Origin of the sequence: Amycolatopsis sp. FU40 (assembly GCF_021903635.1) — a bacterium.
GTDB lineage: Bacteria > Actinomycetota > Actinomycetes > Mycobacteriales > Pseudonocardiaceae > Amycolatopsis > Amycolatopsis dendrobii.
Map to the genome: position 1 here is coordinate 3244834 of NZ_CP091381.1, position 228160 is coordinate 3472993.

Annotated in this window: 210 protein-coding genes, 4 tRNA genes, 3 pseudogenes and 1 riboswitch (2 of these 218 running past the window's edge); of the genes and pseudogenes, 112 read left to right on the forward strand and 105 right to left on the reverse strand. The window is 70.9% G+C overall.

Annotated features, from left to right (window positions below; translation table 11 throughout):
* On the forward strand, positions 1-422 hold the final stretch of the coding sequence (locus tag L3Q65_RS15835) for a phosphatase PAP2 family protein (protein ID WP_237600115.1). The gene continues 769 nt to the left of window position 1, outside the view; only the last 422 of its 1191 coding nucleotides appear in the window; its start codon lies off the left edge, out of view; the stop codon is at positions 420-422.
* Here the strand turns inward: L3Q65_RS15835 and L3Q65_RS15840 are convergent.
* The 3 genes from L3Q65_RS15840 to L3Q65_RS15850 all read right to left on the reverse strand — a co-directional run bounded on the left by L3Q65_RS15840 (position 334) and on the right by L3Q65_RS15850 (position 2178).
* Entirely contained in the window at positions 334-978 is a 645-nt protein-coding gene (locus tag L3Q65_RS15840) for a phosphate uptake regulator PhoU (protein WP_182888895.1), read from the reverse strand. The genes L3Q65_RS15835 and L3Q65_RS15840 overlap by 89 nt on opposite strands.
* Before the next feature lie 11 nt (positions 979-989).
* The gene (locus tag L3Q65_RS15845) at positions 990-1346 is read right to left on the reverse strand and encodes a hypothetical protein (protein ID WP_182888894.1); all 357 of its coding nucleotides are present in this window, start codon (positions 1344-1346) and stop codon (positions 990-992) included.
* Positions 1347-1434: 88 nt separating this feature from the next.
* Positions 1435-2178, reverse strand: coding sequence for a dienelactone hydrolase family protein (locus L3Q65_RS15850; protein ID WP_182888893.1), 744 nt, complete (start codon positions 2176-2178; stop codon positions 1435-1437).
* A 201-nt stretch (positions 2179-2379) separates the two neighbouring features.
* On the opposite strand from L3Q65_RS15850, the gene L3Q65_RS15855 reads away from it, so the two are divergent.
* On the forward strand, positions 2380-5016 hold the full coding sequence (locus L3Q65_RS15855; protein ID WP_237600116.1) for an exo 1,3/1,4-beta-D-glucan glucohydrolase: 2637 nt from the start codon (positions 2380-2382) through the stop codon (positions 5014-5016).
* Here L3Q65_RS15855 and L3Q65_RS15860 read toward each other — a convergent pair.
* The gene (locus L3Q65_RS15860) at positions 5006-5689 is read right to left on the reverse strand and encodes an FMN-dependent NADH-azoreductase (protein ID WP_237600117.1); all 684 of its coding nucleotides are present in this window, start codon (positions 5687-5689) and stop codon (positions 5006-5008) included. The genes L3Q65_RS15855 and L3Q65_RS15860 overlap by 11 nt on opposite strands.
* A gap of 72 nt (positions 5690-5761) precedes the next feature.
* Here L3Q65_RS15860 and L3Q65_RS15865 point away from each other — a divergent pair, with 72 nt between their 5' ends.
* On the forward strand, positions 5762-6619 hold the full coding sequence (locus L3Q65_RS15865; protein WP_237600118.1) for a sigma-70 family RNA polymerase sigma factor: 858 nt from the start codon (positions 5762-5764) through the stop codon (positions 6617-6619).
* A gap of 13 nt (positions 6620-6632) precedes the next feature.
* Here L3Q65_RS15865 and L3Q65_RS15870 read toward each other — a convergent pair whose 3' ends face one another.
* Entirely contained in the window at positions 6633-7037 is a 405-nt protein-coding gene (locus L3Q65_RS15870) for a nuclear transport factor 2 family protein (RefSeq protein WP_237600119.1), read from the reverse strand.
* Positions 7038-7088: 51 nt separating this feature from the next.
* On the opposite strand from L3Q65_RS15870, the gene L3Q65_RS15875 reads away from it, so the two are divergent.
* Positions 7089-7571, forward strand: a complete 483-nt coding sequence (locus L3Q65_RS15875; RefSeq protein ID WP_182888889.1) for a MarR family winged helix-turn-helix transcriptional regulator — start codon at positions 7089-7091, stop codon at positions 7569-7571.
* A gap of 14 nt (positions 7572-7585) precedes the next feature.
* Here L3Q65_RS15875 and L3Q65_RS15880 read toward each other — a convergent pair whose 3' ends face one another.
* Positions 7586-8575, reverse strand: a complete 990-nt coding sequence (locus L3Q65_RS15880; RefSeq protein ID WP_237600120.1) for an AraC family transcriptional regulator — start codon at positions 8573-8575, stop codon at positions 7586-7588.
* A 124-nt stretch (positions 8576-8699) separates the two neighbouring features.
* Here L3Q65_RS15880 and L3Q65_RS15885 point away from each other — a divergent pair, with 124 nt between their 5' ends.
* Positions 8700-9548, forward strand: a complete 849-nt coding sequence (locus tag L3Q65_RS15885) for an NAD(P)H-binding protein (RefSeq protein ID WP_237600121.1) — start codon at positions 8700-8702, stop codon at positions 9546-9548.
* Positions 9549-9641: 93 nt separating this feature from the next.
* Here L3Q65_RS15885 and L3Q65_RS15890 read toward each other — a convergent pair whose 3' ends face one another.
* Positions 9642-10022, reverse strand: a complete 381-nt coding sequence (locus L3Q65_RS15890) for a hypothetical protein (protein WP_237600122.1) — start codon at positions 10020-10022, stop codon at positions 9642-9644.
* A gap of 184 nt (positions 10023-10206) precedes the next feature.
* Here L3Q65_RS15890 and L3Q65_RS15895 point away from each other — a divergent pair, with 184 nt between their 5' ends.
* Positions 10207-11592 (forward strand): helix-turn-helix transcriptional regulator, encoded by a 1386-nt coding sequence (locus tag L3Q65_RS15895; protein WP_237600123.1) that lies wholly within the window; start codon positions 10207-10209, stop codon positions 11590-11592.
* 4 nt (positions 11593-11596) lie between these two features.
* Here the strand turns inward: L3Q65_RS15895 and L3Q65_RS15900 are convergent, their stop codons facing one another.
* The 3 genes from L3Q65_RS15900 to L3Q65_RS15910 all read right to left on the reverse strand — a co-directional run bounded on the left by L3Q65_RS15900 (position 11597) and on the right by L3Q65_RS15910 (position 13996).
* Positions 11597-12412: an alpha/beta hydrolase gene (locus L3Q65_RS15900; RefSeq protein ID WP_237600124.1), complete on the reverse strand. Its 816-nt coding sequence runs from the start codon at positions 12410-12412 to the stop codon at positions 11597-11599.
* Positions 12413-12812: 400 nt separating this feature from the next.
* Positions 12813-13535, reverse strand: a complete 723-nt coding sequence (locus L3Q65_RS15905) for a DsbA family protein (RefSeq protein WP_237600125.1) — start codon at positions 13533-13535, stop codon at positions 12813-12815.
* Positions 13536-13636: 101 nt separating this feature from the next.
* On the reverse strand, positions 13637-13996 hold the full coding sequence (locus L3Q65_RS15910) for a helix-turn-helix transcriptional regulator (RefSeq protein ID WP_182888882.1): 360 nt from the start codon (positions 13994-13996) through the stop codon (positions 13637-13639).
* 250 nt (positions 13997-14246) lie between these two features.
* On the opposite strand from L3Q65_RS15910, the gene mgtA reads away from it, so the two are divergent.
* From mgtA to L3Q65_RS15930, 4 genes are all read left to right on the forward strand, one after another.
* Positions 14247-16814, forward strand: a complete 2568-nt coding sequence (gene mgtA, locus L3Q65_RS15915; protein ID WP_237600126.1) for a magnesium-translocating P-type ATPase — start codon at positions 14247-14249, stop codon at positions 16812-16814.
* Positions 16815-16878: 64 nt separating this feature from the next.
* Positions 16879-17598 carry an MgtC/SapB family protein gene (locus L3Q65_RS15920; protein ID WP_182888880.1) on the forward strand — a complete coding sequence of 240 codons (720 nt, stop codon included), beginning with the start codon at positions 16879-16881 and terminating at the stop codon, positions 17596-17598.
* 3 nt (positions 17599-17601) lie between these two features.
* Positions 17602-19335, forward strand: coding sequence for an ABC transporter permease subunit (locus L3Q65_RS15925; RefSeq protein WP_237600127.1), 1734 nt, complete (start codon positions 17602-17604; stop codon positions 19333-19335).
* Positions 19336-19346: 11 nt separating this feature from the next.
* Positions 19347-20624: a nitrate/sulfonate/bicarbonate ABC transporter ATP-binding protein gene (locus tag L3Q65_RS15930; RefSeq protein WP_182888878.1), complete on the forward strand. Its 1278-nt coding sequence runs from the start codon at positions 19347-19349 to the stop codon at positions 20622-20624.
* A gap of 141 nt (positions 20625-20765) precedes the next feature.
* Here L3Q65_RS15930 and L3Q65_RS15935 read toward each other — a convergent pair whose 3' ends face one another.
* The 5 genes from L3Q65_RS15935 to L3Q65_RS15955 all read right to left on the reverse strand — a co-directional run bounded on the left by L3Q65_RS15935 (position 20766) and on the right by L3Q65_RS15955 (position 27243).
* The gene (locus L3Q65_RS15935; RefSeq protein WP_237600128.1) at positions 20766-22013 is read right to left on the reverse strand and encodes an aromatic acid/H+ symport family MFS transporter; all 1248 of its coding nucleotides are present in this window, start codon (positions 22011-22013) and stop codon (positions 20766-20768) included.
* Between the two features lie 44 nt (positions 22014-22057).
* Complete coding sequence (locus L3Q65_RS15940) at positions 22058-23518, reverse strand: aldehyde dehydrogenase family protein (RefSeq protein ID WP_237600129.1); 1461 nt, start codon at positions 23516-23518, stop codon at positions 22058-22060.
* On the reverse strand, positions 23515-25131 hold the full coding sequence (locus L3Q65_RS15945) for a thiamine pyrophosphate-dependent enzyme (protein ID WP_237600130.1): 1617 nt from the start codon (positions 25129-25131) through the stop codon (positions 23515-23517). Before L3Q65_RS15945 ends, L3Q65_RS15940 begins: the two co-directional genes overlap by 4 nt.
* A 95-nt stretch (positions 25132-25226) precedes the next feature.
* Complete coding sequence (locus L3Q65_RS15950; RefSeq protein ID WP_237600131.1) at positions 25227-25928, reverse strand: IclR family transcriptional regulator; 702 nt, start codon at positions 25926-25928, stop codon at positions 25227-25229.
* A 163-nt stretch (positions 25929-26091) separates the two neighbouring features.
* Complete coding sequence (locus tag L3Q65_RS15955; RefSeq protein WP_237600132.1) at positions 26092-27243, reverse strand: MFS transporter; 1152 nt, start codon at positions 27241-27243, stop codon at positions 26092-26094.
* A 92-nt stretch (positions 27244-27335) separates the two neighbouring features.
* Between L3Q65_RS15955 and L3Q65_RS15960 the strand changes: the two genes are divergently transcribed.
* Positions 27336-27677, forward strand: a complete 342-nt coding sequence (locus L3Q65_RS15960) for a helix-turn-helix transcriptional regulator (protein ID WP_182888873.1) — start codon at positions 27336-27338, stop codon at positions 27675-27677.
* Between the two features lie 371 nt (positions 27678-28048).
* Here the strand turns inward: L3Q65_RS15960 and L3Q65_RS15965 are convergent, their stop codons facing one another.
* Positions 28049-30829 (reverse strand): glycoside hydrolase family 2 TIM barrel-domain containing protein, encoded by a 2781-nt coding sequence (locus tag L3Q65_RS15965; protein ID WP_237600133.1) that lies wholly within the window; start codon positions 30827-30829, stop codon positions 28049-28051.
* 310 nt (positions 30830-31139) lie between these two features.
* Between L3Q65_RS15965 and pqqA the strand changes: the two genes are divergently transcribed.
* From pqqA to pqqB, 5 genes are all read left to right on the forward strand, one after another.
* A complete protein-coding gene (pqqA, locus tag L3Q65_RS15970) occupies positions 31140-31235 on the forward strand; it encodes a pyrroloquinoline quinone precursor peptide PqqA (protein WP_037358081.1) in 96 nt (31 codons plus the stop codon).
* An 81-nt stretch (positions 31236-31316) separates the two neighbouring features.
* Positions 31317-32015, forward strand: coding sequence for a pyrroloquinoline-quinone synthase PqqC (pqqC, locus tag L3Q65_RS15975; protein ID WP_182888871.1), 699 nt, complete (start codon positions 31317-31319; stop codon positions 32013-32015).
* Positions 32016-32019: 4 nt separating this feature from the next.
* Entirely contained in the window at positions 32020-32292 is a 273-nt protein-coding gene (gene pqqD, locus L3Q65_RS15980; protein ID WP_237600134.1) for a pyrroloquinoline quinone biosynthesis peptide chaperone PqqD, read from the forward strand.
* Positions 32283-33356, forward strand: a complete 1074-nt coding sequence (gene pqqE / locus L3Q65_RS15985) for a pyrroloquinoline quinone biosynthesis protein PqqE (RefSeq protein WP_237600135.1) — start codon at positions 32283-32285, stop codon at positions 33354-33356. Before pqqD ends, pqqE begins: the two co-directional genes overlap by 10 nt.
* Entirely contained in the window at positions 33353-34213 is an 861-nt protein-coding gene (pqqB, locus tag L3Q65_RS15990; RefSeq protein ID WP_182888868.1) for a pyrroloquinoline quinone biosynthesis protein PqqB, read from the forward strand. The genes pqqE and pqqB overlap by 4 nt, the downstream gene beginning before the upstream one ends.
* A 387-nt stretch (positions 34214-34600) precedes the next feature.
* Here pqqB and L3Q65_RS15995 read toward each other — a convergent pair whose 3' ends face one another.
* A complete protein-coding gene (locus tag L3Q65_RS15995) occupies positions 34601-35197 on the reverse strand; it encodes a DUF6461 domain-containing protein (RefSeq protein ID WP_182888867.1) in 597 nt (198 codons plus the stop codon).
* Positions 35198-35542: 345 nt separating this feature from the next.
* Here L3Q65_RS15995 and L3Q65_RS16000 point away from each other — a divergent pair, with 345 nt between their 5' ends.
* Positions 35543-36691, forward strand: coding sequence for an AI-2E family transporter (locus tag L3Q65_RS16000; RefSeq protein ID WP_237600136.1), 1149 nt, complete (start codon positions 35543-35545; stop codon positions 36689-36691).
* A 7-nt stretch (positions 36692-36698) separates the two neighbouring features.
* Here L3Q65_RS16000 and L3Q65_RS16005 read toward each other — a convergent pair whose 3' ends face one another.
* Together L3Q65_RS16005 and L3Q65_RS16010 are read right to left on the reverse strand one after the other, a co-directional pair.
* Complete coding sequence (locus L3Q65_RS16005) at positions 36699-39236, reverse strand: LuxR C-terminal-related transcriptional regulator (protein WP_237600137.1); 2538 nt, start codon at positions 39234-39236, stop codon at positions 36699-36701.
* A 75-nt stretch (positions 39237-39311) separates the two neighbouring features.
* Positions 39312-39773: a hypothetical protein gene (locus tag L3Q65_RS16010; protein ID WP_182888864.1), complete on the reverse strand. Its 462-nt coding sequence runs from the start codon at positions 39771-39773 to the stop codon at positions 39312-39314.
* A 194-nt stretch (positions 39774-39967) separates the two neighbouring features.
* Between L3Q65_RS16010 and L3Q65_RS16015 the strand changes: the two genes are divergently transcribed.
* Positions 39968-40474 (forward strand): DUF1269 domain-containing protein, encoded by a 507-nt coding sequence (locus tag L3Q65_RS16015; RefSeq protein WP_182888863.1) that lies wholly within the window; start codon positions 39968-39970, stop codon positions 40472-40474.
* A gap of 287 nt (positions 40475-40761) precedes the next feature.
* On the forward strand, positions 40762-42108 hold the full coding sequence (locus tag L3Q65_RS16020) for a DUF2252 domain-containing protein (RefSeq protein WP_182888862.1): 1347 nt from the start codon (positions 40762-40764) through the stop codon (positions 42106-42108).
* Between the two features lie 11 nt (positions 42109-42119).
* Here L3Q65_RS16020 and L3Q65_RS16025 read toward each other — a convergent pair whose 3' ends face one another.
* The gene (locus tag L3Q65_RS16025) at positions 42120-42392 is read right to left on the reverse strand and encodes a hypothetical protein (protein WP_237600138.1); all 273 of its coding nucleotides are present in this window, start codon (positions 42390-42392) and stop codon (positions 42120-42122) included.
* A complete protein-coding gene (locus tag L3Q65_RS16030; protein WP_237600139.1) occupies positions 42389-42709 on the reverse strand; it encodes a hypothetical protein in 321 nt (106 codons plus the stop codon). The genes L3Q65_RS16025 and L3Q65_RS16030 overlap by 4 nt, the downstream gene beginning before the upstream one ends.
* Before the next feature lie 124 nt (positions 42710-42833).
* Here L3Q65_RS16030 and L3Q65_RS16035 point away from each other — a divergent pair, with 124 nt between their 5' ends.
* The 3 genes and pseudogenes from L3Q65_RS16035 to L3Q65_RS16045 form a co-directional block, all read left to right on the forward strand.
* Entirely contained in the window at positions 42834-45485 is a 2652-nt protein-coding gene (locus tag L3Q65_RS16035; RefSeq protein WP_237600140.1) for a LuxR C-terminal-related transcriptional regulator, read from the forward strand.
* 106 nt (positions 45486-45591) lie between these two features.
* Positions 45592-45996 (forward strand): SHOCT domain-containing protein, encoded by a 405-nt coding sequence (locus tag L3Q65_RS16040; protein WP_182888859.1) that lies wholly within the window; start codon positions 45592-45594, stop codon positions 45994-45996.
* A gap of 179 nt (positions 45997-46175) precedes the next feature.
* Positions 46176-46418: pseudogene (locus tag L3Q65_RS16045) on the forward strand (potassium channel family protein); the annotation flags it as partial.
* A gap of 87 nt (positions 46419-46505) precedes the next feature.
* Here L3Q65_RS16045 and L3Q65_RS16050 read toward each other — a convergent pair.
* Entirely contained in the window at positions 46506-47900 is a 1395-nt protein-coding gene (locus tag L3Q65_RS16050; protein ID WP_237600141.1) for an MFS transporter, read from the reverse strand.
* Between the two features lie 138 nt (positions 47901-48038).
* Between L3Q65_RS16050 and L3Q65_RS16055 the strand changes: the two genes are divergently transcribed.
* A complete protein-coding gene (locus tag L3Q65_RS16055; RefSeq protein ID WP_237600142.1) occupies positions 48039-49853 on the forward strand; it encodes a glycoside hydrolase family 15 protein in 1815 nt (604 codons plus the stop codon).
* Between the two features lie 6 nt (positions 49854-49859).
* Here the strand turns inward: L3Q65_RS16055 and L3Q65_RS16060 are convergent, their stop codons facing one another.
* The 3 genes from L3Q65_RS16060 to L3Q65_RS16070 form a co-directional block, all read right to left on the reverse strand.
* Complete coding sequence (locus tag L3Q65_RS16060; protein WP_182888856.1) at positions 49860-51884, reverse strand: hypothetical protein; 2025 nt, start codon at positions 51882-51884, stop codon at positions 49860-49862.
* 37 nt (positions 51885-51921) lie between these two features.
* A complete protein-coding gene (locus L3Q65_RS16065) occupies positions 51922-53163 on the reverse strand; it encodes an acetyl-CoA carboxylase biotin carboxylase subunit family protein (RefSeq protein ID WP_237600143.1) in 1242 nt (413 codons plus the stop codon).
* 154 nt (positions 53164-53317) lie between these two features.
* On the reverse strand, positions 53318-54076 hold the full coding sequence (locus L3Q65_RS16070) for a nucleotidyltransferase domain-containing protein (RefSeq protein ID WP_237600144.1): 759 nt from the start codon (positions 54074-54076) through the stop codon (positions 53318-53320).
* A 74-nt stretch (positions 54077-54150) separates the two neighbouring features.
* Here L3Q65_RS16070 and L3Q65_RS16075 point away from each other — a divergent pair, with 74 nt between their 5' ends.
* Together L3Q65_RS16075 and L3Q65_RS16080 are read left to right on the forward strand one after the other, a co-directional pair.
* The gene (locus tag L3Q65_RS16075; RefSeq protein ID WP_237600145.1) at positions 54151-55521 is read left to right on the forward strand and encodes a hypothetical protein; all 1371 of its coding nucleotides are present in this window, start codon (positions 54151-54153) and stop codon (positions 55519-55521) included.
* A gap of 792 nt (positions 55522-56313) precedes the next feature.
* Positions 56314-57357 carry a helix-turn-helix transcriptional regulator gene (locus L3Q65_RS16080; RefSeq protein WP_237600146.1) on the forward strand — a complete coding sequence of 348 codons (1044 nt, stop codon included), beginning with the start codon at positions 56314-56316 and terminating at the stop codon, positions 57355-57357.
* A 315-nt stretch (positions 57358-57672) separates the two neighbouring features.
* Here the strand turns inward: L3Q65_RS16080 and L3Q65_RS16085 are convergent, their stop codons facing one another.
* A complete protein-coding gene (locus L3Q65_RS16085; RefSeq protein ID WP_182888851.1) occupies positions 57673-57861 on the reverse strand; it encodes a hypothetical protein in 189 nt (62 codons plus the stop codon).
* 73 nt (positions 57862-57934) lie between these two features.
* Between L3Q65_RS16085 and L3Q65_RS16090 the strand changes: the two genes are divergently transcribed.
* The 3 genes from L3Q65_RS16090 to L3Q65_RS16100 all read left to right on the forward strand — a co-directional run bounded on the left by L3Q65_RS16090 (position 57935) and on the right by L3Q65_RS16100 (position 62308).
* Positions 57935-58837 carry an NAD-dependent protein deacetylase gene (locus tag L3Q65_RS16090; RefSeq protein WP_237600147.1) on the forward strand — a complete coding sequence of 301 codons (903 nt, stop codon included), beginning with the start codon at positions 57935-57937 and terminating at the stop codon, positions 58835-58837.
* Positions 58838-58968: 131 nt separating this feature from the next.
* Positions 58969-59814 (forward strand): LLM class flavin-dependent oxidoreductase, encoded by an 846-nt coding sequence (locus L3Q65_RS16095; RefSeq protein ID WP_237600148.1) that lies wholly within the window; start codon positions 58969-58971, stop codon positions 59812-59814.
* Positions 59815-59905: 91 nt separating this feature from the next.
* Entirely contained in the window at positions 59906-62308 is a 2403-nt protein-coding gene (locus tag L3Q65_RS16100; RefSeq protein WP_182888848.1) for a glycoside hydrolase family 2 protein, read from the forward strand.
* Between the two features lie 32 nt (positions 62309-62340).
* Here L3Q65_RS16100 and L3Q65_RS16105 read toward each other — a convergent pair whose 3' ends face one another.
* Positions 62341-63531, reverse strand: a complete 1191-nt coding sequence (locus L3Q65_RS16105; RefSeq protein WP_182888847.1) for a cytochrome P450 — start codon at positions 63529-63531, stop codon at positions 62341-62343.
* A gap of 19 nt (positions 63532-63550) precedes the next feature.
* The gene (locus L3Q65_RS16110) at positions 63551-64060 is read right to left on the reverse strand and encodes a PadR family transcriptional regulator (protein ID WP_237600149.1); all 510 of its coding nucleotides are present in this window, start codon (positions 64058-64060) and stop codon (positions 63551-63553) included.
* Positions 64061-64184: 124 nt separating this feature from the next.
* Between L3Q65_RS16110 and L3Q65_RS16115 the strand changes: the two genes are divergently transcribed.
* Both L3Q65_RS16115 and L3Q65_RS16120 read left to right on the forward strand, forming a co-directional pair.
* A complete protein-coding gene (locus L3Q65_RS16115) occupies positions 64185-65012 on the forward strand; it encodes an LLM class flavin-dependent oxidoreductase (protein ID WP_237600150.1) in 828 nt (275 codons plus the stop codon).
* A 625-nt stretch (positions 65013-65637) separates the two neighbouring features.
* The gene (locus L3Q65_RS16120; protein WP_237600151.1) at positions 65638-66054 is read left to right on the forward strand and encodes an STAS domain-containing protein; all 417 of its coding nucleotides are present in this window, start codon (positions 65638-65640) and stop codon (positions 66052-66054) included.
* Positions 66055-66092: 38 nt separating this feature from the next.
* Here L3Q65_RS16120 and L3Q65_RS16125 read toward each other — a convergent pair whose 3' ends face one another.
* Positions 66093-66626 carry a bifunctional nuclease family protein gene (locus tag L3Q65_RS16125; protein WP_182888845.1) on the reverse strand — a complete coding sequence of 178 codons (534 nt, stop codon included), beginning with the start codon at positions 66624-66626 and terminating at the stop codon, positions 66093-66095.
* Between the two features lie 207 nt (positions 66627-66833).
* On the opposite strand from L3Q65_RS16125, the gene L3Q65_RS16130 reads away from it, so the two are divergent.
* From L3Q65_RS16130 to L3Q65_RS16140, 3 genes are all read left to right on the forward strand, one after another.
* Positions 66834-67286, forward strand: coding sequence for an ATP-binding protein (locus L3Q65_RS16130; protein WP_220506568.1), 453 nt, complete (start codon positions 66834-66836; stop codon positions 67284-67286).
* Complete coding sequence (locus tag L3Q65_RS16135) at positions 67283-68068, forward strand: SigB/SigF/SigG family RNA polymerase sigma factor (protein WP_037811378.1); 786 nt, start codon at positions 67283-67285, stop codon at positions 68066-68068. The genes L3Q65_RS16130 and L3Q65_RS16135 overlap by 4 nt, the downstream gene beginning before the upstream one ends.
* Before the next feature lie 101 nt (positions 68069-68169).
* Positions 68170-68583 (forward strand): VOC family protein, encoded by a 414-nt coding sequence (locus L3Q65_RS16140; protein ID WP_182888844.1) that lies wholly within the window; start codon positions 68170-68172, stop codon positions 68581-68583.
* Positions 68584-68591: 8 nt separating this feature from the next.
* Here the strand turns inward: L3Q65_RS16140 and L3Q65_RS16145 are convergent, their stop codons facing one another.
* Entirely contained in the window at positions 68592-69092 is a 501-nt protein-coding gene (locus tag L3Q65_RS16145) for a L,D-transpeptidase (protein ID WP_182888843.1), read from the reverse strand.
* A 184-nt stretch (positions 69093-69276) separates the two neighbouring features.
* Between L3Q65_RS16145 and L3Q65_RS16150 the strand changes: the two genes are divergently transcribed.
* Positions 69277-69453, forward strand: coding sequence for a hypothetical protein (locus L3Q65_RS16150; RefSeq protein ID WP_237600152.1), 177 nt, complete (start codon positions 69277-69279; stop codon positions 69451-69453).
* 25 nt (positions 69454-69478) lie between these two features.
* On the opposite strand, the gene L3Q65_RS16155 is transcribed toward L3Q65_RS16150, so the two are convergent.
* Positions 69479-71029 (reverse strand): protease pro-enzyme activation domain-containing protein, encoded by a 1551-nt coding sequence (locus L3Q65_RS16155; RefSeq protein ID WP_237600153.1) that lies wholly within the window; start codon positions 71027-71029, stop codon positions 69479-69481.
* 138 nt (positions 71030-71167) lie between these two features.
* Here L3Q65_RS16155 and L3Q65_RS16160 point away from each other — a divergent pair, with 138 nt between their 5' ends.
* The gene (locus L3Q65_RS16160) at positions 71168-72358 is read left to right on the forward strand and encodes an SGNH/GDSL hydrolase family protein (RefSeq protein ID WP_237600154.1); all 1191 of its coding nucleotides are present in this window, start codon (positions 71168-71170) and stop codon (positions 72356-72358) included.
* Here the strand turns inward: L3Q65_RS16160 and L3Q65_RS16165 are convergent.
* Positions 72345-73643: an MFS transporter gene (locus L3Q65_RS16165; protein ID WP_182888839.1), complete on the reverse strand. Its 1299-nt coding sequence runs from the start codon at positions 73641-73643 to the stop codon at positions 72345-72347. The two genes, L3Q65_RS16160 and L3Q65_RS16165, sit on opposite strands and share 14 nt — an antisense overlap.
* A gap of 159 nt (positions 73644-73802) precedes the next feature.
* Between L3Q65_RS16165 and L3Q65_RS16170 the strand changes: the two genes are divergently transcribed.
* On the forward strand, positions 73803-74333 hold the full coding sequence (locus L3Q65_RS16170) for a DinB family protein (protein WP_237600155.1): 531 nt from the start codon (positions 73803-73805) through the stop codon (positions 74331-74333).
* On the opposite strand, the gene L3Q65_RS16175 is transcribed toward L3Q65_RS16170, so the two are convergent.
* On the reverse strand, positions 74330-75199 hold the full coding sequence (locus L3Q65_RS16175; RefSeq protein WP_237600156.1) for an LLM class flavin-dependent oxidoreductase: 870 nt from the start codon (positions 75197-75199) through the stop codon (positions 74330-74332). The two genes, L3Q65_RS16170 and L3Q65_RS16175, sit on opposite strands and share 4 nt — an antisense overlap.
* A gap of 14 nt (positions 75200-75213) precedes the next feature.
* Positions 75214-76116, reverse strand: coding sequence for an alpha/beta fold hydrolase (locus tag L3Q65_RS16180; protein WP_237600157.1), 903 nt, complete (start codon positions 76114-76116; stop codon positions 75214-75216).
* 147 nt (positions 76117-76263) lie between these two features.
* Here L3Q65_RS16180 and L3Q65_RS16185 point away from each other — a divergent pair, with 147 nt between their 5' ends.
* Complete coding sequence (locus L3Q65_RS16185) at positions 76264-76839, forward strand: TetR/AcrR family transcriptional regulator (protein WP_182888836.1); 576 nt, start codon at positions 76264-76266, stop codon at positions 76837-76839.
* A 66-nt stretch (positions 76840-76905) separates the two neighbouring features.
* Here the strand turns inward: L3Q65_RS16185 and ligD are convergent, their stop codons facing one another.
* Positions 76906-77895, reverse strand: coding sequence for a non-homologous end-joining DNA ligase (ligD, locus tag L3Q65_RS16190; RefSeq protein WP_182888835.1), 990 nt, complete (start codon positions 77893-77895; stop codon positions 76906-76908).
* A gap of 89 nt (positions 77896-77984) precedes the next feature.
* Here ligD and L3Q65_RS16195 point away from each other — a divergent pair, with 89 nt between their 5' ends.
* Together L3Q65_RS16195 and L3Q65_RS16200 are read left to right on the forward strand one after the other, a co-directional pair.
* A complete protein-coding gene (locus L3Q65_RS16195; RefSeq protein WP_182888834.1) occupies positions 77985-78326 on the forward strand; it encodes an MmcQ/YjbR family DNA-binding protein in 342 nt (113 codons plus the stop codon).
* 73 nt (positions 78327-78399) lie between these two features.
* On the forward strand, positions 78400-78642 hold the full coding sequence (locus tag L3Q65_RS16200; protein ID WP_182888833.1) for a hypothetical protein: 243 nt from the start codon (positions 78400-78402) through the stop codon (positions 78640-78642).
* 71 nt (positions 78643-78713) lie between these two features.
* Here L3Q65_RS16200 and L3Q65_RS16205 read toward each other — a convergent pair whose 3' ends face one another.
* From L3Q65_RS16205 to L3Q65_RS16250, 10 genes and pseudogenes are all read right to left on the reverse strand, one after another.
* Positions 78714-79298 (reverse strand): YbaB/EbfC family nucleoid-associated protein, encoded by a 585-nt coding sequence (locus tag L3Q65_RS16205; RefSeq protein WP_182888832.1) that lies wholly within the window; start codon positions 79296-79298, stop codon positions 78714-78716.
* Between the two features lie 313 nt (positions 79299-79611).
* A pseudogene (locus tag L3Q65_RS16210) lies at positions 79612-79911 on the reverse strand (type VII secretion target); the annotation flags it as partial.
* A 7-nt stretch (positions 79912-79918) separates the two neighbouring features.
* Positions 79919-81991: a PPE domain-containing protein gene (locus L3Q65_RS16215; protein ID WP_237600158.1), complete on the reverse strand. Its 2073-nt coding sequence runs from the start codon at positions 81989-81991 to the stop codon at positions 79919-79921.
* An 11-nt stretch (positions 81992-82002) separates the two neighbouring features.
* Entirely contained in the window at positions 82003-82437 is a 435-nt protein-coding gene (locus tag L3Q65_RS16220) for a hypothetical protein (protein WP_182888829.1), read from the reverse strand.
* Between the two features lie 47 nt (positions 82438-82484).
* A complete protein-coding gene (locus L3Q65_RS16225; protein WP_182888828.1) occupies positions 82485-83336 on the reverse strand; it encodes an ESX secretion-associated protein EspG in 852 nt (283 codons plus the stop codon).
* Between the two features lie 372 nt (positions 83337-83708).
* The gene (locus L3Q65_RS16230; RefSeq protein ID WP_237600159.1) at positions 83709-84395 is read right to left on the reverse strand and encodes a flavin reductase family protein; all 687 of its coding nucleotides are present in this window, start codon (positions 84393-84395) and stop codon (positions 83709-83711) included.
* Between the two features lie 129 nt (positions 84396-84524).
* On the reverse strand, positions 84525-85340 hold the full coding sequence (locus tag L3Q65_RS16235; RefSeq protein WP_182888826.1) for a xanthine dehydrogenase family protein subunit M: 816 nt from the start codon (positions 85338-85340) through the stop codon (positions 84525-84527).
* Positions 85337-85813, reverse strand: a complete 477-nt coding sequence (locus tag L3Q65_RS16240) for a (2Fe-2S)-binding protein (RefSeq protein ID WP_182888825.1) — start codon at positions 85811-85813, stop codon at positions 85337-85339. The genes L3Q65_RS16235 and L3Q65_RS16240 overlap by 4 nt, the downstream gene beginning before the upstream one ends.
* A 1-nt stretch (position 85814) precedes the next feature.
* The gene (locus L3Q65_RS16245; protein WP_237600160.1) at positions 85815-88067 is read right to left on the reverse strand and encodes a xanthine dehydrogenase family protein molybdopterin-binding subunit; all 2253 of its coding nucleotides are present in this window, start codon (positions 88065-88067) and stop codon (positions 85815-85817) included.
* A gap of 178 nt (positions 88068-88245) precedes the next feature.
* A complete protein-coding gene (locus L3Q65_RS16250) occupies positions 88246-89010 on the reverse strand; it encodes a sulfite exporter TauE/SafE family protein (RefSeq protein WP_237600161.1) in 765 nt (254 codons plus the stop codon).
* Between the two features lie 185 nt (positions 89011-89195).
* On the opposite strand from L3Q65_RS16250, the gene L3Q65_RS16255 reads away from it, so the two are divergent.
* Positions 89196-92285: a discoidin domain-containing protein gene (locus L3Q65_RS16255; RefSeq protein ID WP_237600162.1), complete on the forward strand. Its 3090-nt coding sequence runs from the start codon at positions 89196-89198 to the stop codon at positions 92283-92285.
* Here L3Q65_RS16255 and ribA read toward each other — a convergent pair.
* Complete coding sequence (gene ribA, locus L3Q65_RS16260; RefSeq protein WP_182888821.1) at positions 92269-92904, reverse strand: GTP cyclohydrolase II; 636 nt, start codon at positions 92902-92904, stop codon at positions 92269-92271. The two genes, L3Q65_RS16255 and ribA, sit on opposite strands and share 17 nt — an antisense overlap.
* A 99-nt stretch (positions 92905-93003) precedes the next feature.
* Here ribA and L3Q65_RS16265 point away from each other — a divergent pair, with 99 nt between their 5' ends.
* Positions 93004-94152, forward strand: coding sequence for an epoxide hydrolase family protein (locus L3Q65_RS16265; RefSeq protein WP_182888820.1), 1149 nt, complete (start codon positions 93004-93006; stop codon positions 94150-94152).
* 17 nt (positions 94153-94169) lie between these two features.
* On the opposite strand, the gene L3Q65_RS16270 is transcribed toward L3Q65_RS16265, so the two are convergent.
* The 3 genes from L3Q65_RS16270 to L3Q65_RS16280 form a co-directional block, all read right to left on the reverse strand.
* Positions 94170-94901: an FHA domain-containing protein gene (locus L3Q65_RS16270; RefSeq protein ID WP_182888819.1), complete on the reverse strand. Its 732-nt coding sequence runs from the start codon at positions 94899-94901 to the stop codon at positions 94170-94172.
* A gap of 107 nt (positions 94902-95008) precedes the next feature.
* On the reverse strand, positions 95009-95833 hold the full coding sequence (locus L3Q65_RS16275) for an FHA domain-containing protein (RefSeq protein ID WP_182888818.1): 825 nt from the start codon (positions 95831-95833) through the stop codon (positions 95009-95011).
* Positions 95830-97620, reverse strand: coding sequence for a serine/threonine-protein kinase (locus tag L3Q65_RS16280; protein WP_237600163.1), 1791 nt, complete (start codon positions 97618-97620; stop codon positions 95830-95832). Before L3Q65_RS16280 ends, L3Q65_RS16275 begins: the two co-directional genes overlap by 4 nt.
* A gap of 152 nt (positions 97621-97772) precedes the next feature.
* On the opposite strand from L3Q65_RS16280, the gene L3Q65_RS16285 reads away from it, so the two are divergent.
* The 3 genes from L3Q65_RS16285 to L3Q65_RS16295 all read left to right on the forward strand — a co-directional run bounded on the left by L3Q65_RS16285 (position 97773) and on the right by L3Q65_RS16295 (position 100098).
* The gene (locus L3Q65_RS16285; protein WP_237600164.1) at positions 97773-98537 is read left to right on the forward strand and encodes a right-handed parallel beta-helix repeat-containing protein; all 765 of its coding nucleotides are present in this window, start codon (positions 97773-97775) and stop codon (positions 98535-98537) included.
* Positions 98538-98707: 170 nt separating this feature from the next.
* Positions 98708-98971, forward strand: coding sequence for a DUF3040 domain-containing protein (locus L3Q65_RS16290; RefSeq protein ID WP_182888815.1), 264 nt, complete (start codon positions 98708-98710; stop codon positions 98969-98971).
* A gap of 65 nt (positions 98972-99036) precedes the next feature.
* Positions 99037-100098, forward strand: coding sequence for a DNA polymerase IV (locus L3Q65_RS16295; RefSeq protein WP_237600165.1), 1062 nt, complete (start codon positions 99037-99039; stop codon positions 100096-100098).
* Positions 100099-100154: 56 nt separating this feature from the next.
* Positions 100155-100232: riboswitch (S-adenosyl-L-homocysteine riboswitch) on the forward strand.
* Between the two features lie 37 nt (positions 100233-100269).
* Here L3Q65_RS16295 and L3Q65_RS16300 read toward each other — a convergent pair.
* Positions 100270-101028, reverse strand: a complete 759-nt coding sequence (locus tag L3Q65_RS16300; RefSeq protein ID WP_237600166.1) for a trans-aconitate 2-methyltransferase — start codon at positions 101026-101028, stop codon at positions 100270-100272.
* A 104-nt stretch (positions 101029-101132) separates the two neighbouring features.
* On the opposite strand from L3Q65_RS16300, the gene ahcY reads away from it, so the two are divergent.
* On the forward strand, positions 101133-102593 hold the full coding sequence (gene ahcY, locus L3Q65_RS16305) for an adenosylhomocysteinase (protein ID WP_182888812.1): 1461 nt from the start codon (positions 101133-101135) through the stop codon (positions 102591-102593).
* A gap of 174 nt (positions 102594-102767) precedes the next feature.
* Here ahcY and L3Q65_RS16310 read toward each other — a convergent pair whose 3' ends face one another.
* The 4 genes from L3Q65_RS16310 to L3Q65_RS16325 form a co-directional block, all read right to left on the reverse strand.
* The gene (locus tag L3Q65_RS16310; protein ID WP_101440497.1) at positions 102768-102974 is read right to left on the reverse strand and encodes a hypothetical protein; all 207 of its coding nucleotides are present in this window, start codon (positions 102972-102974) and stop codon (positions 102768-102770) included.
* A gap of 247 nt (positions 102975-103221) precedes the next feature.
* The gene (locus L3Q65_RS16315; RefSeq protein ID WP_182888811.1) at positions 103222-104094 is read right to left on the reverse strand and encodes a Ku protein; all 873 of its coding nucleotides are present in this window, start codon (positions 104092-104094) and stop codon (positions 103222-103224) included.
* A 97-nt stretch (positions 104095-104191) separates the two neighbouring features.
* Positions 104192-104419 (reverse strand): hypothetical protein, encoded by a 228-nt coding sequence (locus L3Q65_RS16320; protein WP_182888810.1) that lies wholly within the window; start codon positions 104417-104419, stop codon positions 104192-104194.
* Positions 104420-104818: 399 nt separating this feature from the next.
* Positions 104819-105490 (reverse strand): VOC family protein, encoded by a 672-nt coding sequence (locus tag L3Q65_RS16325; RefSeq protein ID WP_220506565.1) that lies wholly within the window; start codon positions 105488-105490, stop codon positions 104819-104821.
* A 416-nt stretch (positions 105491-105906) separates the two neighbouring features.
* Here L3Q65_RS16325 and L3Q65_RS16330 point away from each other — a divergent pair, with 416 nt between their 5' ends.
* From L3Q65_RS16330 to L3Q65_RS16340, 3 genes are all read left to right on the forward strand, one after another.
* Positions 105907-106533 carry a TetR/AcrR family transcriptional regulator gene (locus L3Q65_RS16330; RefSeq protein ID WP_237600167.1) on the forward strand — a complete coding sequence of 209 codons (627 nt, stop codon included), beginning with the start codon at positions 105907-105909 and terminating at the stop codon, positions 106531-106533.
* A 40-nt stretch (positions 106534-106573) separates the two neighbouring features.
* The gene (locus L3Q65_RS16335) at positions 106574-108307 is read left to right on the forward strand and encodes an ABC transporter ATP-binding protein (RefSeq protein WP_182888807.1); all 1734 of its coding nucleotides are present in this window, start codon (positions 106574-106576) and stop codon (positions 108305-108307) included.
* A 187-nt stretch (positions 108308-108494) separates the two neighbouring features.
* Positions 108495-110384, forward strand: a complete 1890-nt coding sequence (locus L3Q65_RS16340; protein ID WP_220506621.1) for an ABC transporter ATP-binding protein — start codon at positions 108495-108497, stop codon at positions 110382-110384.
* A 293-nt stretch (positions 110385-110677) separates the two neighbouring features.
* On the opposite strand, the gene L3Q65_RS16345 is transcribed toward L3Q65_RS16340, so the two are convergent.
* Complete coding sequence (locus L3Q65_RS16345) at positions 110678-112426, reverse strand: pyruvate dehydrogenase (protein ID WP_237600168.1); 1749 nt, start codon at positions 112424-112426, stop codon at positions 110678-110680.
* Between the two features lie 127 nt (positions 112427-112553).
* Here L3Q65_RS16345 and L3Q65_RS16350 point away from each other — a divergent pair, with 127 nt between their 5' ends.
* Positions 112554-113300, forward strand: coding sequence for an SRPBCC domain-containing protein (locus tag L3Q65_RS16350; RefSeq protein ID WP_182888804.1), 747 nt, complete (start codon positions 112554-112556; stop codon positions 113298-113300).
* A 2-nt stretch (positions 113301-113302) separates the two neighbouring features.
* Here L3Q65_RS16350 and L3Q65_RS16355 read toward each other — a convergent pair whose 3' ends face one another.
* The 3 genes from L3Q65_RS16355 to L3Q65_RS16365 form a co-directional block, all read right to left on the reverse strand.
* A complete protein-coding gene (locus L3Q65_RS16355; RefSeq protein WP_237600169.1) occupies positions 113303-113671 on the reverse strand; it encodes an SPW repeat protein in 369 nt (122 codons plus the stop codon).
* 61 nt (positions 113672-113732) lie between these two features.
* A complete protein-coding gene (locus L3Q65_RS16360) occupies positions 113733-114077 on the reverse strand; it encodes an STAS domain-containing protein (protein WP_182888802.1) in 345 nt (114 codons plus the stop codon).
* 75 nt (positions 114078-114152) lie between these two features.
* Complete coding sequence (locus L3Q65_RS16365) at positions 114153-114851, reverse strand: DJ-1/PfpI family protein (RefSeq protein ID WP_182888801.1); 699 nt, start codon at positions 114849-114851, stop codon at positions 114153-114155.
* Positions 114852-114949: 98 nt separating this feature from the next.
* Here L3Q65_RS16365 and L3Q65_RS16370 point away from each other — a divergent pair, with 98 nt between their 5' ends.
* The 3 genes from L3Q65_RS16370 to L3Q65_RS16380 all read left to right on the forward strand — a co-directional run bounded on the left by L3Q65_RS16370 (position 114950) and on the right by L3Q65_RS16380 (position 118143).
* On the forward strand, positions 114950-115927 hold the full coding sequence (locus tag L3Q65_RS16370; RefSeq protein ID WP_237600170.1) for a GlxA family transcriptional regulator: 978 nt from the start codon (positions 114950-114952) through the stop codon (positions 115925-115927).
* Between the two features lie 59 nt (positions 115928-115986).
* A complete protein-coding gene (locus tag L3Q65_RS16375) occupies positions 115987-117801 on the forward strand; it encodes a YibE/F family protein (protein ID WP_237600171.1) in 1815 nt (604 codons plus the stop codon).
* 81 nt (positions 117802-117882) lie between these two features.
* Positions 117883-118143 (forward strand): hypothetical protein, encoded by a 261-nt coding sequence (locus L3Q65_RS16380; RefSeq protein ID WP_182888798.1) that lies wholly within the window; start codon positions 117883-117885, stop codon positions 118141-118143.
* Here the strand turns inward: L3Q65_RS16380 and L3Q65_RS16385 are convergent, their stop codons facing one another.
* Together L3Q65_RS16385 and L3Q65_RS16390 are read right to left on the reverse strand one after the other, a co-directional pair.
* Positions 118144-118785 (reverse strand): hypothetical protein, encoded by a 642-nt coding sequence (locus L3Q65_RS16385; RefSeq protein WP_182888797.1) that lies wholly within the window; start codon positions 118783-118785, stop codon positions 118144-118146. It abuts the gene before it with no gap.
* Positions 118782-119366, reverse strand: coding sequence for an MBL fold metallo-hydrolase (locus tag L3Q65_RS16390; RefSeq protein WP_237600896.1), 585 nt, complete (start codon positions 119364-119366; stop codon positions 118782-118784). The genes L3Q65_RS16385 and L3Q65_RS16390 overlap by 4 nt, the downstream gene beginning before the upstream one ends.
* Positions 119367-119502: 136 nt before the next feature.
* Between L3Q65_RS16390 and L3Q65_RS16395 the strand changes: the two genes are divergently transcribed.
* Positions 119503-120384: a peptidylprolyl isomerase gene (locus L3Q65_RS16395; protein WP_182888796.1), complete on the forward strand. Its 882-nt coding sequence runs from the start codon at positions 119503-119505 to the stop codon at positions 120382-120384.
* Between the two features lies 1 nt (position 120385).
* Positions 120386-121171 (forward strand): aminotransferase class IV, encoded by a 786-nt coding sequence (locus tag L3Q65_RS16400; RefSeq protein WP_237600172.1) that lies wholly within the window; start codon positions 120386-120388, stop codon positions 121169-121171.
* 7 nt (positions 121172-121178) lie between these two features.
* On the opposite strand, the gene L3Q65_RS16405 is transcribed toward L3Q65_RS16400, so the two are convergent.
* From L3Q65_RS16405 to L3Q65_RS16415, 3 genes are read right to left on the reverse strand one after another with little or no spacing between them, the layout of a single operon-like run.
* Positions 121179-121925: an N-acetyltransferase gene (locus L3Q65_RS16405; RefSeq protein ID WP_237600173.1), complete on the reverse strand. Its 747-nt coding sequence runs from the start codon at positions 121923-121925 to the stop codon at positions 121179-121181.
* Positions 121926-121968: 43 nt separating this feature from the next.
* Positions 121969-122748 (reverse strand): enoyl-CoA hydratase/isomerase family protein, encoded by a 780-nt coding sequence (locus L3Q65_RS16410; protein WP_237600174.1) that lies wholly within the window; start codon positions 122746-122748, stop codon positions 121969-121971.
* Positions 122749-122803: 55 nt separating this feature from the next.
* A complete protein-coding gene (locus L3Q65_RS16415) occupies positions 122804-123826 on the reverse strand; it encodes a helix-turn-helix transcriptional regulator (protein WP_182888793.1) in 1023 nt (340 codons plus the stop codon).
* Positions 123827-123914: 88 nt separating this feature from the next.
* Here L3Q65_RS16415 and L3Q65_RS16420 point away from each other — a divergent pair, with 88 nt between their 5' ends.
* Genes L3Q65_RS16420 through L3Q65_RS16430 form a run of 3 tightly spaced genes read left to right on the forward strand, consistent with a single transcriptional unit; the run spans position 123915 to position 124761 of the window.
* A complete protein-coding gene (locus L3Q65_RS16420; protein ID WP_237600175.1) occupies positions 123915-124223 on the forward strand; it encodes a hypothetical protein in 309 nt (102 codons plus the stop codon).
* A complete protein-coding gene (locus L3Q65_RS16425; protein ID WP_237600176.1) occupies positions 124190-124363 on the forward strand; it encodes a hypothetical protein in 174 nt (57 codons plus the stop codon). Before L3Q65_RS16420 ends, L3Q65_RS16425 begins: the two co-directional genes overlap by 34 nt.
* On the forward strand, positions 124360-124761 hold the full coding sequence (locus L3Q65_RS16430) for a DUF1304 domain-containing protein (RefSeq protein WP_237600177.1): 402 nt from the start codon (positions 124360-124362) through the stop codon (positions 124759-124761). Before L3Q65_RS16425 ends, L3Q65_RS16430 begins: the two co-directional genes overlap by 4 nt.
* Before the next feature lies 1 nt (position 124762).
* On the opposite strand, the gene L3Q65_RS16435 is transcribed toward L3Q65_RS16430, so the two are convergent.
* The 8 genes from L3Q65_RS16435 to ruvC all read right to left on the reverse strand — a co-directional run bounded on the left by L3Q65_RS16435 (position 124763) and on the right by ruvC (position 134104).
* On the reverse strand, positions 124763-127123 hold the full coding sequence (locus tag L3Q65_RS16435) for a bifunctional (p)ppGpp synthetase/guanosine-3',5'-bis(diphosphate) 3'-pyrophosphohydrolase (protein ID WP_182888791.1): 2361 nt from the start codon (positions 127121-127123) through the stop codon (positions 124763-124765).
* A 446-nt stretch (positions 127124-127569) separates the two neighbouring features.
* On the reverse strand, positions 127570-128088 hold the full coding sequence (locus L3Q65_RS16440) for an adenine phosphoribosyltransferase (RefSeq protein ID WP_182888790.1): 519 nt from the start codon (positions 128086-128088) through the stop codon (positions 127570-127572).
* Positions 128089-128092: 4 nt separating this feature from the next.
* Positions 128093-129316, reverse strand: coding sequence for a protein translocase subunit SecF (gene secF, locus L3Q65_RS16445; protein WP_237600178.1), 1224 nt, complete (start codon positions 129314-129316; stop codon positions 128093-128095).
* A 1-nt stretch (position 129317) separates the two neighbouring features.
* Complete coding sequence (secD, locus tag L3Q65_RS16450; RefSeq protein WP_237600179.1) at positions 129318-131039, reverse strand: protein translocase subunit SecD; 1722 nt, start codon at positions 131037-131039, stop codon at positions 129318-129320.
* A gap of 218 nt (positions 131040-131257) precedes the next feature.
* On the reverse strand, positions 131258-131695 hold the full coding sequence (gene yajC, locus L3Q65_RS16455) for a preprotein translocase subunit YajC (RefSeq protein ID WP_182888787.1): 438 nt from the start codon (positions 131693-131695) through the stop codon (positions 131258-131260).
* 118 nt (positions 131696-131813) lie between these two features.
* Positions 131814-132902: a Holliday junction branch migration DNA helicase RuvB gene (gene ruvB, locus L3Q65_RS16460; protein ID WP_182888786.1), complete on the reverse strand. Its 1089-nt coding sequence runs from the start codon at positions 132900-132902 to the stop codon at positions 131814-131816.
* Between the two features lie 6 nt (positions 132903-132908).
* Positions 132909-133505 (reverse strand): Holliday junction branch migration protein RuvA, encoded by a 597-nt coding sequence (ruvA, locus tag L3Q65_RS16465; protein ID WP_182888785.1) that lies wholly within the window; start codon positions 133503-133505, stop codon positions 132909-132911.
* On the reverse strand, positions 133502-134104 hold the full coding sequence (ruvC, locus tag L3Q65_RS16470) for a crossover junction endodeoxyribonuclease RuvC (RefSeq protein ID WP_182888784.1): 603 nt from the start codon (positions 134102-134104) through the stop codon (positions 133502-133504). Before ruvC ends, ruvA begins: the two co-directional genes overlap by 4 nt.
* Before the next feature lie 141 nt (positions 134105-134245).
* Between ruvC and L3Q65_RS16475 the strand changes: the two genes are divergently transcribed.
* A complete protein-coding gene (locus L3Q65_RS16475) occupies positions 134246-134695 on the forward strand; it encodes a cupin domain-containing protein (protein WP_182888783.1) in 450 nt (149 codons plus the stop codon).
* Positions 134696-134699: 4 nt separating this feature from the next.
* Here the strand turns inward: L3Q65_RS16475 and L3Q65_RS16480 are convergent, their stop codons facing one another.
* The 3 genes from L3Q65_RS16480 to pdxT form a co-directional block, all read right to left on the reverse strand.
* A complete protein-coding gene (locus L3Q65_RS16480; RefSeq protein ID WP_182888782.1) occupies positions 134700-135221 on the reverse strand; it encodes a DUF4262 domain-containing protein in 522 nt (173 codons plus the stop codon).
* Positions 135222-135460: 239 nt separating this feature from the next.
* On the reverse strand, positions 135461-136216 hold the full coding sequence (locus L3Q65_RS16485) for a YebC/PmpR family DNA-binding transcriptional regulator (protein WP_182888781.1): 756 nt from the start codon (positions 136214-136216) through the stop codon (positions 135461-135463).
* Positions 136217-136275: 59 nt separating this feature from the next.
* The gene (gene pdxT, locus L3Q65_RS16490; protein WP_304504564.1) at positions 136276-136911 is read right to left on the reverse strand and encodes a pyridoxal 5'-phosphate synthase glutaminase subunit PdxT; all 636 of its coding nucleotides are present in this window, start codon (positions 136909-136911) and stop codon (positions 136276-136278) included.
* A gap of 476 nt (positions 136912-137387) precedes the next feature.
* Here pdxT and pdxS point away from each other — a divergent pair, with 476 nt between their 5' ends.
* From pdxS to L3Q65_RS16505, 3 genes are all read left to right on the forward strand, one after another.
* Positions 137388-138236, forward strand: coding sequence for a pyridoxal 5'-phosphate synthase lyase subunit PdxS (gene pdxS / locus L3Q65_RS16495; RefSeq protein ID WP_235146959.1), 849 nt, complete (start codon positions 137388-137390; stop codon positions 138234-138236).
* 649 nt (positions 138237-138885) lie between these two features.
* Positions 138886-140553, forward strand: coding sequence for an ATP-binding protein (locus L3Q65_RS16500; protein WP_237600180.1), 1668 nt, complete (start codon positions 138886-138888; stop codon positions 140551-140553).
* Between the two features lie 462 nt (positions 140554-141015).
* The gene (locus L3Q65_RS16505) at positions 141016-141990 is read left to right on the forward strand and encodes an L-lactate dehydrogenase (protein ID WP_237600181.1); all 975 of its coding nucleotides are present in this window, start codon (positions 141016-141018) and stop codon (positions 141988-141990) included.
* Positions 141991-142054: 64 nt separating this feature from the next.
* Here the strand turns inward: L3Q65_RS16505 and L3Q65_RS16510 are convergent, their stop codons facing one another.
* The gene (locus tag L3Q65_RS16510) at positions 142055-142453 is read right to left on the reverse strand and encodes a DUF6010 family protein (RefSeq protein WP_237600898.1); all 399 of its coding nucleotides are present in this window, start codon (positions 142451-142453) and stop codon (positions 142055-142057) included.
* A gap of 107 nt (positions 142454-142560) precedes the next feature.
* Positions 142561-143394, reverse strand: a complete 834-nt coding sequence (locus L3Q65_RS16515; protein ID WP_182888776.1) for an AraC family transcriptional regulator — start codon at positions 143392-143394, stop codon at positions 142561-142563.
* 106 nt (positions 143395-143500) lie between these two features.
* Between L3Q65_RS16515 and L3Q65_RS16520 the strand changes: the two genes are divergently transcribed.
* From L3Q65_RS16520 to L3Q65_RS16545, 6 genes are all read left to right on the forward strand, one after another.
* Positions 143501-144328, forward strand: coding sequence for an alpha/beta fold hydrolase (locus tag L3Q65_RS16520; RefSeq protein WP_237600182.1), 828 nt, complete (start codon positions 143501-143503; stop codon positions 144326-144328).
* 637 nt (positions 144329-144965) lie between these two features.
* Positions 144966-145799: an SIS domain-containing protein gene (locus tag L3Q65_RS16525; RefSeq protein ID WP_220506612.1), complete on the forward strand. Its 834-nt coding sequence runs from the start codon at positions 144966-144968 to the stop codon at positions 145797-145799.
* Positions 145799-146620, forward strand: coding sequence for an ROK family protein (locus L3Q65_RS16530; RefSeq protein ID WP_237600183.1), 822 nt, complete (start codon positions 145799-145801; stop codon positions 146618-146620). Before L3Q65_RS16525 ends, L3Q65_RS16530 begins: the two co-directional genes overlap by 1 nt.
* Complete coding sequence (locus tag L3Q65_RS16535) at positions 146617-147504, forward strand: 1-phosphofructokinase family hexose kinase (protein WP_237600184.1); 888 nt, start codon at positions 146617-146619, stop codon at positions 147502-147504. The genes L3Q65_RS16530 and L3Q65_RS16535 overlap by 4 nt, the downstream gene beginning before the upstream one ends.
* On the forward strand, positions 147501-148337 hold the full coding sequence (locus tag L3Q65_RS16540) for a class II fructose-bisphosphate aldolase (protein ID WP_182888771.1): 837 nt from the start codon (positions 147501-147503) through the stop codon (positions 148335-148337). Before L3Q65_RS16535 ends, L3Q65_RS16540 begins: the two co-directional genes overlap by 4 nt.
* Positions 148338-148545: 208 nt before the next feature.
* Positions 148546-151683, forward strand: a complete 3138-nt coding sequence (locus L3Q65_RS16545) for a TIM-barrel domain-containing protein (RefSeq protein WP_237600185.1) — start codon at positions 148546-148548, stop codon at positions 151681-151683.
* A gap of 72 nt (positions 151684-151755) precedes the next feature.
* Here the strand turns inward: L3Q65_RS16545 and L3Q65_RS16550 are convergent, their stop codons facing one another.
* Together L3Q65_RS16550 and L3Q65_RS47325 are read right to left on the reverse strand one after the other, a co-directional pair.
* On the reverse strand, positions 151756-153510 hold the full coding sequence (locus L3Q65_RS16550; protein WP_182888770.1) for an RICIN domain-containing protein: 1755 nt from the start codon (positions 153508-153510) through the stop codon (positions 151756-151758).
* Positions 153511-153594: 84 nt separating this feature from the next.
* Entirely contained in the window at positions 153595-153720 is a 126-nt protein-coding gene (locus tag L3Q65_RS47325; RefSeq protein WP_255751359.1) for a hypothetical protein, read from the reverse strand.
* A 42-nt stretch (positions 153721-153762) separates the two neighbouring features.
* Here L3Q65_RS47325 and L3Q65_RS16555 point away from each other — a divergent pair, with 42 nt between their 5' ends.
* The 8 genes from L3Q65_RS16555 (at position 153763) to L3Q65_RS16590 (ending at position 163719) form a co-directional block, all read left to right on the forward strand.
* Positions 153763-155157 (forward strand): ABC transporter substrate-binding protein, encoded by a 1395-nt coding sequence (locus L3Q65_RS16555; protein WP_182888769.1) that lies wholly within the window; start codon positions 153763-153765, stop codon positions 155155-155157.
* Complete coding sequence (locus L3Q65_RS16560) at positions 155157-156113, forward strand: carbohydrate ABC transporter permease (RefSeq protein ID WP_237600186.1); 957 nt, start codon at positions 155157-155159, stop codon at positions 156111-156113. Before L3Q65_RS16555 ends, L3Q65_RS16560 begins: the two co-directional genes overlap by 1 nt.
* 10 nt (positions 156114-156123) lie before the next feature.
* Positions 156124-157053: a carbohydrate ABC transporter permease gene (locus L3Q65_RS16565; protein ID WP_182888768.1), complete on the forward strand. Its 930-nt coding sequence runs from the start codon at positions 156124-156126 to the stop codon at positions 157051-157053.
* A 7-nt stretch (positions 157054-157060) separates the two neighbouring features.
* Complete coding sequence (locus L3Q65_RS16570) at positions 157061-158128, forward strand: ABC transporter ATP-binding protein (protein WP_237600187.1); 1068 nt, start codon at positions 157061-157063, stop codon at positions 158126-158128.
* Positions 158125-160005 carry a DUF5107 domain-containing protein gene (locus L3Q65_RS16575; protein WP_182888766.1) on the forward strand — a complete coding sequence of 627 codons (1881 nt, stop codon included), beginning with the start codon at positions 158125-158127 and terminating at the stop codon, positions 160003-160005. The genes L3Q65_RS16570 and L3Q65_RS16575 overlap by 4 nt, the downstream gene beginning before the upstream one ends.
* Positions 160006-160086: 81 nt before the next feature.
* Complete coding sequence (locus L3Q65_RS16580) at positions 160087-160863, forward strand: DeoR/GlpR family DNA-binding transcription regulator (protein WP_182888765.1); 777 nt, start codon at positions 160087-160089, stop codon at positions 160861-160863.
* 272 nt (positions 160864-161135) lie between these two features.
* Positions 161136-163103, forward strand: a complete 1968-nt coding sequence (locus L3Q65_RS16585) for a glycoside hydrolase family 31 protein (RefSeq protein WP_237600188.1) — start codon at positions 161136-161138, stop codon at positions 163101-163103.
* Positions 163104-163203: 100 nt separating this feature from the next.
* Positions 163204-163719 carry a hypothetical protein gene (locus L3Q65_RS16590; protein WP_182895875.1) on the forward strand — a complete coding sequence of 172 codons (516 nt, stop codon included), beginning with the start codon at positions 163204-163206 and terminating at the stop codon, positions 163717-163719.
* 4 nt (positions 163720-163723) lie between these two features.
* Here L3Q65_RS16590 and L3Q65_RS16595 read toward each other — a convergent pair whose 3' ends face one another.
* Both L3Q65_RS16595 and L3Q65_RS16600 read right to left on the reverse strand, forming a co-directional pair.
* Positions 163724-164614, reverse strand: coding sequence for an aminoglycoside phosphotransferase family protein (locus L3Q65_RS16595; RefSeq protein ID WP_182895876.1), 891 nt, complete (start codon positions 164612-164614; stop codon positions 163724-163726).
* 45 nt (positions 164615-164659) lie between these two features.
* Complete coding sequence (locus L3Q65_RS16600; RefSeq protein WP_182895877.1) at positions 164660-164977, reverse strand: helix-turn-helix domain-containing protein; 318 nt, start codon at positions 164975-164977, stop codon at positions 164660-164662.
* A gap of 141 nt (positions 164978-165118) precedes the next feature.
* Here L3Q65_RS16600 and L3Q65_RS16605 point away from each other — a divergent pair, with 141 nt between their 5' ends.
* The 3 genes from L3Q65_RS16605 to L3Q65_RS16615 all read left to right on the forward strand — a co-directional run bounded on the left by L3Q65_RS16605 (position 165119) and on the right by L3Q65_RS16615 (position 167795).
* The gene (locus L3Q65_RS16605) at positions 165119-165391 is read left to right on the forward strand and encodes a hypothetical protein (RefSeq protein WP_182895878.1); all 273 of its coding nucleotides are present in this window, start codon (positions 165119-165121) and stop codon (positions 165389-165391) included.
* A 275-nt stretch (positions 165392-165666) separates the two neighbouring features.
* Positions 165667-166098, forward strand: coding sequence for an Hsp20/alpha crystallin family protein (locus L3Q65_RS16610; RefSeq protein ID WP_182895879.1), 432 nt, complete (start codon positions 165667-165669; stop codon positions 166096-166098).
* 455 nt (positions 166099-166553) lie between these two features.
* Positions 166554-167795, forward strand: a complete 1242-nt coding sequence (locus tag L3Q65_RS16615) for a flavin-dependent oxidoreductase (RefSeq protein WP_237600189.1) — start codon at positions 166554-166556, stop codon at positions 167793-167795.
* Positions 167796-167801: 6 nt separating this feature from the next.
* Here the strand turns inward: L3Q65_RS16615 and L3Q65_RS16620 are convergent, their stop codons facing one another.
* Positions 167802-168278 (reverse strand): cupin domain-containing protein, encoded by a 477-nt coding sequence (locus tag L3Q65_RS16620; RefSeq protein WP_182895881.1) that lies wholly within the window; start codon positions 168276-168278, stop codon positions 167802-167804.
* Between the two features lie 105 nt (positions 168279-168383).
* On the opposite strand from L3Q65_RS16620, the gene L3Q65_RS16625 reads away from it, so the two are divergent.
* Positions 168384-168953, forward strand: a complete 570-nt coding sequence (locus L3Q65_RS16625; RefSeq protein WP_237600190.1) for a zinc-binding dehydrogenase — start codon at positions 168384-168386, stop codon at positions 168951-168953.
* A gap of 46 nt (positions 168954-168999) precedes the next feature.
* Here L3Q65_RS16625 and L3Q65_RS16630 read toward each other — a convergent pair whose 3' ends face one another.
* Positions 169000-169563 (reverse strand): helix-turn-helix domain-containing protein, encoded by a 564-nt coding sequence (locus tag L3Q65_RS16630; RefSeq protein ID WP_067580008.1) that lies wholly within the window; start codon positions 169561-169563, stop codon positions 169000-169002.
* A 70-nt stretch (positions 169564-169633) separates the two neighbouring features.
* Here L3Q65_RS16630 and L3Q65_RS16635 point away from each other — a divergent pair, with 70 nt between their 5' ends.
* Both L3Q65_RS16635 and L3Q65_RS16640 read left to right on the forward strand, forming a co-directional pair.
* On the forward strand, positions 169634-170329 hold the full coding sequence (locus L3Q65_RS16635) for an AzlC family ABC transporter permease (RefSeq protein WP_182895883.1): 696 nt from the start codon (positions 169634-169636) through the stop codon (positions 170327-170329).
* Positions 170329-170649, forward strand: a complete 321-nt coding sequence (locus tag L3Q65_RS16640) for an AzlD domain-containing protein (RefSeq protein WP_182895884.1) — start codon at positions 170329-170331, stop codon at positions 170647-170649. Before L3Q65_RS16635 ends, L3Q65_RS16640 begins: the two co-directional genes overlap by 1 nt.
* A 140-nt stretch (positions 170650-170789) precedes the next feature.
* Here the strand turns inward: L3Q65_RS16640 and L3Q65_RS16645 are convergent, their stop codons facing one another.
* Positions 170790-172382: a M4 family metallopeptidase gene (locus tag L3Q65_RS16645; protein ID WP_182895885.1), complete on the reverse strand. Its 1593-nt coding sequence runs from the start codon at positions 172380-172382 to the stop codon at positions 170790-170792.
* A 444-nt stretch (positions 172383-172826) separates the two neighbouring features.
* Between L3Q65_RS16645 and L3Q65_RS16650 the strand changes: the two genes are divergently transcribed.
* Positions 172827-174938 (forward strand): elongation factor G-like protein EF-G2, encoded by a 2112-nt coding sequence (locus L3Q65_RS16650; protein ID WP_237600191.1) that lies wholly within the window; start codon positions 172827-172829, stop codon positions 174936-174938.
* 115 nt (positions 174939-175053) lie between these two features.
* On the opposite strand, the gene L3Q65_RS16655 is transcribed toward L3Q65_RS16650, so the two are convergent.
* From L3Q65_RS16655 to L3Q65_RS16705, 11 genes are all read right to left on the reverse strand, one after another.
* Positions 175054-175566 (reverse strand): XdhC family protein, encoded by a 513-nt coding sequence (locus L3Q65_RS16655; protein WP_182895887.1) that lies wholly within the window; start codon positions 175564-175566, stop codon positions 175054-175056.
* Between the two features lie 15 nt (positions 175567-175581).
* On the reverse strand, positions 175582-176067 hold the full coding sequence (locus tag L3Q65_RS16660) for an NUDIX hydrolase (RefSeq protein WP_182895888.1): 486 nt from the start codon (positions 176065-176067) through the stop codon (positions 175582-175584).
* Positions 176064-177206: a glycosyltransferase family 4 protein gene (locus L3Q65_RS16665; protein ID WP_182896003.1), complete on the reverse strand. Its 1143-nt coding sequence runs from the start codon at positions 177204-177206 to the stop codon at positions 176064-176066. Before L3Q65_RS16665 ends, L3Q65_RS16660 begins: the two co-directional genes overlap by 4 nt.
* 17 nt (positions 177207-177223) lie before the next feature.
* Positions 177224-178126, reverse strand: coding sequence for a phosphatidylinositol mannoside acyltransferase (locus L3Q65_RS16670; protein ID WP_182895889.1), 903 nt, complete (start codon positions 178124-178126; stop codon positions 177224-177226).
* A complete protein-coding gene (pgsA, locus tag L3Q65_RS16675; protein ID WP_182895890.1) occupies positions 178123-178770 on the reverse strand; it encodes a phosphatidylinositol phosphate synthase in 648 nt (215 codons plus the stop codon). The genes L3Q65_RS16670 and pgsA overlap by 4 nt, the downstream gene beginning before the upstream one ends.
* Positions 178771-178870: 100 nt before the next feature.
* Complete coding sequence (locus tag L3Q65_RS16680; RefSeq protein WP_182895891.1) at positions 178871-179401, reverse strand: MarR family winged helix-turn-helix transcriptional regulator; 531 nt, start codon at positions 179399-179401, stop codon at positions 178871-178873.
* A 50-nt stretch (positions 179402-179451) separates the two neighbouring features.
* Positions 179452-179994, reverse strand: coding sequence for an HIT domain-containing protein (locus L3Q65_RS16685; RefSeq protein ID WP_037815627.1), 543 nt, complete (start codon positions 179992-179994; stop codon positions 179452-179454).
* The gene (gene thrS, locus L3Q65_RS16690; protein WP_182895892.1) at positions 179991-182018 is read right to left on the reverse strand and encodes a threonine--tRNA ligase; all 2028 of its coding nucleotides are present in this window, start codon (positions 182016-182018) and stop codon (positions 179991-179993) included. Before thrS ends, L3Q65_RS16685 begins: the two co-directional genes overlap by 4 nt.
* Positions 182019-182163: 145 nt before the next feature.
* Complete coding sequence (locus L3Q65_RS16695; protein ID WP_182895893.1) at positions 182164-182775, reverse strand: malonic semialdehyde reductase; 612 nt, start codon at positions 182773-182775, stop codon at positions 182164-182166.
* Positions 182776-182932: 157 nt separating this feature from the next.
* Positions 182933-184480, reverse strand: a complete 1548-nt coding sequence (locus L3Q65_RS16700; protein WP_182895894.1) for a sugar transferase — start codon at positions 184478-184480, stop codon at positions 182933-182935.
* An 842-nt stretch (positions 184481-185322) separates the two neighbouring features.
* Positions 185323-186204, reverse strand: a complete 882-nt coding sequence (locus L3Q65_RS16705) for a nitroreductase/quinone reductase family protein (protein WP_237600192.1) — start codon at positions 186202-186204, stop codon at positions 185323-185325.
* Between the two features lie 1060 nt (positions 186205-187264).
* Here L3Q65_RS16705 and L3Q65_RS16710 point away from each other — a divergent pair.
* The 19 genes from L3Q65_RS16710 to L3Q65_RS16800 all read left to right on the forward strand — a co-directional run bounded on the left by L3Q65_RS16710 (position 187265) and on the right by L3Q65_RS16800 (position 210159).
* Complete coding sequence (locus tag L3Q65_RS16710; RefSeq protein ID WP_182895896.1) at positions 187265-188470, forward strand: MFS transporter; 1206 nt, start codon at positions 187265-187267, stop codon at positions 188468-188470.
* Between the two features lie 207 nt (positions 188471-188677).
* Entirely contained in the window at positions 188678-189436 is a 759-nt protein-coding gene (locus tag L3Q65_RS16715; RefSeq protein ID WP_182895897.1) for a response regulator transcription factor, read from the forward strand.
* A 906-nt stretch (positions 189437-190342) separates the two neighbouring features.
* Positions 190343-190612: a hypothetical protein gene (locus L3Q65_RS16720; protein ID WP_182895898.1), complete on the forward strand. Its 270-nt coding sequence runs from the start codon at positions 190343-190345 to the stop codon at positions 190610-190612.
* 58 nt (positions 190613-190670) lie between these two features.
* Positions 190671-191927, forward strand: a complete 1257-nt coding sequence (locus L3Q65_RS16725; protein ID WP_182895899.1) for an ATP-grasp domain-containing protein — start codon at positions 190671-190673, stop codon at positions 191925-191927.
* Positions 191928-191985: 58 nt separating this feature from the next.
* The gene (locus tag L3Q65_RS16730) at positions 191986-193626 is read left to right on the forward strand and encodes a DUF885 family protein (RefSeq protein ID WP_182895900.1); all 1641 of its coding nucleotides are present in this window, start codon (positions 191986-191988) and stop codon (positions 193624-193626) included.
* Positions 193627-193888: 262 nt separating this feature from the next.
* Complete coding sequence (locus tag L3Q65_RS16735; protein WP_182895901.1) at positions 193889-194626, forward strand: thioesterase domain-containing protein; 738 nt, start codon at positions 193889-193891, stop codon at positions 194624-194626.
* Entirely contained in the window at positions 194623-195735 is a 1113-nt protein-coding gene (locus L3Q65_RS16740; RefSeq protein WP_182895902.1) for an acyl-CoA dehydrogenase family protein, read from the forward strand. The genes L3Q65_RS16735 and L3Q65_RS16740 overlap by 4 nt, the downstream gene beginning before the upstream one ends.
* Positions 195732-196568 carry an acyl-CoA dehydrogenase family protein gene (locus tag L3Q65_RS16745; RefSeq protein ID WP_237600193.1) on the forward strand — a complete coding sequence of 279 codons (837 nt, stop codon included), beginning with the start codon at positions 195732-195734 and terminating at the stop codon, positions 196566-196568. The genes L3Q65_RS16740 and L3Q65_RS16745 overlap by 4 nt, the downstream gene beginning before the upstream one ends.
* On the forward strand, positions 196565-198346 hold the full coding sequence (locus L3Q65_RS16750; RefSeq protein ID WP_237600194.1) for an amino acid adenylation domain-containing protein: 1782 nt from the start codon (positions 196565-196567) through the stop codon (positions 198344-198346). Before L3Q65_RS16745 ends, L3Q65_RS16750 begins: the two co-directional genes overlap by 4 nt.
* Before the next feature lie 82 nt (positions 198347-198428).
* Complete coding sequence (locus L3Q65_RS16755; RefSeq protein WP_237600195.1) at positions 198429-199940, forward strand: FAD-binding oxidoreductase; 1512 nt, start codon at positions 198429-198431, stop codon at positions 199938-199940.
* Positions 199937-200221 (forward strand): phosphopantetheine-binding protein, encoded by a 285-nt coding sequence (locus L3Q65_RS16760; RefSeq protein WP_237600196.1) that lies wholly within the window; start codon positions 199937-199939, stop codon positions 200219-200221. Before L3Q65_RS16755 ends, L3Q65_RS16760 begins: the two co-directional genes overlap by 4 nt.
* Before the next feature lie 77 nt (positions 200222-200298).
* On the forward strand, positions 200299-204144 hold the full coding sequence (locus L3Q65_RS16765) for an amino acid adenylation domain-containing protein (protein ID WP_237600197.1): 3846 nt from the start codon (positions 200299-200301) through the stop codon (positions 204142-204144).
* A 43-nt stretch (positions 204145-204187) separates the two neighbouring features.
* Positions 204188-204400 carry an MbtH family protein gene (locus tag L3Q65_RS16770; protein ID WP_182895908.1) on the forward strand — a complete coding sequence of 71 codons (213 nt, stop codon included), beginning with the start codon at positions 204188-204190 and terminating at the stop codon, positions 204398-204400.
* A 6-nt stretch (positions 204401-204406) separates the two neighbouring features.
* Entirely contained in the window at positions 204407-205939 is a 1533-nt protein-coding gene (locus L3Q65_RS16775) for an amino acid adenylation domain-containing protein (RefSeq protein WP_237600198.1), read from the forward strand.
* A gap of 113 nt (positions 205940-206052) precedes the next feature.
* Positions 206053-206751: a guanitoxin biosynthesis heme-dependent pre-guanitoxin N-hydroxylase GntA gene (gntA, locus tag L3Q65_RS16780; protein ID WP_255751361.1), complete on the forward strand. Its 699-nt coding sequence runs from the start codon at positions 206053-206055 to the stop codon at positions 206749-206751.
* Positions 206748-207509, forward strand: a complete 762-nt coding sequence (locus tag L3Q65_RS16785; protein ID WP_182895911.1) for an SDR family NAD(P)-dependent oxidoreductase — start codon at positions 206748-206750, stop codon at positions 207507-207509. Before gntA ends, L3Q65_RS16785 begins: the two co-directional genes overlap by 4 nt.
* Positions 207506-208540, forward strand: a complete 1035-nt coding sequence (locus L3Q65_RS16790) for an inosamine-phosphate amidinotransferase 1 (RefSeq protein ID WP_182895912.1) — start codon at positions 207506-207508, stop codon at positions 208538-208540. The genes L3Q65_RS16785 and L3Q65_RS16790 overlap by 4 nt, the downstream gene beginning before the upstream one ends.
* 9 nt (positions 208541-208549) lie before the next feature.
* The gene (locus L3Q65_RS16795) at positions 208550-209350 is read left to right on the forward strand and encodes a GNAT family N-acetyltransferase (RefSeq protein ID WP_182895913.1); all 801 of its coding nucleotides are present in this window, start codon (positions 208550-208552) and stop codon (positions 209348-209350) included.
* Positions 209347-210159 (forward strand): MOSC domain-containing protein, encoded by an 813-nt coding sequence (locus tag L3Q65_RS16800; RefSeq protein WP_237600200.1) that lies wholly within the window; start codon positions 209347-209349, stop codon positions 210157-210159. The genes L3Q65_RS16795 and L3Q65_RS16800 overlap by 4 nt, the downstream gene beginning before the upstream one ends.
* Before the next feature lie 464 nt (positions 210160-210623).
* On the opposite strand, the gene L3Q65_RS16805 is transcribed toward L3Q65_RS16800, so the two are convergent.
* A tRNA-Val gene (locus L3Q65_RS16805) sits at positions 210624-210695 on the reverse strand.
* A gap of 391 nt (positions 210696-211086) precedes the next feature.
* Here L3Q65_RS16805 and L3Q65_RS16810 point away from each other — a divergent pair.
* The 4 genes from L3Q65_RS16810 (at position 211087) to L3Q65_RS16825 (ending at position 211891) form a co-directional block, all read left to right on the forward strand.
* A complete protein-coding gene (locus L3Q65_RS16810) occupies positions 211087-211512 on the forward strand; it encodes an SsgA family sporulation/cell division regulator (RefSeq protein WP_005159130.1) in 426 nt (141 codons plus the stop codon).
* Positions 211513-211650: 138 nt separating this feature from the next.
* Positions 211651-211723 (forward strand) — tRNA-Gly (locus L3Q65_RS16815).
* Between the two features lie 21 nt (positions 211724-211744).
* Positions 211745-211815: transfer RNA gene (locus tag L3Q65_RS16820), tRNA-Cys, on the forward strand.
* Position 211816: 1 nt separating this feature from the next.
* Positions 211817-211891, forward strand: a tRNA-Val gene (locus L3Q65_RS16825).
* 51 nt (positions 211892-211942) lie between these two features.
* On the opposite strand, the gene L3Q65_RS16830 is transcribed toward L3Q65_RS16825, so the two are convergent.
* Both L3Q65_RS16830 and L3Q65_RS16835 read right to left on the reverse strand, forming a co-directional pair.
* Positions 211943-213064 (reverse strand): Dyp-type peroxidase, encoded by a 1122-nt coding sequence (locus L3Q65_RS16830; RefSeq protein ID WP_182895915.1) that lies wholly within the window; start codon positions 213062-213064, stop codon positions 211943-211945.
* Complete coding sequence (locus L3Q65_RS16835; RefSeq protein WP_237600201.1) at positions 213051-213188, reverse strand: hypothetical protein; 138 nt, start codon at positions 213186-213188, stop codon at positions 213051-213053. The genes L3Q65_RS16830 and L3Q65_RS16835 overlap by 14 nt, the downstream gene beginning before the upstream one ends.
* A 209-nt stretch (positions 213189-213397) precedes the next feature.
* Here L3Q65_RS16835 and L3Q65_RS16840 point away from each other — a divergent pair, with 209 nt between their 5' ends.
* Complete coding sequence (locus L3Q65_RS16840; RefSeq protein WP_237600202.1) at positions 213398-214714, forward strand: nitrous oxide reductase family maturation protein NosD; 1317 nt, start codon at positions 213398-213400, stop codon at positions 214712-214714.
* Positions 214715-215092: 378 nt separating this feature from the next.
* On the opposite strand, the gene L3Q65_RS16845 is transcribed toward L3Q65_RS16840, so the two are convergent.
* Positions 215093-215821: a hypothetical protein gene (locus L3Q65_RS16845; protein WP_237600203.1), complete on the reverse strand. Its 729-nt coding sequence runs from the start codon at positions 215819-215821 to the stop codon at positions 215093-215095.
* Between the two features lie 228 nt (positions 215822-216049).
* On the opposite strand from L3Q65_RS16845, the gene L3Q65_RS16850 reads away from it, so the two are divergent.
* Entirely contained in the window at positions 216050-218470 is a 2421-nt protein-coding gene (locus L3Q65_RS16850; RefSeq protein WP_237600204.1) for an SdrD B-like domain-containing protein, read from the forward strand.
* A gap of 36 nt (positions 218471-218506) precedes the next feature.
* Here the strand turns inward: L3Q65_RS16850 and L3Q65_RS16855 are convergent, their stop codons facing one another.
* Positions 218507-219748: a S9 family peptidase gene (locus L3Q65_RS16855; protein ID WP_182895918.1), complete on the reverse strand. Its 1242-nt coding sequence runs from the start codon at positions 219746-219748 to the stop codon at positions 218507-218509.
* A 47-nt stretch (positions 219749-219795) separates the two neighbouring features.
* Between L3Q65_RS16855 and L3Q65_RS16860 the strand changes: the two genes are divergently transcribed.
* Positions 219796-220323, forward strand: coding sequence for a helix-turn-helix domain-containing protein (locus tag L3Q65_RS16860; RefSeq protein ID WP_182895919.1), 528 nt, complete (start codon positions 219796-219798; stop codon positions 220321-220323).
* Positions 220324-220371: 48 nt separating this feature from the next.
* Here L3Q65_RS16860 and fgd read toward each other — a convergent pair whose 3' ends face one another.
* The 4 genes and pseudogenes from fgd to L3Q65_RS16880 form a co-directional block, all read right to left on the reverse strand.
* Positions 220372-221376, reverse strand: coding sequence for a glucose-6-phosphate dehydrogenase (coenzyme-F420) (fgd, locus tag L3Q65_RS16865; RefSeq protein ID WP_182895920.1), 1005 nt, complete (start codon positions 221374-221376; stop codon positions 220372-220374).
* A 122-nt stretch (positions 221377-221498) separates the two neighbouring features.
* Positions 221499-222797 carry a glycoside hydrolase family 76 protein gene (locus tag L3Q65_RS16870; protein ID WP_237600205.1) on the reverse strand — a complete coding sequence of 433 codons (1299 nt, stop codon included), beginning with the start codon at positions 222795-222797 and terminating at the stop codon, positions 221499-221501.
* Between the two features lie 233 nt (positions 222798-223030).
* Positions 223031-223369, reverse strand: a pseudogene (locus tag L3Q65_RS16875) (YciI family protein); the annotation flags it as partial.
* Positions 223359-223694 carry a hypothetical protein gene (locus L3Q65_RS16880; protein ID WP_237600206.1) on the reverse strand — a complete coding sequence of 112 codons (336 nt, stop codon included), beginning with the start codon at positions 223692-223694 and terminating at the stop codon, positions 223359-223361. The pseudogene L3Q65_RS16875 and the gene L3Q65_RS16880, both read right to left, overlap by 11 nt.
* Positions 223695-224806: 1112 nt before the next feature.
* On the opposite strand from L3Q65_RS16880, the gene L3Q65_RS16885 reads away from it, so the two are divergent.
* Positions 224807-225601 (forward strand): siderophore-interacting protein, encoded by a 795-nt coding sequence (locus L3Q65_RS16885; protein ID WP_237600207.1) that lies wholly within the window; start codon positions 224807-224809, stop codon positions 225599-225601.
* Between the two features lie 6 nt (positions 225602-225607).
* Here L3Q65_RS16885 and L3Q65_RS16890 read toward each other — a convergent pair whose 3' ends face one another.
* Positions 225608-226132 (reverse strand): methylated-DNA--[protein]-cysteine S-methyltransferase, encoded by a 525-nt coding sequence (locus L3Q65_RS16890; protein WP_370648188.1) that lies wholly within the window; start codon positions 226130-226132, stop codon positions 225608-225610.
* 43 nt (positions 226133-226175) lie between these two features.
* Between L3Q65_RS16890 and L3Q65_RS16895 the strand changes: the two genes are divergently transcribed.
* Positions 226176-226793 carry an RraA family protein gene (locus tag L3Q65_RS16895; RefSeq protein ID WP_237600208.1) on the forward strand — a complete coding sequence of 206 codons (618 nt, stop codon included), beginning with the start codon at positions 226176-226178 and terminating at the stop codon, positions 226791-226793.
* Between the two features lie 100 nt (positions 226794-226893).
* Here L3Q65_RS16895 and L3Q65_RS16900 read toward each other — a convergent pair whose 3' ends face one another.
* The gene (locus tag L3Q65_RS16900; RefSeq protein WP_182895927.1) at positions 226894-227082 is read right to left on the reverse strand and encodes a hypothetical protein; all 189 of its coding nucleotides are present in this window, start codon (positions 227080-227082) and stop codon (positions 226894-226896) included.
* Positions 227083-227202: 120 nt separating this feature from the next.
* Between L3Q65_RS16900 and L3Q65_RS16905 the strand changes: the two genes are divergently transcribed.
* On the forward strand, positions 227203-227496 hold the full coding sequence (locus L3Q65_RS16905; RefSeq protein ID WP_182895928.1) for a hypothetical protein: 294 nt from the start codon (positions 227203-227205) through the stop codon (positions 227494-227496).
* 209 nt (positions 227497-227705) lie between these two features.
* Positions 227706-228160, forward strand: partial view of an alpha/beta fold hydrolase gene (locus L3Q65_RS16910; RefSeq protein WP_182895929.1) — the 5' portion only. Its footprint extends 775 nt past the window's final position; the window shows 455 of its 1230 coding nt (coding positions 1-455); its start codon is at positions 227706-227708; its stop codon lies beyond the right edge, outside the window.

The window sequence follows — 228160 nt, forward strand, 5'->3', positions numbered from 1 at the left end:
GTCGCCCGGTCCGTCCGCGGAATCCGCAGCCGGAAGGCCGTGTCGCAGCGGGCCCGCCGCCGCGGAGGCAGAATTCGCAGCCGATCCGCACCGCCGAACCGCGACCCCGTCCGGCGCGTCCGCGGCAGAATTCGCAGCCGATGCGCACCGCGGAACCCCAGGCCCGTCCCGCCGACGCACCGCCGCAGAATCCGGGCCGTCCGCCCGCGCAGCCGCCTGCCCGTCCGGTGCGGCAGCAACCGCCGCGTCCGGCCGGTCCGCCGCAAGGCCGCGCCGCGGGTTCGCCGCCGCCGCGTCCGTCGAACCAGGCGCAGGCCGGTCCGCCGCCGGAGGTCAGCCCGGGAGATCGCCCGTCGCGGCGAACTCCAGGCGCTTCGCGACCGACACCGCCTGGTCGGCGAAACGCTCGTAGAAACGCGTGAGCAGGCTCAGCGCGACCGCGATCCGCTGGTCCTGCGTCCAGTCCGGAGCGGTGACCGTCGCCATCACGCGGGCGTGCAGTTCGTCCACGCGCTCGTCGGCGCGGCTCAGTTCGGCGTAGCCGCCGCGGGCCTCGCCGTGCACCAGGTCGGCGAGCCGCTCGGCCATCGCCGAGGTGACCTCGCCGAGTTCGGCGAACACCGCCTCCAGGTCGGCGGGAACGGTCGGCTCCGGGTGGCCGCGACGCGCGGTCCCCGCGATGTGCGCGGCGAGGTCGCCCATCCGCTCGAGCTTCTCCGCGCAGTACACCGCGGCCAGCACGGCACGCAGGTCGCCGGCCACCGGGGCTTGCAGGGCGAGCAGCGAATACGCCTCGTCCTCGCAGGAGGCGCGCTGGTCGTCGAGGTCGGCGTCGCCGCTGAGCACTTGCTCGGCCAGCGGCAGGTCCATGGTCAGCAGCGCCCGGGTGGCCCGGCGCATCGCCTCGGCCGCCGCCTCGGCCATCGCCGCCAGACGCCCGTCGAGCTGTTTCAGGTCGTCCTGGAAGCCTTCGCGCATGTCGAGCGACTTTACCGGCGGCCGGCGAACAGGCCCGCGTCGGCCAGCGGCCAGGCCTCCTCAGGCTCGGCAAGCTCGTAGCTGTGACTGCCCTCGTGCCCGCCGGGCACCCGGCAGAACACGCCCTCGTCGGACTCCGCGCCGCACAGCGCGCGGGTCTCCAGCACGCGGCGGCCGGGCCACCAGCGCAGCCACATCAGCGGTTCTTCGCCGCGTCCGCCGACGGGGGTCGCGTGCTCGTGGCCGTGCCCGGCCTCCAGTTCGCAGAACAGCTCGGGCTCCGTCCCGCGGACCGCGACGCTCCGCAGGACCGAGCGCTCGCGCCCGGTCAGCTCCACCGGTTCGCGGCACAGCGCACCTTCGGCCATGCGGCCAGCGTAAACGGCCGCCGCCGATTCCGCGCGCAGGGCCCGGCCGCGAGCGCGTCCCGCGTGCCGGACCCTGATCCTCCGCAGGTCAGCGCACCCGCTCCAGGAGCGCGAACAGGTTCTCCCAGTGCCGTTTCTCGCCGTCGGCGTGGTACGCGGCCGTGTCCGACATCGTGAAGCCGTGCGACGCGCCCTCGTAGACCTCCGACCGGTAAGTCACGCCGGCCTCGTCGAGGGCGTGCTCCAGCGTCTTGATCTGCTCGGCGGTGGCCGACGGGTCCTGGTCGGCGTGCCCGAAGTACACCTCGCCGCTGATCGAGCCGACCCGCAGGTGCGGGCTGTCCGGCTGGTCGGTGGCGAGACGGCCGCCGTGGAACGACGCGATCGCCTTGACCCGGTCCGGGAACGCTTCGATCACCCGCAGCGCGTTCGTGCCGCCCATGCAGTAGCCGGTGATCACGACCGGGCCCTCGGCGACGCCGTCCTGCGCGGCGAACCAGTCGAGGTACTTCTCCGCGTCGCGGGTGATCGCCTCGGTGTCCAGCGCCTCGATCAGCGGCATCAGCTTGCCGAAGACCTCGCCGCGGCGCTCCGGGTCTTCCAGCGCGGCGAAGTCCACCAGCGGCGTCCGGCCGCCGCGGTAGAGCAGGTTCGGCGCCAGCACGGCGTAGCCCGCCTCGGCGATGCGGTCGGCCATCTCCTCGATCCGCGGCCGCAGCCCGAACGCGTCCGGGAAGAGCAGCACCCCGGGATGCGGCCCGCCGTCCGGCACGGCCAGGTACGCGTCCGCGGTCCCGTCGGCAGCCGGAACGTCTGGCTTTTCCTTGCGCATCCGCTTTGTCCTCCCTTGAAATCGGTGCCTTCGCGATCAATCTATCCCCGTCCGGCGAAAGGCCGCCGCGCCCCGCGAATGTCCCGTTTCCTGTCCGGTGAATGGACTGAACCACTGCGGTCGGCGGATTGACGGAGTCCGGTTTGCCCGGTCAGGATCACCGGGCCCGCTCCGGGCCGCCCTCCGCAGAACGGACTGTCGATGGCCAGACCTCCACGTTCCCCGCGCGCCCGGAACCGGGTCGCGCTCGCCGCGCTCGTGCTCCTCGGCGGGCTCGTTCCCGCCCAAGCCGCCCAGGCCGCTCCCCCGCGCCAGCCGGACATCGGCCCGCCCGCACTGGACCGGAACGGCTGCGCGCGCATCGAAAAATCGCTGCCCCGGCTGCAAGACTGGCCGAAGGTGCGCAGCGCGATGCCGCAGAACCCGGCCGACGAACGGCGGATCAAACAGATCGTCTCCGGCATGTCGCTGGAGGAAAAGGTCGGGCAGATGACCCAGCCCGAGATCGCCGCGATCACGCCGGCCGAGGTGACCCAGTACTCGATCGGGTCGGTGCTCAACGGCGGCGGCTCGTGGCCGGGCGGGAACAAGCACGCCAGCCGGCAGGACTGGCTCGAGCTCGCGGATTCCTATTGGGACGCGGCGAAGGCCACGAGGGCAAAGATTCCGGTAATTTGGGGCATAGATGCCGTGCACGGAAACAACAATGTGTACGGCTCCACTGTTTTCCCGCAGAACATCGCGCTCGGCGCGGCGCACGACCCGTGCCTGGTGCGCGACGTCGAGAACTCCACCGCGCGGCAGATCCGGGCGACCGGCCAGGACTGGGCGTTCGCGCCGACCCTCGCCGTCGTCCAGGACGACCGCTGGGGCCGCACCTACGAAGGCTTCTCCGAAGACCCGCGCATCACCCGCGCCTACGGCTACGAGGCCATGAACGGCCTGCAGGCCGGGGCGCGGCTGCGGATCGGGCCGAACGGCGTGATCGGCACCGCCAAGCACTTCATCGGCGACGGCGGCACCACTAACGGCCAGGACCAAGGGGTCAACGCGTCTTCCGAAGCGGACCTGATCAACCTGCACGGCCAGGGCTACTACGGCGCGCTCGCCGCGGGCGCGCAGACGGTCATGGCGTCGTTCAACAGCTGGACCAACCCCGACCTCGGCATCAACGAGGGCAAGATCCACGGCAGCGACAAGGTCCTCAACCAGATCCTCAAGGGCAAGATGGGCTTCGACGGCCTCGTCGTGTCGGACTGGAACGGCATCGGCCAGGTGACCGGCTGCACCAACTCCAGCTGCCCGCGCGCGATCAACGCGGGCATCGACGTCGTGATGGTCCCGAACGACTGGAAAGCCTTCATCGCCAACACGGTCGCGCAGGTGCGCGGCGGTGAGATCCCGATGTCGCGCATCGACGACGCGGTCACCCGGATCCTTCGAGTCAAAATGCGCGCCGGGCTTTTCGAGGAGCGCAAGCCTTCGCAGCGTTGGTACGCAGGTTCGCCGGACGCGTTGACGGACAAGGCGCTCGCTCGCGAAGCGGTGCGCAAATCGCAGACGCTGCTGAAGAACAACGGCAACGTGCTTCCCTTGGCGCGCAACGCCAAGGTGCTCGTGGTCGGCAAGAGCGCGGACAGCATCCAGAACCAGACCGGCGGCTGGACGCTGACCTGGCAGGGCACCGGGAACACCAACGCGGACTTCCCTGGCGCGACCTCGATCCTCGCCGGGCTCAAGGAGGATCTCGCCAACGTCACCTTCGATCCCGCCGGCACCGTTGATCCGAAGGGTTACGACGCCGTCATCGCGGTTGTCGGCGAGACGCCGTACGCGGAAGGCGTCGGCGATCTGCAACGGAAGAGCCTCGAAGCGGCGAAGCTGTATCCGGAAGACCTTGCGCTGCTGGACAAAGTCAGCGGCAAGGGCACTCCGGTGGTGACTGTGTACGTCAGCGGCCGCCCGCTGTACGTCAACAAGGAACTCAACCGTTCCGACGCGTTCGTCGCCGCTTGGCTGCCCGGCACCGAAGGCGGCGGGGTCGCGGACATGCTGGTGCGCGGGAAGGACCGCGGCGGGTACAGCGGCAAGCTGTCCTATTCGTGGCCGAAGAGCGCCTGCCAGACGCCGCTCAACCCGTGGAGTCCCGGCTACGACCCGCTGTTCGCGCTCGGCTACGGCCTCACCTCGCACCAGCGGACCACGGTCGGCAAGCTCGACGAGACCGAAGGCCCGGCCCGCTGCGGATCGCACGACGGCGGCGGCACCGCGACCGAGGACCTGCCGATCTACGACCGCACGGATGTCGCGCCGTACAAGAGTTTCATCGGTTCGGCGTCGAACTGGGGCGGCACTGAAATCGGTCCGGACGGCACTGCTTCGCATCCGGAGATCACCGTGGTGCCGGCCGACGTCAACGTCCAGGGCGACGGCCTGAAGGCGACGTGGACCGGCACCGGCGCGGCACAGCTGTATTCGCAGCATCCCGGCGGCACTGACGACCTGCGCGGATATCCCAACGCCGACGGCGCGCTCGAGTTCGACGTGATCGTGCATTCGCCGCCGGTGAACCGGACGGTCGTGAGCCTGCACTGCGTCTACCCGTGCTCGTCGGAGGTCAACGCGACGAAACTGTTCGGCGATCTGCCCGCCGGGCAGAAGTCGACCGTGAAGATCCCGTTGTCCTGCTTCGCGAGCGGGCTGGACTTCGAGAGCATCGACACGCCGTTTCTCGTCTACACCGACGGCCCGTTCTCCGCGTCGTTCGCGAACGTGCGGTGGTCGCCCGGCGGGGCGAAGGATCCGGACGCGCGGAAGTGCTCCGACCTCACTGGATAGCCCGCGCCAGCTCGACGACCCGGGACCTGGCCGCCTCGCGCGACGCGGCGGCCAGGTCCTCGAGTCCGTCCAGCGCCGGGACGTCGCCGACCCGGGTGAACTCCTGGGAGACGAACGTCAGCCGCTCGACGCCTTTGTCGCCGAGGCAGGCACGCAGATACGACTCCTGGAACTCGAACGCCTCGCGCGGCGTGCCCGGGCCGTATCCGCCGCCGCGGGCGGTGACGATCACAAAGTCCTTGTCCGCCAGCAGTTTCCGGCCGGTCTCCGGGTCGGCGAACACGCCGGGGAAGCTGATCCGGTCGATCCACGCCTTGAGCGTCGCGGGCACGCCGAAGTTGTACATCGGCACCCCGAGCAGCACGGCACGTGCTTCGCGGACTTCGTTCACCAGCGGCAGTGTCAGGTCCCATTCGCGCCGTTCCTCGTCGTCGGCGATCAGCGCCGCGATGTCTTCCAGCGACAGCGCTCCCTTGCGTTCCACCCGGCGGCCGAGCCGCGCGTACGCCTCGCGCAGCGGCGGCACCGGTTCGGCGGACACGTCGCGGTGCCGCACGGTTCCGCCGCCTCTCCGCCACTCGTCGGCGAACAACGCGCCCAGCCGCCTGCTCACCGACGCCTCGCGGTCGGCGCTCGAATCGACGTGCAGCAAGGGCGCTAGCATGACGGTCATCCGGTTCCTCTCCTCGTCCTTGGTCCTCGGGCCGGCACTCCCATGACGGACCGAGACGGGAAAAGGTGACCGATGGACGACGCACTGGCGCGGCGCTTCGAGGACGAGCGCCCGCGGCTGCACGCGCTGGCCTATCGCATGCTGGGTTCCGCGGCCGAGGCCGAGGACGTCGTGCAGGAGTCGTGGCTGCGGCTGAATCGCACGTCCGGCGTCGGCAACCTCGGCGGCTGGCTCACGACCGCGGTCTCCCGGCTATGCCTGGACGCGCTGCGCGCCCGCCGCGAAACGCCGGTCTCTTCCGTGCCTGATGCCGCCGGCGGCACTGTTCCCGAGGACGAGATCGTGCTGGCCGGCGAGGTCGGCCGCGCGCTTTTGGTGGTCCTGGACCGGCTGGCCCCGCCCGAACGGGTGGCGTTCGTGCTGCACGATCTGTTCGCGGTGCCGTTCGACGCGGTCGGCCCGATCCTCGACCGGACACCCGCGACCGCGAAGAAACTCGCCAGCCGCGCGCGGTCGCGAGTACGCGGGGAACCGGCCGTTCCGGCCGCGGAACTGGCTGAGCACCGGGAAGTAGTGACGGCGTTCTTGTCGGCGGCCCGGGGCGGGGACATGGCGACGCTGCTGACCGTGCTGGCGCCGGATGTCGTCCGGCACACCGATCCGGCGATGCTGCCGCCGGGGGCTGCCGCGGTGTTGCGCGGGGCGGACGAGGTCGCGCGGGGAACGAAGCTGTTCGCGGCGAATGCGCGGCTGGCCGAACTCGCGCTGATCGACGGGGATGTCGGGCTGGTGCTCGCTCCGGCCGGACGGTTGGCGGGGGTGCTCAGGATCGAGGTTCGCGGGGGGCTGCTCCAGGCTTACGAAGTGGTGGTGAGCGCCGAGCGGCTGGCGGGGACGGAGATCGTGACGCTTTCCCGCGGTGCCGTATAGATCGTTATACACCTTAAAGGTCGAATGGTTCGTAGCAGTCGAAGGTCTCGATCGAGGTGATCGCGCCGCCGGCGGTCTCGACGAATTGGGCGATGTGCGCGACGAGCTCGTCGCCGCGACGGAAAGGGCCGGCGTCACGCGCGATCACCCCGCTCCAGGTGAGACGAAGGATCGCGGTGTCCCCCGCCGCCACGGCCGAGCGCACCTCGTACCGCTGACTGGACATCAACCCCGCACCGGCCTCCGACGCCGCGAGCATCTGATCCAGGTTCGCGCGGGCGCCCTCGGGTTTGAGCCGATTCGGATGCTCGACGGTCGACGCCATCGGAGCGAAGTGCTCCCGGAGATCCTCGCCGCACTGCCCGGCTTCAAGCGCCCGCAGCAGGGATGTCGCGAGGGCAACCGGATCGTCGGCCATAAGAACAACTATATTTGTACAACCTTGGTTGTCAATTGCATGGTGGGCACCGTGACCCGACTGGACCTGGCCGAAATCGACCTCGCCACCCTCGCCTGGCTGGCGGGCAGTTCCGCGAACCGGGCGCTCCTGGCCGAGTTGCACGAGACGGGCCACCCCGGCGTGCGCAACTCCCACGGATACGTCGTCCAGCACCTCGTCGACCGCGCGCCCGCAGTCTCCGAACTCGCCGGCCTTCTCGGCGTCACCCAGCAGGCGGCCTCGAAGCACCTCCTCGAACTGGAGCGGCTCGGCTACGTCGAGAGAGTGCCGGATCCCGCCGACAGCCGAGTGCGACGTGCCCAGCTCACCGACCGCGGTCGGCAGCTCATCGACGACAGCCGCCGGATCCGGAAGCGACTGGACGAGCGCCTGGCCAGATCGGCGGGCAAGGACGCGGCCGAAGCGGCCCGGCTAGCCCTGGCTCGCCTGCTCGACGCGACCGGCGGAACCGCGGACGTGATCGCGCGTCGTGCCGCTCTGCCAAGCGAATAGGCAGACGGCGCGAGTCATCGCCGCGCGCTCGCAGCACCCTCCTCGCGATGGTGCATCGCGCGATAACGACCGGGAGCGTGCCCGACGACCCGTTTGAAAGCACGGGCGAACGCGAATTCCGAGTCGTAGCCCACCTTCCGGGCGATCTGCCGCAGCGGGGCCCGGCCCTCGCGCAGCAGGCGGGCGGCCACGGTCATCCGCCAGATGCCGAGGTACTCCATCGGGGTGTGCCCGGTCGTCGACGCGAACCGGCGGCTGAACCGGGCGCGCGGGACGCCGACGGCGTGCGCGAGCGCCTCCACGGTCCAGGGTTTGCCGGGGTCGTCGTGCAAGAGCGCGAGCGCGGGGCCCACCGCGGGGTCGTGGAGCGCGCGGGCCCACCCGACCAGCTGGTCCGGCTGGCCGAGGAACCAGGACCGCAGGGTGTAGGTGAACAGCAGGTCGAGCAGCGAGGCCACCACCGCGGGGGTCCCGCGGCCGGCCTGGTCGACCTCGGTGGTGAGCAAGTGGACGGCGGAGGCGAGGCAGGCGCCGCGCATCTGGCCCGCCGTGACGTGCACGACGTCGGGCAAGGAGGCGATGAACGGGTGCTGCGGCGCCGGTTCGAGCAGGTACGCGCCGCAGACCAGGACGGTCTCGGGACCGTCGCCCTCGATGACGAGGTCGGTGGCCGACAGCTCCTCCAGGTCGGCGCCGAACCGTTCTCGCACGGTGCGAGCCGGCCGGCCGGGAGCGTCGGCGGCGACGTGCCCGGCGCCGGACGGCAGCAACGCGACATCCCCTTGGGCGAGACGCAGCGCCTGGCCGCCGTCGGGGACGAGCACGCAGGAACCGGCGATCGCGACGTAGATCGTGGCGATCGAGCGCGATTCGAACGCGAGACCCCAGGGAGCCCGCAACAGCGCCCTGCCGTAGACGACGCCGCCGCGCCGGAGGGCGGCGACGATGTCGCCCACGACGTCGGCCACATGGTCGCGCTCGCGGCCGACCGCTTTCACCGTCATACCCGATTCGCTCCGGCCCGGTGCCGATCGGACATGAATCTGTCGAGAGCTGTCATGGCGCGCGTCGATGACCCGTTCATACGGTGAGGTGGTTGCCGATTCGACTTTACCTTGCGAGGAACGCGTGCCTACCACAGTTCTTGTCCTCGGCGCGACGGGCCGCACCGGACGCCGGGTGGTGTCGTTGCTGGCCGAGCGGGGGCACACGGTCCGGGCGGCGAGCCAGCTCCCGGGGAGGCCGGAGGGCGCGGTGACGCCGGTCCGCTTCGACTGGGGCGACCCGGCGACCTACCCGCCCGCGCTGGACGGCGTGGACGCGATCTACCAGTGGCTCCCGATCAGCCCCGACCCCGCGGCAGAGGTCGCGGCGCTGCTGGACGAGGCCAAGGCTGCCGGGGTCCGCCGGGTGGTCCACCTGTCCACCACGACCGCGCGGCTGGCCCGCGAGGACTTCCCGGCGCACGGGGCCGAGCGATTCCTCGAAACCGGGCCGGTGCCCGCGACCATCCTGCGCCCCAACGTCTTCGCCGAGAACTTCTCCGAGCACCCCGCGATCCTGCACGGCATCCGCACCGGCGTCGTCGCGGTTCCGGCGGGCGACGGCCGGGTGGCGCCGATCTCCGTCGAGGACATCGCCGCCGCGGCGGCGGCCGCACTGACCCAGGACGGACATCAGCACAAGACCTACTCCCTGACCGGACCCGATTCACTGTCCTTTTCGGACATGACCGCGATCGTGGGCGACGCCGCGGGAAAACCCGTGCGGTACCGGGCGATGGACCCGGCCGAGTTCCGCGAAGCCCTGCTCGGCGGAGGGACCCCCGGTCATGTCGCCGACTTCTACGCCGCCATGTACGAAGGCATCCGCAACGACTGGGCCGCCGACGTGACCGACGACGTCCGGCGGATCACCGGCCGTCCGCCGGTCTCCTTCGCCGACTACGCCCGCGCCGCGGCGGCCCGGTGGCGCTGAACGGATAAAGGCCTGCCCCAGCCGGGGGGAGGTGGCGTGCCGCGCCAGGCTGGGGCAGGCATAACGGTGCGGTGAGCGATGGGCGGGACGCTCCTAACCGCACCGAGCCTTATCGGGGGTCATCTCTTTTCGCGGGTTCTCGTCCTCCGGCAGTTCCGGGAAGACGTCGGTGTCCTCGACTTTCGGGATGACAGCGGTGTCCTCGGTGTCCTCGTCGGCCCGTTCGGCGGCGGCCTCCTCCGCCGTCCGCCGGAATTCGGCCAGCCGGGCTTGTTCGATCTCGGCCTGGACCTCGTAGTCCAGCCGGGCCTGGAGGTCGCGGACGGTCAGCTTTCCGCGCGGGGGCGGGATCGGCCGGCGTGCGTGCCAGAGCCACATCGAGAGCAGTACCAGCAGCAAGAGCACACAACACACGACGACCACGGCCGGATGGCCGGTGCGGGTAGCCTCGCCGAGCGTCGCTGCTGCCTTCATGCGATCCACCTCTCGGCCTCGGAAGTGTGTTCGCGGTGCCTCCCCACCATGGGGCCGGCCAGTGGCCTGGACCAGCCAGCAAACCGGGCGAAAAGCGGGCGGCAACCGAGCGAATCGTCTTGCCTCGCGCACGGTGACCTGCGGTAACCTAGCGACCCCGCGTTGTTGCGAAGGGGTGTCGCCCATGGGCGAACGGCGAGAAGGACTTGTCCGGGCACGCAAAGCGGCGAACCTGACGCAAGAAAAGCTCGCCGCGCTGCTCCCCGCCGACGAAAAAAGCATCCGCGCCTGGGAATCCGGCCGCTCCGAGCCGCGTCCGCACCGGCGCGACCGGCTCGCCCGGCTGCTGCGCATCAGCCCCGCCCGGCTGGAGGAACTGCTCCGGGAAGGCACCTCCGCGGACCCCCGCAGGCCGCCCGGAGCGCCGAGCGTCCTGCTGCCCGTCGTCGTGGACGGGCGGCCGGTCGCGCTGCCGCTCGACCGGGCGACCGTCGCGGCCAGCGTCCTCGCCCGGCTCCTGCCTGCTCTCGGCGACGCGGCCCAGCCAGCGGTTCCGACCACAGAATGGGACGCCATGAGCCCGCTCAGTCGCCGCTCACTGCTCAAAAACGGCCTGCCCGTCGCGGCTTTGCCCGCATTGGGAATAGGCAGCGCGGAGCACGTCGCGCGAGCACTGGAGAATCCCCGGCGGTACATGGACAAAACCGTCACGCACTATCTCCGGCGGCAGCTCGACCAGTACAAATACGAGGACGGCGAACGCGGTCCGGCCAAAACGCTTCCGATGACGCTCGGCGTCCTGGACATCATCGACCGCATCGCCCGCGACGCGGCTCCCGGCGACCAGCGGGACCTTCTGCACATCGGTTCGGAGGGCGCGGAGTTCGCCGGATGGCTTTACCGCGACCGCAGGCAGCGGGAAGACTCGCTGTACTGGCACGACCGCGCGATGGAATGGGCGCAGGCGGCGGGCGACAGCACGATGCAGGGCTACATTCTGCTCAAAAAAGCCCAGGTCGCCTACGACGAACGCGATCCGCGGCGGATGCTCATCCTCACCCGGGCGGTGCGCAACGGCCCCTGGTCGCTCCCCCGGCGGCTCCAGGCCGAGGCCGCCCAGCAGGAAGCCCGCGCGGAGGCGATGCTCGGCGCGTCGGCCGATCAGGTCAACCGCAAACTCGACGTCGCCTGGAAACTGCTGGACGACGCCGGACCGGTCGAATCGCCGCTGGGCGCGCACTTCAACGCGACTCTCCTGAATATGCAGACCGCCATCTGCTACACCGAAGCGGGCGAACCGCGCCGGTCGGTCGAACTGTACGAGAAAACGTTGAAGGAAACCCAATTCTCCCGGCGCGATTACGGCTTCTTCTTGTCCCTTATGGCGAATTCGCTGGCCCTCTCCGGCGAACCGGATCAAGCAGCCAAAACCGGCCTCGTCTCCGCCCGTCGAGCGACGGAAACGAACTCCCGCCGCACCAAAGAAGAACTCCGCCGGGTCGTCGGAGTGCTCAAGCCGTGGCACAACCGCCCGGACGTCCGGGAATTGCGCGAGGCGTTGAACAGCTGACCCGTTATCGCAGCCATTCCCGGACTTCGCCGATCACCTGCTGTTGCCAAGCTCGCGTCCGCGGATCGGCGTACTCGGGATCGTCGTGGACCGCGAAGCCGTGCTGTGCGCCGTCGAGCTGAAGCAGCCGGTGTTCGCAGACGAGGTCCCGGTCAGCCGCCTGCGACGACTCGACCGGGACGAACGTGTCCGCGCTCCCGTGCACGACAAGCGTCGGCGCGGCGATGTGCGGCAGGTTTTCGCGGGCCTCGAACCAGAACGCCTCGTTGAGCAGCGCCCGGCCGAGCCGGAAACCGGGCCCGTGTCCGAGATAGCCCTGTTGCTTGAGGTCGGCGGCGCCCTCGGCGTCGAGATATCCCTCCGGCGACCACTCGGGCTTCTCGTCGACGAACCGCCCGCGGTAGTCGATGAGCGGGTTGAAGAGGATCAGACGCTCGACGTCGTCCGGTCGCTTGGCCGCGTAGTACGCCGCGACGCCGCCGGAGAAACTTGCCGCCGCGAGCGAGGTGCGCACACCCGGGACGGCGCCGGACAGATGCTCGATGCTGGCTCGGATCACGTTGAGCAGCGCAGAAAGCGTCAGATCCTCTTGACGGCCTTCGCTCTCGCCGTGCCCGGGGAGGTCGATTCTCAGCGAGGCGATGCCAGCCTCGGCCAGACCCGCGGCGAGGCGGGTGAAGAAGCCGCCTTCCTCGCGGGTGACGCTCGCCCCCTGCACGAGCAGCACCGCCCGGCGAGCTCTGCCGTCCGGCTCGGTGAGGGTGCCGGCCAGATCGAGGCCGTCCGGTGTGCGAACTGTCCGATAGCTGTCGCGCGACATGGACACTCCCGGAGTTGTCGTCAACTCCCAGTGTGTCAGGTTCGCGCGTTCGGGGGATGAAATTCTCCGACGGTGTAACGAAGTCGACAGTCTCGGCAACCGGATGCGACGACCATCTGACCGGGACAGCCACCATGGGGTCCGACTCTCAATGCCAGGGACTTGAGCTGCGTCGCCCCGCTGACTGCGGCAAAGGACGCCAACCTGGCCGAACCGCCCGATCAATGCTCACCGGGCTGGGTCTGCGACGCACCCAATGCGGCATTGGGGTCTTCGCAGGAGCGTGCGGCGCGGCGGGTTCCCTCTCGCGATGCTCGGCGGGGGTGCGGAGCACCGGGCCCATGACCCGCGCCAGGCGGGGCGAAAGGGTCGCGCAGCCTGGCCGGTGCCGCGAAGCCGCCTACTTCTTCAGCCTCCGGCTCCCGCCATGCCAATCCTGTTCCCGCCCAGTCTCCCCCGCCCCGACCCCGAACGAAGGCAGCTGCGGCATCTCCCGAAGACTCCGCTTCAGCTCGGCGAACCCCGGGAACGCCGCCAACCCCACCACGTGGTCCCACAGCTCCACCGCCTCCTCGTCAGAAGGCAACCGGCTGATCACCGGCCCGAAGAACGCGACCCCCTCCGGCGGCCGGAAGTGCAGGATCGGGGTCCCGACGTCCTTTCCGGTCAGCGAAAGCGCTTCATCCGTCTCCCGCTGGATCTCCGCGTCCCACTGCGCGTCGTCGGCCGCATCCGCGAGGTCCGCCGGAAGGCCAGCACGCGAAAGAGCCGCTGCAGCAGCTGAGCGAGTGCCGTGCGCAGCCCGCGCCGAAGCTGTGTCCTCGACCAGACCGCTCTCGAAGTTCTGCTCCCCCAGCGCCTCGTACAGCGGACCGACCGCCTCGCGACCGCGCTCCGAGCGCACCGCGGCCGCCACCCGCAGAAGCCGGAGTCCGGCAGTGTGCGAAGCGTCGTACTCCGGCGGGAAGTGCGTCGAGTAGTCCAGATGCGCGTTCAGCAGCCGCAGCGAGATGAACCGCCAGTCCACCTCGTACGAGCGCTGCCGGGCGACCTGGCGGACCCACTTGCTGGTCATCCACGCGAACGGGCACACCGGATCGAAGTAGAAGTTCAGCTCGGCCATGGCCGCCAGCCTACGTTCCGCACCCCTTCGCCGCGCGCGCCAAGACTGGCTCGTGAGTGTTGGCGCCGGTTCTCACCGGCACAGCCACTCACGAGGACGACTCAAGCACCCCTGCTGCGCCGCCCGGCCTCGCCGGACAGTTCCTGGTGATGCTGCACCGCCAGCTGCACGATGTGCCGCACGTGCGGATCGTCGAGCACATACACCTGCCGCTTGCCCTCGCGGCGGGCGCGCACCAGCCCGGCGAGTTTGAGTTTGCCCAGGTGGTGGCTGGCGGTCGGCACGGTCTGACCGGTCTCCTCGGCGAGCGTGCCGACGTCGCGCTCCCCGTGCGACAGCAGCCAGAGCAGATGCAGCCGCACGGTCGCGGACAGCAGGCCGAACGTCGCTGCCGCGTCCTGCAGCAAGTCAGCGGGAAGCGGTTCCAGCGGGGTCTGGGATGGGGTGGACACGACGGACATCCTCTCGGGTGGGCCTCCAGGGTGACCTAGCCCCCATCAGTTGCACAAGTGTTTGACTGTTTCCGTGATCTGCGCTCTACTGGTCCCCGGCCGGCGGGCGACGCCGGCCGATGAGTCTTGCGGAGGAGGTGAGCCGGGTGACCGGCGAAGGAAGTAGTCGGCACGACCGTGCGGGAGCCCCGGCAGCCAGCTAGGTCCGGGCAAACCCCGCGCGGTCCGCTGCCGCCCAGCAGACCTCGAGGGGACGACCATGACCCGCTTTCCCGCCCTGCGCGCCCACGGCGACGCGCCGGTGCTCACTCTTTTCCGGAATCTCGACAGCTCGCCCAAAGGCCTCACCGAGAACGAGGCGGCCGAACGCTCGCGCCGCTTCGGCGAGAACCGCATCGACGGCACGGACCGTGCGCCTGTCCGGGTCTGGGCTGCCGCGCGGAGCCCGTTCGTCGCGTTGCTGACCGCGCTCGGCGTGGTCTTCGCCGGCGTCGGCGACATTCGCGGCGCGGTGACCGTCGGCGTGATGGTCGTGCTCAGCATCGGCCTCCGCTTCTGGCAGCAATCCCGGTCCGAGCGCGCGATCAGCGCGGTCCGCGACCAGATCACCACCACTGTCACCGTGCGGCGGCGCGCGGCGGCGGAGTTTCCCGGCAGCGAGCGTGAGGTGCCCGCGGAGGACCTCGTGCCCGGCGACATCGTGCTGCTCGGGCCCGGCGACGTGATCCCCGCTGACGTGCGCATTGTCGCGGCCAGGGACTTCGTGGTCGACCAGTCCGCGTTGTCCGGCGAGGCATTGCCGGTCGCGAAGCGCGCGCCCCAGCCCGGCAGGCACGAGGAGCACGAACTCGTCGAGACGCCTGCCCTCGGGTTCGCGGGCACGTCGGTGGTCGGCGGAACAGCTACCGCGGTGGTAGCCGCGACCGGCAGCGAGACCTATTTCGGCGCGCTGGCCGAGCAATCCGCCGAGCCGCGCGCGGAATCCAGCTTCGACGCCGGGGTGCGCCGCGTCGGCTGGACGCTCGTGCGCTTCATGCTCGTGATGGTGCCGATCGTGCTCGTCGTCAACGGCACGGTCACCGGAGACTGGGCGCAGGCGGGGATGTTCGCGGTGACCGTCGCGGTCGGCCTCACGCCGGAGATGCTGCCGGTCATCGTCACCACGAACCTCGCCCGGGGCGCTGCCGCGCTGTCCCGGCGGCAGGTGATTGTCAAGCGGCTCAACGCCATTCAGGACCTCGCCGCGATGGACGTGCTGTGCGTCGACAAGACCGGCACGCTCACCGAGGACCGGATCGCCTACGCGCACAGCGTCGACTACTCGGGCAGCCCGGACGGCGAAGCGGCCGAGTACGCGGGCCTCGCCGTGCGATTCCAGACCGACCGGCACGACCGGCTGGACGAGGCGATCGAGACCCTTTTCGACAACGAAGACGACCTGGTCGCCGACGCACTGTTCACCGGCGTCGCCGAGATCGGGTTCGACCACGCGCGCCGCCGGACCAGCGTCGTGGTCCGGCGCGGCGCTGAGCACCTGCTGATCAGCAAGGGCGACCCGGACGAGATCCTGCCGCGCTGCAGCCACGCGCGCCGCGACGGCGTCGTCACGGAATTCGACGACGCGGCCCGGATCGGCGCGGAAGAACTGGTGCGCGCATACGCCGAACACGGCATGCGGGTGCTCGCGGTAGCCGCCCGGGAAGTCGAAGCCCGGCTCGGCGGATTCGACGAAACTGACGAGAACGAGATGATCCTCGTCGGTTTCGCGGGGTTCGTCGACCCGGTCCGCGACGGCGTCGTCAATGCGGTGAAAACCCTTGGCGAACAAGGCGTCGCGCTGAAAGTGCTGACCGGCGACAACCGGCACGTGGCCGCGCGCGTCGCGGATTCGGCGGGTATCCCGGTCGGCGAAGTCGTGCTCGGCCGCCAGGTCGAAGCGGCGGACGACACTGAATTGCGCGAGATGGTCAAGGACACCACCGTTTTCGCGAAGCTCACGCCAGAGCACAAGGCCCGCGTGGTCACCGCGTTGCGCGAGAACGGCCGTGCGGTCGGCTTCGTCGGCGACGGCGTCAACGACGTCACCGCACTGCGCACCGCCGACGTCGGGATCGCTCCGGACACCGCCACCGACGCGGCGAAAGACGCGGCGGACCTGGTGCTGCTGGAACGCGACCTCGGCGTGCTCGCCCGCGGCGTGGCCGAAGGACGGCGGACGCTCGGCAACACGCTGAAGTACGTCAACATTACCGCCGCGTCGAACTTCGGCAACGTGCTGTCGGTGCTCGCGGCCAGCGCGTTCCTCCCGTTCCTGCCCATCCTGCCGATCCAGCTCGTGGTGTCGAACCTGCTCTACGACCTGGCCCAGCTCGCGCTGGCGTGGGACCGGGTGGACGACGACTACCTCAGCAAGCCGCGCCGCTGGGACGCGCGCGGGCTGACCGGTTTCATGCTCGTGTTCGGCCCGTTGTCGTCGCTGTTCGACCTCGCCACGTTCGCCGTGCTGTGGCACGTCTTCGGTGCCGGAGCGGACCCGTTGCTGTTCCAGACCGGCTGGTTCGTCGAGGGTTTGCTCTCCCAGTTGCTGGTGGTGCTGGTCCTGCGCGGACGCGGCACTCCCCTGCGCGCCAGCCGCCCGGTCGTGCTGGCCACGGCAGCCGCCGCGCTCGCCGGTCTGCTGGTGCCGCTGTCGCCGCTCGCCGGACCGTTGCGGATGCAGGCGCTGCCCGCCAGCTACCTGCTGTGGCTGGTGCTCGTGCTGGCCGGGTACGCGCTCGCGGCCCAAGCAGCGAAACGCGGCTGCGCACGCCAACGTACGTGGTGGTAACCGGCCTTTTTCCAGCTTTTCCCGAATATTTCCGAACTTTTCGCACCAACCAGTGGGAGCGCAGATGACGACTGCGGAGATGTTGCTGCGCCTTGGCGCCGGAGTGGGCCTCGGCACGGTGATCGGATTTGAACGCCAATACCGCGCCCGGATGGCAGGCCTGCGCACGAACGCGCTGGTCGCGGCCGGGTCGACGCTGTTCGTGCTGCTGTCCGCGCACGGTTTCAGCGGAGCGAGCGCCGACCCCACCCGGGTCGCCGCGCAAATTGTTTCCGGAATCGGTTTTCTCGGCGCGGGCGTGATTCTGCGCGAGGGCCTGACCGTGCGCGGGCTCAACACGGCGGCGACGCTGTGGTGTTCCGCCGCGGTCGGCGCGCTCGCCGGAGCCGGGCTGTACACCGCCGCGGGCGCGGGCACCGCCGTGGTGATGGCGGTGAACATCGCGCTGCGCCCGCTCGGCCGGGTGGTCGACCGGCGTCCGGCGACCGGCCGCGAAACCCCGACGTCGTACACCTTCCTGGCGGTGACCAAGGACGATTCCGAAGCGCACGTGCGCGCGTTGCTCGTGCAGGCGCTGGCGCGCACCGATTTCGCGCTGCAATCGGTCACCAGCACCAATACCGACACCGACGGGCAGGTGCAGGTGCGCGCCGAACTGTCCGCCGACCAGCGTGACGACAAGCAGATGGAGTCGGCAGTCAGCCGGCTGTCCATGGAGCCGTCGGTGACCAGCGTGCGCTGGCAGGCCGAGCTCACCTACTCCGAAGAGGACAGCGAGAACTAGACCATGCTGCGCACCTTTCCCACCCGCGGCGCACTCGTCCGGCCGCGCAGCACGATCGCCGATGTGGCGGTGTTCCTCGGTGCCGCCGCGGCGTTGTGGCTGATCGTGCGGCTCGCGCACGGTGCCGCCACAGCGTGGACTCCGGCGACCGCACCGTCCACAGTGTCCACTGACCCGGCCGAACTCCCTTACTACGCCGGACGTTCGCTGCTGCGGATGTTCGTCGCACTCGTGTTGTCGGTCGGCTTCACCTTCGTCTACGCGACCGCGGCGGCCCGTCTGCGGCGCACCGAAAAGATCCTGCTGCCCGCGCTCGACATCCTCCAGTCGGTGCCGGTGCTCGGGTTCCTGTCGGTGACGATCACCGGGTTCGTCGCGCTGTTCCCGGGCTCGCAGCTGGGCCTGGAATGCGCGTCGATCTTCGCGATCTTCACCTCGCAGGCGTGGAACATGACGTTCGCGTTCCACCACTCGCTGGTGTCGCAACCGCGCGACCTCGACGAGGCGTCGCGACTGCTGAGGTTGTCGCGCTGGCAGCGATTCTGGCGCGTCGACGTGCCGAGCGGCATGATCCCGCTGGTCTGGAACGGCATGATGAGCTTCGGCGGCGGCTGGTTCTTCCTCACCGCCTCCGAAGCGCTCAGCGTCAACAACCAGAAGTTCGCGCTGCCCGGCATCGGCGCGTACGTCGCGACAGCTTCCGAAGAGGGCGATCTCGGCAAGGTGCTGCTGGCCGTCGGCGTGATGGTGGTCCTGGTCGTCGGAGTGAACGTGCTGTTCTGGCGTCCGCTCACGGCGTGGTCGGAGCGATTCCGCATCGAAAACTCCGAAGCCGCCGAAGCACCCCGCAGCCTGGTGCTCGACCTGCTGCGCCGCTCGCGGATCCCGACGCTGCTCGGCCGGGTGCTCGGCAAACTGGTGTTCCCGCTCGACCGGGCGCTGGCGGTCTTCGGGCTCGCGGAGTACCCGCTGCGGTTCTCCCCCGCCCGTCGGCGCGCCGCGGACATCGTCTTCAGCGTCGCGGTGTCCGGGCTGATCCTCTACGGCACGGCGCGGATGGTGCTGTTCATCGGCGAGACCACCGGATACGGCGAGGTCGGCCACGTGCTGCTGCTCGGCCTGGTCACGTTCGCGCGCGTGGTGACGCTGGTGGTCGTCGGCACCCTCGTGTGGGTGCCGATCGGGGTGTGGATCGGGATGAACCCGCGAGTGTCGCGGCTCGCGCAGCCGGTGGTGCAGGTGCTCGCGTCGTTCCCGGCGAACTTCCTGTTCCCGCTGATCACCGCCGTGCTCGTGGCGACCGGGATTTCCCTGGACTGGGGCGGCATCCTGCTGATGAGCCTCGGCGCGCAGTGGTACATCCTGTTCAACGTCATCGCGGGAGCCTCGGCCATCCCGCACGATCTGCGCGAGGCGTCGGCGAACCTGCGGCTGCCGCGCGCGCTGTGGTGGCGCCGGCTCGTGCTGCCCGCGATTTTCCCGAGCTACGTCACCGGCGGGATCACCGCGGCGGGCGGCGCGTGGAACGCCTCCATCGTCGCGGAAATCGTGTCCTACAACGGCGTCACGCTCACCGCGACCGGGCTCGGCGCGTACATCGCGGACGCGACCGGCTCCGGCGATTCCGGGCGGATCCTGCTCGGAGTCGCGGTGATGAGCCTGTACGTCGTCGGCCTCAACCGGCTCTTCTGGCGGCGGTTGTACCGCCTCGCCGAGCGCCGGTTCTCCTTGTCCTGAAAGGCACCCTCATGTCCGAAGTCCTCGTGTCCGTCGAGCACGTCAGCAAAAGCTTCCCGGGTTCGGCGGGCGACGAACTGCGCGTCCTCGACGACATCACCCTCGACCTGCGCGCCGGCGAGATCGTCGCGCTGCTCGGCCGGTCCGGCAGCGGGAAATCGACGCTGCTGCGCACGATCGCCGGGCTGATCGGCCCGAGCGGCGGCACCGTGCGCTACCGCGGCGACGAACTCGACGGGGCCAATCCCGGCACCGCGATGGTGTTCCAGACCTTCGCGCTGATGCCGTGGCTGACCGTGCAGGACAACGTCGAACTCGGGCTCGCCGCCCGCGGGATCCCGCCGAGAACCCGTCGGGACCGCGCGTTGCAGGCAATCGACCTGATCGGGCTCGACGGTTTCGAATCCGCTTATCCCAAGGAGCTTTCCGGCGGAATGCGGCAGCGCGTCGGCTTCGCCCGCGCGCTCGTGCTCGAACCGGACGTCCTGCTGATGGACGAACCGTTCTCCGCGCTCGACGTGCTGACCGCGGAAAACCTCCGCACCGAGCTGATGAGCCTGTGGCAGCGCGACGATTTCCCGACGAAAGCCGTCTGCATCGTCACGCACAACATCGAGGAGGCAGTGCTGCTCGCGGACCGGGTGCTGGTCCTCGGGGCCAACCCCGGGAACCTGCGTGCGGAAGTGGAAATCGACCTCGCCCGGCCGCGCGACCGCAAATCCCCCGCTTTCGCCGCACTGGTCGAGCGTCTCTACGACCTGTTGACCGGACGCGATCCGGCGGCCGTCGAACCCGCGCAGGCGACGCCGACCGCACGGCCGCTGCCGCCCGCGTCGGTCGGCGGGCTCGCCGGGCTCGTCGAGTTGGTGCACGCCCGCGGCGGCCACGCCGACCTGCCGGATCTCGCCGCCGAACTGAGCTTCGAGGTCGACGACCTGCTGCCGCTCGTCGACGCCGCCGCCCTGCTCGACCTTCTCTTCGTGGCTGGCGGAGACCTGCACCTGACGCCGGCCGGCACCGCCTTCACCACCGCGGACATCCAGACCAGCAAGAAGATCTTCGCCGGTCAGGTCCGCGACCGGGCGCCGCTGGTGCGCACGATCGTCAACGCGCTCACCGCCAGCTCGGACGGCACGCTGCGCGCGGAGTTCTTCCTCGACCTGCTTCGCCGCGGCTTCTCCGCCGCCGACGCCCGCCAGCAACTCGACACGGCGATCGACTGGGGCCGATACGCCGAACTCTTCGACTACGACACCGACAGCGACCGCCTCACCGTCACCTCGTCGTGAGCGGCTATCACGGTTAGAACCGCGATCAGCACTCACGACCAGCCGCCCCAGGCCGCGTCGCAACGAGATGCCCGTCCCACGCCAGCATGCCTCGTGCCCGGCCTCGTGAGTGGCGGTGCCGGTTAGAACCGGCACCGCCACTCACGAGGTCTCCACGCGCGGCACCGGGGTGTCCGCCGGAGCGTCCGGAGCCGGATCGCGGTTCACCACCGCGATCGCGAGCGCCCCGATCACCGCCACCACCGCGAACAGGTAGAAGCCCCACGGATACGCCAGCCCCGCCGACAGCAGCAGCCCGGTCACCAGCGGCCCGGACATCGCGCCGAACCGGCCGATCCCGCTCGCCGCGCCGAGCCCGGTTCCGCGCGCTTCGGCGGGGTACACGCGGGCGATGTACACGTAGACCAGCACCTGCGAGCTGAAGGTGAAGATCCCCGCCAGCAGCACGCCGACGTACACGCTCGCCCCGGGCAGCTTGATACTCAGCAGCGCCAGGAACACCGCCGCCGCGGCGAACCACAGGATGGTCGAACGGCGGTAGCCGATCTTGTCCGCCACCCGGCCGCCGACCAGCAGGCCGATGACCGCGCCGACGTTCAGCACCAGCAGCAGCGCCAGCGCCGCGCCGAGTTCGTAGCCCGCCGCGCGCATGATCTGCGGCAGCCAGGTGTTCAGGCCGTACACCAGCAGCAGCCCCATGAACGACGTCACCCAGAACGCGATCGTCGCGCGGCCGTAGCCGTGCCGGAACAGGACGCCCAGCGGATTGCGGTTCCGCCGGGCTTCCTTCGCCTGTTCCAGCGCCTTCGACTCGGGCAGGAATTTCATCATCAGCGGCACCAGGATCAGCGCGGGCGCGGCCCCGATGACGAACATCCACTGCCAGCCGAACCGTTGCAGCACCAGGATTCCCAGCAGCGCGGTGAGCACCGCGCCGACGTGATAGCCGGTCATCAGCACGGTGGTCGCGCTGCCGCCGCGGCCGATCCGCGCGTACTCGGTGATCAGCGCCAGCGCCGTCGGCAGCACCCCGCCGAGCCCGAGCCCGGCCAGGAACCGCAGCACGCCGAACAGCCACGGCCCGTTCGCGAACGCGCAGAGCAGCGTGCAGACCGAGAAGCTGATCACGGTCAGCAGCATCATCCCGCGGCGGCCGAACAGGTCGCTGAGCGGGCCGATCGCGAACGCGCCGACCGCCACCCCGAGCAGCCCGATCGCGGAGATCAGCGACGCCGTGTTGGGGTCGAGCCCCCACGCTTTGTCCTTGAGCAGCGCGGGCAGCACGACGCCCAGCACCACCAGGTCGAACCCTTCGAGCGCCACCGCCGTCCAGCACAGCGGGGCCACCCAGCGGGCGTGGCGCGCCCGGGGATCAGTCGAGACCGTCATGTCATCACCTGCGTCGTCGGAGGGGACCTGGCCGGATACTGCGGTTAAAACGGGTACTGCGGAAGGTCGCCGCGGACGGTGACCCACTGGGTTTCGGTGAACGCCTCCAGGTTGGCCTGCGCGCCGCCGTGCCGGGAGCCGGTTCCCGAATCCCCCACCCCGCCGAACGGGGCGAGGGCTTCGTCGTTGACCGTCTGGTCGTTGACGTGCACCAGACCGGACGGGATCCGCTCGGCGAGCGCCAGCCCCCGCGCGGCGTCCCTGGTCAGGATGCCCAGCGAAAGCCCGTACTCGGTACCGCCGGCCAGGCGCACTGCTTCGTCCACTGTGGAAAACGGCACGACCGGCGCGACCGGGCCGAACACCTCCTGGGCGTAGGCGGGCGCGGCGAGCGGGACGTCGGTGAGGACGGTCGGGCGGTAGAACAGGTCCTCGTAGGTGCCGCCGGCGGCGATCTTCGCGCCCGCCGCCGCGCTGCCGGTGACCACCGAGTGCACGCGGTCGCGCTGTCCGGCGTCGATCAGCGGGCCGAGCGCGACGTCGCCGTTCGCCGGGTCGCCGACGGTCAGCTTGGCCGCGTGCTCGGCGAGCGCGGCCGCGTAGTCGTCGGCGATTTCCGCCGCGACCAGGTGCCGTCCGGTCGCCATGCAGATCTGCCCGGAGTGGTTGAACGAACCGAACGCGCCGACCGACGCGGCCTGCTCGACGTCCGCGTCCGCGAGCACGACCAGCGCCGAGTTGCCGCCGAGTTCGAGGTGCACGCGCTTGAGCCGCTCCCCCGCCGCCGCGGCGATCCTGCGGCCCGCGTTCGTCGAACCGGTGAACGCGATCACGCGCACCAGCGGGTCCTCGACCAGCGCCGCACCGACATCCGCGCCGCCGGGCAGGAGGTGGAACAGACCTTCGGGCAGACCGGCTTCCTCGAAGATCCGGGCCAGCACGACGCCGCCGCACACCGCCGTGCGCGGGTCGGGCTTCGCGAGAACAGCGTTGCCGAGCGCCAAGGCGGGTGCGATCGCGCGGATGGAGAGGATCACCGGCGCGTTGAACGGCGAGATCACGCCGACCACTCCGGCCGGGACCCGGCGCGCCATCGACAGCCGGGGCTGGCTGGAACGCAACAGTTCCCCGTACGGATGCGCGGCCAGCGCGGCGGCTTCGTGGCATTCCTCGGCCGCGACCGCACGGGTCTGGAACTGCGCGAACCCCCGCGTGGCACCGGATTCCCGGATGAGCCATTCCTCGATCTCGTCGCCGTGGTCTTCGAAAAGCCGCGCTGCGCGACGCAGCACCCGCGCCCGCTGGTCATACGGCTGAGCGGCCCACTCCCGCTGTGCTTCCTTCGCGGTGGCCGCGGCTTTCGCGACATCCTCCGGAGCCGCCGCGCCGACCCGGGCGAGCGTATTGCCGGTCGCTGGCTCGACCGCGTCGTACTCTCCGCCCGCGCCGGGGATCCAGCCGCCGGAGAAAATCCGGCCCTGCCAGCCGGTTCCGAGCAACGTCATGCCGTCACCGCCACTTCGAGCACCAGCGGCTCCGTGCGCGCGGCCAACGTCGGCAGCACCTCGTTCAACACCGACTCCAGTTCTTCGTAGGTTTGCGCGCGCCGCGCCGGGCAGCCGAGCGATTTCGCGAGCCCGCTCACGCTGACCTCGTCGAATCCAGGCCACGGCGCTTTCCCGCCCCCAGCCGTGCGTTCGCCGTGCCGCACGGCGAGTTTGTCCATGATCGCGTAGCCGCCGTTGGACAGCACGATCACGAGGACGCCGACTCCGTAATGCGCGGCGCTCCACAGCGACTGGATCGAGTACAGCGACGAGCCGTCCCCGATCACCGCCACCACCGGCCGCTTCAGTCCGCCCATCCGCAGTCCGACCGCCGCCGGAATGCCGAAGCCCAGCCCGCCCATGGCCGCGCTGAGGAACCCGAGCGGCTCGCGCGCCGGGACGTACGCGTGCAGCAGCGGACGGCTCGACGGGGATTCCTCGACCAGCACCGTGTCCTTGGGCAACTGGCGCGCGAGCAGACCGAACACGTGGTCCGGCGCCAGCGGCGCGCCCGGCGCCGGGGCCCCGGGCAGCTCGACCGTCCGGCCGATCTTCTCCGTGCCCGCTTCCCGCGCCGGAATCAGCTCCGCCAACGGACCGCACACCGCCGACGGCCGCGCCAGCACCGCGAGGTCGACCGGGCTGCGGTGCGCTTCGTCCGGATCGTCGGTGACCACCGCGATGCGGGTGTCCGGCTCGGTCAGCTGTCCCGGTTCCCGCGGGTACTGGCGGAAAACCGGTGCGCCGACCGAGAGCACCGCGTCGTGCCCGGACAACGCTTTCCGCAGTCCTTCCCGGCCCGGCGGCAGATGTCCGGCGAACTGCGGGTGATCCTGCGGGAATCCGGCGCGCGCCCCGAACGCTTCCTGCCACACCGGGCAGGCGAGCCTCTCCGCCAGCGCGGTCAGCCCGCGCCACGATTCGGCGTCGTCGGCCCCGGCGCCCGCCACGAGCACCGGATTGCTTGCGGTACCGAGGAATTCCGCCAGTTCGGCCAGCACCGCGGGCTCGGCGGCGTTCGCGCGGACCAGCTTGGCCGGGGCGGGCAGCGGCTCGTCCGCGCCCGCTGGTTCGGACCAGTCGTCCATCGGCACGATCACCAGCGCCGGTCCGCGGTGCTCGCGCGCCTCGTGCCAGGCGCGGGCGAGCGCACCCGGAACGTCCTGCGGGCGCGGCGGTTCCGCGATCCACACCGGCGTCGGCCGGGCGAGGTCGTCGAGCCGGTGGCCGGTCAGGAACGGCTCGAGCGCGAGGTGGCGGCGGTCCTGCTGCCCCACGAGCACGACCAGCGGCGCGCGGTTGACCCGGGCGGTCGCCAGGGCGCCGACCGCGTTCCCGAGCCCCGCGGTGGTGTGCAGGATCGCGACCGCGGGCCGGTCGTTCGCGAGCGCCCAGCCGGTCGCCATGCCGACCACCGAACCCTCGTGCAGCGCCAGCACGAACTCGAGGTCGTCGGGCAGGTCGGTGAGCAGCGCGATCTCGGTCGACCCGGGGTTGGCGAACAGCGTCGTGGCGCCGAACCGGCGCAGCACGTCGAACGCGGCGTCGCGAACGGTCGGGGCAGGGCTCACGGACTTCTCCTCGGCAGTGCGGCAGCGGGCGGTCCGGAGTCTCCCGGCTCGCCTCCGGGCCGCCCAGCCCCTCTTCCACTCAGCGGAAAAGTTCCTCAGCCTTGCAATGCCCGCGTGACCCCCAGCGCGGCCATCCGGACCACCGGCACCAGCGGCGACAGATTCGGCGTGCAACTGGGCACCACCACGGAAATCGCCGCCACGACCTGATCGCCCGGCCCGCGCACCGGAGCCGCGACCGACGACGCGCCCTCGGTCATCTCGTTGCGGGAGATGCAGAACCCTTGCAGCCGGATCTCCGCCAGCACCTGCCGCAGCCGCGCCGGGTCGGTGATCGTCCCGCTGGCCCGCCGCTCCAGCCCGCCGGACAGAATCTTTTCGAGGCATTCCGGCGGCGCGTGCGCGAGCAGCACCTTGCCCGGCCCCGCCGCGTGCAGCGGAAGCCGCAGCCCGACGCGCGAGGTCACCACGACATCCGGATGCGCCTCGAGCTTTTCCAGATACAGCGCGCGGTCCCCGTCCAGCACGACCAGGTGGACGACCTCGTGCGTCACCTGCAGCAGATCCTGCAGAAACGGCAGCGCGACGTCCCGCAGCTCGCGCCCGCCCGGAGCCTGCGCCCCGAGCTGCCACAGCCGCAGCCCGATCCGGTACCGGCCTCTGCCGGTGCGCTCGAGCGCGCCCCAGCCGGTCAATTCGGCGAGCAGCCGGTGCACCGTGGCAGGCGCGAGCCCGGTCGCCCGGGTGATCTCGCCGTGAGTCTGCTCGGGTCGGCCGGACAGGAAGGAATCCAGCACCGCGAACGCGCGGCTCAGGACCGTGCGCCCGGGTTCGGCGGCGTTGCCGGCGATCGCGTGCCTCCGGGGCTGCGGTGGAACGGGACGGGGACTGGCCGCCCATCATCCGCCAGTCCCGCGGACACGGCAACCCGCCTTCCCCCCGACCGTCCACACTGGACGCTCACCGCACCGCGCCCGCCGGCCTCGCCGCCCGCCGCTCCGGCGCGGCGCCCAGCGCGACCGCCAGCACCACCGCCGCCAGGATCGCCGCCGCAGGCCCCAGCCACCCGGCTCCGCCGTTCGCCAGCACCACGCCGCCGATCCCCGCCCCGATCGCGGTCCCGACGTAGTTCATCGACCCGTTGAGGCTCAGCGCGACCGCCGCGACGTCCCCGCCCGCCGCGAACACCCGGCTCTGCTGCGGGATGAACAGCATCGACCCCAGCACCCCCAGCACGAACAACGCCACGAGCGTCGGCCCGAACCACTGCTGAACGACCGGCAACGAACCCGCGGCCACCGCCACGGCCCCCAGCCCCGCCACGATCACCCGCAACGACGCGACCCGCTCCGCGACCCACCCGACGAGCCGGTTGCCGAGGAAGAACCCCGCCCCGTTGACCAGCAACGCCACCAGAATCGCGTCCGCACTGCCCGGTGCGCTCACCCCCACCACCGCGGCCGCGTACGCCATCAGCAAGAACGACGGCGCCAACACCAGCGCACTGACCGCGAGCAACATGACGATCCGCGGATTGACCAGTACCGCCAGCCGTTCGCGCATCGTCGTCGCGGGCAACGTCATCGACGGAACGAACACCCCGGCCAGCACCGCCGCGACCGCCGCCAGCACCACAATCGTCCACAACGTGCCGCGCCACCCCCAGACCTGCCCGATCAGCAGACCGAACGGCACCCCGAGCACCGCCGCGAGACTCGGCCCCGCCCCGATCACCGCGAACGCCCGCGCCCTCCGCTCGGGCGCGGCAAGCACTCCGGCGACCGCGAACGCGTTGGCCTGAAACGCAGCCGCCCCCAGCGCCGCGACGACCCGCCCCGCCGCCACGATGCCGAAGGAGGGCCCCGCCGCCTGCAACACCATGCCGACGAGAAACGCCCCCATCCCCGCCCCGAGCACGACCCGGCGGTCCGCCCGCCCCGCGAGCGTCGCGATCACCGGCGACCCCACCGCATACGCGACCGCGAAGACCGTCGTGAGCTGCCCCGCCGCCGCGACGCTCACCGACAGATCCCGCGAGATGTCCGAAAGCAGCCCAGGAAGCACGAACCCGTCCACCCCGAGCACGAACGTGCCCACGGCCAGGATCACCATGCGCACACCGTTCGATGATTGTCGAATCGTCACATCGATGGAGCCTAAACTATGATTCGACGACGGTCAAAGCATTGATTGGAGCCCCGCCAGTGCCGCGCACGCTGCCCGAGCCGTCCGTCGAATCGTTCGACCTGACGGTGATCCTCAGCGCCCTAGCCGATCCAGGCAGGCGGACGCTGCTGAAGACGATGTACCAAGCCGGGGATCCGATCGACTGCGCGGCACTGGTGGAGAAAGCGGACCTGGGCCTCAGCAACCCGACGATCTCGCACCACTACCGGGTCCTCCGGGAGGCCGGCCTGACCCGCACCGTCGCCGAAGGCCGCCACCGGATCGTCCATGTGCGGCGCGACGAGGTGGAGGCGCGGTTCCCTGGACTGCTGGAGGCAATCCTCACCGCTCCCGAACGCACGCCTCCCCCGCACGGCTGACGCGCCGCTCCCCGGTCTGTCCACATCGGACGCTGGTGCCGCCGCCCGTGAGGGGCCCCTTCACGACCAGCACCCCACTACGCGATGCGCTCATGCGGTGTTCGGCGCATCCCACGCACCCAATGCGGCATTGGGTGCATGCGACGCACCCAATGCCACATTGGGGCGCTAGCGCCGCCCCGCGAACCGCAGCCGATGCACCCGGCATTCGAGGCGCCCAACCGCACCGATGCACCCACCCATGGAGGCACCCCGCACCGCCCCCAACCCCGATCCGAAGCCGCCCTGCGAACCGTCAGCACAATAAAACTTCGGGGGTGGGGGCCACCGCACCAGCGCAATGTCGCCCGCCAGGGCGACGAGCCGACCCCTCACCGCCCAAACTCGGGCACCGCAGGACTCACGTCCAACGCGTCCCGATTGAACGTCACCGCCACCCCGCGCCCCCGCAACCGAGACGCCCGCTCGTCGATCTTCCACCCGTCGACCCGAACCCCGACCCGGGGATGCCGCCGAACCTGATCGCTGTCCAACCGAGCCCGGACACTCACCGATTCCCCGCCGACCACATTCACATAATTATCACTAAACGTAGCGGGAAGAACCCTTTCCCCGGTCCGAACGTCATAAACCTGCAAATGCAGCATCAACGCCACAGACTCACCGATATTCCGCACATCGACCACGACCTCGCCCCCATCCGGCCCCCGGGAAACCCCGGCGATCACCGAAACCGCGGCCGCGGGCATCTCGTCCAGGCCGGCGAACCCGGCCTCCCGCCCAGGACTCTCCACCCACGAGAAACTCCGAACAACCTCCAGCCCCCGAAGATCCCGCAACACCAGCCGGACAAAAGCAACTTCGGCAGGCGCCCCTTTCAACGCCGAAGCAACGCTCCCCACCACACCGCGATCAGCCGGGCCAACCCCCTCCACCGGAAACGAGGCACGACCGAATTCCGCCCCGTCCAGCCCGTAGAGCGAGACGTCGACCCTCCCCCGAACCGCCTCCCGCGAATGGTTCGCCACCACCACATCGAAAGTCCGCGCGTCCAGCACCACATTCACCCGCCGGCAAGCATGCTGAACCGCGTAGAACGCCGAATGCGCCTCCAAATCGTGGCTGTACATCTGCCAAACGAAACTAGGCTGCGCAGGATTGGTCATCCACATAATGACCCCAGTTCGCGGATAAGGCCCAGCACTCCGCATATGCGCCACTGGCGCCTCGTAAATCGCCCTGATGCACTCGTAATTCATCAACTGCGACTTGCGCGCGAAATCCGCGAGGTTCCGCACCTCCCCGTACCGCTCGGCAGTCAGCCGGAGGTACCCGGCCCCGCCCCCGTTCCCTCCGTTGCCGTTGACATCCCGATCAGCCCAGAAGTCGTCCGGATGCTCCCACGAAGCCTCCGGCAGCATCTTCCGCATGAACTCCAGCGTCGGAATCGAATAAGACCCGACCTCGTTGCGAAACGGCGGCCACTGGGTACCGTCGTTCAACGAGAAGTGCTGGGCAGGCGGCACCCAGTGATACGGCCCGCCGGACCGGTACCCGTCAACCGGATTCTTCCCGGTGTCCCCGGCAGAACTGGTCAGCACCACCCGCTGCGGGTCCAGCTCGGCGACCAGCGCGTCCAGGCCGTCGATCAACGGCTGCGGAGGCGGCCCCTCGTTCCCGCCGCACCACAGCAGGATCGAGGGGTGGTTGCGGAACCGCACGATGCAATCGCGGATGTTCGCGAGGTCCCGTGCGACGTTCTCCGCGGGCGGCCCTTCGGTCGAGCAGAAGAAGTCCTGCCAGACCAGGATGCCGTACTCGTCGCAGGCGGCGAAGAAGTCCTCGGTACTGCTCTGCCCGTTCCAATTCCGGATCAAATTGAGATTGGCGTCCCGGTGCAATCGAACCTGCGCACGCACCCTGTCCCGGGGAATCCGCTTCAGCGCCTCGTCCAGCCCCCAGTTCCCGCCCATCACCAGAATCGGCTGATTGTTGACCGTAATAGCCAGACACTGGCTCACCGTCCCGGAGGGCGACCGCATCGGCGTCGTGTACTCGATCCGCCGGATCCCGAAGTCCACGGTCCGTTCGTCGTGCACCTGGCCGCCGGACTCGACCCCGACCGCCAACCGGTACCGATAAGGTTCCCCGTACCCATTGGGCCACCACAACTTCGGCCGATCCACCCGCAGACAGGCGATCTCCTTCGACGTCAGCACCACCGACGACGCCCCGGCCGGAACACTGACCGTCCGCCGGAACCCCTGCCCGTCGAGGGACCCCGTCACCACCACGGACTCCCCGGCAGCGCTGTCCAACGCAAGCGAGACCGCGACCTCCGCCGTCCGCAAATCCTGCGACAGCGTCGAGGCGACCTGCACGTCAGCCACCCGGACCGGCCCGGTGGTACGCCACGTGACCGGCTGCCAGATCCCCAGATCCCGGTCCGGAACGGTAGGCAGCCAGTCCCACCCAGCGGTGCAGAAGAACGTCGGCCCGTTCTTCAGCGTGATCCCGGTCGGGCCGCCATTGCGCCCGCCTCGCGTCACCCCGCTGGCGTAACTCGGCAACGCGGGCGGATCGGCGTAGTCGAGCTTCCCGACCAGCACCGCCAGCCAGGCGACGCCGTCCGCCTCGGCCACGATGTCGGTGACCTCGAAGACCGCGCGCTTGAACGCGCCTTCGACCGTCCCGACCCTGGTCCCGTTGAGCCAGACGGTCCCGAGGTAGTTGATTCCGTCGAACTGCAGCCAGAACCGCTGGCCTGGAACCAGCCGCGGCACCCGGAACGCGACCCGGTACCAGTAGCCGGTGTCCTTGAGGCTGTCCGGAACGGTGTCCGTCACGATGCGGCCGTACAACGGATCGGGATACTCGCCGTTGGCGATCATGCTCGTCAGCGGAGTTCCCGGAACCACGGCGGGCTTCAGCCCCGCGACGTTCTGCGCACTGGCCAGCACGCTCCCGTCCGCAGCCGTGCCGTCGGCCGCGACAAAGGTCCAGCCGCTGCCGATCTCGCCGCCGCCGACCTGAGGCGGACGTGCGTCCGGAGCCGCCTCGGCGGTGCCGGACACCCCGAACGCGCCGAGCACACCACCGCCCGCGACAGCAATCCCGCCGGACAGAAACCGCCTGCGATTCACCTGGGTCACGTCGCTCCCAAAGCCTCTGACATCGTTGTCAACCGCACTCGAACCCTATTATTCGGCCGCCCGCCGTCCCGATGTCAAGCGGCGTCAGGAGGTTTCCGCGCCCCCGCACGGTTTCTGTCGGGCGGACAACCGGCAGCGGCGCCCCTGCGTGACCGTCCGCTGCGCCATAGGAAGGAACCTTTATAAAGTCGGCGGGAAATCGCCCCGCACCCCTGGCGACCGGCCGCCTTGCGCTTTTAGGGTGACGGCGTTCGGGGCGGGGACGACTGCCCCGCTCACCGGTGCACCACCGAAGGAAAGCGAGTTTCCCATGCCCGAGCCCGTCGAGATGTGGACCGCGCCCGACTTCGTCGAGTACGAAACGCCGATGGAGGTCACTGCCTACGCGGCCCGCCGGGAGGAATGACCCGCCGGACGGGGCCGGTCCGCCGCGGTCCCGTCCGTTCCGGAAAACCTTACCGCTGAGCGAGAATCCCGGAGGACGCGAATGTCCACTGTGCACCCGATGAGTCCGGCGGAGTTCACCGGAGCGCTGCGCGGCCTCCAGCACCGGTACTGGGGCAGCCATCCGTTCCACCAGCGCATGCACGCCGGCGAACTGACCGCGCAGGAATTGCGGCTCTGGGCCGCGAACCGCTGGTACTACCAATGCGTGCTGCCGCGGAAAGACGCGGCCATCATCAGCAATTGCCCGATCCCGGAAATCCGCCGGATCTGGCTCGACCGCATCGTCTACCACGACGGCGCCGTGGAGGGCGAAGGCGGAGCCGAACGCTGGCTGCGGCTGTGCGCCGCCGTTGGTCTGGACCGCGCCGAAGTCCTCGACGAGCGGCACGTCGCTCCGGGCGTCCGGTTCGCCGTCGACGCCTACGTCGCCTTCGCGCGTACCAAGCCCTGGGTGGAAGCCGTCGCCTCCGGCCTGACCGAGATGTTCGCCGGGCACCTGATGCAGCAGCGCGTGGCCGACGTCCTGGCGAACTATTCGTGGATTTCCCGTGCCGACCTGGCGTACTTCACCAACCGGATCGACAAGGTCTCCGGAGAGGGCAAGGACACTTTGGACATCGTCGTGCAGCACTGCGTCACCCGCGAACAGCAGGAGAAGGCAGTGTCCGCGCTGTCGTTCAAGTGCGATGTCCTGTGGTCGATGCTCGACGCCATCGAACGCGCCGCCGCCAAGGAGTGAGCCGATGGACACCATCACCGCCGCGTCGGTGCCGAAACTGCGCGTCGGCGTGCGCCTGACGTTCGATCGCGTGCGCGGGGCGCACGTGCTGTTGTTCCCGGAAGGCGTGCTGCTGCCGAACTCGACAGCCACCGCGGTCCTGGAACTCTGCGACGGCACCACCCCGGTCTCCGGCATCGTCACCGCATTGAGCAGCCGGTACCAAGGCGTCCAAGAAAGCGACGTCCTGGCCGTGCTGGCCCGGTTCGGACAACGGCGGGTGATCGAATGGACGTAGCCGCGCCGCTCGGATTGCTCGCCGAACTGACCCACCGCTGTCCCCTGCACTGCCCGTACTGCTCGAATCCCGTGGAACTCGTGGCCCGATCCGCGGAAATGTCCACCGCTGAATGGACCGGCGCGCTGTCCCAAGCCCGGGAACTGGGCGTGCTCCAGGTCCACCTCTCCGGTGGAGAACCATTGGCCCGCCCGGATCTTCCGCACCTGGTCACGCACGCGAGCGACCTCGGCTGCTACGTCAACCTGGTCACCTCCGGCCTGGGCCTGACCGAGCCCCGGCTGACCGATCTCGTCGAACGGGGTCTCGCGCACGTCCAGCTCTCCGCCCAAGCCGCCACCCCAGAGCGGGCGAACCTGCTCGCCGGAGCGAAAGCCTTCGACCGAAAACTGGCCGCCGCCGAGCTGGTGAAAGCCTCCGGCCTGCCGCTGACCGTCAACGTGGTGCTGCACCGGCAAAACCACGACCAGCTGGCCGAAATCATCTCCCTCGCCGAGTCGATGGGCGCGGACCGGCTCGAACTGGCCAACACCCAGTACTACGGCTGGGCCCTGCGCAACCGCGACGCACTGATGCCCACCCGCGCGCAGCTCGCCGCCGCGGAACCCATAGTCCGCGCGGCCGTCGAACGCCTCCGCGGCACGATGGAGATCATCTACGTCATCGCCGACTACTATGAGCCGTTCCCCAAACCGTGCATGCACGGCTGGGGCGCGCGGCAACTCACCATCGCGCCCGACGGCACCGTCCTGCCCTGCCCCGCCGCCAGCGCGATCACCACGCTCGAGCTCGACAACGTCCGTGACACCGCCTTGGCCGACATCTGGTACCGCTCGGAGTCCTTCAACGCCTACCGCGGCGAAGACTGGATGCGCGACCCGTGCCGCACCTGCGACCGGCGTACCGCGGACTTCGGCGGCTGCCGCTGCCAGGCGTTCCAGCTCACCGGCGACGCGGCGAACGCCGACCCCGTGTGCTCCCGCTCGCCACACCGCGGCACAGTCGACCTCGTCCTCGCCGCACCGTCCGCTTCGGACCTGGTTATGCGTGGCCCGGCCCGATGAAGGTCATCCTCCTGGGCACCGCAGCAGGCGGCGGATTTCCCCAGTGGAATTGCGCCTGCTCGCAATGCACTTCGGACTCTCCGCCACGTACGCAGGACAGCGTCGCCTTCAGCGCGGACGGCCGCACCTGGCATCTCCTCAATGCCTCGCCCGACATCCGCGCGCAAATCCTGGCGACCCCAGCACTGCGTGCCGGACCAGGCCCGCGCGAAACGCCGCTGCGCACAGTCCTGCTCACCGACGCCGAACTAGACCACGCCCTCGGTCTGCTCATGCTCCGCGAGGCGACGGCCCTGACCGTCCACGCCCCCGCCGCCGCCCTGCACGCGCTGACCGACCGCTTCCCGGCCCGCTCCATCGTCGGCGAGTACCACGACTGGACCTGGCGCCCCGCCACCGAGACCACCCTCGACGGCCTGCACATCACCTCCTTTCCCGTCAGCGACAAACAGCCGAAGTACGCCCGCGCCTCCACCCAGCCCGGCCCGTGGGTCGTCGCGTACCGCATCCACGACCCGGCAACCGGCGGCACGCTCGTCTACGCGCCCTGCCTGCGCACCTGGCCATCCGGCTTCGACGGTTTCACCGACGGCGCAGACCTCGTCCTCCTGGACGGCACCTTCTACAGCGCCACCGAATTCACGACGGCCACCGAGAGCGCCAACCCGGCCGCCCAGCAGGCGATGGGCCACGTGCCGATCACCACGACGCTCACCACCCGCCCAGGCACCGCCCGCTGGGCTTACACGCATCTGAACAACACGAACCCGGTCGTGGACCCGGCCAGTCCGGAACACGCCGCCGTGCTGCGTGCCGGAGCGGAACTGCCGCCGGACGGAACCGAGTTCACGCTCTGACCGAAGCACTCAAGCACGCACGCCGGATCAGTGGTCGCGGCAAGAACCGCTATGTGTCAAAAGCTTCGCCTCCGGCGACTCCGGGGAGGTGAAGAGCCATCACGTCCGTCCCGACGGCTGGAGCGTTTTCCAGCTGCCCAGGACGTTTGCACCGCCCGACTCCGCGCAGCCGCTGCCGTCCCGGCCGCCGTTCCGCGACTGACCTCGGCGAGCACGGCCAAGCCGCCTCCGGCCTGTCCTGGCGCACCGCACGGCACAGCCGTACCCGGCCCGGAGAACCGGGACTTCCCATCGGCCGCCTCCCGCCACCACACCGCCTCCTTACCGCCACCGACAGCACTGCCTTCGACAACCTTCCCTCCCGGCGCCCGCCGGAACTCCGCGCCGCTAAGTCCGGATATCCCCCACCAGCAACGTCCGCTCCAGGAACTCCGGCGTGAACACCACTCCGGTCATCCCGGCCGCCACTGCGAACGCCGCCGCGATCGGATGCGACGGTCGTTCCTCCTGCCCCGGATCCAACCCGGACTCGCGCATCAACGGCGTCAACCGATCCGGCTCGCTCCCGTACCGCCGGCTCGGCATCCGCGGGGCGAAGCCCGTCATCACTGTGCCGTCCACCGCGTGGACGAAATGCGCTTCGGCGAAGTCGTGCCGGTTGACCGCCACGACTTCGCTTTCCTTCGACAGTCCGGCAATGACTTCCGGCAGGTTCCCGCGCCACCCGAACGGCTCGATCGCCACGCTCCACTCCCCGCACGAGACCACGCCGACATGGCCGCCGCCGTTTCCGCCTTGGGTTTGCCCGACGTACTCCGCTACCCGGCTGTTCAGCTCCGCGAACGCCAGCTGTTCGCCAGCGTCCGCACCGAAGCGCCGCAAGACCTCGGGCGGGTCGAGCCTGCGCACGAACGAAACGCAGAAGATGTCCTGCAGCGGGCCGTTGTTCTCCAGCCAGGCAAGGTGGTTCAGGGTATTCGTCATCGTGTCCTCCTCAGTCGGTCCAGGCCATGGTGGCAGGCGCCACCGACAAAAAATCGCCGAGCATCCGGCAACCCCGCCCCCTTCGGGTGAAGACCGGCCTCGCGTTCGCCGCCACTATCGGATTCCGCCGCCTGCCTCCGGAGGATTCGCATGGTGCGAGCGCAGTTCACCGACTTCCCGGCCCGCCGGTTCCGCAAGCACCGGCACGCACATCGCCTGGCACGCCGCACCTTCCGGCACTTCGCCGACCGGCGAGGCGAGGGCGGGCGAACGCCTTTCGCCCAACGCGCGAATCACCGGGAAAGCCGCACCTCCCGAGACTCCGCCGATCAACGGAGCGAAGGTGTGCGACCACCGTCCGCCCAACACGCGGACCACCTGGCCGCCCGCACTTTCCGAGACATCGCCGATCGGCAAACCGAGGGCGCACAACCGCCACCGGCCCAGCCCGAGTGCGAAGCGAACGGCGGCTCGCTCCCCCGCGCTCTCGTCGTCCTGCTCGGGGCCGCCGCCGCGACGGTCGTGCTCGCCGGGGTGCAAGCCATCGCCTGGTTCGCGGCACCGGTGTTTCTCGCCCTGGTCGTCGTGATCACCCTCGACCCAGTGCGAACCTGGTTACGCGACAAAGGATTCCCCCGCTGGCTGACGGTCACCGTGCTCGCCATCGCCGTCTACGCCGTCCTCCTGGTCTTCTTCCTCGTCGTCGTGGTTTCCGTCGCACAGTTGTCCGCGCTGGTGCCGCGCTACGCCGGACGGTTCGACGAATTGCTGCGCAACGGGCTGGCCACGCTCGGCATCGGCGAAGCACAGGTCCGCGGCATACTGTCCTCTGTCGACGCGGGAAAACTCGTCCGGCTGACCGGTTCGCTGCTCGCGAGCGCGGGCAAGCTGGTCACGAACCTCGCGTTCCTGTTCGGGCTCTTGCTGTTTCTGAGCGCAGAGACAGCCTGGGCGGGGCAACGGCTCAGCGTGATCGCTAGCGACCGGCCGTGGATTTCCGCGGCGTTGCGCCAGTTCGCCACGGACACGCGGCGATACCTGTTGGTGACGACGGTGTTCGGCGGAATAGTAGCGTCGCTCGACACCGCCGCGCTGGCGCTGCTCGGCGTTCCGGGGGCGTTGCTGTGGGGGCTGCTTTCCTTCGTCACCAACTACATTCCCAACGTCGGCTTCGTGATCGGAGTGGCCCCGCCCGCGGTGATCGCACTGCTCGACCACGGCTGGCGCGGCTTCCTCGTGGTGCTCCTGATCTACCTCGTCCTCAACTTCGCGGTGCAATCCCTGATCCAGCCGCGGTTCGTGGCCGGTTCGGTCGGGCTGTCCACTGTGGTCACCGTGCTGGCGCTGGTGTTCTGGACCTGGCTGCTCGGCCCGCTCGGGGCGGTGCTCGCGGTGCCGGCGACGCTGCTGGCCAAGGCCCTGCTGGTGGACGTCGACCCGCGGGCCCGGTGGGCGGACGCGCTGCTGTCGGCCCCGCGCCGCGACGAGCGCTGACCGGGCATCAGGTGAGGCCGTGCTGCCGGGCGACGACGACGGCGGAGCGCCGGTTGTTCACGCCCAGCTTGCCGTAGATGGCCCGCACGTGGGTTTTCACCGTGTTGACCGAGACGGTGAGATCGGAGGCGATCTCGTCCAGCGAACGTTGCGAAGGCAGGCGCTGCAGCACCACCTGCTCGCGGTCGGTGAGGTCGCTGGGCGGGGCGTGCGGGACGAGCCTGCCGCGGACCGTCTGCGCGAAGCGGTCGAGCGAGCCGAACCCGCCGGAGTGGCCGATCAGCAGGTCCCGGACCGGCGGTTCGGCGAGCGCGAACGGCCGCACCAGCCCGTTGGGCCGGGCGAGCGCGAGGGCCTGGTCGAGGGCTTGCAGGGCTTTGGTCCGCCGGTGCGAACGCAGGCCGAGCGCGGTTTCGGCCAGGCAGCGGTCAACGGGAGTGGCCGGCAGCACGGCGGCCGCCGACGCGGATTCCCGCAGGAGGGCTTCAGCCGCGGCGGTTTCGCCGGCGGAGAGGTGCGCGCGGATCCGTAGGAGAGCGAGCTCACCGCTGCCAGGAAGCTGCTCTTGAGTCCAGGCGAGGACTTCCGTCGCGTGCAGCGCCTCCCCCAACGCCAGGGCTGCGTGTTGTTCGGCGACCGCGCACACTCCGGCTAGTTCGCGGGGCAGTTCCAAAGCGGCAAGCTGGCGGCGTGCCGCGCGCATGAGTCGGGCGCCCGCCGTCCGGTCGCCGTCGTCGAAGCGCGCCATTCCCTCGAAGAACTCGCGCAACGGCACGAGCAGCGGTGCCGAACCGCGAACCTCCGCCGCGGTCGCCTGGGTCAGTTCCCGTGCCGCGGCAGCCGGTTCAGCGCGCATCAGGTCGTCGTAGGCGAGCAGCAGACGAGACTCGGCGACCCCCGGCGTTCGCTGCCAATCGTGCCGGCGCGCTACCGCGAGGGCTCCGGTGCACGCCCGGCGCATTGCCGGATGCTTGCCGCCGACGGCGCTGGCGACCGCCATTGCCAGTCTGCTGTGCAGTACGAGGTGATCCAGCCGCTCGCCTCTGGCCAGGCGCAGCGCTTCCTGCGCCTGCGTCCTCGCCTGCCGGCGCGCGCCGCGGTACAGCGAACGCCAGGCGCGATCGAGATGGGCCCAGGCGTCGAACTCCGGATGGCGTGCTGCCGATGGTCCGGCCGGGCGGTTTCCCCGCACGGCGGCCAGGTGCCGGACAGCGAGCGGCCACCAATCGCCCGCACCCTCGCCGCACAGATCAGTCTCCGCTTCGGCGAGCCGTCCGCCTTGGATGTTCTCGAGCGCGGAGGCCAACCGCAGCGACGGGTTCGCGGCGACTGTCGCACCGCCGAGGCAGTCCAGCGCAGCGCGTACCGGTTGCCCGTCGCCGGCCAGCACCTGGCGCACGGCTCGGTCCCGGGCCAGTGCCAGGAGGTATTCCCGGTCCTGTGCCGCGACCGCGTGCCGGAGCGCCTCGCCGAACCGGCCTTCGGCGGCATGCCACCGCGCGGCGATCCCGTGCAGCCGCGGCACCCGCCGCGGGTCTCGCCGCGCGAGTTCGGCGCGCAGGAAACTCCGCAGGAGCGGGAAGAACCGGTAGGTGTCGGCCGGGGTGCGCGTGACCAGTCCCCACGCCCGCTCCAGTTCGTCCAGTCGCGCGCCAGCGTCCCGGAGGCCGGACAACCGGACCGCGAGGGTCGCCGCGACCGCGTCGCAGATGCTGAGGCACAACAACAAATCGGTGGTGGCGGCGGGCAGCTGCGCGAGCACTTCGTCGGCGAAGAACCTCGCCACCGGTCGGTCGTCGCCGGTGACGGAGTCGACGGCGGAGTCTTCCGCGTCGCGCACCGAAACCGCTGTCCAGCCTAGTGCCGCGGCCCATCCAGCGGTGCGTTCGGTGAGCTCCCGGACGCGCTCCTCGTCCACCGAGGCACCGGCGGCTCGCAGCAGGCTCGCCGTTTCCGCGGCGGTGAAGCGGAGTTCGGCGGCGTCTACCCGGGACAGCACGTCTTCGAACTGCAGGCGGACCAGCCGGAGCGGAGGCTCGACCCGGGTCGCCAGCACCAGCCGCAGTCCGGGCGGCAGGTGGCGGGACAAGGCAGCGAGCGCCTCCAGCGGTTCGGGGGCGCGGATTTCCTGCACGTCGTCCAGGATCAGCCGAACCGGGCCGGTCCGGCCGGCCAGCGCGTCGTCGAGATCGGCCAGGAACGCCCGCCGCCGTCCGGGCGGCGGCGGGCGCAACCGGTGCAGCGCACCGCCTTCCGCTGCCCCGCGCCGCAAGGCCCCGAGAATCGCCTCCCACAACCGGGTTTCGTCGTTGTCGTCCTCGTCGAGAGACACCCAGGCGACCGTGCGGCCGACCCCGGCCCAGGCGGCCAGCGCAGTGGTCTTGCCCGCCCCGGCCGGGGCCCGGACCACGGTGACCGGGCGCACGGCGGCTCGGCGAAACAGCACGTCCAGCCGGGAACGCGGGACGAAGATCCCCGGCAGCCGCGGCACCGCGACCTTCGCGCCGGGGACCGGCCGGGACCGGGTCGTCGTTCGATCGGGCACGTCAAACCTCTCGGCTGTCGGGAGATTTCGCCCCCGGCTCCGGGCGGAGGCCACGACTGTACTGAGCGCCGCCAGTCACCAGATTTCGGCGGCGGCCTCGTCCCCGTGCACGATGACGGCCCAGATCACCAGGACGTCCAAGGCGATCACGATCGCGCCCCAGAACGGGTACGCGGACAGGAACGCCAGCTGCGCCAGTGCGTTGAACCCGGCGAGCGCGACGGTGCAGACCCGGGCCCACTGCGCGCCGGCGAACAGCGCGATCCCGGTCAGCACGGCGAGGACGCCGACGATCAGGTGCAGCCAGCCCCAGCCGGTCAGGGAGAAGACGAGCAGGCCGGACGGGCCGACGACGTAGTAGTGCCGGTCGACCAGCGCGACCAGGCCCTCCACCGCGGTGAACAGTCCGGCCAGGACGGTGATCGCGCCGGCGAACCAGATCCAGCCGGTCCGGCGCGTCCTGGCGACGGCCCGCTCCGGCGGGAGCGGCGGCCGGGTCCCGGCGTTTCCGGCCGGGGAGTGCATGCGTTCGGTCATGGTCTCTTCCTCGTTCGTCGACGGGCTGCGGACCCGGGCGATCATGGTCGGCCGCCGCGGCGGCGGGCCTCGCCCGACTCAGGTGAGATCAGGGGCCGCGGCGGCGCCAGGCTTTCACCCGGCGCGGGCGAGGACGCGCGCCGCGGCACGGGAAACAGTGCGGCGGACCGCTGATCCCGGAACGAGGAGAAGTCATGGCCACGTTGACCGTGTGGAGGTTCCCGACCGTCGACGGCGCGGAAAACGCACTGGATCTGCTCCAGCGGCTGCAGAAGCAGCAGCTGATCTCGATCGCCGACGCGGCGCGCGTGAGCTGGCCCGAGGGCCGGAAGAAGCCGAAGACCAAGGAACTCGGCTCGCTGACCGGAGCGGGTGCGCTCGGCGGGACGTTCTGGGGCCTGTTGTTCGGCCTGATCTTCCTCGTCCCGCTGCTGGGCGCGGCCGTCGGCGCGGCGATCGGCGCGCTGACCGGTTCGCTGCGCCGCGTCGGGATCGACGAGGAGTTCATCGACACCGTGCGGACGCAGGTCACCCCCGGCACGTCCGCGCTGTTCGTCCTGTCGGACAACGCCGTGCTGGACCGGGTCGCCGAGCCGTTCAGGGAAACCGGGGCCTCGTTGCTGACGACCAATCTGTCCGGCGAGGAGGAAGCCCGGCTGCGCGCCGCGTTCGGCGAAGCTCCGGAGCACGAACAGCTCTAGTCCGCAGCTGGACGGGCTCTCGCCGGACGATCCGGCGAGGGCCCGTTCGCGTGCCGGTCGTCGTCCGTTCAGTCCAGTCCGGGCGAATGCCGTTGCGGCGCAAGCGAGACCGCGGCGACGCCCCCGAACGCCGCCGCGGCGCCCCGCGCGAGGCCCGGCTGGCACCGCGACCTCCGCGACCCATCCTGCGGAACCGGCCGCGTTCGGTCGTCACCCGCCTCGGATGAGCTCGCTTCACCTCCGGCGGGCGACGCCGCCGCCCGCTGCCCCGGCCGACGATCCGTCCCATGCCCTTCACCGACAAGGACACCAGCGCACGGATCGCCCGCGCCCGTGCCGCACGCATCGCCGTGCCAGCCGTCTGCCACGCGGAATTCCCGAGCGCCCTCCAGCGTGCCGACCCCCTGTCCCTGCTGGCGCAGCAGGATTCCGGCCGGGTCCCGCAGCTGCTGCCGCTGCGCTACACCCGGCTGGCCGCCTCCCCGCTCTCTTACTTCCACGGCACCGCGCTCTCCGCCGCGGCGGACCTCGCTGCCACTCCCCGGACCGGATTCGCGGTCCAGGCCTGCGGAGACGCCCAGCTGGCGAACTTCGGCCTGTTCGCCGCTCAGGGCCGCAAGCTGGTGTTCGACTTCGCCGATTTCGACGAGACCCTGCGCGCACCCTGGGAATGGGACGTCAAACGACTGGCCGCGAGCTTCGAGGTCACCGCCCGGGAGATCGGGCATCCGGCCGGGCAGCGCAGGCGCACGGTGCTGGCCGCGGTCGAGTCGTACCGGCTGGCGATGCACGAGTTCGCGCGCCGCACCCCGCTCGAGATTTTCTTCGCCCCGCCGGATCCGAGGACGCTGCGCACAGTCGCGGCCCACCGGCTCGGCCCCGCGCGGCGCCGCGCCTCCTTCCGGCACACCGAAATCCGCGACGGGCGCCTGAAGCTGGCCGCTCGCGCACCGTGGGCGGTCGCGGCCGGGCGGCTCGGCGGGGACGGCGATCCGGCGACGCTCGCGGACCGCCTCTGCACCGTCCTCCGGCCTTACCGGCGCACGCTCGGCGCCGCGCGACGGGCCATGCTGGACCGCTACCGGCTCGCCGATGCGGCGCGCGCCGCGCCGGGGCCGACCAGCTCGGGCGCCCGATGCTGGGTCGCCCTGCTCGTCCGGACGGACACCGGCGACCCGCTTCTCCTTCAGCTGAAGGAAGCCCGGCCGTCGGTGCTGCAGGAGTACACCGGGACCTCCGCGCTCGACAGTCCCGGAAGGCGGGTGGTCGCCGGGCAACGGCTGATCCAGGCCGCGGGCGACGTCTTCCTCGGCTGGGCCCGCTCCCCCGGATTCGACGGCCCGGCCCGCGACTTCCACGTCCGCGGGCTGCGCGACGACCGGGGTTCCGGCGACGTCGCGGCGATGACCCCCGACGTCCTGCGGGCCAACGCCCGGCTGTGCGGATGGACGGTGGCCAAGGCGCACGCGCGCACCGGCGACGCCCTCGCCATCGCCGCGTACCTCGGTTCCGGGCCGGGTTTCGCCGAAGCCGTCCGGGAATTCGCGACGGCGTGCGCGGACCAGAACGAACGCGACCACGCCGCGCTGCGGCGGGCGATCCGGGCCGGCCGCGTCGCGGCGGCCGGGTCGTGACGGACCGGGCTTCACGCGGGCGCGCGGTGCTCCGTCCGGGGGAGTTCGCGGACCCGGTGGACGGATTCGACGTGCATCCCGAGCGATTCGAGCCTCCGCAGGATTCGCGGAAGATCGCCGGGACCGGCCACCGCGGCGAACACAATCGTTTCCGGCGGAACGGGGACCGCGAACACCTCGGGGAAATCGGCGGCGCTTTCGACCGCCGGTCCGGGAATGGCGCCGACGCCGCGGAAAACGTAATTCGCGCGGGCGCCGGGAGCCGGGGCGGCGGGCGCGCTCATCGGCGGCCCCCGTCCCGTCCGGCCGTGAACCACGCGAAGCAGGCCACCGCGAGGTCGAGGACCACCACGAACGCCGACCAGCCGTGCGGCGGCAGGAACACCAGCCGCGCTACCAGGTCCGCGGCGGCGCGGACTCCTGCCCGGACCCGGGCGGGCGAGACCAGCCCGGCGAGCACCACGGTCAGCCCGAGCACCGCCGTCCCGGCGCTGACCGAACCCGTCCGGGCCAGGTCGGCCGCCACGACCTCGCCCGGGCCGAGCCAGAACAACTGCGTGCAGCCGAATCGCTTCCGCCCCTCCGAGGAATTCCCGCGCATTTTCACTCGCCCCACGATTCTGCCGCCGGGCGCCGTTTTCCTCGCCCGCAGCGGATGAGCCGCGCGCATTGCCTGGCAAGATCCGCCGGAATCGCCCGGAACCCCCTGAGAAGGAGAATCGCGCATGCGCCGACCCCGCGCCGTGTCGCCCCGAAGACAAGTGCCGAGGACGAAAGTCGCCGTTCCGGGACCGCCCGCGGACCTCGTTTCCCGGCCGCGGCTGCTCGCCGTCCTCGACCGCGTGCACGAAGCCGGCCTCGTGTTCGTCGGGGCTCCCGCCGGTTTCGGCAAGACCGTGCTGCTCGCCGAATGGGCGCGCCGCCGGGGCCGCGGCGCGGTCGCCTGGCTGGCGGCCGACGCCGACGACAACGACGACCGGCTCTTCTGGTCCGCGGTCCTCGAAGCGCTCGCCCGCAGCGGCCGGTTCGCGGACGGCGATCCGTTGCGGTTCCTGGCGGTGCCCGAGTCGCCGAGCACCGATCTCGCGTTCCTGGCCGAACTCGCCGACGTGCTCGACACCTTGCCGGAACCCCTCGTGCTCGTGCTCGACAGCGCGCACGAGATCACCTCGCCCGAACCGTGGCGCGGGCTGCGGACGCTGGTGCGCCACCAGCCCGCGGGACTGTGCCTCGCGGTTTCGAGCAGACGGGAGCCGCCGTTGCCGCTGGGCCGGGCCCGGCTCGCGGACCGGCTCGTCGAAATCGGAGCCGAACAGCTGCGGTTCACCGCGGGGGAAGCGGAGGCGTTGTTCGGCGCCGCCGACCCGGCGATTCCGCGGGACCAGGTCGCGCCGCTGGTCGACCGGACCGGCGGCTGGCCCGCTGGGCTGCGTCTCGCCGCGGCGTCCGCTGCCCGGCACGGCAGCCTGTGGGACTTCGACACCGGACGCGACGGTGCCGCGCTCGCTTACCTCACCGACGAAGTCCTCGCCCCGCTCGCGCCGGAACAGCGGGAGCTGCTGCGGACGATCAGCGTCTGCGACGACGTCCCGGCCGGGCTCGCGCCGGTGCTTTGCGAACGGGCCGACACGGAAGCGATGCTTCACGAACTGAGCGGGCCCTCCGTTCGAGCGGTCGACTCCGACGGCAGCCCACCGCACCACCGCGTCACGCCCCTGCTTCGCACGTACCTGCGGGCGGAACTGCATCGGCGGGCGCCGGACCGGGCGCGGACGCTGCACGCGACGGCCGCGCGCTGGTTCGCCGGGCACGACCGGCCCGCGCCCGCCCTGCTGCACAGCGTCTGCGCGGGCAATCCCAGCCGGGTCGGCGAACTGCTGCGCGCGCACGCCGTTCCGCTGTTCCTCGCCGGTGAGCACCAGATCCTGCGCCTGGCCCTCGCCGAGGTCGAGGACCGGCGGGTCGCGGCCGACCCGCTGATGGCGTTGGTCTCGGCTGCGCTGAGTCTCGAGGCCGCCGAGACCTCCGCGGCCGGTCTCCGACTCGCCTGGGCGGACGCCGTGTGGCCGGACCGGCCGTCCGCGGAACTGTTCGTGCTGCGGCAGCTGGCCCGGTCCCGGCTCGCCCAGCTCGACCGCACCCCGGCGCAAGCCCGGCGCGCGGCGGGACAGATCGACGAGGGACTCGGCACCGGACTCGACGAGCTCGCGGCCGCGCACCGGGCCAGTGCCCTGGCCGATCGCGAGGAAGCCCGGCAAACCCTGGAACGCATCCTCGCGGCCGCGGAAGAACACGAACAGACAGTCACCGTCGCCTATTGCCTGGCCGCGCTCGCCGAGATCGCCTGCCACGACGGCGATTACCCGGAGATGGCGCAGTTCGCCCGCCGAGCCGGGAATGTGCAGCCGCCCCAGGATTCCCCGCGGTCGTTCCAGCGCGCGCAAGCAGCGGCTCTGCTGGCCTACGGGGCGTTGGTGCGGGGCGAGCCCGAGGACTGTGTCCGGCACGCGAAGCGGGTCGCGCAGTGGCTGGGCGACGCACCCGCGCGGGCGGCCCGCACGCTGCGGCTGTTCGCGGAAACCCTGCGCGGCGCGGCCGAATTCGAGCTCGGCGGCTGGCACTCCGGGCTGCGGCGGATGCGCCGGGCCCGCCGCCGGCTCGGGACCAGCCGGTCCTGCCCGGCTCACCACGCGGTCCTGTGCGCCGTGCTGGAGCACCGGGCGGCCCTGCGGCTGGGCGCGGCCGGCCAGGCCAAGGAAGCCGTCCGGTGGGCCGCGCCCGCCCTCGCCGGTTCGGGCGAGGAACTGCTCGTGCGCGCCCGGACCCAGCTGCGGCTCGGCCGCCGCCACGCGGCCAGTTCCGTGCTGCGGGCGCTGGCGGAAGACGAAGCCCCGATGACGCTCCCGTGGGCCGCGATCGAGGCGACGCTGACCGGGGTGCAGGCGGCGCTGGCCGCCGAGGCGCCGGAACGAGCGGCCCGGCTGCTCGACGACGCCCTGCGCGCGGCCGGACCCGCCGGGGTCCGGTTCCCCTTCGTCTTCGCCCCGCCCGATCTCGTCCGGTTCCTGACCAGCAGGCTCGGCGCGCTCGGCACCGGCGAACGGTTCGCCGGGGAAATCCTCGCGGTGCGGCGGCGGCTGCGCACCCCGCCGATGCCGGAGCCGCTGACCGAACGCGAACGCGGCGTCCTGCGCCTGCTGCCGACCCAGCGTTCGATCGACGAGATCGCCGAAGACCTCACCGTCTCCCCCAACACCGTCAAGACCCACGTCCGCGGGATCTACGCGAAGCTCGCCGTCCGCAGCAGACGCGAGGCGGTCGCGGTCGCGCGGGAACGCGGGCTGCTCGACGCGGAGGTCCCCGGCTTCGCCGGATAGCGCCCGCCCCACCCGCGGCGGGCGAGGCGGGCGCGCGCGGGATCCGGTCGGGTGGGCCGGAATGGGCCGGCGCCCGTCCGGCCCCGATCCCGGCGAGGAGAAGGTCATGACCCTGGCGAGCGCGGAGTACCCGTTCTTGAACGTGATGGCGACGATGCTGGTGTTCTTTTGCTGGGTCGCGTGGTTCGGCCTGCTGTTCGCAGCCATCGGCGACCTGTACCGCCGTTCCGACGCCTCCGGCTGGGCCAAGGCGGGCTGGACCGTGCTGATGCTCGTGCTGCCGGTCCTCGGCGTCCTGCTCTACCTGGGCATCGAGGGCCGGCGCATGCGCGACCGGCGGCGCGTCCGGGAAGCCGCCGTCGAACGGCGCTTCGCCGACTACGTGCGTTCAGTGTCCACATCGGACACCACGAGCGCCGCGCAGATCGCGGAAGCCCGGCGGCTGCTGGACGACGGCGTCATCAACGACGCGGAGTACCAGACCCTGATGCGGAAGGCGCTCGCGCCGTGACCGCGTCGCCGCGGTGGCGGTTCTTCCGGCTCGCGGTGCTCCGGCCCCTGCTCACGGTCACCGCGCTGGTCTGCCTCTACTATCTGCTCCCGGCCGGCCGGCCGCTGCGGCCCTGGACCCTGGCCGTCCTGGTCGCCGGACTCGCCCTCGTGGTGCTGCTGGTCGTCGGCGAGGTCCGGATGATCCTGCGCTCGCCGTTCCCGGCCGGGCAGGGCGTCCAGGCGCTGGCGCTCGTCGTCCCGTTGTTCCTGCTGCTGTTCGCCGACGGCTACTACGTGCTCGGCCACGACCGTCCCGGTTCCTTCAGCGCGGACCTGACCCGCACCGACGCGCTGTACTTCGCGGTCACGGTGTTCAGTTCGGTCGGGTTCGGCGACATCGCCCCGGTTTCCGCCACGGCCCGGGTGCTGGTGACCCTCCAGATGGTCGCCGACCTGGTGGTGCTCGGCGTGGTGCTGCGGGTGATCGTGGCCGCGGTGCGCCGCCGCCGTCCGTCCACAAGCGACAGTTCACTCCGGGAGCAGCAGCGCGGCGACGAGACCGGCCACCGCCGCGACGCACAACGTCGCGAGGGCGAGCGCGAACGAGCGGTCTCCGAGGTGCGGAGTCCCGGCGAGGACGGACCCGGCCAGCGCGGTCCCCACCGACGAGCCGAGGTTGGACACACTGCGCGACACCCCCGAAATGTCGCCCTGAGCCGCGTCCGGGAAGCGGGATTGCACCAGGTTCGCCGAAGCCGTCAGCATGATCCCGACACCCGCGCCGAGGAAGAACAGCCCGGGCACGGAGCTCGCCACTCCCGAATCGGCGCGCACCAGCACAAGCACGAGGAGCAGTCCCGCGACGGCGAGGACGAAGCCGACGCGGATCAGCCAACGCTGCGAATGCCTGCGCGCCATCCGGCCGGCGGCAGCCGAAGCGGCGAGGATGCCGACCGTCGCGGGCGTCAGCATCAGCCCGGTTTCGATCGCGTCGCAACCGCGGACCTCCTGCAGAAAGACTGCCACCACGAAGAAAGCGCCCTGGAGCACGAGCCACTGCACGTGCTGGGTCGCCAAGCCGAGTCCGGTGACCCGGTCGCGGAACAGCCCTGACGGCACCAGCGGCTCCCGGGCCGCTCGTTCGCGCGCACGAAGGTCCGCGACGAACACGGCCAGCAACGCGCCGCCGATCCCGGCGAACAGCCATACCGGCGAGATGCTTCCCGCCGGGAGCAGCACGATCCCGGCGACGGCGAAGTCCGCGCGGGAAACGAACCAGCCGTATTCGCCGGACTGCAGGACACCGAAAACGAGGAAGAACAAGCCAGCCGCGGAAAGCAGCGCGCCGCCGACGTCGAATCGCTTCTCGCGGGGCGGCGCCGGCGGTTCGGCGACGCGCAGGGCCAGCAGGACGATCAGGCCGACCAGCAGCACCTGCACCAGAAACGACGCGCGCCAGCCGAGCCACGTCGTCACCAGGCCGCCGAGGAGCGGACCCGCCGCCGCGCCGAGCGCTCCCGCGCCGCTGACCACGCCCAGCGCCCGCGCGCGGGCCGCCAGATCCGGGCTCGTCACGGTGACCAGGATGTAGATCGGCGGGATCATCAGCGCCGAACCGATCCCTTCGAGCAGCGAGTAGCCGAGGATCAGCAACCCGGGTCCGGGCGCGAGCGAAGCCAGCAGCGCGCCCGCGCCGTAGACGGCCAGCCCGGCGAGGAAACACCGCTTGCGGCCCAGCAGATCGCTCAGCTTGCTGCCCGGCACCATCAGCGACGCCATGGTCAGCGTGAACACCGTGATCGCCGCCTGCACGCCGAGCACGGTGGTGCCGAGATCCGCGGCGACCGCGCTGACCGCGACAGTCATGGTGGTCGCCGCGTAACTCGCGACGAACTGAGCGAGAGCCAACGGCAGCACGATCATCGGCGGGCCTTCCTGCTCGGGTTCCGCACACGGTGGCCGGGCCCGGGCCGGGCCACCTCACCCCGCGCGGATGAGGCGGCGCCGGCCCGCCGCGGCGACGGTGCGGAGGAGCGAATCCGTTGCCCCGAGGGAGGAATCATGACCGAGACCGCCATCGCCGAGCACGCGCTGATCGGAGACCTGCAGACCGCCGCGCTGGTGACGACCGACGGGTCGATCGACTGGTTCTGCGCGCCGCGGTTCGATTCGGCGTCGGTCTTCGGCGCCCTGCTCGACGACGAGCGCGGCGGCCGGTTCCGCGTCCGCCCGGCGGGAGCGTGCGCGAGCTCGCAGATGTACCACCCGGACACCGCGGTGCTGATCACCCGGTTCTCCGGCCCGGACGGGATCGGCGAGGTCGTCGACTTCATGCCGCCGTGCGGCGACGCCCCCGCCGAGCGGCACCGGATCGCCCGGCTCGTGCGCTGCGTCCGCGGCCGGATGACGTTCGACGTGGTGGTCGCGCCCCGCTTCGACTACGGCCGCCGTCCGCACCGGGCGATGCTCGTCAAGAACGGGGCCGTGTTCACCGCGCCCGGAACGTCGCTGGTGCTGCACGCGGTCCGCGAACCAGGCGACGAACACCTCGCCGAAGCACGCGTCGAAGGCGAGGACGTGCACCTGCGGCTCTCCCTCGAAGCGGGCCAAGTCCGCGGCGTCGTGCTCGAAACCGGAGCCGCCGCGCCGCCGCGGGAGATCGGCGTCGGCGAGTTCACCGAGCTTTTCGAGTCCACAGTGGACTGGTGGCGCGCCTGGCTCGGCCGCTCCCCCTACCGCGGCCGCTGGCGGGAAATCGTGTCCCGTTCGGCGATCACCCTCAAACTGCTCACCTACGCGCCGTCCGGCGGACTGGTCGCCGCGCCGACCCTCGGCCTTCCCGAGCAGATCGGCGGGGAACGCAACTGGGACTACCGCTACACCTGGGTCCGCGACGCGTCGTTCTCGGTTTCGGCGTTGCTGGCACTGGGATTCGCCGAGGAAGCCGCCCGGTTCGGGAGCTGGCTCGGCGACCGCATCCGCGAAGGAGACGGCGGGGCCAGCGGGCCGCTCGCCGTCCTGTACCGCGTCGACGGCGCGTCGGACCTGCGGGAGGAACGCCTCGCGCACTGGTCCGGGCACCGCGGGTCGAGCCCGGTCCGGATCGGCAACGCCGCGGCCGGGCAGTTGCAGCTCGACATCTACGGCGAAGCCCTCGACAGCGTCTTCGCCGCCGACCGGGCCGGATTCGAACTCCCCCACCAGGGCTGGACCGCCCTCCGCGCCGCGCTCGACTGGCTCGGCGACCACTGGGACCAGCCCGAGGAAGGCATCTGGGAAACCCGCGGCGGCCGGAAACGCTTCACCTACGGCCGCCTGATGAGCTGGGTCGCGTTCGACCGCGCCATCCGGCTCGCGGACGTGCACGGCCGCCCCGCCCCGGTCGAGGACTGGACCTGGCAGCGCGACAGCATCCACAGCCAGATCCTCAGCCGGGGCTGGCGCCGCACGCGCAACGCCTTCGTCCAGCACGACACCGGCGACGAACTGGACGCGGCCCTGCTCCGGATGCCCCGCACCGGTTTCCTCCCGGCCAAGGACCCGCTCTGGCTCTCGACGCTCGACGCGATCAAGGCCGATCTGGTCACCGACAGCCTGGTCTACCGCTACGATCCGCTCGTGTCCCCGGACGGGCTCGCCGGCGGCGAGGGCACGTTCTCGTTGTGCAGCTTCGATTACGTCGACGCGCTGACCCGCGCCGGACGGCTGGAGGAGGCCCGCACCGCGTTCGAGAAGATGCTGACCTACGCCAACCACGTCGGCCTCTATGCCGAAGAGATCGCGCCGACCGGCGAGCAGCTCGGCAATTTCCCGCAGGCCTTCACGCACCTGGCGCTCATCGACGCCGCGGTCGCTCTCGACGCCGCGCTCGGCTGACGGAGGTCAAGCCTTCGGAGGAGCCGCCTGCAACGTCCCGGCAGGCAGCCGGTCCGCGCCCCAGCTGCGCTCGAGGTAGCCGATGATCCGCGCGACGTCCTCGGCCGGCACCTTCTCCGGCTCCCCGTGTTCCTTCGGGTCGATGTGGAAGATGTACAGGCGGGACGCGAACTGGTCGAACGGCAGCGAAGCCTCGCCGAACCGCTCGCCGTTGCCCGCGGTGGAGACCACGACGCCGTCGCCCCAGTCCTGGCCGCTGTCGTTGTTCGGGTTGTAGAAGTACACCCGCATGACGTCGTCGGGGTCCGGGGCGGTGCGCAGGATCGTGATCGCGTGCCAGCCGACGTAGCGGGCGGCGCTGTCGGTGACCGCGATCCCGGCGGGCTGCGGGTGGATCAGCGGCTGCTCGCCGTTGTAGGACGGGTGGTAGCTCGCGTGGAACTGCCGCAGGAAATCGTCGACGTCGACCAGTTTGCCGGTGGCGACGTCCACGTTGATGCGGAAACCCCGAGCGGCCCACCAGCCGTGGAACTCGGGGTTGACCCAGCGGTGCGGGTCGCCCGGCCGGTCGGCGCAGCGGCGGCCCATCTCGGCGTAGATCCGGTCGAGATGGGGCACGACGAGCGACGACACCGGGTCCAGGTCGGCGGGCAGCGACGCGGACAGCCCGGCCCCGCTTTCCTTCGACGAGACCGGCTGGCCTTCGAAGTGCATGACGACCTCGTCGTCGCGGGCCGCCCACACCACGACCTGGAGCAGGTAGTCCGGGTCGTTGTAGGCCCACATCGACAGCGCCCGCGCCGACTGGCAGGTCGGGTTGTCGCCCTGCCCGACGCCGAGCGGCTGGCCCAGCATCGACAGCACGCCCGCGAGCAGCCGCGCCTCGGGCCTCGGCTGGTCGCCGAACACGAGCGCGAGCCGTTCCCTCGCGGCGGTGGACAGCTCCAGCGCCAGCTGCCGCCACAGCGCGGGCACGACCGGCGGTTCGTAGAGGATGCCGCGGTCGAGCAGCAGCGCCAGCCCGTAGACGCACTGCGCGGTCTGCGGGTGCACGGCTTCTTCGATCAGCCGGTGGACCAGGTCGTGGTAGCGCAGGAGGCAGTTCCGGCCCACGTCGGACAGGCCCAGCGCCTCGCCGAGCAGGTAGTCGCTCTCGTGCGCCAGGTACCGCAGCAGTTCGGCGTGGTACGGGGACACCAGGCCGGTGTCGTGCATGGCGCGGGCGAACCCGGCCGCCTCGTACTGCAGGCTCGCCGCGTCCATCGCCTCGAGCCGCGCCCGGAAGACCTCCACGCCCGGGTCCTCCCGGCAGGCCTCGGTGGTCCCGAACAGGCTGGTGATGAGCCGGTCGAGGCCCTGCACCGACGATCCGCCCAGGTCGACGTCCGGGTCGCCCCGGTAGATCGAGATCCGCGTGATCAGCGATTTGACCTGGTCGACCTGGATCGGGCGCTGGCGCAGGATCCGCCAGATCTCCTCGACCACCTTGTCCAGGATGCTGTCGTAGCCGATCTGGTCGGCGAGGTACCGCAGCAGGTCCCGGATCAGCTGCGCCGTGCGGCCCTGCCTCGTCCGCTCGGCCTCGCTGGGCGGGGTGAACAGCAGCTCGAGATTCGCCCCGAGCACCTGCGACAGGAAGACGCGGGCGTCCTCGGCGGGCAGCGTCGGATGCTCGTAGTCGCCGCACGCGACCGCGAGCATCCGCAGTTCGCTGGTCGCCTCGATCACCACGGTGTCGGAGTTCCCGCTGTGCAGGCCGGGCCCGACCAGCGCGGGGATCAGGATCTCCGGGGTGTCCCAGTCGGTGCCCCGGAAGACCCCGGCCTCCTCCAGCGCCCGCGCCCTCGCCCGGACCGCGGCCGCGCCGTCCGGCTGCAGCAGGACCCGCCGCAGCGCTTCCAGCACGCGCCGCAGCTTCGTGTGCTTGCCGAAGTCGCGGGCTTCGGCCATGGCCCGGACAGCATCGTCTAGCGAGGCCACGCGTTTGGCCAGCGTCGTGGTCGCGCCGGTGACGTCGGCGTTCGGCTGCAAGTGCGTCCTTCGGTCGGGGTGGCGGACTCGTCCGTGCTCAGACGTAGAAGTCCAGTTCTTCCTGTTCCTTCAGCAGGTCGCGCATCCGGTAGGGGTCGTCCCCGAAGAAGTACAGCAGACCCCAGTGCGTGCCGAACGCGGTCCTCTTCGTCACCGTCTCTTCCAGCGGCGCGGTCAGGTCGTGCGACTCGTAGTAGTCGTCGTCCTCGGTCTGCTGCGGGATCCGCAACTCGCTTACCACGCGGCGGCGCGGGTAAACGCCGAAGCAGCCCGCGACGCCGGTCGCGTCGACGACCTCCCTCGGGAAGAAGGCGTCGATCTCCTCCTCGGTCGTCTTCGGGTCGAAGGACAGGACCAGCGCCTGGTAGGCGTTGAAGCCGTAAGCCCGTTCGAGCAGCTCGAAGACTTTGAAGCCGGGCGGCCGGTAGGCGACCTCGCCGAAGTACATCTCGCCGTCGCTGGTGACGAAGTACTCCGGATGGACGAAGCCGAACTCGATGTCGAAGGTCTTGACGAGCTTCTCGATCTGCGCGGTGATCTGCGGCCGGTACCGCTCCAGCTCCGGGGTCGCCGGCACGAACACCGAGTACCCGAGCGTGACGTACTCCGAGATGTTCAGGAACTTGACCTTGCCGCCGTGGATCCACGCCTCGACGGCGAATTCCCAGCCGTCGAGATGCGATTCCATCAGGACCGGGAACTCTTCCTCGGGGATCGAGTCGATCTCGTCCGGGGTGCGGATGACGCGGTGCCCGAGGCAGCCCGCCTTGTCGAACGCCTTGAGGTGGATGGGGTCGTTCGGGTCGCCGTCGAGCTTGAGCAGCGTCTGGTTGACCCGCTTGAGGAACCGGACGACGTCTTCGCGGTCGTGCGCCTCCTCGAAGATCCCCACCCGGATGCCGCCGAGCTGCGCGCGCCGCTTCATCAGCGCCTTGTCCCGCAGCAGCATCGCCTGGCCGAACAGGCGCGGATTGTCCATCAGCACCGAGTTGATCGCCCCGGCCCATTCGACGGTCTCCTCGAACAGCGGGATGGCGACGTCGACGCCTTCCTCGTGCAGGATCTCGGCGATCTCCATCGACCGGTCGTTGAGCCGCTCGAAATTCCACGACACGTAAGGGATGTCGTGCTCGACGCAGTACTTCTCCGCCCAGTCCGGGGCGACCACGACATAGCGCCGGTCGAACCGGTCGAGCGCCTCGACCGCGTTGAGCGACCAGCCGAGCAGCGCTACGTATCCCTTGTCCGGATCCTTCGCGACCGGCTCGGACTCCTGCATAGGGCGTTCCTCCGTTCAGCACGTGCGGCTCGCCACGGCGCGGCGGCCGCAACCGTGCTGCGGTCATATACCCGAAACCGGCGAAATGAAACGGATCCGTGCCGTCCGCTGAGGTTTGACAGGCGGAAACCGTTGTGCGGTCAGGGATTCCGGACTACTCGGCTCGCACCGCCTGACCGATCAGCGCGCACGCCGTCGCGAACGCCCCCGGCAGATCGTGGCCCATCCCGGCCACCACATCGTCGAGTCCGCGCAACCCCGCCCGTTCCAGCAAGGTTTTCTCGTTCGTCACCCACTCCCCTCGCGCGGCCAGCACCGCGTGCCCGGCCTGCATCGCCGCCACCCCGGCCGACGCCGCGCTCTCCGCGACCCGCCCGTGCAGCACATACGCCGACTTCGCGTACTGCATCGTCCGCGCCGCCGAAGAGCGCCAGAACCTGGGCGCGTTCTCCCGCAACAGCTCCGGGTACTCCGGCCGCGGCAGCTCCCCGCGCAGCACCCGGTTCAGCGCCAGCTCCGCCACCACCAGGTAACTCGGGATCCCGGCCAGGTGGAACGCCAGCGGCTCCCAACGGAACCGGCCCTTCGCCGCCTCGGCCAGCTCGTGCTCGACCACGTCCAGGTCCCGGTAGTGCACGTCGACGCGCCGTCCCTCGACGGTCAGCCACGCCCCGCCGTTGAAGACCCCGCCGCCCCATTCGCCCAGGCCGGAAACCTCGCCGGGCAGGTTGAGCGCGCGCAGGTCGTCCGGGTCGAACGCGCCGCGGTAGTACACCGCGTAGTCCCAGTCGCTGTCCGGGCGGTGCGTGCCGCGCGCCCGCGAACCGCCCAGCGCCACCGCTTCGACTCCCGGCAAACCGGACAGCAGCTCTGCCACGTGCTCGGCGAACGTTTCCTCGTCGTTTTCCCGCATCTGGAGAACATGCCATGAATCTCTGCCAAGATCGCCAGTATTTCGCCGGTTGTCCAGCCGACCTGGGGGTCTGAATGAACCGATTGCGCACCACCGCGCTCATTGCCGCAGCCGTCACCGCGCTCGGCGGCGCACCCGCGAACGCCGCGCAGCCCTTCTCCGACACCGTCTTCGCCGCGACGCACAACAGCTACTCCGGCAACGTCGACGGCGCGAAGGGATCCATCTCCTACCAGCTCGACCACGGTGTCCGGTTCATCGAATTCGACATCCACGACAACGGATACGCCACCCGGCACGACTACGGCATCGGCCACAGCTCGCCCGGCGACCTGGTCGACCACGCGGGCAACCCGGCGTCCGACCGCCTCCGCGACTGGCTGGCCGCAGTGAACACCTGGTCGGCCGCGCATCCGGACGCCGCGCCGATCGTGGTCATGCTCGACCTGAAGGACGACCTCACCGACAACGACTCGTTCGCCGCCGGAAACCTGGCCGCGGTCAACGCCGAGCTGAGTGCCGCGTTCGGGCCGCGGCTGCTCTCCCCCGCCGCCTACCGCACCGGCGCGACCACGGATTCCTTGCGCGGCAAGGTCCTCCCGCTGCTGTCGGGCGACGGCGGCACCCGCGCCGCGTACCGCCGGGACGTCGGTTACCACCCCGCGGTCGCGATCAACAGCCGCGGCCAGGTCGTCGAGGTGCACGACTCCGGCGGCGGCGCGCTCTGGTACTGGACCGGGCAGCTCGGCGCCGACGGCCGCGTCACCTGGCGACGCCACGGCCGCTACGACAGCGGCCAGACCCCGGCCGTCGCGCTCGACGACTCCGGCCGGATCGTCGAAGTGCACCAGTCGCAAAGCGCCGCCACGCTCTGGTACCGCACCGGACAGCTGGGCGCGGACGGCGAAATCGCCTGGTCGGCAAGCCATCAGTACGACAACGGCGTGCTGCCGACGGTCGCCTTCACCAGCTCCGGGCTCCGCGAGATCCACCGCAGCCAGGCGAGCGACCAGAATTGGCAGTGGCGCGGCACGCTCTCCGGCGACACAGTGACCTGGACCGGCAACGCGAAGACCTCCGATCCCCGTTACGACAAGGCAAACGCCGGGCGAATCTCTGTCACCACCGGCGCCGACGGGTCCACCCCGGCGCAAACCCTGCGCTACTCCACGGATCTCGTCGCCGGCGGCCGCGTGCAATACCAGCAGGTCGCGTTCGACGAATACCAGCAGGGCGACCCGGCCGAACTGAAGGACGGGCTGTTCTACGGGGCTCCGGCGAAGGATTCCGCGTTCTTGGTCGCTGCGCGCAAGAGCGGACACGTGGTCCGCGGCTGGGACTTCGACGACGCCGGCCTGGCCACCGATCCGCTGGTCAACTACCCGGCGACGAACCATCCGTACGACGACTGGTACCGGCAGCTCACCAAGGACGCGGCCCGGTAGCGATCGACCGCGGCGATCTTCTTGTCGACTGGTGAGTCGCACGCTGGTGATGGCGCTCTCCTGTTTCCGAGAGCGCCATCACCAGCGTGCCTAAATCAACACCGAGGGACCGCGTTTTGCGGAGGCCCCTGATGAGTCCGATGGATCCAGCGATCCGGGACCCACCCTAACGTAAAGAATCTGCCGTGGTCGATCTTGAGGAAGATCCAGGGCGATTGCGAATCGCCTGCGATGTCCGCGCGACACCAGACATCCACCCGAGTGCCCTTGTGAAGACTCTCGAGGACGTCGCAGCGGTAGGCATGTCCCGTGCGGACTCCGATGCCTTCGCCGGTGATGGTCCCGTCCCAGCGAAATCGATACAGAGGCCGGCCAGGATCGCTGCAATGCGCCTGCAGCCCAGAGCTTGAAGGCGCGGCGCCCGCCGATGCGGGAGCGGAGACAATCGCTACGATGCTCACGAGCAGCGCTGAAACTGCCAGCAGCACACCCGATCGACGGCGCCCACCAGCGAGCGATCTCGCTCGTACTTCTCTCTCATTGCGCATGAATTCGCTTCAACTCCTTTGCCATCGTGAGTTTTCCTTTGCGTGACAAGTTCCGGCCTGATCGGACAATGCTCTCCCGATGAGCCGTGATCCTCGTTCCGGTGACTCCCGCCGCTTCCCGCGACCGGGCAGCACCAGCGTCGCGGATCAGCGTGCATTCACTCCATACCGCTTCCTGTCAGGGAAATCTTCCCGGTAACCTGGACTCGGCTCGGGCGACCGCTCGCATGGGTCGGGGGAAGTGATGCTGCGGATCCATTTCACGCCGAAAGACCTGACTCGGATCCGCCTGGCCATGGACCCGGCTCCGCTTGTCGAAACCGTCTTCAGCCTCGAACTCCTCCTGCGCCGGCAGGGCGGCGCGGTCTTCGAGCCGTGGCGAGATCTGGTGTCGCGTCGCGTCCGAACGCCGCTGCCGATGTTGCGTCATCTCATCGGCCCGGCCGGGCTGGTACCCGCGTTCCTGGGGCCTACTTCCCCCGGCCTCGAACCCGCCTGGGACGACGTCCGCACCGCGTCTCGGCATCTGGTGGGCAGGGCGCTGCGGTACATAGATCGCCGTCGGCGCGTGCCGCAGTGGGGCTGGGCGCTCGCCGACGGCGATGCCGGGGCCCGCGACCACTTGGTCCGCGAGTACCGCGTCTACCACACGGCGGCGATCGCCCCGGTCTGGCCAGCGGTTGTGCGAAGCCGCCAAACGGATCTGCAGTTCCGCGCGACCACGCTCGCCGCACAGGGAGCGGAACAGCTCCTCGGCGGTCTCCATTCCGCTCTGGACTGGCAGCCGCCCATTCTGCAGTGCCACCTCCCGGACGGCCCCCACGGCGATCTCCGCCTGCGAGGACAGGGTCTTCGCCTGATGCCGTCGGTCTTCACGCGGCTGCCGCGTTTCGCCGGCGACGACGGAACGCCGACAATCATCTACCCGATCAGCGTCGGAACCGACTCGCCGTTGTGGTTCCGCGACCAGCACGGCGGCGCGCAATTGGCCGACCTAATCGGCCGCACCCGCGCAACCGTCCTGCGCTCAGTGGCCCGACGCCACTCCACCAGCACCGGCGAACTGGCCAGCATGCTGGACCTTTCGCCGGCTGCCGTGTCGAAACACGCTACCGTCCTGCGCGCGAACGGCTTGATCACCAGCTACCGCGACAAGCATCGGGTGATCCACCTGCCGACTCCGCTCGGCGAGGCGTTGCTCGACGACACCGCCCGAACCGACGCCGGTGCGCAGCGCTCAATCCGGCCGGCCCCGACGCCCCTGGTCGAGCGAGGAGACCATCATTGACGAACTCCGCACGACCGCAAACACAGGCGCGGGCTGGCCTGCTGAGGAAGCGCGCCCTGCCTACCCGACCTGCCACGGCAGCAAGCGACACGCCAGCATAGGTACGGCCTATCCGCGGCCTGCCGCTGCGACGACGCGTCAGGAAGCGGCTTCAAACGGCACGATAAGCGACCCAGCCTGCGGTTTCGCTAGCCGGCAGCGCATATAAAGAGGGCCCGCGCTCTCCCACCCCGACGGGGAGAGCGCGGGCCTCGCCCGCAGGCTGGAGGGTCGGTGTTCCTCCCAAGAACACCGGCCCCTCCGGCCCGTGGGCGGTCAGGCGGTCCGCTGCCTGAGCCGAGCCGCCCCGACGGCTACGACCGGCATCGACGCTTCCCGCAGCGCCGCCCGTTCGACCGGCCGGCGGACCGCCCCGCTCGGAGTCCGCACGCAATATCGCTCCACGGATTCCATCAGCACGGCGGCGACCATCACGACCACGGGCGTAGCCAGCGCGAACCACATGTGGCCTTTGGTACCCAGCCGCGCGGAAAACCAATCGCCCGGTTTCCGGACGGGCGATCGCTAGACTGGCGGAGTGCGCACGCGACCTACGCTGACCTGGGCCGGACCCGGCGAACCGCTGCCGCGCACGGGCACGGTCGCGGACGTGGCCGAGATCGTCGCCGGGCGGCGGGTGCTCGTGCTCAGCGGCGCCGGCCTCTCCACTGAGTCCGGCATACCCGACTACCGCGGCGAAACCGGCAGTCTCCGCACCCACACACCCATGACGTACGGCGAATTCGTCGCCAGCGAGGCGGGCCGCCAGCGTTACTGGGCGCGCAGCCACCTCGGCTGGCGCACCATCGCGCGGGCCGCGCCGAACGACGGGCACCACGCTGTTTCCGCGTTGCGCGCGGGCGGCTGGGTCTCCGGCGTCATCACCCAGAACGTCGACGGCCTGCACCGCGCGGCCGGCACTCCCGGCGTGGTCGAACTGCACGGAAACCTCGACCGCGTCGTCTGCCTCGACTGCCGCCGCACCACCGCGCGCGAAGACCTCGACGCCCGGCTGCGCGCGGCCAATCCGGATTTCGGCGCCGTGGCAACGCGGATCAACCCGGACGGCGACGTCGAACTGGCCGCGGACGTCGTCCGCGGCTTCCGCACCGTGCCCTGCACGAGTTGCTCCGGCGTGCTGAAACCGGACGTGGTGTTCTTCGGCGAGAACGTGCCGCGTGCCCGCGTAGAACGCTGCTACCGGATGGTCGACGAGGCGTCCGCGGTGCTGGTGCTGGGATCTTCGCTCACCGTCATGTCCGGCCTGCGCTTTGTCCGGCGGGCCGCGAAATCCGGCAAACCCGTGGTCATCGTCAACCGCGGCCAGACCCGCGGCGACGAGCACGCGAGCGTCCGCGCCGACCTGCCGCTCGGCCCCGCGCTCACCGAACTGCTGGCTGTGCTGGAAAACGCGTTGCCCCGTCCGTCAGCCGCCGGATAATCTGCGGGCACTCCGATGGAACGGTCCCCGGAAGCACGCCGCAGAGCGGACCGGCCGGCCTGAAGACATCCAGGCCCAGGAGCGGGCGGCAACCCCTGCAGCTGTCGACCCGTTTTACCGGAGGTTCCCCGATGTCCATCGGCATTGGCCTGCCCATCAGCGATCCCGCCGCCCTGCTCGACTGGGCGCGGCGCGCGGACGCCGGCCCGTTCAGCACGCTCGGGCTGCTCGACCGTCTCGTCTACGACAATCCCGAACCGCTCACCGCGCTCGCCGTCCTGGCCGGCGCGACCACCCGCATCCGGCTGCAGACCGAGGTCCTGCTCGCCCCGCTGCGCGAGACCGCCCTGCTCGCCAAGCAGGCCGCCACGCTCGACCGGATGAGCGGCGGCCGGTTCGTGCTCGGCGTCGGCGTCGGCGGCCGCGAGGACGACCACCACGTCGCCGGCACCCCGCTGCGCGAACGCGGCCGCCGTCTCGACCAGCAGCTCGCCGACCTGCGCCGGCTGTGGTCCGGCGAACCGTACAGCGCCGGAGCCGGTCCGATCGGCCCGGCTCCGGCCCGCGAAGGCGGTCCCGAGCTGCTGATCGGCGCGTTCAAGCGCAAGGCGCTGGCCCGCGTCGCCCGCTGGGGCGACGGGCTGCTCGCCGCCGCTCCCCCGTCGTGGGTCGGCGGGCTGTTCGACACCGTGCGCCGCGACTGGCAGGAGCACGGCCGCGAGGGCCAGCCGCGGCTCGTCGCGCAGGTGAACGTCGCGCTCGGCCCGGATTCCGTCGCGGACGAAGCGAAAACGGCGATGCGCGCGTACTACGCGTTCACCGAAATGGCGGACCACATGGTGAGCGGAATGCTCACCGCTCCCGGCGACATCCGGGCCGCGATCCGCGCGTACCGCGATCTCGGCGCGGACGAGGTGATGCTGTACTGCTGGGGCAGCGATCCCGAGCAGGTCGACCGGCTTGCTGACCTCTGCTGAACACTGGCGGAAGTAAGCTCGCGCCCATGCAGGCGTCGACGCTTTCCGGCGGATCTCCCGCGCCCCGTCCCGGAACCGCCCGCCGGCGGGGATGACGGGCGAGCCTTCCGCGCGGGTCCCCTGGCTCGCCGCGCAGCCCCGGCGACGTTTCCTGCTCGGGGCCGGCGCGGTGCTCGCCGGTTCGGGCGCGCTCGCGGCCGCGCTGTCCCGTCCCGCGCCCCCGGCGGCGCGGGACGGGTTCGGCGCGGACTGGCTGTTCGGTCCGTTCGTCCAGGGCAGCACCGATCCGGACTTCGACGACAGCGGGATGGCGCTGGTTTCGGTGCCGCACTGCGTGGTTCCGCTGTCCTGGCAGGACTGGGACCCGTCGGACTGGCAGCACGTCTGGGTGTACCGGCAGCATTTCCTCGCGCCCGCGCAGCTGCGCCGGAACCGGGCGTTCCTCCAGTTCGACGGGGTGCTCAGCGCCGCGACCGTGTACCTCAACGGCCGTCGCGTCGCGATGCGCAGCGGCGGTTACCTGCCGCTGCGCTGCGAGGTCACCGGCCTGCTGACCGGCAAGGACAATGTGCTCGCAGTGGTCGTCGACGGCCGCTGGCAGCAGAACACGCCGCCGGATCTGCCGGAATTCCCCCACCCGACGGCGATCGACTTCTACCAGCCGGCCGGGATGTACCGCGAAGTCCGGCTGACCGGTGTGCCGCAGACGTATCTGTCCGATGTGTACGCGCAGCAGATCGCCGTGCTGACGCCGAACCGCGAGGTGTTGCTGCATTGCACAGTGGATTCGGCGAAGGCGGTCAAGGGCCCCGTCCGGCTCACCGCCACGCTCAGCCAGCACGGTGCCGAGGTCGCGTCCTCCTACACCGATCTGACCGGTCTGCCGAAGGGCGACACCCAGGTGACGGTGTCGTTGCAGGGCCTCGACGCGGTGCGGCTGTGGGATCTCGACGATCCGGCGTTGTGCGACATCCTCGTCACCCTCGAGGTCGACGGCCGCAAAGTGCACACCTACCCCGTGCGCACCGGGCTGCGCGACGCTCAGTTCACTGTGGACGGTTTCCGGCTGAACGGGCGGCCGCTCAAGCTGTTCGGGCTCAACCGCCATCAGTGGTACCCGTTCGTCGGCGGCGCGATGCCGGACCGGGTGCAGCGCCGTGACGCTCAGCTGCTGAAAGAAGACCTGAACTGCACGATGGTGCGCTGCTCGCATTATCCGCAGGCGACGGCGTTTCTCGACGCCTGCGACGAACTCGGCGTCCTCGTGTGGGAGGAGCTGCCGGGCTGGGACCACGTCGGCGACACCGCGTGGCAGGAGCTGGCGGTGCGCGACGTGCACGACATGATCGTGCGAGACCGCAATCATCCGTCGATCATCGTGTGGGGCACCCGGGTGAACGAGACGCTCGGCCAATACGCGCTGTACGGGAGAACCGACCAGCTCGCCGCGGAACTCGATCCGATGCGGCCGTGCACCGGCGCGGTCGCGGGCGAACGCGGTTACGTTTCGCCGCTGTACCCGGTGAAAGCGGGCGGCGGGGTGTTCTCCTTCAACGACTACAGCCGTCCGCGCCCGCCAGGCTCGCCGCCGCCGCTGCGCCCGCCGCGGCGCGGAGTTCCGTACCTGGTCAGCGAAGCGATCGGCACCCTCGTCGGCTCCGCGTACTTCCGGCGGACGGATTCCCCTGCCGTGCAACGGGAACAGAGCATGCTGCACGCCTGGGTGCACGACCGCGCCGCGTCCGATCCGCGCTACAGCGGCCTGCTCGGCTGGTGCGGTTTCGACTATCCTTCCGGCTGGTACCACCACTATCGCGGCGTGAAATACCCGGGCGTGATGGACTTCTTCCGCATCCCCAAACTCGGCGCGGCGTTCTACCGGGCGCAACGCGATCCGTCCCGCGGCGCGGTGATCGAACCGGCTTTCTACTGGGATTTCGGCCCCGGCTCGCCGCAGGGCGGACCGGGTCGCGACGCGATCGTCTGGTCGAACTGCGAGGTGCTGGTGGTGACGGTCGCGGGCAAGCGTCCGGTCACCGTGCACCCTGATCGCACCCGGTTCCCGCATCTGGCGTATCCGCCGTTCTCGGTGGATTTGCGGGTGAACGGCCGGGCGCGCCCGGAGCTGAGCATCGAAGGCCGGATCGGCGGGCAAACCGTGCTGCGCAGGCGATTCAGCGCGGATCCGGCGTACGACACGATCGCGGTGACCGCCGACGACGACCAGATCGTCGCCGACGGCGCGGACACCACCCGGGTCGCGCTGCGCTTGCTCGACCGGTACGGCGCTCCGCGGCCGCATGCCCGCGGAGTGCTGGCCGTCTCCGCGAAGGGGCCCGGCGTGCTGATCGGCGACCCCTACCTGGACTTCGGCGCGCTCGGCGGCGCGGCAGCGGTGTGGATCCGCTCGATGCGCGGCACCCCCGGCACGATCACCGTGAGTGCCACGCATCCGTTCGTCAACACCGGAACCGCCACGATCGTCTCCTCGTGAGTGCTGGCGCCGGTTCTCACCGGCACAGCCACTCACCACACGACCGGAACCTGCGAAACCCCGCCCGTCAACCGATTCGCGCGCACTTCCAGCTCGTCGGCGGGCACGGCCAGCCGGAGGTTCGGGAAGCGGCGGAACAACGTCGTGAACACCACGCGCAGCTCCGTGCGGGCGAGGCTCGCGCCGATGCAGAAGTAGCCGCCGTAGCCGAAAGCGATGTGGGAGTTGGGTTTGCGCTCCGCGTCGAACTCGTGCGCGTCGGAGAACACCGACGGATCGCGGTTGGCCGACGCGGTCGAAATCATCACCGCGTCGCCGCGCGGGATCCGGACGCCGCCGATCTCCACGTCCTCGTGCGCGTACCGGAGCAGCCCGAGCCCGCCCGGCGCGGACATCCGCAGGATCTCCTCGACGGTCGCGTGCACGCGCCCCTCGGGGTCGGCGGCCAGCGCGTCGCGGCGGGCGAGGTCGGTGAGCAGGAACAGCACGCCGAGGTCGATCCGGTTCGACGTGGTCTCGTGGCCGGCGAACAGCAGTCCGGCGGCGAGCCTGCCGAGGTCGTCGTCGGTGAACGTCGGGTCCTCGGCCTGCGCGGCGACCAGGTCCGACACCACGTCCTGGCCCGGGTTCGCGCGTTTCGCGCCGGCGAGGCCGGACATGTAGGCGGTGAACTCGGTCATCGCCGCCTCGGCGTCGCCGCCGCTGTCGAGCACGCCGATGCGGTCGGACAGGTCGCGGAACTTCTCGCGGTCGGAGTACGGGACGCCGAGCAGTTCGCAGATCACCAGCACCGGCAAGGGAAACGACAGGTGCTCGTGCAGGTTCGCCGGCGAGCCCGCGGCCTCCATCCCGTCGAGGCACCGGTCGGCGAGTTCCTGGATCCGGCTGCCGAGGCGGCGCATCCGGTTCGCCGAGAACGCCGGGACCAGCAGGCGGCGCAGCCGGGCGTGCTCGGCCTGCTCGGTCTCGAAATCGCCCTGCGGCCCGTTCAGCACCGCGGCGTCGGAGACCGCCGAGGCGTCCTCGGGATGCGGGTGGGAACGGCCGAACCGGTTGTCCGCGAACACTTCCCGCGCCTGCTCGTACGCGGTGACGAGCCAGGCCGGGTCGCCCGCCGGGGTCGTCACCGGGACGATCGGGCCTTCGCGGCGCAGGACCTCGTACAGCGGCGCGATGTCCAGGACGTTCGGCCTCGCGAACGGCAGCTGGGCGGTGGTAGACATTCCGGGTCCTCTCCTCGGGTCAGCCCGCCCGCGTGCGCAACGACGCGAGCCAGTCCTGTTCGTTCTCCGCGCGGCGCTGGACCTCGGCCAGCACGAGCCTGCTCCACGGGTCGGTCTGCCCCGCGCCGAGCTTGGCCAGCCGGTCCCGCTGCGCCGCGACGGCGGTTTGGCGCGCGTCCAGCACGCGCAGCCGTTCCTCCGGGGTGAGCCTGCCGAAGCCCGCGAGCCGCGCCAGGAACTCGGCCGGATCGCCCGCCAGCTCCGGCGGCAGGTCGGCGAGCAGATCGTGCAGCAGCTCCCGTCCGACGTCGGTGATCGTGTACACGTGCCGCGGCGGACGGCCTTCCTGCGGCTCGGCGGTCCGGGTCACCGCGCCCGCTTCGGCGAATCGCCGCAGCGCCGGGTAGAGCGAGTTGTTCGACAGCGCGCGGCCGCTGGACTCCTCGACCTGCTTGCGCAGCTCGTAGCCGTGCCACGGCCGCTCGGCGAGCTTCGCGAGCAGGAGCACGTCGGTCCACACATAGGTCACCGTAACCTAGGGTCTGGTGAGCGGGCAACGTCCGAACGGCGGATGCCGGAAGAAGATCTCGGGCCCGTTTTCGCCGGTCCCTCCCGATACGGTTCCCTTCGACCGATCCGGAGGGGGATCTCCTATGCCAGACCGCGTTCGCTACGGCCTCTACCTGCCGCCTTTCGGCCCGCTCGGCGATCCGGCCGCCCTGGTGGACCTGGCGGTCCGGGCCGAAGCCGCCGGCTGGGACGGCGTGTTCCTGTGGGACCACGTCGTGCCCGCGATGCCGCCGATCGCCGACACGTGGACCGTCCTGGCCGCCATCGCCCAGGCGACCGGCAAGGTCCTGCTGGGCCCGATGGTCACCCCGCCGAGCCGCCGCCGCCCGTGGCTCCTGGCCCGGCAGGCCGCGACCCTCGCCCGCCTTTCCCGCGGCCGGCTGATCCTGGGAACCGGCATCGGCTCCGACGAAACCGGCGACTTCAGCCGGTTCGGCGATCCGTCCTCGCCCGCCGAGCTGTCGCCGCGGACCGACGAGGCGATGGAGATCGTCCGCGCGATGTGGGCCGGGGAGGCTCTTCGGCACGAGGGGCCGCACTACCGGGTGAACCTGGACGCTGCCGATCCGGAGCCGTATCCCATTCCGGTGTGGACAGCCTGCACGACCCGGCATGAGCGGGTTCTCCGCCGTGCCGCGGGGAGTGCCGGGATTTTCCCGAATCCGGGTCCGCAGCCGTTGCCGCCCGCGGAGCTGGCCGGCCTGGTCGCTCGGGTGCGGCCTCCGGACCGCCCGTACGAGGTCGCGGTGTCCGGCAACGCGAGCCCGGCGTGGGAGGACCCGGTCGAGGTGGATCTCGCGGCGCTCGCCGAGGCGGGGATGACGTGGTGGATGGAATCGCTCGTCCACTTCGACCCGCTGGACCTTTCGCTGGCGGTCGTGGACGCCGGGCCGCCTCGGCTCGGGGGTTAGCCGGGGTCGTCGGGGGCGCTGGCCGCAGCGGAATCCGCGCTGTCCGCGGCATCTCCGCGGACTCCTTGTGACGCGGGATAGCCGAGCCCAGCGGCGGGAGGTTGCTTTTACGGCAAGCTCCACGCTGCCGGAGACGGCTGCGCGGGCCCATCTCGCAGGGGGCAACTGCGCACAGCGCCGCCCGAGCACGACTGTCACATCGACGCGTGGCTGAGCGAGTGAGGAGTTTGCTTGCGGCAGCAGGATTCGCGCCGCCCGGAATGCTTCCGCTGGCAGCCGCGGAGCCTCCCCCGCCGTCACGCGCACCCGGTCTCCCCGACCGCCAGCGAGATACCACCCAGCCGCCGCCGGATTGTCCTTTGCCGCCACCGTTTCCGGCGAACCCAGCGGCACTCTCCCCCGCACTTGCCTGATCGTTCAACAACTGCCCCGCCCCACCAGGGCAATCGCCGCGTCACCGGTCGTCCCCCTTCGGCGGCTTCCCTGGGCGGCTCGGGAGAGCTACGGTGGAGAGTGGTTGAGCCTCCAGCCACCGTGTGATTCGTCCCGCGCGCCGGGATGCCCGGTGCCCGGCCGGTCCGGCATTCCGCCGCAGCCCTGCGCGCGGCTCAGAGAGAGTGCCGTGATGACCGCCGCGCACATTGCCCGACTGCCCGCACTGCCGTCGCCGGACCCGACGGGGATGCTCCGGCTGCGCGTCCGCCACCCCGCTCCGGGAACCGCCGTCGTCGAGGTTTCCGGGGAGGTCGACCTGGCTACCGCGCCCCGGCTGGCCGAGGTCGTCGAGGCGCGGCTGCGCAGCACCGTCAGCCTGGTGATCGTCGACCTGCGCCGGACGACCTTCCTCGGCGTCGCGGGGCTGCGCGTCCTGATCCGGCTGAAGCTGCTGGCCGCCGGAGCGGACAAGGATTTCTACGTCGACCCGGGTTCCGCGCCCACGGTCCGGCGGCTGTTCTCGCTCTTCCCCCTGGACTGCATACGGTCCGGCGCCGCCGAAGGGCTCACCGAGATCCCGCTGCCCCGGCCCGCCGAGAAGGCCTGACCGTCCACTGAGGACAGCGAGCCGGTGCGGCGCGAGGCTCACGCGTCCGGGTCGCGGAAATCCTCCGGGCTCACGTCGTCCAGCAGATCCCGGAACCGGCGGATCTCGTCCTCGTTCGCCTCGGCCGGTTCCTCCAGGTCGGCAGCCGCGTCGAGAGCGGTTTCGTCGCCCGCGGCCACCGTCACGTCGACCGCCGCCTCGTCGAGGACCGCCTCCGCGACTTCCAGCGGGGCGTGCGTGCGCAGCCCGATCGCGATCGCGTCGCTCGGGCGGGCCGACACGCGCGCGCCGCCGGACAGGACGAGGTCCGCGTGGAAGATGCTGTCCAGCAGCTGGGTGATCTCGACCCGTTCCACGCGCTGGCCCAGCGCCGCCAGCACCTCGATGATCAGCTCGACCGTCCCCGGCCGCGCGGACACGACCTGTTCCTGCGCGGCGGCCAGTTCCTGCGCTTCCGGCGCGCCGATGGTGATGGCGAGCCACCGGCGCGAGCCGGATTCCTCGCGCAGCAGCACGACCGGCGCCGACTCCTGCGCCACCACGGCCAGCCCCTGCACTCGCACCTGCACCATGGGGGTCACCCCGCTTCCGAAAAGGTTCTCCCTGCTGACTACCCAACCTCCGGCGGTTTGTCACGCGAAATCGCCGCCCGCCTCACGCCGGATTCACCCGGGGCGGCGCCGCGAACCGGTCCGGCCCCGCCGCAAACGTGCCGCTGCGCACACACCGGGATCGCGCCCGCACGTGTCGATCGGGCCCCGCCTGGGTATGCGGGAGCCATGAACGACGAGGGCCCCGGCAGCCGCGCCAGCGGCGGCATGCCAGCCGTGGACCGTTTGCTCGACGAGGTGATCGAGCTGCGGCTTCCGGCGGAGACTTACCAGATCCCGCTTGTCCGCATGCTCGCGCAGGCTGTCGCCGCGCGGGCCGATTACGGGCTCGACGCCATCGCCGACGCCAAGATGGCCGTCGACGAGGCGTGTGCCCAGGTCGTCTCGACGGCCGCCCCCGGGGCGGCGATGACCTGCCAGTTCACCGTCTCGCCCGACGGGATCCGGTTCACCGTCAAGACCCGCACCCAGCAGCCCGAGCCGCCGAGCGAGCGAAGTTTCGGCTGGCATGTGCTGACCACGCTGGCCTCGAACGTGTCCGCGCGCAGCGTGCCGGACCCCGCCGAAGACGGATACGCGCTGACCCTCGACCTCGACCTGCACCGGGAGGCGAGCGGGTGAACCAGCAGCCCGTCACCCGCCACCGCGACGAATACGCGCACACCGCGCCGCTGTTCGAGGAGCTCGCCGCGCTGCCCGCCGACGACGGGCAGCGGCCGCGGCTGCGCGAACAGCTCGTCACCGAGTTCCTGCCGGTCGCCGAGCACATCGCCACCCGGTTCACCGGCCGCGGCGAACCCCGCGAGGACCTCGTCCAGGTCGCCCGGATCGGCCTGATCAACGCGATCGACCGGTTCACCCCCGACCGCGGCCCGGACTTCCTGTCCTTCGCCGTGCCCACGATCATGGGCGAGATCCGCCGGTACTTCCGCGACACCGGCTGGTCGGTCCGCGTGCCGCGGCGGCTCAAGGAACTGCACCTCGCGCTCAGCCGCGGTTCGGCCACCCTGTCGCAGACGCTCGGCCGCGCGCCGACGCCCACCGAGCTCGCCGAGCACCTCGGCCTCGAGCTTTCCGAGGTCCACGAAGGACTGGTCGCGGGCCACGCGTACCAGACCTTGTCGGTGGACAAGCCGGTGCACGACGACGCCGAACCGCTGCTGCTCGCCGACACGCTCGGCAGCGACGACCCGGAGATCGAGCACATCGAGAACCACGAGGCCCTGCAGCCGCTGCTGCGCGAACTGCCCAAACGGGAGCGCGCGATCCTGGTGATGCGGTTCTTCGGCGGCCTCACCCAGACCCAGATCGCCGAGCAGGTCGGCATCTCCCAGATGCACGTGTCCCGGCTGCTGTCGCAGACCCTCGAGCAACTGCGCGACAAACTCACCGGCGACCCCTGAGCACGCCCGCGACGGGGGTCGCCCGGCCGGGCCCGATCCCGTTGCCGCGCCCCTCCGCAGCTGCGACGATGCGGGCCTGTCCATCAGCTGAGGAGGGCCCGATGGCCTCGAAACTCAACCCGTACATCAGCTTCGCGGGCAACGCGCGCGAAGCGATGGAGTACTACCACGACGTGTTCGGCGGCGACCTCGCGCTGAACACCTTCGGCGAGTCCGGCGCACCCGCGGGGGCCGACTACGCGGACAGCATCATGCACGCGATGCTGGAGGGGGACAACGGCTTCACGCTCATGGCCGCTGACGTCCCGCCCGGCACGGAGCACAAGCCGGGCACGAACATCTCGATCAGCCTCAGCGGCGACGACGGCGACCTGCTGCGCCGCTGCTGGGAAAAGCTGACCGACGGCGGGACGGTGGCGGTTCCGCTGGAGAAGCAGATGTGGGGCGACGAATTCGGCGCCTGCACCGACCGGTTCGGCATCTCCTGGATGGTCAACATCGGCCAGCCCGGCTGAACCGGCCGTCAGCGGTCCACTTCGACCTCGGCCCCCACCGGCAGCCGGTCGAAGAACAGCGCCGAGTCCTCTTCCGTGAGGTGGAGGCAGCCGTGCGACGGACGGTCGAGCGGCCCGGCGTGGAAGGCGATGCCGCCCGGGGCGAAGAACACCGAGTTCGGCATCTCGTCGCCGTACTCGTCGCTGCGGTGGACGCGGTCCTTCCACGCCACCCGGAACGTCCCGAGCGGAGTCGGCCGGCCAGGGCCGCCCGGCTCCATCGGGACCGACCGCACCGCCGCGCCGTTTTCCATCAGCCACGCCCGCCGCAGCGAGAGGCTCGCGCAGGCGCCGGTGACCACTGAGCACGAGGGCCCCGGCGGGAGGTGCCGCACCGGCGGCGTCGGCAGTTCCGGCGACGGCGCCAGCGGCAGCCCGGCCGCCTGGGCCTCCGGTTCCGCCGGCGCTCCGCATCCGGCCGCGACCACGGCCGACCCGGCCAGCACGATCGCGACGATCTTTCCGCGCATCCGTCCGCTCCCGCCTCTCGCTCCCCTTTCTTCTACGGGCGAGCGGACCGAAAGGTTGCGCTGACGCGGAGGCGAACTCGTGCTGGACGGGTGCGGAAACCGTCGCCTCGGTCTGCCCGGGGGCCTGGGTGGACTGGCCTGCCCGATCCACAGCGAGCAGCCAGGGCTTCGCAGGATCGACTGCATGGCCGACGATGAAGTGAGCGACCGCGCCGCTCGCCTCCAACGCGCTCGCACGGGCACGCTCAACGCACTCCGCGAAGACCCGGCCGACCTCCGCGAGGAGATGCGGCAGGGCTTCGTCTCGGTGAACGCCTCGCTCTGCCGGATCGTCGAACTCCTGGCCCGCGACAGCCAGTAGCGGCTGACCGGCCCCGACTGTCCATTCAGGACGCTTTACCGCCGAAGAGCTTCCGCAGCGCCGCCCCGTCCGGCACCCCGAGCCCGGTGCACGCGTCCCATCCGGCAGCGGCCGAATACGCGCCGTTGCTGCCCTCGGTGATGTCGCGGAACCCCGGCTGCGCCTTGCCCGCGCCGACTCCGGCGTACAGCTTGCTGTGCACCAGCCCGAATCCGCGCCCGGCCGTCTGCGCCAGCCTGGCCAGCAACGCCGCCCACAGCGGCGAAACCGCGCTCGTGCCGCCGACGACGATCTGCTGTCCGTCGACCAGCACCTGGTATCCCGTCGCCGGGTCCGCGTTCCCCGCGACGTCCGGGACGCCGCGACCAGGCTTTCCGTCCCCGGCCCGGACAGGCACGCCGGCGGCCTGCTGGTAGTCCGGCACCGGGAACGCGTCGCTCACGCCGCCGCCGGTCGACCCGCCGCCGGAGGTGTTCCAGACCGTCTCCGAGTTCACTGTGGACGGTGGGGTCCCGTCGAGTTTGGTGCCGCCGCAGGCGAGCGCGTGCGGGCTCGACGCGGGGAAATCGACGTGCTGCGCCCCGTCTTTCTGCCCGTCGGCGCTGCCGTTGTCGCCGGACGCGCAGCACACCGTCACGCCGAGCGCCGCGGCGTCGGCGAACGCCTGGTCCATCGCGGTGCGGGCCTGCGGCGTCCACTGGTCCTCGGACTGGCCCCAGCTGATGCTGACCGCGACCGGGGTCGGCGTCGCGTGCACCGCGGTGCTCACCGCGTCCAGGAAGCCCTGGTCGGTGTTCGGCGCGAAGTACACGATCTGCGCGGCTCCCGGCGCGAGCGCGCCGATCACCTCGACGTCCAGCAGCACTTCCCCGTCGGCCGAATTCGGGTCGCCGGTCGGCGCGTTCTTGCCGCCGTCGACCCCGGCCGCGGTCACCTTCGGTTCGGTGATCTTCAAGCCGGCGAAGTACTTCTTCAGGTCTTCCGGTTTGTATCCGCCGCCGAGTTCGATCACCGCGACGGTCTGCCCGGCGCCGTCGGCGTCGGCCGGGAACCCGTACAGCTGCCCGACCTGGTCCGGGGTGTAGCCCTGCCCGGCGGCTTCCTTGTGCATCCGGAACAGCGCCCGCGCCTGCGGCCGTTCGTCGAGGCCGAGCACGGCGACCACGACGTCCCCGAGCGAGGCGGGCAGTTGCAGTTCCCCGGTGCGCGCGGCGAATTCGCCCGCTTCGCCGTGGCGGACCCGGTTCAGCTCGGTCTTGAACGCGGCCGTCATCGCCCGTGCCGGGCCCCGGACCGAGACGCGGCGCGATCCGGCGTGCGTGTCGGTGACGGTCAGCCCGGCGTCGGTGAGGACAGTGCGCACCAGGTCGAGATCGTCGGCGGTGGCCCCGTAGCGGCCGGTGAACTCCTCCGGGGCGAGCGGCTCGCTCAGCGCGGCCACATCCAGTTCGGCGCGCCGCCGCAGGACGACGGTCGCGGTGACGGTGGCGTCCGCGTCGAGCGGGCCGAGCACCTCGGCCTCGGCCAGCGCCGGACGCAGACTTCCGGACAGTGATACCCATTGTGATTCGGTCATCACTCTATGGTGAACCCCGTGCGAGCGGTCCACCACCGTCGTATCCCCCGTCCGGAGGCAAATCCTGTCCGGTTTTCTGTCGACCCGATGACCGGGACCGCGGATGCCGTGCCGCACGGGCGCGCGCACAGTGTCTCCATGAAACGGATCCTGACTCTGAGCACGGCCGCCGTGCTCACGCTGGGCGCGGTCACCGCGTCCAGCAGTGCCGAGGGCGACCTGGCCGCGCACGGCTGGGTCGGCACGTGGGCGGCGTCGCCCGCGGCCGCGGTGGCGAACACGCCGCAGGGGTATCCGAACTACTCGATCCGCAACGTCGTGCACACCAGCGCGGGCGGAAATCAAGCCAGGGTAAGGCTTTCCAACACCTTCGGCACCGCACCGCTCACCTTTGGCCACGTGACGCTCGCCGTCGCCGACACCGGTCCGCGCGCCGCGGGCGGCACGATGCGCACGCTGACGTTCGGCGGACAGTCCACTGTGGTCGTCCCGGCCGGTGCCGAGGTGCTGAGCGACCCGGCGTGGCTGCGCGTTCCCGCCGACGCCGACCTTCTCGTGACCACGTACGTGCCGACGCCGTCCGGACCGGTCACCTACCATCCGCTCGCCCAGCAGACGTCGTTCTTCACGCGCGCCGGCGATTTCGCGGCCGAGGAATCCGGCGCGTCGTTCACCGAGCAGACCGCGGTGTGGCACTACGTCAGCGAGGTCGACGTCCGCGGGCCCGCCCGCGGCACCGTCGTGACGCTCGGCGATTCGATCACCGACGGCGCGCACTCCACGCCCGGCGCGAACCGCCGCTGGCCGGACCGGCTGAGCGACCGGCTGCACGGACGGCTCGGCGTGCTCAACGCCGGGATCAGCGGCAACCGGCTGCTCCTCGACGGAGCCGCCTCGGGCCGCAACGCGCTCGCCCGGCTCGCCGACGACGTGCTGACCAGCGGCGACGTCCGCACGCTGATCGTGCTCGAAGGCATCAACGACATCCAGCAGAACCCGCACCAGACCGATCCGGCGATGATCGTCTCCGCGCTCCGCCAGATCGTCGCGCAGGCCAAGACGCAGGGCATCCGGGTCATCGGCGGCACGCTCACGCCGTTCAAGGGCTGGAAAATCTACGATCCGACGCTGGAGAAAACCCGCCAGGCGGTGAACGCGTTCATCCGGACCAGCGGGATCTGCGACGGCGTCGTCGACTTCGACGCGGCCGTGCGCGATCCCGCCGATCCGCTCGCGATGCTTCCCGCCTACGACTCCGGCGACCACCTGCACCCGAACGACGCCGGGTACCAGCGGATGGCCGACGCGGTGCCGCTCACTCTGCTGTGACCGGCACGAGCGGCTTGCGCGGGAACGCCAGCACGGCGAGGAGGCTGAGCACGCCGACGCCCACCATGTAGAGCGACACGGACAGCGACGTCCCGGTCGAACTCTGCAGCGAGGCCGCGATCAGCGGGGCGAACCCGCCGCCCAGGACCGCGCCCACCGCGTAGGCGAACGACGATCCGCTGTAGCGGAACCGGGATTCGAACAGCTCCGAGAACAACGCCGACTGCGGTCCGTACGTCGCGCCGAGGCCCACGTTCAGCACCACCACCGCGACGATCAGCAGCCACGGCCGCGCGGTGTCCACGAGCAGGAAGAACGGGATCGACCACACGACCAGCAGCACGGAACCCGCGAGGTAGACGGGTTTCCGGCCCGCCGAGTCCGACCAGATCGCCGCGGCGACGATGCTCGCCAGCCACACGACGCTGCCGACGATCACCACGACCAGCATCGTCGTGCTGGACAGCTTCAGCACCGAAGTGCCGTACGACAGCAGGTAAGCGAAGAAGATGTAGCCCAGCGCGGTGTTCGCGATGAAGCTGACCGCCGCCGCGAGGACCTGCTTCGGCCGCGCGCGCAGCACCTCCACGATCGGCAGCTTGCTGCGCTCGCCGGTGCTGCGCAGCTTCGCGAACACCGGGCTTTCCTCCACGCGCAACCGGATCACCAGCCCGACCGCCACCAGCACAAGGCTGACCAGGAACGGGATCCGCCAGCCCCAAGACCGGAAGTCGTCGGCCGACAGCGAACTGTTCACGAGGAAAAACACCAGCTGCGCCAGGATCAGCCCGGCCGGGACGCCGATCTGCGAGAAGGACCCGTACCGGCCGCGTTTGCCCTCCGGCGCGTGCTCGACCGCCATCAGCGCCGCACCGCCCCATTCGCCGCCCGCCGAAATCCCTTGCAGCACCCGGAGAACCACGAGCAGCACCGGCGCGATGACGCCGGCCTGGTGGTAGGTCGGCAACACGCCGACGCCCGCGGTCGCGAGCCCCATCAGCACCAGCGAGGCGACCAGCATCGCCTTGCGCCCCACGCGGTCGCCGAAGTGGCCCCAGACGATCCCGCCCAGCGGCCGCGCGACGAACCCGACCCCGAGCGTCGCGAACGCGGCGAGCGTGCCGGACGCCGGGGAAAGCGACGGGAAGAACAGCTTGTTGAAGACCAGTGCGGTCGCCGTGCTGTAGGCGAAGTAGTCGTACCACTCGATGGTCGTCCCGATCGCGCTCGCGAGCGCCACCCGCCGGATCCGCCCCGCCGTCTTCGTTTCCTGCTCAAGCACCACTGCCGAGCCCCCTTCTCGTTCAGGCGCGTCATCTTGGCACGGCGGATCCCTTCCGGTCGACCACCGGAAGGCGGGGGCTTCGCGCGCTTGAGCGCAGGTCGGCGGCATCGTCGGCGAAACCCGGTTTCCGCTCGGGCCGAGGTGTGCGAGGGTCGGCCGGTGCCCGATTCCTCCCTCGATGTGCTGCGCTGGCAGTTCGACCTCGCCTGGTCGCTGTTCGAGTACCACCTGGAGCGGCTCGAGCCGGACGATTTCGGCTGGGAACCCGCCGCACTCTGCTGGACGACGCGGCAGGCCGAAGACGGAACCTGGACGCCGGACTGGGCCGGCACCGAGCCCGACCCCGTACCGGTGCCGACGGTCGCCTGGCTGAGCTGGCACCTCGGCTGGTGGTGGAGCGTCGCCCTCGACCAGATCCGCGGCCGCGAACCGCGGGAGCGAAGCGACATCGCCTGGCCGGGCCCGGGCGAACCGGCCATCGCGTGGCTCCGCGGCCTGCGCGCGGACTGGCTCGCCGCCCTGGACCGTCTCGCCGATGCGGACCTGCCGTCGGCCGTCCCGTTCCTGCCCGAAGGCGACCCCCGGCACACGATCGGGCGCCTGATCGCCTGGGCGAACGCGGAGCTGATGAAGAACGTCGCGGAGATCGGGCAGCTCCGCCTTCAGCGAGCCGCTGGGGGGAATCCCTAGCCCGCCTTGGCGATCACCTCGTCGGCGACCCAGCGCGCGACCCCCGCCGGGTAGGGCGCGGGCAGCCCGAGCACGACGTGGCTGAACCCGGCTTCCAGCGCCTCCCCGATCGCCGCCCGGGCGAGGGCGGGCCGGTCGCAGGAAACCGGCAGATGGATCGAGCGCGTGATCTCCGCGGGGTCGCGGCCGATTTCCGCGCAGTACTCGTCCAGCATCGCGGCGCGTTCGACGGCGTCCGCGATGTCCCCGCCGGGGATGTTCCAGACGTCGGCGTGCTCGGCGACCACCCGCAGCGTCGCGCGGGCCCGGCCGCCGATCACGAACGGCGGATGCGGGCGCTGCACCGGCTTCGGGTTGCCGAACGCGCCGGTCAGCTGGACGTGCTCGCCCGCGAAATCGAACGGCTCGTCCTCCGTCCACAGCTTCCGGATCACGGTGCACGCTTCGGCGAACCGGCCCACCGCGTCGGCGGTTTCCAGGTACGGCAGGCCATGCGCTTCGTACTCCCGGCGAGCCAGCGGATGGCTCGGCCGGGAGCCGACGCCGATGCCGAAGTCGAGCCGTCCGCCGGACACGACGTCGGCGGTCGCGGCGATCTTCGCCAGCATCGCCGGCGGGCGGAATCGGTTGCTGGTCACCAAAAGCCCGAGCCGGAGCCGTTCGGTGCGCGCGGCAAGGGCGGAAAGCAGCGTCCAGCCTTCGAAAATCGGCCCGTCCGGGTCTCCGGCGATCGGCAGGAGATGGTCGAACAGCCAGGCGTGCTCGATGGCCGGGATCGCGTCCGCCTCGAGCCAGACCCGCTGCAGCGCGGCGTAGCTGGTCTGCATCGGCGCGGTCATGATGCCGAACCGCGGTTGCGTGGTCATCGCGGGAAGTCCTTTCACTCGTGCGATTCGACGCGGCCGAGCGGGCTGTCTTCGATCCCGGCCCAGCTGTCGTCGCCCGGAATGAGCGTGCTGCGGAGATACGCCGTGGTCAGCCGCTGTTGCAGGGCGACGCGTTCCGGGCTTTCGTCAGTGGTTTCCTTGACTCCGTAGCCGGTGATGCCGCCGAGCGAATGCTCCGCGCCGAAGAGCGTCAGCAGGCTCTTCTCCCCCGGGCTCAGCCGGTACGCGTCGGTGAACCAGTCCGGGCCGCGCACCGACAGCATCGAATCGTCCTGATCCCCGGCGACGAAGAGCGCGGGCGCCTTCAGGCCGGCGAAATCCGGGCTCATGAAAGGGAAATTCTCGGCAGCGAACGGCGACAGGTCCGCGCCGCCGATTCCGGTGAGCGCGAACAGCACCCCGGCGGACACCCGCGAATCGGTGAGGTCCTCGCCGACACCGCCGTCCGCCTCGACGACGCGCGCGCCCAGCAGCATGCTCGCCGACTGCGCGCCCCAGGAGTGCCCGGCGACGGCGATCCGGTTGCGGTCGACTCGCCCGCTCAGTCCGGGCAGAGCCGCTTCGACGGTGTCGAGCTGGTCGATGACGTGCCGCAGGTCCTCGACCCGCAACCGCCAGATGTTCGGCGTGCGCGGGTCTTCCGGGGGCAGGGCCCGGGTCCGCGAATCGAGGTGAGTCGGTTGCACGACGACGAATCCGTGCGCGGCCCAGTAGTCGGCGAGCGGGCCGTAGCCGTCCAGGGACGAGCTGAAGCCGTGCGAGAACACGATCACCGGCAGGCCCTGCCCGGCGGCCGGGGCGGACACGCGCACCGGCAGGTCCTCGCCGCGGCCGGGCGCGTCGAGCCGCACCGGCTTCACCGAGACGACCGGAGCCGGGAGCTGTACTGCAGACATGGGAGTACCTTCTTTCGCCGTCCGGGCGCGCGAGGGTGTGGTGGCGGGCGGCCCGGTCTGGCATCATGAGCAAACGGAACGTTGCTCCGGTAACTATACGGAACACTGTTCCGCTTGTCTACCGGCGGCACGCGGAGGGAGTGGCACGTGGGTGAGAACGCGGGGGCCCGCACGAAACGGGCGGACGCGCGGCGCAACGAGAAAACCCTGCTCGACGCGGCGGCGGCGGTGTTCGTCGCGTCCGGGGTGGACGCGCCGGTGCGCGACATCGCGACCAGGGCGGGCGTCGGCGTGGGCACCATCTACCGGCACTTCCCCACCCGCGCGGACCTGATCATCGCGGTGTACCGGCACCAGGTCGAAGCGTGCGCCGACGCGGGCCCGAAACTGCTGGCGGACAACGAATCCCCGCACGCCGCACTCGCGCAGTGGATCGACCTGTTCGTCGACTTCCTCGTCACCAAGCACGGGCTGGCCGGGATCATGCAGTCCGACCACAGCGGCTTCGAGGCACTGCACGGGTACTTCCTCGAACGGCTGGTCCCCGTGTGCACCGAACTGCTCGACGCCGCCACGAAGGCCGGGGAAATCCGCACGGACCTGGAGGCGGTGCACCTGATGCGCGGCGTCGGGAACCTGTGCATCGGCGCGGAAGCCGACGACAGCTACGACGCGCGCCGCCTGGCCGGGTTGCTGATCACGGGATTGCGGGAGCCTGGCTGAGGATGCCGGGCCGCGGCTGGCTCTGCTCGGCAGGAGTCGGCGAGCCAGGTGCTCGGCCGGGGCGCTTCACCGCACCGGAACCTTGACCTCAGCAGGACGCCGTTCCGGCCGCAACCCCCGCCAGGCCGTGTGCCGCAACCGCCCGTCCCCCGGGGTGAGCCGCCGGTACACCACCTCGCCGACCACCTCCGGGTCCAGCCAATGCGCGCCGCGCGCGCGGTCTCGCGGCACCTGGTCGGCGAACGGGCTTGTCTTGCGCTCCAAGGGAACCAGCCGCGCCTGCAGATCCTTGAGCATCGCGTCGGTGAAGCCGGTGCCGACGTCGCCCAGGTACCGCAGCTCCCCCGACTCCGGGTCGTGCGCGCCGAGCAGCAGCGCGCCGATCGTGCCCTCGCGGCGGCCCTGGCCCGCGCGCCAGCCGCCGAGGATCACCTCGGTCGTCTGCACCAGCGGGTGTTTGAGCCATTCCGGACTGCGCCGTCCCGGGTGGTACCGCGACGTACGGCCCTTCACCACCAAGCCTTCGAGCATCATTTTCCGCGCGACGTCCAGCAGACCGGCCGGGGTCATCCCGTCGTCGGCGAGGTCGCGGTGCCGGTACCAGGGCGTGATCGCGACCAGCCGCCGGTCCGGCGGTTCGATCTCGGCGAGCCTCTCGCGGCGTTCCTCGTACGGCGCGTCGAGCAGGGTTTCGCCGCCCAGGCTCAGGAGGTCGAAGGCGAAGTACGCGACCGCCTGCCAGGTGCGGTTCTGCAGGAGCCCGAAGTCGGGGCGGCCGTGCTCGTCGAGGGCGACGATCTCGCCGTCCAGCACCGCGGGCCGTCCCCCGAGCGCATCGCCGAGCGCGCCGGACAGCTGCGGGAATCTGGTCGTGAAATCGTTGTCGTTGCGGCTGGTCAGCAGGGTGCTTCCGTCCGGAGCGACGCGCATGGTCGCCCGGTAACCGTCCCATTTGAACTCGTACGCGTACGCCGGATCGTCGCGCAGCGCGCCGCCGTCGGGCGACGCCAGCATCGGCTCGATCGCGGGCGGCATGCCGCCGGCCACTTCGGACATTCGGGCACCTCCGCGCACCACGGTAAGCCGAACCCGCCGGATCCGCCGCCGTAGGATGGCCGGGTCCACGACGGAGGGGGCCAGGACCGGTGCCGAGCAAGGATTTCGAACGGATCATCCGCAAGCTGCGCGAGGTCGAACGCGGCAGCGGCCGCGACTACACGTCGTTCAGCGTGCGCGGCAAGCGCTTCGGCTACCACTGGCCGCGCACGGACACCGTCGGGCTCAAGCAGACCATCGCGGAGCAGCAGGCGCTCGTCGCGGAACGGCCGGACGTTTTCGAGGAGCAGTTCACCTCCGGCGGGTTCGGCTGGGTGGTGGTGCGACTGGCCGGCATCGAGGCCGACGAACTGGCCGAACTCGTGTACGAGGCGTGGCGGCTGTCGGCCCCGGAAGACCTGGCGGCCGAGGTTCCGCTGCCGCAGCTCTGACAATCCGGCATACCGGGTGACGGCCCAGCGGGTTGCGGCGATCTTCTCCGTGTTCCGGCGGAGGGGGTCTGCGGTGTCACGGCGGTCGGTGCAGGTGCTGGCGGCGTTCGGGGTGCTGGCCGTGGGGGTGTTCCTGAAGTGGCTGCCGCTTTTCGCCGCTGAGCCCGGCCGCGCGTGCCTCCCGGGCAAGGAGCAGCCCGCTTGGTGCGGCCCGTCCTACGCCAACCCGGCGGAGTGGGGCGCGGTTCTGGTCGGCGGCGCGATACTGGCGCTGCTCTACCTGCGCTATCTGGCCGACCGCGAACAGGTTCGCTGATCCGGCATCCGCATCGGACAGTCCACACACGACAGTGCGCCCCGGCCGAAAAGGCCGGGGCGCACCAAGAGTCACCAGGGGTTGTTGTCCTGCTCGTCCGGGTCGATGCCGCCAGGACGACGGCCCGGCGGCGGTGCCGCAGGTCCGCCCGGAGCGGGCGGCGCAGCGGGCGGACGGGCCGCACCACCCGCGGGGGGCGGCGCAGCGGGCGGCTCCGGCTCCTCGGCCGGGGCGTCCGGCTGGTCGGCCGGATCCGGGTCGGGGTCCGGGAAGCGGCTGCGGAGCGAATCGAGCATGACTGCGCGCGTGTCCGGGTCCTCGTCGCCGAGGCTGCGGCCCATGACCTCGGCCACCCGGTCGGTGATGCCCGACTGCGCCTTGCGCATCGTCTCGAGCACCATCCTGGAGAGCTCCTCCGGCGGGATGGTGCGCGTGCGGGAGCTGAACACCAGGTCCGACACGACCCCGTCGGCCCCGACGGTGACCTTGACGGTCCCGTCCGGGCTCGTCGCGGTCAGCCGCAGCTGCTCGGTCTCCTGCTGGGCCGCCGCGTAGCGCTCCGCCTTGCGGGCGAACCCGGCCGCCCATTCGTCCATTCGCCGGATTGCGTCGTCGGGGTCCCTGATCAGGTCGCCCAGCCCACCCGCGCTGGTCATGCTTTTCGTTCTCCTCGAATCCCGTCACCCGCGCCGTTGCGGGCGGATCTACTCCTCGCCGCGACGGGCGCCGTCGTCCGTTGACGGTACCCGTCCGCCGCCGCGCCGCGAGGGCGGCACCGCCTCGCTATGCCCCGTCGACCCGTTCCTTCGGCTGCAACGGCTCGGCGCTGTCGTACCGGGCCTCCGCGGGCGCGGCGTCCCGGGTGAACGGCACGTTCTGCCCCGTGGGGGCCTGCACCCCGCCGACCCGGAACCGCTCCTTGAGCTCCCCGCTGTCGGTCTTGCTGAGCATCCCCTCGGTCGCCACCTTCTTGAAAGGCTTCGACTGGCCCTCGTCGCCCTCCTGGTAGGATTTCGCGGCCGTCCGCACGTTGTCCGCGGTCGCCTGGACGCCCTCGATCGCGCCGCTGATCGCTTCCTTCGCCTTCTCGCCGGTCGGGTTGATGATCGGCGGGAGGAACGCGCACAGCAGCCCGTACGCGTCGTCGGACATCGCGTAGTTCGCCGCCTGCGCCGCGGTGTTCAGCCGATCCACCAGGCCGTCCAGGTGGCTCGCGTGCGCCACGAGGTCGTCGGGTTCCACGCGGAACCCCTGTGCGCCTCCGCTCATCGCCGCCTCACTTCCAGTCCTTGTTCTTCCAGTCGCCGATCACCGGCGGGGCCACGACCTCGTCCGGCGCGAAGAACGACGGATCGTCCGATTCGACGAAGCTCGCGATCTTGTGTTCCTTGTCCTCCGGGCCCTTGCCGCCCTTGCCGCCGCCCATGGCTCCCATGCCGGGAGCGCCTGCCGCGCCCTTGCCGCCCGCGGCGCCCGAACCGGACCCGCCGCGCCCGGCGACGCCTTCCTCGGCCGGGCCGGAACCGCCCGCGCCGCTGAACGCGCCTCCGCCGCCGGCGCCCGGGCCGCCCTTGATGCCGCCGACGCCGCCCGCGCCTCCCCCGCCGAGCCTGCTGCTGATGCTCTCGCCGTTGACGCCGCCGATCTTGCCGATGCCGCCGAGCTTCTCCCCGCTCGGGCCGGTGCCGCCGCCCGGGAACAGCGGCTTGCCGTCCGGGCCGATCTTGCCCGGGTTGAACGGCTTCGGCTCGAACGGCTTGAGCCCGCCCGGGCCCTCGGGGATCGAGGGCTTGAACGGCTTGTACGGGTTCGGCTTGTACGGGTCGCCGTCCTTGCCGCCCGGGATGGGCGGGATCGACGGCGGGGTGAAGGTCGGATTGCCGCCGCCGGGATTGCCCCCGCCGGGGATCGGCGGAATGTTCGGCGGAGTGAAAGTCGAGCCGCCGGGATTGCCGCCGCCCGGGATGGGCGGGATGTTCGGCGGGGTGAAGCCCTGCGCCTTCGTCGAACCCGGGTCGTCCGAACCCGGGATGGGCGGGAACGAGCCGCCGGGACCGCCGCCGCCCGGGCCTCCGCCGCCGGGGCCGCCTTCGGGGATCTTCAGCGCCGCCGGGTCGAACCTGCGATCGGGCTGCTGCCCGCCGGGGCCGCCGGTGACGCTGCCCGGTCCGCCGTTGCCGCCGCCGTACGGCTTGCCGTCCGGTCCGATCGGCCGTCCGTCGGGGCCGATCGGCTGGCCGTTCGGGCCGACCGTGGTCCCCGGCGGGCCGATCGGCTTGCCGTCGGGACCCAGCGGACGCCCGTCCGGGCCGATGAGCTGGCCGTTCGGGCCGACCGTGGTCCCGGGCGGGCCGATCGGGTTGCCGTCGGGACCGATCGGACGGCCGTCCGGGCCGACCCGCACGCCGCCCGGAGCGCCCGCGCCGCCGCCGGGCCGCATCGGGGTGCCCTGCGTCGCGGCGTGCCACCGGTCCGTCTCGGCGGGCAGCTTCGGCGGTTCGGCGAACCGCGGCGTCGCCACCGCGCCGCCGATGGTCTGGTCGTACCGCGTCATGATCTGCGCGGCCTGCTCGCGGGCGGCCTGCTGGTCGGTGAAGGTCTTCATCGCCGAGGAGTAGGCCACGACGTACGCGGCCGGATCCTTGATCGTCATCAGGACCTTGTTCGCGTCCTGCGCCGAGAACTGCACCGGCGGGTTGGCGTTCATCGCCTTCTGCGTCTCGTTGAGCGCCTGCGAATGCACTTCCTGCTGGCGCCCGGTCAGCGTCGCGCCCTGCGCGGTGGTGCCGAGCCACTTGCCCACGTTGGCGAGGTGCACGCGCGCCGCGTCGCCCGCGTCGCCCTTCCAGTTCGAGGTGCTCGCGTTGATCGCGTCGCCGAGGTTCTTCTGGTGCGTCGCCAGTTCGTTGCCCAGGCTCACCCACGCCTCCGACGACTCGGCCACCGAGGCCGGGTCCGCGTCCGTGGAGATGGCTTCGACCATCTGCTCGTGCGTCGCGTTCTTCCAGTCGGTGTGCGGGGCGGCTCCCGGATCGCGCATCTCGAGGTCCTTGCCGAGATGCTTCTTCGATTCGTCCAGGTTCCGCTGGTACATCGCCTGGATCAGCTGGTCGCGCGCCTTCCCCTGGACGTTCGGGAGCAGCCATCCGTTGAAGATGGCGTCGATCTTCTTCGTCGCGTCCTCGCGCAGCTGGTCGCCCGAGGCCACGTCGTCCGGGCGCACCGGGCCGATGTAGTACTTCGACGAGGGGTCCAGCGTCGGGTTGTAGAGCGCGGTGTTGCCCGGGTCGTAGTCCGTCGAGGACGGGTCGGAGACGGACTCGGCGGTCGGTGCTTTCTTCTCGGCCACTGGTCTCCCCTTCAGCCCTGCTCTTCGACGGTGCGGTGGATGCGCTCGAAGGCTTCCCGCGAGCTGTGCTCCCGCTCCTTGTAGTTCTTCTTCGCGAGCTTGATCGCCTCGACGTAGGTCGGGAACTCGCGGTGCGCCGCCTGCAGCTGGGTGACCAGGCCCTGCTGGTCGCGCGCGGTCTCGGCCATGTGCTTGCTGACGAACATGCCCGCCGGGCTCTTCGACATCGCCGGGACCCCGGCGATCTTCTCGATCAGGTGCGCGTGCGCCTCCAGCGCGTCGAGCACGCCCTGGAGCGCGGCGATCATCTTGTCGCCGGTGCTGTCGTCCACCGCGAACGATCCGCGCTCGGCCAGCGTCTTCAGCTGGCGCGCGGGCAGCGAGAAGCCCACCGGGGCCACGGGGGCCGTCCTCGCTTCCATCGCCATCGGTGCCTCGTCGGTCATCGGGACCTCGTTCTCCTCGTGAACTGTCGCCGCTTGCAGTGGAATGATCAGTAAACCTCGGAAACCGCCTGCTGCACGGCGCGCTTGAGCTCGCGGGGCCCGGCGGGCACGTACTCCGCGGTCAGGTCGCCCGCCTCGCTGACGGCCGACTTGATCAGGTAGCGGCCGTCGGCGGTGTCGAGCCACCCGATCGGGTCGCCGCCGCGCCGCTCGCCGTGGCGGCCCCAGCCGCTCACCGCGATGTGCCCGCCGCCGAGCCGCGGCTGCGCCAGCACGCGTTCGAGCACCTCGACCCCGCCGGGGGCGGGGCGGGAGACCCGCGGGTCCGGGCGGCGCGGCTGCACGCGCCCGCTGACCTCGATCATCCCGAACGCGTCGGTCTCTTCCTCGTCCTCGGCCGCCTCGGCCCGCCGGCGCGCGGTCATCGCGGACACCTCCTGCGAGGCCGCCTGGCGGATCGTGTGCGCGCCGGTGCTGGCCGGGCGGGCCCGGGGCAGCACGCCCGCGACCACCTCGACGAGCTCCTCGTCGTCGAAGAGCGAGAACAGCAGTTCGTCGGTCTTCGGGTCCTGGGTGATCCCGAGCGCCTGCCTGCCGTCGGTGAGCGCGACCACCGCGATGTCCGCGCCGAGGCCGTCGATCCCGCTGACCGCGACCGACACCCGCGGCTTCGCGAGCAGCTCGAAGGCAGTGCGCACGTACGGGCTCAGCTCGTCGCCGACCGACAGCCTGCGCGCCTCGATCGCGTCGTTGACGACCTTCGCGACCTGGACGTACCGGTCGGGTTCCGCGGGCACGGAACCGATCCGCAGCGGGAACTGGCGGATGTTCCCGCCGGTCGCCTCCCCGATCACCAACGCTTCGACGACGTCGAGAACGAACTCGAACCTGTCCGCCATCCCGAGGGCATCCTTCCCACAGCCGGGTCGGGCACGGCCGCTTCGGCACCCTTGTGAGTGACGCCGAATTGCGTTGCCGTGCCTGGGATTCGCAATGGGGAAAGACTATCAGTCCGGCAGGGGCCGGTGATCACCACGGGGACTGCTGCCCCAATGTACCGAGGGCCGTGTCCGAAGAGACACGACCTGCGGTTTCGCCGCGCGCGCCGCTTGACGCGCGGCCCCGCGGCGGCGGAAATTCCTGGGTGCGAGAAAACTGACAAAAGACCGCCGCGGATCGCGGCGGCCCGTTGCGGTGCCCGGTTTTACCGAGTTGTTCTCCTGCCCTTCGCCGTCGTTTAGCCGGTTCGTCGCTCCACAGTGGACTGGGGCTCAGGAGACGGCGCGCGCCCGTTCGATGTCCGGTGAGCGGTACATCCGTTCCGGGATGCGCGCGAGCGTCGATTCGTGCACCTGCGGGCCGAGCCCGTACAGCTTCTGGAAGCTCATGATCAGCGGCCGCCACGCGTCGGGATCGATGCGGTCGCCGGCGCCCGGCATCCGGATGTCGTCGTGCACGAACACCCGCTGCACGCGCACTTCCAGCCCGACGACGCCGCCGCGCTGCGCTTCGTCGTCCTCGGCGAACGGGTGCACCGATTCCAGCACCGCTTCCATCGCGACCGGGCACTCGGCGACCCGAGGCGGCGCGACCGTCTCGGACGGCGCCGGCGTGAGCCCCGCGCGGCCGAACTTGTCCGCGACGTGGAAGTAGCCGCGCTCTTCCTTGCGCGGCGGCACCGGATCGGACCCGGTGGTCAGCGCCAGCCGGTCCACCGCGGCGGCCATCGCCGACGACGGGAGGTTCAGCACGCATTCGCGCGTGCGCAGGAGATTGAGCGTGGTCTTCGAACGGGCGCCGAGGCCGAGCATCGCCCGCCAGCCGAGCCAGAACGCCGACGACATCGGGGCCAGGTTGGCCGAACCGTCCTCATTGGACGTCGAGACGAGCGCCACCGGCGTGCCGAAGTAGAGGATGCCGGGCTCGATCGCAGTGTGGGTGGGAAAAGTCGTGTTCACACCGCTCAGTCTGGCCATCGCCGCCGGTGCGCCGCTGGCGGAAATCGGCCGTTGCTTTCCCGCCCCCGGACAAGCCGTGAAGGGCTCCTTGAAGGAATCAGATTCCCTCAAGGAGCCCTTCACCGACAGCTAGGCGACGCCTGCGGCGGCGAGGGCGCGGCCGGTGAGAACCCGGGCGAGGTGACGGCGGTACTCGGCCGTGGCGTGCGGTTCTTCCGGCGGCGAAGTGTCCTCCGCGGCCAGTTTCGCCGCCTCCGCCGCGGTCGCCCCGCCGGCCAGCGCGCGTTCGGTCGCCGACGCCCGCAGCGGCGTGCCGCCCATGTTGACCAGGCCGACCGAACGCCCGGTCACCGCGACGCCGACGATCGCCCAGTCGATGGCCCGGCGGGTGAACTTCTCGAACCCCCAGCCCAGCCCGGCCTGGCTCGGCAGCCGGATCTCGGTGAGCAGTTCGTCCGGCTCCAGCGGCGTGGTGAACGGCCCGAGGAAGAACTCCGCGGCCGGGATCCGCCGCTCCCCCCGCGGTCCGCGCGCGACGAGCGTGCCGTCCGCCGCGAGCACCGCCGCGGGCAGGTCGGCCGCCGAGTCGGCGTGCGCCAGCGACCCGCCGATCGTCCCGCGATGGCGCACCTGCGGGTCGCCGACCGAACCGGACACGTGCGCGATCAGCGGCGCGTGCTCGGCGAGCACCGGGTCGTGCTCGAGATCGTGGTACCGGGACAGCGCCCCGATCACCACCTCGTCGCCGTCGGCGCGGACGAACTTCAGCTCTCGCAGCGGCGCGATGTCCACCACGACCTCCGGCGCGGCGAACCGGAGTTTCATCAGCGGCAGCAGCGAATGCCCGCCCGCGAGCAGCTTCGCGTCTTCCCCGTGCTCGGCGAGCAGCGCGAGCGCTTCGTCCACAGTGGACGCGCGCCGGTAGGCGAATCCGGCCGGGATCACTGCGCCACCTCCTGCCCGGACGCGTCGATCACGGCGCTGACGATGTTGTGGTAGCCGGTGCAGCGGCAGAGGTTGCCCTCCAGCGCGGCGCGGGCCTCGTCGCGGGTCGGCTTCGGGTTTTCCTTCAGCAGCGACACCGTCGCCATCATCATGCCGGGCGTGCAGAACCCGCACTGCAGGCCGTGCTGCTCGCGGAACGCGCGCTGCACCGGGTGCAGGCCGTCGGCGCCCGGTCCGGAGGCCAGACCCTCCACAGTGGTCACTTCGTGGCCGTCCGCCTGCGCGGCCAGCACCGTGCAGGATTTCACCGATTCGCCGTCGAGCAGCACCGTGCACGCCCCGCAGGACGTGGTGTCGCAGCCGATGTTCGTGCCGGTGAGGCCCGCGGTGTCCCGCAGGTAGTGCACGAGCAGGGTGCGGTCGGGCACCTCCTGCGCGATCGTCTTCCCGTTCACCTCGATCGAGACCCGCACGTCAGTTCGCCTTCCTAGCGTCGTTCAAAGCCGTCCAGACCCGCAGCGGGGTGGTCGGCATGTCCAGGTGCCGCACGCCGAGGTGGGCGAGCGCGTCCACCACCGCGTTGTGCACCGCGGGCGTCGACCCGATCGTCGCCGCCTCGCCGATCCCCTTGACCCCCAGCAGGTTCCGGGTCGTCGGCGTCTCCATGTCCACCAGTTCGAAATCGGGCAGCTCGGGCGCGGTGACGAACGAGTAGTCGGCGAGCGTCGCCGTCGTCGGGTTGCCGTCCGCGTCGTAGCTCATCACCTCGAGCAGCGCCTGCGCGATGCCCTGGCCGAGCCCGCCGTGCCGCTGGCCGCGGAAGGTCAGCGGGTTCACGATCGGGCCCGCGTCGTCGAGCGCCACGAGGCGGCGGACCTCGACCTTGCCGGTTTCGGTGTCGACCTCGACGACCGCGAGGTGCGCGCCGAACGGGAACGTCGGCGCGCCGTCGCCGAACCAGACGTCGGCGGTGAACCCGTCCGCCTCGGCGGCGACGCGCGCCCAGTCGAGCGTCGTGCTGGACGGCGCGCCGCGGACCTGCCAGACGCCGCGTTCGACGTCCAGCTCCAGGTCGTCCGGCGCGGCTTCGAGCAGTTCCGCCGCGACCTGGCGGGCCTGCGCCACGACCTCCTCGGCCGCCCGCCGGATCGCCGAACCGCCGAGCTGCAGCGACCGCGAGCCGAACGTGCCGATCGCGCGCGGGACCTCGTCGGTGTCGCCGTGCCGGACGGTGATCTTGTCCAGCGGCACGCCCAGCTGGTCCGACAGCAGCATCCCGAGCGACGTCCCGAGCCCTTGCCCGTGCGGGGAACTGCCGGTCCACGCGGTGACCGAACCGTCCGGGTGCACGTCGACCCGGCCGCTCTCGCCCGACGCGTCGCCGCCGGTGATCTCCACGTAGGCGGCGATGCCGAGCCCCAGCGCCACCGGATCCCCGGCGGCGCGGCGCTTCCGCTGTTCTTCGCGCAGCTGCGCGTACCCCGCCGCGTCGAGCACCTTGTCGAGCGCCGCGGCGTACTCGCCGGTGTCGTACGAGCCGCCAGTCGGTGTCTGGTAAGGGAATTCCTCGGGGCGGATGAAGTTGACCCGCCGGACGTCGGCCGGATCCATGCCGATTTCCGCGGCGAACAGGTCGATCGCGCGCTCGACCGCCGCCGTCGCCTCCGGACGGCCCGCGCCGCGGTAGGCCGCGATCGGCGTGGTCGTGGTGACCACGCCGCGGCTGCGCGTCTGCACCACCGGGAACCGGTAGACGCCGGGGGCCATCATCTCGGTGAGCGTCGGCAGGAACAGCGCCCGCGGGTACGCACCGGTGTCCTGGAGGACGTCGAGCCGGTACGCCAGCACGGTTCCGTCGCGCTTGCCGCCGATGGTGACGGTGTTGCGCTGCGCGCGGCCGTGCGTCATCGAGGTGAGGTTCTCGCTGCGCGATTCGGCCCACCGCACCGCGCGCCCGGCCCGCTTCGCCGCCCAGGCGAGCAGGACCGCTTCCGGATCCGCGCCGATCTTCGCGCCGAACCCGCCGCCGACGTCCGGCGTGATCACCCGCACCAGGTCCTCGCCGATGCCGAGCCCGCCGGCCACGACGCTGCGGCCGATCTGCGCGTTCTGCGTGGAAAGCCACAGGGTGACCCGCCCGTCCTCGCCCCACGCGACGGACGCCCCGCGCGGCTCGACCGGGGCCGGCGCCACGCGCTGGTTGAGGATTTCCTCGGTGACGACGACTTCGCAGCCCTCGAACACCGAATCGTCGAACTCCTCCGGCCCGTTCGCGTGGACCACGTTGTCGCCGTGGTCCGGGAACACCAGCGTCTCGCCGGCGAGCGCGGTGTCGAAATCCGCGACCGCGTCGAGCGGGTCGTAGTCCACATCGACCAGTTCGGCGGCGTCGGCGAGCTGATACCGCTCCTCGGTGAGCACCAGCGCGACCGGCTCGCCGACGTACCGCACGACGTCTTTCGCCAGGAACGGCTCGGCGACGGGCCCGGCCTTGCCCGGCCCGAGGTCCAGATCGGCCGCGGTGTAGACCCCGACCACGCCCGGTGCCGTGCGCGCTTCCTCCACGTCGACGCCGACGATCCGCGCGTGCGCGATCGGGCTGCGCACGAACACCGCGTGCACGGCGCCTTCCAGCGCTTCTTCCTTGAGGTCGTCGACGTACGTTCCGCCCGCGGTGATCAGCTTCTCGTCTTCGACGCGCACCACCCGGGTGCCGACAATGCTCATCTGTCCTCCTGCTCGGGTACCCCGCCGACTATGCCCGCAGGTGCCGCCCCGCGTCAGCCCGAACGGGTCTGCCGCGCCGAAATCCCGGTGCGGGAGAGCCTGCGGCGGTGTGGCGGAAGATAGCGCACGGACGGGATCGGGCCGGCGGCTGAGCCGGTTCGATGATCAGCGGGCCGGCTCAGCCCGAGTACGCCTGCCAACCCAGCACCACCGCCAGCGAAAGCCCTCCCAGCCCGATCGCGATGCGCAGCGGCGTCGCGGGCAGACAGCGCACCAGGATCGAGCCCAGCCACGAGCCCGCTACCGAACCGAGGCACACCGCGATCGCCGCGGGCCAGAAGACTTTGCCGGTGCAGGCGAACACCAGCGCGGCGATCAGGTTCGCGGTGCCGGTCGCGATGTTCTTCGCCGCGTTCGTGCGGGCCAGCGACTGGCTCCACACCGTCGTCAGCAGCGCGAGCATCAGCACCCCGGCCGCGGCCCCGAAGTACCCGCCGTACACCCCGACCAGGAAGGCCGCGATCCCGGTGAGCGGGCCGATTCCGCGGTGCTCGCTGTGCTCGGCCATCCGCCGCAGCCGCGGACCGGCCATCAGCACGACCGACGCGCCGCCGATCAGCCACGGCACTACGACGGTGAACGCGTCCGGCGAACTGACCAGCAGCACCAGCCCGCCGCACGCCCCGCCTGCCGTGGTGATCAGGCACAACGGCAGCAGGCGGCGGCCTTGCCCCTTCAGCTCCGGGCGCGCGCCGACGGCGGCTCCGGCGGTCGTGCCCAGCATCGCGACGGTGTTGGTCATGTTGGCGACGACCGGCGGCAGCCCGGCGGCGAGCAGCGCCGGGTACGACACCAGCGACGCGAGGCCCGCGGTCGCGCCGGTCAGCCCGGCCCCGACCCCGGCCAGCACGAGAAGCAGGAATCCGCCGGGGCCAGTGATCACGTTGTCATCTCAGCACGCCGCTCCCGGCGGCCTCAGGCCGGGCCGAAGCCCAACGGCGAAACGTATAGGGTGTTATACGACATTGTCCGAAACCGGACGGGATCGGCCGCGAGGGTTGCCCGGCCGCCCGGCCGCCGCAGAGAATCCGCGCTGACAAGGTTGTCAACGGCTCTGGAGGACGCGGGATGGACCGGTTCACCCGGCGGCAGGCGCTCGGCTTCGCGGGCGCCGGAGCGGTGGTCCTCCTGGCCTCGGGAACAGCGCGGGCGGCGTCCCGGCCCGCGCCGGATCCCGTCGCCGCGACCTACCTGCGGGTCCTCCTCCGGCACACCCGCTGGGCCGAGCAGCAGTTCGACACCGCTGCCGGGATCTACCCGGCCCGCGACTTCACCTTCGCGGTCGTCCTCGGCAACGCGCTCCTGCTGACCCGCGACGGTTACGACGCGAGCGTCGCCGGAGTCGACCGCGAAACCCTGCGCGCGCACACCCTCGCCACGATCAAGCACTTCGCCGCCTCGAACCGGCTCACCGGCGGTGCCGAGTGGGGCCGGAAACTGTTCTTCGACACCACTTTCCAGTCCTACTTCCAGCTCGCCGCGCGTCTCTTGTGGACAGACCTCGACGCGGCGACGCGACGGAACGTCGAGCGCATCGCCACCGAACAGGCCGCCTACACGACCAGCCTCGGCACCGGCGACGACCCCGCCTCCGGCGACTGGACGCCCAACGGCCTGCGCGGCGGCTACGTCGGCGACACGAAGCTGGAAGAGATGGGCGTCTACGCGCAGTCGCTCGCCCCCGCGCTCGCCTGGGCGCCGAACGACCCGCGCGCCGCGGAATGGCGCGCGGCCTTCGGTTCCTGGAGCCGCAACGAAGGCGGCCTGCCCGCCGCGGATCTGGCGAACCCGCGGCTCGTCGACGGCAAACCGGTCAGCGGCAACACCGCGACCAACCTGCACGACACGTTCCTGGTCGAGAACCACGGCTCGTTCGGCCCGCACTACCAGGAAGAACTCTGGCGCACGTCCGGCCGCAACGCGATGCACTTCCTCACCGCCGGCGCGCCGCTGCCCGAGGTCCTCACCGCGCAGCCGAACGGCGAACTGCTGTGGCGCACCATGCTCCTGATGACCAGCGACGCGGGCGAACCGCTGATGCCGATGGTCGCCGACCGCGAACACCTCTACGGCCGGGACGTCCTCCCGCTGGCCTTCCGCGCCCAAGTGCTCGGCGACCGCCACGCCGCCTGCGCCGAGGCCCGGCTGGCCGCGCGGCTGGAGCCGTACCAGGCGTACCCGCCGTCCGACCGGATCACGAAGTTCTCCGGCGAACCCAAGTACGAACCGGAAGCCCGCGCCGAACTCGCCATCAGCTATTTGCTGCACGAATGGCGCGCCGAGCACGGAGGCCCGGTCAGTGCGGTGCGCAAGGAAGAATTCGACGCCCACGCCGCTCGCGCCGCCGACTTCGGGACCGGACCGGGCCTGCTGGCGCACCGCTCCCCCGCCGCGTGGGCCGCGACCGTCACCAAACCCGGGTTCGTGAAATTCGCCTGGCAGCCGAACCACGACGACTGGCTGTTCGTCCTCGGCGGCGCCAACCCGATGCTGCTGCCCGCCACGAACGTCGCCGTGCGCGAACGCCGCGCCACGACGTACCGCAAGGTCCGCGACGGATTCGACGGCACCCTCGGCGTCCTGCGCTTCGACACCGGGTACGCCGCACTCGCCACGCTCCCCACCGGTGCCGCGGTTTACGCCAGCACCGGCGTCGCGCCGGACGAAGGCGTGCTCAACGTCTACAACCTGGCCATGCCAGGCGTTCCCGGCCTCGACGGCGATCGCGCCTACACCGCTGCCGAGGGATCGGTGACGCTCCCCGCGCAGTCCGGGCCGGCCGGCGCGCGCACCGACGACCTGGCCTTCCCGCCGGTGACGGCGCGCCACGTGCGGATGCTTGGCGTGCAACCGGACCCGCAGTACGGCTACTCGCTCTGGTCGTTCGAAGTCCATGACGGCAACGGCCCCGATCTCGCCCTGGCCGGAACCGCGTCCGCGTCCTCGGCCGCGCCGGGCAAGGAGGCGAAGTACGCCGCCGACGGCGATTCCGCCACCCGGTGGGCAGTGTCCACATCGGACCGTCCGCGCGCGGACAGCTGGCTCGCCGTCGATCTCGGTGCACCGCAACGGGTCGATCGGGTCCGCCTGAGCTGGGAGGCCGCTGCCGGGCGGAAGTACCGGATCGAAACGTCGCCCGACGGCGCCGCCTGGACGTCCGTCGCGACCTATCCGACGCCCGCGCTGCACAGCACCGGCGGCTGGCTGGACATCGACGGCCGGGCCGGGATCGTCGTCACCAGCCCGAACCCGCTCACCGTCACGAACGACCACGTCACGCTGTCCGCCGGGCCGCCCGCGCCGCTACTCGCCGAGCTGTACCCCGGCCGCGCGGACCTGCCGAAACTCGCCCGGCGCGCCCGCGCCAGCGCGACCGGAGTCCACGTAAGCATCACCGACGATTTCCTCGTGCTGGCCAACCTTTCCGACCGCTCCGCGACCGGAACCGCTTCCCTGCCACAGGATCGCACCGCGCTTCTCCTCTACCGAGGCACGCAGACAGTCACGACGTCCGGCAGCTCGTTCGGCTACGAACTCGCCCCCGCCGAAGGCCGGGTCGAACCGCCGCGATTCACCGTGCGCGGCAAGTCCGGCAGCGCCGTCCCACCCGGCCTGAGCGCGGTAGTGCACGACGCCAGCCGCGTCGACCTGACCGCCCCGGCCGGACTTCTTCCGGCAGTCGTGACCGTGACCCCGACCGGCGGCCGTCCGCGCACAGTCGCGCTGCCGCCGCGCCAGACCGTTCCCGTCGTGTTCGCCGAGACCCGGCCGTACCCGCTGAACGACCGCGCACTCGGGTGCGCGACCTTCCCCGCCGAACCGCTGCCGCCCGGGATGACCAGCCCGGACGCGGCCGTCGACGACAACCCGGCGACAGCATGGCAACCCGGCCCCGGCGGCCGGTTGGTGGCGGACCTGGGCGCACCACTGCGGATCGCGACCGTCGAACTCGCCTGGACCGCCGGCCGAGTGCCCGCCACCGTCGTCGAGACCAGCACCGACGGCATCACCTACGCCGAAGCCGCCCGTCCGGACCGAAAACGCACCGCCTCTGTCACGCTGCCCCAGCCCGTCCGCTACCTGGCCCTCCGCACCCTGGACTGGCGACGAGGCGACGCCAGCCTCACCCGGATCTCCGCGCTCACACCGCCGAACTAGCCGGCCACTCCTCGAACGGCAACGCGAGCGTGTGCCCGGTCTGCTCGGCTTTCGCGCGCAGGTACCGCACGTTGTTCTCGTTCGCGAAAACCCCGGTGCGGACGCGCTCGCGCACATCGAGGCCGTGCCGCGCCAGCTGGGCCGCCTTGTCCGGGTTGTTCGACAGCAGATCCAGCTGCTGAACGCCGAACAGGCTGAGCATCTGCGCGGCCGCGGTGTAGTCGCGCGCGTCCTCGGGCAGGCCGAGCGCGGAATTCGCCGCGTAGGTGTCCAAACCGGAATCCTGCAGCGCGTAGGCGTCGAGCTTGTTGTACAGCCCGATTCCGCGGCCTTCCTGACGCAGGTAGAGCAGGTACCCGCCTGCCTCGGAAATCCGCGCGACCGACTCCGCCAGCTGCGGGCCGCAATCGCAGCGCGCGGATCCGAAGACGTCTCCGGTGAGACATTCCGAATGCAGCCGCACCAGCGGCACCGGGCCGGGTTTGCCCAGCACGAAGGCAAGATGCTCGAGCCCGTCGGACAGCCCGGCGAACGTGACCGCCTCGGACTCGACCGCGGGAGCGTCGCCGAACCGCAGCGGGATCCGTACTCGCGTGCGCACCTGTGGGACTGTCGTCATCGGGCAACTCCTCTCCCCCTCGATGATTCCGACCCTACCCAGAACCGCCGGCAAAACCGCGGCCCCGGAGTGCGGCCAAGGTCACGTAGGCTCGCGGGCATGGCCGACCGCCCCGAATCGTTCGCCGCCGAAACCGATCCCGCGCAGCTCGCCGACCTGCGCGCCCGGCTGCGCGCGACCCGCTGGCCGGACGCGCCGGAAGACGGCTGGGCGCTCGGCGCGGACGTGAGCTACCTGCGCGAACTGATCGCCTACTGGGCAGAAGAGTTCGACTGGCCGAAGCAGGAAGCCGCGCTCGCGCGGCTGCCGCGGTACCGCGTCCGGATCGGCGGATCCCGGATCCATTTCGTGCACGCCCGCGCGGTCGCGCCGAGCGGGCCGGCGCTGCCGCTCGTGCTGACCCACGGCTGGCCGGATTCGTTCTGGCGCTATTCGAAAGTCGTCCCGCTGCTCGCCGACCCCGGCGCCCACGGAGCCGACCCGGCGGACGCCTTCGACGTCATCGTCCCGGACCTGCCCGGCTACGGATATTCCGACCGCCCCGCCGGCCCGGCGCCCGATTCCGTCGCCGTCGCCGGGATGTGGGCCGAACTGATGACCGTCCTCGGCTACCCGCGCTTCGCCGCGGCGGGCGGCGACATCGGCAGCAGCGTCAGCCGCTTCCTCGCCCTCGACCACCCGGACCGGGTCGTGGCCGTGCACCGGATGGACGCCGGGCTGCCCGCGTTCGTCCCGGACGACGCGACGCCCGAAGAACGCGAATGGCTCCAAGGCGCCGCGGCCTGGGGCGCGGCCGAGGGAGCGTATGCCGCGATGCACCGCACCAAACCGCAGACCGCCGCGGTCGGGCTCACCGATTCGCCTGCCGGGCTGGCCGCGTGGATCGTGGAAAAGCTTCGCGCGTGGAGCGACTGTGGCGGGGAGGTCGAACGCGCTTTCACCAAAGACGAGATCCTTGCCAACGTCACCATCTACTGGCTCACCGGCACCATCGGCTCAGCCATGCGGATGTACCGGGCCAACGGCGCGATCCCGCCGGAACAGCATGCCCGGCGGGTCGAAGTGCCGTCCGGTTTCTCGCTGTTCCCGGCCGATCTCGTCCGCGCGCCGCGCGCGTGGATCGACCGGGTGGCCAACACCGTCCGCGTCACCGAACCGGAACGCGGCGGGCACTTCGCGCCGTTCGAGGAGCCGGAGCTGTACGCGCGGGAACTGCGCGACTTCTTCCGCCCGTTCCGGCAGGGATAACGCCTGTTAGAGGCGACCTAGCTCCCCCACGTGGACGGCATCCCCCCTTCCTCTTCCACCGGCGGCAGCTCCGGCGACAGCAACGCCAGATCCGGGGGCACCAGCACCGCCGCCGAAACGAGCGCCGCCACCAGGTCCTCGTCCGGCGACCCCGGCCGGAACCGGTACCGCACCGCATCCAGCACCCGCGCCACCGCTTCCGCGGTCCATCCGCCGTCCGGATCGAGCGTCGACAACCGGTGCGCGGCCAGCGAAACCGGCACCGGACGCGGTCGTTCCTCCTGCCGCAGGAACGCGCGCGCGACCATCGCCAGCACGAGCCGTTCGTCCGGCCGCAGCCGCCCGGCCGGGACCGGCGGCGGCGTCCCGTCGGCGATCCGGATCTCCAGCACGTGCTCGCGGTCCCCCGAACCGCGCGCGTACACCGGGAGATAGCCGGGCGGCAGCGGAACCGGCGCGGCCCCGGCGAACACCAGCCGCGACCGCGGCAGCCGCAGCGGAACCTTGCCGGTCGCCCGCACCCACCACCGGCCCGCGTGCCGCTCCAGCACGCCGTGGCGGCGGCTGACCCGGCGGTCGTCCTCGCCGAGCGGCACCGTCACCTCGGCGGTGTTCCGCCCGAACGTGACCGGCCCCCGCGCCGCCGGCGGCACCAGGACTCCCCCCGCGCGCCCCAGCACCGCCAGCGTGCCCGGCGGCGACGCGAACCCGAGCGCGAGGCTCGGGTGTCCCGCGGGCAGCGTCCGCATCGCCTCCCCTGCCACGGACACCCCCCGCGGAGCCGCTGCCGGACCCCGGCCGGGCGGCCGCGACGGCCCGCCGGGGGCGCGGGACCGGATCCGCCGCGCACCGCGAGTCAAGCAGGAGGGGCCGGGACCCCTCCCGGATCGTCCCCGGGTTCGAGCAGCGCCAGGTCCGGCGGGACCAAGGACGTCGAGAGCAGGAGTTCCTTGATCAGGTTGTCGTTCAGCGCGTTCCCGACCGGTTCGCCGACCTCTTCCCTGGTCAGCCCGGCCACCCCGGCGCGCGCCAGCCGGGCGCGCACGGCTCCGACGAGGTGTTCGACGCGCTTGGCGCTCCAGCGCGCCTCCGGTTTCAGCTCGGACAGCTGTTCCGCGACCTGCCGCCACGCGAGCGGCTGCGGATACTGGTCCTGCAGCAGATACCGCTGCGCGAGCGAGACGAGCACGAGCCGTTCGTCCGGCGTGAGCCGCCACATCCGCGGCGGTTCGGTGACGTCCTGCGGCCGCGAATCCGGGCGGCGGCCGTCCGCGCCCGCGACGTACACCTCCAGCAGGTGCTCGCGCCCGGCCGAACCGCGCACGAACGCCGCGGTGTAGCCCTCGGCCAGCGGCACCGGTTCCTCTTCGGGAAACAGCAGCCGCGAACCGGGCAGCCGGATCGGCAGTTTCCCGGTGTTGTGGATCCACCAGGAATCCCGGCGCCGCACCAGGAATCCCTGTTTCCGGCTGACCTTCCGGTCGTCCTCGCCGACACACACGTGCACGTCGTCGCGGTTGCGGCCGAACAGCACCTGCCTGCCGTCGCGCGGCGGCATCCGCACGCCGCCGGTCACCGCGAGCGCGAAGATCGTGCCCGGCGGGGAAGGCGGGACGCCGTGCGCGAGGCTGCCGTGGTCCGAGCCCAGTTCTTCCGGCGGGCCGCCGGGAAACGCGGTCATGTCTTCGGCAGCTTTCCGGCCAGCGAACCGGCCAATGCGGACACCGGCGCGCACAGCCGCGCCGAGGGCGGTGTCCCGTGCACCACGACCCGAAGGCGTTCCACCCTCGGGTCTCCGTGCGCGTCGGTGTAGGGACGGTAGACGAGAACCGCCTGGCAGGTGTCCGTCGCGAACTCGTCGGTTTTGAGATACGCGTCGTGCCCGCCGATCTGCACGAGCTGGCCGGTCGTGCTGTCCGGCGGCTGGTCCCGGTCGAACATGACGGTGACCGAACGGTCGCTCGCCTGGCTCTTCCAGTCGCACCACCAGCCGCCGAAACCGCGGCTGATCCGGACCGGGGCGGCGACTCCGGCCGCCGAGGAAACCGAGAGCGAGTCCAGCAGGGAGCACGCGTCCACGTTCGCCAGCGAACCCGCCGGGAACGCCGTCGTGCGCCGGGGAACCCCGGCCGCTGCCATGGCTTTCGTCGCCGAGGCGACCGCGGTGTCGGCGGCCCGGCACAGGTCGAGGTGGTAGCCGTCGTCCTGCTTGGCCGTCACCTGCACCACGAACCGGTCCTGCAACTGGATCGTCCGCTCGCACTTGTCCGGCGACGCGGCGCCGAAAACCGGGAACGGCCCGGACTTCGACTGCGTGCCCTCCATCGCCGAACCGGGCGGGTCGTTCAGCTCCACCAGGACGTCCGCTTGGCGGTCGCCTTGGTGCAGGATCACGTCGCAGCGGTTGAAGTTCCCGTAATCCGGGACGGCCTCCGGGTCGCCGAACGGTTTCAGCGGGGCCGGGTCGACCAGCCGGCACGGGTCGGCGGCCCGCGGATCGGGACCGATGCCGAGCTTCGCCTGCGCCACCGGGGCGACCGGCGGGCTCGCGTCGGTCTTGGCCGGACGGGTCGCGAAGTACGTGGCGACCACGACCGCGACCGCCGCGACCGCCACCCCGGCGATCAGCAGCCCCCGCCGGCCGCGCGGCCGCGGCGGAACGGCGACCGGCAGCGCGTCGATCCCCTCGGCCAGCAGTTCGCCCGCCGACACCGCGGCCGGCCGTTCCGCGGGGTCGCGCCGCATCAGCAGTTCCAGCGTCGGCGCGAGACCGTCCGCGTGCCGCGCGCGCGGCACCGCGCCCTCGGCGACCCGGCGGATGGTGGCGTACTCGTTCCCGCCGGAGAACGGCGGCGTGCCCTCGACCGCGGCGAAGAGCGTTGCCCCCAGGGAAAAGACATCCGACGCCGCGGTGGGCGGATGCCCTTGCGCGACCTCCGGGGCGAGGTAGTCCGGCGTGCCGCCGATGAGCGGCGAATCGGTGACCGTCTCGTCCGTGCGGACCGAACGGGAGATGCCGAAATCGGTGAGCTTCGCACGGCCGTCCGAGGCGATCAGGACGTTGCCCGGCTTGACGTCGCGGTGCACGATGCCGTGCCCGTGCACCGCGCCGAGCGCAGCCGCGATCTGCACGCCGATCTCGGCGACCGTCCGCGCGGGCAGTCTTCCTTCCGCGGCGAGGATTTCGGCGAGGCTGCGCGAGGGGACGTACTCCATCACCAGCCACAGCTCGTCCCCGTCGGCGGCGACGTCGAAGAAGGTGACCACGTTCGGGTGCAGCACGCCGGCCGCCAGCCGGGCCTCGCGGCGCAGCGTCCGCCCGCTCACCACGTCGGACAGCCGGGCCTGCTTGAGCGCCACCTCCCGGCCGAGCCGGTCGTCGTGCGCCCGCCAGACGACGCCCATGCCGCCGCTGCCGACGCGCTCCAGCAGCCGGTACCGGTCCGCGATGAGCTGGTCCGCGTGCACCGACGCTCCCCTCGGCGTGGTCCGACCCCTGTGAGGTAACTCGCAGTAACGATACTGCATCGCGCACGTCCGCAGAAAGCGGCCCGGGACCCCTCCCGCCGTCCGGCCCTATCTTCGCCGCGTCCCCCGTCCGAGCGAAAAAGAGGAGACCCATGCGCACCCTCGTCCTGGCCGCCGCCGCGGTACTGGCCGTCGCCTTCGCTCCGCCCGCGCACGCCGGTTCCCGGCTGCACATCACCGCCGGCGGCACCCCGGACCACCCGCGGGTGTATTCCGGCGGCGGGAGATCGGTCCCCGGCATCGACGTCGACGCCGACTGGGTCGTCGTCGACGGATTCACCCTCGAAAGACCGTCCGCGCCCGGCGTCGAAATCCGCGGCAACCACGTCACGCTGAAGAACACCAGGATCACCGCCCCGCAAGGCGGGGACGGCGACGGCATCCGGTTCTTCGGCGACTACATCGCCATCGAGCACAACACGATCAGCCAGACGTCGAACCGCGACGGCGCGCACGCCGACTGCATGCAGACGTTCTCCAGCGACAGCCCGCCGAGCAACCACGTCCGGATCGAAGGAAACCGCTGCGAGAAAATCGACAACATGTGCCTGATGGCGGAAGGCCCGAACGACGGCGAGGGCGACGGAAAGGGCCACACCACCGATTTCCTGGTCAAGGACAATTTCTGCGAAACACTCGTCGCCTCGCAGACGCTGATGTTCGAGGACGTCCAGCAGGCCGCCATCACCGGCAACACCTTCGCGGCGGGCCCGGACCACGCGATCGGCTTGGCGATCCGCTCCACCGGCGCGCGCGTCGAAGGCAACCGCGTGGATCCGTCGATCCCGTGCGAGGTCGGCATCGACGATTCGTCCCGGGAGGGTTATTCCGGACCGGAGCCCGCTTGCGCTCCGTGACCTTTGTGGAGACCTTTGTGGACGGTCCGGCCGACAGCGCACCGTGACCGGAAACGCCCGGTTTCGCGCGGGGTTCGGGCAGTCGGGTGAATCGAGGGTGACGCGGTTCACCAGGCGACGGGCCGGGTACTTCCTCCGAGACGGCACGCGGGCCGCCGAAGGAGACCTCCATGCTCAGTCACCACGAACGCGTCGAGCTGGACAAGATCGAGCGCTGGTTCGAAACCAGCGACCCGGAACTGGCCGCCGCCCTGCGCCGCGGCAAACCGGCCCGCTCCGCCGCGCTGCTGACCGCCTTCGCGATCCTGCTGGACGTCGCCGCGTGCGGCCTCCTCGTCGCCGGCATCGCCGGGTCGAGCCCCGCGCTCACCGTGTGCGCCCTGTTCGCCGCGGCGGGCGGGGTGGCGGCGCACGTCGCCCGCTGCCGCGGGTGACCGGCTCGTGAGCGGCGATCCCGGTTAGAACCGGGATCGCCGCTCACGAGCCCAGCGCCCTCCGGATGCGCCGCCCGCCCCGCGCACCGCACACTGGTCCGGTGTCCGACTGGGTGCTGCACGTCGATCTCGACCAGTTCATCGCCGCCGTCGAGGTGGCGCGGCGGCCGGAGCTGCGGGGGCGGCCGGTGATCGTCGGCGGGAACGGCGATCCGGCCGAGCGCGCCGTCGTGGCGACCGCGTCCTACGAGGCGCGCGAGTTCGGCGTCGATTCCGGGATACCGCTGCGGCTGGCCGTCAAACGCTGCCCGGACGCCGTCCTCCTCCCCGTCGACGCCCCGGCCTACCAGGAGGTCTCCGACCGCGTCATGGCCCGGCTGCGGGAATTCCCGGTGGTCGTCGAGGTGCTCGGCTGGGACGAAGCCTTCCTCGGCGCGACCGCCGGCGATCCCGAAGCGCTCGCCGCGGAAATCCGGCGCGGCGTCGAGGAGGAAACCGGGCTCTCGTCGTCGGTCGGAATCGGCGACAACAAGCTCCGCGCCAAACTCGCCACCGGTTTCGCGAAACCGGCCGGAATTTACCGGCTCACCCAGGAAAACTGGTGGGACGTCATGGCGGAAAGGCCCACCGACGCGCTGTGGGGAATCGGCCGGAAAACCGCGAAGAAACTCGCCGAGGCCGGGTACTCCACCATTCTCGGCCTCGCCGCGGCCGACCCGGACGCGCTCGCCGCGCGGTTCGGGCCGAAGCTGGGGCCGTGGTATCGCCTGCTGGCAGGCGGAATCGGCGACGCCGAGGTGAGCGCGACTCCGTACGTCGCGCGTTCCCGAAGCAGGGAAACGACATTCCAGCAAGACCTCACCGACCCCGACGCCATCGCGAGCGAGACCGCGGCCCTCGCCCGACGCGTCGCGCAGGACGTCGCCGACGAGGGACGTCCTGCGGCGCGGGTGGCGGTCAAGGTGCGATTCGCGCCGTTCCTCACCCACACCCACAGCGTGACGCTCCCCGCACCGTCCTCGGATCCGGCCGTGCTCGCCGCGGCGGCGCAAGACCTGCTGGGCCGCTTCGCCTTCGGCAAACCGGTGCGGCTTCTCGGCGTTCGGGCGGAGTTCCCGCGCGCTTGACAGGTCCGGACCGGGCTTGCCAAGGTGGAACGGACGCGCCCGCCGGGGCGCGGCTCCGGGCCGAGAGGCGCTGCGACGGGGTTTCCCCGCCACGCTCGGCCCGCGGGACTCAGAGCGAAGGGCGCCTCCTGGTTCAGGAGGTGTCGCGTGCCACTGGCGATTCCGGCCGGCTCAGCACCGTCGCGCGAGATGGGCCGTGTGGTCGGCGATCATTTCGACCGTCTCCGGAAGCACCTGCCGGATCCGCGGGAAAACCTGCTCCCGCACCGGATCCGGCAGCACCCGGTACGCCGAAACCGTGGACAGCAGGCCGATCAGCTCGTCCGCGGTCAACGTCATCCGCTGCCGGACGACGACTTGCCGGACGTCGGCGAACAACTCGGACCGCTCGAGTTCCGTGCCCGGCCACTGCAGTGCGCTCTCCGGCGGCGTGCCGTCCGGCGACGGGAGGTCCGCGCTCTCCAGAAACGGCGCTTGAGCCTCGTCGATCGCTTTCCGCACAACGGGATCCGCCGGTCCGAACGGTCCGCCGAAGGACGCGAAGACCCCGCCCGGCGCGAGCAGGGCGGCGATGCGCGGCCACCGGCCCGCCGGGTCCGTCCAGTGCAGCGCGGCGGCCGAGTACACCAGTCCGTACTGCCGGTCCGGCCGCAGGTCTTCCAGCGCGCCGCGGCGGGTCCCGACGCCGGGAGGCAGGTGCTTGCGCAGTTCGGCGAGCATCGCCGGATCCGGGTCGGTCGCGGTGACCGCGATCCCCCGTCCCGCGAACAGCCGGGTCGCTTTCCCCGTCCCCGCCCCGATTTCGAGGGCGTCGGCCACCGGCGCACCCGCGTAGTCCAGCACTTTTTCCGCTAGCTCGGCGGGATATCCCGGACGGTACCGCTCGTACTCCTCCGCCACCGCCCCGAAACTCAACGCGCGTTCTGCCATGCCCGCCATTCTGGCCTGATCCGCACCGCGCGCGCCTGCCTTTTCGCGCACCGGCACCGTGCCCGTGCCCCGTTATGCCCGAAAACCCCGAAAGGAACGGAAAAATGTCGCCCACCCTGCGTACCGTCGACGCCTTGGAGTTCGCGGTCGCCGACCTGTCGCTCGCCGCGGCCGGACGCATCCAGCTCGACCTCGCCGAGCACGAAATGCCCGGCCTGATGGCGCTGCGCCGCGAGTTCGCGGACTCCCAGCCGCTCAAGGGCGCGCGCATCGCGGGTTCGCTGCACATGACCGTGCAGACCGCGGTGCTGATCGAAACGCTCGTCGCGCTCGGCGCCGAGGTGCGCTGGGTGTCCTGCAACATCTTCTCGACCCAGGACGAGGCGGCCGCGGCGGTCGTCGTCGGCCCGGACGGAACGCCGGAGCGTCCCGAGGGCACCGCGGTATTCGCGTGGAAGGGCGAAACCCTCGACGAATACTGGTGGTGCACCGACCAGCTGTTCCGTTTCCCCGGCGGCGAACTGCCGAACATGATCCTGGACGACGGCGGCGACGCGACCCTGCTCGTCCACAAGGGAGCCGAGTTCGAGAAGGCGGGCGCGGTGCCCGCCGCGCACGAGGACGACCCGGAGGACTACCGGATCCTGCTGCGCACTCTCGCGGCGAGCCTGGCCGAGGACCCGCAGCGGTTCACCCGGATCGCCGGGGCGATGCGCGGGGTCACCGAGGAGACCACGGCGGGCGTGAACCGGCTTTACCAGCTCGCGGCCACCGGAGAGCTGCTGTTCCCGGCGATGAACGTCAACGACTCGGTCACGAAGTCGAAGTTCGACAACAAGTACGGAATCCGCCATTCGCTCCCGGACGGCCTCAACCGCGGCACCGACGTGATGATCGGCGGGAAGTACGCCGTCGTGTGCGGGTACGGCGACGTCGGCAAGGGCGCGGTCGAGGCGCTGCGCGGGCAGGGCGCGCGCGTCGTGGTGACCGAGATCGACCCGATCTGCGCGCTGCAGGCCGCGATGGACGGGCTCGACGTGGTCGAACTCGACGACGTCGTGGAGCGCGCCGACATTTTCCTCACCACCACGGGCAACTTCGGCATCATCTCCGCCGCGCAGATGGCCCGGATGAAGCACCAGGCGATCGTCGCGAACGTCGGCCACTTCGACAACGAGATCGACATGGCCGGGCTGGCGAAGATCCCGGGCATCGTCAAGACCGAGGTCAAACCGCAGGTGCACACGTGGCGGTTCCCGGACGGGCACGCCATCATCGTGCTGTCCGAGGGCAGGCTGATGAACCTCGGCAACGCGACCGGGCATCCGTCGTTCGTCATGTCCGCGTCGTTCGCGAACCAGGTCCTCGCCCAGATCGAACTGTTCGGCAAGCCGGGCGACTACGCGAACGACGTGTACCGGCTGCCGAAGCACCTCGACGAGAAGGTCGCGCGGCTGCACCTGGACGCGCTCGGCGTCCGGCTGACCAAGCTGAGCAAGGAACAGGCGGAGTACATCGGCGTCGACGTGGACGGGCCGTACAAACTGGACCACTACCGCTACTGACCGCTTCGCCGGACGCTGCGGCGAGAAAGGGGTCCTCCGGCTCCGAGGGGGAGGGAGAGCCGAAGGACCCCCGGTAGTGTTAGCACATCGCCAAGCAGCTTGTACACGGCCAGGTACCCGATCGGGTAAAGCCGCCCCGGCCGCGCTCCGTGGCGGCCGGGGCGCCGCCGGAGCTCAGGAAGCCTGCCGCAGCAGGGATTTCTCCGCTCCGGTGCAGGCGCACCCGGCGTCGAGGGTGTGACAGTCGATGATCAGGCCGTGCCGGACCCGGTCCAGGTCGAGGCAGGACGGATCGGTGCACTCGGCGAACCCGCGGTCCGGGTGGACCACCAGGGTGCCGTGACAGTGGTCGATGCCGCTCGTGCAGAACGCGCACTCCATGCTCAGCCGCCTTCCGCTCAGGTATTCGAGTCCCCGGCGCCGATGCGCTCCGGGGCCGGACTCCTCTTTGGTACCACTGGAAATCTCGCCGTCGCAGGATACCCGGCGGCGTGTCGGCGCCCCGGTCCGGTGAAGTCCGCCGCAGTCGCTCACCGGGCGTGACGACCGGCGTTTTCCGGCCGACAGCAGTGAAATTTCACTGTTCCGGGTCGTGGAACAGCTCGCCGCGCGCCGGCGGAACCCCCGCTCAGGCGCTCTTCGGCCGCCGAGCCCGCGCCGCCGGTTTCTTCGCCGCCGCTTTGCCTTCGCCCGCGGCCTTTTTCGTCTCCTTGGCGGGCCCGCGGGTCTTCTTCGCCGCCGACACGCTGGCCTCCAGCGCCGCCATCAGGTCGACGACCTCGGCCTTCTCCCCCTGTTTCGGCGCGCCGACCGTCTGGCCGCCGCCCGCCTTCGCCTCGATCATCGCCTCGAGCGCTTCCCGGTAGGAGTCCGAGTATTTCTCCGGTTCGAACACCGGCTCGGACAGCGAGTCGATCAGCGACCCCGCCATCGTCACCTCCTGCGCGCGGACCTGCGGCGGATCCTCGTGCAGGAACGGGAAATCCGGGACACGGACCTCGTCGGCCCACAGCATCGTGGTCATCACGAGCACGTCGTCCACGACGCGCAGCAGCGCCAGGCTCTCCCGCTGGCGCACCGCGACCTTCGCGATCGCCACATGGCTCGCCTTCTGCAGCGCGTCGCGCAGCACCACGTACGGCTTCACCGCGTTCTTCTGCGGCTCCAGGTAGTAGGTGCGGTCGAACCGGATCGGGTCGATCGACTCCAGCGGCACGAATTCGAGCACGTCGATCGCATGCTGGGTGGGCAGCGGCAGTTCGGCGAGGTCGGCGTCGGTGATCACGACCATCTCGCCGTCGGGCAGCTCGTAGCCCTTGGCGATGTCGGAGTAGGGCACCTCCTCGCCGTCGATCGAGCAGAACCGCTTGTACTGGATCCGCCCGCCGTCGGCGACGTGCACCTGGCGCAGCGACACGTTCTTGTTCTCGGTCGCCGCGTACAGCTGGATCGGGATGCTGACCAGCCCGAAGGACACCGAGCCCTTCCACATCGACCGCATGGCGCGCACCTCCGCCGAGTTCGCCGGTCCGTATTCACGCTCGGTGACCACCGTAGCCGCGATCGTCCGAATCCGACAGTCCGCGCAGGTCCGGGGGCTACGCGCAGGCGCCGCGCGTGCGCAGCCGCTTACCGGCGGCCGCCTCCGGGTCCGGGGCCGGGAAATCCGGCGCGATCGGCCGGTCCCCGCAGACCCGCCCGGTCCGGTCGGCGTCGGCGACGCCGGTGACGAGGAGATACGTCCGCGGCGCCGGCGCCGACGGCTGGGCCGCGACCAGTCCGGCACCGAGCAGCAGCACGACGGCCGCGGCCGACGCTCTGCTCAAGCCGGAGCACCCGGGAAATGCGGGTTCTCGATCACCCCGACCAGGTTCCCGTCCGGCGCGGTGCGGATCCCGCCGCCCAAATCGGTCACTGCCGAGTGCTCGGCCGCGCCCTCGCCGACCCAGCTTCGCCACCGCGGCTTCCACCTCCGGCACGCCCCAGTACGTCACCGGCCCGTCGCCGTTCTCCGCGCGGCCGTTCGGGTCGAGCGCCAGTTCGTACCCGTGAACGCGGCAGCCGACGCAGAACGGCTCGCCGAAGTACGGCGGCACCCCGAGCATCCGGGTCCGCCGCTCCTTGGCCGCGGCCAGATCGCCGACCGGCTACACGATCGTGCGCAGTCCGTCGAACATGTGTTCATCCTGGCACGAAACGGCAGGTGCGCTCCCGAAAACGCGTCGCTACAACTCGGCCGGGTCCCTGCGCAGCGCGACCTCGCGCCCGGACGCGGTGCGCACCGTGACCGCGTGCACGCCCGGCCGTCCGGACACGACCGTCAGCGGCAACCGGTCGAAGGTCTCGGCGCCGATGTGCTCCCGCAGTTCCCCGGCGTCCGCACCGATCTCCAACCCGGTCACCGCTGCCCCGCGCTCACCGTCCTCCGCCGCCCCGCGATCAGGGTTGGCGGCCGGATCCTCGCGGTAAAACCAGTTCGGCAGGCCCCGCCGCCAGCACGTGTCGAGTGCGCGGCCGGGGCCGGGCGCGGTGGTGATGATGCGCTGGGCGCCGTCCGGCTGGACACGCCCGGGAAGCCGCGCCACCTCGCCGCCGAGCCGCTGCGCGACCTCGGCCATCTCGTCGAGCGTGTCGGCGCGCAGGCTCCAGAACATCCACCGGTCGCCGTCCGCGACCACCCGGTCGAACCACGCGACCCCCTCGTCCCGCTCGGCCGCCGGGGCAGTCACCGCCTCGACCTCCAGGTAGACGTCCCCGCCGAGCGGGAAGATCGTGTTCGCGATGCCTGCCGCGAAGGCGCCCCCGTCGTAGCTGGCGAGCCCGGTTTCCTCCCGCACCCGGCGGACGCCCTCGCCCAGGTCGCGGGCGCCGAGGCAGAAATGGTCAAGGTGGAACATGCCGGTCCTTTCCGGATTCGCCGCGGAACCGGGGGTTCGCGGGCGGCCGAAAGTTGCCAAACGAGTGTTCAGATATCTGCCGGACACAGGCTAGGGAGCCCGGGAAGCGCTTGTCCACCCTCTTGATCAAGGTTGCCGCCGAGGAGGACGAACGGGGATAAGCCGTTGTGTTTCAGGCGAAACCGAGCGAACCGAATTCGTCGGCGAACGCGGTCGCGGCGTCCGTGCCGGCGTGCTCGGCGAAGTTCGGGAAAACCTGCGATCAACCCTCACGAGGGCCGGGGTGACGCGCCAGTGACAGCGGACCGCGACGATCCTTCCGTGTCTCCAGCCGCCCCGCCCCCTGCGAGAACGCAACTTTTCGCGGTCCGCATAATTTTTCGCATCGCGCAACTTTCGCTGCTACTCTCGGCCCGGTGACCTCCACCGCCCCTCTGGGCCTGCGCGAGCGCAAGAAACGGGCCGCGCGAAGGGCGCTCGCCGAAGCCGCGCTGCGGATCGCGCTCGAGCGGGGCGTCGAACAGCTTCGGGTGGAGGACATCGCGAACGAGGTGGGCGTGTCCGCGCGCACCTTCAACAACTACTTTTCCAGCAAGGAGGAAGCTGTCTGCGCGTTCGTCGTCGAACGGCAGGAGCGCGTGCGCGAAGCGCTTCTGGCGAGGCCCGCCGACGAGCCGCTGTGGGACGCGGTCGTCAACGCGTCGATCACGCGGTTCGCCGAGGACGAACGCCCGAAGCGCGAGGACGTGCGGCGGGTTCGCGCGATGATGGAGAACGGCGGCTTGTTCGCCGAGATGCTGCGCGCGTACGCCGCCGTCGAACGCGTGCTGGCCGACGCCATCGCCGAACGAGCGGGCGAGCACGCAAATCCGTTGCACGCCCGGCTGATGGCGAGCATTGTGCAGAACGCTTCGCGCATCGCCTTCGACACCTGGCTCAATTCGGACTCCGACGACGAAGAGTTCGTATCCGCCTTCACCGGCCTCCTGCGGGAGGCAGCCGCCGGGATGCCGGCACTGGCCGCGTCCGGCGCGGCCCGCTAGACCCGAACCGACGCCACTTTTTTTGGGGGAGTGCCCGACCGTGCTGGTCAAACTGTTGCGCAGCTACCTGCGCCCGTACCGGGCCGCGCTGTGGCTCGTCGTCGCGCTGCAACTGGTGCAGACGATCGCCGCGCTGTACCTGCCCACGCTCAACGCCGACATCATCGACGGCGGCCTCGTCAAAGGCGACACCGGCTACATCGTGAAGACCGGCGGCGTGATGCTGCTGATCACGCTGGTGCAGATCGCCGGGTCGATCGGGGCCGTCTACTACGGTTCCCGCATCGCGTCGGCGGTCGGCCGCGACATCCGCGCCGGAGTCTTCCACCGCGTGCAGGATTTCTCCGCCCGCGAGATCGGCAAATTCGGCACGCCGTCGCTGATCACCCGCACCACCAACGACGTCCAGCAGATCCAGCTGCTCGCCGGCCTCACCTTCACGCTGATGGTGTCCGCGCCGATCATGTGCGTCGGCGGCATCCTGCTCGCGCTGCAGCAGGACGTCCCGCTGTCGTCGCTGCTGGTGGTCATCGTGCCGGTGCTGGGGGTCGCGATCGGGCTCATCGTCATGCGGATGCGCTCGGCGTTCCGGCTCATGCAGGTGCGCCTCGACCGGATCAACCAGGTCATGCGCGAGCAGATCATGGGCATCCGGGTGATCCGCGCGTTCGTGCGGGACCAGCACGAACGCGAGCGTTTCGGCCGCGCCAACGACGAGCTGTTCACCGTCTCGCTGCGGGTCGGCAGGCTGATCGCGCTGATGTTCCCCACCGTGATGCTGGTGGTGAACGTGTCGAGCGTCGCCGTGCTGTGGTTCGGCGGGCAGCGGGTCGACAGCGAGGCCATGCAGATCGGCGCGCTCACCGCGTTCCTGGCCTATCTGCTGCAGATCCTGATGGCGGTCATGATGGCCACCTTCATGTTCATGATGGTGCCGCGCGCGGAGGTCAGCGCCGAGCGGATCACCGAGGTGCTGGACACCGAATCGAGCGTGCGTCCGCCGGACGAGCCGCAGCCTGCCGGAGCCGAGCGCGGGCACCTCGACCTCACCGGCGTCGAATTCCGGTACCCCGGCGCGGAAAAGCCGGTGCTGCAAGACGTTTCCCTCTTCGCGCGGCCCGGCGAGACCACCGCGATCATCGGCAGCACGGGCAGCGGGAAAACGACGCTGCTCAACCTGATCCCGCGGCTGATGGACGCCACCGAGGGCTCGGTCCGGGTGGACGGCGTGGACGTGCGCCGGCTCGATCCGGCGGTGCTGTCGTCGGTGGTCAGCATGGTGCCGCAAAAGCCGTACCTGTTCGCCGGCACGGTCGCCAGCAACCTCCGCTACGGCAATCCGGACGCGACGGACGAGGAGCTCTGGCACGCGCTGGAAGTCGCGCAGGGCAAGGACTTCGTGGAACGGATGGAACAGGGCCTCGACTCCCCCATCGCCCAGGGCGGCACGAACGTCTCGGGCGGGCAGCGGCAGCGGCTCGCGATCGCGCGGATGCTGGTGCACCGGCCGGAGATCTACCTGTTCGACGACTCGTTCAGCGCGCTCGACTACGCCACCGACGCCGCGCTGCGCCGCGCGCTCGCCGACGAAACCCGCGACGCGACCGTCGTCATCGTCGCGCAGCGGGTCAGCACGATCCGCGGCGCGGACCGGATCATCGTGCTCGACGACGGCCGCGTCGTCGGCACCGGAACCCACCACGAGCTGATGGACACCAACGAAACCTACCGGGAAATCGTGCTTTCGCAGCTGACCGAGCAGGAGGCGGCGTGAGTACACAATCGCGTCAGCCGACTCACGACGCCGGCCGGGTGCGGGTGTCCCGCAAGACACAGGAGGCGGCGTGAGCGAGGAAACGAAAACCGCCACCGCCCGCGACGAAGACGAACCAGCCGCCGTCGCGCGCGACAAGACCCGGCCGCAACCGGCAGCGGGGCCCGGCCGGATGATGTCGGCGGGCATGCCCGCCGAGAAAGCGCTCGATTTCAAGGGCTCGCTCGCACGCTTGCTGCGGCTGCTGCGCCCGCAACGAGCGGCGCTGGCCGGAGTCCTGGTGCTCGGCGCGATCGGCGTCGCGCTGACCGTGCTCGGGCCGAAGGTGCTGGCCCGCGCGACGGACCTGATTTTCGCCGGCGTGACCAGCAGGCATCTGCCCGCGGGCGCGACCAAGGAGCAGGTGATCGAGGGCCTGCGGGCACGCGGGGAAAACACCCTGGCCGACATGTTCACCAGCGTCGACCTGATGCCCGGCCACGGCGTCGACTTCACCGCGGTCGGCCAGGTGCTGATGATCGTGCTGGCGCTGTACGTCTTCGCGTCGTTCCTGGGCGTCATCCAGGCGCGGCTCACGACGAACCTCGTGCAGGGCGCGGTGTTCCGGCTGCGCCAGGACATCGAGGAGAAGTTCGCGCGGCTGCCGCTGCGCTATTTCGACCGCCAGCCGCGCGGCGAGGTGCTGAGCCGGGTCACCAACGACATCGACAACCTGGCGCAGTCGCTGCAGCAGACGCTGTCGCAGATCGTCACGTCGCTGTTCACCGTGCTGGGCGTGCTGGTGATGATGTTCGTGATCTCGCCGCTGCTGGGCGCGATCGTGCTGCTGACGGTGCCGGTGTCGGTGTTCGTCGCGGCCAAGATCGGCAAACGCGCGCAGCCGCAGTTCATCCGGCAGTGGTCGACGACCGGGAAGCTCAACGCGCACATCGAGGAGATGTACTCGGGCCACTCGCTGGTGCACGTCTTCGGCCGCGGCAAGGAGGCCGAGGAGGTCTTCCGGCAGCAGAACGAGGCGCTGTACGAGGCGAGCTTCAAGGCGTCGTTCATCTCCGGCACGATCCAGCCGGGCATGATGTTCATCGGCAACCTGAGCTACGTGCTCGTCGCCGTCGTGGGCGCCCTGCGAGTCGCTTCGGGCACCCTGACGCTGGGCGACGTGCAGGCGTTCATCCAGTACTCGCGCCAGTTCAGCCAGCCGGTCACGCAGATCGCGAGCATGGCGAACCTGCTGCAGTCCGGCGTCGCCTCGGCGGAGCGGGTGTTCGCGCTGCTGGACGCCAAGGAACAGGAACCGGAGCCGGAGCACCCGCAGCGCCCCGAGGTCGTGCGCGGGCAGGTCGAATTCGAGCACGTGTCGTTCCGCTACCTGAAGGACACGCCGCTCATCGAAGACCTGTCGCTGTCGGTCGACCCCGGCCACACCGTCGCGATCGTCGGCCCGACCGGCGCGGGCAAGACCACGCTGGTCAACCTCCTGATGCGGTTCTACGAAATCGACGGCGGCCGGATCACCCTGGACGGCGTCGACATCAAGGCGATGGACCGCGAGGAACTGCGCTCGAAGACCGGCATGGTCCTGCAAGACGCCTGGCTGTTCGGCGGCACGATCGCGGAGAACATCGCGTACGGCGCGGACAACGTGACCCGCGAACAGGTCGTCGAAGCCGCGAAGGCAACCTACGTGGACCGCTTCGTCCGCACGCTGCCCGACGGCTACGACACAGTCCTGGACGACGAGGGCGGCACCGTCAGCGCGGGCGAGAAACAGCTGATCACCGTCGCCCGGGCGTTCCTGGCGAGGCCGGCGATCCTCATCCTGGACGAGGCGACCAGCTCGGTGGACACTCGCACCGAGGTCCTGATCCAGCACGCCATGAACTCCCTGCGCACCGGCCGCACGAGCTTCGTGATCGCCCACCGCCTCTCCACCATCCGGGACGCGGACGTCATCCTGGTGATGGAAAACGGCAACATCGTGGAGCAAGGCAACCACGAAACCCTCATCAACGCAGGCGGCGCCTACTCCCGCCTGTACGCGGCCCAATTCGCGGAAGCCATGGCCGAAACCGAATAACCGCGGCCAAAAGTACGTGAGGGGAACCCTGAGGAAATCAAGTCAACGAGGGTTCCCCTCACGCACCCTCCGCCCGCCACCCCCAAACCGCAGCAAGCGCACCCAACCCACCAAGGCACCCACACCTCCCCCACCCCGATACAAAGCCAAAAACACGGCGCGGGAGTGCTTGTCAAGGCATCTTTCCCGCCTTGACAAGCACTCCCGCGCCGTAGTCACACTAAAAAATCGGGGTGCCCAAGCAACCACTCACGAGGCAATGTCGCCGCCAGGCGACGAGCCGCCCTCCCCCCTCAAGGCCGAGGAATATTCCGCAAATTAGACTTGGCCAACTCCAGCATCTTCCCCACACCCCCGCTCAACACCGTCTTGCTGGCCGCCAACGCAAACCCCTTAACCTGCGCAGCAGTAATATTAGGCGGAATAGACAACGCATTGGGATCCGTAACCACATCCAGCACCGCGGGCCCGTCATGCGCCAAAATATCCCGGATCCCGTCCCGAACCTCCCCGGGCTTCTCCGCCCGCCGCGCATACAACCCGGCCGCCCGGGCAATCCCGGCGAAATCGACCTGATCGTGGTCGGTACCGAACTCCGGCAGCCCGTCCACGAGCATTTCCAGCTTCACCATTCCCAGCGAAGAGTTGTTGAACACCACAGCCTTGACCGGCAAGGCGTGCGTCTTGAGCGTCAACAACTCCCCCATCAGCATCGCGAGCCCGCCGTCCCCGCACATAGCGACCACCTGCCGCCCAGGATCCGCGGCCTGCGCCCCGATCGCATGCGGCAACGCATTAGCCATGCTCCCGTGCACGAACGACCCGAGGATCCGCCGCCGCCCATTGGGCGTGATGTACCGAGCCGCCCACACATTGCACATCCCGGTGTCCACAGTGAACACCGCGTCCTCAGCCGCTTCCTCGTCCAGCACATCCGCGACAAACTCCGGATGCAACGGAATATGCTTCGAAACCTCATTCGTATAAGCGTCGACCACCCGCTGCAGCCCCCGCTCGTGCTTCCGCAGCATGGCATGCAGGAACGACCGGTCCTCCCGCTTCCGCAACCGAGGCAGCACGGCCCGGATCGTCGCCCCGACATCCCCCTGCACCCCGAACTCCAGCACCGACCGGCGTCCCATCCGCGACGGATCGATGTCCACCTGCACGGTGTTCCGCTGCGGCAGGAAGTTGTCGTACGGGAAGTCCGTCCCCAGCAGCAACACGAGATCAGCCTCGTGCATCGCCTCGTAACAGGCCCCGTACCCGAGCAGCCCGCTCATCCCCACATCGAACGGATTCGAGTACTGCACGAACTCCTTGCCCCGCAAGGAATGCCCCACCGGAGCCCCGGCGGCCTCGGCAAGCGCGAGCACCTCGTCGTGCGCGTCCCGGCAACCGGCGCCCGCCATGATCATCACCTTCTCCGCCCGATCGATCCGATCGGCGAGGCGAGCGATGTCGGCCTCGGCAGGCACCACGGCGGGCGGGCTCCCCAGCGAAGCCGACTCCCCCGTGGCATGCGCGGCGGGCTCATGCGACACGTCACCGGGCAGCACCAGCACCGCAGCCCCGCGACGCCCGACCGCGTTCTGCACCGCGATCCGCGCGAGCCGCGGCATCTGCTCCGGCGAGCTCACCATCTCGCAGTAGTGCGAGCATTCGGCGAACAGCTGCTGCGGATGCGTCTCCTGGAAGAATCCGGTCCCGATCTGGGTGGACGGGATGTGCGACGCGATCGCGAGCACCGGCGCCCCGGAGCGGTGCGCGTCGTAGACCCCTTGCAGCAAATGCAGGTTGCCCGGCCCGCAGCTGCCCGCGCACACCGCGAGCCGTCCGGTGAGCTGCGCCTCGGCCGCGGCGGCGAACGCGCCCGCCTCCTCGTTGCGCACGTGCACCCAGTCGATCCCGCCGCGCGCCGAACCCCCGGTGCGGCGCACCGCGTCCACCACGGGGTTGAGGCTGTCGCCCACCACCCCGTAGATCCGGCGCACCCCGGATTGCACCAGAACGTCGATCAACTGGTCGGCCACCGTCGCCATGCTCCTGCGTCCCTTCGTGAGAGTCCCTTCGCAGTCTGGCGCCGATCAGGGGAACCGCCACCGCATTGACAGGTAATGTTGTCAATGGCACGGTGACGAGGACCGGCCACGAGGAGGGACGCCGCAGATGTCACGCGAGTTCGAGGTGCGCAAAGAGGTCCGGCTGCCCGCGGGGCCCGACGCCGTGTGGGAGGCGGTCGCGACCGGGCCCGGCATCGATTCGTGGTTCATGGGCCGCCACGAGGTCGACGCCGCGGCCAGGCGGATCCGGTTCCGCCTCGGCGAAATGCGCACCGAGGCGGAGATCACCGAGTGGGATCCCCCGCGCAGGTTCGCCTACCGGGGCGAGGCGGCCGAGGACGGCACGTTCGACGCGATGGAGTTCCTCGTGGAAGCGGCCGAAGGCGGCACTTCCGTACTGCGATTCGTGCACCGCGGGTTCGTCCAGGACGGCTGGGACGACGAGTACCACGAGTCCTTCGCCGTCGGCTGGGAGATGTACCTGCACACGCTCGCCGAACTGCTGGCCCACTTCCCCGGCCGCTTCGCGACGTACGTGACCGCAGACGGCCCAGCCTCCTCGGCGACCCGCGACGCGTGGCCGAAGCTGCTGGCGGCACTCGGCCTGCCCGCTGAACCCGCAGCGGGGCAAGCAGTCCAGTTCAGCGTCGGCGACGCAGTAGTAGAGGGCGTCCTCGACTACTCGACCCCGAACTACGCCGGGGTCCGCACCGAGGACGCCCTCTACCGGTTCCACGAACGGTCGCTGCTCGGCATGCCGGTCGCGGTCGGACATCACCTGTTCCGCCCGGACGTCGACGAGACCGCCGAAAGCGCGGCCTGGAGCCGCTGGCTCGCCGACGCGCTCAGCTGACGTCAGCGGCGGCGCAGGAGCAACGCCGCGCCGCCGGCCGCCACGACGACCCCGGCGATCACGTTGCCGGTCACCGCACCGGCCGACGGCACTGTCTCGTCGCCGTACCGGAGCAGGAACGGGGACACCGCGGCCCAGGCCCCGAGCACCGGCAGCACCCAGGTCAGCGCCTGCGCGCCGGAATCCCGCGCCCGCATGGCGGCGAAGACGACGATCGCCAGCCCGGCGACGGTGTTGCTCACCGCGAGTTCGGCCGCCCCGCCGAAGCGCAGCAGCCACGGCACGGCGATCAGGTACAGCCCGGCCAGCACAGCGAGGCCCGCTGCGCCCCCGAAGACCGCGGTCTTGCCGGACATCGTGCTGGTGGACATCTCGGATCACCTCAGCAGATCTCGGTTCCACCCCACGGGTACCCAGATTCCGGCAGGCGATTCACGCCCCCGCGGCGGCGCACGCCTCGCGCAGGCCGCTGCGCACCGGAGCCTCGAGCCCGGACACCGCGAACGCGCGCAGCACGAGCGGCCCGGTCGCCACGATCGAAAGCGCGGGCCGGACGCGGCGCGTCTCTTCGAGCGCGCGCAGCCCGGCGCAGCTGAGATAGCCGACCCGCGACAGGTCCACCACCAGTTTGCCGCCGGCTCCGGAGGCGGCCGTCAGCGCGGAGCGGAACTGCCCCACCGACGCGATGTCGATCTCCCCCGCCGCTGTGACCAGCACGATGTCCCCGTCCCTCCGGCTGGTGAAGACGGTGAGCCCGGCCGCCCCGCGAGAACCCATTGGCGGAACGGTACGCGCCCGCGCGGCCCTGGCAAACCGTCCTGCCTCAGCCGGGTGGGGCAGTTCACCGGATCGTCACCGCTGGGCGAGCAGCTTGTCCCGCAGCCCGGGCTGATCGGCGAGACCTTCCCGGACTGTGTGCTCGAAGAACGGCCGCATCTGCTCGCGCGGCGCGAGCGCCCAGTCGAGCGGACCGAGCGGCGGCTGCGGGTCGTATTCGATGCCGAACTGGACGAGCCGCGCGGCGTCCGCCCCGCGCATCCGCTCCACCAGGTGCAGCGCGAGGTCGATGCCCGCCGACACCCCGGCCGCGGTGATCACGGAACCGGTGTCCGCCCAGCGCTGCCGGACCGGCGTGGCCCCGAACGCGCGCAGCGTCTCCAGGAACGTCCAGTGCGTCGTCGCCTCGCGGCCTTCGAGCAACCCAGCTTGGCCGAGCAGCAGCGAACCGGAGCACACGGACGTCATCAGCTCAGCGGAGGCCGCCGCGGCGCGGAGGTAGCCGATGAGCTTCTCGTCGCCGAGCGCGCGCAGCGTCGGCGCGGCCCCGCCGGGGACCAGCACCCAGGACGGGTCCGGTACCTGGTCGAAGGTGTGGCTCGGCGCGATCCGCAACGGCGTGTCGGTCTCGGTGGTTTCCAAGGTCTCCCCCACCACGACTACGCGGATCGAGGGGTCGAGCGCCGCGTGGCTGCTGATCACCTGCAGCGGGCCCACCAGGTCGAGCACCGTCAGGCCGGGGTAGACGACGAACGCGAAGGTTTTCTGGGTCATGCCGCCACCCTCCCGAGCGCGCGGGCGGCGCGGGACACGCGTGTCCGGAATCCTGCGAACCCGGTTGATCCGGCCGGGCGAGCTGCTACGGTGCGGCCATGCCGAGTACCGCCCGGCAGGTCGTGATCCTCGGGTACCCCGACGCCGAACTGCTCGACATCGCCTGCGTGTCCGACGTTTTCGACGCCGCGACCCGGCTCGGCGCGGCCCGGCCGTACGAGGTCCGGCTCGCCACCGTCGACGGGATCCCCTTCACTTGCCAGTCCGGGCTCACCCTCGCCCCGCACGCCCGGATCGACCAGATCCGCGGCCCGCTCGACACGTTCGTCGTCGCGGGCGGGCTGGGCCACCTCGCCGCCGCCAAGGACGAGCGGCTGCTCGCCCACGTGCGCCGGCTGTCGCAGCAGAGCAAACGCACGGCGTCGGTCTGCACCGGGGCGACCGTGCTCGCCGCCGCGGGGCTGCTGAGCGGCCGCCGCGCCACCACGCACTGGTCGCACGCGTCGCGGCTCGCCGAGCAATACCCGTCGGTGACCGTCGACCCGGTGCCGCTTTTCGTGCGGCACGGCGACGTCTACACCTCCGCGGGCGTCACCAGCGGGCTCGACCTCACCCTCGCGTTCGTCGAGGAGGACCACGGCCCGACGCTCGCCCGCGAGGCCGCCCGTTCGCTCGTCACTTACCTCCAGCGGCCCGGAAACCAGGCGCAGGTGAGCATGTTCCTCGCCGGTCCGCCGCCCGAGCACCGGCAGGTCCGCGACCTCACCGCGTACGTCGCCGAACACCTCGCCGACGACCTCGGCGCCCACGCGCTCGCGAACCAGGCCGGCATCAGCACCCGCCAGCTGACCCGGCTGTTCGACGCCCATCTCGGCACCACGCCGGGAAAATACGTGCGCACCGTGCGCGCGGAACACGCCGCCCGGCTGCTGTCCGGCACCGACCTCCCGCTCACCGCGATCGCGCGACGCTGCGGATTCGGTTCCACGGAGACGCTCCGGCAAGCGTTTCTGGACCATTTCGACACCCCGCCCTCGGCGTATCGGCGGGTGCACCTGCGTTCTGCGCACGCCTGAACGAAACGCCCGCTTCCTCCCCCACCCGGTACGGGTGAACCCCGAACCGGGAAGGCAGGATGTCCGCCGTGGCACCGCACGACTACCCCGATCAGGACCCCGACGACACCGGCCCGCTGCCGCGAGTGCCGGGCGAACCCGCGTCCCCGTCCTCCGCCGTGCCACCGCCTGTCTCGCCGCCGCGCGCCCGGCCGGACGGACCGCGCCGGGCGCGCCGTGCCGAACCCGGGCGACCGGCCGAGCGCACCGGCCGGTCCGCTGAGCCCGGGCGGCCCGTCGAGCGGTCCGGCGATCCTGAACGCGCCGGCGAGCGCGGACGGCCCGCTGAGCGCCCCGGCAACCCCGAGCGATCAGCCAATCCCGGGCGCACCGGCGAACCGGGACGACGAGCCGAACGGCCCGGCGAGCCCCGGCGGCCGCGGGCCGCCGCGCCAAGGCCTACCCAACCCGGCTCGGCACAACCGGGGGCCTCGCGCTCCGCCGATTCCCGCGGCGGAGCCCGATCCGGCGAACTGCGCCTGCCCCGCCGCCCCGGCGACACCCCGCCTCCCGGCGCCCGCCGCCGTCCCCCGGCCCGGCCCGCGCAGTCCGAAAAGGACACTCAAGACCCCGCTCCGGCCAAGGAAACCCCGCCGCACACCGGCCACGGCCATGGACACGGACACGGCCCGGCCGCCCCGGCGTCGCAACGGGTCCGCAAACTCCTCATCTGGCTCCTCGCCCCGCTCGCGCTGGTCACCGTCGTCGGGATGATCGTCCTGTACCCGTGGGGCAGCTCGCTGCCGAAAAGCGCGGTACCGCAAGGCACTCCGGTCCAGGCCGCGATCACGACCGCCACGTCCGGCCCGTGTCTCCAGCCCGGTCAAGTGCAGGTCGGCTCGCAGCCGGATCCGGACGCGAAACCGTGCCTCACCGTCGACCTGCGGATGTCCGACGGCCCGGCAGCGGGGAAACCGGTGCGGCTGACCGTCCCGATCGAGCCGAGCACGCCGAGGTTCACCGCGGGCGACAAGGTCGTGCTCGCCTACAACGGCGGCAATCCGCTCGATCCGCAGTCGTTCACGCTCGTCGATTTCCAGCGGGGCACGCCGCTGGTCCTGCTCGCCGCGTTGTTCGCGGTCGCCGTGCTCGTGCTCGGCCGCTGGCAGGGACTGGCCGCGCTGGTCGCGCTGGTGCTGAGTTTCGTGGTGATCGTGCTGTTCGTGCTGCCCGCGATCCTCGCCGGGGAGAACCCGCTGGTGGTGGCGATCGCCGGAGCGGGCGCGATCATGTTCCTCGCGCTGTACCTGACGCACGGCCTGTCCGCGAGAACCTCGGTCGCCGTGCTGGGCACGTTGGCCAGCCTCGCGCTGATCGGGATCCTGTCGGCGATCTTCTCCGCCGCCGCGTCGCTCACCGGCCTCGACGACAGCACCACGACGCTGATCGCCTCGCTCGGCCACGGCATCGACGCCAGAGGCCTGCTGCTGGCCGGGATCGTGATCGGCGCGCTGGGCGTGCTCGACGACGTGACGATCACGCAGACCAGCGCGGTCTGGGAACTGCGGCGCGCGAACCCGTCGCTCAGCTGGCGCGAGCTGTACAGCTCAGGCCTGCGGATCGGCCGGGACCACGTCGGCTCCGCGGTGAACACGCTGGTGATGGCCTACGCCGGCGCCGCGCTGCCGGTGATGCTGTACTCCGCGATCTCCGGCGTCGGCCTCGGCGCGCTGCTCGGCAGCGAGGACATCGCCGCGGAGATCATCCGGACGCTGGCTGGCTCGGTCGGCATCGTCGCGGCGGTGCCGGTGACGACGGTCCTGGCCGCCTTGATCGCCGCGAGGGAGCCGGTCGAGCACCTCATCAGCACCACCAACCCCGCTGAATCACACTAGCCACACGCTGGCTGACCCGGCCGGACGCGGGTGTCGCGGATGAGGTACGAAGACCGCGACACCCGCACCCGAGGAGGGGCTGTGTTCTCAGCCGTCCTGGCCGGACCCCGAGTCACCGTGCACCTGATCCGCCGCCTGTTCGCGTCGGTGCTGGAAGCGGCCGAAACGGTCCCGCGGATCGCCGCCGCGCTCGACGAGGTCCGCGCGACGTTGCGCCACCTCGAACGGCTGCTCTCCTACGTCGCCGAAGAACTCCCCGAACTGGCCGACCAGCTCGACCGCATCCGCGCCCGCGTGGACGGCCTCGAAGAACGCAGCCGGGAGCACGCCGGACGCGAGTAGTCAGCCCAGCGTCGCCACGAACCGGCTAACCGCCTCCATGGGAAACCGCTGCAAGTACTTCCCCGAAGGAGCCGCCGAAGCCAGCCGGTACAACGGCCGCTCAGCCACCGCGTCCCCCCGAGCCTCCGCCCGCAACTCCGCCACCAGCAGCTCCGAAAACACCAGCCCGTTCGCCTCGGTGTTGTTCAGCACCGCGTCCGCCAGCCGGCGCAGCTGCAACGCCCCCAGCTCCCGGCCGCCGGTCCCGGAAAACACCGCCAGGTCGAGCTTCACCGCACGCCGCCGGTGCCCCGCGTTCACCAGCAGCGCCACCGTCCGGGTGCCGCGCACGTCGCTGATCACCACGTCCAGCCGCGGCGCCTCCAGCAGGTCCACCCGCCGGACGCCCCACGTGCGCACCACCAGCGTCGTGCCTTCCAGCCAGATCCGGCGGCGAAACGCGTAGAGCACCACGTAGATCAACGGCAGCGCGACGACCGCCGCGACGATCAGCCCGGGCAGCTGCCCGCCGATCAGCCCGGCGATCCCGCCGAACGCCGCGGCCAGGATCAGCACGCCGAAGACGCCCGACCACGCGCGGCGGCGGCGCAGCTTCGGCTCGTCGGCGAACAGCGGCAGGCGTTCCGCCGGCTTCTCGGTCACTGCGCGGCTCCCGGCACGAAGGGGTTGGCGGCGCGCTCGCGGCCGATGGTCGTGGCCGGTCCGTGGCCGGGCAGCACGACGGTGTCGTCGGCGAGCGTGAGCAGTGTGCGCAACGAATTCTCCAGGTCGGAGCCGGACCCGCCGGTGCGCCCGACCGATCCGGCGAAAAGCGTGTCCCCCGTGAACACCAGCCTGCCACCCTCCCCGGTCTCGACGGTGAACGCCACCGAACCCGGCGTGTGCCCGGGCAGCGGGACGACGCCGACCGTCAGCCCGGCCGTCTCGATCTCTCCCGGGGCGAGCGGTTCGAAGGGCCCGTCGTACCACTCGGCGTCGCCCGGATGCAGCCGCAGCGGCGCGTCGTGCGCCCGCGACAGCCCGGCAGCGGCGCCGACGTGGTCCGGATGGCCGTGCGTGGCGAGCAGCGCGACCGGCGTCAGGCTGTGCTCCGTCAGCGCTTCGGCCAGCGGCTCGGCGGCCCCCTCGCCCGGGTCGACGACGAGACACGGACCCCCGGCGGCAGGGGCCAGCAGATAGCAATTCGAGCGCAGCGGACCCGCGGCGAACCCGGCGACGAGCACCGAACCCTCCTCCCCGGAAGCGGCCTTGATCACGACCCGGTGAAGACTAGCCGCCCCTGTACGGAGTCCTAACAGGCTGTGCCCATACACTGCCGCTACCTCAGACGTGTGACTTCGAGCGGAAACTGGAGGGCGGGTGGCGACCAACCAGCAGCGCCGAGAAGCCGCAAAGCGCAAACTCGAGCGGCAGCTCGTGCGCCGGGCGGAACAGGCGAAGCGACGCAAGATCGTGGGCGCTGGAGTGGTCGGCGGTGTGGTCCTCATCGTCGCCGGTCTCGTGGTGTGGATCGTGAACAGCGGGGGCAGCGGCGACCAGCAGGCCGCCGCGCCGCCGTCGAGTTCCGCGCCGCCGGTCCCGAGCGTCACGAACATCCCCACCGAGCGCACCGCGCTCCCCAAGCGCCCCAAGGCGCTGCCGAACCCGACGACGTGCTCGTACCCGGCCGACCCGAGCGGGAAGCCGCCGTCGGGCAAGAAGGCGACCCCGCCGGACGGCAAGAACGTGTCCTCGTCCGGGACCGTGAACATCACGATGAAGACCACCCAGGGCGACATCCCGATGACGCTCGACCGCGCGCTCGCGCCGTGCACCGTGCAGGCCTTCGAGGCCCTCGCGAAGCAGGGTTTCTTCACCGACACGATCTGCCACCGCCTCGGCGTCACCGACCTGCAGATGCTGCAGTGCGGCGACCCGGACGCCAAGGGCGACGTGATGAAGGACGGCCGCGGCGGCCCCGGCTTCACCGTGCCGGACGAGTTCATCGACACCGCCAAGTACGGCCGCGGCATCCTCGCGATGGCCAACACCGGCCAGCCGAACAGCGGCGGCAGCCAGTTCTTCATGGTCTACGGCAACGCGCCGCTGCAGCCGCAGTACACGGTCTTCGGCAGCATCTCCGACGAAGGCCTGAAGGTGCTCGACAAGATCGCGAAGAACGGCATCGGCGCGATCGGCCAGGACGGTTCGACCGGCGAGCCCAAGCAGCAGGTCAAGTTCACCGCGGTCACGGTCTCCTGACGTGACCGAGCGTGTCGAGATCGGCGGTGCCGCTCCGAGCACCGCCGATCTCGCCGCGGCGGCCACCAGCTACGGCCACTTCACCGCGATGCAGGTCCGCGACGGGCGCGTGCGCGGCCTCCGGTTCCACCTCGACCGGCTCGCCGCGAGCACCCGGGAGGTGTTCGGCAGCGAACTGGACACCGACCTGGTCCGCCGCTGCGTCCGGCGGCTCGTCGCCGGGCGAGGCGACCTGTCGGTGCGGGTGATCATTTTCTCGCGCTCCTCTCCGCACGACGCCGCGATGGTGCCGGAAATTCTCGTGCGCACCGCTCCGCCGCGCTCCCACGTCGCCACGCCGATTCGGCTGCGATCCGTTGCGTACCAACGGGATCTGCCGCACGTGAAGCACCTCGGCGGCTTCGGTCTCACACACCATTCGCGCGCGGCGGTCCTCGCCGGTTACGACGACGCCGTGTTCCTCGGCGGCGACGGCCGGATCAGCGAAGCGACGATCTGGAACGTCGGCTTCCTGCGCGACGGGACGATCGTGTGGCCGGAAGCCGAGGTGCTGCCGGGAATCACGTACCTCGTGCTGGAGGACCAGCTGCGCGCGGCCGGGGTGCCGCAGGAGACGCGGCCGGTCTACCCGGTGGAACTCCCGGACTTCGACGCGATGTTCCTGACCAACTCCGCGACGATCGGCCGCCCGGTCGCGTCGGTGGACGACGTGCCGCTGCGCACCTCGCCCGCCGCGGCCGAACTGCTGACCAAGGCTTACGAAGCCGCGCCCTGGGACGAGATCTGACCCAGCCTCAGGGCCTGCGGTGCTCCACCCAGACATTGGGCTCGACGTACACGGCGGAGTCCTGTGCCACCGACACGTGGACCGGGCTCAGCGCGCCTTCCACGAGCACCGGGCCGTCCGCGTCGAACGGCAGTCCGGTCCACTCCCGCCACTGCGCGAGGGTGCCGGGGATGGTCATCGACACCGGGCAGACCTTCACGATCCGCCCGCCCGCGCGCACGTGCACCCGCAGCCACGCGTCATACGGCAGGCCGTCGTCGCGCACCCGGAAGGCGTACTCGCTCATCGGGGTCTCGGGTTCGTCCGCCTTCCGCGACGGCCGCACCGGGGCGTAGAGCACGTCGTGGCCGAGACGGAAGGCGTTGTCTCGCAACGCGTTCACCATCACCGAGGCGAGCCCGGTACCTTGCCGTTCCTTGCGGACCACGATCTCCAGCGCGGTCGCCGCGTTCCGTTCGCGACCGGCCAGCCGATCGGCGTGCTGCCACCGGATCACCTCGTCCCACCCGCCGTCGGGCAGCGTCTCGCGTCCCGGGCCGCCGAACGCGAACGGCGTCGAGTAGGCCTTGGCGACCGGCTCGTCCCCGTCGGTCGCGAGCAGCACATAGTCGGCGACCGTGTCGAGTTCGCCGTAATACAGGTGCCCGGTCGGGTTGTGCTGCATGAAGACCGGCCACGACCGGTCGAAGTCGGCGTGGTCGATCGCCCGGAAGATCTCCGGGTTCTGACTGCGGTGATGGATTTTCAGCGCCACAGGCTTCAGTCTCGCCGAGCCGTCAACGGGTTATCCGCACCGCTCAGCGGTAGGTGAACTTCGGCGCGCGCCGGTTCAGGAACGCGTCCACGCCCTCCGCGTAGTCCTCCCCGTGCAGCGCGGCGAGCCGGATCTCCTCGACCTCGTCGTCGGTCCGCTCCTGCCCCGCGACGATCTTCTCGATGATCCGGTTCATCCCGCGGATCGAGGCCTGCGACCGCGCGCACAGGGTTTCGGCGAACCGGGCCGTCGCGGATTCCAGGTCCGCGACCGGGAAAACGTCGTTGACCAGCCCGATCTCGCGCGCCCGGGTCGCGTCGACGAGTTCGCCGGACAGCAGGAAGTACTTGGCGTGCGCCGGGCCGACCAGCGACACCAGCTGCCGCGTCGAGGCGAAGTGGTAGACGATGCCGAGCTTGGCCGGGGTGATGCCGAAGCGCGCGTCGTCCGCGGCGAAACGGAAATCGCAGGCGACCGAGATCTGGCAGCCGCCGCCGATGCAGTTGCCCTGGACCATCGCGACGGTCGGCTTGCGCATCGCGGTCAGCGCCGCCACCGCGCTGTCCACCGCCTCGTCGTACTTCGCGGCGGCCTCGGCGGTCGAGCGCAGTTCGCGGAACTCGCCGATGTCCGCGCCCGCGGAGAAATGCCGTCCGGCCCCGGTCAGCACGAGCGCCTTCAGCTCGGGATCGGCCTCGACCTCGGCCGCCACGCCCGGGATGGCCGCCCACATGCCGCGGGTGATCGCGTTCATCTTCTCCGGGCGGGAGAACGTCAGCCGGGCCACGGCGCCGTCGCGGGTGAACTCGAGTCCGTCCGTCATGCCCAGCACCCTAATGCGCCCGCACAGCGATCCCGCTGTGGGACAGGTCACCGGCCTAACCCGACAGCCGCGCCGTCAGCTCGCCCCGGCTGCGCACGCCGACCTTGCCGAACACCGACTTCAGGTGGTCCTGTACCGTGTTCGCCGAGATCCCCAGCCGGGCCGCGATGTCCGAAGTAGACAGTCCGGACAGGACCTCCCGGCACACGTCGCGTTCGCGTGCGGTCAGCCGGTACGCCGCGAGCAGCACATCCAGCAGCTCTCCCCCGGCGGCGCGGCGGATCGTCACGACGATGTCGCGCGCGTCGTCGTCCGAGACCAATCTGCTGGCCTGCAACACGATCCAGCCGCCGTGCGCGTCCCGGACCCGGGCCCGGAACGTTCCGCTCGCCGCCGACTGAGCGCCCACCGCTGCCGCGCGCAGCAGCACCGCGAACCGTCCGTCGGCGATCGCGTCCAATTCGGACTCCCACGCGCCGGCTTCCTCGGTCGCCCCGCGCCGGCGACCGTCCGGACCGACCACGACGATCGCCGCTTCCGCGGCCAAAGCCGTGCCTCGCGCCAGCGCCGCCGCCCGGGTGGCAGCGGCCAACGTCGGACCGATCGAGGTCAGGAACTCCACCTCGCGGTCGCTGAACTCGCCGCGGCGCACCAGACCAGCAGCGGCCCAGCAGACGCCGTCCGCGCGAAACCCGACGCGCAGTTCGCTCTCCAGCCCGAGCGGCCGCCACACCCGCGCCCACCGTCCGCTGCGCTCGCGTTCGCGGCGCGGCAGATCGGAAAGCCGCGCCACCGGCACCGAACGCCGGGCGAGCTGCGCGAAGGTGTGCGGCTCCGCGCCGTCGTACTCGTAGGTCGCCAGCAGCGGCTCGTACTCCCCCGGGATGCGAGCGCGGCCGCTGGTCATCGAGCTGATCACGGCGGTGTCCGGATCCAGCGACGCCCAGCAGGTCAGCTCCGCGGGCACGATCCGGTCGACCAGCTCGATGGCCGCGGCGTGCAACTCGGCGACGCCGCGACCGGCCGTGGCGAGAGCCGCCAGCTCCCGCCGCACGTCCCGCGCCCGGCCTTCCCACACCCGACGAAGTATGCGCGCGTTCTTCCACCGCCGACATCCCTGATTTCCGGGATGGTCCCGTGCTCGCGGCGTTCCTACCTTCAGCGGCATGACCATCCACCTCAGCACCGCGGGCGAAGGCCCGGAACTGGACACGAAAGACGCGACCGTGACGGTGAAAGCGTCCGCCGCGGACACCGGCGGCTACGAACTGTTCGAGGTCGACGCCCCGCGCGGCCCCGCCGTCCCGCCGCATGCCGACCCGTGGGCGAAAAGCTTCTACGTTCTGCACGGCCGCATCACAGTCTGCCTCGACGGAGAACTGCACGACCTCGCCCCGGCGCGTTCGCGCACATCCCGGCGGGCACTCTCAACACCTTCACGGTGCACACGCCGCAGGCCAAGTTCCTCGTGCTGACCCCGGACGACGCGATGGGCGAGTTCTTCCGCGATATTGACCGCACCGTCCCGGCCGACGCCCCGTGGCCGGACGCCGTGCCGCTCCTCGGCGACATCGCGGCCCGGCACGGGGTCGCGTTCGGGGAGGTGGCGCAGTGAACGTCGTCGTGCAGGTCTTCGCCGGAATCGCGGTCCTCGTGCACCTTCTGGCCTTCGCCTGGGAAGTGCTGCTGTTCGAGCGTCCCGGCGTGCACGCGGGCATTTTCCGGATCCCTGCCGAAAACCTGCCCGCGACGAGGCTCTGGTCGTTCAACGTCGGCTGGTACAACCTGTTTCTCGCCGCCGGACCGGTGGCCGGCCTGGTGCTGCTGCACACCGGCGACGCCGCGGCCGGACGGGTGCTCGTGCTCTACAGCTGCGCGTTCATGACGCTCGCCGGGATCGCACTGGGTGTCTCGGATCTGCTCGCACTGAGCCGGCCGCGCGGTGCGGGACGCGCCGGGGCACTGGCCCAAGCACTCCCGCCGCTGGCCGCACTGGTCGCGACGGCGTTCTGAGCTACGAAGCCGAGGTCACCCGGTACACGTCGTAGACGCCCTCGACCCCGCGCACCACCTTCAGCACGTGCCCGAGGTGCTTCGGATCGCCCATCTCGAACGAGAACCGGCTCACCGCCACCCGGTCCCGCGAGGTCGTCACCGAGGCCGACAGGATGTTCACCTTCTCGTCCGCCAGCACCTTCGTGACGTCCGACAGCAACCGGTGCCGGTCGAGCGCCTCGACCTGGATCGCCACCAGGAACACCGAGGACGACGACGGCGCCCACTCCACCTCGACCAGGCGCTCCGGCTGGGTCCGCAGGTCGTCGGCGTTCGTGCAGTCGGTCCGGTGCACGCTCACGCCGCCGCCGCGCGTCACGAAGCCGAGGATCTCGTCGCCCGGCACCGGCGTGCAGCAGCGCGCCAGCTTCGCCCAGACGTCGCTCGCGCCCTTGACGATGACGCCGACGTCGTTCGAACCCCGGCGGCGCGTGACCGTGGACGGCGTGGCCCGTTCGGCCAGCTCCTCCTCGGCCTCCTCGACCCCGCCGATCAGCGCGACCAGCCGCTGCACCACGTGCTTGGCGCTCGTGTGGCCCTCGCCGACGGCCGCGTAGAGCGACGAAATGTCGCCGTGCCGCAGTTCGGTGGCGACCGAGCCCATCGACTCCGCCGACACGAGCCGCTGGATCGGCAGCCCGACCTTGCGGATCTCCTTGGTGATCGCTTCCTTGCCCGCGTCGATCGCCTCGTCGCGGCGCTCCTTCGCGAACCACTGCCGGATCTTCGCGCGCGCCTTCGGCGAACCCGCGAACTGCAGCCAGTCGCGGCTCGGCCCCGCGCTCTCCGCCTTGGACGTGAAGATCTCGACGACCTCGCCGTTTTCGAGCTTCCGCTCGAGCGCGACCAGCCTGCCGTTCACGCGGGCGCCGATGCAGCGGTGGCCGACCTCGGTGTGCACCGCATACGCGAAGTCCACCGGCGTCGAGTCCGCGGGCAGCGTGATCACGTCGCCCTTCGGCGTGAACACGAAGATCTCGCGCGCGGCCAGTTCGTAGCGCAGCGATTCGAGGAAGTCGCCCGGGTCCGCGGCCTCGCGCTGCCAGTCGAGCAGCTGCCGCATCCACGCGATCTCGTCCAGCTCCATCGCGTTGTTGCTGGCGTGCGTGCCCTTGGTTTCCTTGTACCGCCAGTGCGCGGCGATGCCGTACTCGGCGGTGCGGTGCATGTCGTAGGTGCGAATCTGCACCTCGAGCGGTTTGCCGTCCGGGCCGATCACCGTGGTGTGCAGCGACTGGTACACGCCGAACCGCGGCTGCGCGATGTAGTCCTTGAACCGCCCGGGCACCGGCTGCCACAGCGCGTGCACCACGCCCATCGCGGCGTAGCAGTCGCGCACGTCCTCGACCAGGATCCGCACGCCGACCAGGTCGTGGATGTCGTCGAGGTCGCGGCCGCGGACGATCATCTTCTGGTGGATCGAGTAGTAGTGCTTCGGCCTGCCTTCGACCTTCGCGGTGATCCGCGACGACACCAGGTTGTTCGTCAGGTCCGCGATCACCTTGCGCAGGTAGGTGTCGCGCGAGGGCGCGCGGTCGGCGACCAGCCGCACGATCTCGTCGTACTTCTTCGGCTGCAGAATCGCGAACGCGAGGTCTTCCAGCTCCCACTTCACCGTGGCCATGCCGAGCCGGTGCGCCAGCGGGGCGAGCACCTCGAGCGTCTCGCGCGCCTTGCGAGCCTGCTTCTCCGGCGGCAGGAAGCGCATCGTGCGCATGTTGTGCAGCCGGTCGGCGAGCTTGATGACCAGGACCCGCGGGTCCTTCGCCATCGCGATCACCATTTTGCGGATGGTCTCCGCTTCGGCTGACGTGCCCAGTTTGACCTTGTCGAGTTTGGTGACGCCGTCGACCAGCTCGCCTACCTTGTCGCCGAAGTCGGCCTTCAGCTGTTCCAGGGAGTAGCCGGTGTCTTCCACGGTGTCGTGCAGGAGGGCTGCTACGAGGGTGGTGGTGTCCATGCCCAGCTCGGCCAGGATGGTGGCGACCGCGAGCGGGTGGGTGATGTACGGGTCGCCGGACTTGCGGCGCTGTTCGCGGTGGAGTTCTTCGGCTACGTCGTAGGCGCGTTGAAGCTGGCCCAGGTCGGAGTTCGGGTGCAGTTCGCGGTGGATGACCGCCAGGGGTTCGAGGACCTGTTTGACCGGAGCCGCACGCTGGGCGGTGATCCGGCGCGCCAGGCGGGCGCGGACGCGGCGGGTCGCGGAAGGGTTGGGCGCGGCTCCGTTGGGCCGGGTCCCGGCGTCCGCGGCGGTGGCGCCGCTCCGCGCGGGGGTGGCACCGCCTTTGGCGGGGACATTGGCGTCGAGCTCTTGGCTCACCCGCACCTCCAGCTGCTTCGTGCGGCCTCGAACCTTCAGGGTAACCGGTTGGTCTTCTGGGAGGGTCGGTCACGTGCCGTTCCGGCTCGTCGCCCGGCGGCGACCTTGCCGGTTGAGTGGTTGCGCGGGGCACCCCGAAGCTTGATTGTGCTGACGGTTCGGGGGTGCTTGTCAAGGCGGGAAAGATGCCTTGACAAGCACCCCCGAACCGCAGGGCGGCTTCGTATCGGGGTTGGGGGCGGTGTGGGTGCCTCGATGGTTGGGTGCAGCGGCTGCGGTGGGTGCTGGGTGCGCAGTTGAGAAGCTGGTGGCGTCAGGGTTCGCGGCTTGCGGGCAGCGCCCCAATGTGGCATTGGGTGCATCCGACGCACCCAATGTGGCGTTCGGTGCGTCCGACGCACCGAACGCCACATTGGGGCACGGACGGGGTCTGGTGCGCGCAGGGGTCAGACGGTGCGGAGGGTGGTTACTGTGCGGCCGTCGAGGGCGGCGCGGCCGCCTAGGGCGGCCAGTTCCAGCACCACTGATACGCCGGTGACTGTTGCGCCTGCGTCTTCCAGGAGTTTTGCGGTCGCTGCCACCGTGCCGCCGGTGGCGAGGACATCATCCATGACCGCGATTCGCTGGCCGGTTTTTACGACGCCTGCGGGCAGTTCGACGCTCGCGGTGCCGTATTCCAGCGAGTAGTCCACCCGGCCCGCGACGGACGGGAGTTTGCCCGGTTTCCGGACCAGCACCACGCCCATGCCGCGGGAGTAGCCGACTGCCGCGGCCAGGAGGAAGCCGCGGGCCTCGACGCCGGCCACCAGGTCGGCGGCCGGGTCGAGGGTGTCCGCCAGGGCGTCCGTGACGGCGGCGAAGCCTGGGCCGTCGGCGAACAGCGGGCTGAGATCGCGGAACAGGACGCCGGGTTCCGGGAAGTCCGGGACTTCGGCGATCAGGTCCAGTGCCTCGTCGAGCTTCATGGACTCAGCGCTTCTTCTTCCCCGACGGACGCTGCTTCGGGTGCCGCGCGGGAACACCGGCCGCGGCGGCCATGGCCTTTTCCTTGCGGAGTTCGGCGGCCAGCTGGTCCTCGTCGAACTCGTCCTCGGCTTCGCGCTTCGCGGCCTTCGCCCGGCGGGCGGCGACCCGTTCGGCCTGCTGGCGGTACTGCGGGTCGCGCATCTTGAAGTCGACCAGCAGCGGCGTCGCCAGCGCGACCGACGACAGGACACCCACCAACGTACCGGTGAGCTGCACCAGCGCCAGGTCCTGCAGCGTGCCCGAGCCGAGCAGGATGTAGCCGACGATCAGCAGGCCCAGGATCGGCAGCAGCGCGATGAACGCGGTGTTGAACGATCGCATCAGGGTCTGGTTCAGCGCCAGGTTCGCCGCTTCGGCGTACGTGCGCCGCGACAGGCCGAGCAGGCCGCGGGTGTTCTCCCGGACCTTGTCGAACACCACCACGGTGTCGTACAGCGAGAAGCCGAGAATCGTCAGCAGGCCGATCACCGTCGCCGGCGTGACCTCGAAGCCCACGAGCGAGTACACGCCCGCGGTGACCACGATGTCGTGCAGCAGCGAGATGAGCGCCGCGAACGCCATCCTGGTGTCGAAGTAGATCGCCAGGAAGATCACGACCGCGACCAGGAACACGCCGAGCGCGATCAGGGCCTGGCGCGAGATCTCGTCGCCCCACGACGCGCTCACCGCGCTGTCGCTGATCGCCTGCTCGCTCGACTTGCCGTTGCTGCCGATCGGGCCGAGGTCCTCGAAGATCTGCTTCTTGACCTTCGCGACCTGGTCGGCGGTCAGCGTCTCGGAGCGGGTCTGGATGGTCGCCGCGTTGCCGGTGCCGACCGTCTGGGTCTCCGCCGGGGCCTCGCCCAGCGCCGTGTTGAACGACTTGATCACCTGGTCCTGGGTGATCTGGCCGTGCGAACCGTGCGCGGGCAGCTGGATCTGCGTGCCGCCCTCGAACTCGATGCCCACGTTGAAGCCGCGGAAGACCATCGAGCCGATGCACACCAGGAGCAGCAGCGCGAAGAACATGTACCAGCGCTTGCGCGAGCCGACGATGTCGACCGCGCCGGTGCCGACGTAGAGCCGGTGGAAGAAGCTTTCCTTCTTGGCGGGCTTGGCCGCCGTGCTGCCCGAGCCGTTCGGGCCTTCGGGGCTGTCCGACGTGACGCCCGCGGTTTCGTCGCTCACGTCAGGCCTCCTTCACGTTCGCGCGGCGGCCGGGGGCGGGGCGCGCGGACTTGCGCTGCGAGCCGAGCTTCTGGACGGCGCCGAGGCCGAGATTCCGGGGGTTGGACAGGAACTTCGACTTCGAGGTCGACACCATCGCCACGAGCGGATGCGTGACCAGGTAGACGACCACCAGGTCGAGCACCGTCGACATGCCGAGGGTGAAGGCGAAGCCCTGCACGTCGCCGACCGCGATGATGTACAGGATCGCGGCGGCGAGGAAGCTGACCGCGTCCGAGGCCAGAATCGTGCGCCGCGCCCTCGCCCAGCCGCGCGGCACCGCGGACCGGAACGTCCGGCCCTCCCGGATCTCGTCCTTCAATCGTTCGAAGTAAATGACGAAGGAGTCCGCCGTGATGCCGATCGCGATGATCAGGCCGGCGACGCCCGCGAGGTCGAGCGTGTACCCGATCCAGCGGCCGAGCAGCACCAGCACCGCGTAGACGAGCAGGCCGGACAGCACCAGCGACCAGATCGTGAGGATGCCGAGCAGCCGGTAATAGAACAGGCAGTACACGAACACGACGGCGAGACCGATCGCTCCGGCGATCAGGCCTGCCTGCAGCGAGGCGTAGCCGAGCGTCGCGGACACCGTGGTGGCGTCGGACGAGTCGAACGACAGCGGCAGCGAACCGTACTTGAGGATGTCGGCCAGGTTCTTCGCGTCGGTCTGGGTGAACTTGCCGGTGATCTGCGTGTTGCCGCCGAGGATGGCGTTCTGCACGGTCGGCGCCGACACCACGTCCGTGTCGAGCACGAACGCCGCCTGCTTGCCGATGTTGGCCGAGGTGAAGTCGCCCCAGGTCTTGCCGCCCGCGCTCTTGAAGCTCAGGTCGACGATCCACTGGCCGCGCTGCTGGTCGTAGCCGGAGTTGGCGTTCGCGATCTCGGTGCCGGGGATGATCTCCGGGCCGAGCACGTACTTGGTGGCGTCCTTGTCGCCGCAGGTGACCAGCGGCTGGTTCGGCAGGTCGTTGCCCTCCAGCGGGTCCGCGGCGTTCGGCGCGCAGGTGAGCGCGGCGAGCGCCTTCTGCTGCGCGGCCTGCGCGGCGGCGGCCTCCTGCTGGTTCTTCGGGTCCTTCGGCATCAGCGCGGGGGCCTGGCGCACGGCGCGGGCCTGCTCGATCGGGTTCTTGCCCGCGTCCTGGCCGCCTGCTCCCGAGGCCGGGGCCGACGGCGTCGAGCTCGGCGGCTGCTGCGCCGGGGCGCCTTCCGCTCCCCCGCCGCCGGCGGGCTTGCTCGGCGCGGTCGCCGGGGCGCTGGGGGCGCCGGAGGCGGGAGCCGAGGGCGGCGCGGCCGGGGTGTTCGGGACCGAGGTGATCACCTCGCGGATCCCGAGCTTGGCGGTCCGGCCCAGGTTCTTCGCCTCGTCGCCCTGCTCGCCCGGCACGGTGATCACGATGTTGTTGCCGTCGAGCACCACCTCGGTGCCGCCGACGCCGATCCCGTTGACGCGGGTCTCGATGATCTGGCGCGCCTGGTTCAGCGAGTCGCGGGTGGGCTGGCCGCCGTCGGGCGTGCGCGCGGTGAGCGTGACCCGGGTGCCGCCCTGGAGGTCGATGCCGAGTTTCGGCGTCGCTTTGCCGCTGCCGGTGAAGAACACCAAGGCGTACAGCACGACCACGATCAGGGCGAAGAAGGCGAGATAGCGTCCCGGGCGGAGATGCCCGGCCGATGGTGCCACTGTGCTTCGGTCTCCTCGAACTGGCACGGACTGGATGGACCCCAAGTGCTTCGGGTGCGCGAGCCGGAAGGGGGTCCCCCGGACGCGGCTGGGCGTGAACTATGACGGCGGACACGCACGCAGCACCGAGACAGTACTCGGTGCTGCGTGAGCCCGGCGTTCGCCCGTACCGACTTTCGTAGGCTGTGGGCGGATCACTGCCCGGTGAAGCGCGGAGGCTACTTCTTCCCGTGCTCGAGCGGGGGCGCCACCTGCGCACCGGAGGTCTGCTTCTCCTCGGCGGAGATCGACTCCTGGGCAGGAGCCTCCGACGACGCCGCCGCGGTCTCCGGGGCCGACTCGATGCCCGCGACCTCGGTCTCGGCCGAGTCCTCGTTCTCCTCGCCCTCGACGACGGGCTCGACCTTCTCGCGCACCGCGAGCCGCAGCCAGGTGGTGACGACGCCCGGCGCGATCTCGATGTCGATCGTGGTGTCGCTGCTCGTGTCGGCGACCGTGCCGTACAGGCCCGACGTGGTCATCACGCGGTCGCCCGGGGCGATGCTGTTCTGCATCTCCTGCTGAGCCGCCTGCTGCTTCTTCTGCTTGCGGGTGCCCATGACGAGCGGCACGGCCACCACGAGCAGCAGCAGCAACGGCAGCAGTAACTGGTTCATGACTCTCCTCGACGGACGCCTTTCTCGGCTGCCCGCGTCCGGTTTCGACGGATGTGCTGTGTTCGAGTGTGCCAGGTACCGGCGGAAACGCCACCACCCGGGCCGCTGTCCGCCCTTGTCAGGCCTGGTCGAACAGCGTCGGACCACCCTGGTCCGGCCGTCCGGCCTCCGGGGGCGGCACGAGTCCGAGGTGGTGCCACGCGGCGGCGGTCGCGACCCGGCCGCGCGGAGTGCGGGCGAGCATACCGGCCCGGACCAGGTAGGGCTCGCACACCTCCTCGACCGTCGTGGCCTCCTCGCCGACGGCGACCGCGAGCGTCGAAATGCCCACCGGCCCCCCGCCGAACGAGCGGGTCAAAGCGCCGAGGACGGCGCGGTCCAGCCGGTCCAGCCCCAGCTCGTCGACGTCGTAGACCTTCAGCGCGGCCTGCGCGACCTCCAGGGTCACCTTGCCGTCGGCGCGCACCTCGGCGTAGTCGCGGACCCGGCGCAGCAGCCGGTTGGCGATGCGGGGCGTGCCGCGCGAACGGCCGGCGATCTCGGCGCAGCCGTCGCTGTCGATCTCGATGCCGAGGATCTTCGCGGCCCGGCGGACGACCAGCTCCAGCTCGGCCGCGGAGTAGAACTCCATCTGGCCGGTGAAGCCGAACCGGTCGCGCAGCGGCCCGGTCAGCGATCCGGATCTCGTGGTGGCCCCGACCAGCGTGAACGGCGCGATCTCCAGCGGGATGCTGGTCGCCCCTGGCCCCTTGCCGACGACGACGTCGACCCGGAAGTCCTCCATCGCGAGGTACAGCATCTCCTCGGCGGGCCGGGCGATGCGGTGGATCTCGTCGATGAACAGGACGTCGCCGGGCGCCAGGTTGGACAGCATCGCGGCCAGGTCGCCCGCGCGTTCCAGGGCGGGCCCGGAGGTGATCCGGATGGCCGCGCCCAGTTCGGCGGCGACGATCATCGCCATGCTCGTCTTGCCGAGGCCGGGCGGGCCGGACAGCAGCACGTGGTCCGGCGGGACGTCGCGCCGCCGGGCGCTCTCCAGCACCAGTTCCAGCTGCTCGCGAACGCGTTCCTGACCGACGAACTCGTCCAGTTTCCGCGGCCGGAGCGAGGTTTCCAGGTCGCGTTCGCCGGTCTGGGCGAGCGCGGACAGGGTTTCGTCGTCCGCCTCGTACCCGCCGGTGTCGAACTCGGTCACTTCGTGGTTCATCGGCGGCTACCGCTTGCGGCCCAGCGCGGCCAGCGCCGCGCGCAGCACCGACGACGTGGTGTGCCCGTCGCCCTCGGACAGCACCTTGTCCACCGCCTGCTCGGCTTGTCTGGCCGGGAAACCCAGGCCGGCCAGCGCTTCGACCACCTCGCCGCGCAGCGCGCCGGGCGCGGTGACGACCGGGGCGTCGCCGGCTCCGCCGAGCGCGGTGACCTTGTCCCGCAGTTCGAGGCTGAGCCGTTCCGCTCCCTTGCGGCCGATGCCGGGGACCTGGGTGAGCACGGTGATGTTGCCTTCGACGAGCGCCGCGCGCAGCTTGTCCGGCTCCAGCACGGCCAGGGTCGCCAGCGCGAGCCTCGGCCCGATCCCGGACACCGTCTGGAGCAGGCCGAACAGTTCGCGCGCGTCTTCCTCGGCGAACCCGAAGAGGGTCAGCGAGTCCTCGCGCACGACCAGTGCGGTGTGCAGCCGCGTCTGCTCGCCGCGGCGCAGCGTGGCCAGCGTCGCCGGGGTGGCCTGCACGGCGAGGCCGACGCCGCCGACCTCGACCACCACGTGGTCGAGGCCGACGGACAGCACTTCGCCGCGTACCGAGGAGATCATCGTCGTGCTCCTGTTTCGTTCTTCTTCGTGGTGGTTCCGGCCGCCTTGGCCGCGGCCGCCAGCCGGGCCTTGTGGGCGCGGACCAGTTCGGCCGCGCGGGCCTCGGCCTCGGCGAGGCGGACCCGCATCGGCTCGCGCCAGAGGTGGCAGATGGCGAGCGCGAGCGCGTCGGCCGCGTCCGCCGGATGCGGTTTGACCTCGAGCCCGAGCAGCCGCATCACCATGGTGGTGACCTGTGCTTTGTCCGCGCGGCCGGACCCGGTGACAGCGGCCTTGACCTCGCTGGGCGTGTGGAAGACGACCGGCAGCCCGCGTCGCGCCGCCGACAGCGCCACGACCCCGCCCGCCTGCGCGGTGCCCATCGCGGTGCGGACGTTGTGCTGCGCGAACACCCGCTCGACGGCCACCGCCTCGGGCCGGTACCGGTCGAGCCAGCGCTCCACCTCGTCGGCGACGCCGAGCAGCCGCTGCGCGAGATCCTGGTCGGCGGGCGTGCGCACGACCCCGACCGCGACCGGGCGCACCGACCGGCCCTTGCCGCCGTCGACCACGCCGAGGCCGCACCTGGTCAGACCGGGGTCGACCCCGAGCACCCGCACCGTTTCTCCTTCGCCCGCGCGAACATTAGTTCGAGATGCAGGCTAACGGTCGCCGAGCGCGGCCCGGCGACGGACACGCGCAACACATGTTCACATGTGCTGGCGTGGCGAACGGGCGCGTCCGCCGTGCACGATGAAGGCATGCCGGGACCGGAGGATTACGTCGCGCACCTGGGCTTGGAGCCGCTGCCGGTGGAGGGCGGCCGGTTCGCGCAGAGCTGGCGCGCGGTCGAGGGGTCGGCGATCTATTACCTGCTCACCGCGCCCGAGATCTCCGCGCCGCACCGGCTCGACCGGGTCGAGGTGTTCGTGCACCACGCCGGTTCGCCCGCGCGGATGCTCCTGCTGCATCCCGACGGGCAGGTGACGCGCCCGGTGCTGGGCGGCGACGTGGCCGCCGGGGAACGTCCGCAGGTGGTGGTGCCCGCGGGAACGTGGCAGGCGACGGTGCCGCTCGGCGCGTGGAGCCTGCTCGGCACCGTGGTGATGCCGCCTTATACCGACGACTGCGTGGAGTTCGCGGACCCGGAGACGCTGGCCGCGCAATTTCCCGACGCCGCCGCCGACCTGGCCGCGCTCGGCCGCGATTAGCCGGTCAGGGGCCGTCGACGCCGGGCGTCCAGCTCTCCGGGTCCCCGCTCTCGGTGAGCACCGGCTGCCATTCGGCGAAGCCCTCGGGCGCGTCGGCGTGCCACGGGAAGTGCCCGTCCGGCGTCGCGACGATCATCTGCAGCGCCGGGAAGTCGCCGTCCGGGTAGACGAGGAACGCGGACCCGAAGTACTCCGGGTAGTGGCCTTTCGCGACGCGTTCGAAGATCACCGGCGCGCCGTCGAAGAAATCGTCGTAGCGTTTGCCGACCTCGAAGATCTCGCCGTTGGCGGAGCGGTCGACGTACGCGTCGAGCAGGACAGGGGCCATGTGGTCGGGCAGGCCGATCACGACGGCCTCGGGCACGTTGTGCAACGCCCACGCGCACGCGGTGAAGCAGTAGCCGGCCCCCTGGTCGTCGGCGGGCACGGCGATGACCGCGTTGCCCCGTTCCCTTGCCTGGGTCTCGATCCAGGCGATGAGGCTCTGCTCTTGCTCGGTGAGGGCGGAGGTCGTCACGGCGGACATTCTGCCCCACCCGCGCGCCCGAGCCCAGTCCCCGCGCCGGTCATTTTCCCGCAGCCCCAAGGATTTTCGCGGTTTCCGTTGTGCGGCAAGGGAAAACCCGGACGAAAACGGCCGCGCCCCCGGAGTGCCGGGAGCGCGGCCGGGTCGCGCGAGATTGGATCAGTCCACCTCGGCCATGACCTCGTCGGAGACGCGGAATCCGGCACAGTGCGTACACGTTGCCCGTCCCGCCGTCGGCATCAGTCCACCTCGGCCATAACCTCGTCGGATACGTCGAAGTTGGCGTACACGTTCTGCACGTCGTCGCAGTCCTCGAGCGCGTCGATCAGCTTGAAGACCTTCTTCGCCCCGTCGACGTCGAGCGGCACGCTCACCGACGGCAGGAAGGTCAGCTCGGCCGATTCGTACTCGAACCCGGCCTCCTGCAGCGCCTTGCGCACCGGGACGAGGTCGGTTCCCTCGGAGACGATCTCGAAGTTCTCGTCGAGGTCGTTGACCTCCTCGGCGCCCGCGTCGAGGACCGCCATGAGGACGTCGTCCTCGGTGGCGTCCGCCTTGGGCATGATCACGACGCCCTTGCGGTTGAACATGTAGGCGACCGAGCCGGGGTCGGCGAGCGAGCCGTTGTTGCGCGTGAGCGCGGTGCGGACCTCCATCGCGGCGCGGTTCTTGTTGTCGGTGAGGCACTCGATCAGCACCGCGACGCCGTTGGGGCCGTAGCCCTCGTAGGTGATGGTCTGCCAGTCGGCTCCGCCCGCCTCCTCGCCGGCGCCGCGCTTGCGCGCGCGCTCGATGTTGTCCTGCGGGACGGAGTTCTTCTTCGCCTTCTGGATGGCGTCGTACAGCGTGGGGTTGCCGTCCGGGTCCCCTCCCCCGGTCCCGGTGCGGGCGGCGACCTCGATGTTCTTGATCAGCCGCGCGAAGAGCTTGCCCCGCTTGGCGTCGAGGTTCGCCTTCTTGTGCTTCGTCGTGGCCCACTTGGAGTGGCCGCTCATCTTTCCTCCATCTGTTCCCGCGGCCGCGTGCCTCCCGGCGCGGCCGCCGCAATCCTTGCTCAGGCTTTCCGCACGAGCTCGACGAACAGCCGGTGCACGCGCTCGTCCCGGGTGATCTCCGGGTGGAACGCCGTGGCCACCACCGCCCCCTGCCGGACGGCGACGATCCTATCCGCCCTGGGCCCGTCCGGCGGGTCCTCCGGGTCCGGCACGGTGGCCAGCACCTCGACGCCGTCTCCCGCCTTCTCGACCCACGGGGCCCGGATGAACACCGCGTGCAGCGGCCCGCCGGCCACGCCGGCGAACGGGAGGTCGGCCTCGAAGGAGTCGACCTGCCTGCCGAACGCGTTGCGCCGCACGACCACGTCGAGGCCGCCGAGCTGCTGCTGGTCCGGGCGCCCGTCGAGCACCTGGCGGGCCAGCAGGATCATCCCGGCGCACGAGCCGAACGCCGGCAGGCCGCCGGCGATCCGCTCGCGCAGCGGTTCGAGCAGCTCGAAGGTCTCGAGCAGCCGCGACATCGTGGTGGACTCCCCGCCGGGCAGCACCAGGCCGTCCACTCGGGACAGCTCGGAGGGGCGGCGCACCGGAACCGCGCGGGCCCCCGCGCTCTCCAGCATCGCGACGTGCTCGCGCACGGCGCCTTGCAGGGCGAGCACGCCGACCGCCGGCCGTGCTCCCGTAGCTGTCGCCACCAAACCTCCCGTGAGACGTTCACGTCAGCTTAGGGGGGCCGTCCGGAACGCAACCGGGCAGGTCAGGCGGGCAGCATCGGGGCCGCCGCCCGGCTGGGGAGCGCTCCGGCGGCCGGTCCGGGGCCGACGTGAAGTGGACTGCTGAAATCTGTCGCCAGTGGACACCTCGAAGGTGGTCTCCGCTGGAGCCGGGCCAGCCGCTCTGCCGCGGGCTGATCCCGTCTCCCATGGTAGGCCGTTCCGGAAGCCCCAGGTCAACGCTTCCCGGTGGAAAAGTGACCGAGCCCAAGTGGATCTTTCCGGGCGAGAAGTGGCCTTCCGAGATAGCCGTGCAATGGCCTGCCTCAGCGGTCCACCGTCGTCTTACCCTGGAGGAGAAGACCAAGTCAGCTCCCCCAAGAAAGGCCCGCAAGGTGTCGCAGCAGCAGAACGCCGAACCCCAGACCGTCACCGGCACCGCGAAGGTCAAACGCGGCATGGCGGAGATGCTCAAGGGCGGCGTGATCATGGACGTCGTGACCGCCGACCAGGCCAAGATCGCCGAGGACGCGGGCGCGGTCGCCGTCATGGCGCTGGAGCGCGTCCCCGCGGACATCCGCGCCCAGGGCGGCGTCGCCCGGATGAGCGACCCGGACCTGATCGACGGCATCATCGAAGCGGTGTCGATCCCGGTCATGGCGAAGGCGCGGATCGGCCACTTCGTCGAGGCGCAGGTGCTGCAGTCGCTCGGCGTCGACTACATCGACGAGTCCGAGGTGCTCACCCCCGCCGACTACGCGAACCACATCGACAAGTGGGCGTTCACCGTCCCGTTCGTCTGCGGCGCGACCAACCTCGGCGAAGCACTGCGCCGCATCACCGAGGGCGCGGCGATGATCCGCTCGAAGGGCGAAGCGGGCACCGGCGACGTCTCGAACGCGACCACCCACATGCGCAAGATCCGCGGCGAGATCCGCCGCCTGCAGTCGCTGCCGGAGGACGAACTGTTCGTCGCGGCGAAGGAACTGCAGGCGCCGTACGAACTGGTCCGCGAGGTGGCCGAGGCGGGCAAGCTCCCGGTCGTCCTGTTCACCGCGGGCGGCATCGCCACCCCGGCCGACGCGGCGATGATGATGCAACTGGGCGCCGAGGGCGTGTTCGTGGGCTCGGGCATCTTCAAGTCCGGCAACCCGGCGCAGCGCGCGGAGGCGATCGTGAAGGCCACGACGTTCCACGACGACCCGGACGTGCTGGCGAAGGTTTCGCGCGGGCTTGGGGAGGCCATGGTGGGGATCAACGTCGAGGACGTGCCGGAGCCGCACCGGCTCGCTGAGCGCGGTTGGTGACTCGCCGGGGTTCGCCCCGTTCCACCTGATCCCAGTGCGAGCAAGGGGCGAGGGCTTCGGCCCTCGCCCCTTGAGCTGGGTCATCCGGTTCGCCGAATACCCCATCTTGGGCCGCGGCAGCGGGCCAAGCCGCCATCGCCTCGGGGCAGCGGGACGGAATACAGCTCGCGCATGCCCCCGGCTACCGGATCCGCGGCGCAGCGACCTGGACGCCGTGCGACAACGTCGGCGCAACGGAAAGCAGCGAACCGTTTCCCGCGGGGTTCCCGATCACCCTTGCCTGCGCATGGCGTCGAGACAGCTTCTCTACGTCTCTGCGACCGGCCTGCGTCTCAAGCGCGGATTCACTCTGCCCGGTGTGACTTCACTGGCGAAACGCGCGTGTTCGCCTTGGCGACCGAGCCGCCGCAACCGCGGACGATGCGGGAGTGCGGGCAGCAGGCACCTGACGCCAGGCGGGCGACCGTCCGCAGTTCGAGCAGGCATGTCGCGGGAAGCGGCTTGCTCGTCCGGGCCACCCGGCGGAGGCAGCGAACTCACAGGCATGCGGCGGCCCCGGGCAAGCGCCCGCCCCGATCGGCAAGCGGCGCTACGATCGACGTCCGGCTACGGAGCAGCCGCGCTCAGCGGCACAGAAGGGCGGCGGTCGATGACCGATCGTGCGCAAGGCGGAGGAAACCGTTATGCGGGCACTGCGCAAAAGGTGGTCCAGGCAGGTACAGTTTTTGGCGGAATTCGAATAGATACATCGAAAGTTCCCCTTCTTCCCGCACCCAACCAGCTCCCCGCGACGGTCGCGCATTTCACTGGCCGCGAGGCTGATCTGCGCCAGTTGCACAGCCTGCTGCCCGATGACGATGCGCACGAACCGGCCACATTGCTCATCTCCGCAATCGCAGGAATGGCAGGCGTCGGCAAAACAACTCTTGCGACCTACTGGGCGCACCGCATCAGAGACCGGTATCCGAATGGAGCGCTCTACGTCAATTTGCAGGGCTATTCGAACGAGAAAGTGGCGGACCCCGGCCCGGTTCTCGGCAGCTTCCTGCGCGCGCTCAACGTCCCCGATGCGGAGATTCCTGCTGACGTTGCTTCCCGAGCAGCACTTTTTCGGTCACTGCTGACCGAACGTCGCGTTCTGGTGCTTCTCGACAACGCGGCCACTCCCGAGCAAATCCGGCCACTGCTCCCGGGGTCGCCGAGCTCACTGGTGATCGTGACAAGCCGCAGCCGGCTATCGGGCCTGATCGCCCGGAACGGCGCTCGGCCGATCTTCCTCGGCCTCCTGTCCGACACAGAGGCGATGAGGCTGCTTCGCCGAATAGCGGGAGATGCTCGCATTGATTCCGAACCCACTGCCGCGACCGCACTCGCCGGGTATTGTGCGCATTTGCCGCTAGCATTGTGCATAGCAGCTGCCCGGGTTGTGGTAAATCCCCACAAAGCCATCGAGGAACTGGTCGCAGAGCTGAGCGCAGAGCGGAACAGGCTGGACTTCTTCAACACCGAGGACGAAGAAACGGCCGTCCGGGCCGTATTCTCCTGGTCGTATCGATCCCTCTCCCCGGATGCCGCGAAGATGTTTCGGCTGCTCAGCCTGTATCCAGTGCCGGTCATTGACATACCAGGAACCGCGGCACTGGCCGGAATTTCAAAGAAGTCAGCACGAGATCTCTTGCGTCTGCTGTTTGACGGGCACCTCCTGGAATCGCAGCCGGGCTCCGCTTATCGATTCCATGACCTCGTCCTGGCCTATGCGTCCGAGTGCCTCGAAGCCGATGAACCTCCCAGCAGCCGCGCCGAAGCTTTGCAGCGAATCAGCGGCTGGCACGAGTACCTCCGGCTGCGTGAGCACACCGTGGCTCACACTACCGAATGGGGACGCGCCACCGCATTAAGACAGGCGGGCGAACACGCACTTTTCTTCCATTGGCACGACGAGGCCATTCCGCTCCTCAAAGAATCTGCGACCATTTTCAGCACGATACGCGACCACCGGGGCGCCGGCCTGGCCCACCTAGGCCTAGGCGAGGCTTACCGAAAGCTGGATCAGCAGCACAGGTGCATCCAGCACTTGCAGAAAGCTGCCGACGAGTTCGCGAAGGCCAACTGTCGAGTGGACAGCTGCACAGCGTTGCATAAACTCGGCAAAGCCTGGGCTCGCGCTGGAAATCCAGGCAAAGCACAGGGAGCGCTCCAACACACACTGCGAATTATGGAGTCGTTGGGCAAAACCGCCGACGCCGACTTGGTGCTCAAGGAGTTAGCCGAAATCACTGCTGATGCCGCACCGCACCGCGATCGCCCGCTGGAGTAGGCCAGTGCGGACAGGCCGCATGCGTCCGACCCGACGTTGAGACCTCGTAGGTGGCGGGGCGCGGCTTCGCTTCGCACGTCAACGGAAGATAGCTGCCGGATGTCATGCCTGGCCACCGGCCTGCCCGCAGTTCGGCTCCTCGGCAGGCCGGGCGCTCGGGCTCAGCGCGGAGGGTCCGCGAAGGCACTCGTGCCGGTCGGCTCGGCGACGCAGCGCCGCACCGAGACGACCTCGTCTTGACCGGATGCTCTGCGTCAGCCGCGGATCAGTCCGCAACTGCCGGGTGCGGTGCCTGCGGGACGAACCGGCCAAGCGGTGAGCCACTGATGGCGGCACCGGGCAGAGGACGTTGGTCTCCGGTGGCAATGGCCCTCGCCCCTAACTGCGCCGGAGCGGCTGTCCCACGCTGGACCTGCCGCACGGGCAGGCTCGGCGGCTTCGGGTCCGGCGAGGAGGATGCAAGTGCCGCAACTGTTTCCGGTGCACAGCGCGCCGCACGGGACCAAGGTCGCCGTCGTCGGGGCGGGCGCGGTCGGTTCCACGATCGCCTACGCCTGTCAGATTCACGGCGTGGCCCACACCGTCGCGCTGTACGACACCGACGCGGCCAAGGTGCGAGCCCAGGTGCTCGATCTGCAGCACGGCAGCATGTTCACGCCGACCACGGCGATCATCGGCAGCGACGACGTCGGGGTGTGCGCGGACGCCGACGTCGTGGTGATCACCGCCGGAGCCAAACAACGCCCCGGGCAGAGCCGCATGGCGCTCGCCGAGGCGAACGTCGCGATGTGCCAGGCGCTGGTGCCGCGGCTGCTGGAGGTGGCGCCGGAAGCGATCCTGGTCCCGGTCACCAACCCCGTCGACGTCGTCACGCAGGCGGTCCTGGCCGTCAGCGGCCTCCCCGCGCACCGCGTCGTCGGCTCCGGCACCGTGCTGGACTCCTCCCGGCTGCGGTCGCTGATCTCCGAACGCGCCGGAGTCGGCGTGCCCAGCGTGCGCGCCTACATCGCCGGCGAGCACGGCGACAGCGCGGTGCCGCTGTGGTCGGGAGCCTTCGTCGGCTCGGTGCCGGTGTCCGATTGGAAGGTCGACGGCACCCCGACGTTCACCCAAGCGGTCCGGGACGACATCGCCCGGACCGTGACCGACGCGGCCTACGAGGTGATCGCGGGAAAAGGAGCCACCACCTACGCGGTGGGGCTGGCCGCCGCGTACATCCTCGACGCCGTCCTCGGGGACCAGCGCCTCATCCTCCCGGTCAGCAGCCTGGTTCAGGACTTCCACGGCATCGGCGGGGTGTGCATGTCGCTGCCGCGCCTGGTCGACCGCAGCGGGGCGGGCGTGCCCGAACCCGTGACGCCCTCGCCGGAAGAGCTCGCCCGGCTCCGCTCCTCCGCCGCACAGATCCGCAAGGTCTGCCGCGACCTGCGCCTGTGAACACGCGGTCGGCCCGCTGGCCGGCGAGCATGGCGGGTCCGGACCGGGCTGGAGCCTCGCGGGGTCAGGCCCGTACGGAGACGAGTTTCGCACGGGCTTCCTTCACGGACGGCCCGCCGGTGAAGCACCAGATGGCGATCACCGGGTCGCAGATGGCGCAGCCCAGCGACGACGTGTGCGCGAAGGGCAGAATCGGCGCGCCTTTGAGGTGGTGCATCACATCCAGAGTCGTGTGCAGCAGCCAGGCGACCCCGATGAAAGCCCACGATTCCAGCCCGCGGTAGGCGCAATAGGTCACCGCGGCGGCGAATGCCAGTTCCCACGGGCCGAACGCGCCGCTGCTCAGATAGGCGGCACCGGCGCCCGCGACCATGATCGCGTTGAAACGCCGGCGGTTCGGTTCGGCGACAAAGGAATTGAGGACGGTGTAAGCAACGCCGATGAGAACGGCGGAAACGATGATCACCACCGCACGCTAAGGTCGCGGGTTCTCGCGCGTAACCGGCCTCGACGACACTTTTCGCCGGGTTCTGGCCAGCGCCGCGCCCGCTTGATCCCGCCGCCGCGGCGCTAGTCGCGCCCGGTCAGGTTCTCCGACTGCCATTGCCCGGGGCGGACGCCGGTCTGGCGCAGGAAGAACGCCGAAAAGTTCGCCGCGTCGGGGAAACCCAGCCGTTGCCCGCACCGCGCCGCGCTGAGCCGGTCGTGCACGAGCAACCGCTTGGCCTCCAAAACCAAGCGTTCGCACAGGTAGTCCTTGCAGCTGCGGCCGGTCGCCGCTCGGACGGCGCGCGTCAGGGTTCTCGGGGCGTACCCGAGCTTGCGGGCATAGCTGGCGACGTCGTGGCGGACCCGGAAATCCTCTTCCACCGCGATGCGGAATCGGCGGAAGAGGCCCTGCCCGGACTCGCTGTCCGCGGACGGCGGCGCGAGCCTCAGCAGCAGCGCGGACAGCACCAGGCCGAGCAGTTCGCCGGTCCGCGCCTGCGGTGCGGCGCCGGCCTCGCTGCGAAGATGCCCGAGCGCGGCGTTGATCAGCGGCCACTGCGCGGCGGGGGCCGTCCAGCACGCCGACGCACCGGGGCCGGCCGCCAGTTCGCGGCTGCCGGGGGCGGCCGGCGCCGTGGGCACGAACAGCACCAGGTCTCCGGCCAGGTCTCCGAGGTCGTCCCAGCGGTGCACGACGCCTGGCCGGATCCACACCACGCTCCGCGCCGCGAGCGGGCAGCTCGCGAAGTCGACCGAAACCCGGCCGTGGCCGCGCCGGACCACCGCGAGCACGTGGAAGTCGCCGCGTTCGGTCATGCCGCGGTTCAGCCGTCGCAGCTTCGCGAACGACATCGTCTCGACAGGCACGCCGGACTCTTGCGGCGGCTGGTAGGCAAGCTGACGAATCGCGGTCATGCTGTCCATTTTTCACCATGCCCGGTCCGGCCTCGACGATGCGCTCAGGCAGCCCGGGCGGTTGACTCGATGACAGGTTGATCAGCGTGGAGAAAGGAAAATTCTCATGGTTTCAAGGACGTCGGATCGGCTTCCGGTCTACGACTACCGCCAGGGCGACGGACCCGTGCTGGTGTTTCTTCACTACTGGGGCGGCTCGGCGCGCACCTGGCAGCCCGTGCTCGACCGGTTGCCGGGGCGCGCCGCGCTGACTGTCGATTTGCGCGGGTGGGGACGCTCGCGCGAACTGCCCGGCCCCTACACGCTGGAGCAGTTCGCGCACGACACCGCTGCCGTGGTCGCCGACGCGGGGGTGACCGACTACCTCCTGGTCGGGCATTCGATGGGCGGCAAAGTCGCGCAACTGGCGGCTTCCGCGCGTCCGGACGGGCTCGCCGGGCTCGTCCTCGTCGCTCCCGGACCGGCAAAGCCCGCCGCGACGGTGACGCCTGAGTACCGGGAAGGACTGGCGCACGCCTACGACTCCGACGAATCGACAGCGGCCGCCCGCGACGCCGTTCTCACCGCCACCGCGCTGAGCGACGAGACGAAAGCCCAGATCGTGGCCGATTCCCGTGCCTGCGGCGAAGAAGCCCGGCTCGAATGGCCCTTGCACGGGATCGCCGAGGACATCACGAGCGCCGCCCGCGGCATCGACGTGCCCGTCCTGGTCGTCGCGGGCGAGCACGACCGGGTCGAGCCAGCCGGGGTGCTGCGCGACAATCTGCTGCCTTACCTGGCGCGCGCACGCATGACTGTCCTTCCCCGCAGCGGCCACCTCCTGCCGTTGGAAGCACCTGACGAACTCGCGCAGCTGCTTGAGGACGGCTGGCATCGACGACCGCACGGTCCCGCGCTCAGCGGCGGTGCGGGTATTCGGGGCGAGCGCCGCTGAACGGACAGGATCGCCGGCTTGCGAGTGACGCCGCCCCGGATCTCGGCGGCACGCCGGGCGGTTTCGTGACCGTCCCAGGCGGACCGTCCGGAAAGGACGGACCGCAGGTCCGGCAGGTCGCCACCGCCCGCAGCCGGCCGTCGTAGTCCCTAGTCAGCCGCTGGTCGACGGCCAGCTGAGCCAGCTGCGCGTCCTGCGCGCAGTGCGGCCCCTAGCCGGTCGGCGCGCAATTCGGCGACATCCTCCGCCAGCGGTTTGGCCAGCAGGACGACGTCGCACTCGACGATGAACCGCTCGCGCGTCCGCGGGCCCGCGACGCTGCCTGCCCGGCGCTCGTCGGGAACGCCGAAAGGTTCGCCGTTCGAGCGCCCGCCGCCCGGCAGACACTTCCGCCGTGCCGGACGCTCACAACAGCCCACCCGAGATGATTGAAGATGTTGCAAATCGCTTACTTCAAGCATAAACGATCGTATACACTGAGGGCCGCGCTCAGTTCACGGACCGAAGGGCCTTCATGTCAGAGCCGTCCTCTCCCGAGTCGTTCTCGCCCGAGTCCTCCGCGTCGGACGAGCCCGGTGCGCTTTCCGCGCCGGGGCCGGGCTCCTTCGTGGCCGCCGAACTGGCCTCCCAGCCGCAGATGTGGCGCGCCGCGGCGGACTGTGCCGCACCGGCCGCCGGAGCGCTGCCCCGCCCTGGCGAGCGCGTGGCCGTCGTCGGGTGCGGCACCAGCTGGTTCGTCGCGATGAGCTATGCCGCCGCTCGGGAGCAGCGGGGTCTCGGCGTCACCGACGCGTTCGCCGGATCGGAGTACCCGGCTGGCCGCGAATACGACCGGGTGGTCGCGATCTCCCGGTCCGGCACCACCACCGAAATCATCGAGCTGCTGTCCGCGCTGGCCGGGCAGCGCACCACGCTGATCACCGCGGTGGGCGACGGGCCCGCCGCCTCGGCCGCGACGGAGGTGGTCGAGCTGCCGTTCGCCGACGAGCGTTCAGTGGTGCAGACCCGCTTCGCCACGAGCACGCTCGCGTTGCTGCGCGCCGGCCTCGGCGACGACATCGGCGAGCTGGCGCGGCAGGCCGGGCGTGCGCTGCGGGAACCGGTCGACGACCTGCTCGACGCCGAGCAGGTCACCTTCATCGGGCGCGGCGCCGCGGTCGGCATCAGTTGCGAGGCCGCGCTCAAAACCCGGGAAGCGGCGCAGTTCTGGGCCGAGGCCTACCCCGCGATGGACTACCGGCACGGCCCGATCGCCATCGCGCAGCCCGGCAGGCTCGTGTGGTCGTTCGGCGAGACCCCGGACGGGCTGGCCGGCGAGATCGCCCGCACCGGCGCGCGGTTCGTGCACCACGACCTCGACCCGCTCGCCGGGCTGGTCGTGGCGCAGCGGTTCGCGGTGGCGCTCGCGCGGCGGCGCGGGCTCGATCCCGATCGGCCGCGGTCGCTGACCCGTTCGGTCATCCTCGCCTGATGGCCGTCCTCGGCGTCGATGTCGGCGGCACGACGGTCAAGATGCGCGTGACCGACGGCCGTTCCGTGTTCGCCGAATGGCGCGAACCGACCCCGTTCGGCGATCCCGCGGCGCTCGCCGATCTGGTGGCCCGCGCGGTCGCGCGCCATCCGGTCGAAGCGGCGGGCCTGGTCGTCCCGGGAATCGTGGACGAGCGCGCCGGGCGGTGCGTGAAGGCGGTCAACCTCGGCTGGGACGACGTTCCGGTGCGCGACCTGGTCTCCGCTCGCCTCGACGTGCCGCTCGCGTTCGGGCAGGACGTCCGTGCGGGGGCACTCGCCGAAGCCCGCACCGGCGCCGCGGCAGGCGCTTCGGGGCCGGTGCTGTTCGCTCCGGTCGGCACCGGTTTCGCGACCGCGCTCGTGGTGCGCGGCGAGGTGCTCGACGCGGGCCCGTGGGCGGGCGAAGTCGGGCAGGTCCGGCTGCCCGGCGGCCGCCGCGTCGAGGAGGTCGCGTCGGCGTCCGGGCTCGCGCGCCGGGCCGGAGCCCCGGACGCGGCCGCCGTCGCCGCGCGGGTTCGCGACGGAGTTCCGGCGGCGGTCGAGGCGTGGGACGAGTGCGTCCGCGCGCTCGCGGAGCCGATCGCCTGGGCGACCGCCGTGGCCGGCTGCGCCACCGTGGTCGTCGGCGGCGGCCTCGCCGAGGCGGGCGCCCTGCTGCTCGACCCGCTCGCCCGCGAGGTCGCGCATCGGCTCGGGGCGCTCCGCGCGCCCGCGATCGTGCAGGCGCGCCACGGGGATCGGGCCGCCGTGGTCGGCGCGACGCTGCTGGCGCTGCGATGATCGTCGTCGCCACGCCCAACCCCGCGGTCGACATCACCTACCGGGTCGGCACCCACGCCCTCGGCGACACCAACCGGGTGCTCGACGTGCGGCGGCGCGCTGGCGGCAAAGGCGTGAATGTCGCCCATGTCCTCGCGGCGCTGGACATTCCCGTGCGCGCAGTGCTCCCGCTCGGCGGCGACGCGGGCCGCTGGCTCGGCTCGGCGCTGACGGTTCCGTTCGACGCGACTGCCTGCGAAGCCGAGACCCGGTCGACGGTCACGGTCGCCGGCGACGGCCATCCCACGGTGTACGCCGAGCCGGGGCCCCAGCTGTCCGCCGCGGAATGGGAACGGTTCTCGGCCTTGCTCGCCGCCCGGCTGCCGGACGCGGAGCTGCTGGCGATTTCCGGTTCCCTGCCCCGGAACGCCGCACCGGAACTGGTCGGCGAGTGGGTCCGGCTGGCCCGGGAAGCCGGGGTCCGGGCACTGGTCGACTCGTCCGGGCCCGCGTTGCTGGCCGCTGCCCGGGCCGGGGCCGACGTGAAACCGAACCGCGAGGAACTCCTCTCCGCCACCGGCGCCGCCGACGAAGCCTCGGGCGCCGCGGAGTTGTCCAGGCTCGGCGCCGGGCTGGTCGTGGTGTCGCGGGGCGAGGACGGCATCGCCGCCTACACCCGGTCGGGGGTCGTCCGGGTTCCCGCTGTGCCCGGCGTGCGCGGCAACCCCACCGGCGCCGGGGACGCGGCGACCGCCGGGCTGGCCGCGGCACTCGTGCGCGGGCTGCCGCTGGAGGAGGCGCTGCGCCATGCCGTCGCAGCCGGTGCGGCCGCTGTGCTGCGTCCGGTCGCCGGCGAGATCGACCTGTCCGCGTACCGAGGATTCCTGAACGGAGCGTCCGCATGATCACCCGCCCCGCCTTCGCCCGGCTGCTCGCCTCGGCCCAGGACCGGGGCGGCGCGGTCGGCGCGTTCAACGTGATCCTGCTGGAGCACGCCGAGGCCATCGTCTCCGGGGCCGAGGAGGCCCGGTTGCCGGTGGTCCTGCAGATCAGCGAGAACTGCGTGACCTATCACGGCGGGCTGGCCCCGATCACCGCGGCCTCGCTGGAGATCGCGCGCCGGGCGTCGGTGGAGGTGCTCGTGCACCTCGACCACGTCGAGGACACCGGCCTGGTCCGCGAAGGCATCGAACTGGGCGTGCACAGCGTGATGTACGACGGTTCGCGACTGTCCTATGCGGACAATGTGCGCAGCACCCGCGCGATGGCGGACCTCTGCCACGCGGCGGGAGTCGCGGTGGAAGCCGAACTGGGCGAGGTCGGCGGCAAGGACGGCGTGCACGCGCCGGGCGCCCGCACCGATCCGGACGAAGCCGCGGAGTTCGTCGCCGCCACCGGGGTCGACGCGCTGGCCGTGGCGGTCGGCACGTCGCACGCGATGCTGTCGCGCACCGCCGCGGTCGACCGCGGACTCGTGACACGGCTGCGGGACGCCGTCCCGGTTCCCTTGGTGCTGCACGGGTCCTCCGGCCTTTCCGACGACGAACTGCGCGGCGCGGTGGCCGCCGGGATGGCGAAAGTCAACATCTCGACGCACCTCAACGGGCTGTTCACCGGCGCGGTGCGGCAGTTCCTGGACGAACAGCCCGAGGCGGTCGACCCTCGCAAGTACGTGCGGCTCGGCCGGTCCGCGGTGGCGGCGGAGACCGCGCGGCTGCTCCGATTGCTGGCCGGGTAGGGAAACCGGGAGGTTCGGGCCAGGCTGACGCGGTGCCGGAAAGCGGCACCGCGCGGATCTGCCTGCCGCCCACCGGATCCGGCTCGGCGGGCACCCCCAACCTCGATACCGACGGAAGTCTGCTCCACCGCTTCGGCCGGTGACTTCGCTGCCTGAGTGCGCTATACAGAAGCGCCATGTGCATTTTAATGCGCAAGAGAGGTATTCAATGAGCAGATTAATGCAATCCCTGCGATGTCTGGCCTCAGTGCTGGTTCTGCTGGCCGTCGCGGCCCCCGCCACCGCCCACGCCGCCAGCGCCCCCGCGGGACAGCTCGGCGACCTGACCGGCGTCTCCGCCGACGGCCCGGTGACCACCCTGACGGCGGGCACAGCGGCCGTCCGGGTCAGCTTTCCTTCGGCGGCCGCGGTCCGGGTCTGGCTCGCGCCGGACGGAACCTTCACCGATCCGGCGGGCAGCAAGATCGTGCTGCCGAGCGGCAAGGCCCCGGTGGTGCCGAAGAGCACCGACCGGGGCGCCTACTGGGCCATCGGCACCGGCAAGGCCACTCTCCGCGCCTACAAGCACCCGTTGAAGTTCGCCCTCTACGACGGCGCGGACCGCAAGCAGCTCTGGGCCGAGTCCGCGCCGCTGTCCTGGACCGGGGACACCACCACGCAGACGCTCGCACGCGGCGCCGCCGAACAGTACGTCGGCGGCGGGGAGCAGAACGGCCGGTTCAGCCACCGCGACCAGACCGTCAAGATCTTCGCCGACGACAACTGGAACGACGGCGGCGCGCCCAACTCCCAGCCGTTCTACGCCTCGACTGCTGGGTACGGCGTGCTGCGCAATACCTTCTCCCCCGGCAGCTACTCGTTCACCGATCCGGTCCGCACGACCCACGACGAGCGCCGCTTCGACGCCACTTACGTCGTCGGCGACGGGCTCAAGGACGTCATCTCCGGCTACACCGACCTGGTCGGCAAACCCTTCCTCCCGCCCATTTACGGCCTGGAGACCGGCGATTCCGACTGCTACCTGCACAACGCGAACCGAGGCGAACGGCACACCCTCGACGCGGTGAAGGTGGCCGAGGGCTACCCCGAACACGGCATGCCCAACGGCTGGATGCTGGTCAACGACGGCTACGGCTGCGGCTACGAGAACTTGCAGCAGACCGGCGAAGGCTTGCGGGACAACCACATGCAGCTCGGCCTGTGGACCGAGAACGGCGTGCCCAACCAGGCCGAGGAGGTCAAGGCCGGCGTCCGCGTGCGCAAACTGGACGTGGCCTGGGTCGGCCCCGGCTACCAGTTCGCCCTCGACGCCTGCGACACCGCGCACAAGGGCATCGAGGACAACAGCGACGCGCGCGGGTTCGTCTGGCAGCCGGTGAGCTGGGCGGGCGCGCAACGATGCGGCGTGCTCTGGAGCGGGGACCAGTCCGGGTCCTACGACTACATCAAGTGGCAGATCCCGACTTACGCCGGTTCGACGCTGTCCGGCATCGCCTACAACACCGGCGACATCGACGGCATCTTCGGCGGCTCCCCGCAGACCTACGTCCGCGACCTGCAGTGGAAGTCCTTCCTTCCGGTCGCGATGACCATGGACGGCTGGGCGAAGTCGGACAAGCAGCCCTGGCGCCAGGGCGAGCCCTACACCTCGATCAACCGCAAGTACCTGCTGCTCAAGGAACGGCTGCTGCCCTACACCTACAGCTACTCGGTGCAGGCGCATCAGACCGGCGTCGGGCAGGTCCGGCCGCTGGCCCTGGAGTACCCCGACGACCCGAACGCGTGGACCGGCAAGGCGAAGTACGAATTCCTGTCCGGAACCGACTTCCTGGTCGCCCCGGTCTACGACAGTTCGTCCGTGCGCGACGGCATCTACCTGCCCAGGGGCACTTGGACGGACTACTGGAGCGGCAAGACCTACACCGGTCCGACCACTGTGGACGGTTACGACGCGCCGCTGGACAAGCTGCCGCTGTTCGTCCGCGGCGGTGCTGTGGTGCCGATGTGGGCGGAGGGCACGACGTCCTGGCAGACGCGTGACAAGAGCCGGCTGGACGTCGACGTGTACCCGCGGGGCAAGAGCAGCTTCACCCTCGCCGAGGACGACGGCGTCACGCGCGGCTACCAGCGCGGCGAGCAGGCCCGGCAGACGTTCACGGTGGACGCGCCGGGATCCGGTCCGGGCACGGTGACCGTCGAGATCGGCGCGAGCGCCGGGTCCTATGCCGGGAAACCGGCGACGCGGAACTACCAGCTGTCCGTCCACACGGGAACGAAACCGGCGGCGGTGCTGGGCGGTCACGGCGTGCTGCGGCAGTACGCCGGCAAGGCGGAGCTGGACCAAGCCCCGTCCGGCTGGTGGTACGACCCGTCCGCACGAGGTGTCGTGCGGGTGAAGACCGGTTCGATCGATTCCGGTGCCGCGCAGGACATCCGGCTGCTCGGGGCGAGCGCGGTCGGCGGGTTCTTCCCCGCCGACGACAACGCCTCGGTGCGGCTCTCCGCCCCCGCGACAGCCACTCCCGGCCAGACCGTCTCGGCTGCCGTCAGCTTCACCAACAGCACGCCGCTACCGGTGCGCGACCTGGCATTGTCGGTGCAGGCCAACGGTTTCCACGCGGAGGTTCCGTCAGCTCCGGCGCTCGTCCGGCCCGGCCAGACCGTGCAGGTCCCGGTGCGGCTCACGCCGGACGCGGGGCTGTGTCCAGCGGACTACGAGCTGACCGCCACCGCGAAGTACCAGGCCCGGCTGAGCACCCACGAAGCGGCCGGGTCGACGATGGTCACCGTGCCCTACGCGACGGTGGCCGCGGCATACGGGAACGTCGGAGTCACTGATGCGGCACACGTCGCGAACGGTGATCTCGACGGCAGCGGCAGCAGCTTCCGTGCCGAAGGCCTGGCCGAAGCGGGCTTGAAACCGGGAGCGCCGTTCACCGCGAACGGCGCCCAGGCGACCTGGCCCGACGCGGGTGCCGGGAAGCCGGACAACGTCGTCGCCGGCGGGCAAACCGTCGCCGTGCAGGGCAGCGGTTCGAAGCTGGTCCTGACCGGCACCGGGACCGGCTCGGCCGCGAACGGCACGGTCGTCGTCCGGTACGCCGACGGCAGCACGAGCCAGGCCGGCCTCGGCTTCCCGAACTGGTGCTGCTCCGACCCGGCGAAATACGGCGCGACCACGGTCGCCTCGGTGCCGGGCAAGAACACGAAATCCGGTCCGGCCTACCCGACGGTGGCCTACCGGGTGTTCGCGAACTCCGTCCCGCTGACGCCGGGCAAGCGAGTCGTCGCGATCACCCTGCCGTCGAATTCGGCACTGCACGTCTTCACCGCCGCGATCGCCTGACCGACGTGAGGGGAACCCGCAGGGAATCTGATTTCCTCCGGGTTCCCCTCACGGACGTCAAGCCGGGGTGCGTCAGCGGCGCGGCGTGAGCTGCAGGAGCTGTTCCCCCGCGGTGCGGCCGTCGCCGACCCGGGTGCCGCTGTGGTCGGTCCAGGCGCGCACCGGCGTGGTCTCGCTCTGCCGCCCCGGCACCGCAGACAGCGCCAGCACCAGTCCGCTGTAGCGGTTGACCAGCCGCGTCCCGCCGTCCGCCGGGACCAGGAACCATTGCTGGGCGGCCCCGGAACCGGCGCTCAGGATCGGCGCGGTCCCCCAGGCCCTGCCGGAGGGCGCCGTCGGAACGCCCAGCGCCAAGCCGCTCGCGGCGTTGGCGATGCGGTAGGAGCCGTCTCCGGCCGGGGTGAACCGCCAGTCCGCCCGGCCCCCTGCCAGCCATGCGGGCACGGAGGTGGTGCCGGTGCGGCCGGAGGCGGCGAGCACGCGGCCGGAGCCGATCCGGTAGACGCGGCCCGGGTCGACCGGGGACGCGGCCGGCGCGGCGGAGGTGACGGTCACGTCCGCGTAGACGCCGTCGCGGCCGTCCGTGCAGGAGATCGAGCAATAGGAGCGGAAGGTCTTGCCCACGATCGTCCCGGTGGTCCGGGTCGCCGAGTCGACGAACCAGCGGTACCACGACTGGTCGCGGTACGAGCCGGTGTCGCCGATCAGCCGCCACTTCGGGTTCGCCAGGTCCTCGGTCGCGTAGAACCGCTGCGGGCCCGCCGAATCGACCGCCTCCGGCTCGCCGATGTACAGCCCGAGGTGCGCGTCGTAGGCGATGTTCATGACGAACAGATCGGATTTGCGCGGCAGCGTTCCGGCTGCCACCTGCTGGGCGGCGGTGCCGGTGCGCGCCGGGTCGTAGTCCTTCTCCGGCGGGGTGTAGCCGAGGGGGTCGACGTCCGTGGGCACGAGGTTGCTTTCCTTGCCGCCGACGCCCGGCTCCGCCCAGCGGCCGTCATACCACTTCTGCCACGTTCCGGTGCCCATCTTCCCGGACATCGGCGCGCGGGCGACGTGGGCGAGGCCGCTGAACCCGCCGCCGCCTTGCCCGGCCTTCGTCACGATGCGGGAGCCGTAATAGACATAGAAGTAGCCGGACTTCGGATCGGCGAACAGCCGCGGATCGCCGTCGCCGTAGTCGAAGGTCTGGTTCGGGAACGCCGCCGTGTCGCCGCGTTTCGTCGAGTAGGGCGACGTGATCGCGTGCCCGCCGATCCGCCAGGTGTGGCCGCGGTCGGTCGACACCGCCCAGTCGATCGCGTCGTAGTGGGAGAAGGAGTAGGCGCCGAACGGTTCGGGGGTGAACTCGTTGTGCACCAAGCCGTACCAGTCACCGGTATCCGGATCGACCCAGGTTCCGACGAGATCGCAGAAGTTCTTCTGGGTGTAGCTCGACCCGGTCGGCGGATCGGTCGCCTCGCGGCCGGTCGGGCTGGTGTTGCAGCGCCAGGTCGTGTCGTTGTTGCGATCCCTCGGCTCAGCCGGGTTCACCGCGTCGCTCAACCCCGCGTCGCGGTGCGCCGAGCCGAAGTCCGTGCCGGTGTAGAAGTCCCAGACGCGCGGGCCTTCCTTGCCGTAGAGAGCGGCGGACTGCTGGAAATGGAAGGTCCCGTCCCGGTCGAGGAACGGAGCGGCCGGAGTGTCCGTCGGGAACGGGTATTCGGCCACGGCCCCGACCGACACGGAGTAGCCGGGGTCGGCGTGCGCGGCCAGGGGCACGGTGCAGGTCCCGGCGCTGAGGGCCAGGACCGCGCCGGCGGTCAAGGAAGTGCGGAAGCGTGACATGGCTCGGTTCCTCGCAGGCGATCGGCATCAACAACCGACAAGAACGAACAAGTTCACACAGTCTTGGTGATCGATTTTGCACTGTCAACCCGCCATTCGATCCGCTTCGAGCAGGCCAAGACGGCACTGCCCGCAGATCACGATGCCACCGCGAACCAGAGAGAAAATGTTGACAAGTGATTGGTAAGCGCCAAAAATGCGCAGCAACACGCACTCAGTGTGTGGTCTTCGACCTCGATCAGGTGGTGGCTGATGCGGTTTCACAAGCTCGTGGGCTCGACCTTAGCGGCGACGCTGCTGCTCGCCGGGTGCGGCAGCGGCGACGCCGCGGGCGGCGGCGCCGGGGAGAACGCGCTCCCCGGCGCGGCCGAATTCCTTTCCTCGCCCTGTCCGGAACCGGCGGCGAAACCGGCGGGCGGCGGGCAGCTCGTGTACTGGTCCATGTGGACCGCCGACGAGCCGCAGGGCAAGGTGCTGCAAAAGGCGCTGAAGTGCTTCGGGGACAAGACCGGCGTGAAGGTCGACGTGCAGTGGCTGGGCCGCAAGGCCTACACCCAGAACCTGGTCCCCGCGCTCAACACCGACACCGTGCCCGACCTGTTCGACCAGGACGTGAGCAAGGTCGGCGCGGCGATCATGACGCCCGGCGGCACGCAGAGCCTCGACGACGTGTTCGGCATGAAGATCGGCGAAGGCGACAAGACGGTCAAGGACGTCCTCTCCCCCACCTCGTACGACTTCCCGCAGAACAAGGACCGCGAGGGGCACAGCTTCCTCGTGCCGTACGAGATCCAGTCCAGCGCCTGGTGGTACAACAAGGCCGCGGGCGGCGCGCTCGGCCAGCCGAAGACCGTGGACGAGCTGATCGGCTACTTCGACAAGGCGAAGGCGGACGGCAAGGCGGCGGTCAGCCAGGACGGCGACATCCCGTTCTACAACATGTACTACTTCACCCAGCTGGCCGAACGCTACGTCGGCGCGGGAGGGCTGGCGAAAGCGGCGCAGGACCCGACCGGGCGCGCGTGGACCGACGTCCCCGGGTTCCGCGAGGCGGCCGCGCAGACCGCGCGGATTTCGAAGTACTTCATCGACGGCTGGGACGCGGCCAAGTTCCCGCAGATTCAGCAGCGCTGGGCGGACGGCGACGCCCGCTTCCTCTACGTCGGCACCTGGGCGCCCAGCGAAACCCGCGAATACCTGGACAAGCAGGGCGCGGGCACGAAGATCGACTACGGCTCCTTCCAGTTCCCGATGCCGCCCGGCGCCACGCACGACACCGTGGAGCAGATGTCGATCGGCTTCGCCGTGCCCAAGAAGGCGAAGAACGCCGAAGCGGCCAAAGCGTTCATCGCTTACTTCCTCAACAAGGGCAACCTCGCCGGCATCCCGGCGGTGGCCGACAACCTGGTGCCCCGCCCCGATCTCGCGGTGCCGGACGACCTCAAGCCGGTCAAGACCGTGATGGACGACCAGAAGAAGGAGCACGTGCTGCAGTACGACGGCATCGACGCGATCGCCGGCGGCAAATGGCAGACCGACGTGTTCGACCCCGCTGACACCGCGCTGCTCAAAGGACAGCTGACTCCGGAGGCGTTCGTGGCGCAGCTCGCGCAGAAGTCCGCCGCCTTCTGGAAGAACCAGCACTGATGGCGGCGCTCCCCGCGGCCACCGAGGCGGCCCGGGCCGGGCGGCGGCCCGCGCTCGGGCCGCACCTGAGCCGCAAACGCAAGCTGTTCTGGCCCTTCGCCGCCCCGGCGCTGGCGCTCTACCTGGCGTTCCTGGTGCTGCCGACGATCGCGACCGTGGTGCTCAGCTTCACCAGCTGGTCCGGCGCCGGCGACACGCCGCGGCCGCAGGGGTTCGGGAACTACGTGCGGATGTGGCAGAGCGACGCGTTCCGCTACGCCTTCGGCAACACGCTGATCTACGTGTTCCTCGGCGGCGTAGGCACCTTCCTGCTCGCGTTCCTGTTCACCATGGTGCTGCGCGACATGCGCGGCGGGAAGATCGTGCGGGCGATCCTGTTCTTCCCGAACATCGTCGCCCCGGTCGCGCTCGGCATGTTCCTCGGCTTCGTGTTCAAGTACCAGCCGGGCAAACAAGGACTCGCCAACTACGTGCTGGAGCATCTCGGCGCGGACGCGGCGAAGTTCCTCGCGCCGGAGAACGTGACCGGAGTGGTCACCGCGTCGCTGATCTGGGCCAGTTCCGGCTTCTACATCACCATCCTGATGGCCGCGGTGGACCAGATCCCGCCGCATCTCTACGAGGACGCGGACCTGGGCGGAGCCTCGCCCTGGCAGAAGTTCCGCTCGATCACTCTCCCGCTGACCTGGGACGTGGTGGGCGTGGCCGGGGTGCTGTGGACGATCAACGCGCTCAAGATCTTCGAACTCGTCTTCGTGCTCGCCGGGCCCGGCACCTACGCCCCGCCGAACCGGGCGTGGACGCTCGGCATTTACGTGTTCGACCGGACCTTCGGCTCGAACGGCACGCCGGACTTCGGCGCGGCCTGCGCCTGCGCGGTCGCGATGATCGCCCTCGTCTCGATCCTCGTCGTGCTCCTGCGCCGGCTGATGCGCCGTGACGCCATCCAGTTCTGAAGGAGATCCTGTGACCGTCACGGAAGCGCCGCCGCGCGGCAGTGCGGCGGGCAAGCCCCGGCGCACCCCGCCGCGCCGGCCCCGCCCGGCACCCGGCAGCCGCAGGCTCAGCCCGCTGCGGCTGCTCGGCTCGGTGATCGTGTGGCTGTTCACCGCGGGCAACCTGCTGGTGCTGTACTGGCTGATCACCGCGTCGTTCAAGACCCCGGTGGAGATTTTCACCAAGCCGTTCGCCTTGCCCTATCAGTGGTTTCACGTCGGCAAGCCGTTCCGGAACTTCGTCTACGCCTGGAACAACGCCGGATTCGGCGACGCCGTGCTGTCCACAGTGGTCCTGGTCGGGCTGGCGACGGTCGTCACGGTGGCGATCTCCGCGCCCTGTGCTTACGCGCTCACCCGGCTCGGGGTGCGCGGTTCGGGCGTGCTGACCAACGGCGTCGCGATCGGCATGGGGGTGCCGTTCCAGACCGTGATCATCCCGCTGTTCGTCGCGTTCAGCGAGATCCACCTGGACAACCAGTACGGGCTGTTCGTGCTCTACGTGGCGCTGTCGATCCCGTTCACGGTGTTCCTGCTGACCGGGTTCTTCCGCTCGTTGCCCGAGGAGATCGAAGAGGCCGCGGTGCTCGACGGCGCTTCTCCGGTGCGGGTGTTCGTGTCGGTCGTCCTGCCGCTGGCCCGCGGCGGGGTGATCACCGCGCTGACGCTCAACGCGATCGGGCTGTGGAACGAAACGCTGCTGGCGATCGTGTTCCTCAAGGACCAGGCCCATTTCACGCTGTCGCGCGCGTTGTTCACCTTCTACGGCGCGGCCAGCTACCAGTCCGAGTACGGCGGGCTGATCGCCGGGGTGGCGATCGTCGTGCTCCCGATGCTGCTGCTCTACGTCGTGCTCGCCCGCCGGATCATCACCGGCCTGACCCTCGGCGCCGGAAAGTAGGACTTCGATGGCCACCGTGAGTTTCACCGACACCACCCGCTACTACGCCGGGGTCGAGCGCCCCGCGGTGGACGGGCTCGACCTGGAGGTCGCCGACGGCGAATTCCTGGTGCTGGTCGGGCCGTCCGGCTGCGGCAAATCGACCACGCTGCGGATGCTCGCCGGGCTGGAGGGCGTGGACGGCGGCTCGATCCACATCGGCGAGCGCGACGTCACCGAACTGCCGCCGAAGGAACGGGACATCGCGATGGTGTTCCAGAACTACGCGCTCTATCCGCACATGACCGTCGCGGAGAACATCGGCTTCCACCTCAAGCTCGCGCGCATGCCGAAGGACGAACGGGAACGCCGGGTCCGCGAAGCCGCGGCCACCCTGGACCTGACCGAATACCTCGACCGGCGCCCGGCGAAGCTGTCCGGCGGGCAGCGGCAGCGGGTCGCGATGGGCCGCGCGATCGTGCGGGAGCCGAGCGTGTTCCTGATGGACGAGCCGCTGTCCAATCTGGACGCGAAACTGCGGGTGCAGACCCGCACGCAGATCGCGTCGCTGCAACGGCGGCTCGGCACCACCACGCTGTACGTCACGCACGACCAGATCGAAGCGATGACGATGGGCGACCGGGTCGCCGTGCTGCGCGACGGCGTGCTGCAGCAATGCGATTCCCCGGTCGGGCTGTTCGAGCGCCCGCGCAACGTGTTCGTCGCGGGCTTCATCGGCTCCCCCGCGATGAACCTCATCGAGACCACAGCGGACAGTTCCGGCGCGGCGGCGGGCGACGGCACGCTCCCGCTCACTCCGGCGCAGCGGTCCGCGCTGACCGGGCCGGGGATCGTCGTCGGCGTGCGGCCGGAAGGCTGGGACATCGGCGGCGCCGGATACCGCGCGGTCGTCGAAGTGGTCGAGGAACTCGGCAGCGACCAGTACCTCTACTGCCGGACCGGGGACCGGGTGCTGACTGTCCGGACCCCTGGCATGGCGCCGTGGAAGCGCGGCGAGGAGATCACGCTGGCCCCGCGGACCGGCGCGGCGCACTTGTTCGACGCCGCCACCGGCGAACGGCTGCCGGACGCATGAGCACCGTCACCCGCACCGAACTCGTGCTCCCGGCGGCCGGGCTGGGGCCGGAGAACCCGTTGCCGCCGCTGCTGCGGACCGAACCGGCGGCTTCGGTGTCCAACGTGGACGAACTGCCCGCGGACCTGGCGGCGAACCTCTCCTACGGCAGGCTGGACACGGTGCTGCCGTGCCGGATGCAGGACGGGTACGGCCGCGATCGGGCCGAACAGCGGCTGCCCGCGCTGGTGCTGGAGAACGAGCGGCTGCGCGCCACCGTCCTTCCCGGGCTCGGCGGCCGGCTGTATTCGTTGCTGGACAAGGAAACCGGCCGGGACCTGGTGTACCGCAACCCGGTGTTCCAGCCGGCGAACCTGGCGCTGCGCGACGCGTGGTTCGCCGGCGGCGTCGAGTGGAACCTCGGCAGCACCGGGCACACCACGCTGACCTGCGCGCCGATGTTCGCCGCCGAAGCACCCGGCCCCGGCGGCGAACCGGTGCTGCGGCTGTGGGAGTGGGAACGCACCCGCGATCTGCCGTATCAGCTGGATTTCTGGCTCCCCGACGGATCGCGGCAGCTGTTCGTGGGCGTGCGGATCCGCAATCCGCACGCCCACGACGTGCCGGTGTACTGGTGGTCCAACACCGCGGTGGCGCAGACCCCCGGGACCCGCGTGCTCGCCCCCGCGGGCAAGGCCTGGCACTACGGTTATTCCGGGCGGCTGGAACTCGTCGACGTCACCGGCGACCTGACCTATCCCGCCCGGGCGACGGCGGCGGCCGACTACTTCTTCGAGGTCGACGGACCGCCCTGGATCGCCGCGGTGGACGCGCACGGGCACGGGCTCGGCCAGGCGTCCACGGCGCGGCTGCGCGGGCGGAAACTGTTCGTGTGGGGCGAATCCGCGGGCGGACGCCGGTGGCAGGAATGGCTCGCGCCCGGGGCGGGCGGTTACCTCGAAATACAGGCCGGGCTGGCCCGGACACAGCTCGAACACCGGCGGCTGCCCGCGGGCGCCTCGTGGGACTGGCTCGAAAGCTACGGCCCGGTCGCGGCCGACCCGGAAATCGCGCACGGACCGGACTGGCCCGCCGCGCTCGCCTCGGTCGCCGCGGGACTGCCCGCCGCGGAAGAACTGGACCGGCGGTGGCGCGAATGGCGCGCGTCCGCCGACGCCGCGCCCGGTGAACTTCTGGCGGCGGGATCCGGCTGGGGCGCACTGGAAACCCGCCGGATGCTGGTGGACCTGCCCGGCACGCCGTTTCCCGAGAGCAGTCTCGGCGCGGCCCAGCAGCCGTGGCTGGACTTGCTCGACGGCGTGGCACCCCGGGCCGAACCCGCCGCCGAACCACCGGAAACGCTCGTCAACCGGCATTGGGCCGACCTGCTGGAGGCTGTGCCCGACAAGGGCTGGCTCACCTGGTACCACCGGGGAATCGCACGCTGGGCGGCAGGCGACCGCGAGGGCGCGGCGGCCGCCTGGCACCGGTCGGTCGAGGCGGAGCCGAACGGCTGGGCATGGCGCAACCTCGCCGTCGCCCAGGACGATCCGGTGCGCGCCGCGCAGTACTACCGGCAGGCAACGGACCTGCTGCCGAAACTCGCACCGCTCGCCGTGGAAGCCGTTACCGCGCAGCTCGCCGCCGGAGATCCCGGCGCCGCACGGGAATTGCTCGAACCGTGGCCGGCCGAGGGCCGGTTCGCGTTGCTGCGGGCGCGGATCTCGCTCGCGCTCGGCGATCTCGACGGAGCGCGCGAGGTGTACGAGCGCGGGTTCACCGTGCCCGGGATCCGCGAGGGCGAGACGTCGCTGAGCGACGTGTGGCACGCCATCTCCCCTGGCCCGCTGCCCGCCGAGTACGACTTCCGGATGAAAACCGGCGGCGGGGCCGGATGAGCGCGATCGGCCGCCGGGGTGAACAATGGCGCGGCGGCGGGCAAGCAGGCACGGGGACCGGCTCGAAGGGAGCACAAGCCGATGGCTCGGCATGAACGGTTGAGCACACTGTTGGACCTCTTGGCGAAGCGGGAGAAACTCGACGTCGAAGAGGTGGCCGCGGAGCTGAACGTCTCCGCCGCCACGATCCGCCGCGACCTGGACCACCTCGCCGAACAGCAGCTGCTCACCCGCACCCACGGCGGAGCCGTCGCGAACGACCTGGCCTACGATCTGCCGCTGCGGTACAAAACCGCCCGCCACGCCCCGGAAAAGCAGCGGATCAGCGCCGCGGCCGCGGCACTGGTGTCCAACGGGATGGTGATCGGCCTCAACGGCGGCACCACGACCGCGGGCGTGGCCCGGGCGCTGGCCATGCGCGCGGACCTGGCCGACGCCCCCGGCCTCACCATCGTGACCAACGCGCTCAACATCGCCCACGAGCTGGCCGTGCGGCCGAACATGAAGATCGTCGTCACCGGAGGGGTCGCCCGCCCGCAGTCCTTCGAACTGAGCGGGCCGCTGGCCACCCTGGTGCTCAGCCAGCTCAGCCTGGACCTGTTGTTCCTCGGAGTGGACGCGTTGCACCCCGCGGCAGGCGCGTTCGCCTGCCACGAGGGCGAGGCGGACATCAACCGGCTCATGGTGAACAACGCCGCCCGCGTGGTGGCCGTGGCGGACAGCTCGAAACTCGGCCGCCGCGCCTTCGCCCGCATCTGCGACATCACCGACGTCCACGAAGTCGTGACCGACAGCGACGCCGACCCCGACGTCACCGCCGCCCTCAAAGCCGCCGGAATCCCGGTGCAGATCGCCTGAGGCCCCTCCGCCGCCCCCTGCCTCGCTCCCCCAGCAGTCCGTGCGGGGAACCCTGAGGGAATCTGATTCCCCCAGGGTTCCCGCACGGACCTCGGCACCGCGCACCGAGCCCGCCCGGCCGGGACGCCCTGGCTTCGCGAAGCATGCCCACGCGCCGCACTCGCTCCCCCGTCCGGCCACGACGGGGCCTTGACAAAGCCGCCGCGCGATGTGCTTACTACTGCAAGTTCGAGCGTCACCTTGAGCATATTCACGCAGAATAGGAGGCTCCAGTGCCTCGACGACTCGCGTACGCGGCGGCCGGGCTCATCCTCACCGGCTCCGTCGCGACTCCTGCCGCGGCGCAACCGCTCTCGTCGATCTCAGTGCCGCGCGGCCCCGATTCTCCCGGCTACCAGCTGCGCATCGACACCGCCCGCCTGGGCCTGAGTCTTACGCGCGGCGGCGAACAATTGCTGCGCACCGCATCCGACGCTTTCACCTTCGACGGCGGCGTGGCGACGCGCGTGCGGTCGGTCTCGCGAGACGGCGCGACCGTCGTCGCCACCGCCGACAGCACCGCGGGCCGCCCGGTGACCCTGCGGATCACCCCGCACCCGGACCGGTTCGATCTGAAGTGGACAGTCGGCGGGCTCGCCGCCGGACAGCGCGCGACCCACTTCGACCTGACGACTTCCGGTCACTGGTACGGCGGCGGCGAAACCAGCGAAGGAAAAGCCCAGCCGTACCCGCTTTCCGCCGGAACGGTGGACGAGCCGGAGTTCTCCCCCGCCAGCTACATGATGCAGGAACCCTACTTCTTCACCTCGAAATCGGTCGGGCTCTTCGTCCGCACCGCGCAACCGATGCAGGTCGCGATGGCGGGCGGGCGCGCCGACCTGACCGTGACGAACTCCGCGGAATACTCGAGCACGGTGTTCGTGGAGTCGAACCGCCGCGCGGTGTACGACGACTACGTCGGCGAAGTCGGCAAGCCGGCCAAGAGCGACGCGACCGACGCCGAGTACGCGAGTCCGCTGTGGAATTCCTGGGCGCAGTACTACCGCGACATCGACCAGGACAAGGTGCTTTCGTGGGCGCGGGACCTGAAAGCGGCGGGCGTCGCCGGGCACACCGTGCAGCTCGACGACAAATGGGAATCCAACTACGGCAACCTGACCTTCGACCCGAAGACGTTCCCGGACCCGAAGAAGCTGGCCTCGGGAATCCACGCCATGGGCCAGAAATTCGGCCTGTGGACCACGTTCTGGATCAACCTGGACTCGGCGAACTACGCCTACGCCCGCGACCACGGCTATCTGGTGCGCGCCAAGGGAAACCCGGCCCAGCCGTGCACGGTGACCTGGTGGAACGGCACCGCGGGCATCATCGACCTCGGCAATCCGCAGGCCCGCGATTGGTACACCGGCAACCTGCGGAAGCTGATGGCCGACTACGGCGTCGACGGCTTCAAATTCGACACCCGCTTCTTCGACGACCGCTGCGCCGCCACCGGGAACCTGACCCCGCAGGACTACCAGAAGCTCGGCGCGGACATGACCGACGCGTTCGACCAGCAGGGGGCGGGCATCCGCACGCACTGGGGCAACCAGCGCTACGGCTTCGTGATCCGGGCGGTCGACGCGGACACCACGTGGGACGGCCTGCGCACCTCGCTGCGCCGGGCGTCGGCGATCTCGGCCAACGGCTACCCGTTCGTCGAGACGGACATGATCGGCGGCTCGAACAGCATGCCGCCGCCGTCGCGCGAGGTGCTCGTGCGCTGGGCACAGGCCGCGTCGCTGATGCCGCTGATGTACGCGTCGACGTCCCCGGTGACGACGGTCGACACCACGACCGGCAAGCCGGTCGCCTACCCGGCCGACACCGCGAAGCTGTACGCCGACGCGGTCCGCACCCACGCGAAACTGGCGGGCTACCTGAAAACCCAGGTGCAGCAGGCGGTCGCGGACGGAACGCCGATCATGCGGCCGGTGTACTTCGACTTCCCCGCCGACCACCGCTTCGACACCGTCGACGACGAATGGCTGCTCGGTCCCGCCCTGCTGGCGGCTCCGATGATCACGGCGGGCGCCTCCCGCGACATCGCGCTGCCTTCGGGACTGTGGTTCGACCCGCACACCAAACGGGTCGAAATCGGCGGCCGGACCCTGCGCGGCTACGCGGCCCCGTTGGACACGACGCCGATGTTCGTCCGGATCGGCGCGCCCGGCTGGACGGAGCTCGCGGCGAAGCTTTGAGTCGCCGCCCGGGGCGGCCCGGTCCGGGCGATCGTCCGGACCGGGCCGCCTCGCGGCGTCCGGCGTCGGCGGCTGATCCGCGCCAGACCATGATCACCGCATGGCCGTGACCCAGCAGCTCGCCCGGATCTCCGCCGCGCACCTCGCCGTCTGCCGGCGAGCGGTGGAAGCGCTGGACGAGCTGTGTTCTTTCACGGCGGTCCCGGAAAGGGACTACTGCGATCTGGATTGGTGGCCGGGCATCCTGAAACCGGCGTGGAAGCTGACCGGAGCCGACGACCGGACTCTCGCGCTGTTGCGGCGCGGCTTCGACGGCGACGAAGAGGTCAATCCGGCCTACCGAGATGTTCTCCACTCGATCGACGGACATCCGGTGACCGCCCTGGAGCCTCGGCGAGTCGCGGCGGTGGCCGAAGCGTTGTGCGGGATCACCCCGGACGCGGTCCGCTCCGTCGTGCCGTCGGACCCGGAGCAGATCGAGGCCGAGCTGGGCTCGCTCGCACTGGACGTGGACGGTGACCTGGCTGAAATGCTGGGCGAGCAGCACACCGTTCTGCGCGATTTCTACGCGGAAGCCGCGCGCCGGAAGCTCGCCGTCGCGCTCTGGTGGGACTGACCCGTCAACGCCCCTGCAAGACCCGCTCCAGCGCCGCCCGGCCCGCGGGTCCCCAGTGCGGTTTTCCGCCGGGCAGGCCCTGCTCCCCGTTCTGTCCCATGAGGATCAGGAAGAGGCTTTTCAGCGCGGCCAGCCCGCGGGCGCGCCGGATCGCGGACTCGTCGGCCCGCGCGTAGCTCTCGAAGAACCGCGCGGCCGTGCCCGCGGGAAGCACCACCCAGGCGGCGGCGAGATCCCACGCCGGATCGCCGGCGAACAGGTCGCCGAAATCCACGATGCCCGAGAGGGTTCCTTCCGAGACAACGACATTCGCCGGATGCAGGTCGCCGTGCACCCACACCGGCGGCCCCTCCCACGCGCGGGCCGCGACGGCGTCGTCCCAGACCGCCCGGACGTCCTCCGCGAGGTCGTCGAGCGCGACTGCTTCGAGGAATTCCTCGAAGCCGCCCGTGCAATCTCGGGGATGGGCACCGCGATCCGCGGCGATCGGCGCGTCGGCGGGGGCTTCCGCGTGGAGCGCCCGAAGGAAGTCCGCCAGTGTGCCGGCCGCGTGGACGCCGCGGCTGATCGCGGCGTGGTCGAGCGGTTCGCCGGGGACCCACGTCATCACGGTCCAGTGCTTGGGGAAACGCTCGGACGGTTCGCCGAACCGCACCGGCGCCGGCACCGGGAGCGGCAGGCGCGGGGCCAGGACCGGCAGCCACCGGCGCTCCTTGAACTGCGGCTCCGGAGTGGGGTCCATGCGCTGCACGCGGACGGCCAGTTCGTCCCCGAGGCGCCACATCTGGTTGCCCCAGCCGCCCGCCACCTCGCGGACCGGCAGCCCGGCCAGGTCCGGGTGCTGGTCCCGGAGCAGGGCGCGGACCAGGTCAGCGGTGACCTCGGCGGTGGTCATGGGAAGAGACAGTACCGAGGCGGGTGTGCGGCAAGGGATGCGCGGTCAGCGGTCGTATTCGCCGAGCCGCGCGCGGAGGCCGGTGATGATGTCGTGGGCGTCGGCGAGTTCGTCCTGCAAGCCGATGATCCGGGCGGCCGACGCGAGGGAGTGGCCCTCGTCCAGCTGTTCGCGCAGCCGCACCACCAGGGTCAGCTGGCGGCGGGAGTACCGGCGATGCCCGCCGCCCGAGCGCTCGGGCCGCACGACGGCCGCGGTGTCCAGGCTGCGCAGGAAAGCCTGCTGCACGCCCAGCATTTCGGCAGCCTGCCCGGTCGTGTAAGCCGGGTAGTCCTGGTCGTCGAGGCTGTCGAGTCCGGGCACGCGCACCTTCTTTTCCGTGGGTCCGGATCAAGATTATCTCGACTCGCCGCTTGACACAATCTGCACTGCGCGCTATAGAAATTAGGGAGACGCGATAGCTGACCTGGGTGCCGAAACCACGTAGCCGGGGAGTGATCGACGATGCCGGACACCATCAGCCGCCAGGGTGCGACTGACCGCGAATTCATCGAGCTGATCTGCGCCGATCCGGTCTGGTTGCGCGCAGAGTTCGACGCGATCGTGGCCGCCGACGGCGCCCCCGTGCTCCCGCCTTCGCACGCCGGCGACTTTCGCCCGCGCGACACCGGAAACCCGGCCGCGAAGCGGGTTCCGGCGACCTTGTGGCGGGCTTGGCCGCCAGAACACCGGGAGCGTTCCCCTCCGGCGCGCAGCAGGCACACCCGACAGCCGTGACATCGCTGGGGAGGTGATACTGCGGCGCGACCGGACGGGGGAGGTCTGCCCACGACGCTCGGCCGGAGAGGCTCGCACAGCCCCGGCATCGCGTCTCGTGACGTGGTCCCGCGGCCGCCCCGCCGCCGCACAGCTCAGCACGGTTGCTTTTCACCCGAACTGGTTCCGGCCCCGCCGCTTGCGTCCGGCGGGGCCGGATCTCCGCGACAGCCCCGACAATCGAACGCCCGCCCAGGCGGCGGGCACGTGGGAAGGAGAAAGGGAGGCGCATGGTCATGTTGATGCGAACTGACCCGTTCCGGGAGCTCGATCGGCTGACCCAGCAGTTCTTCGGCGGCAACGGCACCGCGACCCGTCCGGCGGTGATGCCGATGGACGCCTACCGGTCCGGCAACGACTACGTGGTGCAGTTCGACCTGCCGGGCGTCGCACCGGAGTCGATCGACCTGGACGTCGAGCGCAACGTGCTGACCGTCAAGGCCGAACGCAGGCCCGACTACGGCGAGGACGCGGAGGTCCAGGTCTCCGAACGGCCGCGCGGGGTGTTCTCCCGGCAGCTGTTCCTCGGCGACACCCTCGACACCGACAGCATCAAAGCGGATTACGACGCGGGCGTGCTCACCCTGCGGGTGCCGATCGCCGAACAGGCCAAGCCGCGCAAGATCGCCATCGGCGGCAGCGGCGAAGCCAAGCAGATCCGCGCTTGACCAGCTCGATGCCGGCCCCGCCCGCGGCGGGCGGGGCCACAGCTCTCCCGGCGGCATGGGAGGAAGTAGCGGCATGGGAGGAAGTACCAGTGCCTTCGCGGATTCCCGCGCCACCCGCGGCCCGGACGACGTCTCCGCTCGCAGCAGCACCGGCGAACTCGTCCGCAGCAAGGAGCTTCTGATCGATCAACGTCGCGACGCGACTTCACCGAATGAAATCCGCCCGATCGCACCGCCGCTCTCATCGGCCGTTGCGGAACCGACCAGAAACGCGAACGCCTGGACCATCGTCGACCGGCCTCTCGCGTCGGCGCAGCGCCGACCCCGCGCGGCGAAAGCTGTCCACACCGGACTGGAGCCAGCTCGCCGCCCAACCCGGACCGGCCCCTCCGGTCGGCGGTAGCGCGCCACCCCGCTCTCCGCCACCCTGGGCAGTCGAGGACGGGAGGCAGCACGTGAAGGTCGTCATCGCCGGAGCGGGCATCGGCGGGCTGACCGCGGCCCTGCGGCTGCATCGCGAAGGCATCGAATGCGCGGTGTACGAGCAGAGCTCCCGGATCGGCGAGCTCGGCGTCGGGATCAACGCCTTGCCGCACGCGGTCAAGGAGCTCGCGGCGCTCGGGCTGCTCGACCGGCTGGACGAGATCGGGATCCGCACCCGCGAGCTGTTCTACACCCATCGGCTCGGGCAGGTGATCCTGCGCAGGCCGTGCGGGCTGGCCGCCGGGTTCACGCTCCCCCAGTACTGCCTCCACCGCGGCAGGCTGCAGAACATGCTGCTGCAGGCGGTCCAGACCCGGCTGGGCCCCGAAGCGGTGCGGACCGGGCATCGGCTGACCGGGTTCGATCAGGACGGGCAAGGCGTGCGGGTGCATTTCGCTGAGCGGGAAAGCGGCGAAGCGGCGACCGTGGCCGGGGACGTTTTGGTGGCGGCCGACGGGATTCACTCGGCTGCACGGTCCCTCCTCTTCCCCGAGGAGGGACCGCCGCGCTGGAACGGGGTGTTGATGTGGCGCGGAGCCGCCGACTGGCCCGAGTTCGGCGGCGGCGCTTCGATGATCGTCTCCGGCGGCACCGCGGCCAAGCTGGTGATCTACCCGATCGGACCGGGCCGGAGCGCGGGCACGCGGCTCACCAACTGGGCGGTCTGCGTCCGGACCGGGCGGCCCGGCGACCCTCCGCCGGAGCGGCAGGACTGGGCCAGGCCCGGCGACCGCGCTGAGCTGGCCCGGCACGTCGGGCGGTTCCGGTGCCCGCAGGTCGACCACGTCGCGCTGGCCGAGGCCACCGAGGAGATCTTCGAGTTCCCGATGTGCGACCGCGACCCGTTGCCCGCCTGGTCGCACGGACGCGTGACGCTGCTCGGCGACGCCGCCCATCCGATGTACCCGATGGGCTCCAACGGCGCGGGCCAGGCGATTCTCGACGCGTCCAGCCTCGCCGCGCAACTGACGCAGCACGCCGATCCCGCCGAGGCACTGCGCGCGTACGAAGCCGACCGGCTGGCGGCCACCGGCGAGATCGTGCTGCGCAACCGCCGGGGCGGCCCGGAAAACGTCATCGACGAGGTCGAACGGCGCGCGCCGGACGGCTTCGACCGCCTCGAGGACGTCATCGACGCGGCGGCGCTCGAGGCGATCGTCAGCGGCTACGCGCAGGTTTCCGGGGCGTCCCAGCAGCAGGTGAACCGCGCCTGAGCCGGTTCAGGCGCCCTCCACCGCACCGGGCGGCAGGAAATCGACGTCGTGCAGTGCCGACACCCGGACCACCTCGGCGGGGTCGGTCAGGTTGTGCAGCTTGTCGAACAGCGTCGCCAGCTTCCCGGCCGGGCTCACCCAGAACAGTCCGCGGGTCATGCCCTCGCTGCGGTTGTAATAGGCGTGCGGGAGCCCCTTCGGCATCCGCACGGTGTCGCCGGGACCGGCGGTCTCCCATTGACCGTCGAGGTAGAGGGTGAAGACGCCCTCCAGGATGTAGATGTGCTCGTCCTGCGTCGGATGCACGTGCGGCGGCACCCCGGTGCCGGGCGGGTCGAGGGTCTCGAACGCGAAGCTCGACTCGCTGGCCGCCTTCATCGAGTAGGTGTGGCCGAGCACGTTCCACACCTTGTTCCGCATGCCCTCGCGGGCGGGCGTGATCCCCTTGGGCAGGGGACCGAGCACGATTTCCTCGCCGGTCATCACACCTCCTGGCCGATGGTCTTCTCAGCTAGGGACTCTGCGCTATCCGGTCGCTGGTGTACAGCCGCCGGCCCGACGCGTTTTCCCGGCGCTCAGTTCGCGAAGGTGAGCCGAACCGTCCTGGTCCACGGCGGCGCCGGAGCGGTCGGGCATGCCGCGATCCAGCTGGCGACGTGGTCGGGCGCGACCGTCCTGGCGACCGTCAGCAGCCCGGAAAAAGCCGGACTCGCCCGCAAAGCCGGCGCCGACCACGTCATCGACTACCGGACCGAGGACGTCGCCGCGCGCGTCGCGCAACTGGCGCCCGCCGGGGTGCACCACATCGTCGACGTCGACCTCGGCGCCAACCTCGCCGTCGATCTGGCTGTGCTCGCCCACGGCGGCAACATCAACGTCTACAGCTGCGGCGATGCCGACCGCCTCCCGATCCCGTCGCGGGAAATGCTGGTCAAGAACGTGCAGCTGGATTTCACCTTCACTTACACGACCGAACCGGAAAGCAAGGCGAACGCCCTCTCCGATGTGCACGCCGCCGCCGCGGACGGCGCGCTGGAGGTCGGCGCCGAACACGGGCTGCCGGTCCGCCGGTACGCACTCGACCAGGTCGCGGAGGCTCATCGCGCGGTCGAACGAGGAGTGCCGGGGAAGGTCCTGGTCGACGTGCCCTCGGAATGACCCGAGCGGTCCGTGAAGGGCCGAGGCGGCGCAGGCTCCGTTCCGCTCAGTTGTATTCGGAGATCTCCACCCCGAACGTCCCCGGTTCCAGCGCCTCGAAGATGTGCGGCACGTCCCCCGGATAGCAGATGTAGTCGCCCGGCAGCAGCTCCACCGGGTCGTCCATGATGCCGATCCGCGCGCGGCCCGCGCACAGCACGGTGTGCTCCACCACGCCGCTCATGTGCGGGTCCGACCGCCGCGGGATGCCGGGCTCCGCGCTGACCAGGTAGATGTCCCGGCGCGCCGCGGACGGGCACGCGGACAGCAGCGTGCACGCGTAGTCGGCGTGTTCGGCGAACACCGTCGGGCCCTTGCCCGCGCGGATCACCTTCACCTCCTGCCGTTCCGGTTCGACCAGCCGGGAGAACGGCACGTCCAGCGCGACGCCCAGTGCCCACAGCGTCTCCACGCTCGGGTTGCCCGATCCCGATTCCAGCTGGGACAGCGTGGATTTCGCCAGGCCCGCCCGGCGCGCGACCTCGGTCAGCGAGAGGCCGGCGCGGGCCCGCTCGCGGCGCAGGGACGCCGCGATGATGTCCAGCGGCGCGCCCGTGCTCTCGTTCGGCATGTGTGTTCGCTCCATCAGTCTTCTCGTTCGCCTTGACGAACAGGCCTCGACGTGTTCAGCATAGGACACTATGCGTTCGATTTGGCGAACACTCGATCGCGGCCTCGCCCGCGACATCGGTCTCGTGTGCTTGGCCGACGCCCTCGTGGGCGTGTCCTACGGCGCCATCGCGGTGGGCTCCGGCTTCCCGCTGTGGGCGCCGATGCTGCTGTCCCTGCTGGTCTTCGCCGGCGCGTCGCAGTTCATGTTCGTCGGCATCGTCGCCTCGGGCGGCAACCCGCTCGCCGCGGTCGCCGCCGGGCTGCTGGTGAACGCGCGGCACGTGCCGTTCGGGTTCGCGGTCGGCGACGCGCTGGGACGCGGGCTGCCCGGGCGGCTGGCCGGAAGCCATCTGATGATCGACGAATCGGTGGCGTTCGCGTTGGCCCAGCGCGACGCGGCCCGGCGGCGGGCGGCGTACTGGGCGTGCGGCGTCGGCCTGTTCGTGTGCTGGAACCTCGGGGTCGTGGCGGGCGCGTTCGCCGGGTCCGCGATCAGCGACACCGACGCGTTCGGCCTGGACGCCGCTTTCCCGGCGGTGCTGCTGGCATTGGTGCTGCCGTCGCTGAAGGACCGGGCGTCGCGGCTGCCGGTGCTGATCGGCGTGGTGGTCGCGCTCGCGGCCACTCCCCTGCTCCCGGCGGGCCTGCCGGTGCTGCTGGCGCTGGTCGGAGTGGTCGCGGGAGCCGCGGCGAAGGAGCCGAAGTCCCTGGAAGGAGCGCACTGATGGACGGCGCGGAACTGATCTTCGCGACGCTCGTGCTGGCGGCCGGGACGTTCGCGTTCCGGCTCGCCGGACCGCTGCTGCGCACGAAAGTGCGGTTGTCGCCGCGGGCCGAACGGCTGATGACGCTGTCGGCAGTAGTGCTGCTCGCCGCGCTGGTCGCGACCAGCGCGTTGACCGAGGGACAGGAATTCGCCGGGATCGCCCGGCCAGCCGGAGTACTGGTGGGCGGCGTGCTCGCGTGGCGGAAGGCTCCGTTCGTGGCGGTCGTGATCGCGGCCGCCGCGACGGCCGCGCTGCTGCGGCTCGCCGGGGTGCCGTAACCGATCTCGCAGAAATTGCGCAGCGCCTTTTCCGGACGAAATTCTCCTCGATCGAAAAGGCGCCCCCGGGAAATACCGATCGGGAGGGGAAGACGAGTGCTCGCCTCCCCCTCCCGATCGGCGGGGAAATCAGTTTCGGTTCATCGAGCGGAAATCGCGCGCGAACCGGTCGGGCCGACCGCGCCGCACGTCGGCTCGTCCGGCTGGGCGGGCACGCTCACCGCGTCCCACGCCGCCTTCACGGAGTTGAATTCGGTGCAGCCGTTCGGGAAGAGGCTCTTCGCCGCGGTCAGCGTCCAGGTCCGGTAGCTCTGGTAGGAGCTGCCGCTGGTCTTGAGCAGCATCGCGTTGTAGAAGATCTTCACGGCGGTCTGCACGCCGAGTCCGGTCACAGTGGAGTTGTTGCACGTCGGGCTGGCCGGCTGGCCGTTGGTCGGGTTCGAACCCTCGGCGAGGAGGTAGAACCAGTGGTTGCCGGGGCCCGCCGCGGCGTGCACCTCGGTGCCGGGAATCGCGTCGTCGTAGCAGTTCTTGTGGCCGAGCTGGGACGGGTCGTACATGTTGCGGATCGGCCCGCTGCCGACGAGGTTCACCTGGTTGCCGACGAGGAAGTCCGGGACCGCGTACGGCGCGGGCTCGTTGGCGAACCATTCCGACGAGGCTCCGTAGACGTCCGCGACGAACTCCTGGGTGCCGGACCCGGACATGCTGCCCGGGGTGTGGTCGTCGATGCCGTGGCCGAACTCGTGCCCGATCACGTCGAGCGAGCCGATCCACTGGCCCGCGGTGTTGTTCCCGACCTGGACCTGGGTGCCGTCGTAGTAGGCGTTCTGCTCGTTGAGGCCGACGCGGATCGGCCAGGCGCCGCCGTTGCCGTCGAAGCTGTTGCGGCCCAGCCATTGCGTCAGCATCTTGTTCTCTTGCTGGATGCCGTACAGGGCGTCGGCGCAGCCGGTTTCCCGGTCGGTCTCGTCGCCGTTGCCCCAGCTGTCGGTCGACTTGGTGAAGGTCTGCTGGGTGTCCGCGTCCTGGCAGCTGAGGTTCGCGATGGTCGGATCGGTCATCGAGTAGCCGCCCGCGCCGTCCGAGGACGTGTCCAGATGCAGCGGCTCCGGGCCGTTCCACACGCCCTGCGCGTCGCCGTAGGCCACGTGCTCCTGGGTGTGCAGGACCTTCCCGGTCATCGCGTCGACGACGACGTCCAGCTTGCTCGGCCCTTCCGCGTTCCGCCCGGTCACCCGCGTCGTCCAGGCGAGTTTCGGGCTGCCGAGGGCATAAGTGGCGAGCGTCGCGGGCTGCACGGTGTCCACAGTGGGCACCTGGGTGCGGGCGATCGCTTCGGCCTGCTTGGCGGTCAGCTTCGGCGACATGCTGGGCAGGTCGATCGCGGCGGTCTGCGCGACCGAGGTGGCGAGCACCTGCCCGGCGGAGTTCGTGGCCACGACGAAGTCGCCGCCGATCACCGGAATGCCTTTGTAGGTGCGGTCGTAGGGCACGTACTTCAGGCCGTTGGTCGACGAGATCACCTTGTGCTGCTGGAAAACGTCGTCCTTGCTGGCGTGCAGCGCGGCGGGCCGGGAGGCGACCAGCGCCTGCGCGGCGGTGGCCGCCGTGGCTTCGGCGGCCTGCGGACTCTGCGGTTCGAGCGGTTGCGCGTGGGCTGCGGTGGCCGTGGTGACGGCCCCGGCCAGCACCCCGGCTGCGAGCAGCACGAGCGGTCGGCGCGATTTCATCGGCGGTGTTCTCCTCCGGACAGGCCGGATCAGGCCCGGGGGTGGGGGCCGGATTCGGAAGTGGAATGGGATCGAACCCCGCCAAGAGTCGGGTTTTTCCCAACTCCGGACAACCGACGAAGGTCGTTAAGTTGTCAACTTCGGCGCATCAGTGCCGATTTCCGGTGCGCGATTTCCGGAAATTCCTCTTTCCGCCCAAGAATCGCCACTCGCCCACCTCGGCAGCAGCCCGGCGTTCCGGATGAATCCGGCGGCAAAGCGCCCGCTAATCCTTTGCAGACAGTGAAACCAAGTCTGTCCACAGTGGAATCGGACGCTTCGGGGCGCGAGGAGCCCCGGATGAGCGAACGGCTGGTCCCGGGCCGTCCGCCTTGCTTCCCGGCGGGTCGCGGGTGTGTGATCGGGGACACAGTTCCGCCAACCGCCGTCGCTGAGGAGGCCGTCATGGCCGACAAGCAGAACAGGAGTACCGACCCCGGGGCCGCCGTCGCTGTGGACGACCCCGCCAAGGTGCGCAACGTCGTCCTCGTCGGGCCTTCCGGGTCCGGGAAGACCACGCTCACCGAGGCACTGCTCGCCGCGTCCGGCACGGTGCCGCGCGCCGGTTCGGTCGTGGAGGGCACCACGGTGTGCGACCACGACCCCGCCGCGGTGCGCCAGCAGCGCTCGGTCGGGCTTTCCGTCGCCCCGGTGCTGCACGCCGGGCACAAAATCAACCTCATCGACACCCCGGGGTACGCCGATTTCGTGGGCGAGCTGCGGGCCGGGCTGAGGGCCGCGGACGCCGCGCTGTTCGTCGTCTGCGCCGCCGAGGGCGTGGACGCCGCCACCGTCGCCGTGTGGGAGGAATGCGCGTCGGTGGGCATGCCGCGCGCCGTCGTCGTGTCCCGGCTCGACCACCACCGTGCCGACGCACTCGCCGAGATCGCCGCCTGCCAAGCCGCCTTCGGCGCGGGCGTGCTGCCGCTGTACCTCCCGGCGCCGGAGGGCCTGGTCGGGCTGGTCACCCAGCGCCGCTACGACTACTCCGCCGGCTACCCGCCGCGCGTGGGCGAACCGGACCCGGACGTCGCCGACGAGTTCGCCGACGCCCGCAACGAACTGATCGAGGGCATCATCGCCGAGAGCGAGGACGAGACTCTCATGGACCGCTACCTCGGCGGCGAGGAGATCGCCGAGGACGTGCTGATCGCCGACCTCGAGACAGCCGTCGCGCGCGGTTCGTTCCATCCGGTGATCCCGGTGTGCGCGACCAGCGGGGTCGGGCTCGCCGAGGTGCTCGACGGCATCGTGCGGGCCTTCCCCTCTCCGCTTGAGCACACCCCGCCCGGCGTGACCAGCCCCGACGGCGCCGAGCACGCCGCGCTGTCCGCCGACCCGGCCGGTCCGCTCGCCGCCGAGGTCGTGCGCACCGCGGTCGACTCGTACGTGGGACGAGTTTCGCTCGTCCGGGTGTTTTCCGGGACGCTGCGCCCGGAGAACGCCGTGCACGTCTCCGGCCACGGCCTCGCCGAGCGCGGCCACGAAGACCACGACGCCGACGAACGCGTCGCCCACCTCTACTCGCCGCTCGGCGCGAACCTGCGCGAGGTGCCGTTCTGCGTCGCGGGCGACCTGTGCGCGCTCACCAAAGTAGGTTCCGCCGAAACCGGCGACACCGTGTCGTCGCCGGACGATCCGCTGCTGATCAAACCGTGGCGGATGCCCGAACCGCTGCTGCCGGTCGCTGTCGTCGCGAAGTCCCGCAGTGACGAGGACACGTTGTCCCGCAATCTGTCCCGGCTCGTCGCGGGCGATCCGACCCTGCGCTTGGAACGCAACGCCGAAACCGGGCAGCTCGTGCTGTGGTGCATGGGCGAGGCGCATTCGGAGGTCGTCCTGTCGCGGCTGCGCGCGGGCGGCGCGGACGTCGGCACCGAGCCGGTGCGGATCAGCCTGCGCTCCACTTTCGCGAAACCCGCGCGAGGCCACGGACGGCACGTGAAGCAGTCCGGCGGGCACGGGCAGTTCGCGGTGTGCGACATCGAGGTCGAACCGCTCCCGCGCGGCGGCGGGTTCGAGTTCGTGGACAAGGTGGTCGGCGGCGCGGTGCCGCACCAGTTCATCCCGAGCGTCGAGAAGGGCGTGCGCGCGCAGCTGGAACGCGGCGTCCAGGACGGGCATCCGGTGGTGGACGTGCGCGTGACGCTGACCGACGGAAAGGCGCACAGCGTCGACTCGTCGGACGCCGCGTTCCAGACCGCGGGCGCGCTGGCCCTGCGGGAAGCGGCGGCGGCCAGCCGGATCTCGCTGCTGGAACCCCTGGACACGGTCGAGGTGAGCCTGCCGGACGAACACCTGGGCACGGTGCTGGGCGACCTGTCCTCCCGCCGCGGCCGGGTGCTGGGCACGGAATCCAGCGAAGGCGGGCACACCGTGGTGCACGCCGAGGTGCCCGCGGCGGAACTGCTGCGGTACGCGGTTGATCTGCGATCGCTGACCTCTGGGACGGCTACGTTCACGCGGCGGCATACCCGGTTCGAGCCGATGCCGGAAGGGGCGGTCGTCACCTCGTGAGTGCTGGCACCGGTTAGAACCGGTGCCAGCACTCACGACCTGCCCGCGCAGGCAACCCGCCGCCACAGACTCGTGAGCGCCGGTGCCGGTTCTAACCGGCATAGGCGCTCACGAGTCAGAACTCAAACCCGCCCGGTCGCCCGTTGCGGTCCGCCACCAGCCCCGCCAGCGTCGCGATCGCGATCTCCGCCGGGGTGCGCGAGCCGATGTTCAGCCCGACCGGCCGGTGCACCCTCGCGATGTCCGGTTCCGCCACGCCCAGTGCGCGCAGAGCCTCGACGTGCGGGCCCGGATGCCGCGGGTTGCCCAGCACGCCCACCCATCGCGTCGGCGTCGCCAGTGCGGCTTGCAGGACCGTTCCGAGTTCCGGGCGGTGGTGGTCGGTCACGACGACGTCCGCGTCCGGGCCCGGGGCGGGTGCGGTGGTGCGGACTTCGACGCCTTCAGGGGCATCGGTGGCCCGTGCCTCGTCCGGTTCGAACAGAACGGCGCGATAGCCCAGATCGGCGGCGTAGCGCAGGAGGTACCGGGCCACTGGCGAGGCGAACACGGCCACCAGGGTCCGTTCGGCGGGCGGCTCTTCGACCTCGCCGTGTGCGACGGCGCAGGCATCGGGTTCGGTCGTCATGCGGCTCAGTCTGCCTCAGAGGTCCGGCTCGGCGAATTCGAAGTACTCCGGCAGCGGAGCGGTCCCGGCGAGCTTGAAGTACCGCACCTTCCGGCGCCGCCGCAGCGCCAAGGTGTCGCGCACGGCGTCGTTGTGCACGCGGCGGGCGATGACGACCCGGTGTTCGGCGTCGGTCAGTTCCTCGGCGAGCACGGCTGGCAGGCGAGACCGGTCGATCGGGGCCAGGACGAGCGTCAGTTCGTTTTCCGCGGCCTCGCGGTCCGGTCGCGCGGCAGCCTCGGCGCGGGCGGCTGCGGCGTGCAGGCCGGCACCGTCGTGCAGGACCGCGGCGACGGCTCGGGCGACCACGGCTCGGCGCGCGAGAGCGGCTTCCAGTGCGGCCCAGCCGGCATCGGTCCGCACGTGCAGGCGGTCGAGGCGGTTCGCGGTGGCGACCAGGAACAGGCCGCCGAGCACCACGATCGCGGCCGCCGCCACGAGCAGCCACACCAGCACCGTCACGCGAGCTCCCGCTCCCCCGCCGCGACCAGCCGGGGATCCGCCGCGATGGCCGTCTCGTACACCCGCAGCACCTGCGTGACCACGACCCCCCAGTCGTACGCGGTCACGCGCTCGCCCGCCGCGGCCGCGAGCGACGCCCGGTGTGCCGGGTCGCCCAGCAACTCGCGCAAGCCGTCAGCCAGGGAAGCCGGGTCGCCGGTCGTGGTGAGCATTCCGGCGCGGCCGTCGTCGAGGACGCGGCGGAACGAGTCGAGGCCGCTCGCCAGCACCGGAGTGCCCGCGGCCATCGCCTCGGTGAGGATCATCCCGAAGCTTTCGCCGCCGGTGTTGGGCGCGCAGTAGACGTCGACACTGCGCAGCGCCCGCGCCTTCGTCTCGTCGTCGACCTGGCCCAGCAGCTCGATGTGCGGCCACAGCTGCGGCCCCGCCATCTTCCGCAGCTGGTCCGGCTCGCCGCGGCCGACCACGAGCAGCCGCAGGTCCTCGAACTCCGGCAACAGCCGCCGCGCGGCCTCCAGCAGCACGTCCATGCCCTTGCGCGGTTCGGTGAACCGCCCGACGAACCCGATCGTCCCGCCCGCGCGCGGGTAGCCCTCCAGCGGCAGCGCACGGGAGAAGAACTCGACGTCGACGCCGTTCGGGATCTCGACCGCGTCGCCGCCCGCGTGCTCCACCTGCACCCGCCGGGCCAGCGCCGACACCGCGATCCGCGCGGTGATCTTCTCCAGCAGCGGACGCAGCACCGGCTGGAACGCCGCCAGCGTCCGCGAGCGCGTCGTCGCGGTGTGGAAGGTGGCCACGATCGGCCCGTCCGCGACCTTCAGCGCCAGCAGCGACAGGCTCGGCGCGGCGGGCTCGTGCAGGTGCAGCACGTCGAAGCCGTTGTCCCGGATCCACCGCCGCACCCGGGCGTAGGACACCGGCCCGAACTGCAGCCGCGCGACCGAGCCGTTGTACGGGATCCCCAGCGCCTTGCCCGCCGGGTGCACGAAATCCGGCAGCTGGGCGTCCTCGTCCGCCGGAGCCAGCACCGACACCCGGTGCCCGCGTTCGAGCAGCGCCTTCGCCAGGTCGATCACGTGCCCCTGGACCCCGCCGGGGACGTCGAACGAGTACGGGCACACGATCCCGATCTTCAACCCGCGCGCCACCCGGGTCAGCTCGCTTCTTCCAGCGCCGTCGCCGCGGAATCGGCGGGCCAGAACGGCTGCAGCATGTGCCAGTCGGCCGGATGCGCGGCGATGTCGCCGGCGAACACGTCGGCCAGCGCCTGGGTCGCGGCCGGCACCTCGGCGCGCTGCGTGACGCGGATCCGCGGGTGGATCCGGATCTCCCAGCCGTCCTCGGTGAACCAGCAGCCGGTCGGCAGCAGCGCCGCGCCGGTGGTGGCGGCCAGCCGCGCCGGGCCGGGCGGCAGGTGCGTCTGCTCGCCGAAAAACCGCACCGGGATCCCGGACGACGTCAGGTCCCGGTCCCCCAGCAGGACCACCACCTTGTTTTCGCGCAGCCGCCGCAGCAGCAGCCGCATCGCCGCGCTGTCGCCGGTCAGCGGCACGATCTCGAAGCCGAGCGACTCCCGGAACGACACGAACCGGCGGTACAGCGATTCGGGCTTGAGCCGCTCCGCGACCGTGGTGAAAGTGCCCGCGTAGCTGGCGAGCCAGACTCCCGCGATGTCCCAGTTCCCGCTGTGCGGCAGCGTCATCACCGCACCGTTGCCCTCGGCGAGCGCGGCGTCGATGTTCTCCGCGCCGGTCACCGTCACCTGCTTGGCGACCGCCGCGTGGTCCATCGCCGGGAGCCGGAAGGTCTCGAACCAGTACCGCGCGTACGACCGCATCGCGCGCCGGACCAGCTCGTCCAGCTCCGCTTCGCCCGCCTGCGGGACGACGCGGGCGAGGTTGGCGCGCAGCTGCCGCACTCCCCCGCCGCCGCGCCGCGCGGCCATGTCGGCGCCGAAGGCGAACGTCGCCGACCCGAACGACTTCGGCAGCCGCCGCGTGAGCCGCCAGCCCGTCGCGTAGCCGAACTCGCTGAGCCGCTGGGACAGTGTGCTCACGGTTGCGCCCCGCCCGCCGACGAGCCGGCCTGTTTCGCCGCGGCCGCCCGCGCCGCGCTCGCCACCGCCGCCGCCCGCTGCAGCAGCGTGACCACCGACAGCACGGCGAGCAGCCACAGCGTGATCTCGACGGTGTAGGGCACGCCCAGCCCGTGCAACCCGGTGCCGACGAGGGCGATGATGAGCCGCTCCGCGCGTTCCACCAGCCCGCCGTCGGCTTCGAGGCCGGACGCTTCGGCGCGCGCCTTCACGTAGGAGATGACCTGGGCGAGCACGAGGCAGATCAGCGCGGCGGCCGCGGCCCGGTTGTTGTGGTCCTGCACGAAGCACCACCACGCGATCGCGGCGAACAGCGCGCCGTCGACCAGCCGGTCGCAGGTCGCGTCGAGCACCGCGCCGAAGGGCGTGCCGTACCCGCGGGCGCGGGCCATCGCGCCGTCGAGCAGGTCGAGCATGGCGAAGCCCCACACGGTGAACGTGCCCCACAGCAGCATCCCCTGCGGGAAGAACGCCAGCGCGCACGCGACGGCGCCCGCGGTGCCGAGCACGGTCATCGCGTTCGGGGTCAGTCCGGCGCGGACCAGGGCGGCGCCGATCGGGTCCGTCACGCGGGAGACCGAGGCACGGGCGAAAATGTTGAGCATCTTCCTCGTCTGTGCACCTGATTCGGGGGCGGGTGGGCGACGAAAGCCTATCGACCCCGCTGTCCGAACCGGACCCGCCCGCCCGCGACCCGCCGGAACGTCAGCCGGATTTCGGCAGTTCGACGACCGGCGCGGCGAATTCCGCCGCCTCCTCGGCCTCCCGGACGGCCTGGCATTTGGGCCGCAGCCCGGCCAGGATCGCCTCGGAAATCTCGCCGAGCTGGCGCACCTGCTCGGCGCTCAGCTGGTCGAACAGCGTCTCCCGGACCGCCTCCACGTGCCCGGGCGCGGCCTCCTTCAAAGCGGCGAACCCGGCCTCGGTGAGCACCGCCCACGACCCGCGCTTGTCCGTGGGGCACGACTCGCGCTGGACCCAGCCCTTGGCCTCCAGCCGCGCGACCGCGTGCGACAGCCGGCTGCGCGACGAACCGCGCACCGACGCGAGCTCGCTCATCCGCAGCCGCCGCCCGTCCGCCTCGGACAGCGCGACGAGCACCTCGTAGTACGTGTGCGGCATGCCCGACTCGTGCTGCAGCTGTCCTTCGAGGTGGGCTTGCAGCAGCGAGCTGGCCTGGGCGTAGGCGCGCCAGACCCGCTGCTCGTCGTCGGTCAGCCAGCGTGGTTCGGACATATCGTCATCATACGCTGGTTGAGCACTCAATTACCGCTGCGCGACGGGCCTCACCACGCGCCCGCGAGCAGGTCGCGGGTCTCGCCGAGCAGCTGCGGCAGCACCTTCGTGTGCCCGATCACCGGCATGAAGTTCGCGTCGCCGCCCCAGCGCGGCACCAGGTGCTGGTGCAGGTGCGCGGCGATGCCCGCCCCGGCGATCACGCCCTGGTTCATCCCGATGTTGAACCCGTGCGCCGCCGAGACCGCCCGGATCACGCCCATCGCGTGCTGGGTGAACTCGGCCAGCTCGCGCGTCTCCTCGGGCGTGAGGTCCGGGTAGTCCGCGACGTGCCGGTACGGGACCACCATCAGGTGACCCGGGTTGTACGGGTACAGGTTCAGCACCGCGAACACGGTCTCGCCGCGGGCGACGATCAGCGCGCGCTTGTCGTCGCCGAGACCGGGCAGGCGGCAGAACGGGCAGCCGTCGGACTCCTCGCCCTCGGGCTTGTCCTGGCCCCGGATGTAGGCCATCCGGTGCGGGGTCCACAGCCGCTGCAGCGCGTCCGGGACCCCGACCCCGTCCTGTTCGACGAGTTCCGGCTCGGTCACTTCAGGATCTTCTCCACGGCCTCGGCCGACGGCGACGCGTTCTCCCGGCGGGCGACCCACTCGGCGATCGCCTCGACCGCCTGGTCCACCGGGACGCCGTTGATCTGGCCGCCGTCGCGGAACCGGAACGACACCGCGCCCGCCTCCGCGTCCTTCGCGCCGGCCAGCAGCAGGAACGGCACCTTCTGCGTGGTGTGCGTGCGGATCTTCTTCTGCATCCGGTCGTCGCTCGCGTCGACCTCGACGCGGATCCCCTTGGCGCGCAACGCCTTCTCCACGTCGCGCAGGTACTCGACCTGGTCGGCGGTGATCGGGATGGCGACCGTCTGCACCGGCGACAGCCACGCCGGGAACGCGCCCGCGTAGTGCTCGGTCAGCACGCCGAAGAACCGCTCGATCGAGCCGAACAGCGCGCGGTGGATCATGATCGGCCGCTGACGGCTGCCGTCGGAGGCGGTGTACTCGAGGCCGAAGCGCTTGTTCTGGTTGAAGTCCAGCTGGATGGTCGACATCTGCCAGGTGCGGCCGATGGCGTCCTTCGCCTGCACCGAGATCTTCGGGCCGTAGAAGGCCGCGCCGCCCGGGTCCGGGACCAGTTCGAGGCCGGAGTCGACGGCGGCCTGGCGCAGCGTCTCGGTGGCCTCCTCCCACTCCCAGTCCTCGCCGATGAACTTGTCCGAGTCCCCTCGCGTGGACAGTTCGAGGTAGAAGTCGGACAGGCCGTAGTCGGCCAGCAGGTCCAGCACGAACTTGAGCAGCGACCGCAGCTCGGACGGCATCTGCTCCTTGGTGCAGTAGATGTGCGAATCGTCCATCGTCAGGCCGCGCACGCGGGTGAGGCCGTGCACGACGCCGGACTTCTCGTAGCGGTAGACGGTGCCGAACTCGAACAGCCGCAGCGGCAGTTCGCGGTAGGACCGCCCGCGCGAGCGGAAGATCAGGTTGTGCATCGGGCAGTTCATGGCCTTGAGGTAGTAGTCCTCTTCCTCGAACTGCACCGGCGGGAACATGGTGTCCGCGTAGTACGGCAGGTGCCCGGAGGTGTGGAACAGGTCGCCCTTGGAGATGTGCGGCGTGTTCACGAACTCGTAGCCGGCTTCCTCGTGCCTGCGGCGCGAGTAGTTCTCCAGCTCGCGGCGGATGATGCCGCCCTTCGGGTGGAACACCGGCAGCCCGGAGCCGATCTCCTCGGGGAAGGAGAACAGGTCCAGCTCCGCGCCGAGCTTGCGGTGGTCGCGCCGCTCGGCCTCGGCGAGGCGCTCGAGGTGGGCGTCCTGCGCCTCGGCCGATTCCCACGCGGTGCCGTAGATCCGTTGCAGCTGCGGGTTTTTCTCGTTGCCGCGCCAGTACGCGGCGGCGACCCGGGTGAGCTTGAAGGCCGGGATGAACTTGGTGGTGGGCACGTGCGGGCCGCGGCAGAGGTCGCTCCACACGCGTTCCTTGGTGCGCGGGTCGAGGTTGTCGTAGATGGTCAGCTCTCCCCCGCCGACCTCCATCACCTCGGTGGTGTCCACATCGGACTTGATGTCGACCAGCTCAAGCTTGAACGGCTCGTCCTTCAGCTCTTCCTTGGCCTCGTCCGTCGAAGCGAAGACGCGGCGCGAGAACTGCTGCGCGCCCTTGACGATCTGCTTCATCCGCTTCTCGAGCTTCTGCAGATCCTCGGGCGTGAACGGCTTTTCGACCGCGAAGTCGTAGTAGAAGCCGTCGCGCACCGGCGGGCCGATGCCGAGTTTGGCGTCCGGGAATTCCTGCTGCACGGCCTGGGCGAGCACGTGCGCGGCGGAGTGCCGGATCACGCTGCGGCCGTCCTCGGTGTTCGCGGCGACCGCTTCCACCTGCGCCTCGGCTTCCGGGGCCCACGCGAGGTCGCGCAGTTTCCCGTCGGCGTCGCGGACGACGACGATCGTGTCCGGGCCCTTGGTGGGCAGCCCGGCTTCGCGCACCGCGGCGCCCGCCGTAGTGCCCGCCGGCACCACCACGCGCGGGGCGGGTACGGCGGCAGCTGACGACGGTTGGGACACGATCGGACTCCTTTTGCAGATGTGACTGAAACGGCTTCCGCTGATGCTAGCCGTCGGCGGGTTCGCCGATTCGACCGCCGTCACCCGCGGACGCCAAGAGGCCGCCCCGGGCGTGCGGGGCGGCCTCTCGGCGATGCGGGAAGGGTCAGAGCGTCTCGACGACCTGCTCGAAGTCGAGCCGCGGCAGGCGGTCGAACCACGGGTTCTCGCCCGGCTTGCCGACGTTCACCGCGACGAGCGAACGCCAGTTGTTGCCGGAGAAGAACTCCTTGTCCACGCCCGCGGCGTCGAACCCGGTCATCGGGCCCGCGGCCAGTCCGGCGGCGCGCACGCCGATGATGAAGTAGCCGACCTGCAGCAGCGAGTTCAGCTTGGAGAACTCGACGCGGCCGGCCTCGTCGGCGAAGTTGTCCTTCACGCCGGGGTTGTGCGGGAAGGTCTGCGGAATGTTCTCGTGGAAGTCGACGTCCGCGGCGAGGATGACGGTCAGCGGCGCCGCCTCGGTCTTGGCGCGGTTGCCCTCGGCCAGGTGCGGCAGGAGGCGCTGCTTCGCCTCGTCGCTGCGGATCACCAGCGCACGCAGCGGCTGGGTGTTCATCGAGGTCGGGGCCCACTTGACGAGGTCGTAGATCGCGCGGACCTGCTCGTCGGTCACCGGCTCGGAGCTGAAGCTGTTGGCCGTGCGCGCCTCGCGGAACAGCAGGTCCTGCACCTCGGCGGGCACCTGCAGCTGCTGGGACTCTGCGAAAGTAGTCATCGGTTTCGGCGTTCCTTCCCGTGCTGTCGCCTACGCACGGCACCAACATGGTTGAACGCTTGACTATTTCGCCGATCCCGCCGATGTGACCCAGCGCACGGGAGCGGCCGCCGGCCGTTTTCGGACCGGCGGCCGCCGCCGGAAGGATCTTCGCAGGTCAGTAGGCGCCCTGCCCGGCGAGGACGGCGCGGAAGGTCTTCCACAGGATCACCAGGTCCAGCGCCAGCGACCAGTCCTCGACGTAGCGCAGGTCGAGCCGGATGCTCTCGTCCCAGGACAGATCGCTGCGCCCGCTCACCTGCCACAGCCCGGTCAGCCCGGGTTTGACCAGCAGCCTGCGGCGCGCGGCCGGAGCGTACGTCGCCGTTTCCTCGGGAAGCGGCGGCCGGGGCCCGACCAGCGACATCCGCCCGGCGACGACGTTGAACAACTGCGGCAGTTCGTCGAGCGAATACCGGCGCAGCAATCCGCCGACCTTCGTGACCCGGGGGTCCTTCTTCATCTTGAAAAGCGGCCCCGCGCCTTCGTTGGCCTTCTCCAGGTCGTGCCGGATCAAATGCGCGTTCACGACCATGGTGCGGAATTTGAGCATGGTGAACGCTTCGCCGTCCTTGCCGATGCGCCGCTGCCGGTAGATCACCGGACCGCGGTCGCCCGCTTTCACCGCCACCGCGATCGCCAGCAGCACCGGGGAGAACAGCGCCAGCAGCAAGGCCGCGCCGCAGCGGTCGACGACCTCTTTGACGAACCGGCGTCCGCCGGTGAAGGCGGGTGCGGTCACCCGCAGCAGCGGCATGCCCAGGACCCCGCTGACGTTGAGCCTCGGCCCGGCGACCTCCATCAGCATCGGCGCGACGACCATTTCCGACGAGGTGCCTTCGAGATCCCAGGCGAGCCGTTGCAGCCGCTCGGGATTCCAGTACTGGTCGGCCGTGATGGCCACGACGCGGTACCCGCCGCGGCGCACGTGCCGGGAAAGCTCCTCGAGCCGCCCGACGACCGGCACCCCTTCGATCTCCCCGGTCCCGGTGGACGTGCACACCGCCTCGACGCGCCATCCGACGTGCGCTTCGGTCCTCGTCCGCTTGATCAGGTCCGCGACCGTTTCCGCGCTGCCCGCCGCCATCACCGGCAGCAGGCACAGCCCGCGCCGCCGTCTCCGGTGCAGAATCTGCCGGAGCACGTATCGCTGGGGGAACAGCACTAATGCGACAGCCGGCACGACGAAGAACACCCAGGGCTGCACTTCGAGCGCGCCGAACAAGAGCCCGCCGAACGCGACCAGGACCGCCGCGGTGATCAGCGCCCGGCCGAGCGTGCGGTACTCCTCGGGGCCCTCGCCCAGCACCCGCGCGCTCCAGGCCCGGCTGACCGGAAGGGCGCAGAGGATCGCGAACGCGGTGCCGAACGCGTGCATGTCGTGCGGCGCGAGCCGGTCGATGACGAACGCGCTGATCGCGATCACCGCGCAGGCGGCGACGAGATCCGACGCGATCACCGTCCTGCGGTAGCGCTTCTCCCACTCCGCGGCGTGCGTTTTCGGCGGATCGCCCTCCGCCGGGCAGACCGTGGCGGGGTCGAGCCGGTCGCCGGCGGCGCGGGCGGGCGCCGCCGCCACGTCGACCGGCGGTGCGGGGACCGCTCTCAGGTCGACCCTCGGCAGCGCGACGCCGTCCGCGGGCCATGGCCGCACCGGTTCTTCCATCAGTCCTCCCGCGCTACGCAAGCTCCCCGGACCTGATTCGCCACCGGCACGCTGAGTCAGGACCGACGATCACGATCAGTGATCACGGGGCGGTCCGGCTCCACATCGCCGAAGGTGTGACACTCGCCAAGGTATCGGGTGGTCAGCGAGCGGTGTTACAGAGATTTTCCAGCCACGGCCTGCACGTCTTTCCCGTCAGGAAGCACCGGGAAGATAACGGGAATGTCACGATGGGTCACGCTGACCTGGCAACAGAAATTACCCGCAGTAGTCAAGTTTCCCACTACCTACACCGAACGGCCCAGCGGGCCCGCAGCCGAATCAGCTCCCCCGCACGGGTCAGCGCGCGTGCCCGCGCCCGCCCCAACCGCCGTTCGGGCAGAAGCTCTCCGCCGACTCGCCGATTTCCCTTGCCCGCAGCGCACTCCACGCCGGAATGCGCAGGACCTCCCGGTTTGCGACCGTTCGGGTGGTCTGAACCATTCGTGGGCGCCCTCCGCCGCCGGGCCCGGGCCCGGTCGCGCGTTTTTTCCGGACTGGCGCCGTGTTCTCGCCGCGATCATGTCCACACTGGACACCCCGATGGCGCCGGGCGCGTGCCGCGCGGCTTGCCCTCGGCATCGGAACGCGGCGCCAGCTCGCCGCGCAGCCGCCGATTCCCGGAACGGCGCCGATGCCCCGCTTCAGCAGGCCGTCACGTTGAACGCGACTTGCCCTCAGAATCGAAGTGCGCCCCCAGCTCAGCACGCAACCGCCGGCCCCCGGTGCCGCGCCGAGCACGGGCTCGCCCCTCGAGATCAGGATGCGCCGCCAGTCCGGCACACCGCCGCCGATGTTCCGGTTCAGTCGGTCGGCGGTGCGGCGGCCGTCGCATTGAGCGCAGTCACCACCGCTTCCTCTTCGAACTCGAAGTGCGCCTCCAGCTCCCCGGCAAGCCGCTCCAGCTCGGCGCGCAGCCGCGCAGGGTCGGATTCCCCCGGGACGAAGCCGTCGACCAGTTCGCGGATCGAGTCCTGCAGCCCGGCCGCCACCTGGTGCTGCCCGGCGAGTCGCGCGATCACCGGCGCGAGCGCGGGGAACTGCTCGGCCAGCGACGGGAACACCGCCGAGTCCTCGCCGACGTGATGCCTGCGCAGCGCGGTGCAGAAGCCGAGGCAGCGGGTCCGCATCTCCTGAGCCAAATCCGGTTCCGGCCGCACGATCGCGGCCGTGCGGCCCCCGGCCAATGCGTCCGCCTGTTCCCGCAGCGCCCGCAACTCGGCGCGAAACCATCGGTGCACTTCGACAAGCCAGTCGCCCATGCCTTTCACGCGCGAGTCGATGCGATGCAGCACGACCACCGGAATCGCCCGGGTCGTCTTCGCCTGGTAATCGCCGTAACCCGGAGCTTCCGCGACCGCCTTGGCGAAAAGCTTCTCGTACGCGGGCCCCTGCGGAATGGCGGCCATCGCCTGGTAGGTGTCGCCGCCGACCTCGACGGTCACCATCGGGTTCCGCCGGATGTTGCGGTACCAGGCGGGGTGGCGGTCCGCCCCGTTCGCCGAGGCGACGACCACCCCGTTTCCGTCGATCTCCAGGTAGCCGAGGAGCACCTCGCGGCGCAGGCCGGTCCGCGCGCCGGTCGTCGTCAGCACCGCCAGCGGCCAGCCTTCGAACCTGCCGCCGAGCGCGCCGCGGTTCGCCCGGAACTCGGCGATCAGGCGGGAGTGAAAATCGTTGCTCACACAATTCCTTTCGGTTTTTCCGGAAAGGAGGAGTCGAGCACGGAAAACGGACACGAAAAAGACCCCGCAGGCACAAGGCATGGCGCAGCGATCCGGTCGACGGATCCGCGGAACTGCGAGAGACGGAAAACCCGATCTCCGTGCTGGCTGGTTAGCCGCTACCTCCATGCGTAGGCCCATACGGGGCGCGGGGCTAAGTTAGCACAAGGCGGAAGCCCGGCAAACAGCCCCCGGGCGGTCCGGGCCAACGGCCGCCGAACAGGAAATGAACGCGACGCGTCGGACAAGGTCATCGGCACGCGGCGCAGCGCGTGGGGCCATTCGGCGCGCAGCGTATTCCGCCTGGCGTACTGACCGGCGCGGAAAGACTTCGCGATCGGCGAATGCACGAGCGGCAACGCGTATTCGGGGCCGTTCGGCGCAGCGGCCTGCTCCCCTCGCGCCCTTCCGCCGCGTCGGCGCCATTCGAGGACCGGATGTGCGGCGGCGCAGCGGAATGGGGCGAGCGCCGAGCAGTTCCCGCGACGCTTGATCTTCTCTCCGCCCGAGACGGCGCGCCTGGCGATTCCAGCCGATGATTCCGGGCACGAGATCTTCCTGTCCGGACACAAATCGTTGCACCGCACTGAATCCGCCCGCACACTCGGATCGGAAAGGGCGCGCCCGCGCCGGAGCAAGGACCGATTCGCCCCTTGCCGCACGGGCGGCCCGCCGCTGCGCCCGCACCCGCCGCCTGCTTCGGAAAACCACGAAACCATGAGCGCCAGCAACATCAATCAGCGAAATCAGGTCCCGAAAGCCTCTTGCGTTGCGGAAAATCCCGAGCATTGACCCGTAGTCAGCTTGCATGGCAATATCTTGCAAGGCAACCATTGGGGGACCATGCGTCAGCATCAATCACTTGACCGGAATGATTCCGCGAGCCCGCGAAGTGCGCTCCGTGCCATGGCGACAACGGCGCCGGTTCGCATTCGGCGATCACCGATCCCGGTGACCTGCGAGGTCGCGAGCCACGATGGCCGTTGAGGAGCACCCTTCCGTCATTCAGACGCTCCGGGGAATGTCGAGGCCCGTCTGGCTGCTCCTGATCGGCACCCTGATCAACCGGCTGGGCAGCTTCCTCCAGGTCTACCTGGTGCTGTACCTGACCGACCGCGGGTTCTCGACGGCGAGCACCGGATTCGCGCTGGGAGCGTTCGGCGTCGGCACCGTGGTCGGCGTCATCATCGGCGGCTCGGTGAGCGACCGGCTCGGCTACCGCCACACGATCGTCGGCTCCATGCTCGTCGCCGGCGTGCTCACGGTCGCGCTGCCGCACCTGACGAACATCGCGGCGGTGGTCGGCGTCGTCGGGGCCGTCGGCCTCACCTCGCAGGCCTACCGCCCGGCCGCGTCGGCTTTGCTGATCGACCTGACCCCGCCTGAGCGGCACATCATGGTGTTCGCCGCCTACCGGCTCGCCTACAACGTGGGCACCGTGGCCGGTCCGCTGCTCGGCGCGCTGCTGATCACCTATTCCTACGAAGCGATGTTCTACTGCAACGCGATCGCTCTCGTGGCGTTCGGGCTGCTCGCGTTCAGCCTGCCGAAACACTCGGACGTCGCGCACGCGGCGCCGTCCGGAGACCCCGAAGCGGCCGCGGAGCAATCGCCGGACCGGCCCGGGCGGCCGCCGTCCTATCTGGCCGTGCTGTCCGACACCCGCTTCATCGTGTTCAACATCGCGATGATCCTCGGCGGGATGGTGTACATCCAGAGCATTTCGACGCTGGCGCTGCACGTGACGGCGTCCGGGCACTCCCCCGGTTTCTACGCCGCGCTGCTCTCGATCAACGCGTTCGTGATCACCTGCCTGGAACTGCCGATCACGAGGTTCGTCCAGCGGATGACCGACCGGGCGACCGTCGCGGTCGGCAACATCCTGGTGGGCGCCGGGATGATGCTCTACCTGGCCGGTCCGTCGGCGGCGGTGCTCGTGATCGCGACGCTCGTGTGGACCGCGGGCGAGATGGTCGGAACCCCTACCATCACGGCGTACCCGGGCCGGATCGCGCCGCCGCGGCTGCGCGGGCGCTACATCGCGCTGTCCGAGTTCGCGACCCAGGTCGGCTACGCGGCCGGCCCGGCGCTGGGCGTCGCCTTGTGGGCCGTGTGGCCCGCCGGGGTCTGGTGGCTGTGCGGAGTGCTGACCGTCGTCGCCGTTTTCGGCTCCACCGTGTCGATGCCCGGCGCGGCGGAGCGGAACCGGCAGCCCCTCGACAGCTGATTCGCACCATGGCGACCAAGTCGGCGCGGGCCAGGACGGCCGCGTCGCGCACAGAGGCGCGCCCGCACGGGCAGCGCTCGGCACGCCCCGCGATACCCCGGAGCATCGCACGGCCGGGCCCGCACCGGGAACCGGGGCGGCGCGAAGTGGGGTTCATGTTCGAAAACGTTTGCGGTACAACGGCTACGTCGGACACGGGAGGGGCGGATGAGCGGCACGGCGGGTCCGGGCACGGAACAGGCGATCAGAGTCGTTGTGGTGTCCCAGGTACGGATCTACCGCCAGGGGCTGGCTCACCTGCTCGACGTCGAGGACGGGTTCGAACTGGTCGCCGCGACGTCCGAGGCGGACACCGCGGTGACGCTGCCAGGACAGTCCAGGGTCGACGTCCTGCTGCTCGACATGACCGGCGACATGGCGGGCAGCCGAGGGCTGGAGACGCTGCACCGGCTGGCCGGGCTCAGCGACGTTCCCTGTGTGGTGATGGGGATCCCGGAGCGGACGGCCGACGTGGTGTCGTTCGCCGAAGCGGGGATAGCGGGCTACGTCACCACGGAGAACTCCTTCACCGATCTGCTGGACACCCTGCGCTCGGCGACCCGCGGCGAGTTCGCGTGCAAGGGGAACGTCGCCGCCGGGCTCGTGGAGCGGCTGGCGGCGCTGGCCAGGGAACGCCGGGCCGTTTCCCTGCCGCAGCTCACCGCGCGCGAGCAGGAGATCGCGGTGCTGCTGGAATCCGGCCTGTCCAACAAGCAGATCGCGGGCATGCTGCACGTCCAGCTCACCACGGTGAAGAATCACGTGCACAAGATCCTGGAGAAGCTCGGCGTCCGGGGACGGGCCGAAGCGGCGGCCATGGTCCGCAAGCACCGGCTGGCCGAGACGGGATCCGGATCCTCGAAGAGATCCATTTCAGATCGGGAGGGTTCATGCCCGCCGGAGCGGGTGTCAGCAGAATCGCTGTGACCGAGACCGGTTGAGGCGGAGGCCGTGGTGTTCGCACACGTCGCACAAGGCACCCCAGGACAGGCACGCGCGGCAGCGCTGGCGCCCCGGCGAGCCGTGCGCGGGCGAATAAGTCCACAATGGACAGAGTCGGACTTTTCGCCGCCGACAGCCCGAAGCGGGCGATCTCTCCGGTCGGCGCATTCCGCGACACGAGACGGTTCGCAGGCGGCAGCGGCCGGGAGGTACGGCCGATCATGATGTCCTGCAACGGGATTGGGTCCCGAACATCGGCCGCGGGCTGGTGCTGCCGCGCGGATCTGCCCTCCCCCGCCGGTCCGCCTTGAGTCGCTCGCCCCGCTAGAGCGACCGCGTACCGGGCTGGCGCCGCCGACGATCGCGCGCCAGGCCGGTCCGCACCGTCTCTGCCACTGGGAATGTGCCAGCAGGAACGAGAAAGTCCTTTCCGCTGCACTCCGCCGATCCCGGATCCGTTGCGGCGCGCGCACATCCGCGCCGCGGACGCTCGCGCATCCGCCGGCGGGGCTCGGGTGAACGCTCCCCGAGCCCCGCCGGTTTCCGCACGGGCGGGCGCACTCCGCGATCCGGATGCCCGGGCTCCGTCCTGCCGCGAGCCGGGATCCGGTTCCCCAGCGCCGAATCCGCGCGGTCCGGTTTCCTCCCGGCCGCCGCGGACCCACGCAACACCATGACCTGTTCGCTCCCCGGTCCGGGGCCCAGGCGGGGATCCAGATCCCGTCTGGGCCCAATGTTGACCCCGGGGATTCATGCCGTCGGTCCGGAACACCACCAGACTGGCCATAGCTGAGGCGGTGCACGCCGATGAGCCCGATTCGAGTCCTTGTCGCCGGCATGGCGACCCTTGACCGCGACATTGTCGAGCGACTTGCAGGAGAGTGGCCGGACATGACGATCGTGTGCGAAGGAGCCGATCTCGCCGATGTCGACGTACTGCTGGTGCCCGAACCGGACTTGCTGGCCGGATACCTGAGCCTGATGTGGACGCACCGGCGGATCGGGGTCGTCGTGCTGGACCCGGCCGACCGGGACGGACTGGTCCGGGCCTGCCGGATCACCGTTCCCGCGTCCGACGCGAGCTCCACCTGGGAGCAGCGTCTCGCAGGCGCCATCCGGTCGGCGGCGGGCCCGGCTCGGCTCTTCCGGACCAGACGTTGACCCCGATTCCGCCGTATCCCCGCCACGCTCGCCAGGCCACCGAACGAGAGGACCCCCGATGACCAGCGTCCACGTCGCCTTCCTCGAGACCAACCGGACGGGCAGCGGCTACGAGGTGATGCGCGTCGCCAAGGAGCGCGGCTACCAGGTCACCCTCGTCGCCAAAGACCTCGACTTCTACCGGCAGCCCGGCCAGCAGCAGATCCCCATGGACGTCTTCGACCAGGTCGTCAACTGCGACACCGACGACCCGGAGGCGGTGGCGGCGACCCTGTCCGGGCTCGAGCACCGGCCGGACGCGCTGCTCTCGGCGAGCGAGTTCCACATGTTCGCCACCGCGCGGACGGGGCGGCTGCTGAAGGTGCGGGGACAGGATCCCGAGGCGGTCCGGGCGTGCCGGGACAAGTCGCGCGGACGCCAGCTGAGCGCGGCCGCCGGGGTGCCGATCCCCCGGTTCGTGCTGGCCGCCACGCCGGAGGAGGCGGCCGCGGCCGACGTCGGATTCCCTTGCGTGGTCAAGCCTTTGGACGATTCGGGCAGCTACGGCGTCAAGCTGTGCGCGAACGCGCAGGAGGTCGCCGACCACGCCAAGGCACTGCTCGCCTGGACGCACAACGAGGTCGGGCAGCCCAAGCTCCCGTCGGTCCTGGTCGAGGAGTACATGCACGGGCGGGAGATCAGCGTCGAGGTGATCGTCGCCGACTCGCGGGCCCGGGTCGTCGCGATGACCGACAAGGTGCTGCTCGACCCGCCCGTCTTCTACGAGATCGGGCACACCGTCCCGGCGTCTCTCGACCCGCAGGCGGAGGCCGCCTGCCGCGAGGTCGCGGTGCAGGCGCTCGAGGCGATCGGCTACGACTTCGGCGCGGCGCACGTGGAACTGATGATCACCGACGACGGGCCGCGGCTGGTCGAGGTGAACTGCCGGCTCGCGGGCGACCAGATCACCCGGCTGGTCAAGATGGCGACGGGGTACGACATGCACGCGGCGCTGCTCGACATCCACCTCGGAGCCGACCCCGGCGAACCGCCCGCCCCGGAGCGCGGCGCGGCCATCGTGTTCGTGGCGAGCCCCGGCGGCCGGATTCTTTCCCTCGACGGGGTCGAGGACGCCCGGTCGATGCCCTACGTGACGGAAGCGGACAAGTTCGTCGAGCCCGGCGCGGTCCTTCCGGAAGAGGCCGCGGGCTACGACCGCCTCGGCTACACGATCGCAGTCGCTCCGGACGGACCGTCCGCCGCAGCCGCCGCGAAGGACGCGGCCGACGCGATCAAGGTGGGCTTCGAACCCGTTCCGGGAACTGATCTCCGGTGACCGGCGCCGTCGGCCCGGCACGAAAACCGTCCGCCCCCGCCCGGAAAGGAGGCATCGGATGACCGAGGCAGCCCACGCGCTCGCGGAACTGGCCGCGGAATTCCGGGGGTGGCGCACCCAGACCCAGCCCGACTCCGGCGACGACGTCCCGCGCGTGGACCGGCCGGCGGGCTGGCTCGCCGACTGGTCGGCGAGCGCGGTCGCCAAACGCCGCCTGGCACTGGCCGACTACACCGAACGGCACCAGGCCGTCGACGTGTCGGGCGAACCGGTTTCCGTCCAGGTCGACGGGCGGCTGCTGGGCTCCGCGCTGGCCCGCGTCCACTGGGAACTGGACCTGCTGCGCGGCTGGCAGCGCAACCCCGGGTTCTACGTCGAACAGGCGCTGCTGCAGATCTTCAACCTGCTGCTGATGCCGCCGCCGTTCGACCGGCAGCGGGTCGCCGACCTCGTGCGGAACCTCCGGCACGTTCCCGTCGTCCTCGGCCAGGGGCGGGAAAACCTGCCGGGGCACGCCGCCGCCCCGTTCGCCGAGCAGACGCTGCGCGGGCTGGCCACGGCCGCCGCGGACGTCGAACTCGCCATGGCCGAACTGGCCGCTTTCCTCGCCGCGGCAGGCGATTCCTTGCCGGAGACGGCCGAATTGCCCGCCGCGGCAGGGGAGGCCGCCCGCGCTCTCGACGCGTACCGGGACTGGCTCGGCTCGCAGTCGTTCGACGGCGACGCCGTGGTCGGGCCGGAGGGAATGCGGTACTTCCTGCACAACGTCGCCCTGCTGCCCTACTCCGCCGGCCAGCTTCGCGACCTGGCTCGCGAGGAGTTCAACCGCGCTGTCGCGGCCGAGGCGATCCTCCGGAAACGCGTGCCGCACGGCGAACGCCTCCCGCCGCGGACCCTCGACGAGATCGTCGAGCAGCTGCGGGCCGACGAGTCCGCCGTGCGCGCTTTCTACGCCGACCGCGACCTGCTCAGGCTGCCGGACGACCTGCGCCGCTACACCTTCGCCGCCATGCCGTCCTACCTCGCTCCGTTGAGCTGGCTCGGCGTCACGCACGACATCGGCTCGCTGGAACGTCCCGCCCAGGACGCGGTCTGCTACATGAACCCGCCCCGCGACGGCATGTCCTACTTCGCCCAAGCCAAGTCCCGCGATCCGCGCATCGGCCTCACCCACGAGGCCGTCCACGCCTTCCAGTCGGCGCTGTCGTGGCGGCATCCCAATCCGGTGCGCCGCCATTTCCATGACTCCATCCCGAACGAGGGCATCGCGTTCTACAACGAGGAATTGCTGCTGCAAGCGGGCCTCCTCGACGACATGCCCGACAGCGCCGTGTTCATCGCGAACTCGATGCGGCTGCGCGCGCTGCGGGTCGAGGTGGACATCCGGCTCGCCGAAGGCACGCTCACCATCGACGAGGCCGCGGACCAGCTCGCCGACATTGTGCCGATGGACCGGCCCACCGCCTGGCAGGAGGCTGCCTTCTTCGCGGGCACTCCGGGCCAGGGCCTCAGCTACCTGGCGGGCAAGGCGCAGATCCTGAGCCTGCTCGCCGCGTGCGCGCACCGGTCCGACCGCTTCGATCTGCGCTCGTTCCACGAACGCCTTTGGCTCGAGGGCAACGTCCCGGCGGCCTTGCTCCGCTGGGAACTCCTCGGCCTCGACGACCACCTCGGCGCGGCCGACCGGCTGGCCGGCTGATCCGGGAGGCGGGCCCGGCCCGCCGGTGAGAAGAGGGGGAACGACATCACGACGAACGCCCCGTCCGGCGAAACGCCGGCGAACGCCACCGCCTGAACTTCCGCTCCCGCCGGGACGCGCACCGCGTCTGCGGTCCCGCCCGGTCGTCTTCCTGGCGTCCGGCGGGTCCGGCCTGCCCGGGCCCGGGCCCGATGCTCGGCTCCTTCGGCGCGGCTCCCGACGCCGCCGCCGGTCCTTTTCCTGCACTCATAAGGGGTTTCTGATGTCCGAAGTGGACAGCGCACCGGCGGAGAGCCCGCCCCGCGACCGCTGCCGGGTCGGCTTGACGAGGGCGGCGGCGGGGACTCCGGTGCTGCACCTGGTCCATCCGGCGGGCGGGTCGGTGGCCTGCTATCGCGGGCTGGCCGGGGATCTGTCGCCCGAGCTGGCGACGGCGGCCTTCCTGCCGGCGGCGCTGGACGGGGGCGTGCTGGACGAGGACGTCGAGACCATGGCCGCCCGCTACCTGGCGGAAGTGCCGCCGGGCCCGGTGCTGCTGGGCGGTTGGTCGTTCGGCGGGCTGGTCGCCTTCGAAATGGCGAGAAGGCTTGCGGCCGAAGGGCGCGCGACCGGTCCGTTGCTGCTGATCGACACCCCGCTCCCGGGGGTCGGGGCGGTCGACGACGCCGCGCTCGCCGCCGAATTCGAGACCGAGCTGGCCAAGACGACCGGAGCCGGCGGCAGCACCGCAGAGGAACGCGCGAGCAGGTTCGAGGTGTTCCGCACGCACTGCCGGGCGCAGGTCGCCTACCGGCCGCCGGAGCGGATCGCCAACGACCTGGTCGTCGTCGCCCGCAAGGACAACGAGGACGCGCCGCGCTGGCAGGACCACACGACGGGACGCCTGCGCCTGCGCCGGTTGCCCGCCGACCACTACGAGCTGATGAGGACACCGCACGTGGGCGCCTTGACCCGATTCGCGAAGCCGACGCTGATCGCCGCGGGGAAGAACCTCCGATGAACCCGACGCCGAACCCCGAACTGGACCGCTTCCGGGAAGAGCTGCGCGGCCTGCTGGCCCGGCCGGAGGTCGGGGCCGAACTGGCCGCCCTCGCCGGCACGCCCGCCGAGGACCGCTTCCCCGCCGAGACCTACCGGCTGCTCGGCGAGCACCGGATGCTCGCCCCGGCCTGGCCGCGGCGCTACGGCGGGCGGGACGCGACCTCGGCCCACGCCGCGATCGTGCAAGAAGAGCTGTCCGCGCACGGAATCCCGGACATGCCCTTCATCAACACGATCACGAACGCCGGCGCGCTGGTGCTCTTCGTGGCCGACGCCGAGCAGAAGGCTCGCTTCCTGCCTTCGCTCGCCGCGGGCCTCGCCACGATGGTGGTTCTCTACACCGAGGCCGAGGCGGGATCGGATCTCGCGTCGCTGCGGACCCGGGCCGAGCGGGTCGAGGACGGCTGGCGGCTGTACGGGGCCAAGTGGTACGCGGTACAGGTTCGCCGCGCGGGCTATGCCGTCGTGGCCGCGAGGACTTCCGAGCGAGGCCGGGCCGAGGCGGGCATCACCCTGTTCCTCGTCGCCCTCGACGATCCCGGCGTCACGGTGAGCCTGGTCGAATCGCTTTACCCCGACCCGTTCTACGAGGTGCTGCTGGACGGGGTGCACGTCCCCGCCTCCGACGTGCTGGGACCGGTCGACGGCGGCTGGTTCGTGCTGGCCGCCGCTCTCGCGATCGAGCGGACCGGCGTCGACTACATCGCCAAGGCCACCAGCTGGCTGGAGATCGCGGCCAGGCAGGTCGAAGCCCTCGACGACCCCGTTCTCTCCGATCGCCTGGCGAGTCTGCGGACCCAAGCCGCCGCCGGGCGCGTGCTGGCGTGGCGGATGGTCGAGCGCCAGCAGCAAGGCGACCTGAACGCCGAGGAGGCGGCGATGGCCAAGTGGTTCAACAGCGAATTGTGCGTCAAGGTGGCGCAGCTGGCATTGGATGCCGGCGGTCCGGCGGACGACGCCTCGGTGGCGATGCTCCGCGAGGCTCCCGGGCTCACTCTTTCCGCCGGTGGCTCGGAAATCATGCTGGGGATCATCGCGTCCAGCCTCGGTCTCGAGGTGGCGTCATGAGCGCCGAGACCGACGTTGAGACCCGGCAAGTGGTGTCCAGCTACTCGTCCGCCTACGAGAGCGGAATCGCCGGCGCCCCGTACGCGCCCATCGAGCACGCTGTCGCCGCTGAATCCCTTGCGAGCCATGACATCGACGAAGCGATGCGGGCACGGCCAGAGTCTCCCGTCGCGGTGCTGATCCCCGGGGCGCCCGGCCAGACCGTCGCCGTGGGCCCGGCCGAGTGGCTGCTTGCAGTGGGTCCGCAGTTGGTTCTTTACAACAAGGACGATGTCACTCGCCGCCCCCTGCGCTCGCTGCTGGACGACGAAGAGCTGTACGCCGTCGACAATGGCCCCGCGACCGGGCTTGTCGTCTGCGAGGAGGCTGACTGCCCAGCCTGCACGCTGACGTTGGCGCGGCTTCGCAGCCGGACCGCCGGTTATCTCTGCGGCCTCGCACAGGGCGCTGTCGACGCAGCCGTCCGGCGCGTGCAGGACCGGGTGCAATTCGACCGTCCGATCGGGAGCAACCAGACGGTCGCCTTCCAGCTGGCCGCGCTCACCGCCCGGCTGACCGCCGTGCACGCGCTTGGCGAGCACCTCTCCGCCCGGATCGAGTCCGGCCAGGCGGAAACCGATCCGGTGCGGGAAGCCTCCCGGCTGCTCGCGGCGAGCGCGGAACTGGCGGTCGAGGCGACCGCCGCCGCCTTGCACCTGCACGGGGCGTTCGGGCTCCGGTCCGATCAGCACGCCCAGCGCTTCTACCGCAAAGCCTGCGCATTCTCCGTCCGCCACGGAACAGCCGCCCGGCTGCGACGGGCGGGCTCAACCCGAAGGGAAGGTTCCCGATGACCAGCACCGGCCGCCCGGGCGGTCCCCCCATCGGCCTGCACCACCTGGTCGAGCAGCAGGCCGCGGCGACGCCCGAGGCGATCGCCGTGACCGCGCCCGACGCGACCTGGACCTACGCCGAACTGGACGGGCAGGCGGCCCGGATCGCGGCGGGGCTGCGCAAGCGCGGGGCCGGCCGCGGCAGGCTGATCGGGATGGCGATCGAGCGTTCCGCCGCCGCCGTCGCCGCCATCCTCGGCATCCTCAAGACGGGCGCGGGCTACGTGCCGCTCGATCCGGAGTTCCCGGAGAGCCGGCTGCGCTTCATGATCGAGGATTGCCTTCCCCTGGTCGTCCTGCACGCCGGGGCCGGCCTGCCGTCGGTGCCCGGCACCGCGATGGCGGAGTTCGACGACGTCCTCGGCTCCCCCGGCGCGCGGGAAGAGGCGACGGAGATCTCGCCGGAGCAGACGGCCTACGTCATCTACACCTCCGGATCGACCGGCAAGCCGAAGGGCGTCGAGATCCCGCACCGCGGCATCGTCGACCGGGTCCTGTGGGAGCGCACCGCCTACCCTTCCGGGCCCGAGGACGCCGTGATCCTGCACCACGCGCTGAGCTTCGACGTCTCGTTGTGGGAGATCTTCATCCCGCTGACCACGGGCGGGCGGCTCGTCGTCGCCGACCCGCTGTACGGGCAGGACCCCCGGTACCTGACCGATCTCGTCCGTGCGGAGAAGGTCACCTGCCTCGCGGTCGTCCCGGCGCTGCTCCAGGCGCTGCTGGACGAGGAGCCCGGACTGGGCGGCTGCCCGTCGCTGCGCGAGGTGTTCTCCGGGGGCGAGGTGCTTTCCCCGGCACTGGCCCGCAGGTTCTTCGCGACCGTGAAAGCCGGGCTGCACAACCAATACGGCCCCACCGAGTACTCGATCGACACGACCTATTGGGACTGCCTGCCGGACGACCCGGCCGCCTCGGTCCCGATCGGCTTCCCTCGGACCAACTCCCGGCTCTACATCCTCGACCCGCGGGGACGCCCGGTGGCCGACGGCGAGGCGGGCGAACTCCACATCGCCGGGCCGGGACTCGCGATCGGCTACCTCAACCGGCCGGAGCTGACCCGGGAGCGCTTCGTCGGCAACCCGTTCGACGGCGGCCGCATGTACCGGACGGGCGACGTGGTCCGCCGCCGCGGCGACGGCGCGCTGGAGTTCGTCGGCCGGGCCGACGACCAGGTCAAGGTACGCGGGTTCCGCATCGAACTCGGCGAAATCGAGCGGGCGGTCGAAGCGCTCCCCGAGGTCGAGCGAGCCGTGCTGACCACGGTGGGCGACGGGGACGATCTCGCGCTCGCGGCCTTCCTGACGCCCGGTTCGGTCGACGGCCGGCAAGTCCGGGCGCGCCTGGCCGAAGTGCTGCCCGAGTACATGATCCCCGCGCACGTCGTCGCGCAGGACCGGCTTCCGCTCGGGCCGACCGGCAAGGTGGACAAGGCCGCGCTGGCCTTGCCCGAGCAGACCGCCCGGCCCGCCGGGGAGGTTCCGCGCGACCCGGAGGAGGAACTCGTCGCGGGCACCTTCGCCGAGATCCTCGGTGTGCCCGGGGCCGCGGCGGGCGACGACTTCTTCGAACTCGGCGGCAATTCGCTGCAAGCGTTGCGGCTGCTGAACATCCTGCGCAAGCACTCGCCCGAACTGCCGATCGCGGTGCTCTTCGAAACCCCGACCGTCGCGGGCATCGCGGCGGCACTGCGCGAGGTCCGCCAGACCCCGGATCCATCGGCGGTCGCCGGGCAGTGACGCCGGCCCGCGACCGCTCCAGGCATGGGGGCCGAACCGCTCCTGGCGCCAGCTGAATCCCACTGGAACACACGGAGGAACGATGCAACGCCCGAACTCTGCCAACCCGGAAAAGCCGAAGCAGGCCGACGTCGTCATCGTCGGCAACGGCGCGCTCGGACTGTTCCTCGCCGAGGAGCTGATCGAGCGCAAGGCGGGCTCGATCGTCGTGGTCGGCCCGGACGACCGCGACGCCGGGGCGAGCAAGGCCGCCGGCGCCATGCTCGGCTGCTTCGGCGAGGTGACCGCGGACTCGCTGAAGACCCACGCCTCGCGGACGAGGTTCGAAATCGGCCTGCGAGCGCACGAGCGCTGGCCGGACGTGCTCAGCAGGCTCGAGCCGTACTCCAAGACCGGCTCCCCGCTGCAGACCGCCGCCGAATCGCACGTGGTCCTCAACGCCATCGGCGCGGAGCTGGACACGATCAACTTCGAGGCGATGATCAAGGCGCTCGACGAGTACGGCAAGCCGTGGTCGGAGATCGACCCGAAGGAGATCCCGGGCTTCAAGCCGAGGACCGACGCCCGGTCGCTGCGCTCCATTCACGTGCCGGGCGAGGGAGCCGTGGACGCCCGCGGCGTGCTCGCCGCGCTCGAGGCACGGCTCGACGAGATCGGCGCGACCCGCGTCGACGCGGTCGTGCGCCGGCTGATCAAGGACGGCGAAGCGGTGACCGGGGTCGAGCTCGCCGACGGCCACGTCATCGAGGCCGGGACCGTGGTCGTCGCGACCGGGGCGAGCAGCGAGAACCTGGTGCGCACCGCGGCCGAGGACCTCGAACTCATCCCCATGATCGCGGGCCTCGGCTTCGCGATGCTCGCCAAGCGCACCGGCGGCGAGCCGTTCCGCAGCGTGGTGCGGACCCCGAACCGCGGCTTCGCGTGCGGCCTGCACGTGGTGCCCGCCGGGAACGGCCGCGAGTACCTCGGCGCGACCAACCGCCTCGTCGACGACATTTCCAGCGTCACCTGGGTCGGCGACGCGCGCTACCTCGCCCAGTACGCGATGCAGCAGCTGGACGAGCAGATCGCGCGGCACGAGGTCGTGAGCTGGCTCAGCGGGAACCGCCCGGTGACCTTCGACGGCTTCCCGATGATCGGCTGGCTGCCGCTGGACGGCCTCTACCTGATGACCGGCACCTACCGCGACGGTTTCCACTGCGCGCCGCTGCTGGCGAGCCACGTCGCGAACGAGCTGCAGGGCCAGCCGGGGCTCATCGACTCGATGTTCAACCCGGTGCGCCGCCCGATCCAGGTCAGGACGGTCGAGGAGTCCATCGAGGAGTACGTGGTGCACAGCCTCGCCGCCTGGTTCGAGACCGGCGCGGAGGCCGCGCCGCAGATGACGACCACGCAGCTGGCGGCCTACTACCGCACCCGGGGCCGGGAGGCCTTCGAGCACTTCGGCACCGACTACGCGTTCGGCCCCGACGTGCTCTGGTACGCCGAGGGCAGCCTCGTCGGCGGCCGGCGGATCGCCCGCTACCTGAACCGCCTGCGCGGCAACGCTTCCGCATTGGCCTCGGTCGCCGGCGCGGCCGGAGCGGCGCGATGAGCGCGCCGCAGGAGTCCGCCCGGGATCTCGTCGCGACGCTCACCGCGAAGCACCTCAACCTCGGCCATCGCGAACTGCGCCCCGACGAAGACCTCTGGAACCTGGGCATGACCTCGCTCACCTGCATGGGCCTGATGCTGGAGATCGAGGACGCGCTGGACGTCGAACTGCCCGCCGACCGGCTCAACGCCGAGACCTTCGCTTCGGTGAACGGCATCGTCGCCGCGGTCGAGTCGGTCCGGCAGGGGGTCCACGGGGAAGAGACGCCCGCGCGGACCTGACCGCCGCTTCGCACCGCCGCTGCCCGCACCGGTTCGCGGCGCACTCATCGCACCCTCGAGAGGAGCCCAGCGTCATCATGCCTCGACGAGAGCGGCGGCCGGCGAATCCGTTCCCGCTGGTCCGCGAGCCCGCGGCGGGCGGCCGCCCGCCCGCCGCGGGACAGGAGCGGCTCTGGTGGGTCCACCAGCTGGATCCCGCGAACGGGCAGTACCACATCCTGGAGGGCTGGAAGTTCCCCCGGGGCCTGGACCCCGCGGCGCTCGGCGCGGCGCTGGCCGGGCTCGTCCGCAGGCACGAACTGCTGCGGACGAGGTTCGCCCCGCGTCCGGACGGGACGGTCGCCCTGGAGGTCCTCGACGAGGTCGCCGTCCCGGTCGACTGGGCGGGCCGGGACTGGCGCGCGGCCCTCGACACCGCCGCCGCCCGGCCGTTCGACCTCGCGCGGCCGCCGCTGTTCCGGGTGATCGCCGCCGAATTCGACGACGGCCCGCGGCTGTGCGTGGTCATGCACCACATCGTCACCGACCGCGCGTCGATGGACGTGCTCTCGCGCGACCTCGCCGAGTTGTACGCGGCGGCCGTGGAAAACCGGCCCGCGCAGTTGCCGGAACTCCCGGTCCAGTACGGCGATTACGCCGCGTGGCAACGGAAATTCCGCACCGAAGAGCGGCTCGCGCAGCTGCTCGGCTGGTGGCGGGACGCCTTGGCCGGCCACGAACGGCCGGAGCTTCCGCTGGACCGGCCGCGTCCGGCCGCCGCGGACGGGGCGGGCGACACCGTCGTCGCCCGCCTGTCCGAGGAGACCGCCTCCGCGCTGACGGACCTGGCCTGGCGAGCCCGCGCCACCCCGTTCATCGTGGTGCTGGCCGCGCTGGCGGCGACGATGAGCGCCTACACCGGTTCGGACGACGTCGTCCTCGGCGCGATCGTCTCCGACCGCCCGCATCCCGACCTGCAAGATCTCGTCGGGTTCTTCATCAACACGGTTCCGGTCCGGATCCGGCTGGACGGACCGGACCTGACCTTCCGCGACCTCATCGTCCGCGCCCGCGACGCGTGGATGGCCGCGGACGCACACCAGGACGCGCCCTTCGAGCAGATCGCGGGCGCGGCGGGCGACGGGGCGCGGTCGCAGCGCAATCCGGTGTTCGACGCGGTGCTGAACCACGCGGGCGACCGGGTGGACCTGATGGAGTCGGACGGCGCGCTTTCCCTGTGGCGTCCCGAAATACCGACCACCGCGCGGTTCGACCTCTCCGTCACCACGCTGCCCGCCGACGGCGGCATCGAGGTCACCTTCCTCTACCGCCAGGACCTGTTCGACCGGGCTCCGATCGAGGCGATGACCGCCCGGTACATCCGGCTGGTCGAGCAGGCAGTGGCCGAACCCGAACGCCCGCTGCGCGAATTCGCCCTGGTTTCGGCGCGGGAGCTCGAACTCCTGCACGCGCGCAACGACCCGAGCCCCGCCCCGGAAGCCACCGTCGTCGAGCTTTTCCAGGCACAGGCTGCTTCCCGGGGCGAGGCCCCCGCAGTCGCCGGAGCCGACGGAACGCTGTCCTACCGGGAGCTGAACGAACGAGCGAACCAGCTGGCCCGGCACCTGAGCACCCTCGGCGTCGGACCGGAGCGGATCGTCGGCGTGTGCCTAGAGCACAGCGTCGAGCGCTACGTGGTTCTGCTCGCCATCGCCAAATGCGGCGGCGCTTATCTGCCGCTGGACCCCGGTTTCCCCGCCGGCCGGCTGCGCTTCCTGTTGAGCGACTCCAGCGCGGTCCTCACGGTGGTCAGCCCGTCGTTGCGCACCACACTTCCGGCGAACATCGGGCCGGTACTCGAATTCGGCCGCGGCGCCCCCGATCTGACCGGCGCCGAGACCGGGGATCTCCCCCTGGCCGCGCGGCCGGGCAACCTGGCGTACCTGATTTCCACGTCGGGTTCCACCGGCGCCCCCAAGTCGGTCGCGATCCCCCACCGAGGGCTGAGCAGGCTGGTCGCGGGAGCGCCGCGCTACCTCGAGACCGGTCCCGGCACGACGTTCCTCCAGGCCGGGCCGCTGACCTTCGACGTCGCCGTGCTCGAGTGGACCGCGCTGGCGAACGGCGGATGCGTCGTGGTGGCGGACACCGGAACGCTGCAGGAGGACCTCGAAACGCTCGTGCGCGACCACGGCGTCACGACCCTGAAACTGGTCTCCCCGCAGCTCGATCTCCTGGTAGAGCGCGGAATCCAGGCGCTGGCCGGGCTGCGCCAGCTCGTCGTCGGCGGGGACGTCGTCAATCCGAAGAGCTTCGCCGCGGCGCTTGACCTGCTGCCCGGCTGCCGGGTGACCGCCTCGTACGGGCCGACCGAAAGCACCGTGCTGGCCACCGTGTTCGAGGGCCGCCCCGGGGCCGGCCGGGTCCCCATCGGCCACGCCGTCCCGCACACCCGCGTCTACGTCCTCGACCGGAACCTCGCCCACTGCCCGGTCGGGATGCCGGGCGAGATCTGCCTGGCAGGCGACGGCCTCGCCCGCGGCTACCTCGGACGTCCCGGGCTGACCGCGGACAAGTTCGTCCCCGATCCGCACGGGCCGCCGGGATCGCGCATGTACCGCACCGGGGACGCGGGCCGGTACCTGGCCGACGGGGAGATCGACTTCCTCGGGCGGACCGACCGCCAGGTGAAGATCCGCGGCTTCCGGATCGAGACGAGCGAAATCGAGCACGCGCTGCTGCGCAGCCCCGGTGTCTCCTCCGCGATCGTGCTGCGCGCGGAACTGGAGACCGGACCGTGCCTGGCGGCTTACGTCGTGGCCTCCGGCGAGGTCGGCCTGGACGCGGTGCGCCGGGAGCTTCGCGAGTCCTTGCCCGCCTACCTGGTTCCCGACCACATCGTCGAAGTTCCGCGAATCCCGTTGACCGCCAACAACAAAGCCGACCGGGCCGCGCTCGCCGCGATCCCGCTGGGACCGTCCGGCACCGCCGAAGCACCGCCCCCGGAGACCGGCCTCGAGGCCCGGGTCGCGGAGGCTTGGTCGGCAGTGCTCGGCCGCCCGATCCCCGCGGCGGGCGACTTCTTCGAGCACGGCGGCCATTCCTTGCTGGTGCCCCGGGCGACCGCGGCGATCCGGCAACTCCTCGGACGCGAGGTCTCGCTCCGGCTCATGCTCGACCATCGGACGCCCGCGTCGTACGCGCAGGCGTTGTCGGGCGAGAGCTCGCCGGATCTCGGTGCCGCGTCCCGGGAACACCGCCTGGAGCGGCAGAGCTGGCACAGCCAGGCCCTCGGCGGGAGCCGCCGGGTGGATCTGTTCGTGTCCGCCGCAGAGCCGGACGAGCCGGTCGCCCGGGCCCTGGTGGTGCTCGACGGTTCGGAATTCGTGGACGTCATGCGGTTCCCGGCGATTCTCGACCGGCTCGCCCTCGCCGGGCGCGTCCCGCCGACCGCGGCGATTTTCCTGAGCCCCGCCGACTGGTCGGCCCGCCGGGCGGAACTGCTCGACGACGCGTACGTCGACGTGCTCGCCGACGAGCTGGTGCCGCACCTTCGCGATTGGCTCGGCGACCGGTGGCAGGGCGAACGGGTCACCGCGCTCGGCGCGAGCCTCGGCGCCATCGCCGCCGTCCGCGCCGCCTTGCGCCGCCCGGACCGTTTCGACGGCGCCGTCGGCATTTCCGGCCCCTTCACCGACTACGAACTCGTTCCGGACGCCGGCGCGCCCCGTCCGGCCCGGCTCTTCCTCGCCGCGGGCCAGGAGGAAGCGGACATCGAACTCGACGACGGGCTCAGCCTGCTGGAGGCGACCAAGAAGGTCGCCGCGGAGCTGAGCGGACAGTGCCACGCCGTCCGCGACGAATACGGCGACGGAGGCCACACCTATGCCGCTTGGGAAGCAGCGCTTCCCGAAGCCGTCGCATGGGTGCTCGGCAAGGACTGACTGACGGACCCCAGGACTGACGGACAAGGAGAGCAGGCACCGCATGTTCGACGACACGCAGCGCGAGTTCCGCGTCGTGGTCAACGACGAGGAGCAGTACTCGATCTGGCCGTCCGGGCGCGATCTTCCGGCCGGCTGGCGGGACGAAGGCCGGACCGGGTCCGAAGAGGACTGTCTCGCGCACATCGACGAAATCTGGACCGACCTGCGGCCGCTGAGCCTTCGCCTGGCCGCGGAAACCGCATCGAGGAGTTAGCGAGCCATGGACGATTCCCGTCAGACCGGAGCGGACCGGCCCGGTCCCCGGACAGTCTGCGAGCTGTTCGAGCACCAGGTCCGGACCCGCCCGGACGCCACGGCCGTGCGGACCGCCGAACGCTCGTGGACCTACGCCGAGTTCGGCCGCGAAACGGCCCGGCTGGCGCATCGGCTCAGCCGCCTCGGCGCGGGCCCGGACAAGATCGTCGGGATGCCGATCCCGCGCGGCGCCGCCGCCTTGATCGGCATCGTGGCGACGATGCGGTCCGGCGCGGCATGCCTTCCGCTCGACCCCGACGACCCGCCCGCCCGCAACCGGGAGATCCTCCAGGACGTCGGCTGCGAGCTGACCCTCGCCCTCTCCCCCGACGACCGGCTGCCGGGCGTCCAACTCCTCGACGACCCCACGCTCCGGGACGAACCCGGAACGGGAGACGGCCTGCCCGTGCCGGCGGCGCAGGACCTGGCGTACGCGATCACGACGTCCGGCTCGACCGGCCGCCCGAAAGTGGTCGGCGTCCCGCACGAGGGCATCGTCAACCTGATCCTGGCCAGCCGCGACGACCTGGACCTGATCCGCCCGGACGACGCCGTCCTGTGGACGTCCCCGGCGACCGTCGACATCACGATGCAGGACTGCCTGATGGCCCTGTGCTGCGGAGCCGCCGTCGCCGTCCCGCAGCAGGGCGAACTGCCGGCGACCCGGATCGTGCACGAGGCCCGCACGCTCGGCGCCACGGTGCTGGACATCCCGGCGGCGATGGTCGGACCGTACGGCGAATCCCTCCTGCCGCGCCTGGCCAAAGCCGGGGTGCGGCTCGTCGCGGCCGGGAGTTCGCAGCTGGACGGCCGCGGCCTCGCGGACGCCGCCGGCTCGATGGTCGTCCAGAACTGTTACGGCCCGACCGAAGCCTCGGTCGCCGTCACCTGGTACCGGTGCCTTTCCTCGACGCCGCAACGGGCCCCGATCGGCAAGGCGATCCGGAACGTGCGCACCTACGTGCTCGACGAGGAACTGCGCCAGGTCCCGGCAGGCGAGATCGGGCAGCTGTTCCTCGCCGGCCCGGCACTCGCCCGGGGATACCTCGGCCTGCCCGCCCGGACGGCGCGGGCGTTCCTGCCCGACCCGTACTCCCCCGCCCCCGGCGAGCGGATGTACGCGACCGGAGACCGGGTCGTCCTGCAGCCGGACGGGGACCTCGTCTTCCACGGCCGGATCGACGACCAGGTGAAGATCAACGGTTTCCGGGTGGAGACCGGCGAGGTGGAGCACGCCCTGCTCCAGTGCCCCGGCGTCGCCGACGCCGTGATGCTGGTGCGCGAGGACGCTCCGGGCGGGACGGCCGTCGTCGCCTTCCTCGCCGGCACGCCGTCCGCCGACGAGGATCTGGTGCGGCACCTGCGCGAACGGCTGCCGGGCCACATGGTCCCTCGCTTTTTCGTGTGGCTGGACGAATTGCCGCTCAACCGCCCGGGAAAGGTCGACCGCGCCGCGCTCGCGAAGTTCCCGGTCGCCGATCTCGTGTACGGCGGCTGACCGCGGGCGGCTCCGAACATCGGCTTCCGAAGCCGGAATCAGCGCGAGCACTGGACATCCGTCGGCCAGTGCCAGGCGCGACCGCATCAGACGGACCGGGGAGTGACAACACCATGACAACCGGGGGAAGAGAGCCCGAGGAGATCGGCGCCGCGCTCGGAGTGAAGCTCCTTGGCGACACGTTCTCTTGCGTGGCAGCGAAAACGGCGTGGCTGCGCGAAAGCGTGGTGCACCGCCATTTCGGGCCGATGGGCACGCCCGAGACCACCGGCGAACTGTCCGCGGCAGTCACCGATTTCTCCTTGCACCGCGACGAAATCCACGAATTGCTCGCGACGTTCATCGCCACCTTCGACGGGCCGTTCGGCCTCGACGAGACCGGATTCGAAACGCTCGTGTGGGAGCAGCTGCAGGGGTTGCACGACCGGGACGCCGACCGCTTCGCCTGGTCGGACTTCGCCGATCCGGCCCCGGCGTCCGACCGCTTCGCCTTCAGCATCGCCGGACAGGCCTTCTTCGTGGTCGGGCTGCACGCGAATTCCTCGCGCATCACCCGCCAGTTCAGCCATCCCGCCCTCGTCTTCAACTCGCACGTGCAGTTCGAGCGGCTGCGCGAGCGCGGGATCTACGGACGCATCCGGAACGAGGTGCGGACGCGGGAAATGGCGCTCCAGGGATCGATCAACCCCAACCTCTCGGACTTCGGCGAGCGGTCCGAAGCCGGGCAGTACTCCGGCCGCGCGGTCCCGGCGGACTGGACCTGCCCCTTCCGGCCGCGCACCGGCGGCCCCGAACGAAAGGACGCGCGATGACCGACGGCTGGATCGTGATCACGGGAGCCTCGGCGGGCATCGGCCGCGCCGTCGCCGAACGGTTCCTGAAAAAGGGCCGCCGGGTGGCGCTGCTCGCCCGCCGGGCCGGCCGTTTCGCCGACCTGGCAACCGATTTCGGCTCCGACCGGGTGCGCGCGCTGGCCGTCGACGTGCGGGACCGGCCCGCGGTCGAACAGGCCTTCGCCGCTTTGGACGGGATCGACGTGCTGGTCAACAACGCCGGGCTGTCCCTCGGCCTCGGGCCGCTCGACGACGGGGATCCCGACGCCTGGCAGACGATGCTCGACACGAACATCGCGGGCCTGCTCGCCTGCACGCGCGCCGCGCTGCCCGGCATGCGCGAAGCCGGGGCGGGACACATCGTCAACATCGGGTCGCTGGCCGCCGAGTACGCGTTCTACGGCGGCAACGTCTACGCGGCTTCCAAGGCCTTCGTCCACCACCTGTCGGCGAACCTCCGGGCGGACGTCCAGGGTTCGGGCATCCGGGTGACCTGCGTGGCGCCGGGGATGGTGCGCTCGGAATTCGCCCTCGTGCGCTTCGGCGGCGACCAGGCCAAAGCGGACGCCCTGTACGAGGGCATCAGCCCGCTGACTCCCGACGACGTCGCGGACACCGTCCTCTGGGCGTGCGAGACGCCGGCGCACGTGAACGTGAACTACGTCGAACTGATGTCGGTCGATCAGCCCTTCGGGCTGGCCCTCAGCCGCGCCACCCAAGAGAGGAACTCGCAATGAGCGCAGTCCGTTCGTTCAACGACTTCGACAAGCTCGAGGAGATCGTCGTCGGCAGCGCCGAGGGATTCAGCTTCCCGCCGGTCGACAACTCCCTGAAGCACTTCTTCGAACCGCCGCTCGGCGCCGAATCCGAAGCGGTCTCCCCCGCCACCCTGGCCAGGGTCGTCGAGGAAACCGAAGAGGACTTGCAGGCGCTGGTCAGCACCCTGGAAGACCTCGGAGTGCGGGTGCGCCGGCCGGAACGGGCCGACCACAGCAGGCCGATCGGCGTCCTGGAGTGGAAGAGCACCGCCAACCACGCCTTGATGCCGCGGGACTGCCTGCTGGTCGTCGGCGAGACTGTGATCGAGGCGCCGATGGCCATGCGCGCCCGGTACGCCGAGACCTTCCCCTACCGCAAGCTGCTGCGCGAGTACTTCGAAACCGGTGCGGGCTGGCTCGCGGCGCCAAGGCCGCAGCTGCTCGACGAGACCTACCAGTACGACGAGTCGGGCACCCCGGTGCTCGGCGAGCTCGAGCCGCTGTTCGACGCGGCCAACATCATCCGGTGCGGCAGCGACCTGTTCTTCAACGTGAGCAACACCGGCAACCGCCTCGGCGCGGCCTGGCTGGCCCGGGCGCTGGGACCGGACTACCGCGTGCACGAGATCGCGATCAGCTCCGACCACGTCGGCACGACCCTGCACGTGCTCAAGCCCGGCGTGCTGCTGGCGAACGCCGGGCGGCTGGACGAGGACCGCGTTCCGGAGCCGTTCCGCGGCTGGAAGACCCTGTGGTTCGACGATCCGCAGGACGACGGTTTCGGCTTCGGATGGCCGCGCGCCTCCACCTGGATCGGCATGAACATCCTGTCCGTCGACCAGGACACGGTCATCGTGCCGCAGGCGCAGAAGGGGCTCGCGAAACTGCTGGAGTCCGCGGGCTTCACCGCGATCCCGGTGCCGTACCGCCACGGCCGCACCTTCGGCGGCGGATTCCACTGCTGCAGCGCCGACGTGCGCCGTGCGGGCGAACTCACGTCCTACCTCTGAGGGGACACCGTGTCAGACGAAAGGAAACGAGCGCGGTTCGAGGTCATCGTGAGCCAGGGCGGGGACGAGATCATCGACGCCACGTTCCGCGAGGCCGAGCGCGACGACGCCTTCGCGATGTACGAGCTGTCCAAGCCGTTCGTGGCGACGGGCGGCCTGATAGCGCGCGATCTGGAGCTGTTCGACACCGACGCCGGGGAGTTCTACGTCGTCGAGGTCGACCGGAAAGTGGTGGCGTGCGCCGGGATCCGCCGCTTCGCCGACCTGGCCGAGATCTTCAACGTCGTGGTCGACGGCCGCTGGCAGAGCCTCGGCATCGGCGGGTTCCTGCTGGCCAGCATGCTGATCGTGCTGGAATCGGAAGGGTTTCCCACCGCGGTCGTGTTCACCAAGACGACCAAGAGCTGGTTCGCCCGGCACGGATTCGCGCAGACGGACCCCGCGCCGCTGCCCGCCGAGCGGCTGGCGATGCTGGATCCCGAGCGGAAGTCGATTCCCATGGTGCGGCCGACCGTGCGGGCCTCGGACAGCATCGACGCGCTGCCGCTCATCACCGAGCTGCGGGTGCGGTTCGAGCTCTCCGGCCTGGAGGCGGTGTGGGACGACGGATGCGATTCGCTGCTGGCCTTCGCCGAGAAGAACGACATCGACACCGCTTCGCTGTGCCGGGGCGGCGTGTGCGGCACCTGCAGCAGCGTGCTGAAGCGCGGCACCGTGAGCTATCACGTGCGGCCGGAGGTGGACCCCGGCGAGGGCAGCGTCCTGCTGTGCATCTCGCGGCCCGCCGCGAACCTGGTGCTGGACCTGTGAACGCGCCGGCGGTAGCGGAATTGTGGCGCTACCCGGTGAAGTCGATGGGCGGGGAGCAGGTCGCCGAGCTGGTGCTCGACCGCGTGGTGGTCGGCGATCGCGCGTTCGCCGTCGTCGCCGTCGCCACCGGCCGGGTGCTGACGGCCAAGCGCGTCCCGCAACTGCTCGACGCCACGGCGCGCTGGCTCGGCGGGGAGGCGGAGATCGCGGTGCCGGGCGGGCCGGTCGTGCGCACCGACGAGCCGGACGCGGAGGCCGTCCTCGGCCGGTGGCTGGGCCAGCCGGTGCGGCTGGAACGCCCGGTCGGGCGCGCGGTCGCGGTCGAGGAGTACCAGGGCGATCCGGACGGGTCGGCCGAGCTGGCCACCTTCGACCTGCCCGCCTGGGGCTTCGTCGACGATTCCCCGGTGCACCTGCTGAGCCGGGACTCGCTGCGGAAGGCGAAGGGCTGGCACCCCGGCGGAGACTGGGACCTGCGCCGGTTCCGGCCGAACATCGTGCTCGCGCCGGGCCCTGCCGCTGATCGTGTCCCTTCCGCGAGCCCTGCCGCCCGGTCCGGAGAGGGCGAGGTGGGCGACGAGCTGCGGATCGGCCAGGCCGTCCTCGAAGTGACCAGCCTCTGCCAGCGGTGCGTCATGGTCTCGCAGCCGCAGCGCGGCCTCCCCAAGGACCGGGAGGTGCTGCGCTCCATCATCCGCGAGACCGGAGCCATGTTCGGGACGTACGCCGCGGTGCTCCGCCCCGGCTCCGTGCGCTGCGGCGACCCGGTGACCGTGCCGGTCGCGGTGCAGGCCGACGGCGCGGGCTGACCGGGGATCCGGCCCGCCGCGCCTCCCGTCGCGTGGCGCGGGACGGCGTGGGCTGCCGCGGAGAGGGGCGGGACGATCCGGTTCGCCGCCGTTGCAGCACGGCTGGCGCGACGGGAAGCCTGCCGTCGCGCAGCGCGGATTTCCGGTGCCCTGGCCGGACTCGCGGGGCGCTCGGCCCTTGAGCCGCCCACGCACGGGCCAGCAGCCTGGCTGGCGCCTGGGCTGGGGGCATCCTCGCCGTGTCGCGGATGCCCCGGCCCAGGCGTCGTCCTCGCGTGAACCTTCCGCGCGCGCGTCGAATTCGCTTTCGCAAAGGACCTCGCCCGGCCGTCCGGCGTTGGGTTCGGCCAGGCACCCGCGTTGCCGCGTCGACCACGGGCCGCCTGCCGGCGCATTTCCGCACCGCCGCCGATACGAGAAACGGCCTGCCGCGAAGTTCGCTGGCAGGCCGTCGCAGGGTGCTGTGGGCGATACTGGGATCGAACCAGTGACCTCTTCGGTGTGAACGAAGCGCTCTCCCGCTGAGCTAATCGCCCGCTCGCGGTGCGTGCCCAGCCTACCCCACGACTTTCGGGGGCCTGCAAACGGGTGGTTTGATCCGACTACAGCGCGTCTGCCAGCGAATACCGTCCGAACAACCCCGAGCTAACCAAGGCCTTGCACCGGCGGGGGCGCGTGCGGCCGTCCGCGACATCCGTGCGACGGTGCTATCGCACAGCGGCCGAACCGCGCAAGATGTACTGGTGGCTCCCCACCGGGCGCCCGCTGAAGGCTGCGCGGCACGGACGGCGACGGACCGGACGGACCTCGGGGCAGACGGTCTCGAACGGGTGATCTCGAGCGCACTCGCGACGGATCCGGGCTCCTGGTGCGTCTCACCGTTGTCCTCGGTCGTCCGGGCCGGGAAGGGAGACGAAGGGTAGGACGATGCGCAACGATCACGTGACGCTCCGCTCGACGGCGGTCTTCGACCTGCTGGCGCCGCGGACCCCGGCGGTTCCGGTGAAGGTGGAGCTGCGCTACGACACCCGCGACCCCTATGCCGTCGTCGCCGCTTTCCGCACCGGCCGGGCGGGCTGGGTCGAATGGGTCTACGCGCGCGACCTGCTCGCCGACGGCCTCCTCGCCGACGCGGGCGACGGGGACGTCCGCATCCGGCCCTCGGTGGAGGACCCGGAGTCGGTCCTGATCGAGCTGAACTCGCCGTCCGGGCACGCCATGTTCGAGGCGTCCGCGCAGGAGCTGGCCGATTTCCTGGACCGCACGTACGACGTCGTGCTGCCGGGCAACGAGCACCTGTGGGTCGACGTCGACGACGCGCTCACCCACCTGATCCCGAACGATCTGGCCTGATCACCGGCCCGGGAACGGGCCAACAACCCCCCGGTGCCGCGACGGTTGCCGGGGTCGGATATGGTTTCTTCACACCACGGCGACGGGGTGCGAGCCGAAATCACGAGATTCCCGGCACCGCCTCGAAGCCACGGTAGTGCGGACGTAGCGCAGCTGGTAGCGCATCACCTTGCCAAGGTGAGGGTCGCGGGTTCGAATCCCGTCGTCCGCTCGGAGGGCTCAAGCCCCATGCGGTGGAGTGGCCGAGAGGCGAGGCAACGGCCTGCAAAGCCGTGTACACGGGTTCGAATCCCGTCTCCACCTCGCGCGATTAGCTCAGCGGGAGAGCGCTTCCCTGACACGGAAGAGGTCACTGGTTCAATCCCAGTATCGCGCACCACCTTCGCCCTGCTTCTCCTCGGAGAAGCAGGGCTTTTTTCGTATCCCCCGCTCACGACGGGAACAGGATCGAACCCAGCGGCCGCCGCTCGTCGAACCCGGGAAGGACCAGGAAGGTCCCGCTCGCGGTGGTGGTCGTGAACGGCAGCAGCGCGTCCGCGGCTTCCATGCTCGCCAGTGTGGCGGTGAACGTGTGCAGATCGTTCTGGAAGCTCACGAAGAGCAGGCCGGGCGCCGGCGCGTCCATGCTGTAGCTGCGGCGCAGCATGAGCCCCGCGCCCACGACGTTCGCGTGCGCCCGGCGGACATGGGCGCCCGCGGGGACGAGGTAGCGGCCGTCCGGAGTCTTCGCGCCCAGCTCCGGCCCGTCGGCGATGCTCCCGCCCGACAGCGGAACCCCGGTGTCCCTCCGTCGGCCGAACACAGCCTCCTGCTCCGCCACCGGCAACGCCGCGAACCGCGCCACGTCGAGCACCATCCGCCGGACGACCGCGATCGTGCCGCCCGCCACCGGGGCCGGGCCCGCCAGCCACAGATCCCGCTGCTGCTCGGCCGGCGTGCGCGGACCGACGATCCCGTCGACAAACCCCAGGACGTTCCGCGGCGCAGTCTGCCCGTCCGAGACCGGGATGTGCGGTCCGCGCGCGCCGGATTGCCGCCAGCGCTCGCGCACGCCCGGCGTCGCCAGGAGCGCGGCCGCGGCGATCGGCGGGACCAGCGGGTCGCCGGCGCAGAGCTGAAGCAGCAGATCCCCGCCGCGGTCTGCCGGAGCGATCGCTTCGCGGGCCGCCGGAGGGAGGTCCTTCGCCCCGGGCAGGTGCGGATCGACGGCCTGAACCAGCCTCGGCCCGACGCCGACCGTCACGGTCAAGTCGCCCGCGGGCAAGCCCAGCAGGCGCTCGTCCTTTCCCGCGGTCACCGCCAGAACGCGACGCCCCAATTCGGCGAGAAGCGGTCCCGGCGCAACGGAAACATCAGCTGTGACGACCAACAGATGCGATTGCGGTTGCTGCGGCGCAACAATCCCGGCTTGATGCGCACCAGTGTGCGGAATCGGGCCGGGCCGGTTTCCGGCGTCGGGCACAGGCGCCGCATGGCAACCGGCGGCGAGTCCGGCGGTCACGGCCGCCCCGAGAAAAGCGCGCCGGGAAGGGCGGCGCTCAGCGGAATTCACGACGGGCAGCGTGACAGATTCCCGTGCCGCAGGCGAATTCGGCGCGGCGAAACGGGTGGTCGACCGACAGCCCGGCCAGGTCGGGCACCCGAGCGCCGACCCCCATCCCGATCGCCTCGCCCACGCACCCGACGAGACACCCCCCGGCAAGCCCGGCCTGGCGGCCAGCCACGCGACCGCCCATCCCATCGCCAACCCTCTCCCCCGCACGCCCAGCAGAAAACTCCCGCCGAGTTCGCATCCAGCACCCAGCCCCGCCCAACCAAGCGCACGACCGCGAACCCCACGGACAATCACCCCAACGGAATCCGGCGCTCATGCCAGACTGGGCGCATGCGTTTTCCCGCCATGGTGGCGATCCTGGGGCTGTCCGCCGCATTGGCCGGCGGGTGTGGTTCTTCCTCCGCCGAGGGCCGCCGTCCGGACGGGACGGGCGTGACGATCCGCGTTCCCGCCGACGCGCCGACCATTTCCGCCGCTGTTTCCCTGGCGCGGGCGGGAGATCTCGTGCTCGTCGCGCCAGGCGAGTACCACGAAACGGTGAAGATCACGACGCCGCGGGTCACGCTGCGCGGCGAAGTGCGGGAGAAAGTGGTCGTCGACGGTCAGTTGAAGCGCGACAACGGCGTCGTCGTGTCCGCGCCGGGCGTTGCCGTCGAGAACCTGACAGTCCGGAATCACACGCAGAACGGCGTGCTCGTCACCGGTTCGGTCAAAGCGGCCGACGGGCTGCCGGGGCACGGCGGCGGGTACGACACCGGCGACGAGCCGATCCGGTTCCTCAGTGCGTTCCTGGTCTCGCACGTCACCGCCACCCGCAACGGTCTCTACGGAATCTATGCGTTTTCCGCACAGAACGGAGTGATCGAGCAGTCTTACGCATCTGGCGGCGCTGATTCCGGAATCTATGTCGGCCAATGCCAACCCTGCCGGACGGTGGTGCGGGGCAACGTCGCGGAACTCAACGCGGTCGGGTTCGAGGGCACGAACGCCAGCGGCGAGATGTACGTCGTCGGGAACCGGTTCAGCGGCAACCGGGTCGGGGCGACCGCCAACTCCGATCACCAGGAGAAGCTGTTGCCGCAGCAGAACTCCGTGCTCGCCGGAAATCTGGTCGCGGCCAACGGGCAGGCGGCCACACCGGAGCAGGCCGACGGCGGCTGGGGCATCGGGATCGGCATCGACGGCGGCAGCGGCAACCAGGTGCTGCGCAACCGGATCGCCGGGAACCCGAACGCCGGGCTCGTCCTCACCGCGACCCAGGACGTGCCGCCGAAGGACAACCGGATCGCCGGCGACGTCTTCGCGGCGAACGGCATCGACGTCGGCTGGACCTTCCCCGGCGCGACCAAGGGCAGCGGAAACTGCCTTGATTCCGGAGCACTGCACACGATTCCGGAAGGACTGCCGACGAACGCGGCTTGTCCCGCGACCGCCGCCTCGCCTTCCGGAATGTGGACCAGGGCGAAACCGCCTGCGGGAATTCCGTTCACCGAGGTCGCGGCACCGCCGTCACAGCCGCAGTTTCCGGACGCGCGCACGGCCGGACCTACGGTCGTCCCGGCCGTGCCGGAGTTTCCGGACGTCGCGCAGATCCAGGCGCCGGCGGCGTCGTTGCTGGCGGACCGCGCCTCGGTGACCGCCGCATAGGACTGCGACCTCGCAGGTCGCGGCGGCGCGAACCCAGGCGTGCACCGCATGGGGCTTCTCGGCAGCTGTTGTGCGCGGCCTCGCTACGGCGATGCGCGGCGCCAGCCGGGCTGCGCGGCCTCCCCCGCTCCCGCTGACGTACGCCAGGGGAACCCTGAGGAATCTGCTTCCCCGAGGGTGCCCCTCACGCACCTGCCCACGGGCCCGCACCCATCGAGCGGGAACAGCTTCGCGCACCGCCCGCCACTGCGCCCGCAGGGGTTTCGCCCCTTGCCAGCCGGCCCGACGCGCGATGCGGAGCCGACCCCCGCGACCAGCCTTGTCAGCCCGTGCTCCGTGCCGGCGAGAAGCCTCGTTCCGGTGACCGCCAAGGAAAACTCACCGCGCAGACGGCATCGCAATGATTTCGTGTGCGTCGAAAGAAATAACGACCGGATTCGTCTCCCCCGGGATCGCCGCCTGCACCCGGTACATGAGGCCGTCCGCGTCGAGCCAGTACCGGACTTTTCCCGCGCTGCCGGGGCGGTCCCGGGAATCCGGGCCGGTGAAGACGTCGACCGGGTGTCCGTTCACCTGATCGGCCGCTACCCATTCGGCGCCGTTCTGCGGAAGCAATTGCGCGTTGTCCGGACGGTCGCTGCCGAGGCCGAGAAGAATGGCCAATGCGCGGTCCAGCGCGCCCGCGGACGGATTGAGCGGGCGGGCGAACCAGCCGTCCGAAGGCGGTTTCTCCGGAGGCGCATCCGGGACGACGGGCAGCGGCCGGAGTTCGATCCGGGTGGCCGTCCACCGGATCAGACCATTGCCGGAGTCGTTGCGGCCGTTGCCTTTCAGCACTCCGTAACCGGCCTTGGCACGATAATCGGCCGAACCGGTGATCACGAGTTCGCCCGCCGCGCCGGGGACACTGATCGTCACCGCGCGAGCCTGTTTCCGGTAATTGCGGAATCGCGCGATCGCGAGCCTGCTCGCCTCGTCCGCGGTGACCGCGCGCGGTCCGGAATTCTTCGAACCCGCGGCGGCATACCAGAATATTCCTGCGCCGAGCGCGACTGTCACTGCCGCGGCGACGACGATCCATCGGCGCGCTATCCGTTTTCCCAGCACAGCGAGTGACCGTAGCAGGGTTTTCGATTCACCCGGTCCGTTTATCCCGGCGCCGTACCCGGATACACCGTTTTCTGGTTCACTGTTACAGCTTTGCGGCACGCCGCGCGAGTATTCCGCGCAGAGAACGGAGATCCCGCAGTCATGAACCGAGGTGGCAGAAGAACGAGTGGCAGATTCCGGCTGGCTCGAACAGCCGCCGCTGCCTTAGTGCTGGGCGGCAGTTCGATGACGGTGACCACTGGCGCCGCCGCTGCCGCCGGGGACGGCACGCTGACCGTCCAGGTGCTCCGCGATTTCTTCGGCACCGGCATCGTCAACGCCGCCATGGACACCCCGCAGCCGGGCATGTCCGTGCTGGTCACCGACCCCGCCGGACATCAGGTGCGCGGCCGCACCGACGCGGCGGGCAAGGTCGTGGCGGACCCGGCCGCCCCGCTCGCCGGCGGCCGCTACCGCGTCGACGTCTCCGTTCCGGATCCGTATCGCGCGTACTTGCGCGCCGCGCCCGCGTCGACGGAGAAAAACCACTTCGACAGTTTCACGACGTTCGTGGATCTGCGGGAGGGCAAAGACGTTGCGGTCGTCACCGGCGTGTGGAACCCGGCCGACCACACCCCGCCCGACGCGCGCTATTACGTTCCGGTGCAAAACCCGGCGGTGAACAGCGACGGCAGCGCCCCCGATCCGAACAGCCGCGCGCTGGTCGCTTTCGACCGCGCTCTCCGCGGCACCTGCCCGGCCGACTCGGCCTGCCCGACCGTGCTGAACACCCAGGCGCAGGTCGGCACCACGTGGGGATTGGCGTACGACAAATACCGCGACCGCATTTTCCAGTCGGCCTTCGCGAAACGCTTCACCACCTACGGCCCCGAAGGCGGCGGCGCGATTTACGCCACGCCGCTCGGCGGCGGCGCGCCCAAGCTGTTCGCGAAAGTCCCGGACGCGGCGGTCACCGCACACGGCGCGGTGGACATGCGCAAGGACGAGCATTTCGTGGACGTCCCCGGAAAGGAAAGCCTCGGCGGGATCGCCCTCGCCGAGGACGGCAAAACGCTGTACGCGGTAAGCCTGGCGACCCGGAACCTGCTCAGTTTCGACGCTACCGGAGCCACCGCGGAACCGGGCAAGACCGTCCCGATCCCGGATCCGGACTGTGCCGTGCCCGACGACTGGCGGCCGTTCGCGGTCGCCGCGCACGACGCGAAACTGTACGTCGGCGGCGTCTGCTCGGCGGAAAGCACGAAGCGGCGCGAGGATCTGAAAGCCGTGGTCTACACCTACGACGGCGGGAAGTTCACACCGGTGCTCGAGCACCGTCTCGACTATCTCCGGGGCAATGTCATCGCGGGCTTCCAGGACGAGGACATGGACCACTGGAATCCATGGGACACCTCGTTCGCGTCGTGGGACAAGTTCGTCAAGCACGGCCCCGGGATCAATCCGCAGCCGGAACTGGCGAGCCTGGCGTTCACCCGCGACGGCTCGATGATCCTCGGCTTCCGCGACCGGTTCATGGACGTCTTCGGCTCCGGCATCGACCCGCGTCCGGGGCGCACCGGGGTCGCGACCGGCATGTCCGGCGGCGACATCACCATGGCCTGCGCGGCGCCCGGCGGCGGGTACGACTGGGAGGGCACCGGGCTCTGCCCGAACCACGGCACGCCCGCGACGAACGGCCGCGAACCGGCGGGCACGGTCGAATACTTCCACGGCGATTTCTACGATCCCGACCGCTCCGGAAACGGCCTGCACCAAGAGGCCGCGCAGGGTTCGGTCGCCTATGTCCCGCAGCAGCAATGGGTGATCAGCACCCAGCTCGACCCGGCACAGCAGGTCAGTTCGGACGGCGTCGGCTACTACGACGTCGACACCGGCATCGGCCCGGGGCACGACAATCCGAAGCACGGATACGCGTTCGTGGGGCCGGTCAACAGCTTCGGCAAGGCGGGCGGGCTCGGCGACATCGCCTACCAGGCGGCCAACGCGCCGATCCAGATCGGCAACCTCGTATGGTTCGACGGCGACCACAACGGCATCCAGGACCCGGACCGCACGGACGAGGTCCCGCTCGCGAAGGCGACGGTGAATCTGCTCGACGCCGACGGCAAGAAGGTCGCCAGCACCGAGACCGACAAGGCGGGCGAGTACTATTTCGGCGGCGTCGGCGCGGAGTACCAGCTGAAGCCGGGCGAGAAGTACACCGTGCAGTTCGACGTCTGCACCGCGGCGACGGACAACGTGCCCGGAACGCCGCCGGCGACCGACCTGCGGTTCACGCTCCCGGCGGCCGGACCGGACCGGGCGCACGATTCGAACGTCGTGCCGCCGAAGTCCGGACGGCTCTGCGACGGCTACGCACCGGTGACCGCTCCCGCCGAGGCGGGCGGGGTCGACCACACCATCGACGCCGGTGTCTACCTTCCGTTGCCGCCGGGACCGCCCGCCTCGTCCGCGCCACCGGCGACGAGCCCGAACCCGGCTCCCCCGGCGGCCCATCCGCCCGCTCCGGGCGCGACGGACACGGATTCGCTGGCCTCGACCGGGATCCCGCTCCTGCCGATGCTGCTGATCCTCGGCGGGGCGCTGCTCGCCGGAGGCACGGGCTTCCTGGTGGCGGCCCGCAGAAGGCGGTTCAGGCGGCAGTGACGGCGACCGAGGTCCGCGCCCTCGTGCGGACCTCGGTCACTGCTGTGCCAGCCAGTCCGCGAGATCGGCCACCACCTTCGCGTCGACATGCCGCGGTTCCCGGTAACTGTCCGGAGTGGACGGACCGGTGCCGGGAAAGAACAGGTGGTCGTCCGCCGGATAGACCCGGACCGCGGCATCCGGCAGCCCGGCCCGCCAGCGGGCCAGGTCGTCTTCGACGGTGACCTGATAATCCCGGCCGCCCTGCAGCACCAGCATCGGCGCCTCCAGCGCCGCAGCGGTCGCGACAGGGTCGTACTCGCGCAACTCCAGCCAGTACGACCCGGGATAGCCGAACAGCAACCCCTCCCCCGGCGCCGACGGCGACAATGCCGGATCAGCGACCGCTTCGGCCTGCCGGGCGATCGGCTCGACAAGCGCTTCGACGTTGGCGTCCAAGGCAGCGAGATGCCGGACCACCCGAACCGCGGCCCGGTGCATCGGCTCGGCGTCAGCCGCCAGCAGAACCAGCCCCGCGACCGACGGCTCGGCGACCGCCACGAGCGGCGCGGCCTTCCCGCCCATGCTGTGCCCGGCCACGAACACCCGCGACGCATCGATGCTGCCGTGCGCCCGCAGAAGCCGGATGGCCGCGACGGCGTGCGGCACGTACTCCGCCGACATCGTGAAGCCAGGCGCGGCCGCCAGCTCGGGACGGGCGTGCGTGACCTTGTCGAAGCGCAACACCGCGACGCCGCGAGAAGCCAAGCCCCACGCGAGATCCTTGAGCGGCTTGTTCGGCCCGGCCGTCTCGTCGCGGTCGAAGATTCCGCCTCCGCTGAGCAGGACGACGCCCGGCCACGGCCCGTCCCCTCGCGGCACGGTCACCGTCCCCGGCACCGAATGCTCTTCCGCGGAAAGAACGACATCTTGCTCGGCGAACGCCGACTCGTCCGCATAGGACGGTTCGGTCCACACCGCAGCGGACGCGAACCGAAGCCCCGCAACGGTTCCCGTCGAGCCGACCGACAGCACCACGAGGAATCCGCCCCGCGCGCAGACGACCGGCACCTGAACGCGCGTCAGCCCCGGACCCGCGGGCTCGGCGACCGGTTCGCCGAGCGCGGTCACCGGACCGTGCTCGCCGACCTGCGCGTTCCACGCCGTTGCCAGCACCGCACCGGGCACCGCCGCCCGCAGCTCCGGCGAGAACCGCGTCTCCACCTCGTCAAACCGGCCGTCTCTGGCCTGTCCGGCGACAGCCGCCGCCAGTTCGCTCGGCATCATCCCCGCCCCCATTGTTCTCAAGTTATGAGAATGGTAGCACCCCGTGAGAACATTCGGGAGTGGACGTGTTGACTCTTCTCGGACATCCCGTGCGGCTGCGGATCGTGCACGCGCTGCGCGGCGACCGCGCGCTCACCACCGCGCAACTGGGCGCGCTGCTCCCGGACGTTTCGAAGGCGACGGTCTACCGTCACGTCGACCTCCTCGCCGACGGCGGCGTCCTCGAGGTGGCCGACGAACAGCGCGTGCGCGGCGCGGTCGAACGGACCTACCGGCTGCGCAAGGAACGCGCGTCGGTCGACCAGAACGCGATCGCCCGGCTGACCCCGGACGACCACCGGCGCGGATTCGCCGCCGCGACCGCCGCGCTGGTCGCCGAGTTCGACGCCTACCTGAGCCGGGACGAGGCGGATCCGGTCGAGGATCTCGTCGGCTACCGGCAGCACGCGGTCTGGCTGGACCGCGACGAACTGCTCGCGATGATCGACGGCATGCGCAAAGCCATCGCGCCCATGCTCGCGAACTCGCCCGCTCCAGGACGCAGGCGATACCTGCTCAGCCCGATCCTTTTCCCCAGCGAAGACTGAAAACCCCCGCCCAGCCGAAGCCGGACGGGGGTTCCCGAGAAACAGCAGTCAGGACAGCGCGCGCAGTCGCGGCAGCACGTCCTCGGCGAACTGCGACAGGTACCGCTCCTGGTCATGGCCGGGGCCGTGGAAGACCAGGTGGTTCAGGCCCGCGTCAAGATAGGGCTTGATCTGCGCGACCGCCTCGTCCGGGTCGGAAGCGACGATCCACCGCTTCGCGACCTGCTCGATCGGCAGTTCGTCGGCCAGCCGCTCCATCTCCTCCGCCGAGGACACCGTGTGCTTCTGCTCCGCGCTCAACGACAGCGGAGCCCAGAACCGGGTATTGGCCAGCGCCTTCTCCGGATCCCGGTCGTACGACATCTTGATCTCGATCATCCGGTCCACCTTCGACGCGTCCCGCTCACCCGCGGCCGCGCCCTCGGCCATCGCCGGCATCAGCTTCCCGGTGTAGAGCTCCATGCCCTTGCCCGACGTGCAGATCATCCCGTCGCCCGCGCGGCCCGCGTACTTCGCCACCACCGGGCCCCCGGCGGCGATGTACACCGGCACCGGACGCTCCGGCCGGTCGTAGATCTTCGCGTTCACCAGCCGGTAGTAGTCGCCCTCGAAATCGACGCTGTCCTTGCTCCACAGCTCCCGCATCAGCCGCACCGACTCGCGCAGCCGCGCGAACCGCTCCTTGAACTCCGGCCACTCCCGGCCCGACACCGCGATCTCGTTCAGCGCCTCGCCGGTGCCCGCGCCCAGGATCACCCGGTCGTCCGACAGCAGCGCCATCGTCGCGAACGCCTGCGCGATCACCGCCGGGTTGTACCGGAACGTCGGCGTCAGCACACTGGTCCCGATCAGCACCCGGCTGGTCCGCTCCGCCACCGCGGGCATCCACGCCAACGCCCACGGCGCGTGCCCGCCCTCGTGCCGCCACGGCAGGAAATGGTCCGACACCCACACCGAGTCCAGCCCCAGCTCCTCGGCCCGCACCGCGAACTCCACCAGCTCGCGAGGCCCGAACTGTTCCGCCGACGCCTTGTACCCGACTTTCAGCTCCACGATCGCCCTTCCCCGTCCGCATGAACCACGCAGGATTCCGTGGCACCGTCAACCGTACCCGGATGGGCCTTGCGGAGGCGGGTGTGCTGTCGGTCACGGACCGGGCTGATCCGCGGCGTTCATCAGGACGAGCGCGGCGGCTGGCAGCCCGGGCCCTTGTTCGCGCTGGAGGACCACGAACGCGAGTACTGGTCGAAGTCATCGCGGGAGCGGGCGCAGGCGGAATCCGCTTGCCTGGTCAGGAAATCCCGGTAGGGCGCGCCGGGCGTCGCGGCGTCCAGTTCGGACAGACCGCGGACGAGTCCGGCCTTGAAGTACGACCCGTCGTCGGTGCAGCTGCTGCCCTCGCCCGGGTCGTGGACGATGCCGTCGGAGCCGGTGAAGTACGAACCGGTGCGCGTCGTCGAGCCGGCCACCGCACGGGCGGTGCTGAGCAGGTTCTGATCGCCGGTCACCTTGGACAGCGCGGTGAGACCGGAGACCAGCACGCCCTGGTTGTACGTGTAGCGCTGGCCGACCGCGGCGCAGCTGGCGCCGTCAACGCCGTCTGCCACCAGGCCGTCAGACCCGATGAGTCCCTTGCCGCGGAACCAATCCCAGCCTTGCCGCGCGCGGGTCCGGTAGATCGCGTCGCCGGTCCGGTCGGCGATAGTCGCGTTGACCTGGATGTACAGGCTGTTGGAGATGGATGCCTTGTACGTCAGGCCTTCTTTCCACCGGATGCCGCCGCCGCACTCGCTGGTCCAGAAGGTCTGCATGCGGTCGGCGTCGGCCTTCGCGGTGGCGAGGTAGCGCTGCTGGCCGGTGCGGTCGTAGGCGTCGAGCCACGCCATCGCCCACCAGCCGGTGTCGTCGGAGAACTCGTTGCGGAACTGGCCGCGGCCCGCGTTGGCATTCTGGTCGCACGTCGTGGCCATCGCGTAGTCGCAGCCGGCCATCCGGCTGACCGAAGCGTTGCGGATCACCGCGGCCAGCGACACGGCGGTGCCCCAGCCGCCGCCGTTGCGGAAGTAGCCGGTGCCGTTGTCGCAGAGCGCCATCATCGCGGTCGCCGCCGCTTGCGCGCGGTTCGCCGCGTTCCAGCGGGTGCGCGCCCAAGGGGTGCAAGCGATCCGGCCGGTGCCGACGGCGCTGCCGCACGCGCGCAGGGCGCCGACGCCGCGGTTGTTCCAGTCGTCGTTGTTGTACATCTGGGTGCGCCAGCCGCCGGCCCCGGACGGCGCGGTGGTGAGCCCGAGCTGCGCGCCGCCGTCCCAGGTCGCGCCGCCGTCGAAGGACCGGTCGAGCCACACCTGATCCCCGGGCCGCGAGCGGTCGACGACCGCCCAGCCCATCGGGTCGCCGTCGGCGAAGTGCACCTGGAGGACCCGGTCGTCGAGCGCCGTCGTGACCGCGAGCCGGTCGTCGCAGTGTTTGTGCACACCACGATCTTCGCCGCGGGCTGGGCCGTTTTCGCTTGGACCGGCATGAGCGCTGACATCGTGGTCAAGACCGCCGTGAGCACGACCCGCACCGCTGCCTCCTCGGACCCCGCCCTGTCCCCAGGACGAAGATCCCCGTGCGGTGCGGTGCGGGTCGACGAATGACAAAGACCTGGCTCGCGAATGCGCCCGGATGCCCCCGGCGCGCTGGGCTGTTCCGCGGTCGGATCGAGGAGGTCGGCGAACTCCACGACCTGCCGTACCTCGACCTCGATCTCGTCGAACAGGCCCGCGCACTCGACCGCCTGCGCCCGGTCCGCGGCGTTGACCAGCGCGAACCCGCCGATGACCTGCTTGGCCCCGGTGAACGGCATGTCCGTCGCGACCGGCGTCGCGCCGCGTGGTTTGCCGGCGATCGCGCCTTTCGCCGAGGGGTGCACGCCCTCGGCGGCGATCAGGATGCCGCGTTCGGTCCAGTCCTGGACGAATTACTCGATGAACTCGGGGTTCCAAGCCTCGGGGGCGCTCTCGTCGAACGGCCGCGCGCGGGACCGACGTCGTTCAGCACCGATGCGTCGGCGACCTTCGCGGCCGGGCCACCCACGCCGCGACACCCGCGGCGAGCGTCACGGAGGTCACCGCGACGCCCGCGATCGGGCTGTTCATCAGCGCGAGACCGGTGAGGAACGCGGCACCGGCGAGGAGAAGCAACGCCAACCGGAGCGTGGCCGCCCAGGCGACGACGAAATCCGCTGCCCGGGAGATCCAGGGATCGCGGTTGTCGGGCTTGCGGTGCCGGCCGGGCTGGCGCCGCGCCAGGACGCGGTGCGCGGAGGCGAGCATCTCGTCCCGGGTCGCCACCCGGCGGGGCGGGCGGGAGAAGGGGTCCCAGTCCACGACGACGCGAACTCGGGCGGGGTGATCGGGAGCGGGGCGGAGCGGTTCGGCTGGCTGAGGTGTGGCGGATGCGGCTGAGATGGGGTTGGCCGAGTCGGTTGCCGACTGAGCGGGCTCAGCTGAACTGGCTTTCGCTGCTGTGCTTTTGACTGCGTCTGGTGCGGCCGCATCGCCGGGCTGGCCGAGGTCGGCTGAGTGCGCTTCGACCGCGCTGGCTTCCGTCGCGGTACTCGCGGCCTCATCGGCTGCGCTGGGCGCGGACGCGATGCCCGCAGCTGCGTTGCCGACGCTTGCTTCCGTCGCGGCTTCGCCAGCCGGCGCCGTGTTGCCTCCGCGCAGCCCGACAGGCCGCGCCAGCTTCCCCGGATCGCGAGCCAGCTTCCCTTCCCCAGCGGGCTCCGGGCCCGGCGGGTCCGGCCGCGGCTCCAGGACCAGCACCGCGCCTGCCTCCGGTGCGGGCGGCTGCCCAGTGTGGCGCGGATGGTCGGCGAGGCAGGGAACCACCGTCATGAGGTCGTCATCCCTTTCTCTTCCGGCCGGCGGACCGATTCCGACGGCTGTCCGAGCCCCGGCTGTCGTGCGGCGCGGGCCCCGGATGCGCTCATCCTGGCGAAGACGGTGCGTCACCAGCCAGTTCTACTGGCAGTGTCGCGGTGAACGGTCCCCCAGCGTCGCCCAGCGGTTCGAGTGACGGTTTTCGCTACTCTTCGCGGTCACCGATTCGACACCCGGCGGACACTCTAGCGGCGACTTGTCCAGACCTCTTGACGCGTCCGCGAACTGCGGCGAACCGGCCCCGACACGGGAAGATGCACGTTCATTCGCACGGTCGCCATGCGGAGAAACTCCACCTCGACCCCCAGGATCGACGTGGAGTGATACACAGAGTGTCACGGCGAGTCGGATTATTGAGCAGTCAACCGTCACCCACATGAGTGACACGGAGAGTGATCACCCAGCGAAAGCAACCCTCGGCAGGCTGGCCCGAACGGACGCATCCGCACTAGGCAAGGCGTACGCACAGCTGCCGCCAGGGCGGACCTTGCCGTACTGACGCGGCACCGGCTAACCTGCCTAAGGTAAGCCTTACCTAACTGAATCGGGAATACTCCATGCCTCCCCTCCCCCAGCGCCGCACGCCTGACCGCAGGCGGCTGCTCCGGGCGTCCGTGCTGCGCGCCGAACGGACGTCCACGCATTTCGTGACCCTCACCGTCGGCGGGGAGGATCTCGCGGACTTCGCGCCGCTCGGGTTCGATCAATGGTGCCGGTTGTTCTTTCCGCGCGAGGGTCAGCGCGGGCTGCGTCTCCCCACCGCGTCGAGCACCCGCTGGCTCGCGCAGCACATGCTCATGAGCACCGCGTCCCGGCCGTGGGTGCGGAACTACACGATCCGGGCGGCGCGGCCCGGCGAGGTGGACATCGAGTTCGCGGTGCACGGCGACGGCGGTCCGGCCTCGAAGTTCGCCGAGAACGCGCGGCCGGGCGACGAGGTCGGGATTCTCGACGAGGGCGTCACGTACCTGCCGCCGGAAGGCGTCACGCAGCTTCTGCTCGCTGACGAGAGCGCGATTCCGGCAGCGCTGGCGATCCTGGAGTCCTCGCCGGGTTTGCGGGCCACCGTCTTGCTGGAGGTCGGGGCGCGGGACGACGTTCAGGCGGTCGACGTACCGCTCGGCGCCGAGGTCCAGTGGCTGGTCCGCGAGGACGGCCGGCTGCCGGGGCGGCTCGCGCTCGACGTCCTCGGCCAGCTCGATCTTTCCGATCCGCCGGGATACACGTGGGTCGCCGGGGAAAGCGGGCTCGCCACCGGTGCACGGCGGTTCCTCACGCGGGAGCGCGGGGTGCCGAAGCAGACGATCGCGTTCCAGGGGTATTGGAAGCACGGTCGCGCCGCGCTGGGGTGAACACCCTCAGAACAGGCGTCCGGCGTCGTCCGCGGGCGGTTCTTCCAGCCGCAGCAGGAACCGTTTCCGGTCGACGCCGCCCGCGTATCCGGTGAGGCCGCCGCTGCTGCCGACCACCCGGTGGCACGGCACGACGATGCTCAGCGGGTTCCAGCCGTTCGCGTTGCCGACCGCCTGTGCCGCGCCCGGTTCGCCCAGTTCGACGGCCAGGTCGCGGTAGGTGCGGGTCTCGCCGTAGGGGATGCGGGTCAGCAGCTGCCACACGCGGCGTTCGAACTCGGAGCCGCGCGGGTCCAGTTCGAGGTCGAAGGTCCGGCGCCGGCCGGCGAAGTACTCGTCCAGCTGCTGAGTCGCGTCGGCGAAACGGTCGTCGGCGCGCGGCCCGAAGTCCGGGAAACGCGGAGTCCGGCTGTGGCCGTCGAAGTAGACGGCGACCAGCGCGCTGCCGTCGGCGACCAGGGTGAGGTCGCCGACCGGGGACTTGGCGACGGTGTGCCGGAAAGCCATCTTCTCCTCCGTGATCGGTGCCACGGAACGGTATCCGGCCGCGCCGCGCGTGAGAGCATCGCCGTCCATGGACGACGGTTTCGCCGACATCCCGACCACGACCCTCGCCGACCTCCTCGGCCGCGGCCAGGTGCTCGACTACGGCATCCGGCCCTTGTGGGGTCCCGTGCCGCGGTTCGCCGGGCCCGCGTACCCGGTGCGCTGCCCGCCGGGCGACAACCTCATGCTGCACGCGGCCATCCATCGCGCGCCCGCCGGAGCGGTGATCGTCGCGGAATCGGGAGACGTCGACTACGCGCTGGCCGGCGGCAACGTCTGCGCGACCGCTCAGCGCCGCGGCATCGCGGGCTTCGTCCTGGACGGCGTGATCCGCGACCTCTCGGAGGTCCGCGAGGCGCGCTTTCCGGTGTTCGCGCGCGGCGTGCTCCCGATTCCCGGGACGAAAGCCAAGGTGACCCCGCTCGGCGAGCCCGCGCGGTGCGGCGGGGTGACGGTGCACGCCGGGGACATCGTCGTGGCGGACGAGGAAGGCGTGGTCGTGGTGCCCGGGGCGGATGCTCCGCAGGTGCTGGCGGACGCGCGGGCGAAGCTGGCCAAGGAGGAGGCGCAGACGCTCGACGAGTGGGCGGAGGCGCACCGGGCGAAGGTGGACGCGGCCCTGGAGGCAGGCGGATTTCGCGGCTGAACGCCGGAGTTCCCGGGTGCTTCGCCGAGGATTGCGCGAAGCGGTCCGGCGCTGTGCAGGGAACGGAGAACTGCGCGAGCGCGCCCCGGGGCCCGCGGGTTCACTCCGGCCGGACCGTCCACAAGGGACCGGCCGCCGCCAGCTCGGGGCCGGGTTCGGAGTCGGGCGGGAGGGGTTCGGGGTCGGGAAGCGGACGGTCCGGTCCCGGCGTCACCGGGTCGGGCTCCACCGGCCCCGGCGGAACGGGCTCGGGCGGGGCGGGCGGCGCGGTCGAGCGGGGGCGAAGCATCGCGGGCTCCTTTCTCTCCCTGATGGGCTACCGCACACCGCCGGCGGCGAAACATCCACCCGTCCGCGCTAGGTCGGCTAGGGTCGGAGGCGGAGCCGACGACCGAGAAGAGGCGAGACGATGAGCGCGGACAAGCCCGGCGAGCAGCAGCCGCTCGACGCGGAGATCGTGGAGAGTTCCGGCCCGCCGCCCGCTGACCTCCCGGAACCCGACTACAGCGACAACGGAGCCCCGTCGTTCGACTTCGTGCGGGACCGGATCGAGAAGCGCTACACCACCTCGGTCGGTTCGCAGGAGCTCGCGGGGATCGGCGGGCCGGAGGATCTGCAGTCGCTGGACAAGAAGATCGCCGACCGCAAGGAGGCGGCGAAGGACAAGCTGGCCGAGATCCGCCGGTCGATGGGCAAGGAGTAACGCCGGCCCCGGCCGGGGCGAGGCTCGGCGGCCGAGCGGGCGCTCCGCGCCGAACCCAGCGGGAAACGACTGGGCTGCCGGGGGAACCGCCCAAGCCGCACCCGGACGAGCGGGCCACCGGACGCGCGCACCGGGGCAACTGTCCACAATAGACCGCAGCCGCCAATTTCCGTGGCTTCCCGGACGCCCGTTCTGGTTGAATCGCCCGTATGGCAACCACCGTGCGCGTTCCCGGCCTGGTGCTCACCGAGCACGAGTTCTCCGTCCCCCTCGACCATTCCCGGCCGGACGGCGCGAAGATCACCGTCTTCGCGCGCGAGGTCGCCGATCCGGACGGGCTGGACCGGCCGTTTCTCGTTTACCTCCAAGGCGGTCCCGGGCACGAAGCGCCGCGGCCGTCGCGCGGGACGCCCAGCTGGCTGCCGCGAGCGTTGCAGGAGTACCGGGTCCTCATGCTCGACCAGCGCGGCACCGGGCGCTCCACGCCGGTCGGCACGCTCGCCGGCACGCCTGCCGAGCAGGCCGAATACCTCACCCACTTCCGCGCGGACGCGATCGTGCGCGACGCGGAGTTCGTGCGGAAGCAGCTGGGCGTCGAGAAGTGGAGCGTGCTCGGGCAGTCGTTCGGCGGGTTTTGCACGCTCGCTTACCTTTCCCAGCACCC

Bases quoted from the DNA above. Each gene is read 5' to 3' on its own strand.
- L3Q65_RS15840 (WP_182888895.1), bottom strand. From the start codon at position 978: ATGCGCGAAGGCTTCCAGGACGACCTGAAACAGCTCGACGGGCGTCTG.
- L3Q65_RS15845 (WP_182888894.1), bottom strand. From the start codon at position 1,346: ATGGCCGAAGGTGCGCTGTGCCGCGAACCGGTGGAGCTGACCGGGCGC.
- L3Q65_RS15850 (WP_182888893.1), bottom strand. From the start codon at position 2,178: ATGCGCAAGGAAAAGCCAGACGTTCCGGCTGCCGACGGGACCGCGGAC.
- L3Q65_RS15855 (WP_237600116.1), top strand. From the start codon at position 2,380: ATGGCCAGACCTCCACGTTCCCCGCGCGCCCGGAACCGGGTCGCGCTC.
- L3Q65_RS15860 (WP_237600117.1), bottom strand. From the start codon at position 5,689: ATGACCGTCATGCTAGCGCCCTTGCTGCACGTCGATTCGAGCGCCGAC.
- L3Q65_RS15865 (WP_237600118.1), top strand. From the start codon at position 5,762: ATGGACGACGCACTGGCGCGGCGCTTCGAGGACGAGCGCCCGCGGCTG.
- L3Q65_RS15870 (WP_237600119.1), bottom strand. From the start codon at position 7,037: ATGGCCGACGATCCGGTTGCCCTCGCGACATCCCTGCTGCGGGCGCTT.
- L3Q65_RS15880 (WP_237600120.1), bottom strand. From the start codon at position 8,575: ATGACGGTGAAAGCGGTCGGCCGCGAGCGCGACCATGTGGCCGACGTC.
- L3Q65_RS15890 (WP_237600122.1), bottom strand. From the start codon at position 10,022: ATGAAGGCAGCAGCGACGCTCGGCGAGGCTACCCGCACCGGCCATCCG.
- L3Q65_RS15895 (WP_237600123.1), top strand. From the start codon at position 10,207: ATGGGCGAACGGCGAGAAGGACTTGTCCGGGCACGCAAAGCGGCGAAC.
- L3Q65_RS15900 (WP_237600124.1), bottom strand. From the start codon at position 12,412: ATGTCGCGCGACAGCTATCGGACAGTTCGCACACCGGACGGCCTCGAT.
- L3Q65_RS15905 (WP_237600125.1), bottom strand. From the start codon at position 13,535: ATGGCCGAGCTGAACTTCTACTTCGATCCGGTGTGCCCGTTCGCGTGG.
- L3Q65_RS15910 (WP_182888882.1), bottom strand. From the start codon at position 13,996: ATGTCCGTCGTGTCCACCCCATCCCAGACCCCGCTGGAACCGCTTCCC.
- mgtA (WP_237600126.1), top strand. From the start codon at position 14,247: ATGACCCGCTTTCCCGCCCTGCGCGCCCACGGCGACGCGCCGGTGCTC.
- L3Q65_RS15920 (WP_182888880.1), top strand. From the start codon at position 16,879: ATGACGACTGCGGAGATGTTGCTGCGCCTTGGCGCCGGAGTGGGCCTC.
- L3Q65_RS15925 (WP_237600127.1), top strand. From the start codon at position 17,602: ATGCTGCGCACCTTTCCCACCCGCGGCGCACTCGTCCGGCCGCGCAGC.
- L3Q65_RS15930 (WP_182888878.1), top strand. From the start codon at position 19,347: ATGTCCGAAGTCCTCGTGTCCGTCGAGCACGTCAGCAAAAGCTTCCCG.
- L3Q65_RS15935 (WP_237600128.1), bottom strand. From the start codon at position 22,013: ATGACGGTCTCGACTGATCCCCGGGCGCGCCACGCCCGCTGGGTGGCC.
- L3Q65_RS15940 (WP_237600129.1), bottom strand. From the start codon at position 23,518: ATGACGTTGCTCGGAACCGGCTGGCAGGGCCGGATTTTCTCCGGCGGC.
- L3Q65_RS15955 (WP_237600132.1), bottom strand. From the start codon at position 27,243: ATGGTGATCCTGGCCGTGGGCACGTTCGTGCTCGGGGTGGACGGGTTC.
- pqqA (WP_037358081.1), top strand. From the start codon at position 31,140: ATGCCCGAGCCCGTCGAGATGTGGACCGCGCCCGACTTCGTCGAGTAC.
- pqqC (WP_182888871.1), top strand. From the start codon at position 31,317: ATGTCCACTGTGCACCCGATGAGTCCGGCGGAGTTCACCGGAGCGCTG.
- pqqD (WP_237600134.1), top strand. From the start codon at position 32,020: ATGGACACCATCACCGCCGCGTCGGTGCCGAAACTGCGCGTCGGCGTG.
- pqqE (WP_237600135.1), top strand. From the start codon at position 32,283: ATGGACGTAGCCGCGCCGCTCGGATTGCTCGCCGAACTGACCCACCGC.
- pqqB (WP_182888868.1), top strand. From the start codon at position 33,353: ATGAAGGTCATCCTCCTGGGCACCGCAGCAGGCGGCGGATTTCCCCAG.
- L3Q65_RS15995 (WP_182888867.1), bottom strand. From the start codon at position 35,197: ATGACGAATACCCTGAACCACCTTGCCTGGCTGGAGAACAACGGCCCG.
- L3Q65_RS16010 (WP_182888864.1), bottom strand. From the start codon at position 39,773: ATGACCGAACGCATGCACTCCCCGGCCGGAAACGCCGGGACCCGGCCG.
- L3Q65_RS16015 (WP_182888863.1), top strand. From the start codon at position 39,968: ATGGCCACGTTGACCGTGTGGAGGTTCCCGACCGTCGACGGCGCGGAA.
- L3Q65_RS16020 (WP_182888862.1), top strand. From the start codon at position 40,762: ATGCCCTTCACCGACAAGGACACCAGCGCACGGATCGCCCGCGCCCGT.
- L3Q65_RS16025 (WP_237600138.1), bottom strand. From the start codon at position 42,392: ATGAGCGCGCCCGCCGCCCCGGCTCCCGGCGCCCGCGCGAATTACGTT.
- L3Q65_RS16030 (WP_237600139.1), bottom strand. From the start codon at position 42,709: ATGCGCGGGAATTCCTCGGAGGGGCGGAAGCGATTCGGCTGCACGCAG.
- L3Q65_RS16035 (WP_237600140.1), top strand. From the start codon at position 42,834: ATGCGCCGACCCCGCGCCGTGTCGCCCCGAAGACAAGTGCCGAGGACG.
- L3Q65_RS16040 (WP_182888859.1), top strand. From the start codon at position 45,592: ATGACCCTGGCGAGCGCGGAGTACCCGTTCTTGAACGTGATGGCGACG.
- L3Q65_RS16050 (WP_237600141.1), bottom strand. From the start codon at position 47,900: ATGATCGTGCTGCCGTTGGCTCTCGCTCAGTTCGTCGCGAGTTACGCG.
- L3Q65_RS16055 (WP_237600142.1), top strand. From the start codon at position 48,039: ATGACCGAGACCGCCATCGCCGAGCACGCGCTGATCGGAGACCTGCAG.
- L3Q65_RS16065 (WP_237600143.1), bottom strand. From the start codon at position 53,163: ATGCAGGAGTCCGAGCCGGTCGCGAAGGATCCGGACAAGGGATACGTA.
- L3Q65_RS16070 (WP_237600144.1), bottom strand. From the start codon at position 54,076: ATGCGGGAAAACGACGAGGAAACGTTCGCCGAGCACGTGGCAGAGCTG.
- L3Q65_RS16075 (WP_237600145.1), top strand. From the start codon at position 54,151: ATGAACCGATTGCGCACCACCGCGCTCATTGCCGCAGCCGTCACCGCG.
- L3Q65_RS16080 (WP_237600146.1), top strand. From the start codon at position 56,314: ATGCTGCGGATCCATTTCACGCCGAAAGACCTGACTCGGATCCGCCTG.
- L3Q65_RS16085 (WP_182888851.1), bottom strand. From the start codon at position 57,861: ATGTGGTTCGCGCTGGCTACGCCCGTGGTCGTGATGGTCGCCGCCGTG.
- L3Q65_RS16095 (WP_237600148.1), top strand. From the start codon at position 58,969: ATGTCCATCGGCATTGGCCTGCCCATCAGCGATCCCGCCGCCCTGCTC.
- L3Q65_RS16100 (WP_182888848.1), top strand. From the start codon at position 59,906: ATGACGGGCGAGCCTTCCGCGCGGGTCCCCTGGCTCGCCGCGCAGCCC.
- L3Q65_RS16105 (WP_182888847.1), bottom strand. From the start codon at position 63,531: ATGTCTACCACCGCCCAGCTGCCGTTCGCGAGGCCGAACGTCCTGGAC.
- L3Q65_RS16115 (WP_237600150.1), top strand. From the start codon at position 64,185: ATGCCAGACCGCGTTCGCTACGGCCTCTACCTGCCGCCTTTCGGCCCG.
- L3Q65_RS16120 (WP_237600151.1), top strand. From the start codon at position 65,638: ATGACCGCCGCGCACATTGCCCGACTGCCCGCACTGCCGTCGCCGGAC.
- L3Q65_RS16125 (WP_182888845.1), bottom strand. From the start codon at position 66,626: ATGGTGCAGGTGCGAGTGCAGGGGCTGGCCGTGGTGGCGCAGGAGTCG.
- L3Q65_RS16130 (WP_220506568.1), top strand. From the start codon at position 66,834: ATGAACGACGAGGGCCCCGGCAGCCGCGCCAGCGGCGGCATGCCAGCC.
- L3Q65_RS16140 (WP_182888844.1), top strand. From the start codon at position 68,170: ATGGCCTCGAAACTCAACCCGTACATCAGCTTCGCGGGCAACGCGCGC.
- L3Q65_RS16145 (WP_182888843.1), bottom strand. From the start codon at position 69,092: ATGCGCGGAAAGATCGTCGCGATCGTGCTGGCCGGGTCGGCCGTGGTC.
- L3Q65_RS16150 (WP_237600152.1), top strand. From the start codon at position 69,277: ATGGCCGACGATGAAGTGAGCGACCGCGCCGCTCGCCTCCAACGCGCT.
- L3Q65_RS16155 (WP_237600153.1), bottom strand. From the start codon at position 71,029: ATGACCGAATCACAATGGGTATCACTGTCCGGAAGTCTGCGTCCGGCG.
- L3Q65_RS16160 (WP_237600154.1), top strand. From the start codon at position 71,168: ATGAAACGGATCCTGACTCTGAGCACGGCCGCCGTGCTCACGCTGGGC.
- L3Q65_RS16175 (WP_237600156.1), bottom strand. From the start codon at position 75,199: ATGACCACGCAACCGCGGTTCGGCATCATGACCGCGCCGATGCAGACC.
- L3Q65_RS16180 (WP_237600157.1), bottom strand. From the start codon at position 76,116: ATGTCTGCAGTACAGCTCCCGGCTCCGGTCGTCTCGGTGAAGCCGGTG.
- ligD (WP_182888835.1), bottom strand. From the start codon at position 77,895: ATGTCCGAAGTGGCCGGCGGCATGCCGCCCGCGATCGAGCCGATGCTG.
- L3Q65_RS16205 (WP_182888832.1), bottom strand. From the start codon at position 79,298: ATGACCAGCGCGGGTGGGCTGGGCGACCTGATCAGGGACCCCGACGAC.
- L3Q65_RS16220 (WP_182888829.1), bottom strand. From the start codon at position 82,437: ATGACCGACGAGGCACCGATGGCGATGGAAGCGAGGACGGCCCCCGTG.
- L3Q65_RS16225 (WP_182888828.1), bottom strand. From the start codon at position 83,336: ATGGCGGACAGGTTCGAGTTCGTTCTCGACGTCGTCGAAGCGTTGGTG.
- L3Q65_RS16245 (WP_237600160.1), bottom strand. From the start codon at position 88,067: ATGAGCATTGTCGGCACCCGGGTGGTGCGCGTCGAAGACGAGAAGCTG.
- L3Q65_RS16255 (WP_237600162.1), top strand. From the start codon at position 89,196: ATGGACCGGTTCACCCGGCGGCAGGCGCTCGGCTTCGCGGGCGCCGGA.
- ribA (WP_182888821.1), bottom strand. From the start codon at position 92,904: ATGACGACAGTCCCACAGGTGCGCACGCGAGTACGGATCCCGCTGCGG.
- L3Q65_RS16265 (WP_182888820.1), top strand. From the start codon at position 93,004: ATGGCCGACCGCCCCGAATCGTTCGCCGCCGAAACCGATCCCGCGCAG.
- L3Q65_RS16270 (WP_182888819.1), bottom strand. From the start codon at position 94,901: ATGCGGACGCTGCCCGCGGGACACCCGAGCCTCGCGCTCGGGTTCGCG.
- L3Q65_RS16275 (WP_182888818.1), bottom strand. From the start codon at position 95,833: ATGACCGCGTTTCCCGGCGGCCCGCCGGAAGAACTGGGCTCGGACCAC.
- L3Q65_RS16285 (WP_237600164.1), top strand. From the start codon at position 97,773: ATGCGCACCCTCGTCCTGGCCGCCGCCGCGGTACTGGCCGTCGCCTTC.
- L3Q65_RS16290 (WP_182888815.1), top strand. From the start codon at position 98,708: ATGCTCAGTCACCACGAACGCGTCGAGCTGGACAAGATCGAGCGCTGG.
- L3Q65_RS16295 (WP_237600165.1), top strand. From the start codon at position 99,037: ATGCGCCGCCCGCCCCGCGCACCGCACACTGGTCCGGTGTCCGACTGG.
- L3Q65_RS16300 (WP_237600166.1), bottom strand. From the start codon at position 101,028: ATGGCAGAACGCGCGTTGAGTTTCGGGGCGGTGGCGGAGGAGTACGAG.
- ahcY (WP_182888812.1), top strand. From the start codon at position 101,133: ATGTCGCCCACCCTGCGTACCGTCGACGCCTTGGAGTTCGCGGTCGCC.
- L3Q65_RS16310 (WP_101440497.1), bottom strand. From the start codon at position 102,974: ATGGAGTGCGCGTTCTGCACGAGCGGCATCGACCACTGTCACGGCACC.
- L3Q65_RS16315 (WP_182888811.1), bottom strand. From the start codon at position 104,094: ATGCGGTCGATGTGGAAGGGCTCGGTGTCCTTCGGGCTGGTCAGCATC.
- L3Q65_RS16325 (WP_220506565.1), bottom strand. From the start codon at position 105,490: ATGTTCCACCTTGACCATTTCTGCCTCGGCGCCCGCGACCTGGGCGAG.
- L3Q65_RS16340 (WP_220506621.1), top strand. From the start codon at position 108,495: ATGCCCGCCGAGAAAGCGCTCGATTTCAAGGGCTCGCTCGCACGCTTG.
- L3Q65_RS16345 (WP_237600168.1), bottom strand. From the start codon at position 112,426: ATGGCGACGGTGGCCGACCAGTTGATCGACGTTCTGGTGCAATCCGGG.
- L3Q65_RS16350 (WP_182888804.1), top strand. From the start codon at position 112,554: ATGTCACGCGAGTTCGAGGTGCGCAAAGAGGTCCGGCTGCCCGCGGGG.
- L3Q65_RS16355 (WP_237600169.1), bottom strand. From the start codon at position 113,671: ATGTCCACCAGCACGATGTCCGGCAAGACCGCGGTCTTCGGGGGCGCA.
- L3Q65_RS16360 (WP_182888802.1), bottom strand. From the start codon at position 114,077: ATGGGTTCTCGCGGGGCGGCCGGGCTCACCGTCTTCACCAGCCGGAGG.
- L3Q65_RS16365 (WP_182888801.1), bottom strand. From the start codon at position 114,851: ATGACCCAGAAAACCTTCGCGTTCGTCGTCTACCCCGGCCTGACGGTG.
- L3Q65_RS16370 (WP_237600170.1), top strand. From the start codon at position 114,950: ATGCCGAGTACCGCCCGGCAGGTCGTGATCCTCGGGTACCCCGACGCC.
- L3Q65_RS16375 (WP_237600171.1), top strand. From the start codon at position 115,987: ATGTCCGCCGTGGCACCGCACGACTACCCCGATCAGGACCCCGACGAC.
- L3Q65_RS16410 (WP_237600174.1), bottom strand. From the start codon at position 122,748: ATGACGGACGGACTCGAGTTCACCCGCGACGGCGCCGTGGCCCGGCTG.
- L3Q65_RS16420 (WP_237600175.1), top strand. From the start codon at position 123,915: ATGACCATCCACCTCAGCACCGCGGGCGAAGGCCCGGAACTGGACACG.
- L3Q65_RS16440 (WP_182888790.1), bottom strand. From the start codon at position 128,088: ATGAAGCTCGACGAGGCACTGGACCTGATCGCCGAAGTCCCGGACTTC.
- yajC (WP_182888787.1), bottom strand. From the start codon at position 131,695: ATGAACCAGTTACTGCTGCCGTTGCTGCTGCTGCTCGTGGTGGCCGTG.
- ruvB (WP_182888786.1), bottom strand. From the start codon at position 132,902: ATGAACCACGAAGTGACCGAGTTCGACACCGGCGGGTACGAGGCGGAC.
- ruvA (WP_182888785.1), bottom strand. From the start codon at position 133,505: ATGATCTCCTCGGTACGCGGCGAAGTGCTGTCCGTCGGCCTCGACCAC.
- L3Q65_RS16475 (WP_182888783.1), top strand. From the start codon at position 134,246: ATGCCGGGACCGGAGGATTACGTCGCGCACCTGGGCTTGGAGCCGCTG.
- L3Q65_RS16480 (WP_182888782.1), bottom strand. From the start codon at position 135,221: ATGTCCGCCGTGACGACCTCCGCCCTCACCGAGCAAGAGCAGAGCCTC.
- L3Q65_RS16485 (WP_182888781.1), bottom strand. From the start codon at position 136,216: ATGAGCGGCCACTCCAAGTGGGCCACGACGAAGCACAAGAAGGCGAAC.
- pdxS (WP_235146959.1), top strand. From the start codon at position 137,388: ATGGCGGAGATGCTCAAGGGCGGCGTGATCATGGACGTCGTGACCGCC.
- L3Q65_RS16500 (WP_237600180.1), top strand. From the start codon at position 138,886: ATGACCGATCGTGCGCAAGGCGGAGGAAACCGTTATGCGGGCACTGCG.
- L3Q65_RS16515 (WP_182888776.1), bottom strand. From the start codon at position 143,394: ATGACCGCGATTCGTCAGCTTGCCTACCAGCCGCCGCAAGAGTCCGGC.
- L3Q65_RS16520 (WP_237600182.1), top strand. From the start codon at position 143,501: ATGGTTTCAAGGACGTCGGATCGGCTTCCGGTCTACGACTACCGCCAG.
- L3Q65_RS16525 (WP_220506612.1), top strand. From the start codon at position 144,966: ATGTGGCGCGCCGCGGCGGACTGTGCCGCACCGGCCGCCGGAGCGCTG.
- L3Q65_RS16530 (WP_237600183.1), top strand. From the start codon at position 145,799: ATGGCCGTCCTCGGCGTCGATGTCGGCGGCACGACGGTCAAGATGCGC.
- L3Q65_RS16535 (WP_237600184.1), top strand. From the start codon at position 146,617: ATGATCGTCGTCGCCACGCCCAACCCCGCGGTCGACATCACCTACCGG.
- L3Q65_RS16540 (WP_182888771.1), top strand. From the start codon at position 147,501: ATGATCACCCGCCCCGCCTTCGCCCGGCTGCTCGCCTCGGCCCAGGAC.
- L3Q65_RS16545 (WP_237600185.1), top strand. From the start codon at position 148,546: ATGAGCAGATTAATGCAATCCCTGCGATGTCTGGCCTCAGTGCTGGTT.
- L3Q65_RS16550 (WP_182888770.1), bottom strand. From the start codon at position 153,510: ATGTCACGCTTCCGCACTTCCTTGACCGCCGGCGCGGTCCTGGCCCTC.
- L3Q65_RS16555 (WP_182888769.1), top strand. From the start codon at position 153,763: ATGCGGTTTCACAAGCTCGTGGGCTCGACCTTAGCGGCGACGCTGCTG.
- L3Q65_RS16560 (WP_237600186.1), top strand. From the start codon at position 155,157: ATGGCGGCGCTCCCCGCGGCCACCGAGGCGGCCCGGGCCGGGCGGCGG.
- L3Q65_RS16570 (WP_237600187.1), top strand. From the start codon at position 157,061: ATGGCCACCGTGAGTTTCACCGACACCACCCGCTACTACGCCGGGGTC.
- L3Q65_RS16575 (WP_182888766.1), top strand. From the start codon at position 158,125: ATGAGCACCGTCACCCGCACCGAACTCGTGCTCCCGGCGGCCGGGCTG.
- L3Q65_RS16580 (WP_182888765.1), top strand. From the start codon at position 160,087: ATGGCTCGGCATGAACGGTTGAGCACACTGTTGGACCTCTTGGCGAAG.
- L3Q65_RS16590 (WP_182895875.1), top strand. From the start codon at position 163,204: ATGGCCGTGACCCAGCAGCTCGCCCGGATCTCCGCCGCGCACCTCGCC.
- L3Q65_RS16595 (WP_182895876.1), bottom strand. From the start codon at position 164,614: ATGACCACCGCCGAGGTCACCGCTGACCTGGTCCGCGCCCTGCTCCGG.
- L3Q65_RS16605 (WP_182895878.1), top strand. From the start codon at position 165,119: ATGCCGGACACCATCAGCCGCCAGGGTGCGACTGACCGCGAATTCATC.
- L3Q65_RS16610 (WP_182895879.1), top strand. From the start codon at position 165,667: ATGTTGATGCGAACTGACCCGTTCCGGGAGCTCGATCGGCTGACCCAG.
- L3Q65_RS16620 (WP_182895881.1), bottom strand. From the start codon at position 168,278: ATGACCGGCGAGGAAATCGTGCTCGGTCCCCTGCCCAAGGGGATCACG.
- L3Q65_RS16630 (WP_067580008.1), bottom strand. From the start codon at position 169,563: ATGCCGAACGAGAGCACGGGCGCGCCGCTGGACATCATCGCGGCGTCC.
- L3Q65_RS16635 (WP_182895883.1), top strand. From the start codon at position 169,634: ATGCGTTCGATTTGGCGAACACTCGATCGCGGCCTCGCCCGCGACATC.
- L3Q65_RS16640 (WP_182895884.1), top strand. From the start codon at position 170,329: ATGGACGGCGCGGAACTGATCTTCGCGACGCTCGTGCTGGCGGCCGGG.
- L3Q65_RS16645 (WP_182895885.1), bottom strand. From the start codon at position 172,382: ATGAAATCGCGCCGACCGCTCGTGCTGCTCGCAGCCGGGGTGCTGGCC.
- L3Q65_RS16650 (WP_237600191.1), top strand. From the start codon at position 172,827: ATGGCCGACAAGCAGAACAGGAGTACCGACCCCGGGGCCGCCGTCGCT.
- L3Q65_RS16655 (WP_182895887.1), bottom strand. From the start codon at position 175,566: ATGACGACCGAACCCGATGCCTGCGCCGTCGCACACGGCGAGGTCGAA.
- pgsA (WP_182895890.1), bottom strand. From the start codon at position 178,770: ATGCTCAACATTTTCGCCCGTGCCTCGGTCTCCCGCGTGACGGACCCG.
- L3Q65_RS16680 (WP_182895891.1), bottom strand. From the start codon at position 179,401: ATGTCCGAACCACGCTGGCTGACCGACGACGAGCAGCGGGTCTGGCGC.
- L3Q65_RS16695 (WP_182895893.1), bottom strand. From the start codon at position 182,775: ATGACTACTTTCGCAGAGTCCCAGCAGCTGCAGGTGCCCGCCGAGGTG.
- L3Q65_RS16700 (WP_182895894.1), bottom strand. From the start codon at position 184,480: ATGGAAGAACCGGTGCGGCCATGGCCCGCGGACGGCGTCGCGCTGCCG.
- L3Q65_RS16710 (WP_182895896.1), top strand. From the start codon at position 187,265: ATGTCGAGGCCCGTCTGGCTGCTCCTGATCGGCACCCTGATCAACCGG.
- L3Q65_RS16715 (WP_182895897.1), top strand. From the start codon at position 188,678: ATGAGCGGCACGGCGGGTCCGGGCACGGAACAGGCGATCAGAGTCGTT.
- L3Q65_RS16720 (WP_182895898.1), top strand. From the start codon at position 190,343: ATGACGATCGTGTGCGAAGGAGCCGATCTCGCCGATGTCGACGTACTG.
- L3Q65_RS16725 (WP_182895899.1), top strand. From the start codon at position 190,671: ATGACCAGCGTCCACGTCGCCTTCCTCGAGACCAACCGGACGGGCAGC.
- L3Q65_RS16730 (WP_182895900.1), top strand. From the start codon at position 191,986: ATGACCGAGGCAGCCCACGCGCTCGCGGAACTGGCCGCGGAATTCCGG.
- L3Q65_RS16735 (WP_182895901.1), top strand. From the start codon at position 193,889: ATGTCCGAAGTGGACAGCGCACCGGCGGAGAGCCCGCCCCGCGACCGC.
- L3Q65_RS16740 (WP_182895902.1), top strand. From the start codon at position 194,623: ATGAACCCGACGCCGAACCCCGAACTGGACCGCTTCCGGGAAGAGCTG.
- L3Q65_RS16745 (WP_237600193.1), top strand. From the start codon at position 195,732: ATGAGCGCCGAGACCGACGTTGAGACCCGGCAAGTGGTGTCCAGCTAC.
- L3Q65_RS16750 (WP_237600194.1), top strand. From the start codon at position 196,565: ATGACCAGCACCGGCCGCCCGGGCGGTCCCCCCATCGGCCTGCACCAC.
- L3Q65_RS16755 (WP_237600195.1), top strand. From the start codon at position 198,429: ATGCAACGCCCGAACTCTGCCAACCCGGAAAAGCCGAAGCAGGCCGAC.
- L3Q65_RS16760 (WP_237600196.1), top strand. From the start codon at position 199,937: ATGAGCGCGCCGCAGGAGTCCGCCCGGGATCTCGTCGCGACGCTCACC.
- L3Q65_RS16765 (WP_237600197.1), top strand. From the start codon at position 200,299: ATGCCTCGACGAGAGCGGCGGCCGGCGAATCCGTTCCCGCTGGTCCGC.
- L3Q65_RS16770 (WP_182895908.1), top strand. From the start codon at position 204,188: ATGTTCGACGACACGCAGCGCGAGTTCCGCGTCGTGGTCAACGACGAG.
- L3Q65_RS16775 (WP_237600198.1), top strand. From the start codon at position 204,407: ATGGACGATTCCCGTCAGACCGGAGCGGACCGGCCCGGTCCCCGGACA.
- gntA (WP_255751361.1), top strand. From the start codon at position 206,053: ATGACAACCGGGGGAAGAGAGCCCGAGGAGATCGGCGCCGCGCTCGGA.
- L3Q65_RS16785 (WP_182895911.1), top strand. From the start codon at position 206,748: ATGACCGACGGCTGGATCGTGATCACGGGAGCCTCGGCGGGCATCGGC.
- L3Q65_RS16790 (WP_182895912.1), top strand. From the start codon at position 207,506: ATGAGCGCAGTCCGTTCGTTCAACGACTTCGACAAGCTCGAGGAGATC.
- L3Q65_RS16810 (WP_005159130.1), top strand. From the start codon at position 211,087: ATGCGCAACGATCACGTGACGCTCCGCTCGACGGCGGTCTTCGACCTG.
- L3Q65_RS16840 (WP_237600202.1), top strand. From the start codon at position 213,398: ATGCGTTTTCCCGCCATGGTGGCGATCCTGGGGCTGTCCGCCGCATTG.
- L3Q65_RS16850 (WP_237600204.1), top strand. From the start codon at position 216,050: ATGACGGTGACCACTGGCGCCGCCGCTGCCGCCGGGGACGGCACGCTG.
- L3Q65_RS16855 (WP_182895918.1), bottom strand. From the start codon at position 219,748: ATGGGGGCGGGGATGATGCCGAGCGAACTGGCGGCGGCTGTCGCCGGA.
- L3Q65_RS16885 (WP_237600207.1), top strand. From the start codon at position 224,807: ATGCCTCCCCTCCCCCAGCGCCGCACGCCTGACCGCAGGCGGCTGCTC.
- L3Q65_RS16895 (WP_237600208.1), top strand. From the start codon at position 226,176: ATGGACGACGGTTTCGCCGACATCCCGACCACGACCCTCGCCGACCTC.
- L3Q65_RS16900 (WP_182895927.1), bottom strand. From the start codon at position 227,082: ATGCTTCGCCCCCGCTCGACCGCGCCGCCCGCCCCGCCCGAGCCCGTT.
- L3Q65_RS16905 (WP_182895928.1), top strand. From the start codon at position 227,203: ATGAGCGCGGACAAGCCCGGCGAGCAGCAGCCGCTCGACGCGGAGATC.